At 62.2% G+C, this 226,770-nt stretch carries 204 protein-coding genes, 6 tRNA genes and 22 pseudogenes (2 of these 232 only partly in view); 115 read left to right on the forward strand and 117 right to left on the reverse strand.

Going from position 1 to position 226,770, the window contains the following annotated elements; all coding sequences use genetic code 11:
* The 6 genes from QNO18_RS13060 to QNO18_RS13085 form a co-directional block, all read left to right on the forward strand.
* Positions 1 to 853, forward strand: the 3' end of a protein-coding gene (locus tag QNO18_RS13060) for an acetolactate synthase 3 large subunit (RefSeq protein ID WP_283178009.1). 896 nt of this gene lie to the left of the window's left edge; the window shows 853 of its 1,749 coding nt (coding positions 897-1,749); its start codon lies beyond the left edge, outside the window; it ends in the stop codon at positions 851 to 853.
* 68 nt (positions 854 to 921) lie between these two features.
* Positions 922 to 1,482, forward strand: a complete 561-nt coding sequence (gene ilvN, locus QNO18_RS13065; protein WP_283178010.1) for an acetolactate synthase small subunit — start codon at positions 922 to 924, stop codon at positions 1,480 to 1,482.
* Positions 1,483 to 1,685: 203 nt separating this feature from the next.
* Positions 1,686 to 3,533, forward strand: a complete 1,848-nt coding sequence (locus tag QNO18_RS13070) for an ABC-F family ATP-binding cassette domain-containing protein (protein ID WP_283178011.1) — start codon at positions 1,686 to 1,688, stop codon at positions 3,531 to 3,533.
* A 127-nt stretch (positions 3,534 to 3,660) separates the two neighbouring features.
* Positions 3,661 to 4,260, forward strand: a complete 600-nt coding sequence (locus QNO18_RS13075; RefSeq protein ID WP_198838117.1) for a nitroreductase family protein — start codon at positions 3,661 to 3,663, stop codon at positions 4,258 to 4,260.
* A gap of 118 nt (positions 4,261 to 4,378) precedes the next feature.
* Positions 4,379 to 4,999 carry a MarC family protein gene (locus QNO18_RS13080; protein WP_283178012.1) on the forward strand — a complete coding sequence of 207 codons (621 nt, stop codon included), beginning with the start codon at positions 4,379 to 4,381 and terminating at the stop codon, positions 4,997 to 4,999.
* Between the two features lie 53 nt (positions 5,000 to 5,052).
* Positions 5,053 to 5,628 carry a TIGR02281 family clan AA aspartic protease gene (locus tag QNO18_RS13085; protein ID WP_283178013.1) on the forward strand — a complete coding sequence of 192 codons (576 nt, stop codon included), beginning with the start codon at positions 5,053 to 5,055 and terminating at the stop codon, positions 5,626 to 5,628.
* 47 nt (positions 5,629 to 5,675) lie between these two features.
* Here QNO18_RS13085 and QNO18_RS13090 read toward each other — a convergent pair whose 3' ends face one another.
* Both QNO18_RS13090 and QNO18_RS13095 read right to left on the reverse strand, forming a co-directional pair.
* Positions 5,676 to 6,146, reverse strand: a complete 471-nt coding sequence (locus QNO18_RS13090; protein ID WP_283178014.1) for a DNA polymerase III subunit chi — start codon at positions 6,144 to 6,146, stop codon at positions 5,676 to 5,678.
* A 7-nt stretch (positions 6,147 to 6,153) separates the two neighbouring features.
* Positions 6,154 to 7,623, reverse strand: a complete 1,470-nt coding sequence (locus QNO18_RS13095) for a leucyl aminopeptidase (protein WP_283178015.1) — start codon at positions 7,621 to 7,623, stop codon at positions 6,154 to 6,156.
* A gap of 214 nt (positions 7,624 to 7,837) precedes the next feature.
* On the opposite strand from QNO18_RS13095, the gene lptF reads away from it, so the two are divergent.
* From lptF to rsmA, 5 genes are all read left to right on the forward strand, one after another.
* Positions 7,838 to 8,974: an LPS export ABC transporter permease LptF gene (gene lptF / locus QNO18_RS13100; protein ID WP_283178016.1), complete on the forward strand. Its 1,137-nt coding sequence runs from the start codon at positions 7,838 to 7,840 to the stop codon at positions 8,972 to 8,974.
* A complete protein-coding gene (lptG, locus tag QNO18_RS13105; RefSeq protein ID WP_283178017.1) occupies positions 8,971 to 10,068 on the forward strand; it encodes an LPS export ABC transporter permease LptG in 1,098 nt (365 codons plus the stop codon). The genes lptF and lptG overlap by 4 nt, the downstream gene beginning before the upstream one ends.
* A 1-nt stretch (position 10,069) precedes the next feature.
* Positions 10,070 to 12,235: an LPS assembly protein LptD gene (gene lptD / locus QNO18_RS13110; RefSeq protein ID WP_283178018.1), complete on the forward strand. Its 2,166-nt coding sequence runs from the start codon at positions 10,070 to 10,072 to the stop codon at positions 12,233 to 12,235.
* A gap of 182 nt (positions 12,236 to 12,417) precedes the next feature.
* Entirely contained in the window at positions 12,418 to 13,677 is a 1,260-nt protein-coding gene (locus QNO18_RS13115; protein WP_283178019.1) for a peptidylprolyl isomerase, read from the forward strand.
* 117 nt (positions 13,678 to 13,794) lie between these two features.
* Positions 13,795 to 14,640 (forward strand): 16S rRNA (adenine(1518)-N(6)/adenine(1519)-N(6))-dimethyltransferase RsmA, encoded by an 846-nt coding sequence (gene rsmA, locus QNO18_RS13120; protein WP_283178020.1) that lies wholly within the window; start codon positions 13,795 to 13,797, stop codon positions 14,638 to 14,640.
* A gap of 712 nt (positions 14,641 to 15,352) precedes the next feature.
* On the opposite strand, the gene QNO18_RS13125 is transcribed toward rsmA, so the two are convergent.
* The 6 genes from QNO18_RS13125 to QNO18_RS13150 form a co-directional block, all read right to left on the reverse strand.
* Complete coding sequence (locus tag QNO18_RS13125; RefSeq protein WP_283178021.1) at positions 15,353 to 15,799, reverse strand: hypothetical protein; 447 nt, start codon at positions 15,797 to 15,799, stop codon at positions 15,353 to 15,355.
* Between the two features lie 8 nt (positions 15,800 to 15,807).
* On the reverse strand, positions 15,808 to 16,461 hold the full coding sequence (locus QNO18_RS13130; RefSeq protein ID WP_283178022.1) for a DUF4167 domain-containing protein: 654 nt from the start codon (positions 16,459 to 16,461) through the stop codon (positions 15,808 to 15,810).
* Positions 16,462 to 16,745: 284 nt separating this feature from the next.
* Positions 16,746 to 17,597, reverse strand: a complete 852-nt coding sequence (gene prmC / locus QNO18_RS13135; RefSeq protein WP_283178023.1) for a peptide chain release factor N(5)-glutamine methyltransferase — start codon at positions 17,595 to 17,597, stop codon at positions 16,746 to 16,748.
* On the reverse strand, positions 17,594 to 18,649 hold the full coding sequence (prfA, locus tag QNO18_RS13140) for a peptide chain release factor 1 (protein WP_283178024.1): 1,056 nt from the start codon (positions 18,647 to 18,649) through the stop codon (positions 17,594 to 17,596). The genes prmC and prfA overlap by 4 nt, the downstream gene beginning before the upstream one ends.
* 414 nt (positions 18,650 to 19,063) lie before the next feature.
* The gene (locus QNO18_RS13145; protein ID WP_283178025.1) at positions 19,064 to 19,495 is read right to left on the reverse strand and encodes a DUF6636 domain-containing protein; all 432 of its coding nucleotides are present in this window, start codon (positions 19,493 to 19,495) and stop codon (positions 19,064 to 19,066) included.
* Positions 19,496 to 19,555: 60 nt separating this feature from the next.
* The gene (locus QNO18_RS13150; RefSeq protein WP_283178026.1) at positions 19,556 to 20,722 is read right to left on the reverse strand and encodes a M20 aminoacylase family protein; all 1,167 of its coding nucleotides are present in this window, start codon (positions 20,720 to 20,722) and stop codon (positions 19,556 to 19,558) included.
* An 82-nt stretch (positions 20,723 to 20,804) separates the two neighbouring features.
* Between QNO18_RS13150 and mazG the strand changes: the two genes are divergently transcribed.
* Both mazG and QNO18_RS13160 read left to right on the forward strand, forming a co-directional pair.
* On the forward strand, positions 20,805 to 21,665 hold the full coding sequence (gene mazG, locus QNO18_RS13155) for a nucleoside triphosphate pyrophosphohydrolase (RefSeq protein WP_283178027.1): 861 nt from the start codon (positions 20,805 to 20,807) through the stop codon (positions 21,663 to 21,665).
* A gap of 756 nt (positions 21,666 to 22,421) precedes the next feature.
* A complete protein-coding gene (locus QNO18_RS13160) occupies positions 22,422 to 23,411 on the forward strand; it encodes a nucleoside hydrolase (RefSeq protein WP_283178028.1) in 990 nt (329 codons plus the stop codon).
* A 16-nt stretch (positions 23,412 to 23,427) separates the two neighbouring features.
* Here QNO18_RS13160 and QNO18_RS13165 read toward each other — a convergent pair whose 3' ends face one another.
* From QNO18_RS13165 to QNO18_RS13180, 4 genes are read right to left on the reverse strand one after another with little or no spacing between them, the layout of a single operon-like run.
* On the reverse strand, positions 23,428 to 24,471 hold the full coding sequence (locus QNO18_RS13165) for an ATP-binding protein (protein WP_283178029.1): 1,044 nt from the start codon (positions 24,469 to 24,471) through the stop codon (positions 23,428 to 23,430).
* Complete coding sequence (locus tag QNO18_RS13170) at positions 24,471 to 24,998, reverse strand: gamma carbonic anhydrase family protein (protein ID WP_283178030.1); 528 nt, start codon at positions 24,996 to 24,998, stop codon at positions 24,471 to 24,473. The genes QNO18_RS13165 and QNO18_RS13170 overlap by 1 nt, the downstream gene beginning before the upstream one ends.
* Positions 24,995 to 25,630, reverse strand: a complete 636-nt coding sequence (gene gmk / locus QNO18_RS13175; RefSeq protein ID WP_283178031.1) for a guanylate kinase — start codon at positions 25,628 to 25,630, stop codon at positions 24,995 to 24,997. Before gmk ends, QNO18_RS13170 begins: the two co-directional genes overlap by 4 nt.
* Positions 25,631 to 25,644: 14 nt before the next feature.
* Entirely contained in the window at positions 25,645 to 26,538 is an 894-nt protein-coding gene (locus QNO18_RS13180; RefSeq protein ID WP_283178032.1) for a YicC/YloC family endoribonuclease, read from the reverse strand.
* A 260-nt stretch (positions 26,539 to 26,798) separates the two neighbouring features.
* On the opposite strand from QNO18_RS13180, the gene QNO18_RS13185 reads away from it, so the two are divergent.
* Positions 26,799 to 27,578, forward strand: a complete 780-nt coding sequence (locus tag QNO18_RS13185; protein WP_283178033.1) for a PAS domain-containing protein — start codon at positions 26,799 to 26,801, stop codon at positions 27,576 to 27,578.
* Positions 27,579 to 27,645: 67 nt separating this feature from the next.
* Here the strand turns inward: QNO18_RS13185 and QNO18_RS13190 are convergent, their stop codons facing one another.
* The 5 genes and pseudogenes from QNO18_RS13190 to QNO18_RS13210 form a co-directional block, all read right to left on the reverse strand.
* The gene (locus QNO18_RS13190) at positions 27,646 to 28,164 is read right to left on the reverse strand and encodes a GNAT family N-acetyltransferase (RefSeq protein ID WP_283178034.1); all 519 of its coding nucleotides are present in this window, start codon (positions 28,162 to 28,164) and stop codon (positions 27,646 to 27,648) included.
* Positions 28,164 to 28,711, reverse strand: a pseudogene (locus tag QNO18_RS13195) (GNAT family N-acetyltransferase). Before QNO18_RS13195 ends, QNO18_RS13190 begins: the two are co-directional and overlap by 1 nt.
* Positions 28,712 to 28,926: 215 nt before the next feature.
* Positions 28,927 to 29,196 (reverse strand): 50S ribosomal protein L27, encoded by a 270-nt coding sequence (gene rpmA, locus QNO18_RS13200; RefSeq protein ID WP_092897840.1) that lies wholly within the window; start codon positions 29,194 to 29,196, stop codon positions 28,927 to 28,929.
* Positions 29,197 to 29,279: 83 nt separating this feature from the next.
* Positions 29,280 to 29,654 (reverse strand): annotated as a pseudogene (gene rplU, locus QNO18_RS13205) (50S ribosomal protein L21); the annotation flags it as partial.
* Between the two features lie 256 nt (positions 29,655 to 29,910).
* Complete coding sequence (locus QNO18_RS13210) at positions 29,911 to 30,927, reverse strand: DUF2059 domain-containing protein (protein WP_283178035.1); 1,017 nt, start codon at positions 30,925 to 30,927, stop codon at positions 29,911 to 29,913.
* A 281-nt stretch (positions 30,928 to 31,208) separates the two neighbouring features.
* Between QNO18_RS13210 and QNO18_RS13215 the strand changes: the two genes are divergently transcribed.
* Positions 31,209 to 31,298 (forward strand) — tRNA-Ser (locus QNO18_RS13215).
* Here the strand turns inward: QNO18_RS13215 and QNO18_RS13220 are convergent.
* From QNO18_RS13220 to QNO18_RS13240, 5 genes are all read right to left on the reverse strand, one after another.
* Positions 31,266 to 32,600 carry a recombinase family protein gene (locus QNO18_RS13220; protein ID WP_283178036.1) on the reverse strand — a complete coding sequence of 445 codons (1,335 nt, stop codon included), beginning with the start codon at positions 32,598 to 32,600 and terminating at the stop codon, positions 31,266 to 31,268. The two genes, QNO18_RS13215 and QNO18_RS13220, sit on opposite strands and share 33 nt — an antisense overlap.
* A gap of 184 nt (positions 32,601 to 32,784) precedes the next feature.
* Positions 32,785 to 33,276: a type II toxin-antitoxin system YhaV family toxin gene (locus QNO18_RS13225; protein WP_283178037.1), complete on the reverse strand. Its 492-nt coding sequence runs from the start codon at positions 33,274 to 33,276 to the stop codon at positions 32,785 to 32,787.
* Position 33,277: 1 nt separating this feature from the next.
* Complete coding sequence (locus QNO18_RS13230; RefSeq protein ID WP_283178038.1) at positions 33,278 to 33,613, reverse strand: type II toxin-antitoxin system PrlF family antitoxin; 336 nt, start codon at positions 33,611 to 33,613, stop codon at positions 33,278 to 33,280.
* Positions 33,614 to 33,689: 76 nt separating this feature from the next.
* On the reverse strand, positions 33,690 to 34,106 hold the full coding sequence (locus QNO18_RS13235; RefSeq protein WP_283178039.1) for a hypothetical protein: 417 nt from the start codon (positions 34,104 to 34,106) through the stop codon (positions 33,690 to 33,692).
* Between the two features lie 182 nt (positions 34,107 to 34,288).
* The gene (locus QNO18_RS13240; RefSeq protein WP_283178040.1) at positions 34,289 to 35,791 is read right to left on the reverse strand and encodes a hypothetical protein; all 1,503 of its coding nucleotides are present in this window, start codon (positions 35,789 to 35,791) and stop codon (positions 34,289 to 34,291) included.
* Positions 35,792 to 35,795: 4 nt separating this feature from the next.
* On the opposite strand from QNO18_RS13240, the gene QNO18_RS13245 reads away from it, so the two are divergent.
* The 7 genes and pseudogenes from QNO18_RS13245 (at position 35,796) to QNO18_RS13275 (ending at position 41,688) form a co-directional block, all read left to right on the forward strand.
* Positions 35,796 to 37,091, forward strand: a complete 1,296-nt coding sequence (locus tag QNO18_RS13245) for an FtsK/SpoIIIE domain-containing protein (RefSeq protein ID WP_283178041.1) — start codon at positions 35,796 to 35,798, stop codon at positions 37,089 to 37,091.
* The gene (locus QNO18_RS13250) at positions 37,084 to 38,241 is read left to right on the forward strand and encodes an AAA family ATPase (RefSeq protein ID WP_283178042.1); all 1,158 of its coding nucleotides are present in this window, start codon (positions 37,084 to 37,086) and stop codon (positions 38,239 to 38,241) included. The genes QNO18_RS13245 and QNO18_RS13250 overlap by 8 nt, the downstream gene beginning before the upstream one ends.
* Positions 38,241 to 39,128, forward strand: a complete 888-nt coding sequence (locus tag QNO18_RS13255) for a hypothetical protein (protein ID WP_283178043.1) — start codon at positions 38,241 to 38,243, stop codon at positions 39,126 to 39,128. Before QNO18_RS13250 ends, QNO18_RS13255 begins: the two co-directional genes overlap by 1 nt.
* Before the next feature lie 958 nt (positions 39,129 to 40,086).
* Positions 40,087 to 40,279 (forward strand): annotated as a pseudogene (locus QNO18_RS13260) (P-type conjugative transfer protein TrbJ); the annotation flags it as partial.
* Positions 40,280 to 40,293: 14 nt separating this feature from the next.
* Positions 40,294 to 40,583 (forward strand): annotated as a pseudogene (trbK-alt, locus tag QNO18_RS13265) (putative entry exclusion protein TrbK-alt).
* 2 nt (positions 40,584 to 40,585) lie between these two features.
* Positions 40,586 to 41,179: pseudogene (trbL, locus tag QNO18_RS13270) on the forward strand (P-type conjugative transfer protein TrbL); the annotation flags it as partial.
* A 368-nt stretch (positions 41,180 to 41,547) separates the two neighbouring features.
* Positions 41,548 to 41,688: a hypothetical protein gene (locus QNO18_RS13275; protein WP_283178044.1), complete on the forward strand. Its 141-nt coding sequence runs from the start codon at positions 41,548 to 41,550 to the stop codon at positions 41,686 to 41,688.
* Positions 41,689 to 41,760: 72 nt separating this feature from the next.
* Here the strand turns inward: QNO18_RS13275 and QNO18_RS13280 are convergent.
* Positions 41,761 to 41,848, reverse strand: a tRNA-Ser gene (locus QNO18_RS13280).
* A 672-nt stretch (positions 41,849 to 42,520) separates the two neighbouring features.
* On the opposite strand from QNO18_RS13280, the gene QNO18_RS13285 reads away from it, so the two are divergent.
* The 7 genes from QNO18_RS13285 (at position 42,521) to QNO18_RS13315 (ending at position 49,332) form a co-directional block, all read left to right on the forward strand.
* Positions 42,521 to 43,546 carry an SPOR domain-containing protein gene (locus tag QNO18_RS13285; RefSeq protein WP_283178802.1) on the forward strand — a complete coding sequence of 342 codons (1,026 nt, stop codon included), beginning with the start codon at positions 42,521 to 42,523 and terminating at the stop codon, positions 43,544 to 43,546.
* A 9-nt stretch (positions 43,547 to 43,555) separates the two neighbouring features.
* On the forward strand, positions 43,556 to 44,746 hold the full coding sequence (locus tag QNO18_RS13290) for a D-alanyl-D-alanine carboxypeptidase family protein (RefSeq protein WP_283178045.1): 1,191 nt from the start codon (positions 43,556 to 43,558) through the stop codon (positions 44,744 to 44,746).
* 7 nt (positions 44,747 to 44,753) lie between these two features.
* Entirely contained in the window at positions 44,754 to 45,383 is a 630-nt protein-coding gene (tmk, locus tag QNO18_RS13295; RefSeq protein ID WP_283178046.1) for a dTMP kinase, read from the forward strand.
* Between the two features lie 107 nt (positions 45,384 to 45,490).
* Positions 45,491 to 46,630 carry a DNA polymerase III subunit delta' gene (locus QNO18_RS13300; RefSeq protein WP_283178047.1) on the forward strand — a complete coding sequence of 380 codons (1,140 nt, stop codon included), beginning with the start codon at positions 45,491 to 45,493 and terminating at the stop codon, positions 46,628 to 46,630.
* Positions 46,631 to 46,660: 30 nt separating this feature from the next.
* Entirely contained in the window at positions 46,661 to 47,572 is a 912-nt protein-coding gene (locus tag QNO18_RS13305; protein WP_283178048.1) for a TatD family hydrolase, read from the forward strand.
* The gene (locus QNO18_RS13310; protein WP_198837311.1) at positions 47,569 to 48,372 is read left to right on the forward strand and encodes an MBL fold metallo-hydrolase; all 804 of its coding nucleotides are present in this window, start codon (positions 47,569 to 47,571) and stop codon (positions 48,370 to 48,372) included. The genes QNO18_RS13305 and QNO18_RS13310 overlap by 4 nt, the downstream gene beginning before the upstream one ends.
* A gap of 21 nt (positions 48,373 to 48,393) precedes the next feature.
* Positions 48,394 to 49,332 (forward strand): AEC family transporter, encoded by a 939-nt coding sequence (locus QNO18_RS13315; protein ID WP_283178049.1) that lies wholly within the window; start codon positions 48,394 to 48,396, stop codon positions 49,330 to 49,332.
* Between the two features lie 66 nt (positions 49,333 to 49,398).
* On the opposite strand, the gene QNO18_RS13320 is transcribed toward QNO18_RS13315, so the two are convergent.
* The 6 genes and pseudogenes from QNO18_RS13320 to uvrA form a co-directional block, all read right to left on the reverse strand.
* A complete protein-coding gene (locus QNO18_RS13320) occupies positions 49,399 to 50,352 on the reverse strand; it encodes an ABC transporter permease (protein ID WP_283178050.1) in 954 nt (317 codons plus the stop codon).
* Between the two features lie 140 nt (positions 50,353 to 50,492).
* Positions 50,493 to 51,755 carry an ABC transporter permease gene (locus tag QNO18_RS13325; RefSeq protein WP_283178051.1) on the reverse strand — a complete coding sequence of 421 codons (1,263 nt, stop codon included), beginning with the start codon at positions 51,753 to 51,755 and terminating at the stop codon, positions 50,493 to 50,495.
* 149 nt (positions 51,756 to 51,904) lie between these two features.
* Complete coding sequence (locus QNO18_RS13330; RefSeq protein ID WP_283178052.1) at positions 51,905 to 52,474, reverse strand: DUF2314 domain-containing protein; 570 nt, start codon at positions 52,472 to 52,474, stop codon at positions 51,905 to 51,907.
* Between the two features lie 73 nt (positions 52,475 to 52,547).
* Entirely contained in the window at positions 52,548 to 53,552 is a 1,005-nt protein-coding gene (locus tag QNO18_RS13335) for an ABC transporter substrate-binding protein (RefSeq protein ID WP_283178053.1), read from the reverse strand.
* Positions 53,553 to 53,761: 209 nt separating this feature from the next.
* Positions 53,762 to 54,864: pseudogene (locus tag QNO18_RS13340) on the reverse strand (ABC transporter ATP-binding protein).
* A gap of 514 nt (positions 54,865 to 55,378) precedes the next feature.
* Positions 55,379 to 58,231 carry an excinuclease ABC subunit UvrA gene (uvrA, locus tag QNO18_RS13345; RefSeq protein ID WP_283178054.1) on the reverse strand — a complete coding sequence of 951 codons (2,853 nt, stop codon included), beginning with the start codon at positions 58,229 to 58,231 and terminating at the stop codon, positions 55,379 to 55,381.
* A 209-nt stretch (positions 58,232 to 58,440) separates the two neighbouring features.
* On the opposite strand from uvrA, the pseudogene QNO18_RS13350 reads away from it, so the two are divergent.
* From QNO18_RS13350 to QNO18_RS13360, 3 genes and pseudogenes are all read left to right on the forward strand, one after another.
* Positions 58,441 to 59,196, forward strand: a pseudogene (locus tag QNO18_RS13350) (kinase).
* Positions 59,196 to 59,947, forward strand: a pseudogene (locus QNO18_RS13355) (pseudouridine-5'-phosphate glycosidase). Before QNO18_RS13350 ends, QNO18_RS13355 begins: the two co-directional pseudogenes overlap by 1 nt.
* Positions 59,948 to 60,023: 76 nt before the next feature.
* Positions 60,024 to 60,716, forward strand: coding sequence for a DUF502 domain-containing protein (locus QNO18_RS13360; protein ID WP_283178055.1), 693 nt, complete (start codon positions 60,024 to 60,026; stop codon positions 60,714 to 60,716).
* A 16-nt stretch (positions 60,717 to 60,732) separates the two neighbouring features.
* Here QNO18_RS13360 and QNO18_RS13365 read toward each other — a convergent pair whose 3' ends face one another.
* Both QNO18_RS13365 and QNO18_RS13370 read right to left on the reverse strand, forming a co-directional pair.
* Positions 60,733 to 61,749, reverse strand: a complete 1,017-nt coding sequence (locus QNO18_RS13365) for a patatin-like phospholipase family protein (RefSeq protein WP_283178056.1) — start codon at positions 61,747 to 61,749, stop codon at positions 60,733 to 60,735.
* Between the two features lie 126 nt (positions 61,750 to 61,875).
* Positions 61,876 to 62,649, reverse strand: a complete 774-nt coding sequence (locus QNO18_RS13370) for a 3-hydroxybutyrate dehydrogenase (protein ID WP_283178057.1) — start codon at positions 62,647 to 62,649, stop codon at positions 61,876 to 61,878.
* 441 nt (positions 62,650 to 63,090) lie between these two features.
* Here QNO18_RS13370 and QNO18_RS13375 point away from each other — a divergent pair, with 441 nt between their 5' ends.
* The 6 genes from QNO18_RS13375 (at position 63,091) to QNO18_RS13395 (ending at position 68,715) form a co-directional block, all read left to right on the forward strand.
* On the forward strand, positions 63,091 to 64,809 hold the full coding sequence (locus QNO18_RS13375; protein ID WP_283178803.1) for an extracellular solute-binding protein: 1,719 nt from the start codon (positions 63,091 to 63,093) through the stop codon (positions 64,807 to 64,809).
* 79 nt (positions 64,810 to 64,888) lie between these two features.
* Positions 64,889 to 65,005: an entericidin EcnA/B family protein gene (locus QNO18_RS13380; RefSeq protein ID WP_092897888.1), complete on the forward strand. Its 117-nt coding sequence runs from the start codon at positions 64,889 to 64,891 to the stop codon at positions 65,003 to 65,005.
* A gap of 242 nt (positions 65,006 to 65,247) precedes the next feature.
* Complete coding sequence (locus tag QNO18_RS25680; RefSeq protein ID WP_349293861.1) at positions 65,248 to 65,688, forward strand: AMP-binding protein; 441 nt, start codon at positions 65,248 to 65,250, stop codon at positions 65,686 to 65,688.
* A gap of 110 nt (positions 65,689 to 65,798) precedes the next feature.
* On the forward strand, positions 65,799 to 66,851 hold the full coding sequence (locus tag QNO18_RS13385) for a fatty acid--CoA ligase family protein (protein WP_349293862.1): 1,053 nt from the start codon (positions 65,799 to 65,801) through the stop codon (positions 66,849 to 66,851).
* A complete protein-coding gene (locus tag QNO18_RS13390; protein ID WP_283178058.1) occupies positions 66,826 to 67,479 on the forward strand; it encodes a DsbA family oxidoreductase in 654 nt (217 codons plus the stop codon). Before QNO18_RS13385 ends, QNO18_RS13390 begins: the two co-directional genes overlap by 26 nt.
* Before the next feature lie 3 nt (positions 67,480 to 67,482).
* The gene (locus tag QNO18_RS13395) at positions 67,483 to 68,715 is read left to right on the forward strand and encodes a multidrug effflux MFS transporter (protein ID WP_283178059.1); all 1,233 of its coding nucleotides are present in this window, start codon (positions 67,483 to 67,485) and stop codon (positions 68,713 to 68,715) included.
* A gap of 74 nt (positions 68,716 to 68,789) precedes the next feature.
* Here QNO18_RS13395 and mfd read toward each other — a convergent pair whose 3' ends face one another.
* Complete coding sequence (gene mfd, locus QNO18_RS13400) at positions 68,790 to 72,251, reverse strand: transcription-repair coupling factor (protein ID WP_283178060.1); 3,462 nt, start codon at positions 72,249 to 72,251, stop codon at positions 68,790 to 68,792.
* Positions 72,252 to 72,277: 26 nt separating this feature from the next.
* Positions 72,278 to 72,802, reverse strand: coding sequence for a component of SufBCD complex (locus QNO18_RS13405; RefSeq protein WP_283178061.1), 525 nt, complete (start codon positions 72,800 to 72,802; stop codon positions 72,278 to 72,280).
* 174 nt (positions 72,803 to 72,976) lie between these two features.
* On the opposite strand from QNO18_RS13405, the gene hemB reads away from it, so the two are divergent.
* The 3 genes from hemB to QNO18_RS13420 all read left to right on the forward strand — a co-directional run bounded on the left by hemB (position 72,977) and on the right by QNO18_RS13420 (position 75,265).
* Positions 72,977 to 73,975 (forward strand): porphobilinogen synthase, encoded by a 999-nt coding sequence (hemB, locus tag QNO18_RS13410; protein WP_283178062.1) that lies wholly within the window; start codon positions 72,977 to 72,979, stop codon positions 73,973 to 73,975.
* A gap of 156 nt (positions 73,976 to 74,131) precedes the next feature.
* Entirely contained in the window at positions 74,132 to 74,689 is a 558-nt protein-coding gene (locus QNO18_RS13415; RefSeq protein ID WP_283178063.1) for a YSC84-related protein, read from the forward strand.
* 6 nt (positions 74,690 to 74,695) lie between these two features.
* Positions 74,696 to 75,265 carry a DedA family protein gene (locus QNO18_RS13420; RefSeq protein ID WP_283178064.1) on the forward strand — a complete coding sequence of 190 codons (570 nt, stop codon included), beginning with the start codon at positions 74,696 to 74,698 and terminating at the stop codon, positions 75,263 to 75,265.
* On the opposite strand, the gene QNO18_RS13425 is transcribed toward QNO18_RS13420, so the two are convergent.
* Entirely contained in the window at positions 75,266 to 76,132 is an 867-nt protein-coding gene (locus QNO18_RS13425) for an NAD(P)-dependent oxidoreductase (protein WP_283178065.1), read from the reverse strand. It abuts the gene before it with no gap.
* Between the two features lie 84 nt (positions 76,133 to 76,216).
* Here QNO18_RS13425 and QNO18_RS13430 point away from each other — a divergent pair, with 84 nt between their 5' ends.
* Positions 76,217 to 78,688 (forward strand): penicillin acylase family protein, encoded by a 2,472-nt coding sequence (locus QNO18_RS13430; protein WP_283178066.1) that lies wholly within the window; start codon positions 76,217 to 76,219, stop codon positions 78,686 to 78,688.
* A 71-nt stretch (positions 78,689 to 78,759) separates the two neighbouring features.
* Here QNO18_RS13430 and QNO18_RS13435 read toward each other — a convergent pair whose 3' ends face one another.
* From QNO18_RS13435 to dusB, 10 genes and pseudogenes are all read right to left on the reverse strand, one after another.
* Positions 78,760 to 79,200 (reverse strand): hypothetical protein, encoded by a 441-nt coding sequence (locus QNO18_RS13435; protein WP_283178067.1) that lies wholly within the window; start codon positions 79,198 to 79,200, stop codon positions 78,760 to 78,762.
* Complete coding sequence (gene hflX, locus QNO18_RS13440; protein WP_283178068.1) at positions 79,185 to 80,528, reverse strand: GTPase HflX; 1,344 nt, start codon at positions 80,526 to 80,528, stop codon at positions 79,185 to 79,187. The genes QNO18_RS13435 and hflX overlap by 16 nt, the downstream gene beginning before the upstream one ends.
* An 86-nt stretch (positions 80,529 to 80,614) precedes the next feature.
* On the reverse strand, positions 80,615 to 80,848 hold the full coding sequence (gene hfq / locus QNO18_RS13445) for an RNA chaperone Hfq (protein ID WP_023664101.1): 234 nt from the start codon (positions 80,846 to 80,848) through the stop codon (positions 80,615 to 80,617).
* Positions 80,849 to 81,082: 234 nt separating this feature from the next.
* A complete protein-coding gene (locus QNO18_RS13450; protein WP_283178069.1) occupies positions 81,083 to 82,666 on the reverse strand; it encodes a potassium transporter TrkG in 1,584 nt (527 codons plus the stop codon).
* Positions 82,666 to 84,042, reverse strand: a complete 1,377-nt coding sequence (gene trkA / locus QNO18_RS13455; protein WP_283178070.1) for a Trk system potassium transporter TrkA — start codon at positions 84,040 to 84,042, stop codon at positions 82,666 to 82,668. Before trkA ends, QNO18_RS13450 begins: the two co-directional genes overlap by 1 nt.
* 98 nt (positions 84,043 to 84,140) lie before the next feature.
* Positions 84,141 to 85,556, reverse strand: coding sequence for a sigma-54 dependent transcriptional regulator (locus QNO18_RS13460; protein ID WP_283178071.1), 1,416 nt, complete (start codon positions 85,554 to 85,556; stop codon positions 84,141 to 84,143).
* Between the two features lies 1 nt (position 85,557).
* Positions 85,558 to 87,912 (reverse strand): PAS domain-containing sensor histidine kinase, encoded by a 2,355-nt coding sequence (locus QNO18_RS13465; protein WP_283178072.1) that lies wholly within the window; start codon positions 87,910 to 87,912, stop codon positions 85,558 to 85,560.
* A gap of 63 nt (positions 87,913 to 87,975) precedes the next feature.
* Complete coding sequence (locus QNO18_RS13470) at positions 87,976 to 89,355, reverse strand: response regulator (protein WP_283178073.1); 1,380 nt, start codon at positions 89,353 to 89,355, stop codon at positions 87,976 to 87,978.
* A gap of 3 nt (positions 89,356 to 89,358) precedes the next feature.
* Entirely contained in the window at positions 89,359 to 90,456 is a 1,098-nt protein-coding gene (locus QNO18_RS13475; RefSeq protein WP_283178074.1) for an ATP-binding protein, read from the reverse strand.
* Positions 90,453 to 91,417: pseudogene (gene dusB, locus QNO18_RS13480) on the reverse strand (tRNA dihydrouridine synthase DusB). Before dusB ends, QNO18_RS13475 begins: the two are co-directional and overlap by 4 nt.
* A gap of 414 nt (positions 91,418 to 91,831) precedes the next feature.
* On the opposite strand from dusB, the gene QNO18_RS13485 reads away from it, so the two are divergent.
* From QNO18_RS13485 to QNO18_RS13495, 3 genes are read left to right on the forward strand one after another with little or no spacing between them, the layout of a single operon-like run.
* On the forward strand, positions 91,832 to 93,016 hold the full coding sequence (locus QNO18_RS13485; RefSeq protein ID WP_283178075.1) for a bifunctional 2-C-methyl-D-erythritol 4-phosphate cytidylyltransferase/2-C-methyl-D-erythritol 2,4-cyclodiphosphate synthase: 1,185 nt from the start codon (positions 91,832 to 91,834) through the stop codon (positions 93,014 to 93,016).
* Positions 93,013 to 93,522, forward strand: a complete 510-nt coding sequence (locus tag QNO18_RS13490) for a phosphatidylglycerophosphatase A (RefSeq protein ID WP_283178076.1) — start codon at positions 93,013 to 93,015, stop codon at positions 93,520 to 93,522. Before QNO18_RS13485 ends, QNO18_RS13490 begins: the two co-directional genes overlap by 4 nt.
* Positions 93,510 to 94,010 carry a CinA family protein gene (locus QNO18_RS13495; RefSeq protein ID WP_283178077.1) on the forward strand — a complete coding sequence of 167 codons (501 nt, stop codon included), beginning with the start codon at positions 93,510 to 93,512 and terminating at the stop codon, positions 94,008 to 94,010. The genes QNO18_RS13490 and QNO18_RS13495 overlap by 13 nt, the downstream gene beginning before the upstream one ends.
* Before the next feature lie 83 nt (positions 94,011 to 94,093).
* Here the strand turns inward: QNO18_RS13495 and QNO18_RS13500 are convergent, their stop codons facing one another.
* Positions 94,094 to 94,561 (reverse strand): type II toxin-antitoxin system RatA family toxin, encoded by a 468-nt coding sequence (locus tag QNO18_RS13500; protein ID WP_283178078.1) that lies wholly within the window; start codon positions 94,559 to 94,561, stop codon positions 94,094 to 94,096.
* Positions 94,562 to 94,810: 249 nt separating this feature from the next.
* On the opposite strand from QNO18_RS13500, the gene hpt reads away from it, so the two are divergent.
* The 3 genes from hpt to QNO18_RS13515 all read left to right on the forward strand — a co-directional run bounded on the left by hpt (position 94,811) and on the right by QNO18_RS13515 (position 96,688).
* Positions 94,811 to 95,326, forward strand: coding sequence for a hypoxanthine phosphoribosyltransferase (hpt, locus tag QNO18_RS13505; RefSeq protein ID WP_283178804.1), 516 nt, complete (start codon positions 94,811 to 94,813; stop codon positions 95,324 to 95,326).
* A 183-nt stretch (positions 95,327 to 95,509) separates the two neighbouring features.
* A complete protein-coding gene (locus QNO18_RS13510) occupies positions 95,510 to 95,680 on the forward strand; it encodes a hypothetical protein (RefSeq protein ID WP_283178079.1) in 171 nt (56 codons plus the stop codon).
* Between the two features lie 90 nt (positions 95,681 to 95,770).
* Positions 95,771 to 96,688 (forward strand): cytochrome c, encoded by a 918-nt coding sequence (locus QNO18_RS13515; RefSeq protein ID WP_283178080.1) that lies wholly within the window; start codon positions 95,771 to 95,773, stop codon positions 96,686 to 96,688.
* A gap of 27 nt (positions 96,689 to 96,715) precedes the next feature.
* On the opposite strand, the gene lipA is transcribed toward QNO18_RS13515, so the two are convergent.
* Positions 96,716 to 97,666 (reverse strand): lipoyl synthase, encoded by a 951-nt coding sequence (gene lipA / locus QNO18_RS13520; protein ID WP_092897928.1) that lies wholly within the window; start codon positions 97,664 to 97,666, stop codon positions 96,716 to 96,718.
* A gap of 159 nt (positions 97,667 to 97,825) precedes the next feature.
* Between lipA and QNO18_RS13525 the strand changes: the two are divergent.
* Positions 97,826 to 98,520, forward strand: a pseudogene (locus QNO18_RS13525) (MIP family channel protein).
* A gap of 103 nt (positions 98,521 to 98,623) precedes the next feature.
* Here QNO18_RS13525 and QNO18_RS13530 read toward each other — a convergent pair.
* Complete coding sequence (locus tag QNO18_RS13530) at positions 98,624 to 99,802, reverse strand: DUF6456 domain-containing protein (protein ID WP_283178082.1); 1,179 nt, start codon at positions 99,800 to 99,802, stop codon at positions 98,624 to 98,626.
* A gap of 200 nt (positions 99,803 to 100,002) precedes the next feature.
* Here QNO18_RS13530 and QNO18_RS13535 point away from each other — a divergent pair, with 200 nt between their 5' ends.
* Positions 100,003 to 100,290: a DUF6477 family protein gene (locus tag QNO18_RS13535; RefSeq protein ID WP_283178083.1), complete on the forward strand. Its 288-nt coding sequence runs from the start codon at positions 100,003 to 100,005 to the stop codon at positions 100,288 to 100,290.
* Positions 100,291 to 100,369: 79 nt separating this feature from the next.
* Entirely contained in the window at positions 100,370 to 100,792 is a 423-nt protein-coding gene (locus QNO18_RS13540) for a GFA family protein (protein WP_283178084.1), read from the forward strand.
* A 69-nt stretch (positions 100,793 to 100,861) separates the two neighbouring features.
* Here QNO18_RS13540 and QNO18_RS13545 read toward each other — a convergent pair whose 3' ends face one another.
* Positions 100,862 to 102,403: a trimethylamine methyltransferase family protein gene (locus QNO18_RS13545; protein WP_283178085.1), complete on the reverse strand. Its 1,542-nt coding sequence runs from the start codon at positions 102,401 to 102,403 to the stop codon at positions 100,862 to 100,864.
* A 194-nt stretch (positions 102,404 to 102,597) separates the two neighbouring features.
* Here QNO18_RS13545 and QNO18_RS13550 point away from each other — a divergent pair, with 194 nt between their 5' ends.
* The 4 genes from QNO18_RS13550 to QNO18_RS13565 all read left to right on the forward strand — a co-directional run bounded on the left by QNO18_RS13550 (position 102,598) and on the right by QNO18_RS13565 (position 106,176).
* Positions 102,598 to 103,500 carry a metal ABC transporter substrate-binding protein gene (locus QNO18_RS13550; protein ID WP_283178086.1) on the forward strand — a complete coding sequence of 301 codons (903 nt, stop codon included), beginning with the start codon at positions 102,598 to 102,600 and terminating at the stop codon, positions 103,498 to 103,500.
* An 82-nt stretch (positions 103,501 to 103,582) separates the two neighbouring features.
* The gene (locus QNO18_RS13555; RefSeq protein WP_283178087.1) at positions 103,583 to 104,479 is read left to right on the forward strand and encodes a manganese/iron ABC transporter ATP-binding protein; all 897 of its coding nucleotides are present in this window, start codon (positions 103,583 to 103,585) and stop codon (positions 104,477 to 104,479) included.
* On the forward strand, positions 104,480 to 105,343 hold the full coding sequence (locus QNO18_RS13560; protein WP_283178088.1) for a metal ABC transporter permease: 864 nt from the start codon (positions 104,480 to 104,482) through the stop codon (positions 105,341 to 105,343).
* The gene (locus tag QNO18_RS13565) at positions 105,340 to 106,176 is read left to right on the forward strand and encodes a metal ABC transporter permease (RefSeq protein ID WP_283178089.1); all 837 of its coding nucleotides are present in this window, start codon (positions 105,340 to 105,342) and stop codon (positions 106,174 to 106,176) included. The genes QNO18_RS13560 and QNO18_RS13565 overlap by 4 nt, the downstream gene beginning before the upstream one ends.
* 69 nt (positions 106,177 to 106,245) lie before the next feature.
* On the opposite strand, the gene QNO18_RS13570 is transcribed toward QNO18_RS13565, so the two are convergent.
* Entirely contained in the window at positions 106,246 to 106,491 is a 246-nt protein-coding gene (locus tag QNO18_RS13570) for a DUF2312 domain-containing protein (RefSeq protein WP_283178090.1), read from the reverse strand.
* 145 nt (positions 106,492 to 106,636) lie between these two features.
* Between QNO18_RS13570 and QNO18_RS13575 the strand changes: the two genes are divergently transcribed.
* Positions 106,637 to 106,852 carry a hypothetical protein gene (locus QNO18_RS13575; RefSeq protein ID WP_092897950.1) on the forward strand — a complete coding sequence of 72 codons (216 nt, stop codon included), beginning with the start codon at positions 106,637 to 106,639 and terminating at the stop codon, positions 106,850 to 106,852.
* 21 nt (positions 106,853 to 106,873) lie between these two features.
* Here QNO18_RS13575 and QNO18_RS13580 read toward each other — a convergent pair whose 3' ends face one another.
* From QNO18_RS13580 to QNO18_RS13590, 3 genes are all read right to left on the reverse strand, one after another.
* The gene (locus QNO18_RS13580; RefSeq protein ID WP_283178091.1) at positions 106,874 to 107,395 is read right to left on the reverse strand and encodes a hypothetical protein; all 522 of its coding nucleotides are present in this window, start codon (positions 107,393 to 107,395) and stop codon (positions 106,874 to 106,876) included.
* Positions 107,396 to 107,439: 44 nt separating this feature from the next.
* Positions 107,440 to 108,684, reverse strand: coding sequence for an enoyl-CoA hydratase/isomerase family protein (locus QNO18_RS13585; protein WP_283178092.1), 1,245 nt, complete (start codon positions 108,682 to 108,684; stop codon positions 107,440 to 107,442).
* 383 nt (positions 108,685 to 109,067) lie between these two features.
* Entirely contained in the window at positions 109,068 to 109,388 is a 321-nt protein-coding gene (locus QNO18_RS13590) for a hypothetical protein (protein WP_283178093.1), read from the reverse strand.
* Positions 109,389 to 109,482: 94 nt separating this feature from the next.
* Here QNO18_RS13590 and QNO18_RS13595 point away from each other — a divergent pair, with 94 nt between their 5' ends.
* The gene (locus tag QNO18_RS13595; protein ID WP_283178094.1) at positions 109,483 to 109,920 is read left to right on the forward strand and encodes a TIGR01244 family sulfur transferase; all 438 of its coding nucleotides are present in this window, start codon (positions 109,483 to 109,485) and stop codon (positions 109,918 to 109,920) included.
* A gap of 64 nt (positions 109,921 to 109,984) precedes the next feature.
* Here QNO18_RS13595 and QNO18_RS13600 read toward each other — a convergent pair whose 3' ends face one another.
* The 8 genes and pseudogenes from QNO18_RS13600 to QNO18_RS13635 all read right to left on the reverse strand — a co-directional run bounded on the left by QNO18_RS13600 (position 109,985) and on the right by QNO18_RS13635 (position 119,516).
* A complete protein-coding gene (locus QNO18_RS13600) occupies positions 109,985 to 111,034 on the reverse strand; it encodes a FliM/FliN family flagellar motor C-terminal domain-containing protein (protein ID WP_283178095.1) in 1,050 nt (349 codons plus the stop codon).
* Positions 111,035 to 111,153: 119 nt separating this feature from the next.
* A complete protein-coding gene (locus QNO18_RS13605; RefSeq protein WP_283178096.1) occupies positions 111,154 to 113,829 on the reverse strand; it encodes an ATP-binding protein in 2,676 nt (891 codons plus the stop codon).
* A gap of 7 nt (positions 113,830 to 113,836) precedes the next feature.
* On the reverse strand, positions 113,837 to 114,130 hold the full coding sequence (locus QNO18_RS13610) for a hypothetical protein (RefSeq protein ID WP_283178097.1): 294 nt from the start codon (positions 114,128 to 114,130) through the stop codon (positions 113,837 to 113,839).
* A gap of 162 nt (positions 114,131 to 114,292) precedes the next feature.
* Positions 114,293 to 114,715: a response regulator gene (locus QNO18_RS13615; RefSeq protein ID WP_283178098.1), complete on the reverse strand. Its 423-nt coding sequence runs from the start codon at positions 114,713 to 114,715 to the stop codon at positions 114,293 to 114,295.
* 154 nt (positions 114,716 to 114,869) lie between these two features.
* Positions 114,870 to 116,171, reverse strand: a complete 1,302-nt coding sequence (locus QNO18_RS13620; RefSeq protein ID WP_283178099.1) for a helix-turn-helix transcriptional regulator — start codon at positions 116,169 to 116,171, stop codon at positions 114,870 to 114,872.
* 86 nt (positions 116,172 to 116,257) lie between these two features.
* Positions 116,258 to 117,708 (reverse strand): annotated as a pseudogene (gene hydA / locus QNO18_RS13625) (dihydropyrimidinase).
* Between the two features lie 13 nt (positions 117,709 to 117,721).
* The gene (locus QNO18_RS13630; protein ID WP_283178100.1) at positions 117,722 to 118,210 is read right to left on the reverse strand and encodes a hypothetical protein; all 489 of its coding nucleotides are present in this window, start codon (positions 118,208 to 118,210) and stop codon (positions 117,722 to 117,724) included.
* A gap of 17 nt (positions 118,211 to 118,227) precedes the next feature.
* Positions 118,228 to 119,516: pseudogene (locus tag QNO18_RS13635) on the reverse strand (Zn-dependent hydrolase).
* Between the two features lie 123 nt (positions 119,517 to 119,639).
* Between QNO18_RS13635 and QNO18_RS13640 the strand changes: the two are divergent.
* Positions 119,640 to 120,284 (forward strand): TetR family transcriptional regulator C-terminal domain-containing protein, encoded by a 645-nt coding sequence (locus QNO18_RS13640; RefSeq protein ID WP_283178101.1) that lies wholly within the window; start codon positions 119,640 to 119,642, stop codon positions 120,282 to 120,284.
* A 94-nt stretch (positions 120,285 to 120,378) separates the two neighbouring features.
* Positions 120,379 to 120,684: a hypothetical protein gene (locus tag QNO18_RS13645; protein WP_283178102.1), complete on the forward strand. Its 306-nt coding sequence runs from the start codon at positions 120,379 to 120,381 to the stop codon at positions 120,682 to 120,684.
* 215 nt (positions 120,685 to 120,899) lie between these two features.
* On the opposite strand, the gene preA is transcribed toward QNO18_RS13645, so the two are convergent.
* From preA to QNO18_RS13660, 3 genes are all read right to left on the reverse strand, one after another.
* Complete coding sequence (gene preA, locus QNO18_RS13650) at positions 120,900 to 122,201, reverse strand: NAD-dependent dihydropyrimidine dehydrogenase subunit PreA (protein WP_283178103.1); 1,302 nt, start codon at positions 122,199 to 122,201, stop codon at positions 120,900 to 120,902.
* Positions 122,202 to 122,327: 126 nt separating this feature from the next.
* Positions 122,328 to 122,864, reverse strand: a complete 537-nt coding sequence (locus tag QNO18_RS13655; protein WP_283178104.1) for a DedA family protein — start codon at positions 122,862 to 122,864, stop codon at positions 122,328 to 122,330.
* 141 nt (positions 122,865 to 123,005) lie between these two features.
* A complete protein-coding gene (locus tag QNO18_RS13660; protein WP_283178105.1) occupies positions 123,006 to 124,322 on the reverse strand; it encodes an NAD(P)-dependent oxidoreductase in 1,317 nt (438 codons plus the stop codon).
* A gap of 337 nt (positions 124,323 to 124,659) precedes the next feature.
* On the opposite strand from QNO18_RS13660, the gene accB reads away from it, so the two are divergent.
* From accB to aat, 3 genes are read left to right on the forward strand one after another with little or no spacing between them, the layout of a single operon-like run.
* On the forward strand, positions 124,660 to 125,154 hold the full coding sequence (accB, locus tag QNO18_RS13665) for an acetyl-CoA carboxylase biotin carboxyl carrier protein (protein WP_283178106.1): 495 nt from the start codon (positions 124,660 to 124,662) through the stop codon (positions 125,152 to 125,154).
* 9 nt (positions 125,155 to 125,163) lie between these two features.
* A complete protein-coding gene (accC, locus tag QNO18_RS13670) occupies positions 125,164 to 126,519 on the forward strand; it encodes an acetyl-CoA carboxylase biotin carboxylase subunit (protein WP_283178107.1) in 1,356 nt (451 codons plus the stop codon).
* Between the two features lie 24 nt (positions 126,520 to 126,543).
* The gene (gene aat, locus QNO18_RS13675; protein ID WP_283178108.1) at positions 126,544 to 127,191 is read left to right on the forward strand and encodes a leucyl/phenylalanyl-tRNA--protein transferase; all 648 of its coding nucleotides are present in this window, start codon (positions 126,544 to 126,546) and stop codon (positions 127,189 to 127,191) included.
* Here aat and QNO18_RS13680 read toward each other — a convergent pair.
* From QNO18_RS13680 to QNO18_RS13705, 6 genes are all read right to left on the reverse strand, one after another.
* Entirely contained in the window at positions 127,131 to 127,550 is a 420-nt protein-coding gene (locus tag QNO18_RS13680; RefSeq protein WP_283178109.1) for a DUF2155 domain-containing protein, read from the reverse strand. The two genes, aat and QNO18_RS13680, sit on opposite strands and share 61 nt — an antisense overlap.
* A complete protein-coding gene (mlaD, locus tag QNO18_RS13685; RefSeq protein ID WP_283178110.1) occupies positions 127,550 to 128,032 on the reverse strand; it encodes an outer membrane lipid asymmetry maintenance protein MlaD in 483 nt (160 codons plus the stop codon). Before mlaD ends, QNO18_RS13680 begins: the two co-directional genes overlap by 1 nt.
* Before the next feature lie 40 nt (positions 128,033 to 128,072).
* Positions 128,073 to 128,450, reverse strand: a complete 378-nt coding sequence (locus QNO18_RS13690; RefSeq protein WP_283178111.1) for an NADH:ubiquinone oxidoreductase subunit NDUFA12 — start codon at positions 128,448 to 128,450, stop codon at positions 128,073 to 128,075.
* A gap of 216 nt (positions 128,451 to 128,666) precedes the next feature.
* Complete coding sequence (gene clpX / locus QNO18_RS13695; protein WP_283178112.1) at positions 128,667 to 129,932, reverse strand: ATP-dependent Clp protease ATP-binding subunit ClpX; 1,266 nt, start codon at positions 129,930 to 129,932, stop codon at positions 128,667 to 128,669.
* A 202-nt stretch (positions 129,933 to 130,134) separates the two neighbouring features.
* Entirely contained in the window at positions 130,135 to 130,767 is a 633-nt protein-coding gene (locus tag QNO18_RS13700) for an ATP-dependent Clp protease proteolytic subunit (protein WP_092897993.1), read from the reverse strand.
* Between the two features lie 123 nt (positions 130,768 to 130,890).
* Positions 130,891 to 132,213: an ATP-binding protein gene (locus tag QNO18_RS13705; protein ID WP_283178113.1), complete on the reverse strand. Its 1,323-nt coding sequence runs from the start codon at positions 132,211 to 132,213 to the stop codon at positions 130,891 to 130,893.
* Between the two features lie 15 nt (positions 132,214 to 132,228).
* Between QNO18_RS13705 and QNO18_RS13710 the strand changes: the two genes are divergently transcribed.
* The 10 genes and pseudogenes from QNO18_RS13710 to QNO18_RS13755 all read left to right on the forward strand — a co-directional run bounded on the left by QNO18_RS13710 (position 132,229) and on the right by QNO18_RS13755 (position 140,190).
* The gene (locus QNO18_RS13710) at positions 132,229 to 133,173 is read left to right on the forward strand and encodes an MBL fold metallo-hydrolase (protein ID WP_283178114.1); all 945 of its coding nucleotides are present in this window, start codon (positions 132,229 to 132,231) and stop codon (positions 133,171 to 133,173) included.
* 80 nt (positions 133,174 to 133,253) lie between these two features.
* Positions 133,254 to 133,328: transfer RNA gene (locus QNO18_RS13715), tRNA-Asn, on the forward strand.
* A gap of 560 nt (positions 133,329 to 133,888) precedes the next feature.
* Positions 133,889 to 134,434, forward strand: a pseudogene (locus tag QNO18_RS13720) (Stf0 family sulfotransferase); the annotation flags it as partial.
* A 47-nt stretch (positions 134,435 to 134,481) separates the two neighbouring features.
* Positions 134,482 to 134,601 (forward strand): annotated as a pseudogene (locus QNO18_RS13725) (IS3 family transposase); the annotation flags it as partial.
* A 309-nt stretch (positions 134,602 to 134,910) separates the two neighbouring features.
* Positions 134,911 to 135,669, forward strand: a complete 759-nt coding sequence (locus QNO18_RS13730) for a response regulator (protein WP_283178115.1) — start codon at positions 134,911 to 134,913, stop codon at positions 135,667 to 135,669.
* 14 nt (positions 135,670 to 135,683) lie between these two features.
* Positions 135,684 to 135,809 (forward strand): hypothetical protein, encoded by a 126-nt coding sequence (locus tag QNO18_RS13735; protein ID WP_283178116.1) that lies wholly within the window; start codon positions 135,684 to 135,686, stop codon positions 135,807 to 135,809.
* 998 nt (positions 135,810 to 136,807) lie between these two features.
* Positions 136,808 to 137,689, forward strand: a complete 882-nt coding sequence (locus QNO18_RS13740; protein WP_283178117.1) for an ATPase — start codon at positions 136,808 to 136,810, stop codon at positions 137,687 to 137,689.
* Between the two features lie 40 nt (positions 137,690 to 137,729).
* Positions 137,730 to 138,647, forward strand: a complete 918-nt coding sequence (gene metA / locus QNO18_RS13745) for a homoserine O-succinyltransferase (RefSeq protein ID WP_283178118.1) — start codon at positions 137,730 to 137,732, stop codon at positions 138,645 to 138,647.
* A gap of 15 nt (positions 138,648 to 138,662) precedes the next feature.
* Positions 138,663 to 139,550, forward strand: a complete 888-nt coding sequence (ppk2, locus tag QNO18_RS13750) for a polyphosphate kinase 2 (protein WP_283178119.1) — start codon at positions 138,663 to 138,665, stop codon at positions 139,548 to 139,550.
* 22 nt (positions 139,551 to 139,572) lie between these two features.
* Positions 139,573 to 140,190 (forward strand): TetR/AcrR family transcriptional regulator, encoded by a 618-nt coding sequence (locus QNO18_RS13755; protein ID WP_283178120.1) that lies wholly within the window; start codon positions 139,573 to 139,575, stop codon positions 140,188 to 140,190.
* A gap of 152 nt (positions 140,191 to 140,342) precedes the next feature.
* Here the strand turns inward: QNO18_RS13755 and QNO18_RS13760 are convergent, their stop codons facing one another.
* The 5 genes from QNO18_RS13760 to QNO18_RS13780 all read right to left on the reverse strand — a co-directional run bounded on the left by QNO18_RS13760 (position 140,343) and on the right by QNO18_RS13780 (position 145,089).
* Positions 140,343 to 141,443 carry an ABC transporter ATP-binding protein gene (locus tag QNO18_RS13760; protein WP_283178121.1) on the reverse strand — a complete coding sequence of 367 codons (1,101 nt, stop codon included), beginning with the start codon at positions 141,441 to 141,443 and terminating at the stop codon, positions 140,343 to 140,345.
* Complete coding sequence (locus QNO18_RS13765; protein WP_283178805.1) at positions 141,443 to 142,189, reverse strand: ABC transporter permease; 747 nt, start codon at positions 142,187 to 142,189, stop codon at positions 141,443 to 141,445. The genes QNO18_RS13760 and QNO18_RS13765 overlap by 1 nt, the downstream gene beginning before the upstream one ends.
* A gap of 58 nt (positions 142,190 to 142,247) precedes the next feature.
* Positions 142,248 to 143,114 carry an ABC transporter permease gene (locus tag QNO18_RS13770; RefSeq protein WP_283178122.1) on the reverse strand — a complete coding sequence of 289 codons (867 nt, stop codon included), beginning with the start codon at positions 143,112 to 143,114 and terminating at the stop codon, positions 142,248 to 142,250.
* A gap of 149 nt (positions 143,115 to 143,263) precedes the next feature.
* A complete protein-coding gene (locus tag QNO18_RS13775) occupies positions 143,264 to 143,521 on the reverse strand; it encodes a hypothetical protein (RefSeq protein WP_283178123.1) in 258 nt (85 codons plus the stop codon).
* A 167-nt stretch (positions 143,522 to 143,688) separates the two neighbouring features.
* Positions 143,689 to 145,089 (reverse strand): PLP-dependent aminotransferase family protein, encoded by a 1,401-nt coding sequence (locus QNO18_RS13780; RefSeq protein WP_283178124.1) that lies wholly within the window; start codon positions 145,087 to 145,089, stop codon positions 143,689 to 143,691.
* Between the two features lie 87 nt (positions 145,090 to 145,176).
* Between QNO18_RS13780 and QNO18_RS13785 the strand changes: the two genes are divergently transcribed.
* Positions 145,177 to 145,404, forward strand: coding sequence for a DUF1127 domain-containing protein (locus QNO18_RS13785; protein WP_283178125.1), 228 nt, complete (start codon positions 145,177 to 145,179; stop codon positions 145,402 to 145,404).
* A gap of 245 nt (positions 145,405 to 145,649) precedes the next feature.
* On the opposite strand, the gene QNO18_RS13790 is transcribed toward QNO18_RS13785, so the two are convergent.
* The 3 genes and pseudogenes from QNO18_RS13790 to QNO18_RS13800 form a co-directional block, all read right to left on the reverse strand.
* A complete protein-coding gene (locus QNO18_RS13790) occupies positions 145,650 to 146,717 on the reverse strand; it encodes a Hint domain-containing protein (protein ID WP_283178126.1) in 1,068 nt (355 codons plus the stop codon).
* Positions 146,718 to 147,016: 299 nt separating this feature from the next.
* Positions 147,017 to 148,156 (reverse strand): annotated as a pseudogene (locus QNO18_RS25685) (cadherin-like domain-containing protein); the annotation flags it as partial.
* A gap of 893 nt (positions 148,157 to 149,049) precedes the next feature.
* On the reverse strand, positions 149,050 to 149,490 hold the full coding sequence (locus QNO18_RS13800) for an Lrp/AsnC family transcriptional regulator (RefSeq protein ID WP_283178127.1): 441 nt from the start codon (positions 149,488 to 149,490) through the stop codon (positions 149,050 to 149,052).
* Between the two features lie 158 nt (positions 149,491 to 149,648).
* Here QNO18_RS13800 and QNO18_RS13805 point away from each other — a divergent pair, with 158 nt between their 5' ends.
* Together QNO18_RS13805 and QNO18_RS13810 are read left to right on the forward strand one after the other, a co-directional pair.
* Positions 149,649 to 150,905 (forward strand): D-amino acid dehydrogenase, encoded by a 1,257-nt coding sequence (locus QNO18_RS13805; protein WP_349293884.1) that lies wholly within the window; start codon positions 149,649 to 149,651, stop codon positions 150,903 to 150,905.
* A gap of 224 nt (positions 150,906 to 151,129) precedes the next feature.
* Entirely contained in the window at positions 151,130 to 151,429 is a 300-nt protein-coding gene (locus QNO18_RS13810; protein WP_283178839.1) for a hypothetical protein, read from the forward strand.
* Here the strand turns inward: QNO18_RS13810 and QNO18_RS13815 are convergent.
* From QNO18_RS13815 to QNO18_RS13830, 4 genes and pseudogenes are all read right to left on the reverse strand, one after another.
* Positions 151,402 to 151,770: pseudogene (locus QNO18_RS13815) on the reverse strand (hypothetical protein); the annotation flags it as partial. The gene QNO18_RS13810 and the pseudogene QNO18_RS13815 sit on opposite strands and share 28 nt — an antisense overlap.
* A 604-nt stretch (positions 151,771 to 152,374) precedes the next feature.
* A complete protein-coding gene (locus QNO18_RS13820) occupies positions 152,375 to 152,566 on the reverse strand; it encodes a hypothetical protein (protein WP_283178129.1) in 192 nt (63 codons plus the stop codon).
* Entirely contained in the window at positions 152,563 to 153,141 is a 579-nt protein-coding gene (locus QNO18_RS13825; protein ID WP_283178130.1) for an N-acetylmuramoyl-L-alanine amidase, read from the reverse strand. Before QNO18_RS13825 ends, QNO18_RS13820 begins: the two co-directional genes overlap by 4 nt.
* 97 nt (positions 153,142 to 153,238) lie before the next feature.
* Complete coding sequence (locus tag QNO18_RS13830; protein ID WP_283178131.1) at positions 153,239 to 155,566, reverse strand: Tex family protein; 2,328 nt, start codon at positions 155,564 to 155,566, stop codon at positions 153,239 to 153,241.
* A gap of 177 nt (positions 155,567 to 155,743) precedes the next feature.
* On the opposite strand from QNO18_RS13830, the gene QNO18_RS13835 reads away from it, so the two are divergent.
* A tRNA-His gene (locus QNO18_RS13835) sits at positions 155,744 to 155,820 on the forward strand.
* Between the two features lie 101 nt (positions 155,821 to 155,921).
* Positions 155,922 to 156,146 (forward strand): DUF6324 family protein, encoded by a 225-nt coding sequence (locus tag QNO18_RS13840; RefSeq protein ID WP_283178132.1) that lies wholly within the window; start codon positions 155,922 to 155,924, stop codon positions 156,144 to 156,146.
* Between the two features lie 148 nt (positions 156,147 to 156,294).
* Here the strand turns inward: QNO18_RS13840 and bmt are convergent, their stop codons facing one another.
* A complete protein-coding gene (bmt, locus tag QNO18_RS13845) occupies positions 156,295 to 157,326 on the reverse strand; it encodes a betaine--homocysteine S-methyltransferase (protein WP_283178133.1) in 1,032 nt (343 codons plus the stop codon).
* A gap of 198 nt (positions 157,327 to 157,524) precedes the next feature.
* The gene (locus tag QNO18_RS13850) at positions 157,525 to 157,839 is read right to left on the reverse strand and encodes a DUF1476 domain-containing protein (protein WP_283178134.1); all 315 of its coding nucleotides are present in this window, start codon (positions 157,837 to 157,839) and stop codon (positions 157,525 to 157,527) included.
* Between the two features lie 235 nt (positions 157,840 to 158,074).
* On the opposite strand from QNO18_RS13850, the gene QNO18_RS13855 reads away from it, so the two are divergent.
* Complete coding sequence (locus QNO18_RS13855) at positions 158,075 to 158,851, forward strand: phosphoribosylaminoimidazolesuccinocarboxamide synthase (protein ID WP_283178135.1); 777 nt, start codon at positions 158,075 to 158,077, stop codon at positions 158,849 to 158,851.
* Between the two features lie 67 nt (positions 158,852 to 158,918).
* Positions 158,919 to 159,158 carry a phosphoribosylformylglycinamidine synthase subunit PurS gene (purS, locus tag QNO18_RS13860; RefSeq protein WP_283178136.1) on the forward strand — a complete coding sequence of 80 codons (240 nt, stop codon included), beginning with the start codon at positions 158,919 to 158,921 and terminating at the stop codon, positions 159,156 to 159,158.
* A gap of 142 nt (positions 159,159 to 159,300) precedes the next feature.
* Here purS and QNO18_RS13865 read toward each other — a convergent pair whose 3' ends face one another.
* From QNO18_RS13865 to QNO18_RS13875, 3 genes are all read right to left on the reverse strand, one after another.
* Complete coding sequence (locus QNO18_RS13865; protein WP_283178137.1) at positions 159,301 to 160,716, reverse strand: cytochrome P450; 1,416 nt, start codon at positions 160,714 to 160,716, stop codon at positions 159,301 to 159,303.
* Positions 160,713 to 161,933, reverse strand: a complete 1,221-nt coding sequence (locus QNO18_RS13870) for a hypothetical protein (RefSeq protein WP_283178138.1) — start codon at positions 161,931 to 161,933, stop codon at positions 160,713 to 160,715. Before QNO18_RS13870 ends, QNO18_RS13865 begins: the two co-directional genes overlap by 4 nt.
* 69 nt (positions 161,934 to 162,002) lie before the next feature.
* Positions 162,003 to 162,758, reverse strand: coding sequence for a cytochrome c biogenesis protein CcdA (locus QNO18_RS13875; protein ID WP_283178139.1), 756 nt, complete (start codon positions 162,756 to 162,758; stop codon positions 162,003 to 162,005).
* Positions 162,759 to 162,860: 102 nt separating this feature from the next.
* Between QNO18_RS13875 and QNO18_RS13880 the strand changes: the two genes are divergently transcribed.
* Positions 162,861 to 163,127, forward strand: coding sequence for a sulfurtransferase TusA family protein (locus QNO18_RS13880; protein WP_283178140.1), 267 nt, complete (start codon positions 162,861 to 162,863; stop codon positions 163,125 to 163,127).
* Between the two features lie 77 nt (positions 163,128 to 163,204).
* On the opposite strand, the pseudogene QNO18_RS13885 reads toward QNO18_RS13880, so the two are convergent.
* Together QNO18_RS13885 and QNO18_RS13890 are read right to left on the reverse strand one after the other, a co-directional pair.
* Positions 163,205 to 163,432, reverse strand: a pseudogene (locus tag QNO18_RS13885) (IS481 family transposase); the annotation flags it as partial.
* 720 nt (positions 163,433 to 164,152) lie between these two features.
* Positions 164,153 to 164,293 (reverse strand): annotated as a pseudogene (locus QNO18_RS13890) (transposase); the annotation flags it as partial.
* 97 nt (positions 164,294 to 164,390) lie between these two features.
* On the opposite strand from QNO18_RS13890, the pseudogene QNO18_RS13895 reads away from it, so the two are divergent.
* A pseudogene (locus tag QNO18_RS13895) lies at positions 164,391 to 164,674 on the forward strand (transposase); the annotation flags it as partial.
* Between the two features lie 780 nt (positions 164,675 to 165,454).
* Here QNO18_RS13895 and QNO18_RS13900 read toward each other — a convergent pair.
* Entirely contained in the window at positions 165,455 to 167,125 is a 1,671-nt protein-coding gene (locus QNO18_RS13900) for a hypothetical protein (RefSeq protein ID WP_283178141.1), read from the reverse strand.
* Between the two features lie 664 nt (positions 167,126 to 167,789).
* Between QNO18_RS13900 and QNO18_RS13905 the strand changes: the two genes are divergently transcribed.
* The gene (locus QNO18_RS13905) at positions 167,790 to 168,506 is read left to right on the forward strand and encodes a hypothetical protein (RefSeq protein ID WP_283178142.1); all 717 of its coding nucleotides are present in this window, start codon (positions 167,790 to 167,792) and stop codon (positions 168,504 to 168,506) included.
* Between the two features lie 244 nt (positions 168,507 to 168,750).
* Here the strand turns inward: QNO18_RS13905 and QNO18_RS13910 are convergent, their stop codons facing one another.
* The 4 genes from QNO18_RS13910 to QNO18_RS13925 all read right to left on the reverse strand — a co-directional run bounded on the left by QNO18_RS13910 (position 168,751) and on the right by QNO18_RS13925 (position 175,477).
* Positions 168,751 to 170,931: an SEC-C metal-binding domain-containing protein gene (locus tag QNO18_RS13910; protein WP_283178143.1), complete on the reverse strand. Its 2,181-nt coding sequence runs from the start codon at positions 170,929 to 170,931 to the stop codon at positions 168,751 to 168,753.
* 269 nt (positions 170,932 to 171,200) lie between these two features.
* On the reverse strand, positions 171,201 to 173,504 hold the full coding sequence (locus tag QNO18_RS13915) for a hypothetical protein (protein WP_283178144.1): 2,304 nt from the start codon (positions 173,502 to 173,504) through the stop codon (positions 171,201 to 171,203).
* Positions 173,505 to 173,565: 61 nt separating this feature from the next.
* Positions 173,566 to 175,257, reverse strand: a complete 1,692-nt coding sequence (locus QNO18_RS13920; RefSeq protein ID WP_283178145.1) for a DUF3223 domain-containing protein — start codon at positions 175,255 to 175,257, stop codon at positions 173,566 to 173,568.
* Positions 175,250 to 175,477, reverse strand: coding sequence for a hypothetical protein (locus QNO18_RS13925; RefSeq protein ID WP_283178146.1), 228 nt, complete (start codon positions 175,475 to 175,477; stop codon positions 175,250 to 175,252). The genes QNO18_RS13920 and QNO18_RS13925 overlap by 8 nt, the downstream gene beginning before the upstream one ends.
* Before the next feature lie 387 nt (positions 175,478 to 175,864).
* Here QNO18_RS13925 and QNO18_RS13930 point away from each other — a divergent pair, with 387 nt between their 5' ends.
* The 3 genes from QNO18_RS13930 (at position 175,865) to QNO18_RS13940 (ending at position 178,104) form a co-directional block, all read left to right on the forward strand.
* Positions 175,865 to 176,287: a DarT ssDNA thymidine ADP-ribosyltransferase family protein gene (locus QNO18_RS13930; RefSeq protein WP_283178147.1), complete on the forward strand. Its 423-nt coding sequence runs from the start codon at positions 175,865 to 175,867 to the stop codon at positions 176,285 to 176,287.
* A 98-nt stretch (positions 176,288 to 176,385) separates the two neighbouring features.
* A complete protein-coding gene (locus QNO18_RS13935; RefSeq protein ID WP_283178148.1) occupies positions 176,386 to 177,081 on the forward strand; it encodes a hypothetical protein in 696 nt (231 codons plus the stop codon).
* 705 nt (positions 177,082 to 177,786) lie between these two features.
* Positions 177,787 to 178,104: a DUF736 domain-containing protein gene (locus tag QNO18_RS13940; protein WP_283178149.1), complete on the forward strand. Its 318-nt coding sequence runs from the start codon at positions 177,787 to 177,789 to the stop codon at positions 178,102 to 178,104.
* A 141-nt stretch (positions 178,105 to 178,245) separates the two neighbouring features.
* On the opposite strand, the gene QNO18_RS13945 is transcribed toward QNO18_RS13940, so the two are convergent.
* Positions 178,246 to 178,623 (reverse strand): hypothetical protein, encoded by a 378-nt coding sequence (locus QNO18_RS13945; protein WP_283178150.1) that lies wholly within the window; start codon positions 178,621 to 178,623, stop codon positions 178,246 to 178,248.
* Between the two features lie 269 nt (positions 178,624 to 178,892).
* Here QNO18_RS13945 and QNO18_RS13950 point away from each other — a divergent pair, with 269 nt between their 5' ends.
* Genes QNO18_RS13950 through QNO18_RS13960 form a run of 3 tightly spaced genes read left to right on the forward strand, consistent with a single transcriptional unit; the run spans position 178,893 to position 180,617 of the window.
* A complete protein-coding gene (locus QNO18_RS13950) occupies positions 178,893 to 179,297 on the forward strand; it encodes a hypothetical protein (RefSeq protein ID WP_283178151.1) in 405 nt (134 codons plus the stop codon).
* A gap of 46 nt (positions 179,298 to 179,343) precedes the next feature.
* Positions 179,344 to 179,568, forward strand: a complete 225-nt coding sequence (locus QNO18_RS13955) for a helix-turn-helix domain-containing protein (RefSeq protein WP_283178152.1) — start codon at positions 179,344 to 179,346, stop codon at positions 179,566 to 179,568.
* On the forward strand, positions 179,547 to 180,617 hold the full coding sequence (locus QNO18_RS13960) for a tyrosine-type recombinase/integrase (RefSeq protein WP_283178153.1): 1,071 nt from the start codon (positions 179,547 to 179,549) through the stop codon (positions 180,615 to 180,617). Before QNO18_RS13955 ends, QNO18_RS13960 begins: the two co-directional genes overlap by 22 nt.
* Positions 180,618 to 180,647: 30 nt before the next feature.
* Here QNO18_RS13960 and QNO18_RS13965 read toward each other — a convergent pair.
* The 11 genes from QNO18_RS13965 to QNO18_RS14015 form a co-directional block, all read right to left on the reverse strand.
* Positions 180,648 to 180,724 (reverse strand) — tRNA-Arg (locus QNO18_RS13965).
* 56 nt (positions 180,725 to 180,780) lie between these two features.
* Positions 180,781 to 182,004 carry a cysteine desulfurase gene (locus QNO18_RS13970; RefSeq protein WP_283178154.1) on the reverse strand — a complete coding sequence of 408 codons (1,224 nt, stop codon included), beginning with the start codon at positions 182,002 to 182,004 and terminating at the stop codon, positions 180,781 to 180,783.
* Positions 181,994 to 182,584, reverse strand: coding sequence for a Yip1 family protein (locus QNO18_RS13975; protein WP_283178155.1), 591 nt, complete (start codon positions 182,582 to 182,584; stop codon positions 181,994 to 181,996). Before QNO18_RS13975 ends, QNO18_RS13970 begins: the two co-directional genes overlap by 11 nt.
* Entirely contained in the window at positions 182,581 to 182,706 is a 126-nt protein-coding gene (locus QNO18_RS13980) for a hypothetical protein (protein WP_283178156.1), read from the reverse strand. Before QNO18_RS13980 ends, QNO18_RS13975 begins: the two co-directional genes overlap by 4 nt.
* Positions 182,706 to 183,095, reverse strand: a complete 390-nt coding sequence (locus QNO18_RS13985; protein ID WP_283178157.1) for a hypothetical protein — start codon at positions 183,093 to 183,095, stop codon at positions 182,706 to 182,708. The genes QNO18_RS13980 and QNO18_RS13985 overlap by 1 nt, the downstream gene beginning before the upstream one ends.
* 59 nt (positions 183,096 to 183,154) lie before the next feature.
* Positions 183,155 to 184,426, reverse strand: a complete 1,272-nt coding sequence (locus tag QNO18_RS13990) for a SufD family Fe-S cluster assembly protein (RefSeq protein WP_283178158.1) — start codon at positions 184,424 to 184,426, stop codon at positions 183,155 to 183,157.
* Complete coding sequence (gene sufC, locus QNO18_RS13995) at positions 184,426 to 185,181, reverse strand: Fe-S cluster assembly ATPase SufC (protein WP_092898011.1); 756 nt, start codon at positions 185,179 to 185,181, stop codon at positions 184,426 to 184,428. The genes QNO18_RS13990 and sufC overlap by 1 nt, the downstream gene beginning before the upstream one ends.
* Before the next feature lie 10 nt (positions 185,182 to 185,191).
* Complete coding sequence (locus QNO18_RS14000; protein WP_283178159.1) at positions 185,192 to 185,773, reverse strand: hypothetical protein; 582 nt, start codon at positions 185,771 to 185,773, stop codon at positions 185,192 to 185,194.
* A gap of 15 nt (positions 185,774 to 185,788) precedes the next feature.
* Positions 185,789 to 187,324, reverse strand: coding sequence for a Fe-S cluster assembly protein SufB (gene sufB / locus QNO18_RS14005; RefSeq protein WP_283178806.1), 1,536 nt, complete (start codon positions 187,322 to 187,324; stop codon positions 185,789 to 185,791).
* Between the two features lie 31 nt (positions 187,325 to 187,355).
* Positions 187,356 to 188,399 carry an aminotransferase class V-fold PLP-dependent enzyme gene (locus QNO18_RS14010; RefSeq protein ID WP_283178160.1) on the reverse strand — a complete coding sequence of 348 codons (1,044 nt, stop codon included), beginning with the start codon at positions 188,397 to 188,399 and terminating at the stop codon, positions 187,356 to 187,358.
* A 110-nt stretch (positions 188,400 to 188,509) separates the two neighbouring features.
* Positions 188,510 to 189,019 carry an Rrf2 family transcriptional regulator gene (locus QNO18_RS14015; protein WP_283178161.1) on the reverse strand — a complete coding sequence of 170 codons (510 nt, stop codon included), beginning with the start codon at positions 189,017 to 189,019 and terminating at the stop codon, positions 188,510 to 188,512.
* 304 nt (positions 189,020 to 189,323) lie between these two features.
* On the opposite strand from QNO18_RS14015, the gene QNO18_RS14020 reads away from it, so the two are divergent.
* From QNO18_RS14020 to typA, 9 genes are all read left to right on the forward strand, one after another.
* A complete protein-coding gene (locus QNO18_RS14020) occupies positions 189,324 to 189,983 on the forward strand; it encodes an alpha/beta hydrolase (RefSeq protein WP_198839270.1) in 660 nt (219 codons plus the stop codon).
* Positions 189,983 to 190,252 (forward strand): hypothetical protein, encoded by a 270-nt coding sequence (locus QNO18_RS14025; RefSeq protein WP_283178162.1) that lies wholly within the window; start codon positions 189,983 to 189,985, stop codon positions 190,250 to 190,252. Before QNO18_RS14020 ends, QNO18_RS14025 begins: the two co-directional genes overlap by 1 nt.
* 24 nt (positions 190,253 to 190,276) lie before the next feature.
* Positions 190,277 to 191,026 carry a type I methionyl aminopeptidase gene (gene map, locus QNO18_RS14030; protein WP_283178163.1) on the forward strand — a complete coding sequence of 250 codons (750 nt, stop codon included), beginning with the start codon at positions 190,277 to 190,279 and terminating at the stop codon, positions 191,024 to 191,026.
* Positions 191,027 to 191,106: 80 nt separating this feature from the next.
* Entirely contained in the window at positions 191,107 to 191,739 is a 633-nt protein-coding gene (locus QNO18_RS14035) for an HD domain-containing protein (RefSeq protein ID WP_283178164.1), read from the forward strand.
* A 198-nt stretch (positions 191,740 to 191,937) separates the two neighbouring features.
* Complete coding sequence (locus QNO18_RS14040; protein ID WP_283178165.1) at positions 191,938 to 193,152, forward strand: NADP-dependent isocitrate dehydrogenase; 1,215 nt, start codon at positions 191,938 to 191,940, stop codon at positions 193,150 to 193,152.
* Positions 193,153 to 193,403: 251 nt separating this feature from the next.
* A complete protein-coding gene (locus QNO18_RS14045) occupies positions 193,404 to 193,571 on the forward strand; it encodes a hypothetical protein (RefSeq protein WP_283178166.1) in 168 nt (55 codons plus the stop codon).
* Positions 193,572 to 193,674: 103 nt separating this feature from the next.
* On the forward strand, positions 193,675 to 194,157 hold the full coding sequence (locus QNO18_RS14050; protein ID WP_283178167.1) for a Hint domain-containing protein: 483 nt from the start codon (positions 193,675 to 193,677) through the stop codon (positions 194,155 to 194,157).
* Between the two features lie 37 nt (positions 194,158 to 194,194).
* Entirely contained in the window at positions 194,195 to 194,398 is a 204-nt protein-coding gene (locus QNO18_RS14055) for a Hint domain-containing protein (protein WP_283178168.1), read from the forward strand.
* Between the two features lie 265 nt (positions 194,399 to 194,663).
* Positions 194,664 to 196,481, forward strand: coding sequence for a translational GTPase TypA (gene typA, locus QNO18_RS14060; protein ID WP_283178169.1), 1,818 nt, complete (start codon positions 194,664 to 194,666; stop codon positions 196,479 to 196,481).
* A 1,400-nt stretch (positions 196,482 to 197,881) separates the two neighbouring features.
* On the opposite strand, the pseudogene QNO18_RS14065 reads toward typA, so the two are convergent.
* A pseudogene (locus tag QNO18_RS14065) lies at positions 197,882 to 198,573 on the reverse strand (transposase); the annotation flags it as partial.
* Positions 198,574 to 199,434: 861 nt separating this feature from the next.
* On the opposite strand from QNO18_RS14065, the gene QNO18_RS14070 reads away from it, so the two are divergent.
* A complete protein-coding gene (locus QNO18_RS14070) occupies positions 199,435 to 199,725 on the forward strand; it encodes a GNAT family N-acetyltransferase (RefSeq protein WP_283178170.1) in 291 nt (96 codons plus the stop codon).
* Between the two features lie 17 nt (positions 199,726 to 199,742).
* Here QNO18_RS14070 and QNO18_RS14075 read toward each other — a convergent pair.
* Positions 199,743 to 200,620: pseudogene (locus tag QNO18_RS14075) on the reverse strand (lytic transglycosylase domain-containing protein).
* Between the two features lie 371 nt (positions 200,621 to 200,991).
* Between QNO18_RS14075 and QNO18_RS14080 the strand changes: the two are divergent.
* The 13 genes from QNO18_RS14080 (at position 200,992) to QNO18_RS14140 (ending at position 213,546) form a co-directional block, all read left to right on the forward strand.
* Positions 200,992 to 201,195 (forward strand): hypothetical protein, encoded by a 204-nt coding sequence (locus QNO18_RS14080; RefSeq protein WP_283178171.1) that lies wholly within the window; start codon positions 200,992 to 200,994, stop codon positions 201,193 to 201,195.
* 456 nt (positions 201,196 to 201,651) lie between these two features.
* Complete coding sequence (locus tag QNO18_RS14085) at positions 201,652 to 201,864, forward strand: hypothetical protein (protein WP_283178172.1); 213 nt, start codon at positions 201,652 to 201,654, stop codon at positions 201,862 to 201,864.
* A gap of 78 nt (positions 201,865 to 201,942) precedes the next feature.
* Positions 201,943 to 202,776, forward strand: coding sequence for a Flp pilus assembly protein CpaB (cpaB, locus tag QNO18_RS14090; RefSeq protein ID WP_283178173.1), 834 nt, complete (start codon positions 201,943 to 201,945; stop codon positions 202,774 to 202,776).
* Positions 202,777 to 203,003: 227 nt separating this feature from the next.
* Entirely contained in the window at positions 203,004 to 204,413 is a 1,410-nt protein-coding gene (locus QNO18_RS14095) for a type II and III secretion system protein family protein (RefSeq protein WP_283178174.1), read from the forward strand.
* Between the two features lie 4 nt (positions 204,414 to 204,417).
* Complete coding sequence (locus QNO18_RS14100; RefSeq protein WP_283178175.1) at positions 204,418 to 205,074, forward strand: OmpA family protein; 657 nt, start codon at positions 204,418 to 204,420, stop codon at positions 205,072 to 205,074.
* Positions 205,075 to 205,316: 242 nt separating this feature from the next.
* Positions 205,317 to 206,648 carry a pilus assembly protein CpaE gene (locus tag QNO18_RS14105; RefSeq protein WP_283178176.1) on the forward strand — a complete coding sequence of 444 codons (1,332 nt, stop codon included), beginning with the start codon at positions 205,317 to 205,319 and terminating at the stop codon, positions 206,646 to 206,648.
* A 23-nt stretch (positions 206,649 to 206,671) separates the two neighbouring features.
* Positions 206,672 to 208,120, forward strand: a complete 1,449-nt coding sequence (locus QNO18_RS14110; protein ID WP_283178177.1) for a CpaF family protein — start codon at positions 206,672 to 206,674, stop codon at positions 208,118 to 208,120.
* Between the two features lie 9 nt (positions 208,121 to 208,129).
* Positions 208,130 to 209,098, forward strand: coding sequence for a type II secretion system F family protein (locus tag QNO18_RS14115; RefSeq protein ID WP_283178178.1), 969 nt, complete (start codon positions 208,130 to 208,132; stop codon positions 209,096 to 209,098).
* 9 nt (positions 209,099 to 209,107) lie between these two features.
* Positions 209,108 to 210,091 (forward strand): type II secretion system F family protein, encoded by a 984-nt coding sequence (locus tag QNO18_RS14120; RefSeq protein WP_283178179.1) that lies wholly within the window; start codon positions 209,108 to 209,110, stop codon positions 210,089 to 210,091.
* A 22-nt stretch (positions 210,092 to 210,113) separates the two neighbouring features.
* Positions 210,114 to 210,674 (forward strand): tetratricopeptide repeat protein, encoded by a 561-nt coding sequence (locus tag QNO18_RS14125; RefSeq protein ID WP_283178180.1) that lies wholly within the window; start codon positions 210,114 to 210,116, stop codon positions 210,672 to 210,674.
* A 61-nt stretch (positions 210,675 to 210,735) separates the two neighbouring features.
* A complete protein-coding gene (locus QNO18_RS14130; protein WP_283178181.1) occupies positions 210,736 to 211,593 on the forward strand; it encodes a tetratricopeptide repeat protein in 858 nt (285 codons plus the stop codon).
* 3 nt (positions 211,594 to 211,596) lie between these two features.
* Positions 211,597 to 212,094 carry an A24 family peptidase gene (locus tag QNO18_RS14135; protein ID WP_198837415.1) on the forward strand — a complete coding sequence of 166 codons (498 nt, stop codon included), beginning with the start codon at positions 211,597 to 211,599 and terminating at the stop codon, positions 212,092 to 212,094.
* A 120-nt stretch (positions 212,095 to 212,214) separates the two neighbouring features.
* Positions 212,215 to 213,546 (forward strand): ATPase, encoded by a 1,332-nt coding sequence (locus QNO18_RS14140; RefSeq protein WP_283178182.1) that lies wholly within the window; start codon positions 212,215 to 212,217, stop codon positions 213,544 to 213,546.
* A gap of 541 nt (positions 213,547 to 214,087) precedes the next feature.
* Here QNO18_RS14140 and QNO18_RS14145 read toward each other — a convergent pair.
* The 9 genes and pseudogenes from QNO18_RS14145 to QNO18_RS14180 form a co-directional block, all read right to left on the reverse strand.
* On the reverse strand, positions 214,088 to 214,405 hold the full coding sequence (locus QNO18_RS14145) for a hypothetical protein (protein WP_283178183.1): 318 nt from the start codon (positions 214,403 to 214,405) through the stop codon (positions 214,088 to 214,090).
* A 254-nt stretch (positions 214,406 to 214,659) separates the two neighbouring features.
* On the reverse strand, positions 214,660 to 215,097 hold the full coding sequence (locus QNO18_RS14150; protein ID WP_283178184.1) for a hypothetical protein: 438 nt from the start codon (positions 215,095 to 215,097) through the stop codon (positions 214,660 to 214,662).
* Between the two features lie 316 nt (positions 215,098 to 215,413).
* The gene (locus QNO18_RS14155; protein ID WP_283178185.1) at positions 215,414 to 216,082 is read right to left on the reverse strand and encodes a phage major capsid protein; all 669 of its coding nucleotides are present in this window, start codon (positions 216,080 to 216,082) and stop codon (positions 215,414 to 215,416) included.
* A 287-nt stretch (positions 216,083 to 216,369) separates the two neighbouring features.
* Positions 216,370 to 217,998 carry a DUF6538 domain-containing protein gene (locus QNO18_RS14160; protein ID WP_283178186.1) on the reverse strand — a complete coding sequence of 543 codons (1,629 nt, stop codon included), beginning with the start codon at positions 217,996 to 217,998 and terminating at the stop codon, positions 216,370 to 216,372.
* 29 nt (positions 217,999 to 218,027) lie between these two features.
* A tRNA-Val gene (locus tag QNO18_RS14165) sits at positions 218,028 to 218,102 on the reverse strand.
* Between the two features lie 12 nt (positions 218,103 to 218,114).
* Positions 218,115 to 218,519, reverse strand: coding sequence for an HU family DNA-binding protein (locus tag QNO18_RS14170; RefSeq protein ID WP_283178187.1), 405 nt, complete (start codon positions 218,517 to 218,519; stop codon positions 218,115 to 218,117).
* Between the two features lie 146 nt (positions 218,520 to 218,665).
* Positions 218,666 to 218,881 carry a S16 family serine protease gene (locus QNO18_RS25690; RefSeq protein WP_349293889.1) on the reverse strand — a complete coding sequence of 72 codons (216 nt, stop codon included), beginning with the start codon at positions 218,879 to 218,881 and terminating at the stop codon, positions 218,666 to 218,668.
* Positions 218,800 to 221,073: pseudogene (gene lon, locus QNO18_RS14175) on the reverse strand (endopeptidase La). Before lon ends, QNO18_RS25690 begins: the two are co-directional and overlap by 82 nt.
* Positions 221,074 to 221,724, reverse strand: a complete 651-nt coding sequence (locus tag QNO18_RS14180; protein WP_283178188.1) for a hypothetical protein — start codon at positions 221,722 to 221,724, stop codon at positions 221,074 to 221,076.
* A gap of 323 nt (positions 221,725 to 222,047) precedes the next feature.
* On the opposite strand from QNO18_RS14180, the gene QNO18_RS14185 reads away from it, so the two are divergent.
* On the forward strand, positions 222,048 to 222,314 hold the full coding sequence (locus QNO18_RS14185; RefSeq protein ID WP_283178189.1) for a hypothetical protein: 267 nt from the start codon (positions 222,048 to 222,050) through the stop codon (positions 222,312 to 222,314).
* Positions 222,315 to 222,334: 20 nt separating this feature from the next.
* Here the strand turns inward: QNO18_RS14185 and tgt are convergent, their stop codons facing one another.
* The gene (gene tgt, locus QNO18_RS14190; protein ID WP_283178190.1) at positions 222,335 to 223,465 is read right to left on the reverse strand and encodes a tRNA guanosine(34) transglycosylase Tgt; all 1,131 of its coding nucleotides are present in this window, start codon (positions 223,463 to 223,465) and stop codon (positions 222,335 to 222,337) included.
* 178 nt (positions 223,466 to 223,643) lie between these two features.
* On the opposite strand from tgt, the gene QNO18_RS14195 reads away from it, so the two are divergent.
* The 3 genes in view from QNO18_RS14195 to QNO18_RS14205 are tightly spaced (at most 10 nt apart) and all read left to right on the forward strand, a layout consistent with a single transcriptional unit that may run on beyond the window.
* Entirely contained in the window at positions 223,644 to 224,264 is a 621-nt protein-coding gene (locus tag QNO18_RS14195) for a TetR/AcrR family transcriptional regulator (protein ID WP_283178191.1), read from the forward strand.
* 3 nt (positions 224,265 to 224,267) lie between these two features.
* On the forward strand, positions 224,268 to 225,476 hold the full coding sequence (locus QNO18_RS14200) for an efflux RND transporter periplasmic adaptor subunit (RefSeq protein WP_283178192.1): 1,209 nt from the start codon (positions 224,268 to 224,270) through the stop codon (positions 225,474 to 225,476).
* A gap of 10 nt (positions 225,477 to 225,486) precedes the next feature.
* A protein-coding gene (locus QNO18_RS14205) for an efflux RND transporter permease subunit (RefSeq protein ID WP_283178193.1) crosses the window boundary here: on the forward strand, positions 225,487 to 226,770 show its 5' end (the start). It continues 2,007 nt past the right edge of the window; 1,284 of the gene's 3,291 nt are visible here — the first part of the coding sequence; the start codon lies at positions 225,487 to 225,489; its stop codon lies beyond the right edge, outside the window.

Consider the following 226,770-nt stretch of genomic DNA (forward strand, 5'->3'; position numbering starts at 1 on the left):
ATCGAAGAAAGTGCATATCGATATTGATCCGTCATCCATCAATAAGGTCATCCGCGTCGATGTGCCGATCCTGGGCGATGTCGGCCATATCCTGGAAGACGCGCTGAAGATCTGGAAGGCGCGCGGGCGCCGCGTCAATAAAGATGGCCTCGCGAAATGGTGGGGTCAGCTCAATGAATGGCGGTCGGTCAACTGCCTTTCCTACACGCCGTCTTCGAGCACGATCAAACCGCAATATGCGCTGGAGCGGCTCGAAGCGCTGACCAAGGGCATGGATCGCTACATCACCACCGAAGTCGGCCAGCATCAGATGTGGGCGGCGCAGTTCCTCGGCTTTGACGAGCCGAACCGCTGGATGACCTCGGGCGGCCTCGGGACCATGGGCTATGGCATTCCGGCCTCGATCGGGGTGCAGGTCGCGCATCCCGAAGCGCTGGTGATCAACGTGGCGGGTGAGGCCTCCTGGCTGATGAATATGCAGGAGATGGGGACGGCGATGCAGTTCCGCGCTCCGGTCAAGCAGTTCATCCTGAACAATGAGCGGCTTGGTATGGTGCGCCAGTGGCAGGAGCTGTTGCATGGCGAGCGCTATTCGCATTCCTGGTCGGAAAGCCTGCCCGATTTCGTGAAACTGGCAGAGGCTTTCGGCTGCAAAGGGTTGCGGGTCGACGATCCGAAGGATCTCGATGACGCGATCCTGGAGATGATCCGTTATGACGGGCCGGTGATCTTTGATTGCCGCGTCGAGAAGCATGAGAATTGCTTCCCGATGATTCCCTCGGGCAGGCCGCATAATGAGATGCTGCTTTCGGCTGATGCGGATGCGTTCAAATCGGGCGCCGTGCTGGTGTGACATCGCGCGTGGGGGCCCTGCCCCCACACCCCCGGGATATTTAGAGACAGAAAATGAGAGGGCAGCCGATGTCTGCGCTTAAGATCAAAAAAGGCTCAACCAGCCACTCCGCCTATGACCTGCGCGACCCCCATTCCGAGGTCGAGGCGAGCCATACGCTGGCGGTGATCGTCGAAAATGAACCTGGCGTGCTGGCGCGGGTGATCGGGCTGTTTTCGGGCCGTGGTTACAATATCGACAGTCTGACCGTGGCCGAGGTCGATCATACCGGGCATCGCTCGCGGATCACTGTTGTGACGCGCGGTACACCGGCGGTGATCGACCAGATAGAGGCACAGCTGTCGCGTATGGTGCCGGTGCATGCCGTCCATGACCTGACCGCCGAAGGGCCGAGCGTGCAGCGCGAGCTCGCGCTGTTCAAGGTGGTCGGCAAGGGCGATCAGCGGATCGAGGCGCTGCGGCTGTGCGAGATTTTCCGCGCCAAGGTGGTCGATACCAGCCTCGAAAGCTTTATCTTCGAGCTGACGGGCACTCCGGACAAGATCGACGCTTTTGCAGATCTGATGCGCCCGCTTGGCCTGAAAGAAATCGCCCGAACCGGTGTCGCAGCCCTCTCGCGCGGCTTCTGATCAGGCCCTTGACCTTGCGGCCGGGCCGGCGCGGTGCCGCCTGCCGCCCATGCCGACCGCAGGCCTGCGCCAGCAGGCCTGCCCCCGCCCGCGGCTTTTGGACCGGAGCCGCGCAGCGGCTTGGGGCCAAAAGCGCGGGTTCCCTGCCGATCCCCGCCTGATCCCGGTTGACCTGAGACGCAGGCGCTGGCAAGGCGGGCGCCATGTTGCGCATCTCTGACATCACCTATTCCGTCGAAGGCCGCCCCCTGTTTGAAGGGGCCTCGGCCACCATTCCCACCGGCCATAAGGTCGGCCTTGTCGGGCGCAACGGCGCCGGCAAGACCACGCTCTTCCGGTTGATCCGGGGCCAGCTGGCGCTGGAGGGCGGCGAAATTTCGCTGCCCAGCCGCGCGAAGATCGGTGGCGTCGCGCAGGAAGTGCCCTCGTCCGAGACCTCGCTTCTCGATACGGTTCTCGCCGCCGATACCGAGCGCGCCAGCCTGATCCTGGAATCCGAAACCGCAACCGACCCGGCCCGGATTGCCGAGATCCAGTCGCGCCTGAGTGACATCGACGCCTGGTCGGCCGAGGGCCGCGCCTCTTCGATCCTCAAAGGTCTTGGCTTTGATGCAGACCAGCAGCTCATGCCCTGTTCCGCTTTTTCCGGCGGCTGGCGGATGCGGGTCGCGCTGGCCGGGGTCCTTTTCGCGCAGCCGGACCTTCTGCTCCTTGACGAGCCGACCAACTATCTCGACCTCGAAGGCGCGCTCTGGCTGGAGGCCTACCTCCAGAAATACCCCCATACCGTCATCATCATCAGCCATGATCGTGGCCTGCTGAACCGCGCGGTGCAGGGCATCCTGCATCTCGACAACAGGAAACTCACCTATTGGCAGGGCGGCTATGACCAGTTCGCCCGCCAGATGGCCGAGCGCCGTGCCCTCCAGGCCGCCGAAGCCAAAAAGCAAGAGGCCCGCCGCGCCCATCTGCAAAGCTTCGTTGACCGTTTCAAGGCCAAGGCCTCGAAAGCGACGCAAGCCCAGAGCCGCGTGAAAATGCTTGAGAAAATGACCTCGATCACCGCGCCCGAAGATGCGGCGCGGGTGGTTTTCACCTTCCCCGCACCGGAAGAGCTCTCGCCGCCGATCCTGACGCTGGATGGCGCGAGCGTGGGGTATGACGGGCCGCCGGTTCTGAAAAAACTCTCGCTCCGGATCGACCAGGACGACCGGATCGCGCTTCTGGGCCGCAATGGCGAGGGCAAATCGACGCTGTCAAAGCTGCTTGCCGGCAAGCTGAAAGAATCGGGCGGCAGCGTCACCCGGTCCTCAAAGCTGCGCATCGGCTATTTCGCGCAGCACCAGGTCGATGAGCTTTATATCGACGAGACGCCGCTGCAGCATATCCAGCGCCTGCGCCCGTCCGAGCATCAGGCGAAACTGCGCGCGCGGCTTGCGGGCTTTGGCCTTGGCGCCGATCAGGCGGAAACCGCCGTGGGGCGGCTTTCGGGCGGGCAAAAAGCACGGCTCTCGCTGCTGCTTGCGACCATCGACGCACCGCATATGCTGATCCTCGACGAGCCCACAAACCACCTCGATATCGAAAGCCGCGAGGCGCTCGTGGAGGCGCTGACCGAATATTCCGGCGCGGTGATCCTGGTCAGCCACGATATGCATCTGCTGTCGCTCGTGGCTGATCGGCTCTGGCTGGTGAAAGGGGGCGCGGTCGAGCCCTATAATGGCGATCTCGAAGATTATCGCCGTCTGCTTCTGACCCCGGATGAGGCGAGCAAACCCGCGAAAGCCGCGCCTGTGGTGAAAAAGGCCAGCCGCGAGGAAGTGACCGCGCTGAAGGCCGAGCTTCGGAAATGCGAGGAACGCGTCGCCAAGATCGAGGATATGCGTTCGAAACTGGCGGTGAAACTCGCGGATCCGGCGCTTTACGAAGATGACCGCAAGGGCGATCTGGGGGTCTGGAACCGGAAATATGCCGAGGTGATGGAGGCGCTGGACCGCGCCGAATCCCTCTGGATCAACGCCCAGGAGGCGCTGGAGAAAGCCAATCCATAATGGCCGCAGAGATGAACCCGAACTGTTCATCTCTGCACAGTCAACCCGTCTTGAAATTCTCCCGGTGCGAGAGTTGATAGGTGTCAACGCAAACGCCGCATTGCGGCATCCAGATAGGCACCTGAAAATGTCGAAGACCATCGAAGCCCTGACCAAGCGCCGCACCCAATATGCGCTTGGCCGCAATGTGACCCTGTCGAAAGATCAGATCGAAGCGCTGATCAAAGAGGCGATCCGCCAGGCCCCCTCGTCCTTCAACTCGCAAAGCTCGCGCGCTGTGATCCTGTTCGGTGCCGACAGCGAGAAAGTCTGGTCGCTGATCGATGCCGAACTGCGCAAGATCGTTCCGGCCGACGCTTTCGCCTCGACCGAAGCCAAGCTGAAATCCTTCGCTGCCGGCCTTGGCACCGTGCTGTTCTATGAAGACCAGGACACGATCAAAGGCCTGCAGGAAAACTTCCCGCTTTATGCCGATGCTTTCCCGGGCTTCTCGCTGCATTCCGCGGGCATGGCGCAGCTTGCCGTCTGGACCGCGCTTGCCGAAGAAGGCATCGGCGCCAGCCTGCAGCACTATTCGCCGATCGCCGATGCCGCGCTGACCGCCGGGTTCAACCTGCCCGCCAGCTGGAAACTCCAGGCGCAAATGCCCTTCGGCTCGAATGAAGCGCCTTTCCTCGACAAGGCCTTCATCGAAGACGCGCATCGCTTCGTTACTCTCGGCAAGTAAGCCGGGCCGGAACTTACCACAAAAGGGGAAGGCCACGCGCCTTCCCCTTTTGCATTTCTGTCACGGGGGGCGGTGAAACCCGGTTGACGGGAGCGGGTTTCCCCCCTGACAGTCAGCCATGGACAGCGCTTTTCTGATCACCGCCTTTGCCACGCTTTTCGTGGTGATCGACCCGCCGGGTCTCGTGCCGCTGTTCATCGCCCTGACGCAAGGCATGGACCCAGGCCATCGTCGCGCCATGGCGCGCCGCGCCTGCCTGATCGCTGCCGCCCTTTTGCTGATCTTCGGTCTCTTCGGCGAGGTAATCCTGAACTTCATCGGCATTTCGATGCCGGCTTTCCGCATTGCCGGCGGCATCCTTTTGTTTCTCACCGCCCTCGACATGCTGTTCGAGCGCCGCACACAGCGGCGCGAGGGCCAGCAGCCCGATCCCGATCACGACCCCTCGGTTTTCCCGCTTGCGACACCGCTGATCGCCGGCCCGGGCGCCATCGCCACCATGATCCTCCTGATGGGCCAGGCGGGTGACGCCTGGAGCGCCAAACTCGCCGTCCTCCTCCTCCTCGCGGCGATCATGCTGGTGACCTTCCTCTTCTTTCGCGCCTCGCCGCTGCTGGAGCGCCTGCTGGGCCGCACCGGCACCGTGGTGATCACCCGGCTTCTGGGCATGCTGCTCGCCGCGCTTTCTGTCCAGTTCGTGATCGACGGGGTGCGCCAGACCGGGCTGATCACCGGCTGACGCCCTTCCAGCCCGCCCGCCTTTGCGCCATAGTCAGCGCAAAGGAGACCCAAATGGATTCAGAGCTCTGGCCGCGCGTCATCTATCTCAGCCTGCTGGTGGCGGCGCTTGGGGGCTGGATCCTCGTCGAATATCGCGGCCGCTTCGGCGCGGCCTTGCGCACCTTCGCCGCCTGGGGCCTGATCTTCGTGGGCCTTGCCGCAGGCTACGGGCTCTGGAAGGATATCCAGGGCGAGAACCGCCCGCGCCAGATGGCAAGCGAAGCCGGCGAGATGGTGCTGCGCCGCGCCGCTGACGGCCATTTCTACGCTGCCCTTGACCTCAACGGCACCGAGGTCTTCTTCATGGTGGATACCGGCGCCACCAATATGGTGATTTCACGCCGTGATGCGGAGCGGCTGGGCTTCAACCCTGAAGAGCTGCGCTACTTCGGCGAGGCCTCCACCGCCAATGGCATCGTGCGCACGGCCCGTGTCACGCTTGATGAAATTGATTTCGGCCCCTTCACTGACCGCACCATGGACGCCTGGGTGAATGAGGGGGAAATGGACGGCTCGCTCCTCGGCATGGATTACCTGCGCCGCTTCTCGATCCGCATCGAAGGCGACCGCATGATCCTGACGCGCTGAAGCCCTGCGAGCTACCTCCTTGCGACCTCCGCCATAGGCGTTCACCGTCAGCCAGACGCCCCGCCGGTCGAGGTTTTCATTTCCCACCGCCCCGCGGCATCCGACCAGTATTCCGCCACCAGCCCGGCCGCGACCACCGCTTTCCATTCGGCACGCGCCGCCTGCATCTGCCGCTCATCGGCGCCCTCGAACAAAAGCCAGACCCGCTCCATCAGAGCCGCCTCGCCCGGATCGACCGGCGATCCCGCCAAAAGCATCACCGCCTTCGCGCCATTGACCGCAGCCCCCGTGCCCAGCAGAACCGGCTGGAGGGCATCATGATCGCCCCCCGCAAGCCCATGCGGCAGGAACCCGTCCCTCGGCTCCAGCCAGAGCTGCATATCCAGCCGCTCCAGCAGCGCAGGATCCGGGCCGCGCAGCATCACATTCCAGCCCTGACCCAGAGCCTGGGTCAGGATCGGGCGCGCAGCCTCGGCAAGACTGCGCGCCGTCAGATGGTAGAATTTAACCGCGCCCATGGGCGGCTCAGCCCTCGAACCGGTCCTGGATCAGCCGGTTCAGCGCCCTGACACCCCAGCCGGTTGCGCCTTTCGGGCTGAACTCTGTCCCCGATTTCGCCCAGGCGGTGCCCGCGATGTCCAGATGGATCCAGGGCGTATCGGGTTTCACAAAGCGCTGCAGGAATTGCGCGGCGGTGATCGAGCCGGCCTCGCGCCCGCAGGAATTGCGCATATCCGCGACACGGCTTTTCAGCATCCGGTCATAGACCGGGCCCAGAGGCAGCCGCCAGGCGGCCTCATTTTCCCCCGCCGCTGCCTTCAGGAAGGCGTTGCACAGCGTGTCATCATTGGAAAACACCCCGGTATTCTCGTCGCCAAGCGCCACGATCACCGCGCCCGTCAGGGTCGCCAGATCGATCATCCCGCGCGGCGCAAACCGCTCTTGCGTGTACCAGAGGACATCCGCCAGAACGAGACGGCCTTCGGCATCGGTGTTGATCACCTCGATCGTGTCGCCCTTCATCGAGCGCACCACATCGCCGGGCCTTTGTGCCTTGCCGTCAGGCATGTTCTCGACAAGGCCCACCAGCCCGACCACATTGGTTTTTGCTTTGCGCAGCGCAAGCGTCCGCATCACCCCGGCGACGGTGGCGGCACCACCCATATCCATCACCATGTCTTCCATACCGGCCGCCGGTTTCAGGCTGATGCCACCAGTGTCGAAACAGACGCCCTTGCCCACAAGCGCCAGTGGCGGCTCGTCTTTTGCGCCGCCCTTCCATTGCATGACCACGACCTTGGACGGGCTTTCCGATCCCTGACCAACCCCCAGCAGCGCCCGCATGCCGAGCTTTTCCAGCTCTTCTTCCTCGAGGATTTCGACCTCAAGGCCCAGTTCCCCCATCGCAGCCAGCCGCGCGGCGAATTCATAGGTGTTCAGCACATTCGCAGGCTCATTGATCAGATCGCGGGTGAAGAACACGCCTTCTGCCAGCGCGGCATAGGGGGCGGCTTCGGCCGCGACCTCTTCGGGTTTCGCCACACAGAACGAGACCGGCCCATAATCCTTCTTGTCGCCCGAGCGGTAGATCTCGAACTCATAGGCCCGCAGCGCGAGGCCAAAGGCGATTTCCGCCGCGCGCGGATGGGTCTCGGCCAAAACCGTCAGCGCTTTGTCGCGATGCGCCGCACCAATGCTTGCACCGGCTTTGCGCGCGGCGTCCGCATCGGTGCGCTTTGGCAGGCGCAGGATTTGCACCGCATCGGCTGCGAGCCCGGCGGGAAAGGCCAGCTCCAGCGCTTCGCCCGGTTTGAGCTTGCCGAATGCCTCAGACCCGACTGCGCGGGTCAGTGCGCCTTTGGCGGCGCGGTCCAGCTTGCGCGCCATGGGCGACAAGGCGCCTGCGGCATCGGCGAAAAGGGCGATCCGTCCGGTAAGATCCGTCAGATCCCCCTTATCGGAATCTTCAAAACGGATCTGAACAGGATGCGACATGGTGTTGATTTCCCTGCAAAACAAGATGATTTCAACGCGAAAACAAAGGGCCGGCGACCGGCATTTCCGCGCTTTCGCCCAAAGCTAGCCCCCAAGACCGCGCTTGACCAGATATGAGTTTTCCCTGGCCGCGATATCGGCTAGGGTCGGCGCCGAAACAGCCACTCCCCCTGCCGGCCCGCGTGCCCGCAGATTGCGACTTCCGGTATCCCATTTGTCGAAATTCGACCGCTATCTGCTTTCCCAGCTTCTGGCCCTGTTCGGCTTCTTCAGCCTTGTGCTGGTGGCGGTCTATTGGGTCAATCGCGCCGTGGGGCTTTTTGACCAGCTGATCGGCGACGGTCAGACCGCGCTGGTCTTTGTCGAATTCTCGCTGCTGACGCTGCCGAATGTGATCCGCCTGGTGTTGCCGGTCTCGGCCTTTGCTGCCTGTCTTTACGCGGTGAACCGGCTGATGCAGGATTCTGAGCTGGTGGTGATGCAGGCGACCGGCTTCTCTGCCTTTCGCCTCGCGCGGCCGGTACTTTTCTTCGGGATCTGTGTTTTCGCGATGCAGATGGCCCTGACGAATTTCCTTGTCCCCAGAAGCCAGACCCGGCTGACCGCCCGCTCGGCCGAGATCTCGGAAAACGTCACCGCGCGGTTTCTCAATGAGGGGCGTTTCATGCATCCCGCCGCCGGGGTTACACTTTACATCCGCGAAATCAGCCAGCTGGGCGAGCTGAATGACATTTTCCTTGCCGATGACCGCAACCCGAGGGAGCGCGTCACCTATACTGCCCGCCAGGCGCTGATCGTGCGCGGCGAAGAAGGGCCGCGTCTCGTGATGCTGGACGGGATGGCGCAGAACCTCGCCCAGGACGGAAGCGCGCGGCTCTCGGTCACGCGATTCTCCGATTTCACCCTTGATATGGCGGGAATCGTTGGCGCAAAAGCCACCCGCCTGCGCAGCCTGCGCGAGGTATCGACGCCCGATCTGCTGATCGCCGGGCCAGACCTTCAGGCCGAGACCGGCGAGAGCCGGGCAAAGCTGCTGGAGGAAGGTCATGGCCGGATCGCGACCTCGCTGCTTGGGATCGCGGCGCCGCTGCTCGGCTTTGCCGCGCTGATGCTCGGGGGCTATTCGCGCTTTGGACTGTGGCGCCAGATCGGGCTGGCGGTGCTGCTGATCATCCTCTTGCAACTGGTCAATACCGCCGGCTCGGGCGCGGCATTGCGGTCTGAAAACCGCTGGCCGCTGGTCTATGCGGCGCCGGTCCTCGGCATCATTCTGGCCTCGGTGATGCTGTGGTATGCCGGGCGCCCGCGCTGCATCAGGGCGCCACAGGCCGAAGCCGGAGGCGTTGCATGACGCTTTCCCTCTATATCGCGCGCCGTTTTGCAATGACCGTGGGCCAGGTGTTTCTGGTGTTTTTCGGCATCCTGATGCTGATCGACATGATCGAACAGCTGCGCAAGTTCTCGGGAAAGGGTGCAGGTCTTGGGGATGCGTTCCACCTCTCGATCCTGAATGTGCCCGAAACCCTGTACCGCATTCTGCCATTGATTTTCGTGATGGGGTCCATCGCGATGTTCCTGTCGCTGGCGCGCTCTTCCGAGCTGGTGGTGGTGCGCGCGGCCGGTCGTTCGGGCCTGCGGTTTCTTGCGACGCCGGTGGTGGTGGCGACGCTGATCGGGCTGATGGCGGTCGCGGTGCTGAACCCGATGGTGGCGGCCACCTCGCGCGCCTATGATGATCTTTCGGCCCGCTATGCGGCGGATGGCAGTTCGGTCCTGTCGGTGTCAGATGCCGGGCTCTGGCTGCGCCAGGGTGGCAGCTATGGCCAGACGGTAATCCAGGCCGGACGCGCCAATTTCGACGGAACCGAACTGACCCGCGTGACCTTCCTGACCTTTGGCGAAGAGGGATTGCCGGTCACCCGGATCGAGACCACCAGTGCGAAACTGGTCAAGGGCGCCTGGATCCTCTCCGGCGCCAGGGTCTGGAACCTGAACGCCGACAATCCCGAACTGTCGGTCAAATCCTGGCCCGATGGCACCCGCCTGCCCACGGACCTGACGCCCGAACGGATCCGCGACAGTTTCGGCACGCCTTCGGCCGTGCCGGTCTGGCAATTGCCGAATTACATCAAAGACCTGGAGCAAGCCGGTTTTTCCGCCCGCGCCTATCGTCTGTGGTTCCAGATGGAGCTGGCCCAGCCGCTTTTGCTGACCGCAATGGTTCTGGTTGCCGCAGGCTTTACCATGCGCCACACCCGCGCCGGCAAAACCGGCATCCGTGTGCTTTACGCCATCCTCGCCGGATTCGCGCTCTTCTTCCTCAGGAATTTCGCGCAGGCCCTTGGCGACAGTGGCCAGATTCCGGTATCACTGGCCGCGTGGAGCCCGCCGCTTGCTGCGGTGATGCTTGCGCTTGGTCTTTTGTTGCATCTGGAGGACGGCTGATATGCGGATACGCCGCCTCGTCGCATCGCTCGCCGTCTCGCTTTTATGCTCCACGGCGCCACTTCTGGCACAGGCAACGGATGACCGCGCCACGCTGATCTCTGACCGGCTGGAAATCGAGGGGAACAACCGTCTCGTCGCGTCGGGCAAGGTCGAGGTGCTGCAGGGCGGCTACCGGCTTTCGGCCACGCGGGTCATCTATGACAAATCGACCGACAGGCTTTTCATCGAAGGTCCGCTGAGCCTGACCGATGCCGAAGGCAAAATGCTGATCCTCGCCTCGCAGGCCGAACTGTCCGCCGATATGACTGAGGGGCTTTTGCAAAGCGCCCGTGTCGTGCTGGACCATCAGCTGCAACTCGCAGCGGGCAATATCGCGCGGATCGGCGGGCGCTATTCGGCAATGTCGAATGTGGTAGCCTCAAGCTGCAAGGTCTGCGCCAGCCATCCGACGCCTTTGTGGGAGATCCGGGCGAAACGCGTGATTCATGACGCAGAAGAGCGGATGATCTTCTTTGAAAACGCCCAGTTCCGCGTCGCCGGGATGCCTGTGGCCTATATTCCGCGTCTGCGCCTGCCCGATTCCACCCGCGAAAGGGCGACAGGTTTTCTCGCGCCCCGGCTGCGCACGACATCAAGCCTCGGCTCGGGGCTGAAACTGCCCTATTTCATTGCGCTTGGGGAAAGCCGCGATCTGACGCTCACGCCCTATGTCACCACCCGCGACAGTCAGACGCTGGAACTGCGCTACCGTCAGGCCTTCCGGACCGGCGCGATCCAGCTTGAAGGCGCGGTGACGAAGGACAAGCTGACCGAAGAGACGACGCGCGGCTGGTTCCGGGCCCGGGGCGGCTTTCAGCTGCCCGATGATTTCCGGCTGACCTTTGATATCCAGACCACATCCGACAATGCCTATCTGCTGGATTACGGCTATTCCGATACCGACCGGCTCGACAGCCGGGCCGAGATCAGCCGGGTGCGCCGCAACGGGTTTTTCTCGGCCAGGATGGTCAGCTTCCAGTCGCTTCGGGATGACGAGGACAATGACACCCTGCCCGCGCTTGCGACCGATCTGACCTTCCACCGGCGGTTCTCGCTGGGGCCGATCGGGGGCCTCGGTGGTTTCCGGCTGCAATGGCATTCACATTACCGCACCTCGTCCAATCCCTATGACAGCCTTGACCCGGCTAAAGCGGACGGGATCGCAGATGGCCGTGACGTAAGCCGGCTTTCCGCGCGGTTTGACTGGCGCCGCAGCTTTGTCAGCGATCCGGGTATCGTTGCCACGCTGCTGGGTGAGGCCCAGGTTGATGCCTACCGGCTGCGCCAGGATGCGGTCTTTGCCGGCCGCTATACCCGGGGCCATGCCGCAGCCGGGCTCGAGCTGCGCTGGCCTTTTGTAAAAGCAACCGCCTCAGGTGCGACGCATGTGATCGAGCCGGTGGTCCAGCTGATCGGGGCGACCCGGGACCGCTCCGGCCTGCCCAATGAGGATTCGGTGCTGGTCGAGTTTGACGAGGGCAATATCTTTGCGCTTGACCGCTTTCCCGGGGCGGATGCGATTGAACAATCCAGCCGCGCCAATGTCGGGCTGACCTGGACGCGCTATGATCCGGCCGGCTGGAATGCGGGTTTCACGCTGGGCAAGGTGTTCCGGCGCAATGACAGCGACAGTTTCAGTCCCGGATCGGGCCTTGGCGGGCTGAATTCCGACTGGCTTCTAGCGGCAACCGTGGGGCTTCCCAATGGCCTCTCTGCCACCGGGCGCACGGTTTTTGACAATGATCTTGAACTCAGCAAAGCCGAGCTGCGGCTGAGCGCCGCGAATGAGACAGTGACCCTGTCCTCTTCCGCACTCTGGGCGGTCGCGGATATCGAGGAAAACCGCCCCGACCCGACCCGCGAGCTGACCTTTGATGCGGTCTGGCGGGTAAACCCTGCCCTCGCGGCCAAGGCCGAAGGGCGCTATGATTTCAACCAGACCCGCGGCACCATTGCGGGCCTCGGGCTGGAGTTCCGTAATGAATGCGTTGTGGTGGATGTTTCCCTCTCGCGCCGTTTCACCTCGTCAGATAGTGTGACCCCCACCACGTCCTTCGGCCTTTCTGTCGATCTGATCGGCTTTGGCAGCGGCCAGAAGGCTGGCCCTTCAAGGCGCTGCTACTGATCGCCGCGCAAGGCACCGCCCGACCGGGGCGGGTCAGGCTGGCAGGGCTTGCGCCCCGGCTTCGGGAGTGGCAGGCAGGGATAAGAGGAAAGCTGCGGCGGCGGGCCCCGATTGGCCCTGTCCGTCACAGGTTTGCCAGAGATTACGAGCTGACAAGAGACTACGGGCAGGCGGTCGGACAGATGGTAAAAGCTGAGAACACCCCGCGCAACAGGCTGCGCAATGCGACATCAGGACTGGCTCTGGTCATGGGCGCGGCTTTTCCTGCGGCCCTGGCGGCCCCGGTGATTTTCGCACCGCCCGCGCTGGCGCAGAACCTGTTTGCGCCACGGGTCTATGTGAACGAGCAGGTGATCACCGAATATGAGGTGACGCAGCGCGCGCGTTTCCTCCAGATCCTGAATGCGCCCGGCGATCCCGAAACCGAAGCGGTAAAATCGCTGATCGACGACCGGCTGCGGATGAGCGAGGCAAAACGGCTTGGCGTAAAGCTGAAGCCGGAAGAGCTGACTGCGGGGATGGAAGAATTCGCCACCCGCGCCAATCTGACCGCCGAACAGCTGATCGCGGAACTGGCCAAGGCCGGTGTCTCGGCTGAAACCTATCGCGATTTCGTCCAGGCCGGTGCCTTGTGGCGCCAGGTGGTCCGGGATCGTTTTGCCGGCCGTGTGCCGGCCTCCGACGCCGATGTCGACAAGTTCCTTGAAGCCGCAACCCGTCCACGGGCGATGAAGGTTCAGGTGTCAGAGCTGGTGATCCCGGCCGAACCCGGCCGTGAGGCCGAGGCGATGGCACTGGCAGAGCGGCTCTCGCGCGAGGTGAAGTCCGAAGCCGCCTTCGCGGCGGCGGCACGCAACTATTCGGCGGCGCCCACCGCGCCAACCGGCGGTCGCGTGCCGGACTGGCTGCAGCTTTCCAACCTGCCGCCCGCGATTTCCGCGCAGCTGCTGGCGCTGTCGCCGGGCAAGACCTCGGCGCCCATCTCGGTCCCGGGGGCAGTGGTTCTGTTCCAGCTGCGCGCGATTGCCACGGATGAAAAGGCTGCGCCGATCAGCGTCACAGTGGAATGGGCCGATTTCATGATCCCGGATTCGATGGAAGAGGTGGTGCGGGTCAGCGCGGGCTCGGATGTCTGCAACGATCTTTACGCCCTGGCGAAGGGTTTGCCGGCCGAGAATCTGACGATCCGGACGCAGGCATTGTCGGAAATCTCGCCCGAGATCGCGCTTGATCTTGCAAAGTTGGATCAGGGGGAATTCGTAACAAAGCCGCGCGGCGATGGCTGGCGGCGGCTGATCATGCTGTGCAAACGGCAGCCGGTCATGGATCCGCCCCCGAACCGCGAGCGGGTGAAAGAGGTTCTGATGAACCAGAAGCTCGATGGCCTGGCCGAGAACTATCTCGAGGAACTGCGCCATGCGGCGCTGATCCGCCGGCCCTGATATCGGGCTGACGGGTCGCGGCCGGAGAGTTGGGGGCAGACCGTCAGGAGAGACATTCGGGGGCCAGCCCCCGAACCCCCGGAGTATTTGGATCAAGAGGAAGACAGGAGCGGAGCTTTGGCGACGATAGACGGGCTGCCGCCACTGCGTGAGGTGATCCGCGCCCATGACCTGGTCGCGAAAAAGCAGCTGGGGCAGAATTTCCTGCTCGATCTCAATCTCACCTCAAAGATCGCCCGTGCGGCGGGGGATCTGAAGGGCTCGGATGTGCTTGAGATCGGGCCAGGGCCCGGGGGCCTCACGCGCGGGCTGCTGGCCGAAGGCGCCCGCCATGTGGTTGCGGTTGAAAAGGACGCGCGGGCGCTCCCGGCGCTGGCCGAGATTGCGGCGGCCTATCCGGGGCGGCTGACGGTGCTGCATGGCGATGCGCTGGAGCTGGATGTGGCGGCGCATCTGACTGCTCCGGTAAAGATCGCGGCCAACCTGCCCTATAATATCGGCACCGAGCTTTTGGTCCGCTGGCTGTCGCCGCCGGTCTGGCCGCCCTTCTGGCAGAGCCTGACGCTGATGTTTCAGAAAGAAGTGGCCGAGCGGATCGTGGCAAAGCCCGGCAGCGACCATTACGGGCGGCTCGCGCTGTTGGCGGGCTGGCGGACCGACGCGAGGATCGTCATGACCCTGCCGCCGGAAGCCTTCACCCCGGCGCCCAAAGTGCATTCGGCGGTGGTGCATCTGACCCGGCTCGAGGAGCCGCGCTTTCCGGCGGATGGCAAAGTGCTGAACCGGATCACCGCCATGGCCTTCAATCAGCGCCGCAAGATGCTGCGTTCCTCGCTGAAGGGGCTCGCGCCTGATGTCGAGGCACGGCTGGAATCGGTTGGGATCGCGCCGACCGCGCGCGCCGAGGAAATCGGGCTGGAGGCCTTTTGCGCGCTGGCCCGCAATATTTCGAGCGCGGTTTAAGGGATGTCGGGCCAGGGGCTGCCTGGCCCGCATCGACACCCCGTTCGCGGACACAATTTGAGCTGCTCCCTATATCCCTGTTCAGCTGAATTTCGCTGGCGGCTGTCCGGTTTCATCAGTTTCGATCCTGAGTAAAGATCCCATGGCTGCTCGCGTCCCTGGCCTGTGAGTCTGGAACCAGGCGCCCCCCGTGTCAGGCGATCTTTCCAGACGAGGGGGGCAGTTGCGGGGTCCTATCGCTGTCTCTGGCACACCGAAGCGAAGGCGGCAGCGTTCAGCGCCTTGTGGCAGAAGCTCCGCTCCGGCATGTCAGCACCCCGCCAGGCCAGAACCTTGCGAGAGGAACCGGCACATGCCAGCGACTGACAGCTCCCGGCGCCCCTGCAGACAGCTGGCTCCGGTGCGCGAGGCCTGCCTGGGCTTTCCGCGCGCGGCCCACCCATGATGAAAGAACGCGCGCGGGACCGACAGAAGGCGACATTTAGCGCCAGTCGGCGGCGCCGGGGCCCGGCTCAATCTGCCGACGCCTCTGGGGCCACGCCAGGGCCGGAGCTTTCCGGACAAGAACCGGCAGCGACGGTCTCAGAAACTGGTTTGCGCCCCGATCTCCCCTTCCCGGGGGCATCAGCACAAGCCAGATTGCCACATCCGTCACTGTGAGACCGCCGGAGAAGAAATCAAAAAGGCCGCCCCAAGGCGGCCTTTCTGTCGTTCACTCAGCGGCTTCGGGTGTCTCCGGGCCACTGGCGGTCTTGCGCGGGCGGCTGACACGACGCGGTTTTTCGACCTCGGCGACCTCTGCGGGCCCGGCAGCTTCGTCAGCCTCACGACGGGTATTGGCGCGCGGCGCGCGGCTGCCGGCGGGACGCTCGGCTTTCGCAGGTTTCTCGGCAGTTTTCTCACCGCGCGGCGTGCGCGGACCACGCGCGGCGCGGCCCCCGGACGCAGATTCGGTCACGGCAGATGCGGCGGCGGGCTCTTCGCCGGCCTCGGCCGATTGGCGGGCAGTGGCGAAAAGCGGCGTATCTGCAACGGCCTCTGGAGCCGGAGCGGGCGCGCTGTCTCCGCCGGACAGCACCGGTTCCGAAACTGCAGGCGCCGGGGCGCCACGTTCGGGAAGATCAACGAGGCCGCCATTATCCGAACCAAAATCGATCACATCTGAAATCAGATCCGGCTGGCGGGTGTCCTCACGCTGATGGCGCGGCTCCCGTCCCTCGCTGCGGCCTTCGCCGCGCGGCTCATTGCGCGAGTCGTTCCGGTTCTCGTTGCGCACTTCAGCGCGGGTCTCATTCCGGCCCTCGTTGCGACCTTCACCCCGGTTGTCCCCCGGTTGTCATTGCGGCCGTCACTACGGACCTCATTGCGGCTGTCATTTCGGCCATCGTTGCGTTCAAAGCGGTCGCCGCGATCATTGCGGTTGTCACGCTCACCACGCTCACGATTGTCGCGGTTGCCGCCATTCTGGTTGCCATACTGGCCGCCATTCTGGTTGCCGGAGCTCTGGTTGCCGGAGCTCTGGCCAGTGCCGGTTTGCTGATACTGCTGCTGGCGGGCTTCCTGCTCGACGGCAAGCTCGCGCTGCGCCTCGGCCAGCATCCTTGTGTAATGCTCGGCATGCTGGAGGAAATTCTCTGCCGCCACGCGGTCATTCGACAGCTGCGCATCCCGCGCCAGCGTCTGGTATTTTTCGATAATCTGCTGCGGCGTTCCCCGCACCTTGCCTTCAGGACCCGACGAATCGAACACACGGTTGACGATATTGCCGAGCGAGCGCGGGCGGTTCTGATTTGAACGCGAGCGTTTCTTGGAAGAGCGCATCTTTGCCTAATGTCCAGGGATCACCGTGGCCCCCATAATGCCGCTTTGTGCGACGGGAAATGCAGGGGCGGGATCGGTTTTGCGGGAAGGGCGCGGTCAGCGCCAGATCCACCGCATGAATTTGCTAAACCATGTGAGCCGCAGTCTGGCAAGCTGATTCTGCCGGGAAATGCACTCATCCACAGGGTTTTTTCGGTGAAATACGATATAGTTGCCCATTTGCCGGATTCAAGCCGCTCAATATCTGCAAATGCCCGGCTGATTAAGGCGGTCAAAGGCGCAGATCAGGCCGCAGCTCTGGCGCTGACCACCCTGTCTTTGCCGTCAAAATCCTGAATTATGTCTATATTTCTAAAGCCGGCGTCGGCAAATATCCCGGCCACCGCCCTGCCCTGATCCCAGCCGATCTCGACAATCAGCCGGCCGTCAGGCCGCAGGGCCGCGGGGGCCTGGGTCGCAATGGCGCGGTAAGCGCTCAGCCCGTCGCCGAAATCGGTCAGGGCAAGATGGGGCTCATGATCGCGAACTTCGGGCTCAAGGCCGGCCATCGCGTCGAGCGTGATATAGGGCGGGTTCGAGACGATCAGATCGGCCTTTTCCGTGATCCCGTCGAGCCAGCCCGTCCGGACGAATTTCGCCCGCCCGCTCAGACCAAGCGCTTCGGCATTGCGCTGCGCCACGGCGAGCGCGGCTGCCGAGATGTCGGTTGCAAGCCCCGTCGCCGCGGGCAGTTCTGCAAGCAGGGTCAGAAGGATCGCCCCTGTCCCGGTGCCAAGATCGATGACCTGCGAGAATGGCAGCCTCAGCGCCTCGGTGATCAGGATCTCGGTCTCGGGGCGCGGATCGAGCGTGTCGGCCGTAACGATGAAACTGCGACCGTAAAACAGCCGCTGGCCGATGATCTGCGATACGGGCCTGCGGGCGGCGCGGGCCAGGATCGCGGCATCGAACCTGGAAGCGGAGCCATGATCCAGCGGATCCGCCAGATGCAGCAAAAGCCGGTCAGGCCCGATCCCGATGGCATGCGCCAGCAAAAGCCGCGCATCACGGGCGGGATCCTCGACCCCTGCCGCGCGCAGTTTCACCACGGCCTCCGCAAGCACCTGTTTCGCCAGACGGCCCGGACCGGTGCTCATGTCTCTTCCTCGGCCAGCCTGCTGGCCTGGTCATGGGCGCTCAGCGCCTGGATTACCTCGTCCAGATCGCCCTGCATGATCTGGTTCAGCGCATAGAGGGTGAGGTTGATCCGGTGATCGGTCATCCGGCCTTGCGGGAAATTATAGGTGCGGATGCGTTCCGACCGGTCCCCCGAGCCGACCTGCGACTTGCGGTCTGCGGCGCGTTCGCGGGCCAGGCGGTCGCGCTCGATCTCGAACAGGCGGGCGCGCAGCACCGCCATGGCATTGGCGCGGTTCTGATGCTGCGATTTCTCGGATGAGGTCACAATGATGCCCGTGGGCAAATGGGTGATCCTGACTGCCGAGTCGGTGGTGTTCACATGCTGGCCACCGGCGCCCGAGGCCCGCATCGTGTCGATCCGGATGTCTGAGGCCGGGATGTCGATATCGACCTCTTCCGCCTCTGGCAGCACGGCAACGGTCGCGGCCGAGGTGTGGATGCGGCCCCCTGCCTCGGTCTCGGGCACGCGCTGCACGCGGTGGACACCGGATTCGTATTTCAGTTTTGCATAGACCCCGGTCCCCTGGATATGGGCGGTGAATTCCCTTACGCCGCCCAGATCCGAGGTCTGGCTTTCCAGCACCTCAAACCGCCAGCCCTGGGTTTCCGAATAGCGCTGATACATGCGGGCAAGGTCGCCTGCGAAAAGGCTCGCCTCCTCGCCGCCGGTCCCGGGGCGGATCTCGAGGATCGCCGGGCGCTGATCGGCGGCATCTTTCGGCAAAAGCGCCAGCCGCAGCTGGTGTTCCATTTCGGGCAATGCCTCGCGCAGACGCGGCAGTTCTTCTTCCGCCAGCGCGCGCATCTCGGGATCGGCGAGCATGGCCTCGGCCTCGGCCAGATCGGCCCGGGCGCGCATCCAGGCCGCGATCCCCGTGACGACCGGCTTCAGCTCGGAATATTCACGGCTCAGCGCGGCAATCTCGCTTGCCGCGGCGCCGGCATTCAGCCGGGCCTCGACATATTCAAACCGTTGGGTGATGCGGGCGAGTTTGTCCTGGGGCAGCATGGATAACCCCTGCCGTGCGCGACGGCGCGGGTCAAGGGGGCGCAGCTGTCACAAAGCCCAGGGTCAGGAAGACGACCCTCCTTGCGGCCCGTGGCGCGTATGACCTGCAACAGCCTTTGGCGGACCGGCCCGAACCTGGCATCCGACCAGATCATGCGCCAGCCCTTGCTGTCCAACAGGGTCCCCGCCTTGACCTCGACCCCGGGCAGCCTGACGGCGGCAAGGCGTACAAGACGCCGCCGGATCAGCGGCGACAGATCGCCCGGCACCCGTTGCCAGCCGTTGATATCGATCAGTGTCATTGCGATTGGCTCCGTGCCCGGAATTGCGGGATCCGATCTGGCCCTGGTTACGCAAGAAACGTCAGTCGCCCCGGTGATGGCGTGCGCGATTAAAAGCCTGTAACTGCCTGCTTCAGAATATTTTCTGACCGGCCTTCGCAAGGTGGAAGCCATGGCCTTCGCCATTCCGGCAGGTCAGGCCGGTCTTTTCCGACTGGCACATGATCTCACCGATCACCAGCTCTGCGCCATAGCCCAGAACCGCCGAACGAGGATCGCGGACCGTATCGCCGTGACAGGTCAGCTCTGCCGGCCCGGTCTCGCTGATCAGGAAAGACATCCCCCAGTCAAGATCGCAATCCTCGGGCGGCACGGTATAGGTCTGTTTGCCCTCTGCCATGTCACAGCGCAGCCAGAGATCGCCCTCAGATGCGTCATAATAGCAGTGGATATTGTCCGAAGGGCTGCGAAAACTGCCGCTCTGATCCTGAGCCGCTGCCGGCCTGGCATCGAAGACGGTGACTGGCCCGAAGGCCAGCACCGAAAGGAGAAGAAACCGCCACATCTGCATTACTCCTGGTCTGGCCGGGGACCGGTTATGGCCGGACCCCGGCAGAAACCGGCCTCACCCTGCGATCGGTTGAGACTTCTCGACAAGGCGCGCGAGGAAGCTTGCGCCGATCGGCGCGGCCTCGTCATTGAAATCATAGGCCGGGTGATGCAGCCCCGCCCCCGGACCGATGCCGAGGAAGAGATACGCGCCCGGACGTGCCTCCAGCATATAGGAGAAGTCCTCGGACCCCATCTCACGATTTGACTGGTCATTCACCGCCGCATCGCCCGAAACCTCGCGCGCGACCGAGGCCGCGAATTCGGTCTCTTTCTCGTCATTGATGGTGGCCGGATAGCCCCATTCGTAATTCACCTCTGCCTCGACGCCAAAAGCGGTCGCGGTGCCCGAGACGATTTCGAGGAAGCGCTTTTTCAAAAGATCGCGCACATCGGGGCGGAAGGCGCGGATCGTGGCGGCGAAAGTGCCACTTTCAGGGATGATGTTCGAGGCGGAACCGGCATTGATCATCGTGACCGAGATCACCGCCTCGTCCAGCGCATAGACATTTCGCGGAATGATGGTCTGCACCGCCTGGACCATGGCCACAATCGCCACCACCGGATCAACGCATTCATGCGGCGTCGCGGCATGGCCGCCACGGCCCGTCACCGTGACCCAGGCCGTATCGACCGAGGCCATGATCGGCCCCGGTGTGGTCTGAAAATTTCCAAGCGCCAGATTCGGCGCATTATGGATCCCGAAGACGCGGGCGATGTTGAAGCGATCCATCACGCCCTCTTTCACCATCACCTCGCCGCCGCCGCCATCTTCCTCGGCCGGCTGGAACATCAATGCGACGCTGCCGACGAAGTTGCGGGTCTCGGCGAGGTATTTCGCCGCGCCCAGCAGCATCGCCACATGGCCGTCATGACCGCAGGCATGCATGCGGCCCGGCACGGTCGAGGCATGGTCCGCCCCGGTCAGCTCGGTGATCGGCAGCGCATCCATATCAGCCCTGAGCCCGATCACCGGACCCGGGCCCCGCCCGTCGATAATCGCCACGACGCCGGATTTCGCGATCCCCTCATGGATCTCATCTACGCCAAATTCCCGCAGCCGCTCGACGATGAAGGCCGCAGTCTCGTGACAATTGAATTCCAGCTCGGGCCGGGCATGGATATGCTGACGCCAGCCCTTCATTTCCCCGGCATAAGAAGCGATACGGTTCAGTACGGGCATTGCGGCGGCTTTCCTGGTTGTCTCACGGCCCAAAGGGACCGATTCATCACCCGTATAATGTGACCCAAACCGGAGCTTCGCAATGTCCGTATCCCGTCTTGACCGCGCCGAAAGTGACCAATTGGTTAACGATGACGCGAACCGGGCCGGCGATATCGCGCGGCTGGCTGAAATCATGGTGCGGCTGCGCGATCCGGAAACCGGCTGCCCCTGGGATGTGGAACAGACTTCGGCCTCGATTTCGCGCTATTGTCTGGAAGAGGCGCATGAGGTCGTCGATGCCATCGAGCGTGAGGCCTGGCACGAGCTGAAGGGCGAGCTCGGGGATCTTTTGCTCCAGGTCGTGTTTCATGCGCGGATGCAGGAAGAGGCCGGGCGCTTTGATCTCGCGGATGTGATCCGCACGATTTCCGACAAGATGATCGCCCGCCATCCGCATGTTTTCGGTGACGAGAGCCGCGACAAAAGCCCTGACAGGCAGCGCATCGACTGGGAGGAGCTGAAGGCGCGCGAACGCGGGCCCGCGCGCGTCCTTGACGGGGTCGCGATGGCGTTGCCCGGGCTGACGCGGGCGGTGAAATTGCAAAACCGCGCGGCGCGGGTCGGGTTTGACTGGCCGGGTGCGGCTGATGTGCTGGCCAAGATCACCGAGGAAGCCGCCGAGGTGGTCGAGGCGCGTGACCGGCTGGGCGAGGCGGAACTGGCCGAGGAAATGGGCGATCTCCTCTTCGTCATGGCCAATCTCGCACGGCACCTCAAGGTCGATCCCGAGGCGGCGCTGCGGGCGGCGAATCAGAAATTTACCCGCCGTTTCAACAGGATCGAGGACTGGCTGGCCGAGGATGGCCGCAGCCCGGCGGCGTCAGACCTTGCCGAGATGGATGCGCTGTGGGACCGGGCCAAGGCCGAAGAGAAGGCTGCGAAGCAGAGCGACAAGGGGTAAGGTAAGCCGCGCCTCAACTCAGATCCTGATCCGGCATTGCGCAGGTTTTACGTCGATTAGCCCCGAGATATCAGGAGAACAGACCGCGAAACGGACGGCACGGGCGCGGGTGTTAATCTCTCTGCAGGCCAGTTTCCGCATACCCGGCAGATGCCCTTCTCTGCACCCTCTCACCTTTGCCGGTGATCCCATGAGCAGACCTTATCAGATGTCTCCAACCGGGATTTCGGCCTTGTCCGTGCAAGCTGGCAAAGGGGCAACTTGATGTTGAACTGCGCGCTGCATAGGCCTTTTAACCAGCGGAGAAAGCCAGGACAGCTCCCGGCATAGTCTGAGAGGTGATATCGACCAGATCGGTAACCACGTCCATGTTGCCCGGTCATTCCGTATCTTCACTGCGACGAACATAACCACAGGCGAAAGTGGCATGGCCCATATGCTGCACCTCTGTGGCGGCACAATCCCCGGCAGGTATGATTCTGGACTGTCACAGCTCGGCTCCTGTTACTGCGTCTTCACCAATCCCATCGCCTCGGGCGATTCATTCAAATTTGCGGATGGCGACCCTATCGGCGAGGTCAAGAAACAGCGATCTTCATGATCGCACCCCGGTCAGATTCTTGCGCCCCCTCAATGCGAGATCCGGGTCAAACCCCTCATGCCCGGCAATGAGGGGACAACGCATGTGCCCCTGATCTGCCGCCGTGATCTGCCCGCCTGCCCCGTTTTCGCGCCCTCTCGCAACGCAGGCCAGGATTGGCTAAGCTTGCGTCAGACCCCGGGTACAGCGCAGGTACAGCTCATGGCAGAACAGCAAAAATCATCATCGACACCGATCCGGGCCAGGATGATGCAGTCGCGATCCTGCTTGCGCTGGCCAGCCCCGAAGCGCTGCAGGTGCTCGGCGTGACGGTGGTCGCCGGGAATGTGCCGCTGTCACTGACCGTGCGCAACGCGCTGAACATTGTCGGCCTCACCGGGCGGCGCGATGTTCCGGTCTTTGCCGGCTGCGACCGGCCCCTGAGCCGCGAGGGCGTCACCGCAGAAGAGGTCCATGGCGCGACCGGTCTGGACGGGATCGACCTGGGCGAGCCGGACCTGACGGTCAATTCGCAACATGGCGTTGATTTCATTATTGAAACGCTGCGTCGTGAAGAGTCAGGGACGGTAACACTCTGCACCCTCGGCCCGCTGACGAATATCGCCACCGCCTTCAGCCGCGCCCCGGATATCATCGCGCGGGTTCGCCGGATCGTTCTGATGGGCGGCGCCCTGTTCGAAGGCGGAAATATCACCCCGGCGGCCGAGTTCAATATCTATGTCGACCCCGAGGCCGCCGATATCGTCTTCCGCTCCGGCGTCGATCTGGTCGTGTTGCCGCTTGATGTCACCCATAAGGCGCTGACCTCGCGCGCCTGGGTGAATGGGCTGCGCGCGCTCGGCACCCGCGCCGGGGACGCGGTCGCCGCCTGGACTGATTTCTTTGAACGCTACGACACCGCGAAATATGGCACCGAGGGCGCCCCGCTGCATGACCCTTGCGTGATCGCCTTCATGCTGCGCCCGGAGCTTTTCGCTGGTCGCTTCATCAATGTCGCGATCGAGACGAAATCCGAACTCACACTTGGCATGACGGTCGCCGACTGGTGGGGCGTCACAAAACGGGCGCCCAACGCGCTTTTCATCGGATCGGTTGACCGGGACGGCTTCTACGCCCTTCTGACCGAACGCATTGCGCGGCTGTAAGGCATTTCAGGGGCGGTCAGGTTTCGGGCAGCATCACCGAAAACACCGAGCCCCTGCCCTTTTCGCTCTCGATCCTGAGCCAGCCGCGATGGCGGTTGATGATATGTTTGACAATGGCGAGGCCCAGCCCGGTGCCACCTTCGGCCCGCGAGCGATGGGCATCGACCCGGTAAAACCGCTCGGTCAGGCGCGGCAGGTGGATCGGGTCGATCCCGTCGCCCTGATCCGCCACATCCACCCGGATCACCGGCCCGCGCGACGTGGTTTCGCGCGAGATCGTCACCGTCACCGGCTTGTCGCGCGCCCCGTATTTCACCGCGTTTTCCATGAGGTTCAGGAAGACCTGGGTCAGTTGGTCGGCATCTCCCGGCACCATGACCCGCCCCTCGATCCCCTGAAACCGGATCATGCTGCCATGCGCCTCGGCCACCTGGCGCACCGAGGCTGCGGCCGAACGCAAAATTCCTGGCAGATCAATGGTTTCGCGCGGCCGGACCCGTTCTTCAGCCTCGACCCGGCTCAGATGCAGAAGATCGCGGACCAGCCGGTTCATCCGTCCGGCCTCGCGCGACATGATGCCGAGAAAGCGGTCGCGCGCCAGCGGATCATCCTTGGCCGCCGATTGCAGCGTTTCGATAAAGCCCATCATCGCCGTCAGCGGCGTGCGCAGCTCATGACTGACATTGGCGACAAATTCACGGCGGATCGCCTCGTTCTGCGCTTCCGAGGTCACATCCTGCATCACGCAGATCACCTGCGGCGGATCGGCGGCGGGCAAGCCCGAGACTTTGACGCGATATTGCGCATCATCGGGCAGGCGCAACAGGATGCGCCGTTGCGCCCCATCGCGCCTTGTGCCCGAAACCGCATCCAGCAGCTCCGGCCCGCGCAGGGAAAGCGCCAGATTGCGGCCTCGCGCCTTTTCGCCCAAAATCGCCAGCGCTGGCACATTAGCCGCCCGCACCGTGTCGCGCTCGTCCAGCGTGAAGGCCGGCAATGGCAGCCCATCCAGCAATTGCTCGACCAGCCCTGGCTGTGCCTCGCCGTCCTCGTCCGACATCACGCGCGCTCCACCGGTTTCAGCCCGGCACGGAAGCGGCGCGCATTGGCCTGATAGCCCTCGGCCGAGCGGATCAGCCGGGCTTGCGCTGCCTCATCCAGCACACGCACCACCTTGCCGGGGCTGCCCATGACAAGGCTGTAATCGGGGATGACCTTGCCTTCCGTGATCAGGGCGCAGGCGCCGATCAGACAGCCTTTGCCGATCTTTGCCCCGTTCAGCACCGTGGCCCCCATCCCGATCAGCGAGCCCTCACCGATCTCGCAGCCATGCAGCATCGCTTTATGGCCGATGGTGCAGTTGGCGCCGATCACCAGCGGGTAGCCCGGATCGGTATGGAGCACCGCATTCTCCTGGATATTCGTCCCCGCGCCGACATCGATCAGTTCGTTATCGCCGCGCAAAACTGCGCCGAACCAGATATTCGAGCCCGGCCCCAGCCGCAGTTTTCCGATCAGATCGGCCGATGGCGCGACCCAGGCTTCCGCGTCAATTTCAGGCGCGATTCCATCCAGTTCCCAGATCATCTTGCGGCAAACTCCTCATTGAGGCCGCGCACAAAGCCGGCCAGATCGGGCTGTCTTTCCCGTTTCAGCCGCTCCGCGGTGATGATCGCGCGCAGCCGTTCGAAGCAATCGTCCTGGTAGTCATTGACCAGGACGTAATCATATTCGGCCCAATGGCTGATCTCATCGCGGCTTTTCGCCATACGGTCCGCGATCACCTCTTCGCTGTCCTGACCCCGCCCGCGCAGCCGGCTGTCAAGCTCGGCAATCGAGGGCGGCAGGATGAAAACGGACACCGCGTCGCGCCCGAGGGCGGAATTGCGGATCTGCTGGCCGCCCTGCCAGTCGACATCGAACAGGGTATCGCGGCCCTCGGCCATCGCGGCCTCGACCGGCGCGCGCGGGCTGCCATAGAAATTGCCGAAGACCTCGGCATGTTCCAGCATCCCCCCCTGGTCCACGATGGCGCGAAAGCCGTCATGGTCGTGGAACCAGTAATGGACACCATGTTCCTCGCCGGGCCGGGCCTTGCGCGTGGTGGCCGAGACCGAGAATTTCAGCGTCGTATCCCAGTCCATCAGCCGCCGCGCCATGGTGGATTTTCCTGCGCCCGAAGGCGAGGAAAGGATCAGAAGAAGCCCGCGCCGCGCCAAATTACCACTCCCCGTTATTCGACATTCTGCACCTGTTCGCGCATCTGGTCGATCACCGTCTTCAGGTCAAGCCCGATCCGGGTCAGGTCGATATCCTGGGACTTTGACAGGAGCGTATTCGCCTCACGCAGGAATTCCTGCATCAGGAAGTCGAATTTGCGCCCGACCGGGGCCTGATCGGCCAGCAAGGCCCGTGCTGCCGCGACATGGGCGGTAAGGCGGTCGATCTCTTCGGTGATATCTGCCTTCACCGCCATCAGCGCGAGTTCCTGCGCAAGGCGGGTTTCATCAAAGCCGTCGACATTCCTGCCGACCCTCGCCAGCGCCTCGCCAAGCGCCTCGCGGGCTTTCGGGCGGCGTGCCTCTGCGGCGGATTTTGCCGCCGTGACAAGGTCGGATATCATGCCCAGCTGCGCTGCGATCACGCCGTTCAGGGCCTGGCCCTCCGAGGCGCGCGAGGCATTGAAAGCCTCGATCAGCACCGGCAGATCGGCGAGAATCGCTGCCGCAAGCGGCGCGGTATCCTCTTCGGTGCCGGAGGTGTCGATCACGCCACGCATCGCCATCAGATCACCGGCCGTCAGCGGTGTCAGCAGCAGATCGGCCGCAGTTGCCCGCGTCGTCACCTCCCCCGCGAGCCGCAACAGCACATCCAGCACCTCCGTGTTCAGGCGCGGGCCGGCCTGGGTGCCTTCGTCCCGGCTCAGCCGCAGGGACAGGCTGACATTGCCGCGCCCGAGCGCCTTTTGCAGCGCGGCGCGCAGCCCCGCCTCGAGCCCGTCAATCCAGTCCGGAACCCGGAGCCGCAGATCAAGCCCTTTGCCATTGACCGAGCGCAGATCCCAGGTCCATGAAAATCCCGCAGCCTGCCCACGTCCGGCCGCAAATCCCGTCATTGAAATTGTCAAAATAAACTCCCGTCAGCCCGGTTGGCCCGGACCGTTCTGGTTCCCATTACAGCTCTTTACCATTTTAAGAGATTTCCATGCAAACCCGGTAGATTTTGTTCTAAAATATACCCGACGATACAACGTCTTTGCGACGACCGGCTCCACCAGCCTCTGCTGTCGGGGTACAGGGTCGCGGGGGCGTTTCAGGTTACGTTACAGGTTGCTTTACAGGCACACATGCGACCGGGTCCGCCCGGCCTTTGGTGCAGGAGGCGGGTTTGACACAGGATTTCTTCACCCTCGGACCGGCACGGCGCGACCCGGCTGAAGAGGCACGCTTTATCAGCCTGCAAAGGGTGCGCGGCTATTGGGAAGGGCTGATCGGGCCGGGCGGCGCGCTTCCGGGGCCGGCGGCGCTGGATCCTCGCGGGCTTTTGCCGGCACTGGAGGATGTGTTCCTGGCCGAGCGGATCGGCGAGGGGCTTTTGCGACTGAGAATCGCCGGGCGCCGGGTCTCGGCTCCGGCAGGGGTCGATATGCAGGGGCTGCCGCTTTCGGCGATGTTCCTGCCCGAGGCACGGCCAGCGCTGGCCCATACGGTGGAACGGGTCTGCAATCACAACTCGCTCGTGACGATGGAATTGCAGGCGGAAGGCGGCTTTGGTCGCCCGGCGCTGACGGCGCGGCTTTTGCTCCTGCCGCTGGCAGCACCGTTGCGGGGCCAGCCGACGGTGCTCGGATGCCTCTCGACCCTGGGCGAGATCGACCGTGCGCCGCGTCGCTTCATGGTGACAGCTGTGGTAGAAGAGCGGCTGGGCCAGCGGATCAAATCAGCCTCTGCCGCGCCGACGCATTCAGTCACCCTGCCGGATTTTGGCCAGAGCGCTTTGGCGCAGGCCCGGAACAGCCAGCCCGAAGAGCGGGTCCCGGATTATATCTTCGCGGAGAAACCTGCCGATTTTACTGCGGCCCCCCTCGGGGAAAGTGCGGGCGGCGAGGCTCAGGCGACAGAACCTTCGGCACGGCCAAAGCTGCGCCTGGTGCATTCGTCAGACTGAAACACGCGGGCGTCAGACTGAAACACGCGGGCAAAGACGGATCAGCGCCGGGCGCCCTGCCCGGCCGTCAGCCCGCCGCAGGGGTTTCGCGCTGATCCAGTTGCAGGCTCATGAAGTGCAGATCGAGCCAGCGGCCGAATTTCTGCCCGACCTGGGCCATTACCGCGCCTTCGCTGAAGCCGAGCTTGCGGTGCAGCGCCAGCGAGGCGGTGTTTTCCGCCTCGATCCCGGCGATCATCACATGCAGGCCTTGCGCGCGGGCGCGGGTGATCAGCGCCTCCATCAGCGCATGAGCAAGGCCAAGCCCGCGATACGCGACGCCCACATAGACCGAGTGTTCAACCGTCAGCCGGTAGCCATCAAAGGCCCGCCAGGCGCCGTATGAGGCATAGCCGGTGACCCCGCCATCTTCGGCCTGCGCCACCAGCACCGGGTAGCCCGCTGCGCGCCGGGCCGCCATCCAGTCGATGCGATTGGCGGCATCCACCGTCGCTTCGTTCCAGATCGCTGTCGTATGGAGCACGGCGTGATTATAGATCTCCGCGATGCCCGCGGCGTCATGATCAAGGGCATCGCGGATCTGCATCATTTCACCATTTTGCGGATATAGGTCCAGGTCGGCACGATGGCGTTGCGCGCCACCGAAAACGCCTCGGCATCGCCCAGATATTCAAACCCGGCATTGGTCAGCACGCGGGCCGATCCGGGATTGTCCTGGAACACTTCGGCGAAATAGGTGCTGTCTTCCAGAGGGTTGGCCGCAACCAGCGCCCGCACCGCCTCGGAGGCGATGCCAGTATTCCAGAACACCGGCGCGACCCAATAGGCGACCTCGGACTGGCCGGAGCGGCCTGCCTTCACCTCCATCGGTTTGAGGCTGATCACCCGAGAAGTTCGGACAGCCCATGTGCGGCCCCGTCCATCACCCAGACCGAACCCGGCCGATCATGGTTCATCGACCGGTTGACATAGGCCTCGGCGGCACCGGGCGGGAATGGGTGCGGGATGTTCTGCGTCGCATCGGCCACGCGCTTATCGCCGGCGTAATGCGCGATCAGACCGGCATCAGATGCCCGGACCGGGCGCAGGATAAAGCGCCCCGCTGCGATCTGCCGGTCACTGACGCCCTCCACTGAAGCCGCTGCCGCAGCGATTCCCTTACCGGCGCCGTAAGGCCCCGGGCTGCGGATCGTCTCGAATTCCATGGCTTCCCTCCTGCTTGAAGCTCATGTGGGTATCGGATCCTTGTTCTCCCATAGCCGCCCGGGCTTTTCCACGGCGGAAATAAGAAAAGGGACCGGCTTTTACAGCCGATCCCTCCGATACATCTGATATGTAAAGGTTCGGCTTACTCGGCCGCCTCCGCAACGGGAAGCACCGAAATAAAAGTGCGGCCCTTGAGGCCCTTGCGGAATTTGACCGCGCCTTCGGCAACCGCATAGATCGTGTGGTCACGGCCCATGCCAACGCCTTCACCCGGGAAGAAGGTGGTGCCGCGCTGACGCACGATGATGTTGCCCGGAATGACGGCCTGGCCGCCATAGAGTTTCACACCAAGGCGACGACCAGCCGAGTCGCGACCGTTGCGGGACGAACCGCCTGCTTTTTTCTGTGCCATGGGGATTACTCCTCTGCAGCAGCGGCCTTGCGGGCGCGCTTCGGTTTCTCGGCAGCTTCCGGAGCAGCCTTGGCAGCACCCGGGGCTTCATGAGCGGTGCGGCGCGCATCAGCGGTACCGGTCGCAGCTTTGACGCCCGACTTGTCAGCGCCAGCGGCGAGAACTTCGGTCACGCGAACCAGCGTCAGGTGCTGACGGTGGCCTTTGGTGCGCTGCGACGAATGCTTCCGGCGGCGCTTGACGAAGTGGATGGTCTTCGGGCCTTTGATCTGGTCGATCACTTCGGCCTGCACAGCGGCACCTGCCACGAAGGGCACGCCGACGGTGCTGTCCACCATCAGGATTTCGTTGAACTGGATTTTTTCACCAGCGACGGCATCAAGCTTTTCCACGCGCAGAACGTCACCCGCCTGCACTTTGTATTGCTTGCCGCCTGTTTTCAGGACCGCAAAGGTCATAATCTGTCTTCCTTCGTTGCCCGCGTCCTGTGGCCCCTCTTGCCCGTAGCGGGCCTTTGGTGTTCATGGGTTTCCCCGCCTTCGGACAGCGCATCCGTCACCGGATGATGTTCAAAAAGAATCCACCCCTGGATTCGCACCCTGGGGAAGATGTGCGCTTATGATCTGCATCGGCCATCGCGTCAAGTCATTCAGCGGGCCCGGCGCGGGCCCGCCAGGTTTGCCTCCGCCCCCAGCCCGTGTCAGATCCGTTGCCTCAGATCCGAGCGCCACGCAGCACCTGCCCCGCCTCGTGGCCCAGCTCCTGCATCACCATCCGGAAGGTTTCACCATAAGCGGTGAACAGCGCCTGGTTCAGCGCCTTGCCGCTCTCGCTTTTGCTGAAGACGAGGAACTGCTCCAGCTCGGCGTCACTGAGCGGTGCATAGGCCTCGGTCATGAAGGCCAGAAGCCAGGAGGTGGTGCTGGCCCGGATCTCAGCCTCCTGCGCCCAGACCTGGGCCATCCGGTCCGCCTCCGGCAAGCGTTGCTCCGGCGGCAGCGTGGCCGTGAGTGCCTCGTTGAAAGCCGCCGATCCGGTGAGACCCGAAGCGACATTCCCTTCGATCAGATCCGAGGCTTCGATCAGATTGCGGATCAGCTTAAGCCTTGGCGCACGCGCATCGCGCAGCTTGCCGGCGGCGACCTCGGCGGCCTCCTTGCTGTCCGGATCCAGCAGTACCTCGCGTGCGGCGATCTCGCGCGCCACAATGGCCTTGCCGGTCGGGGAGGAAAAGAACGCAACCGCATCCGCCAGAACCTCAGGCTTGCCTGCCAGCGCCTCGCTCAGCGCCTGCGAGAACCGCGTCCGCAGAACGTCCGGCTGATAGATCCGCGCCACACTGGCCTGCCAGCGAAGACCACCTTTGCCCCCGAGCAGGCCCTGATCGAGTCCTTCGCCATATCCGTGACCCTCGCGCGCGATCACCCCGAACAGCGCGCCGAGACCGAGGCTTTCCTCAAGCGCCGCCATACTCGCGCCCTGAGTGGCCGCGTCGTCTCCGCTGGCCTGGTCTGCAGGCACCTGTCCGGTGGGGGCCTTTTCGGTGGGGGCCTCTTCGGTGCCCGCCGCGTCACGCCCCTCGGCAAGCGCCGCAAAATCGGCTCCCGGCATGGGCAAGATCGCAATCAGCGCGGCGAAAGCGGCCACTTGCGGCCAGCTTCGGGACGGATAAGCCAGACCCTGGTCCGGATGCCTGACCGCCAGACCTCGCCTTCCCTCATTGCGCTGCATCCCGCTTCTCCCGTTTGCCGGTTTCAGAGGCAGCCTAAGCGTCACCGGGCCAGAGGCCAAGTGGGGGATCTCTCAAACCTGCGTGCGCCGCCTGAGCCAGGTCAGCGGGCCTCGCATAACACAAAGCCCCGCTGACCTGGCTCGGGCCGCGCGCCATCCCCCAAGCCGCTCCCAGTTTTCCGCCCTAAACACTCATCCTGAGAAAATCCTGTCGAAACGGGCTTGCGCTTCCCGAAACACGAAGCTAAACCCCGCCTCCATAGACGACCCCCAGAAAGCGCGGAGAGGTGCCGGAGTGGTCGATCGGGGCGGTCTCGAAAACCGTTGTAGGTTTGCGCCTACCGTGGGTTCGAATCCCACCCTCTCCGCCATTTCAGTCCGCCTCTGGGCACGCCAATCGCCGCCGATTGCCGCCCTTGACCGGCAATAAGCGTTCTTAGCAGCTCCGTTTTCGATCCCATGATGCGAATTGCGTCGTCTGCAACCTCGACGCGCTGCGCCAGGGCGCGCAGATGATCCCGCCGATAGCCGCCCTCATGGCTGTGAATGCGCTCCCGCGCGCGGCGCGCAAACCCTTCGATCATTGCGGGGCTAAGGGCGCTGTGGCCGGGGCTTTCAAGCAACGCTTGCGCCCGGTCGGCGTCAGCCCGCGCCTGATCGCGGAGAACCTTGAGGCCGGCGATACGCTCCTTGAGCGCCGGGTCGTCCAGATCGGCGACGCCGGCCTCGATAGCGTCATAGAGCCGCTTGAGGCGCGATTCCGATTCGGTGGCCTGCCGCTGCAAAGAGGCGATGTGCTCACGGCGGCGCTCGGCCTGATCCTCGCGGCGACCGAGAATGCTGCCAAGCAGCTTTTCCAGACGGGCGGGATCGAGCAGGCGGTCCTCGATATGGTTGACCACCATATCGTCGAGCTTGTCCATGGGGATCGCGCGGCCCTTACAGCCGGTCTCACCCTGGCGCGCCTTGATCGAACAGGCGTAATAGCGGTAGCGGCCGCTCTTGCCGGTGCGGATGGTCATGGCGCCACCGCAATTGCCGCAATAGCAGATGCCGGTCAGCAGGGTCGGCCCGATCACCACGCGGGCGGGCAATTCGGTTTTGGGGTTGCGAGCCTGCAAAAGAGACTGAACGGCGTCGAAGGTCTCCCGCTCGATGATGGCGGGCACCGGGACGATGACGATTTCGCCGGGAGAACGCGGGTCGTTGTGCTTGCTGCGCTTCCCCCACTCATGTTCACCGATATAGGTGCGGCGGGTCAGGACGCGGTGGACCTGACCGATGCCCCATCGCCCGCCGTCGCGGGTGAAGATGCCCTTGGCGTTCAGATGCTTGACGATGGCCTTGACGCCCATCTGGCCGCTGTCGCCCTGACCTTCCAGAGCGAGCCGATAGATCAGACGGATCGTGTCGGCGTGCAGCGGGTCGATTTCCAGCTTCTTCTTGGTCTTGGCTCCACGCTGCTCGGCGGCGGCGATCCGGTAGCCGATCGGTGGCAATGCGCCATTCCAGAAGCCCTGCCGGGCGTTCTCCTTCAGAGCGCGGGTGGCCGGAAGACCGCTTGCGGGCCGCACGCTATACCTCGCCAAGCAGATGATCCGAGTTTCCCAGCGCTGATCCGTCCGCCCGTCGAAGCGGCCGGAAAGCCCGACCTCGTTGGTCTGCCGTGGCAACCATGACCAGCTCCGCGAGATTGCCTCTCCAGCCGGATAGGGCTTGCCGCGAAATGGCCGCTGCCGCCCTTACGTTATGGGATTGAAGCCGAATGGCGGAAACGCGCCGCAGGGGTGGTTCCGGCGCAGCCGAAAGCCCGGCCCGAAGGGCAACGCCCTATCCTGTGACGTTCAACAGCGTCTGTTATGGATTCGGGGGTGAGGCTTTTTCCAGCCGATCAACCGCCTTGGGGTCGGAAGCCTCCTTGTGAAGCGTGTCCCAATCGTCAGGCGGATTGCCGTCATCCAGCATCCCCTTGAAGACCCTGTAAGCGTCCGTTTTGGAGCCGTAGGTCCGCAAGCTGTTTTCGTCGTTCACCCAGGCGAAGATGATGACCTTGCTGGTGCTGCTGTAGCGGAAAAAGAGCCGGAAACGACCATTGCCGAACTTGGCGCGAAACCAGTGCTTGCGGTCATCGCCAAGAGTCGCGCCTTGCCGATAGATGGATGCTGTCGGGTCCGATGGCACATTGACGGTGACGAGCTGGACCAGGGACGCAAGCAATTTGGAGTCGGCGGATTTCTGATAATCGTCCGGTTTCTTCGCTTTGAGCGTATCGACTGCCTCGATCAGCTTTTCCCACTGGTCGAGAAAGAGAGGGTGTGCGAGGACGGTCCAGCCATTGATCGTCGGCATATCAGATCGAAACGTTCCCCTCGATCTCGGCATCGAGATCGACCGTCATGCCGGCTGTCAGGGCAACAGCCCGGTCGAGCAAGGATTGCGGGAACGGCAGAACAGATTTCTCGGGGTGCTTCGCCATGTCCTGCGCGAGAAATTCGAGAAAACGGTCGATCACGGGATCGGCGGTTTCTTCAATCTCGGCCTTCTGGACATAGACGCGGTGCTGCTCATCAATAAGAAAAGCAATGCGTCCGCCATAGTCAACGCCCAAAGCTTGCCGAACGCTCTTGGGAACGGTCGTCTGGCCCTTGGCGGTGATGGTGCTTTCTTCTTTCAGCAGCGCGCCCATGGTTCGGCTCCAAATTTGATTCTCGGCATATGTAAGGAAACTTCCTTACCTTGTCAAGAATGACCTTAGTTGCCGGCTATCGGGCGGGTTGGCCGACACCTGCCGCCAACCGTGCCAAAGCGGAGAAGCCGACGAATCCGCCACCAGCAATGCAGAAGACTTGCCGCCAGATGTCGGACGGCACGGCCTCCTTGGTGATGCCATAGACCAGCGCATAGCCCGCGACGGCGGCGGGCGCGGCGAAGATCAGCGCGACGATCAGGCGAATGACAGGCGAGCGGATCGTCTCGAACAGCCCGGCCAGAATGCCGAACGCAACGCCTGCGGAGAGCAGGCCGACCAGTCCCGCTCCGATCAGGCCCGAGCCGGTCTCGTAGGCGAATTGGGCTGCGGCCAGCCCGACGAAAAAGGGCAGCGCGTAGACAGCGAGATTGTAGGCGAGGACGCAGAGAAGCGCGACCAGTGCAACGCTCATGAACATGACGGCGACCATGATGTTTCACCTTTGCTGACGGCACCGCCTTTCGTGCAGTCACCGACATTGGGGGCTGCGCATTCCGATGTGTGCCGGTGTGTTCCTGTTCTGTCGAGGTCATCCGGCCGCGCGGGGAAGCCGCGCGGCCGGATTTTTACGGGTGGCAGGCCGGGACCGCTGATGCGATCCCGGCCCATCATTCATTCCGCCGCGACAGCGAAAGGCTCGTCCTCCATGGCGGGAGCTTCCTGCTGCTCGTCCACCGCCAGCCATGCGGGACGCTCAGTGCGCAGCACGGGCGGAAGCCAGCCGGTTCCGGCCAGAAGTTGTTCGGCGGCTTCGGCCATTTCCTGCTTCTTCTTGTCCGCGATCTGCTCGGCGGCTTCGTCGCCAAGCGCCTCCCGCACGGCGGCAAGGATTTGCGCCTTGGTCACGCGCCCGAAATAGGCCCGGACGGTCGGCGTCCAATGCGCCGTCATGTCGAGCGCAACCGCCGTCGCCAGCCTGTCCGCCGTTGCATGGGCGTGGCGCTTGTTCTGCTCCCATGGCAGCTTGAGGGCGTTGACGGTCTGCGCGGCGCAATGGGCGAACAGCGCCATGACGCTGGCATGGTCTAGACCGGCGATGAAGCCCCAAAGATCGGCCACGTCGCGGGGCATGTCCGCCGCCCATCCGGCATGACGATCCGCCAGCGCCTTCGCCGCCGCCGTGTCCTCGATGCCATCCGCATGTCCGCCAAGGCTGGCGCTGAGCGGGCGGATTTCGAGGGCGTGGGCATCCCCTCCACCGCGATAGAAGGTCTGCGCGGCAAGCGCATGGGTGACGGCGATCAACGCCATGTCCGGCTGCTCGCCAAGAGCGAGACGCAGGGCAAGGGTGCGATGCGCGGTCAGGTCGCGGATGAGCGAATCCGATAGGGGTTTGCCGTCTTCCTCCGCTTCCTCATCCTCGGCGTCGAGCGCGGAAACGTGGTTCCCGTCCTCGTCATACGCACCGTCTTCCCCAATGATTTCGCCATCGCCATTGACGCGCACCCCGTCGATGACGGTTTCACCATCCGCGCTTTCATCTTCCTCCGGTGCCGGGGCCTCGTCCTCGGGGTGGATGAAACCGCGCTCGATCCGGGCTTCCCCATCATGGTTCAGAACCACGAAAACGCCGCCTCGCGTGATCTCGTCGGGATCGTAGGCATAGCGTAGCCCGTCGATACGCTCGATCTCGGCTTCAAGCTCCGCAAGGCGCTGATCCACTTCGGGCGGGAGGTCCACGTCTGCGTCCTCCCATTCCGCCGACAGGCGCTCATGTTCCTCCTGCGCGGCGCCGTAGGCGGCTTCCTGTTCCTCGGAAAGCTCCACCATCTGCGGATAGGTGCGCCGCATGCCGTGAGCGTGGGGCCAGTCGATATAGGCCTGAACCCATTTCCACCCCTCTGCCTCCTGAACCTCGGCGGCGGTCCTTTCCAGCCTATCCAGCGCAAGCCGGTCCAGCAGCGCGGCGTCCTCGTAGAAGCCGCCGCGATCCTCGGTGAAAAGGTCACGGATGATATTGCCGCCCGCCTCGGTATAGGCTTCCGCGCCGACGAACACCGCCCGCCGATCCGAAACCGCCACATTGCTCGCGGTCAGGTCGCGGCGAATGATCCACGGCTCCTTGTTGTGGGACAGGTTTTCATATCCGGTGCTTCCGGTGCAGGAGAATGGCATTCAAATGCATCCTGCCCAACTGATTGGCGAAACTAGGGCCGGTGAAGACGACTATTCGGACGTCTACCGGGCGATGATATCCATATATGAAGGAAGGGATTTGTTCTCCGACGAGGTCGCTTTCCACGCTGCCCTCCAGCGTCACGTTCGTCGCGGCATCGCGACACTGGCAGCAGAATGGACGCCAGGCGCGGACTTCAATCGCTACCTGTTGCAGGATCTATTCACCGAAGGGCCAGAAAGTAGTGAACTAGCCGGTGAGTTAGGCGATCAGGTCACGCGCATCATGGCCGAAATGGGGGTCGATGGCCGGTTGATCCATACCGCGCAAGGTCCTCGACTTACCCGTTTCACCTTCCAGCTAACGGGACTGGATGATCTTGGCAGGTTAAAGAGAGGCGAGGAAAAGCTCGCTTTCGGACTGGGTTTGGCCGATCGCGCAGCTACAGTTTCTAGCGCGGCCGTAGAGCGTCAGGTGTGGATCGATATTCCTCGTCCTACGGGTCAGTGGCGGGCAGTGGACTGGAGCGAGCTCAAACCGGCACTTCGTTCCCAGCAAGCCAATACCATGAGTCTGCCCGTCTGCCTCGGTACCGATGTTTTAGGCGTGCCCATGCTGATCGACCTTGCCGCTGCGCCACATCTGTTCCTGGGTGGAACCACGGGCAGTGGCAAGAGTATGACTCTGCACGGAATTCTTTTATCGTTGCTTTCGGGGCGAGACGTACCGGACCTTTTGCTAGTCGATCCCAAGGCAGTGGAGTTTACGCCTTATAAGACGCTCAAGAATCTGGTTACGGGCGAGATTATCACTTCGGTCAGCGACGCCCTTCGCGTTCTAAACGACCTCATCAAGGAGATGAACCAGCGCCAAGAGATTTTCACGAAGCTTGAAGTGCGGGATTTTGCCGAGGCCCAAGCGGCAGGTTCCGACTTGAAGCGCATCGTGGCTGTGATCGATGAGCTGGGCGATCTCTTCATGCAGTCTGATGAGATCGAGGTCCCGTTAATCCGGTTAGCCGCGAAGGCACGATCTGCTGGTATCCATCTGGTCTTGGCAACGCAACGCCCTGAGGCGGCGACCTTTCCTGGCATGTTGCGCTCGAACGTGCCTAGCCGAGTCGCGCTCACCGTTCAGAAGGGATCCGAATCTCGGATCATCCTCGACGATGGAGGAGCCGAGAAGCTGCTCGGCAAGGGCGATATGCTCGTAAAATTTAGTGGGCAGCCTGTCGTGCGTGCTCATGGTCCTCGAATACAGTCCTCGGACATTATCGGAGCGGTGGGTAAAAATGCCTGACGTAATCATCGGCGAATGGAAACTGCTCAGAGTCACCCTAGAGGGCCTTGGGCCATTCCGCAACGGTCGGCAGACCTTCGACATCACCGGTGCTGATACCGATGACCTTGAGGCGGGAACCACGGACGCTGCCAGCATGTATATGATCTTGGCGGCGAACGGATTCGGCAAGACCACGGTGCTCGAGGCGATCTTCGGTTTGTACGGGTTGATGAATACTGTACCGCAGGGAAAATTCGCGGACGGCACGTTCAACGGACGTGCTCAGATCGACATTAGGGTGTCTTTGGTCATCGACGGTGTCTCTCAAACCATGGTGCTTTCGCTTTGGACCGGCACGGAGCAGCCTGTAGACCCGCTTTCGTCGTTGGATTTGGAGAACTTGGCGGTAACCGATATTTGGGCAAAACTGGGGCTCGACAGCAGTGGTGCAATCGCTGCAGGCTCAAACGAGTACGGTATCCGCCTGTTTCACACCATAAAGCAGGGTTTAGATGCCCCACCGACCGCACTTTTCGGTTTGTCGCAGAACCTGCCTTCGCTGCTGTACTTCCCCGCCGATCGCCGCGTGGTTGCGCCCAGCAGCCATGAGGCGGTGACCAGACCGACCGACTGGGGGTATCAGCCCGCGCTGCATCTCGGCTCTGACGGACCCGACTGGGGCTCGTCTATCGATAACGTCCTGGTTTGGCTCGAGTGGCTTGCAACCGCCCCTGAGGCCGACCAGCGCGATCATCGCGTCGATGATTTGCTGGAGTTCGTCAACCGGCTCATCTTCAAGGAGTCGCCCGACAAAAGGATTGAGCGTCCGCATCGCGAAGAGCTTCGCTCGTATGTTAGGACCCGGCATGGGTCACATACGCTAAATGCCCTAAGTCACGGCGAACGCGCCATGCTGCATATTCTGGCGCGCACGCTGACGCACATGACATCGAATACGATCGTCCTTATCGACGAGATCGAGATCCATCTTCACACGAGATGGCTCAGCCGCATGTTTGAGGCACTCAAGGATCTACTGCAATCCTATCCTGCCGTGACCTTGATATTTACCACTCATCACCTCGACCTCATCGATCTCTATGAGTTCGAAAAGAAAGAACCTTCCCTGATCAAAGGCGGCTACCTCATCGAGACGGACATCCTCTGATGCCGAGCCTGTCGTCGATAAAAGATACGACAGCGCTCAAGCAGCGCTACGTGAATAAGGTCATCGTCTATGTCGAGTCCGCTAGCGACGCGAACCTCTTTCGCACCATTGTCGGCCCAAAATTCCACGAATACATCCAGTTCGAGACCCCACCGGAGAAGGGCACTGGTTGCGGGCCGGCCAAGGACTTCGTTGCAAAATACCGCAAGGATAATTCGCGTATCTACGCGCTGCTCGACGGTGAGGCTGCGGTGGCTGAAAACGATGGGTTCGAGGAGTTCGTGAAATCCGACGCTGCAGTGTTCGCGTTGCAGAACCCGGAAGGTATTCTGTTCCTGGCTGATCATGAAGCCGAGAATATCTTGTTCCGCCAGACGGATGTCGTCGCTTACATCGCCGATCAGGCCACCCTTGCGGAGCTTGGGAAGAAGAAACCTGAAGAGATCGCGCTGAGGGTTTCGTCCATCGTGGAACGTCAATTCGCTGGCGCTTTATGCAAGTATGCTAGTTACCTTCTGCATGCAAACGGCAAGATCTCGGGAGTTCTCAGCGGGACTCATGCGGAGAATAAGCCTGATGACGAGATATGGAAGCTACTCGAGCAGCGCGTAGCCGCTGGCCAATGCGATTGGGCGACCTTCAAAGCGGAACTGGACAAGGTGCGCGAGCATATCGTGCTTCATCTCGAGACGATGGACGACCACGGCAAGACCACGACCAAGTGGCGTCTGGCAGATGGAAAAATAGCACTCACGCAGATCAGGCGCGCCTATGGGATTGCCCAGACTTGGGAAGTCCCATTGGCCAGACAGGTGGCAGATTCTCCCTACGCCGAGCGCTTCCGCCGAGATCTGTTCAAGCTCACGGAAATCCAGGTGGCAGCGTGACGGTAGCTCTTCGCCGCCGATCGAGGCTCTCGGCACAGCCTGGATTTAGATCGACGATTGGACACTCACCGAGCGTTATCCAATTTCCAGAGTCAAATGGCAGGTGTGGGATTCCAGCGCAAGTCGGCAGAGCCTACAAGAGGATTGCAGCTTTCCGGGATAACCCAAAACCTGCGGAACGGCCGCAGCAAGTATGCAAAGCGGACGTCTGATGGCTGTCAGCCCCTTCTGTCTATTTTGGAAGGTTATAGAGGGCTATGGAGTATACATAGTTCTCATCACTATCCCGCATGGCCCGCCACACACTCAAGCACCTAAAATAATTGAAAAAGCCGCTCTGGCAGTTTTTCGATCGGCTTATTGTACCTCTTATTGCACACGGTAACTCAGCCCTTCGCCGATGCAATTGACCCGCTGACGCTGGCCACCGGCATGAAAAAGGGGCTTTACAGCCCCTCTAACTCTTCGTCATCGTCATCCCACCGGAAGTCCGGCGGCAGCGCTCCGTGGATCCGATAGCGATCCAGTCCCACAGCGATCACCGGCACCCCCGCTAGAAACAGGCGGCGGAGGCGCGCAGCATCGGCGCGGAAAGCATCGGCGTGTCGCCCTCGGGGGGCGCGGCGGGATGGTCTGGCCCGCCGGTCCGGCCTGCGTAGCGAGCGCGGGAAGGTCCGTATCGCCCTGCGACTGGAACAGGCCACGCAAGAGCCCGCCAAAGCGACGATTGCCTGCCTCGCCCCATGAGGTTCCAGAGTTCGGCCACGGCCTTGTCTTCAACAACGTCCGAAACGGTCGCGAGGATCGACTCGCCAAGCGATTCAAAGTCCAGCTTGCCGGTCTGGATCATCTTGCTAATCGAACCCTTGAGGCTGTCAATCGCGCCCGTCTAGATCTGCGGCCCAGCCTCAATCCAGCCGGGAACGCTGCCGATCCACTGCTTTACAGGGTCTTGCGCCAGCTTCTGCAATTCCGCGTTCAGCTTTTCCGACCTGATCGCGGTCATCTCCGCAAATGGCCGCGCCGACGCGCTGACCGAGACGGAACGCGCCGCCGCCGCCGATCAGGGCCGCGAGCAGCGCCGCCGCTTCCTCATGCCGGGCAGCGGATACCAGCCGGGCAACGTGCAGATGTTCAACAAAGACAACTGACCGGGAGGCTCGCCATGGACGGCAAGATGCTGGCCCGCCTCGGGGCCGTGGTGTTCGTCGCCATCGCCGTCACGGCGACCGCAATCGACATGGCGCGGAAGGACGAACCTTCCGCGCCGCCCCCGGCGTGTCTGCCTTCCAGTCCCCGGCCGGTCCCCTGCGCGACACTCTGCGCCCCTGCCAGCAGCTCGGCGAGGCGGCGGCGAGTGACGCCGACTGCCTCGCCGCATGGGCGCAATCCCGCGACCGCTTCCTCGGCCGCCCATCAGCGCCCGCAGCGCGGCAGACCGGCGAAGGGCGCTGACCATGAGAAACACGGGCGTCATCGACAATTTCCTCGGGGTATTCACGTCCTACATCGACAGCGGATTCGGCCTGCTGTCCGGCGAAGTCGCCTTCATTGCCACCACGTTGATCGTCATCGACGTGACGCTCGCCGCGCTTTTTTGGGCATGGGGCGCGGATGACGACATCATCGCGCGGCCGGTCAAAAAGACCCTGTTCGTGGGCGTCTTCGCCTACATCATCGGCAACTGGAACAACCTTGCCCGGATCGTCTTCGAGAGCTTCGCCGGCCTCGGCCTCATGGCGTCGGGCACCGGCTTTTCCGTCACCGACTTGATGCGACCGGGCCGCGTCGCACAGACCGGCCTTGATGCGGGCCGCCCGCTGCTCGAATCCATTTCCGACCTCATGGGCAGGATCGCCTTCTTCGAGAACTTCATCCAGATCGCTTGCCTGCTGTTCGCGTGGGCGCTGGTCGTGCTGGCCTTCTTCATTCTGGCGATCCGGCTCTTTGTGACTTTGCTGGATTTCAAGCTGACCACGCTGGCCGGTTTCGTGCTGATCCCCTTTGGCCTGTTCGGCAAGACCGCCTTCATGGCCGAGAAGGTGCTCGGCAAACCGGCTGCAAGGGCCGCGCGATCCCGATGGGCAAGCTCGACAACATGGTGGTGCGCCATATCGAGGAACGCTTGCTCGATCCTGTCCGGCTGGAGAAGATGCTTGGCAGCGTTCTCGGCCGCCGCGAGGATCAAGCCGACCGTCGCCGCGAGCACATCGCCTACTTGCAGCGGCAGGCGACCGAATCGGAACAGCGCCTCAAGCGCCTCTACGACGCCATCGAGGCGGGTGTTGCCGATCTGGACGACCCCGCGCTCAAGGAACGCATCGCCGGCCTCAAGGTCATCCGCGATCAGGCGAGGGCCGACGCCGACCGCGCACAGGCGCTGCTTGAAATCCCCGGCCACAGCGCCATCAGTCCCACGATGATCCGGGGCTTCGCCCACAGCGCACGCGAGCGCATCAAGGGCCGCGAGGGGGGCTATCGGCGGGATCACCTGCGCTCGCTGGCGCAGCGTGTCGAGGTCGCGGACGACGCAATCCGCATCATGGGATCGAAGACGTAGCTGCTAAGGACACTTATTGCGGGCCAAGTGCGGCAATCGGCGGCGAATGGCGTGCCCAGAGGTGGTCTGAAGTGGCGGATGAGGTGGGATTCGAACCCACGGAGGGTTGCCCCTCGCTGGTTTTCAAGACCAGTGCCTTAAACCACTCGGCCACTCATCCGCAGGCGCGCTTCCGGGGTTTTCACCCCGACGCGACGGTTGCCCGCCCGATCACGCAGGTCTTGCTTACTGACTGATGAAACAATTTCCAAGCTGATAATGTGAACTCTGCCTCTGGTCCTTTGCCTTACGGCGCAATTCCCTGGCGCATCGCCGGGGCGGGCAGCTATGGTCTGAAGGTGCAGCCATCACTCGCGGATAAGCAGAGCCGGCAGGACAGTGTCAGAATATCCGCATCTGAGATACCATGTAAGCATCTGTATTTTATACACAAAACTCAGAAAATCCATCACCATGCCAATCTCCGCCAATCGTGAAAGGCGGGGCCGCCTCGGCTCTTTCCATACTAGGGGGCTCTGGGTATACTGACGCGCAAAAGAGCAGACAGGCAAAGCAGACAGACATTCCCGCAAGCGGGGCGGCCGGCTATACGACCGGCCCGTTCCGAATGCGGGATGAGGGATCCCCGCAGGGTGGTGCCCGGTTTTTTTGTGAACGCCTGAAAAACAATTTAAAAGCGCGGCATTCGAGACCGCGTATGGCGCGAATGAGGGCGGACATGAGCAGATCTGAACAGCCAGCCGATCCGGAGTTGAAGGCTCCCGTCGGTTTTCCGGCCCTGCATGGCGCAGGCCACCTGTCCGGTGCCCCGGCGAATGGCGCTCTGGCCGCGATGGGGCGACTGCGCAACGCCTTGCTTGCCACTGGTGCCTTGCTGGCGCTTGCGGCCTGCGAGCCCGGAACCGGACCCTTCACATCATCGCCCGGCAGCAGCACTGCGACAGCAACCGCGACGAATGCCGCGAAACCGAAACGCTCAACCACGATCGTCGAACGCGATGTCGAAGCCCCTCAGGTCTTCCAGGTCACCGAGGAGGCACTTTGGGACGGGCGGCCATCCCTGGGTGGTGTCTGGGTCGCTTCGCCGAATGTGACCGACCCCGAGCGGGTGATCATGCGCAATCAGGCCAATGGAAAATTCGTCATCGGCGCCCTTTTCAAGCGCGAGGCGGACAATCCGGGGCCGAAACTGCAGATCTCATCAGATGCGGCTGATGCGCTCGGGCTCCTGGCCGGGCAACCGGCAAAGCTTTCGGTGACGGCGCTGCGCCGCGAAGAGGCGCCGCAGACAGCGCCCGGTCAGCCGGTGCTGGACAGCAATGAAAGCCTCGCTGTTGCGGCAGCTCCGGTCACGACGGGTCCGCTGGATGGGGGAGGCGTCACCTCGACCGCCCTGCCCGCCACCGGCGCAACGGTTGCGACCACAGCTGCGGTAGCAGCCCCCGCGCAGCCCGGCAAGAAAAAGACCAAAAGCCAGCTGAAACGCGAGGCGGAAGAGGCCGCGAAACAGGCCGAAGCCAGGCTTGCAGCCGCAGAAACCACTGCCGCAGCAGGTGCCGCCCCGGCAGCGGCGGCGAGCGCCGCGGGTGCGGCCGCCGCAAAACCGGCAGAACCGGCAACATCCCCTGCCCCCGCGCTGGCCGCCGCCAAAGGCCGGTCGATCCAGATCGGCTTCTTCTCGCAAGAGGCCAATGCCACCCGCGCCCAGGGTCAGCTTGCAAAGGCCGGCGTCACCGCCCAGGTTCGCAAGGAAAGCTCGCAGGGCAAGGATTACTGGTCGGTCTTCACAAAAGGCGATGCCGCCACGCTGAAGAAAATCAAAACCGCCGGCTTTGCCGATGCCTATATGCTGAAATAGGATACAGATATGTCCCTGAGACGGCTTTTCTCTTCGCTCAAATACGCCATGGCGGCGCTTGCGACCACCCTGGTGCCGGCTCAGGCCTTTGAGACCCAGGCGCGTGCCGCCTGGGTATATGACGTGACGACGCATACGGTCCTGCTGGACAAGAATGCGTCCGAGCCGCTGCCGCCGGCCTCGATGTCAAAGCTGATGACCATCAATATGGTGTTCGAAGCGCTGAAATCTGGCCGGATGCAGATGACCGACACTTTCCCGGTCTCGGAAAAGGCCTGGAAGATGGGCGGGTCGAAAATGTTCGTCAAACCTGACGACCGGCCCAGTATCGAAGACCTCCTGCACGGGATCATCATCAATTCCGGCAATGATGCCTGTGTGGTTGTGGCCGAAGGCATGGCGGGATCCGAGGAGAATTTCTCCCGCCTGATGACCGAGCGCGCGCGCGAGCTGGGCATGGCGCAGTCGCATTTCGCCAATTCCTCGGGCTGGCCGGACCCGGGCCAGCGGATGAGCGTGCAGGATCTGGGCATCCTCGCGGTGCGATTGATCGAGGAATTTCCCGAATATTATCCGATGTTTGGCATGACGGGCTTTGTCTATAAAGACCGCGTGCCCTCAAACAGCGAGAACCGCAATCCGCTGCTGAGGATCAAGGGCGGCGACTGGAAGGCCGACGGGCTGAAGACCGGTCACACCCAGGAGGCGGGCTTTGGCCTTGTCGGCTCGGCGGTGCATGATGACGGGCGCCGCGTGGTCTTTGTGATCACCGGGCTCGAAACCGATGCGGCACGCGCCCAGGAATCCGAGGCCATCGTCAACTGGGCCTTCCGCCAGTTCGCCGCGAAAACCGTGGTGAAACAGGGCAGCCGGGTTGCCGAGGCCGAGGTCTTCATGGGCGAGGCCGCGACCGTCGGGCTGACCCCGGCAAAGGATCTGACGCTGCTGGTGCCGACCATGGGCCAGACAAATATCAACGCCTCTGTGGTCTATAACGGGCCGATCCCCGCCCCGGTCGAAGCCGGCACCGAACTTGCCGAACTTATCATCCGCGTCCCCGGCCTGCCCGATCACCGCGTGCCGCTGGTGGCTGAGGCACCGGTCGCGAAAGCCGGTTTTGTGCGGCGGCTGACGGTCACCTCGGGCATCCTGTGGAACACATACGTCGCGCCTCCGCCCGCGCCCGCTCCGGCCAGCTGAGGCCGATTTGACGGGACTGTTCCTCTCCTTCGAAGGGATCGACGGATCCGGCAAAAGCACCCAGGCCCGGCGCCTCGCCGAGAGCCTGCGTGCCGAGGGCCGCACGGTCACCCTGACCCGCGAACCCGGTGGCTCGCCTGGGGCCGAAGAAATCCGCCGCCTCGTGCTTGAGGGCGCCACCGACCGCTGGTCGGCCGAGACCGAGATCCTCCTCTTCACCGCCGCCCGCCGTGACCATGTAGAGAAGACCATCCGCCCGGCGATTGCGCGCGGCGAGGTGGTGATCTGCGACCGGTTTGCCGACAGCACCCGCATCTTCCAGGGCCTGACCCGGGGTGATCTGACGGCAACCGTCGACCGGCTCCATGACCTGATGATCGGGATCGAGCCCGATCTCACCGTGCTCATCGATCTTGCGCCCGAGACCGGCCTCGCCCGTGCTACTGCCCGCCAGGGCCATGAGATGCGGTTCGAGGATATGGGCCTCGCCTTCCAGACCGCCGCCCGCAACGGCTTTCTCGCCCTCGCCGATGCCCATCCGGGCCGGTTCCGGGTGATCAGCGGCGATGCCTCGCCCGACCAGATCGCCGCGCGCATCCGCGAGACCGTGGCGCCGGAACTGCCCCCTTCCTCCTGACCGAAATTCTCCGGAAGGGCTTTGTACGGATTGGCCCGCGCAAAGCAGGGGCACTGCGCCTGCCCGCAGCCCCTTTCCCCAGGCTCCCCGACATGCAATGAAAGCCCATGGCTGACGATCCTGATCTTCCGGAACCCGACCGCACTGAAGGTGCGCCCCATCCCCGCGAGACTGCTGCGGTGTTTGGCCAGCAGGCTGCCGAGGCCGGTTTCCTCGACGCCTGGAACCATGGCCGGCTGCATCACGCCTGGATGCTCACCGGCCCCAAAGGCGTCGGCAAGGCCACTCTGGCCTGGAAGATCGCCCGTTTCCTTCTGACGACACCTGATCCCGGCACGGATGGCGGCCTTTTCGGCACGTCCGATCTGCCCGCCTCCCTCGACACCGATCCCGAAAGCCCGGTCGCGCGGCGGATGCGCGCTTTGGCCGAGCCGCGGCTGTTCCTCTTGCGCCGCGCCCCGAATGACAAACGCAACGCCATCTCGCAGGTGATCACGGTTGATGAGGTCCGGCGGATGAAAAGTTTCTTCGCCCTCTCTGCAGCCGATGGCGGACGCCGCGTCGCCATTGTCGACAGCGTTGACGAGATGAACCCCAATGCCGCCAATGCGCTTCTGAAACTGCTTGAAGAGCCGCCGCCCGGCACCACGTTCCTCATGGTCTCGCATCAGCCGGCGCGGCTCTTGCCGACGATCCGCTCGCGCTGCCGCGAGCTGCGCCTTACACCGCTGGCCCCGGATGCGCTTTCCGATGCGCTGACCCAGGCCGGGGGCGTGGCGCAGCCGCATGAGATCGCGGCCCTGAGCGAACTCGCAGGCGGCTCGGCGGGCGAGGCCTTTCGCCTGACCAATCTCGAAGGGCTCGAAACCTATGCTGCGCTGGTGACGCTGTTTTCCACCTTGCCGCGCCTTGACCGCCCGCGCGCGCTTGCGCTGAGCGAGGCCGCTGGCGCCCGGGGCCAGAGTGACCGGTTCGACCTCGTCCTGACCCAGATCGAGCTTTTCCTCTCGCGACTTGCCCGCGCTGCCGCCAAACGCGAAACCCCGCCCGAAGCCGCGCCGGGCGAAGCGGCGCTCTTTGCCCGGCTCGCGCCCGGAACCGCCGCCGCCCGCCCCTGGGCCGAACTTGCGCAAAGCCTGACGCTCCGCGCCCGGCGCGGCAAGTCGGTCAACCTTGACCCTGCCGCGCTTCTCATGGATATCCTCCTGAGGATCGACGCTATGGCGGGAAGCCTCGCCTCCGGCTGACATGCCGGCCAGAACCGAGACCGGAATACGATGCCCCCCGAAACACGCCACGATACGCCCGCCGATATGCCCTCTCTGCCGCTGCTGGTTGACAGCCATTGCCATCTCGATTTCCCGGATTTCGAAGGGCAGACTGATGAGCTGATCGCCCGTGCCGCCGCCGCCGGTGTCACGCGGATGGTGACGATCTGCACCAGGATCGCGCGGCTGCCCTTGTGCCAGAGCCTGGCCGAGGCCCATCCCGGCGTCTTCTACACCTATGGCGTCCACCCGCTGCATGTGACCGAGGAACCGGCAATCACCGCGCCGGAGCTGATCGCGCTGAGCCAGCATCCGAAATTCGTGGCCCTTGGCGAAACCGGGCTCGATTTCCACTATACGCCCGAGACCCGCGACGCGCAGCTCGCCTCGCTCCAGGTCCATATCGAGGCCGCGCAGCTCTCTCGCCTGCCGCTGGTGATCCATTCCCGCGATGCCGATGCGGATATGGAGCGCCTGCTGACGGATGGTATGAAGACCGCGCCCTTCAGCTGCGTGATGCATTGCTACACCTCCGGCGCAAGGCTGGCGGAAGTGGCGCTGGATCTGGGCTTTTACCTCTCGATGTCGGGGATCGCCGCTTTCCCCAAAAGCAAGGAGATCCGCGATATCTTCGCCCGCGCGCCGCTTGACCGCGTGCTGGTCGAGACCGACAGCCCCTATCTCGCGCCGCCGCCCTATCGGGGCAAACGCAACGAGCCGGCCTATGTCGCCCATACCGCCCGTGTGGGCGCGGGTCTTTTCGGGCTGAGCGAGGCCGAATTCGCCCGCGCCACCAGCGCGAATTTCGACCGGCTGTTTCCCCGGGCTGCCGCGTTCGGGGCTTTGCCGGGCGACGGCCAGCCCCCCGCCGGGGTCCCGTCGCCAGCCAGCGCCCCGTCGGCGACCGGAGGCCAGCCATGAGCCTCCTGCGCTTTACCATTCTCGGCTGCGGCTCCTCCGGCGGCGTGCCGCGGATCGGCAATAACTGGGGCGATTGCGATCCTTCCAATCCGAAAAACCGGCGCCGCCGCTGTTCGATGCTGGTCGAGCGGATCAGTGCCGGGGGCACCACCCGTGTGCTGATCGATACCGGCCCGGATATGCGTGATCAGCTGCTCGATGCCGGCATCGGCACGCTGGATGCGGTGATCTATACCCATTCCCATGCCGATCATGTCCATGGGCTGGATGATCTGCGCCAGGTCGTTCTGAACATGCAGCGCCGGCTGCCGGTCTGGGCCGATGGCCCGACCCAGGAGGCACTGTTTTCGCGCTTTGCCTATGCTTTCATCCAGGCCGCCGGCAGCAGCTATCCGCCCATCCTCGAGATGAACACGATCGAGGACGCGGTGGTGATCGAAGGCGCCGGCGGCGCAATCGAATTCATCCCCTTCCTGGCAGAGCATGGCACGATTGACGCACTCGGTTTCCGGATCGGTCCGCTCGCCTATCTGCCCGATGCCGTCGCCCTGCCCGATGCAGCATGGCAGCATTTGCAGGGCCTCGACTGCTGGGTGGTTGATGCGCTGCGCAGGAAGCCACATCCGACCCATGCCCATCTGGCGATGACGCTGGACTGGATTTCCCGTGCGGCGCCGAAGCGGGCCGTTCTGACCAATATGCATCTCGATCTGGATTATGACACGCTGTGCGGCGAATTGCCCCGGCATATCCGCCCCGCCTTTGACGGCATGGTCATAGAATACGACATCCCGGGCTGAGGCCCTGCAAGAGTAGCTGCCATGTCCGCGCTGTTAGACGTTATCCTGCCGGTCTTCATTGTCATCGGATTCGGTTGGCTGGCGGCAAGAGCGGGCAAGTTCAGCGAGAGCCATGTCGACGGGCTGATGAAATTCGCCCAGAGCTACGCGCTGCCCTGTGTGCTGTTTCGGGGCGTGGCCGGGCTGGATCTGTCGCTCGCCTATGATCCGGGGATGATGCTCTCTTTCTATATCGGCGCCTTTTCGGGCTTTGCGATCTGCTTTGCCGGAGCGCTGTGGCTGTTCCACCGGCCGCTGACCGATTCCATCGCCATCGGCTTTGCGGGGATGTTCTCGAACTCATTGCTTCTGGGCCTGCCGATCACCGAACGCGCCTATGGGACCGAGGCACTGGCGGGGAATTTCGCGATCATCTCGGTGCATTCGCCGCTGTTCTACGGGCTCGGCATCTCGCTGATGGAATGGGCGCGTTCGCGCGGACAGGGCCTCTCGGCTTTTCGCCTGTCACGCCAGATCGCGGGCGCGATCCTGCATCAGCCGCTGGTGCTGGGGATCATTTTCGGCTTTGCGGTCAATCTGAGCGGGGTCGCCCTGCCCGGTCCGGTCTGGTCGGCGGTGGATATGCTGGCGCTGGCGGCGCTGCCGGCGGCGTTGTTCGGGTTGGGGGGCGTCTTGTTTCGCTACCGCCCCGAGGGGGATCGCTGGACGATTGTGTGGATTTGCGTCACGTCACTGGTGATCCATCCGGCCATCGCCTGGGGGATCGGGCGCGGAATCTTCGGGATCAGCGATGCGGCTTTGCGCTCGGTGATCCTTACGGCAGCCATGGCGCCTGGCGCCAATGCCTATCTGTTCGCGCATATGTATGGCGTGGCCAAGCGGGTGAATGCCTCGGCGGTGCTGTTTGGTACCGCTTTCTCGATCCTCTCGGTCTGGATCTGGTTGCAAATCCTGCCCTGACGCGGTGAGCCGGAGTTTTAAGGAAAACTCCGGCCCGATTTCTTTCTCAAGAAATCGTCGACGCTTTCAGCGTCCCGTGACACCGCGCATCGCATCCGAGCGGCGGCGCAGTATTTCGATCGTGGTCAGCAACGCGATGGAAATCACCACGAGAATCGTTGCCACGGCAAGGATCGCGGGCGAGATCGCTTCGCGGATGCCATTCCACATCTGGCGGGGAATGGTCTGTTGTTCCGGACCAGCGATCAGCAGGACAGCCACCACCTCGTCGAAAGACGTGACGAAGGCGAACAGAGCGCCCGAGATGACGCCGGGCAGGATCAGCGGCATGATCACCTTGAAAAATGTCGTGCGCGGGTTGGCGCCAAGGCTTGCGGCTGCACGGATCAGCGACTGGTCAAAACCCGACAGGGTAGCCGTCACTGTGATGATTACAAAGGGAATGCCAAGCGCTGCATGGGCGAGGATCACACCGGTATAGGTCGAAGTCAGCCGCCAGGGCTGGTCCTCGGTGCCACAGGTCACGCCGATGACCGAACAGGGGTTCGAATAGAAAAAGAACATCCCCGTCGCCACGATGATGATCGGCACAATCATCGGCGAGATCAGCACCGCCATGATCAGCCGGCGATATGGCATCTCGGGGCGCGACAGGCCAAGGGCTGCGAGCGTGCCCAGCACCGTTGAGAGAATCGTCGCCCAGAAGCCGATGATCACCGAGTTTTTCGCCGCTTTCACCCAGACCGAGTTCTGCCACATATCCGACCACCAGGCCGCGCCGGTGGCGCCGGTCGTTTGCATCCCCTTGACCACCAGCTCGTCATACCAGCGCAGGGAATAGCCCTCCGGATCGAAGCTCAGCATCTTTGAGGTAAAGGTGAAATAGGGCTCTGCGTTGAAAGAGAGCGGCATGATGACAAGGATTGGCGCGATCAGGAAGATGAAGATCAGCGTGCAGATCACGATATAGGCGTAATACCAGGCGCGCTCGAGCGGGTCGGCATAGGTCGGAAGGGCCATGGCTGTCTCCTGACAGGTGGTGTCTTATCTGGCTGCCGCGGGGAGAAAGACGCCGTGGGCGCTTCGCCCCCCGGACCCCCAGAGGATATTTAAGGACAGATGAAAGGGACCGGGCTTTTGCCCCTTTCATCGGATTGACGTCAGCCGAGCTTGAGCTTGTCGATGCCGATCAGGCGGTCATAGAGCCAGTAAAGGACCAGCACCCCTGCGAGCAGCATCGCGGCGAGGGCAGCGGCCTGGCTCCAGTTCGATTTGGTCATATGGAACTGGATCTGGTTTGAGAAGAGCTGGCCATCGGCGCCGCCCACAAGCGCGGGCGTGATGTAATAGCCGACCGCCAGAATGAAGACGAGCAGAACCCCTGCGCCGATCCCCGGCAGGGTCTGCGGCAGGTAGATGCGGCGGAAGGTGGTCCAGGAGGTGGCGCCAAGCGAGCGCGCCGCGCGGGCATAGCTTGGCGGGATCACCCGCATCACCGAATAAAGCGGCAGCACCATGAAGGGCAGCAGGATATGCACCATCACGATGATCGTACCGGTCTGGTTATAGATCAGCGCGAGCCGCCCGCTGTCATCGATCACCCCCATCGTGACCAGCAGGGAGTTGATCACCCCCTGGCCCTGCAACAACACAATCCAGGACGTCGTCCGCACCAGAAGCGAGGTCCAGAACGGCAGCAGCACGAGGATCATCAGCAGATTGGCCTTCGCCATCGGCAGCGTCGCCAGCATATGGGCAATCGGGAAAGCCAGCAGCAGGCAGATGCCGGTAATCACCGCCGAAAGCAGGAAGGTCCGGACATAGAGCCAGATATAGACGCGGTTCACTTCGGCCACGCGCTCGATACCGCCATCCGCAGAGCGCTGCATATCGATGCCGGAGAGGTAGAAGTCGGTGGTCCAGGGCGATGCCGCCTCCCGCATCGCGACCCACAAAAGCGGCTCGCCCCATTTCCTGTCCTGCTCCAGCAGGGCCTCGCGGTAAGGCGGCTGCAGATCATCCGCCCCGCGCGCAGCCGAGGTGATCAGCGAGCGTGTCCCGGGCACGGAATAGTTGATCCGCGTGCCCGCCTCACCTGCAAGCCGGCTTTCCTTCATAAAAAGCAGGTCGGAGGCGAGCGCGGCATAGGCTGCCTCATCGGGTACGGTGCCGGCCGGATTGGCGGCAAACCAGGCGCCGAGCGCGGGCGAGGCCTTGGAAAACCCGTCATGATAGAAGGAGCGTTGCAGCATCTGCCCGATCGGCAGCGCGAAGGTGATCACGATGAACAGCAAGAGCGGCAGGACCAGCAGGAAGGCCCGCCGTTTCGCCCGCGACTGTGCGGCGGCCAGCGCCACCTTCAGCGGGCGGCCATCGGCTGTCGTCAGCCCAGCGGCGGTGGGATCCATGGTGGTTTCTGCCATAATTCTGTCCTGAAACTTCTGCCCCGCATGTGCAGGGGCGCTTATTCTTCTGGTTTGTCCTGCCCGGATCGCGTCGCAGGGCCGGGCGGTCATGGTCCGGTCCTCGAGAGGGCCCGTCGCTGAGTAGGGTCGTCCACGGGCGAGGCCGGTCAGTTGCCGGCGCTGATTTTCAGACCGGGGCGCGTGGCAGGCAGTGCGGCGAATTCGACATCATAAGAGGCGCGTTCTTCCTCACTCATCTGGCTGATCATCACGCGGGTCGTATAGCCGCCTTCGATCACCCCATCGGGCCGAAACCGCATCCAGTCCGAGATCTCGCTTGCGGGGAAAGCCACCGGATCGCCGGCCTTGCCGTGAAAGCCCTGCGGCTGAGCGGCGAGTGTCCCTTCGACAAGACCTCCGTGAACACCCGTCAGCACGACCCAGCTATGTTCGGTGCCGGCATCACCCAGATCAACCGGATGCGCCCATTTTACCATATAGCTGTGATCGGAGAGATCGGATTTCGCCGCCGTCGCCAACACTGATGGCAGGCTCGCACGCGCGGCCTCGATTGCGGCATTCATCGCGATGTCGGCAGTGAGAAAGGCCATCGCCCCCGATTTCGCACCCGTCTCTGCCCCGGTATCTCTGGCCTGCACCTCGGGCGGTATGGCGAGCGCAAGCCCGAGACCAAGAAACAGGGCAGCGGCGATCCGGCTCGGTTGGGCAAAGGTCATCACAGCACTCTGGCGACAGGGAGGGAATTGGCGGCGGTGCGGGAGGATTTGCCCCCCGCACCCCCGTTTCAGCTCAGTTCGACACGAGCCAGGCGTTATAGCGCTCGCCCAGTTCGGTATCGCGGTCGACCCAGAAATCCTGCGACGAGGCCAGCGCATTGCCAAGGTTTTGCGGCGCGGTCGGCAGGTTCGGCAGCATCGGCTTGTCGGTGCCATCGATATTGCCGACGAAAGCTGCGGCCGATTTGCGGGGCGGGCCGTAAGAGATATAAGACGCCGCTTTCGCCGAAACCTCGCTTGAGGTCGCATATTTGATCAGCTCAAGGGCCGCCTCCTCATTGGGGGCGCCTTTCGGGATCGAGAAACCTTCCCATTCATAGACCTGGCCGTCCCAGACGATGTCGAAGGGCTTGTTCTCGCCATGGGCCGCGTTGAAGATCCGGCCGTTATAGGCCATGGTCATCACCACCTCGCCATCCGCCAGAAGCTGTGGCGGCTGTGCGCCGGCATCCCAGAACACGGCATCTTTCTTGATCGTGTCGAGCTTTGCGAAGGCGCGATCGACTCCTTCCGGGGTCTCGAGCACGGCATAGACCTCGGCCGCCGGAACACCATCCGCCATCAACGCCATTTCAAGCGTGACTTTAGGGTTCTTGCGAACGCCACGTTTGCCGGGGAATTTCTCGATATCGAAGAAATCGGCGATCGTCTTCGGCCCGGCGCCTTCGGCGAATTTCGTGGTGTCATAGCCGATGATGGTCGCAAAAATATCAGCTGCAACCATGCATTCGGTCACGGTGCCGGGAAGGAAATCGTCCATCGCCTTGGTGCCATCGGCGCCATCGGGCAGATCGGCGCCATCGATCTGGACCAGCTGGCCTTCGTCGCACAGACGCACGGCATCGGCAATTTCAAGCACAGCGACATCAACGGTCACATTGCCCGCATCGACCTGCGCCTTGACCGGGATCGCCGGATTGTCGGAATCGATTGAATTGACCTTGATGCCGGTCTTTTCGGTGAAGGGTTTGAAATAGGCTTCAATCTGGCTGTTGGCATAGGCGCCGCCCCAGCCCATGACCGTGACCTCCTGCGCCAGTGCTGGCAGCGCGAACCCGCCAAGTGCGGTGGAGAGGACGAGCAGTTTTTCATTATCAGTCTCCCGTGTTGAAAATGGTCCCCTTGCGGAGAAAACAGTGACCCCGGAGCCGCGCGGGTCTTATGCCCGTTTTCGCAGCCTCTGAGGCAAGGCCCCGGTATACCGGGGGCGCTTACACGCGGCGGTTCTCAGACCGCGTCAAGCGCGCGGGCATCCTGCGGATGCCAGCCAACCTTGATCTTTTCGCCCGGGCTCAGCCGGGTCTGATCCAGGGTATTGCGGCATTTGACCACAAAATCGTCGGTCCCGGCGACGCGCATCCGGGTGCGCAGGATGTCGCCCATATAGATGACCTCCAGCACTTCGGCATCCAGCGTCAACGCGCCTGGCGGCATCAGCGAGGGTTTGAACTCGATCCGTTCCGGCCGGATCGAGACCAGCGTCTTCTGACCGCTGGCGTTGACATTCACCGGCGTCGCGTCGATCAGCTCGCCAGTCGAAAGCCGCACCCGTGCCTTGCCGCCGCCGATCTCTTCAATCGTGCCCGGCAGCTTGTTATTCTCACCGATGAACTGCGCGACAAAGCTGTTTTCGGGGCGTTCATAGAGATCGGCGGGCGGGCAAGCTGCTGGATGCGGCCATCATTGAACACCGCGACCCGGTCAGACATGGTCAGTGCCTCGCCCTGGTCATGGGTCACATAGACGACCGTGATGCCGAGGGATTCGTGCAGGCGCTTGATTTCAAACTGCATATGCTCGCGCAGCTGTTTGTCGAGCGCGCCGAGCGGCTCGTCCATCAGCACCAGTTTCGGGTCGAACACCAATGCCCGCGCAAGCGCGATACGTTGCTGCTGCCCGCCTGACAATTGCGCCGGGCGCCGCGCGATAAAGGCCCCCATCTGCACCATATCCAGCGCGCGTTTCACCCGCGTCTCGCGCTCATCCTTACCCATGCCGCGCACTTCCAGCGGGAAGGAAAGGTTCTCCCCCACGGTCATATGCGGGAAAAGCGCGTAATTCTGGAACACCATCCCGATGCCGCGCTTATGCGGCGGCACCTGATTGATCGGGCGGCCATCCAGAAGGATCTCGCCATGGGTCGCCGTCTCGAACCCCGCCAGCATCATCAGGCAGGTGGTCTTACCCGATCCCGATGGCCCGAGCATGGTCAGAAACTCGCCCTTGGCGATATGGAGGTTCAGATCCTTAACGACCAGCGAGACACCGTCATAGCTTTTTTGAACATGCTCGAAAGCGACGAAAGCGTCGTTCTTCGGATCAACCGTCACTCAGTTCTCCCTGACTTCAGTGCTGGCATTGCCAGCCGAATTCTGCGGCGGATTAACCGCTCTCTTGCCACAGACGTAAGCAAATGCGGCAGCGCAATGCAACGGGCAATAAAAGATCCCGGCCGCCAAAGCGATGCGACCGGGGCGCGCAGGAAATCTGCCTGAAAAAGCGCCTGAGAAAAGGAACTCCGCCGCAATGAGGGCCGGTCTTCGGGTCAGGGCAGCACAGAGCAGCAGCCAGGCGTCGCGAGAGGTGCTTACAGACGCCGTGATTTTCCGCAGAGGAAAGGTTGATTCTCGATGCAGCGCCGGCCGATCGGAGAGTTTTCGCCTTAAAGCGAGGCAGAATCCGCCCTAAATGATCAGGAAGCGCGCAGACACCCCGCTATGATCCTGACTGAAGGATCAGTGCGACAGAGCGACCTGCGCGGCCCGTATGACTCAGACCCGGCTGAACCAGGCCTTCAAGAACCGAACCGGGATATCCAGGGCCCGGCTGACGGCTTCTGGCACCTTACTCTGCCGCCACCCGCCGCGGCTTCAGCATCGGGCCGAGATAGCGCCCGGTATGGCTGGCCGCGACCTTAGCCACCGCTTCGGGCGTGCCACTGGCAACGATCTGTCCCCCGCCATCACCGCCCTCGGGGCCGATATCAATGACCCAGTCGGCGGTCTTGATAACGTCGAGATTATGCTCGATCACCACCACGGTATTCCCCTGATCAACCAGGGAATGCAGCACTTCAAGAAGCTTCCTCACATCTTCGAAATGGAGGCCCGTGGTCGGCTCGTCGAGGATATAGAGTGTGCGGCCCGTCGCGCGACGGCTGAGTTCCTTCGACAGCTTTACCCGCTGCGCCTCGCCGCCGGACAGCGTCGTCGCCTGCTGGCCGACCTTGATATAGCCAAGGCCCACCTCACAAAGCGCATCCATCTTTTCCCGGATCGAGGGCACAGCCTGGAAGAAATCGCGCGCATCTTCGCAGGTCATATCAAGAACATCGGCGATGCTTTTGGTCTTGAACTTGATTTCCAGCGTCTCGCGATTGTAGCGCTGCCCTTTGCAAGTCTCGCAGGTGACATAGACATCGGGGAGGAAATGCATCTCGATCTTGATGACGCCGTCGCCCTGACAGGCCTCACATCGCCCGCCTTTGACGTTGAACGAGAACCGCCCCGGCCCATAGCCGCGCGCTTTCGCCTCGGGCAGGCCCGAAAACCAGTCGCGAATATGGGTGAAGGCCCCGGTATAAGTCGCCGGATTGGACCGCGGCGTTCGCCCAATGGGGCGCTGGTCGATATCGATGACCTTGTCGAGATGCTCGAACCCTTTGATCGTCTCGCAGGGCGCCGGTGTCTCATGCGCGCCATTCAGCTTAATCGCAGCGGTTTTGTAGAGCGTCTCGATGGTCAGGGTCGATTTTCCGCCCCCCGAAACCCCCGCGACACAGACAAACTCGCCCAGCGGGAATTCAGCCGTCACATCTTTGAGGTTATTGCCCGAAGCCTTTACAACGGTGAGCTTTTTCCCGTTCCCCTTGCGACGCTCCTTGGGCACTGCAATCTCGCGCTGCCCCGAAAGATACTGGCCGGTCAGGCTGTCGGGATTGGCCGCGATCTCGGCCGGCGTGCCGCGCGCGATGATCTGGCCACCATGGACGCCTGCCCCCGGGCCGATGTCGAAAACATAATCCGCCTCGCGGATTGCATCCTCGTCATGTTCGACCACCAGCACGGAATTGCCCTGATCGCGCAGCCCTTTCAGGGTCGTCAGCAAGCGGTCATTGTCGCGCTGATGCAGCCCGATCGAGGGCTCGTCCAACACGTAAAGCACCCCCGTCAGCCCCGAGCCGATCTGTGAGGCGAGCCGGATCCGCTGGCTCTCGCCGCCGGAAAGCGTGCCGGCATTCCTTGCCATCGTCAGGTAATTCAGCCCGACATTCACAAGGAATCCAAGACGTTCGCGGATTTCCTTCAGAATGGCTTTCGCGATTTCATTCTGCTGCCCGGTCAGCGATTCATGCGCGGTCGAGATCCAGTCAAACGCCTCCTGGATCGATTTCTGCACCACCTGGCCGATATGCAGCCCGGCGATTTTCACCGCCAGCGCCTCGGGTTTCAGACGGTAGCCGTTGCAGGAAGAACAGGGCCGATTGTTCTGATACCGCTCCATTTCCTCGCGCGACCAGGTGCTGTCGGTCTCGCGGTAGCGGCGTTCCATATTGGGGATGATGCCTTCGAAAAGACGGCGCACCTTATAGACGCGACCATTCTCATCATAGGTGAAGTCAATCTCCTCCCCCTTTGATCCGTAAAGGAAAAGCTGGCGGATCTGCTCCGGCAGGTCGCGCCATTTGGTCTTTTTGTCAAAGCCGTAATGCTTCGCCAGACAATCGACGGTCTGGGTAAAATAGGCTGATTTCGATTTCGCCCAGGGTGCTATCGCGCCCTGCAGGATCGAAAGGCCCTGATCGGGCACCACGAGACGCTCGTCAAAAAACAGCTCGACACCGAGACCGTCGCAGGAGGGACAGGCCCCGAAGGGCGCGTTGAAGGAAAACAGCCGCGGCTCAATCTCGGCAATGGTAAAGCCGGAAACCGGGCAGGCGAATTTCTCGGAATAGGTTTTGCGCTCGGCGCCCTCGTCGGCCATTTCGATGACCGCTATGCCATCGGCGAGGTTCAGCGCGGTGCGGAAACTGTCGGCAAGCCGCACCTCCAGCCCCTCGCGCACCACGATGCGGTCGACCACCACGTCGATATTATGGCGGAATTTCTTGTCGAGTGTCGGCGGTTCTTCCAGCTCGTGGAATTCGCCATTCACCTTGACCCGCTGGAAGCCCTGTTTACGAAGTTCCAGGAATTCCTTTTTATATTCGCCCTTACGGTCGCGCACGATGGGGGCCAGAAGATAGGCGCGAGTGCCTTCCGGCATTGCCATCACCGCATCGACCATATCCTGCACCTGCATCGCGGTGATCGGCAGCCCGGTCGCCGGGGAATAGGGCACGCCGACACGCGCGAACAACAGACGGAGGTAGTCGTAAATTTCGGTAACCGTCCCCACCGTCGAACGCGGGTTCTTCGACGTGGTCTTCTGTTCGATGGAGATCGCCGGGCTCAGACCCGAGATATGGTCAACATCGGGCTTTCCGGCCATGTCGAGAAACTGGCGCGCATAGGCCGAGAGGCTCTCGACATAGCGGCGCTGCCCTTCGGCATAGATCGTGTCAAAGGCCAGCGATGATTTACCCGAGCCCGACAGCCCGGTGATCACCACGAACTGATCGCGCGGAATATCAAGATCGACGTTCTTCAGATTATGTTCGCGCGCGCCGCGCACTTCGATAAACTTATGCTCGGCCATCATCACACCGCCATCTCGACACTCAGGGGATAAACGCGAAAGAGAGATAGGGTAAAAACTGCGCCGCGCCAACTGCAATTCGTGAACGAAATATGAACATTATTCAACTTAGCGGGGCCTGCGCATTTTGTCGCCGGCGCCCACGCAGGCGATGCCCCCTCAGACAGCACAGGCCGGCCTGGCTCTGAAACCTGCACAACAAGCGGACCGTGACAGATGTATCGCGGAGTCTCTGCACAGGCCCGGTCCTGTGGGACATTATCGGGCGCAGCCAGGCGATGATGCAGCGGGGCTCGGATAGCCTGGTCATATCACCCGTCTGCCGACCGCCATCGCGCTAAACATCGCGACGGGTCTCGCGCGATTTGGCCTCGGCCCCGGGACGCTGCCGCTGCTCGGCCGCGACGCCGTGGGTCATGACCTGATCCGTGCCTGGTTTCGGCACCGGGTTCGCGCTGCGATCAGCGGATGCGATCAGAGGAATTGCCGACCTACCGCTATCTGGCGGTCGAAGGCGCGAACGGGCTGATCGCGCCGGACGGCGAACTGATCTAAGCGCTGCTCGCGGGAATCGCCGTTTCACAGCTGTTTCGCGCGGCCGATCTCATGATCGTGCCGGCAAGCCCCGGCGAGGCCGGCAGACTGCGCCCGTTCCTCGCCCATCCCGGCGCGACGCCATATCTCAATTTCTAAGAGGCCGGACTCCTGGCAGGTGGCGCTTTTGAGAACGCGGCGCTATGCGGGCTCTGGTCACCGATGGCGGCCGCCCGGCGGCCGAGGCCTGCCGTTTGAGACCCAGCGATTCCGGCTGCCCGCCGCAGATCCTTGTGACCCGGGTGATCCCCGCCAGTGACACTTTCATGGCTGCCCATATCGCAAACGAACTGCGCGCGCGGCCCCGCGAGGCGGCTTTGCACGCCGCCCTCCTGGCCGCCTCCACCTGTGTTTCCGAAGATATCAACTGATGCCTCAAATCCTGCGGACCTTCTCGCGCGAGGTAGCCCTGTCCCGCAAAAAGGGTATGCCCATGGTTGCCCTGCAATCGACCATCCTCACCCATGGCATGCGCTGGCCGGAAAATGTCGGAATTGCCGCCAGGGTCGGGGCTGAAATCCGCGCCGCCGGAGCCGTGCCCGCGACCATGGCGGTGCTACAGGTCCGCATCCATATCGGGCTGTCCGATTCAGAGCTGAACACCCCAGGCCAGTTCATCGATCTGGCGAAGCTTTCGCGTGCCGATCTTGCGGCCTGCCTGGTCCGGGGCGGCAATGGCGCGACGACGGTGGCGGCGACGATGATCTGCACACGGCCTGCGGGAATCACCGCTTTCGCGACCGGCGGCATCGGCGGCGTGCATCGTGGCGCCGAGACCTCGTTCGATTTCTCTGCCGATCTCCAGGAGCTCCCCCAGACCCCGGTAAAGGTGGTGGCGGGGCGCTCATGCGCGCGGTGCGCGGCATTCCCGGTGGCCAGCTGGCTGTCAACCCTATCCCCCAGGGACAGGAGACGCCGCTGACCGAAATCATGCCCCATGTCGAGGCCACGCTGGTCGAGGTCGCGGCGGGTCACATCAAAGCAAAACAGGTGATGCCCTGCCCTCTCGAGCGGATCTGTGAGCTGACCGGCGACCACGGACTGGCCGCGAACATCGCACTGGTGCTGAACAATGCCCGGTTCGCCGCCCGGATCGCGACGGGTTCGGTAAAACATGCCTGATCTCTATGGATTTTCCCTGATCGCCCATTGCGCGGGGGGCATCCCCCCCCTAGATTAGCGCTATCAGGGAGTTAGTATGTCCGATCCGATCCTGCCCGTTCCGCCCCAAAAGCGCGGCTTCTTCGCAAGCCTGAGGGCCAGCTTTCTCACCGGCCTCGTCGTCGTCTTGCCGGTCGGGCTGACGCTCTACCTCGTCTGGGCGGTGATCGGCTGGATCGACGGCTGGATCCTGCCGTTGATCCCGGCCTATTGGCAGCCCGATGCGGTGCTTTTGCGCTATCTCGGGCCGGAATATGAATTCCCGGTGCGCGGTGTCGGTGTGCTGGTGTTCCTGATTTTCACCATCCTCGTCGGCTGGATCGCCAAGGGGCTGATCGGGCGTTCGATCATCCGCAAGGCCGAGACGATGGTCGACCGGATGCCGGTGGTACGATCTGTTTACGGTGCGATCAAACAGGTGGCAGAAACCTTCTTCAACAAGAAGGAAACCAGTTTCGACAAGGCCTGCCTGGTCGAGTTTCCCCGCCCCGGCTCCTGGGCGCTTGGTTTCATCTCAACGCGCCCGAAAGGCGAGATCGCGGAACGCCTCGCCACGCTCGGCGGCGAGATGTCGGCGGTGTTTGTCGGGCTGACGCCCTTCACCAGCGGCATGCTGATCTTTGTTCCGACGCGCGAGCTGGTGATCCTTGATGAGACCGGCGTCGATGATGCGGCCAAGCTGATCGTCTCGGGCGGGCTGGTCTATCCGACCCCGAAAGAGCCGGCCTGATCACGGTAAAGCAGTCTCAGCCGAAAAGAGCCGCCAGGTCCACGGAAGATTCGCGCCCGATCTTATCCGCACACTTGCTCACAAACCCCTCGGCAGAGGCGCGGCCAGCTTCGAACAACCGTTCAATCAGCGCAGCGGAGGGCTGCAGTTTTGAACTTGCCGAAAGCTCATTCATCAGCAGATCGTCAAGAACCATATGGAGGCGCAGATCCTTCATCTGGTCCGGCTGGACCCGTCCCTCGGCAATCAGCCGTCTGACAAAAGCAATCGAGCGCAGTTCTGACAGAAGCGTCGCATTGAAGCTGATCTCATTGATCCGGTTCTGGATCTCGAGCGGCGTCTCGGGCAGATCCTCGCGCCGCAGCGGGTTGACATGCACGATCAGAATATCGTCGGGCAGCGCCCGGTCATAAAGCGGCCAGAGCGAGGGATTGCCGGCGAAACCGCCATCCCAATAGGCCTCGCCACCGATCTCGACCGCCTGGAAAACCGAGGGCAGGCAGGCCGAGGCCATCAGCGCCTCGGGCGTAATCTCGTCGCCCCGGAAGACGCGGGCCTTGCCGGTACGGACATTGGTGGCGCCGATGAAAAGCGCGGGGCCGGCATTGGCACAGACATGGCTGAAATCGAGATCACGGATGACCGGCTCTAACGGATTGCGCCAGGCGGCGCCCCAGGAATAGGGGCTGTAGATCTGTGCCGCCATTCCCTGCGGGCTGACGGGCATCAGCGCCTCGGTCACATCCTGGACCATGCGCATCATCGGCAGGAAGGGCTGAAACAAGGGCAGCAAAATACGAAAGTCACCGATATCAGCGATATCGTCCCAGAGCCGGCGCAGCCGCTTGCGCGCCGCCTCGCGGCCGCCCGCAACCAGACCGGCCTTCAGGGCCGCGCCATTCAGCGCCCCCGCAGAGGTGCCGCTGATGGCGGCGAACTCCAAGTCCCGCTCCTCGAGAAGCCGGTCAAGAACCCCCCAGGTATAGGCGCCATGCGCGCCTCCCCCCTGCAATGCAAGGCTGATGGCCGTCATAGATCTACCTCTTTTGCTGCCCTGACGTCCCGCCGCCGCGTCAGCGCCGTTTCCTGCACAGGAAACGGTCCGGATCCTGTGCAGGATCCGGGGCGCGCGCGCCCCGCGTCGTGCTGTCGTAACCTCCTAAAGCGCGGTCCAGCCTCCGTCGACAGAGATCGTCGTCCCGGTCACCTGGGACGCATAATCCGAGCACAACCAGACCACGGTGCCGCCGATCTGTTCGGTGGTGACGAACTGACGCGAGGGCTGGCGGTCGAGCATTACCTCACGGATCACGGTGTCGCGATCCATATTGTGAACCTTCATCTGATCGGGGATCTGCGCCTCGACCAGCGGTGTCAGCACATAGCCCGGGCAGACCGCGTTACAGGTGATTCCCTGGCCCGCCGTCTCCAGCCCGACGGTCTTTGTCATGCCCACCACCCCGTGTTTCGCAGTGACATAGGCCGATTTGAACGGGCTCGCCGTCAGCCCATGCGCCGAAGCGATATTGACCACCCTGCCCCAGCCCTTTGCCCGCATCCCCGGCAGCGCCACTGCCGTGGTATGGAAGGCCGAGTTCATGTTGATCGCGATGATCCGGTCCCAGGTCTCGACCGGAAACTCATCGATCGGGGCCACATGCTGGATGCCCGCATTGTTGATGAGGATGTCGCACCCGCCGGCCTCTTCCACCAGCGCCCGCGCCTGCGCGCCCGAGGAAAGATCGGCCTGGATATAGCGCGCCTTCACGCCGAATCTTTTGGTGAAACTCTTCGCGAGATCGTGATCCTCCGCGCGATCGGTAAAGCTGTTGAGGATAATTTCGGCCCCCGCCTTCGCAAGTTCCTCAGCGATTCCGAGACCGATTCCCGAATTCGAACCGGTGATCACCGCGCGTTTTTCCCTCAGATCCATGACCCGATACTCCATGCTGCACCTGCAAGGAACTCTAGCGTCTGAACCCGGGAATTCCAGCAAGGATTGGTAAATCTATGGTGTTCTCAGGCTGCCTGCTCTTGCATCACATATGGCCTTTGGGCCAAAAAAAACGCCGGCGCTAGGCCGGCGTTAAGTCGTTGAGGCAGGTTTCATACAGGCAAGAAACCTATCGAGCAGTGAGTCTTATATAGTCCTCTCTGCGCCGATGGCCAAGCTAAAAGTTTGAAAACCCTGGCCCCTCGGCTTAGGGTCACGCCAATACACCATGACGGCCCAGGGATTGTTTCCACTATGTCGACCGAATCTCCCCTGCGACCGATGCGCCGCAACCCGGCTCTTATGGGGGCTCTTGCAGGCCTGGTTCTGGCGGCTTTGCTGCCGCACCCTGCAGTTGCAGAACCAAAGCATGGCATAGCTATGTATGGAGAGCCCGGGCTCCCCCCGGATTTTGTGTCACTCCCCCAGGTCAACGCCGATGCGCCCAAGGGCGGCGCGATCACCATTGCGCTTCCTGGCACCTTTGACAGCCTCAATCCTTTCATCACTTCGGGCCAGCCGGTGGTCAGCGTCTCTCCCCTGGTGACCGAGACGCTGCTGGGTCGAAATTACGACGAACGCTTCTCGCTTTACGGGCTGCTGGCCGAATCGGTTGAGACGGATGCGGCACGGACATACGCAGAATTTACCCTTCGTGAGGCGGCCCGATTCTCTGACGGATCGCCGGTGACCCCTGAAGATGTGCTCTGGTCTTTCGAGACGCTCGGGACCGATGGCGCGCCGCGTTATCACACGGCCTGGAAAAAGATTGCCAAAGCCGAACAGACCGGCCCGCGCAAGGTGCGGTTCACCTTCACCACCGAAGACCGTGAATTACCGCTGATCCTTGGCCTGCGCCCGATCCTGAAAAAGGCCAGCTGGGACGGGCGCGATTTTACCGCGACCAGCTTTGATCCCCCGCTTGGCTCCGGCCCCTATCTTGTCGAAAAAGTCGAACGCGGCACCAGCGTCATCTATCGCCGCAATCCCGACTGGTGGGGCAAGGATCTGCCCTTCAACCGGGGTCAGTGGAACTTTGATGAGATCCGCTATGAGTATTTCGCCAATCCCCAGGCGATTTTCGAGGCGTTCAAATCCGGCTTCATCACCAGTTTCCGCGAGACCAACCCGTCGAAATGGGCGACCGCCTATGACTTTCCGGCGCGGCTTGCGGGCGATGTGGTGAAATCGGAAATCCCGCATCACCGGCCCTCGGGAATCGAAGGCTTCGTGTTCAATACCCGCAACCCGCTGTTTCAGGACTGGCGGGTGCGCGAGGCGCTGATCCAGGCCTTCCATTTCGAATTCGTCAATCAGGTGATCAATGGCGGTGTGCAGCCCCGGATCGAAAGCTATTTCTCGAACTCGCCACTCGGCATGATCCCCGGCACACCGGCCGTGGGGCTGGAACGCGCGTTGCTGGAGCCTTTTGCCGACAGCCTCATCCCCGGCACGCTGGAAGGGTATCGGCTGCCCTTTGCCAGTGATGAGCGCGATTACCGCCGCAAACTCAGGGGTTCGGCGCGGCTCATGGAAGAGGCCGGCTGGCTGGTCGATGACCGGGGCGTGCTGCGCGATGCCGGGGGCACGCCGTTCCGGTTTGAGATCCTTCTGAGCGTCGGCCAGGACGAGCTGATCGCGGTGGCCTCGATCTGGGTCGAGGCGCTGAAACAGCTGGGCGTCGAGGCGCGGGTCTCGATCATCGACGCCGCCCAGATGCGCGAGCGCACCAAGGATTACAATTTCGAGGTCACCCATTACATCCGCTCGCTCTCGCTTTCGCCGGGGAATGAGCTGGTGCTCTATTGGGGTTCGGGCGGCGTCACGACCCCGGGCAGCGGCAACTGGATGGGGATGAACTCGCCCGCCGCCGACGCGATGATCGCGGCCCTGTTGCGCGCCGACAATCCGGAGGACTTTCAGGCCGCCGTCCGGGCGCTGGACCGGATCATGACGGCCGGGCGCTATGTGATGCCGATCTGGTATTCCGACCGCGCCCGCATCGCGCATCGCAAAGAGCTGCGCTATCCGGCAAAAATCCCACTCTATGGCGACTGGAACGGGTTCCAGCCGGATACATGGTGGTATCAGGCCGATTGAGTGGCTATATTCTCGTGCAGAAAATCGGGTTCGGGACCGCGCAGATGGTCCGGCCTTTGGGCAGAAAGGCAGTAAGATCATGAAAAAACTTCTTCTTCTTGGTGCGCTTGTCGCAGGGCTTGCAGGCTGCAACACGGTTGCGGGCGTGGGCGACGATGTCTCGGGCGGCGCGCGCACCGTGCAGGGCTGGTTCTGAGGCGCTTTCGGTCAAGGCCTTCCGGCTCTGACCTGAACGCATCTGCGACGACTGCGCCCTTTGGGAGAGCGGTTTTTTGACTTTCCCGAAGCCACGGTGACCATCCCCTTCATGCGCTGTCAGACTGCGTACCGACCACAGGGCTGTGGCATGACGTCGGGGCTGAATTCCTTGCGGGGACGCTAAGTCCCCATGCCTGTGACAACCCGCTCCCTGGCTTGTGCCGGGCCGGGCTGCGGATTATGCCGGACGCAGCCGCCCTGCCCCTGCATCCCGCGCCCGGAGGCCGTCGCAATGATGGACTTTACCGACCCCAGCCGTTTCAACCTCGCCGGACATGTGCTGCGCGCCGGGCGGCGACGCCCGACAAGGTTGCGCTGGCGGTTCTGAGCCTGACGGGGGCGACTCGCTGGAGCTATGCGCGGCTGATCGCCTCGGTCCGGGGGCTTGCGGGCTGGATGCTCGATGCAGGGCTGCGGCCCGGCGACCGGCTGCTCCTGCGACTGGGGAATACGCCGGATTACCCGCTTTGCTATCTTGGTGCGATGGCGGCAGGGATCGTGCCCGTCGCGACCTCGCCCCTTCTGACCGGGCCTGAAATCACCCGCATGGCCGCGCAGGTCAGCCCGAAAGCGGTGATCGCCGGTGAAGGCATCGCCTGCCCCGAGGGCTGCGCCGCCTGACCCCGCGGCCCGCGCCCGAGACCCTGCCCCCCGCCGACTGGCATCACGGCCCGGCCGGGCGCGAGGCTTATATCGTTTTCACCTCCGGCACCTCAGGCACGCCGCTGGCGGTGCGGCACGCCCATCGCGCCATTCTCGGCCGCCAGCCGATGCATGACGGCTGGGAGGGACTTCAGCAAGAGGACCGGCTTTTGCATTCGGGCGCTTTCAACTGGACCTATACGATGGGAACCGGTCTGATGGACCCTTGGACGGTCGGGGCGACCGCGCTGATTGCCGCGCCCGATATCGCGCCGGAACAGCTCGCCCTGGTGCTCAGACGCCATGATGCGACGATCTTCGCCTCGGTGCCCGCGATCTTCCGCCGTCTGCTGCGGGGGCCGCTGCCCGCGCTCCCGCGCCTGCGCCACGCGCTTTGCGCCGGTGAGGCACTGCCCCCCGCTTTGCGCAGCGACTGGCAGGCGAAGACCGGAACCGACATCCATGAAGCCCTCGGGATGAGCGAGATCTCGACCTTTCTCTCCGGGAGCCCCGCCCGCCCCGCCCCCCCGGGAAGCTGCGGCTTTCCCCAGCCCGGCCGCCGCATCGCGGTGCTTGATGAGGCCGGCCAGCAGGTCGCCCCGGGCGAAACCGGCCATCTGGCCATAGCAACCGATGATCCGGGGCTCATGCTGTCTTATGAGGGATCCGCTGCCCCCTCGGGACCCTGGTTCACCACCGGCGATCTTGTCGCAACCGACGCGGGCGGCGCCTTCCATTACCAGGGCCGCGCTGACGAGATGATGAATGCGGGCGGCATCCGCGTCAGCCCGCGCGAAGTCGAAATCGCATTGGCAGGCCTCCCCGGGATCACCGAACTGGCCGTGGCTGAAATCGAGCCGCCAGGCGCCACCCCGGACAGCGGCACCCGCATCATTGCGTGTTTTTACGCAGGCGAGGCTGTGTCTGATCGCACCGCAAATGGCTTTGCAGCTGCGCGCCTCGCGCGCTATAAGTGCCCGCGCGCCTGGATACCGCTCTCAACCCTCGGGCTGACGGAATTGCCGCGTGGTCCGACCGGCAAAGTGCTCCGCCGCCGTCTCGTGGCCTTGTATATGGAGACGGGTTGTCATCCCCCCCGAGCCGGAAAGCCTCACAATGACCATCGACGCAACCCGGCCTGACGTCAGGCTGGACATCTTTATCGACCCCGTCTGCCCCTGGTGCCATATCGGGATGCAGAACCTCGAACGTGCGCTTGCCGCCGCGCCAGGGCATCCGTTCCGCCTGCAATGGCATCCGTTCCGGCTGAATCCCGACATCCCCGCCGAAGGTGTCGACAAGCGCAGCTATCTCGCCGCCCGCTTCGGGGGCGAGGAGAAAGTCAGTGAGGTCAATGAACGTCTGCGCCAGGTGGCCCGTGACGCCGGCGGCGAAATCGACCCTGACCGTCCGTCCCGCATTCCCAATACGCTTGACGCGCATCGGCTGATCGACTGGGCCGGGATCGAAGGCGTGCAGCATGAGGTTGTCACCCTCATCCTCCAGGCCTATTGGGACGAGGGCCGTGACATCGGGGATGCCGAAGTGCTGGCCGATATCGCCGCCAGTGCCGGCATGAACCGCGAGGCGACGCTGCGGCTTTTGCAGTCGGATGCCGATAAATCAGAGCTGATTGCCCGAGAGACCGAGGCCCGCCGCAAAGGTGTGAACGCGGTGCCCACCTTCCTCGTCGCACAGCAATATGTCGTAAACGGAGCACAACCCCCTGAATTCTGGGGGAATGTGATCCAGGAAATAACAAAGACCTGAAATATGAAAACTCCGAACAGCCCGCATGCGCCGGGCCCCAATCACGCGAAACCGGCGCTGAGCCAGCCCGAATTCATCGCGCTGATTGCCATGCTTTTCGCGACCATCGCGCTTTCCATCGACGCGATGCTGCCCGCGATCACCGATATCGGCAAACTCCTTTCCCCTGAGGCGCCCAATCGCGCCATGCTGATCATCGGCGCCTTCTTCCTCGGAATGGGGCTCGGCACCTTTGTCTCCGGCCCCCTCTCTGATGCCTGGGGCCGCAAACCGGTGATGATGATCGGCGGCGCGGTCTATTGCGTGGCCTCGCTGGTCTGCTACTTCGCAGGTTCACTCGAAATGCTGATCGTGGCCCGCGTGGTTCAGGGCATCGGCGCCGCGGGCCCGCGCACGGTCTCACTTGCTATGGTGCGCGACATGTATAGCGGCCGCGAAATGGCCCGGATCATGTCCTTTGCGATGATGATCTTCATGGTCGCCCCGGCCATTGCCCCGCTGATGGGTCAGGCGGTGATCCATCTTGCCGACTGGCACGCAATCTTCCTTGTCTTCGTGGTTTTTTCGCTGACCAGCCTCGTCTGGCTTGGCCTGCGCCAGCCCGAGACCCTGCCGAAAGCGGACCGTATCCCGCTGAACATTCCGCGCCTTATCGCCTCGGCAAAGGACATGTTCTCGCATCGCATCGTGATCGTGACGATCCTGATCCAGGCGCTGGTGATGGCAGTGCTGATTTCGCTGCTTTCCTCGATCTCGCCGGTGTTCGAGCAGCATTTCACCCGGGGCGACGAGTTCCCGCTCTGGTTCGCGCTGGCCGCAATCTTCTCGGCAGCCGGATCGCTGGCCAATGCGCGGCTCGTGATGACGGTGGGCATGCGCCGCGTCGTTACACTCACCTTCCTGGCGGTGCTGGTGATCTCTGCGCTGGTGCTGGCATCGCTTCTCTGGCTCGCCCTGCCGCCGACAGCGGAATTTGCCCTTTTCATGATCTGGATCATCAGCCTCTTTTGCATGATGAGCCTGACCATGGGCAATCTCAACGCCCTTGCGATGGAGCCGGTGGGCCATATCGCAGGCTTCGCCGCCTCGATCATGGCGGGGGTCTCGACCGTCCTGTCGGTGGTCATCTCGCTGCCGGTCACCCAGAGCTTTTCCGGCAGCCATCTGCCGCTGGTGGCGGGTTCGGTGGTTTTCCTCGGCCTCGCGCTGGCTCTGATGCGGCTGGCGAAACGCTGATCCTGTGCAGGGGTCAGGCATTTCCACCCGGTCAAATACTTCCACCGGAAATACGTAAATCGAAAGGCGCGCGGTTACTTACCGCGCGCCTTTTCTGCTAGATCACGGGCAATGGCGAAAGCCCCCCGGATCCGCTCGGCCTCGGTCTTCATCTCGCCCAGCAGCACGATCTTATTGCCCTGCACTTTCGCAGCCGGCCCCTGGGCTTTCAGGAAATCCACCAGCCCCGCCGGATTGGCAAATCGGTCATTCTGGAAGGTCAGCGTCGCGCCTTTTGGCCCGGCATCCAGCCGGTTTATCCCCGCCTTTTTCGCCATCGCCTTGATGCGCACGATCAGCATCAGCGTATTGACCTCTTTCGGGATCGCGCCAAACCGGTCGATCAGCTCGGCGGCAAAGCCCTCCAGTTCGACCTTGGAACTCAGCCCCGACAGCCGGCGATACAGCCCCAGCCGGATATCGAGATCGGGAATATACGTCTCCGGGATCATCACCGGCACATTGAGGTTCAGCTGCGGTGACCAGTCATCCGAGACATCCGCCAGCCCGTCGATCTCGCCCGATTTCAGCTTGGCAATCGTCTCTTCCAGCATATGCTGGTAAAGTTCATAGCCCACCTCGCGGATATGGCCCGACTGTTCCTCGCCAAGCAGATTGCCGGCCCCGCGCAGATCGAGATCGTGGCTGGCCAGATTGAACCCTGCGCCAAGGCTGTCAAAACTCGCCAGCAATTTCAGGCGCTTTTGCGCCTGCGGTGTCAGGATCATCCGGGGCCGCGTTGTGAGGTAACAATAGGCACGGGTCTTGGACCTGCCCACCCGTCCCCGGATCTGATACAGCTGGCTTAGCCCGAACATATCGGCGCGGTGCACGATCATCGTATTCGCGGTCGGGATATCCAGACCGGATTCGACGATGGTCGTCGCCACCAGCACATCGAACCGCCCGTCATAGAACTGGTTCATCCGCTCATCGAGATCGCCCGCCGCCAGCTGGCCATGCGCGATGACATAAGACACTTCCGGCACATGTGCCTTGAGGAATTCCTCTATCTCGGGAATGTCGGAAACACGCGGCACCACGAAGAACGATTGCCCGCCGCGATAGCGTTCGCGCAGCAGTGCCTCGCGCAGCGTCACCGTGTCGAATTCAGAGACATAGGTGCGGATCGCCAGGCGGTCCACCGGCGGCGTTGCGATGATCGACAGATCGCGCACGCCCGTCAGCGACAGTTGCAGCGTGCGCGGGATCGGCGTCGCCGTCAGCGTCAGCACATGCACCTCGGAGCGCATCTCTTTCAGGCGTTCCTTATGCGACACGCCGAAATGCTGTTCTTCGTCGATGATCAAGAGGCCAAGGTTCTTCAGCGACACGCCCTTGGCCAGCAGCGCATGGGTGCCGACGACGATATCGACGCCGCCCTCGGCGAGGCCCTTCCTGGTCTCTGCCGCCTCTTTCGCGCCGACAAAGCGCGACAGGGGCCGCACATTCAGCGGAAAGCCCCGGAACCGTTCAGCAAAACTGCGGTAATGCTGGCGCGCGAGCAAAGTGGTCGGGCAGATCACGGCGACCTGCATCCCCGCCATCGCCGCCACAAAGGCCGCGCGCATCGCAACCTCGGTCTTGCCAAAGCCCACATCGCCGACGATCAGCCGGTCCATGGGCGAGCCCTTTTCCAGATCCGCCACCACATCGGCAATCGCCGAAAGCTGGTCATCGGTCTCGGGCCAGGGGAAGCGGGCGGCAAAGGCCTCCCATGCCGAATGCGGCGCCTCAAGAATCGGGGCCGAACGCAGCATCCGCTCTGCCGCGACCCGCATCAGCTTGTCGGCGATCTCACGGATGCGTTCCTTGAGTTTCGCCTTCTTCGCCTGCCATGCGCCGCCGCCAAGCCGGTCCAGAAGCCCCTCTTCATGGCCATAACGCGACAGAAGCTCGATGTTCTCGACCGGCAGGTAGAGTTTCGCCTCTTCGGCATATTCGATCATCACCATCGCATGGGGGGCCCCAAGCGCGGTGATGGTCTCGATCCCCAGATAGCGCCCGACGCCATGTTCCACATGCACGACCAGATCGCCCACGGAAAGACTGTCGACCTCGCGCAGGAAATTCTCGGCCTTGCGCTTGCGCGCCGGTTTGCCGACCAGCCGGTCGCCCAGCACATCCTGTTCCGAGATGACGGCAAGGCCTTTGGCGGTGAACCCCGCCTCCAATGCCCAGATCATCTGCGACACATGGCCGCCCACTTTTCCCTGGCCCTTTGCCGGCAGCTGATCCAGATCGCGCAGATCGCGGATCGTTTCGGTCGCGATCTTCTGATCCGACAAAAGCCCCCGCAGACGCTCCATCGCGCCTTCGGACCAGGAAGCCAGCACGACATGACGATCCGCGCGCAAAGCGCGGATGTGATCGGCCAGGGCCTCGAAGAGATTGATGCTTTCCTGCTGGCGTTCGGGGGCGAAAGACCGCCCCGCGCGCGCGCCCGCATCCAGCACGCCCGGCCCCGGGCTTTGCGCCAGAGGCGACAGCCGGATCTCGCGCCGGTCGGCCAGGGCCGCCTTCCAGCCGGCCTCGTCGAGATAGAGCCCCTGCGGCTGCACCGGCTTATAGGGGCTGTCCATCTTTGCCCGGGCCGCCATCGCGTCATTGCGGGCGTCATAAGCATCCTCGACCGCCTCCCAGCGGGCGAGCTGCATCGGGACCACCTGGTCATCCAGCATCACGGTGGCATCGGGAAGGTAGTCGAACACCGTCTCCAGCCGCTCATGGAAAAAGGGCAGCCAATGCTCCATCCCCTGATGTTTGCGCCCCGCGCTGACCGCTTCGTAAAGCGGATCATCCGAGCCTCCGGCGCCGAATTCCACCCGGTAATTCTGCCGGAACCGGCTGATCGCAGCCTCGTCAAGTATCACCTCGGACATCGGCGAGAATTCAACCGATTTCAGCTTTTCCGTGGTGCGCTGACTTGTCGCGTCAAACCGGCGGATGCCGTCAAGCTGATCACCGAAGAAATCCAGCCGCACCGGCCCGCCAACCCCGGGCGGCCAGATATCGACGATACCGCCCCTGAGCGCGTAATCCCCGGTTTCGGACACGGTCGAGACCGGCGTGAACCCCATCCGGGCCAGAAAATCCCTGAGCCGCTTTTCATCGACCCGGTCGCCAAGCCTCGCCTGGAACGAAGACGCCCGGACCACATCGCGTGCCGGAATCCGCTGCGTGGCGGCATTCAGTGTGGTGATCAGGACAAAGGCGCCCGCCATGCCATCGGCCAGCGCCGCCAGCACCGACATGCGGCGCGCGGATGTCTCGGGATTGGGCGAGACCCGGTCATAGGGCAGACAATCCCAGGCCGGGAAGCTCAGGACCGGCACGCCCGGCGCGAAAGCCGCGAGCGCCACCCGCATCGCTTCAGCCCGCTTGTCATCGCGTGCAACAAAAATCACCGGCGCCCCGCGCTCCAGCTCACGCGCAAGCAGGTGCCCGTCATAGCCCTCGGGGGCGCCTCCGAGAATGATCGGCAGACGTGTGGTCATGGCAGGTCAGATAAGCTCATCAGAAGTCAGTGGAAAACGGTATAGGACAGATTGCGCCACATGCCGAACAGCGAGGTGATGAAGATCGCGAACATCCCCAGAACCTGCACCAGGCGGCGCAGGATCATCAGGCGGCGGTTGAGCGCCTCGCCGATATTCTCGCCTGCCTCGATCCTGAGCGCGGTCCAGAGCGACAGCCACCCCACCGGCACCAGCCAGACCGTCAGCAAGAACAGCGCCTGGGCGAATTCAAGCCAGTACCAGAAGGCCAGCATCGCAAGCGTGGTGAAAAAGAAAGCCACGCCGAAGAACAATGGAACAGCAGCGGTACGGGTGACATTCAGCATCCGTCGGCTGTTGATCGCGACCATGGCCTCGACATCCAGCTGCGCCTGGCCGCCGATACGGCGCCCGCGCGTGATCAGATCATAGGGCACGCCCAGAACCCAGTGACTGGCCGAAGACCACAGCACCGCCAGGACAATCCAGTACCACAGGTTAGAGAAGGATCGCAGATCGATCACTTCAGAGAGAATGCCGTAAAGCTCCAAGCGCGAAGAATCCTTCGTCTGTCCGATGCCGATCCCGACGGGTCTCGCTTGAAGACCCGCCCCATTCCATGGCAGGCAAGGGCACGGGCCGCAAGCCCCCAGGACAAGAGACACAAAGCAAGGCAGCCTGTCCGGCATGATCTGTGACCGTGCCGCCATCCTGCAGGATCCGATATGCACCCGATTCAGGCCGATTTCCCCGCCACCCGCCACCGCCGCATCCGCCGGACGCCAGCGCTTCGGGCGCTGACGCGTGAGCATGAGCTTTCCGTGAATGACCTGATCTGGCCGGTCTTCATCCGCGAAGGGAGTGGCGTCGAAGAGCCGATCCATTCGCTGACCGGGGTGAACCGGCTGTCGCTGGACCGGCTGCTTATGCGCGCCGAAGAGGCCGCAAAGCTCGGGATCCCCGCGATCTGCCTCTTTCCCTATACCGATGCGGCGCTGCGCACCGAGACCTGTGAAGAGGCGTGGAACCCAGAAAACCTCACCAATCGCGCGATCCGGGCGCTGAAACGCGAGATCCCGGATCTGGCGGTGATGACCGATATCGCGCTTGATCCCTATAATGCCAACGGGCATGACGGGTTTGTCGTGAAAGGCGAGATCCTCAATGACGAGACGGTCGCGGCGCTGGTGAAAATGGCGCTGGCCCAGGCCGAGGCGGGTGCGGATATCCTTGGACCGTCTGATATGATGGATGGCCGGATCGGCGCGATCCGCACCGGTCTCGAGGCCGCAGGCCACCGGAATGTCTCGATCATGTCCTATGCCGCGAAATATGCGAGCGGTTTTTACGGCCCCTTCCGCGATGCGGTGGGCGCATCCGGGCGGCTGGTCGGCGACAAAAAGACCTATCAGATGGACCCGGCCAATGGCGATGAGGCGATCCGTCTGGTGGCGCGCGACCTCGCCGAGGGTGCCGATATGGTGATGGTAAAGCCCGGAATGCCCTATCTCGACATCTGCCACCGGGTGAAACAGGCATTTGGGGCGCCGACCTTCGCCTATCAGGTCTCGGGGGAATATGCGATGATCCGGGCGGCGGCGCTGAATGGCTGGATCGATGGCGAAAAGGTGATGCTGGAAAGCCTTATGGCGTTCCGGCGCGCCGGCTGTGATGGCGTGCTGACCTATTTCGCCCCCGAGGCCGCCCGGCTTTTGCGCGGCTGACCGCCGGCCCGCGCAGGATCGGCGGGAAATGCCGCCGATCCTGCGGAGAATTGCGCATAACCGATGACAAACCGCAGATCCGCCGCTAGATTTAGCGGGAACGGGGCCGCAGAGCCTCTGCCGGATATGCCGGCAAAAACCATTGAGGGCAGAGCCATGGAAAAGATCACAAGACGCGCAATGCTGGCCGGAGCCGGCTCGGCCACGCTGCTGACCGCCGCCTGCGGCAATGGTGTCGGCTCGAATGGTGCGGCGCAGATCGATGCGCGGGTGGATGCGACGCAGAACTATCTCTTCGGCCGCTACCCCGGCACGCGCGAGCTGGCGTCGCGTGCCAATGGCGTGCTTTACATGCCGCTGATGACCGAAGCGGGTCTGGTCTGGGGCGGCGCGTTCGGGCGCGGCGCGCTCAGGATCCAGGGCGCCACGGTGGATTACTATTCCGCGACCAAGGCCAGTGTCGGCCTGCAGATCGGCGCGCAGCAATATGCCCATGCGCTGTTCTACATGACGCCGAACGCGCTGGAGGATTTCCGCCGCTCGACCGGCTGGGCCGCCTCGGCGGATCTGCGCTATGCCACGCCCGAGGAAGGCGCCTCGATCGGCAAGGCAACCACGGAAAGTGACCCGGTGGTCGCGCTGATCTTCGGCCAGCAGGGGCTGATTGCCGGCGCAACGCTTGCGGGCGTCAAATATACCCGCATCATTCCCTGATCTGCGATGACCCTTGAGGGCCTCCTGTCCCGCTGGGGTCTCGTCGCGGTCTTCTGGGGCTGCTTTTTCGAAGGCGAAACCGCCGCCATTCTTGGCGGCGTCATCACCCATCACGGGCTGAGCCATTGGGCGCTGACCGCGCTGAGCGCTTTCGCCGGCGCCTTCCTTGCCGATCAGATCTGGTTCCTGCTGTCCCGGCATATGCCGCGCGAGGGGCGCATCGGCAGCTGGCTGTGCCGGATGGCTGACAGGACAAAGGCAAGCTGGCTGCATCAATGGCTCGCGCGCCATCCGGACGGGCTGACGCTTGCCTTTCGCTTTGTGCCGGGGACGCGGATCGTCGGGCCGGTCCTGCTGGCGCAGACCGCGATGAGATGGCGGCGCTTTACCGCCCTGAATGCGCTGTCCTGCGCGGTCTGGGCGGTGCTGTTCACCGCTCTGGGCTATCATTTCGGGCGCGCGGTCACGCTGATGCTGGGGCGGCTGCACGGGCTGCATCTGGGACTGATGCTGATGATGATCGCCGGGATCGGCCTTGCGCTGCATCTGATCCTGCAACGCAAGGCAAGACGTTAATCAGCGCGGCAGGCGGCGGATCAGGCTTGAGGTGTCATTCCTGCCGCCGCCCATCAGCTGAACATCCTTGTAGAACTGATCGACCAGCGCGGTCACCGGCAGGCTTGCGCCGATCTCTTCGGCGGTTTCCAGGCAGATGTTCAGATCCTTGCGCATCCAGTCGACGGCAAAGCCGAAATCGAACCGGTCCTCCAGCATGGTCTGATGCCGGTTCACCATCTGCCAGCTGCCCGCTGCGCCCTGCGAGATCACCTCGACCACGGCCTTGCCATCAAGCCCGGCCTTTGATCCGAAGGCCAGCGCCTCGGAAAGACCCTGCATCAGCCCGGCGATACAGATCTGGTTGACCATTTTCGCAAGCTGCCCTGCCCCCGCATCGCCGATCCTGCGGCAGATCCGGGAATAGGCATCGATCACCGGGGCCGCACGGTCGTAATCGGCCTGAGACCCGCCGCACATGACCGAAAGGACGCCATTTTCGGCCCCCGCCTGGCCCCCCGAGACCGGCGCATCAACATAGCCAAAGCCGCGCGCCGCTGCGATCTCTGCCAGCTCTCGCGTCACCTTCGCCGAAACGGTGGTGTGATCGACAAAGATCGCGCCCTTCCCCATACCGGCAAAAGCGCCCTCTTCGCCCAGACAGACCTCGCGCAGATCCTCGTCATTACCGACACAGGCCATGACGAATTCTGCACCCGACGCCGCCTCTTTCGCACTCAGCGCCACATGGCCTTTGAACTTTGCCCCCCAGGATGCGGCTTTGGCCCCGGTGCGGTTCCACACCGTCACCTCATGGCCCTGCGCTGCAAGATGCCCGGCCATCGGGTACCCCATCACCCCCAGCCCGAGAAATGCCACCTTTGCCATGATCCGCTCCTGTCGCCGTGAATTGCCCTTGGTTTCGTGATGGACTAGGAACCCTTTGGACCAAGGACGTCAAGGACAGGCCGGATGCTCACCCTCTTTCGCTGGCTGATGCGGATTACCGCCGGGCTGCTTTTGCTTGCGGGCCTTGCCGTTCTGATCGGCTACTGGTTCCTGTCGCGCTCGCTGGTGGATTACAACGAGGGCTTCACCCTTGAGGGCATCTCGGCCCCGGTCGAGGTGGTCAGGAACAATGACTCGGTGCCGCATATCTTCGGCAAGAACGATCATGACACCTATTTCGCACTTGGCTTTGCCCATGCCCAGGACCGGCTCTGGCAAATGACCATGCTGCGCCGCACGGCCCAGGGCCGGCTGTCGGAAATTTTCGGCGAGCGGACACTGGCAGTGGATGAGCTGATCCGGCGCTACGATCTCTACGGGCTCGCGCTGGAATCGGTGAAGGCGCAGGATCCCGAGACGCTGGCGGTGCTTGAGGCCTATTCGGCCGGGGTGAACGCCTGGATCAATGAAGTGAACACGGGCGCGCGCGGGCGTGGCGCGCCGGAATTCTGGTTTTTTGCACCCGAGATCGCCGCCTGGGCGCCGGCCGATTCCATTGCGATCCTGAAGCTGATGGCGCTGCAACTGACCGGCATGGGGCAAAGCGAGGTCCTGCGTGCCCGCGCCTCGCTGGTGCTGCCGCCTGAACGGCTGGCCGATATCCTGCCGGAAGATCCGACCAAAGGCATCACCTCGCCCAGCTACGCGAGCCTTATCCCCGGCGTGCAGCCCGGCGACAAGCCGGTCGATTTCGCGCTCGGGCCGCTGTCGCCTCTGGTGGAGCCGGCGCTTTCGGGCGCGTCAAACGCCTGGGCTGCGATGGCGGGACGCTCGGCTGCGGGCGGTGCGCTTCTGGCGAATGATCCGCATCTGGGCTTTACCGCGCCGACGATCTGGTATCTGGCGCGGCTGGAATTGCAAAAAGGCGGCGTGATCGGCGCGACGATCCCCGGCATTCCGGTGGTAATGATCGGGCGCAGCGAAGAACTCGGCTGGGGCCTGACAACGGCCTATCTTGATGACCAGGACATCGTCATCGAAAAGCTGAACCCGGACAACCAGGAAGAATATCTGCTCCCCGATGGCACATATGAGCGCTTTATCACCCGCCAGAGCGTGGTGCGGGTCAAGGACGGCGCGCCGATCACGCTGACCCTGCGCTGGTCGAGAAATGGGCCAGTGCTTTCGGGCAAGCAATATGACCTGCAATCGGTGACACCCACCGGCCATGTCGCGGTGATGTCCTGGACTGCGCTTTCCCCGGCAGATACCTCGATGACGGCCGCCGTGCGGCTGATGTCGGCCAACACGGTCGCGGATGCGATCGAGGCCGGGCGGCTCTATGTCGCACCGGCGCAGAACTTGATGCTCGCGGGAAAAGACGGCATTGCGATGCAGCTGATCGGCGCCATGCCGATCCGTGACGCGGCCCATCCGAGCCAGGGTCGGATGCCATCGCCCGGCTGGGTCGAGGCCACCGGCTTCAAGGGGATCTTCCCCTATGAGGAAAATCCGCGCTTCGTGAACCCGCCCGAGGGCATTCTGGGGAACACCAATAACAAGACGGTCGACCGTCCCTTCCCCAATCATGTCAGCTTTACCTGGGGCGATACGCAGCGCATCCAGGCCTGGCTCGCGCTGATCCGCACCCGCGAGGTCCATACCCGCGAAAGCTTTATGGAGGCGCAGCTCGATACGATGAACCCGACGGCGCGGCTGTTGCTGCCGCTGATCGGGGCGGATCTGTGGTTCACCGGTGGGGCGGCAGAAACGGGCACAGCAGAGGAATTCCGCCAGCGCGCGCTCAAGCTGCTGGCGGCCTGGAATGGCGAGATGAGCGAACATGCGCCCGAACCGCTGATCGCCGAAGCCTGGCTCAGGGTGTTGATGGATCGGCTGATCCGCGATGAGCTCGGGCCGCTTGCGCAGAATTTCCGCCGCATCGACCCGGTCTTCCTCGAACGCGTCTATCGCAATATCGATGGTGCGGCGGTCTGGTGTGATGTGGTACAATCGGCGCCGGTCGAGACCTGCACCGATATGGCGCGGATGGCGCTGGACGAGGCGCTGATCGAGCTGAGCGAGACCTATGGGCGCAATATCGAAAGCTGGCGATGGGGCGATGCGCATCAGGCGACGCATGACCATCCCGTGCTGGGAAATATTCCCTTTGTCAGGTGGTTCGTGAATATCCGCCAGTCGACATCCGGAGGCGATGACACGCTGATGCGCGGTGTGACCAAGGGATCGGGGCCGGAACCCTATCTGAACGTCCATGGCGCCGGCTATCGTGGGGTCTATGATTTCGCCGACCCTGACAGCTCGATCTTCATCACGGCAACCGGACAGTCGGGGCACCCGCTGTCGCGCCATTATGATGATCTGGGCGAATTGTGGCGACGCGGCGAATATATCCCGATGTCGCTGGACCCGGACCTCGCCCATGCGGCGGCGGCGGGGGTGATGCTGCTGACCCCGGCTTCTGCGGCGGAATGAGCCACCGATCCCTCGCCGGACGACTGTTCCGGCGGGGGCATAATCGGTCAGGAGGAAGGGGCACGGGCGCCTCAGCGCGGGTGCGGCGCAAGGATCCAGAGCACGAAGGCGGCGGTCAGCGCGGCGATCATCGTGAACATGCCGGTGCTGTAAAACAGCGCGAAGCCGTCCCCCCAGCCGAAGGTGCCGCCGCTTACAGCCGTAAAGAATGTGCCGAGGCGGTTGCCGCCCCAGGCCCAGGCGGCGAGAAAGCCAAGGCTCATAAGGACGCGGCCGCCAAAGACGGTGAGCGCAACAACCGGCAGAACCGGCAGGGCCGCGATCAGGCATTCAAGCACGAGTCCGCCCGCCGTCAGCGGCAGGCCAGGCGTTTGCGGCAGCCCCTGCCCCGAACCGATCAGGCCCCGCGCCGCGCCAGAGGTCAGGATCATGAAATGCACGCCGGTCGCGAGGGCGGTACCGATCAGACCCGCCGCGAGGGCCTGCGTGAGCCTGGTCAGAGCCGCGCCCATTCCTGCGCCTGCCTTTCATTCCATTGCACGGTGATCTGCCAGCCTTCATCGGTCTGATCCTCGCGGACCACGACACCGGTCTGATGCAGCCAGGCGCGTTTGCGGCCCTCGCTGAAGCCAAGCGCCAGCGCTTCCTCGCGGCGCTCGGCCTCGAAACTGGCGGAAATGGCGGTCAGAAGATCGGGAACGCCCTCACCGGTGAGCGCCGAGATCACGAATGTATCGGGGCGGGTCGCAGCCTGGGCCGCAAGCGCCTCGCGGGCGCTCGGATCGACGAGATCGAGCTTGTTCCAGATCTCGAATTTCGGCGTCTCTGGCGGCACGCCGAGCGAAGTCAGGATCTCTTCGACATCGGCGGCCTGTTCGGCGGTCTCGGGATGCGAGATGTCGCGGACATGCAGGATCAGATCGGCAGAGAGCACCTCTTCCAGTGTGGCGCGGAAGGCGGCGACCAGCTGGGTCGGCAGATCCGAGATGAAGCCAACCGTATCCGAGAGGATCACGCGGCGACTGCCGCCAAGAGCTCCGGGGATTTCCAGCGCCCGCATCGTCGGGTCGAGCGTGGCGAAAAGCATGTCTTTCGCCAGCACTTCTGCCCCGGTCACCCGGTTGAACAGCGTCGATTTACCGGCATTGGTATAGCCGACCAGCGCCACTATCGGGAACGGCACCTTGGCACGGGCCGCGCGGTGCAATTCCCGGGTGCGGACCACTTTCTCAAGCTGGCGGCGCAGCCGGATCGCCTGTTCGTCAATGGCGCGGCGGTCGTTTTCGCGCTGTGTCTCGCCTGGGCCGCCGACGAAACCGAAACCGCCACGCTGGCGTTCAAGATGGGTCCAGGCCCGCACGAGGCGGGTGCGCTGATAGTTCAGCGCGGCCAGCTCCACCTGCAACACGCCCTCGCGGGTGCGGGCGCGATCTGCGAAAATCTCGAGAATCAGCGAGGTCCGGTCAAGGAGCTTGACCTTCCAGTCCCGTTCGAGATTGCGTTGCTGTACCGGCGTCACCGGCCCGTCGATAAAGACGAGACCGATATTTTCCGCCTTCAGCCTTTCGCCGATCTCTTCGACCTTGCCAGGGCCGAACAGCGTGGCGGGCACGGTTTTCGAAACCTTAACCACCTGGGACCAGACCACATCCATATTCGGAAGCGCTGCGGCAAGGCTGACGGCTTCGGCCAGACCATGTTCGGGAAGACGGCGGGTCTGGCGGCTGCGGATATCGGGATGCAGAACAACTGCCCGCGTCTTTTCAGTCGCGGTCAGTTGCCATTTGCTCCGCTCTGCCCTGAGCGCGGACAGGTCGGAGAACAGATCATCATCTTCCATCCAGCCGGAAGATCCGGGCGCGTCCTGAAATTCTGGCCCTTCTGAATTTTCAGGGGGATCGGATGCGGGATCGGAGGGCTTATTAATCAATCTTCGCCTTCATAAAGATTGATGGGCGCACCGGGCATGATGGTCGAAATCGCGTGCTTATACACGAGTTGCGATTGACCGTCGCGCCGCAGCAGCACGCAGAAATTGTCGAACCAGGTGATCACACCCTGCAGTTTGACCCCGTTGATCAGGAAGATCGTCACCGGAACCTTGGCCTTGCGGACATGGTTCAGGAAGGCGTCCTGGAGGTTCTGTTTATCGCCAGCCATTGTTTGTTTTGCCTTGCGCCTGGGCCCGCTTCACTTGCGGGTTTGAGAAATCCGGTGAGGCCGGCGGAACACCCGCATCAAGCCCACCTCGCCCGGATGCGGAAAAACCGACCGGGTTGCGCGAATAATAGGAATGTTGCGCATGGTTTCCAGAGATGAAATGCAGAATCTGCACCTGGTTGTGACCTGAGAGCGTCAGACTGTTGCGCAAAAGCCCGTCAAAGCCCCGACTTCTCAGCGCCCTGCCTTGCCCGACCATGGGGCTGACCAGCCTCCCGACCAGTTGCCCGGTGCGATCAGCGCGATCAGCGCCAGTGTCTCCACCCGGCCAAGCACCATGGTCAAAGCGAGAATCACCTTCACCGGGGCGGACAGCGCCGCCCAGGACAGCGGCTCGGCCCCGGCAAGCCAGGCGAGCTGGCCGGTGGTGGTCAGGGCCGAAAGGCAGAAGATCAGCGCCTCGGTGAACCGCAGTCCGAACAGGGTCAGCGCGGCGGTGATCAGGCCGACCGATATCGCGAAAAGCATAAAGAAAATCCAGGCGAACCAGGCGCCGCGCCCGGCAAGCCTGCGCGCCTCGGCGCCGCTGCCGATGGAATGCGGGTGGATGATGCGTTCCAGCTCGCGCTTGCCCTGGAGGCCAAGCGCCCAGACCCGAAGAAGCGTCACCCCGCCGGCGGTCGTCGCCACCCCGCCGCCGATGATCGCAAGCCCCATCAGCATCAGCCCCGGCGATCCCATCCCCGCCCAGTTGCGCGCCGAACTCCACCAGATGCTTTCATAGCCGGTGGTGGTCAGGAAGGAGGCGGCGGTAAAGAGAGATCCCCAGAAGGCGCGGATCAGCGCGGCAAGGCTCTCCTCGCCGCCCGCCCCGGCATCCGCCACCAGATGGCGGAGCAGCAGAACGACGACCACAAGCGAGATCAGGATCAGGCCGAGCCGGATCTCGGGATCCTGGCGCAGCGATCCATGCACCTGGCCTGGCAGGTTGAACGGCATCAGATGGCGGCTGAGCGCCAGCAGGAAGAAAAAGAAGATCAGCACCTCGCCCGCGAGGCCGGAATATAACACCGCCTGCCCCGTCCCCGCCGAGATGCCGCTGGTCGAAAGCGTTCCCATCGCATGGGTCAGCGCGATCAGCCCGTTTTCGCCCGCGATCAGCAACATGATCCACAGTGCGAAGGTCAGCCCGGCATAGACCGGCAGGATCGCTGAAGACGCACGGGTCAGCCGCTCGCGCGGGTCGGTCAACCCGCCGGCGCGGCCGATCAGCTGGCTCTTTTGCCCCGGAAGCTGCCCCGAGATCACCTCGGCCCCGCCGAGGTTCAGAGGTGCGAGCACCGCCCAGGCCGCGATCAGCACGAAATAGGCGCCGAGCCAGCCCGCCATCGCCCGCCACAGATGGACAGAAGCCGGCAGCCGGTCGGGTGCATAGCCGGTGGCGCCGGTGGTGGTGAAAGACGAGATCATCTCGAACCACAGATTGAGCAGCGTGGTGTCGCGGATCAGCGGCACCAGCGGCAGGGCGAAGGCGACAGGCAGAAGAGCATAGGTTCCCGCCAGTGCTGCCAGCTGACTATGGGCGGAATGGCGGCGCTTTGGGTCGCGGGTCACCATGGCCAGCATCACGGTCAGCACGACAAGGAGGAGCCCGGAATAGAAAAAGCTCTGCGCCGTGCGGTGATCACTCAGGCTTGCGGCATGGGCCGCCGGGATCCAGCACAGGACCCCGACGACGCCCAGAGCCAGCACCAGAAGCGGCACATCCCATAACAGCGGGCGCCTGCCACCCCGCGGGAGCCCGGCCAGCGGCCGCATCAGAAGAAATCAATCGAGACCTGGAACAGGCGCTCGACCTCGGGCACATCTTTCACCAGGGCAAAGACCGCGACCAGATCACCGGGCTCGATCCGCGTATCAGGTTCGGGTTTGAGCATCCGGTCGCCCTTCATCACGCCGCCGACCAGCACGCCTTCGGGGAATGCAATATCGCGGATCATCTTGCCAGAGATCGGAGAGGTCGACATCACCTGGGCCTCGATCATCTCGGCCTCGCCATCGCCGAGCGAATAGACGGCGCGAACGCGGCCATGCCGGATATGGCGCAGGATCGACGAGACCGTGGTCGCGCGCGGATTGATCCAGGCGTCGAGATCCAGCGCCGCCATCAAAGGCGCCATGGTCGGGTCATTGACCAGCGCGATGGTCAGCGGGCAGCCCGCCTGTTTGGCGCGCACCGAAACCAGAAGATTGGTCTTGTCATCATCGGTGACCACCAGAACGGCATCGGCCCGGTCCACCCCTGCCTCGGCCAGCAGATCCATATCCATCCCGTCACCATTCAGCACGATGGTGCGCGACAGCTGATCGGCGGCGGCCTCGGCAATCTGGCGGTTCTTCTCGATCATCCGCACCCGGACCCGGTCGGACCGCGCCTCCAGCGCCCGCGCCACTGTCAGCCCGACATTGCCGCCGCCGACTATGACGATCCGGTCCTGCTTATGTTCACGCTTGCCAAAGATCCCGAGGCTGCGGCTCATATCCTCGGTATGGACGAAGAGATAGATCTGATCATCTTCCAGCAGCTGATCTTCGGGATGCGGCGCGAAGAGCTTCTCATTGCGGCGCACCCCCACCACGATCGCCCGGAGCGAGGGAAAGAGGTCATTGAGCTGGCGCAGGGGCGTGTTCAGCACCGGGCATTCCGGACCAAGACGGATCCCCAGCAGATGCGCGCGCCCCGACATGAAAACCTCGGTGTCAAAGGTTTCGGGCGCAGCAAGCCGCTGCAGCGCGGCCTCGGCCACCTCAAGCTCCGGGCTGATGATCACATCAATCGCCAGCCGGTCGGTGTTGTAGAGATCGGAATAGCCGGTCTCAAGATAGTTCTGCGCCCGGATCCGCGCGATGCGGCGGGTGACATTAAAGGCCGAAGCCGCGATCTGACAGGTGACCATATTCACCTCGTCGGAATAGGTCGCGGCGATCACCATATCGGCATCGCGGGCGCCGGCTTTTTCCAGAATGTCGGGATGGCTTGCAAAGCCCACAACGCCCTGAACATCCAGAACCTCGGTCGCGCGGCGGATCAGATCGGCATTGGTGTCAACGATGGTGACATCGTTTTTCTCACCGGCCAGCTGGCGCGCAATCTGCCAGCCGACCTGGCCGGCGCCGCAGATGATGACCTTCATAGGGTTCTCCTCTGGCCTCGCCCGCCGTCATTTGCCCTGTTTCGCAAAGCGCTTCCGAAAGGTCAATTCCCCCCCCGGAGATGCTGCCCGGGCCGTGCTCAGCCCGCCTCGCCCTCCTGGAAGTCGTCATCGAAATAGGCGCTGCGGGTGCCGGATTTCGACGAGGTCACCACACCGAGGCTTTTCAGCTTCCGGTGCAGCGCTGAACGTTCCATGCCGACGAAATTCGCCGTCCGCGAGATATTGCCGCCGAAGCGGTTGATCTGGGTGAGAAGATATTCGCGTTCAAAAAGCTCGCGCGCCTCACGCAGGGGCAATGTCGCCACCGCGCCGCCCAGCACCATCGTTTCACCGGCGCCGCTGGCCCCTTCGGCCCCGGGCAGCTCACGCGCTTCAATCTCGTCGGTGCCCTCGCCGAGGATCAGCACGCGTTCGATCATATTCCGCAGCTGACGGATATTGCCCGGCCAGGACATGGTCTGCAGCATCGCCTCGGCATCAGGGCTGATCGGGCGCAAAGGCAGGCCCTGGCTGCGATGGAACCAGGCCACGAAATGGCGGGCGAGTTCGGGAATGTCATCGCGACGATCTGCCAGCGAGGGCACCGGAATTGGCACCACGTTCAGGCGGTCAAACAGCTCCTGGCGGAAACGCCCGGCGCGGATTTCCCCCGGCAGATCGCGCGAGGTCGAGGAGATCACGCGCAGATCGACCCGCACCTTGTCGCTGCCGCCGGCGCGGTTGAATTGCTGTTCGGTCAGCACGCGCAGGATCTTGGATTGCGTGCCGGTCGGCATGTCGCCGACCTCATCGAAATAGACCACGCCGCCATGCGCCTGTTCCAGAAGACCAGGCTCGATGCCGCGTTCCGGCGTTTCGCGACCGAAAAGCACCTCCTCCATCCGCTCCGGCTCAATGGTTGCCGAAGACACGGTGATGAAGGGCGCCGAGGCGCGGTTCGAGTTGAGATGGATATAGCGCGCCGCCAGTTCCTTGCCCGATCCCGGTTGCCCGGTCAGCATCACGCGGCCATTCGATTTCGTCACCTTGTCGAGCTGGGCGCGCAGCCCTTTGAACGCGGGGCTCGATCCGATCATCTCGGTCGAAGTCACGTCGCGGCGCTTGAGCTCGCTGTTCTCGCGGCGCAGCCTTGATGTCTCCATCGCCCGCGCAACAACCAGTACCAACTGGTCGATATTAAAGGGTTTTTCGATGAAATCGTAAGCACCCTGTTTGATCGCCGCGACCGCAATCTCGATATTGCCGTGCCCCGAGATGATGATCACCGGCACATCCGGGTTATCGCGTTTGACGGTTTTAAGAATGTCGATCCCATCCATCCGGCTGTCTTTCAGCCAGATGTCTAGCACCATAAGATCGGGCGCTTCTGTATTGATTTCGTTGATACAATCCTCGGAATTCCCGGCGAGGCGTATCGCGTAACCTTCGTCTTTCAGGATATCGCCGATCAGTTCGCGAATGTCCTTTTCGTCATCGACGATCAGAATGCTCATCTCAGCCTCCATTCCCGTTCCCGGGCCCGTTCTCAGGGGTCAATGCCGCCCCGTTCCGGGAGTTGTTTTCCGTTTTCTCAGCCGCAGCAGTCCCTTGCGGTGCCATATTGCGCCCCATCCGACGCCGGTTCAGACGCGGGAGCCTGATCTCGGCCATGGCGCCGGCATGGGTTTCCCCCTCGAAAACCGGCGCATCGGTGAGGGTCAGCGTGCCGCCATGTTCCTCGATGATCTTGCGCACGATCGGCAGGCCGAGGCCCGTCCCTTTGGCCCGCGTCGTGACATAGGGCTCAAACAGCCGCGCCCGGTCTTCCGGCAGGCCGGTGCCATTGTCCATGATGCGGATCACGCTTTCCGCCTCATCCCAGACAAGTGTAACGCGGATCTGCGGATGGTATCCCTCGCCTGCCCCATTTTCAATATGGGAGTCAGTGGCTTCTCCGGCGTTCTTGATAAGGTTTGTCAGGGCCTGGCTGATCATGGTCGCATCCAGATCCATCAGGAGCTGGCCCTCCGGGATCCCGGCGTCAAAGGCTACGCCGGGCTGACCCGCGCGCTGCAATGTCACCGCATCCCGCAGGATCGCCAGCAGATCGGTCTCGCGCCGGTCGGGTTCCGGCATACGGGCGAATTTAGAAAACTCATCAACAATGCGGCGCAAGTCATTGGTTTGCCGCACGATAACATCGGTGAGGCTCGCGAGCTCCTCGACATCCTGCACCTGTTTCGAGAATTTGCGCTTCACCCGTTCTGCCGAAAGCTGAATGGGCGTCAGCGGGTTCTTGATCTCATGCGCGATGCGGCGCGCGACATCACCCCAGGCCGCCATACGCTGCGCTGACACAAGGTCGGTCACATCGTCAAAGGCCACCACATAGCCTTCGGCCTCGCCACTGTCCGAGCGCCGCTCGCCCATCCTGACCAGCAGGCTCTCGATCTGGCCGCGCCGGGTGATGCGGATTTCCTCCTGCGCGACCTGGCCCGAGATCGCCTGCAGCGTCTCAAACAGCCCGGCGAATTCCGGCACGATCTCTTTCAGAAGCCGATCCTCGACCTCGTCGCCGAGATCCAGCACCCGCAAAGCCGCGCGGTTGATGAAATCCACCCGCCCGTCCCCGCCAAGGCCAATCACCCCCGCCGTCACATTCGACAGCACGGAATCGAACATCCGCCGGCGTTCCTCGGTCTCGGCATGGCTGGCCTCCAGCGCAAGCCGCTGGCCTTTCAGCTGCCGGGTCATGCGGTTGAAGATACGGCCCAGCATGGCGATCTCGTCATCGCCCTGCTCCTCGGCGACCTGCACGTCAAGATCACCTTCGCCGACCCGCTGCGCAGCGCCGGTCAGCCGCCCCACCGGGCGCGACAGGCGTTCGGCGAACCACAGGCCCAGCCAGATCGCGGCCAGGATCAGGATCAGTGCAAAGCCCAGATAGATGAAGCCGAAATTCAGCAGGAGCTTGCCGCGATCCGCTTCCAGCTGGGTGTAAAGCTTCACTGTCTCGGTCGTCTCATCGAGCAGCGAGAGGAGCCGCCCGTCCACGGCGCGCGAGACATAGAGATAGCGGTCGGCATAGGCGGGCAGCCGCACCAGCGCGCGGAATTCATTGTTCTGCCAGTCGGGGATCAGCACGACGCCACCGGCCTGGCTCTTTTGCAGATTCTCGGAAGAAATCACTTCAAAGTCAAAAAGATAAGAGCTTTCGCCCCGCGTCTTCAGCTGACCTGTGCCATCGACAAGATAAGCTTCTTTCAGCCCGCGCTGGATCTGTTCCTGCCCCTTGGCCAAAAGCGGCCGCAGCTGGTCATCGCGCAGCATTACGCTTTGTTCACGCGCAGCATTCAGATAGACCGCCAGCGCCATCGCATCCTGCGCAAGGCTCGCGCTTTGTTCGCCCTCATAGGCCTGGGCCGCCGCCAGCGACGCGCCCACCACCGAGCGGACACGCTCGGAAAACCAGCCTTCCAGACCGAGATTGACCGAAAGCACCGCGAAAACCGCGACGAGGATGGTTGGCACCAGCGCCATTCCGGCGAAAACGCCGGTCAGCCGCATATGCAGGTTCGACCCGGCCGAGCGGCGGCGGCGATCGGCCACCATCCGCATCACCCGCGCCAGCACCAAAGCCGCAATCAGCAGCACATAGACCAGGTCAGCAAGCAGGATCAGCCGCAACGCCGGCGAGTTGCCGCTATGGTTCATCGGCCCGAGGAGAAGGGAACTCGCCACCACCAGCACCGGGCCAAGGAAGACCAGCCCCAGGGTGAAGGCTGTCTGAATCCGTCGCTGCCGGCGCAGGCGCGAGACCCTTTGCCAGACATCGCGCTTCACAACCCGACCGGATTCAACTCCCGCCATCACCTTCAACATCTTGTGGACGGGTCCTTGTGCGACCCGTCTGCCACGCTTGATGTTGCGGTTTTACATCAGCTTGCGGCGCCGTGTCACGCGAATATCCAGATCGGTGATCTTCTTGCGCAAAGTATTGCGGTTTATCCCGAGAAGATCGGCACATCTTGCCTGGTTGCCGCCAGTCGCATCCAGCGCAATTTCGATCAGCGGCATCTCCACTTCACGCAGGATACGCTGGTAAACGCCGGGGGGTGGCAGCTGTCCGCCATGCAGATCGAAATAGCGTTTCAGGTGGCGCAACACGGTGGCGGAAAGTTTCTCACCCTCCATGACGCCACGGCTTGGCTCCGCCACCGGGAGTTGACCCAGCACCACCGCCACCTCGGCCCGGTTGATTTCAGTATCGGAGGCGGTGACCAGCAGACGGCGAATCGCATTCTCCAGCTGACGCACATTGCCAGGCCAGGAATGGTTGCGGATCAGCTCGCGTGCGTCGGGGGCCAGCTGGCGCGTGGTGCCGAAATCGCGCTCACCCCTCGATAGGAAATGTTCAGCGAGCAGCGGGATGTCCTCGACGCGCTCGCGCAGGGAGGGCACATGCAACGTCACCCCCCCGAGCCGGTAATAAAGATCCTGGCGGAAGCTGCCGGTCTCCATCCGACCGGCCAGATCGACCTGGCTTGTCGCCATGATCCGGGGCGCCTTGCCGGCCATCGAATCGTCTCCGAGCATATCGAGGAGCCGCACCACCCGCGCCTGGGCATCTTCGTCGAAATCACCGATCTCATCGAAGACGACCGAGCCGCCGCGCGCCTTCGCGATCAGCGAAGACGGGCCCTCGACCCCTTGCAGATCGCTCGCGGTCGCGGTGACGAAGGGCAGCGTCCGGCGGTCCGAAAAATCATGGATCGCGCGCGCCAGAAGGCTTTTACCGGTGCCCGACTCGCCCGAGATCAGCGCCGGAATATCCGTGTTCATCACCCGCGCCACCAGCCGGTAGAGTGCCTGCATCACCGGGGTGCGCCCAACCAGCGGCAGTTCCTCGGCCGGCTCGCGCACCGGCTGCACGACTGGGGCGGCGCGGCGTTTTTGCTCCAGCGCGCGGGCCGAGCGTTTCATGAGATCCGGCAGATCGAAGGGTTTTGGCAGATAGTCGAACGCCTCGGCCTCGGCGGCCTGAATCGCGGTCATGATGGTGTTTTGCGCCGATATCACGATCACCGGCAGGCCGGGCCGCATCCGGGCGATCCGCGGCAATGCGTCCAGCCCGTTGCCATCGGGCATGATCACATCCGAGATCACCAGATCCCCCTTGCCCTCTTCCACCCATCGCATCAGCGTCATCAGACTTGAGGTCGCATGCACCTTGCAGCCCGCCCGGGTCAGCGCCTGGGTCAGAACCGTTCGGATCGTGCGGTCGTCATCAGCGACCAGAACCGTTCCATCCATGGGTTACACCTCTTTCTTTGGTTCTTTGGGCACCATCGGCAGCGAGAGACGGAACACCGTTCGCCCCGGAACGGACTCGACCGAGATCCAGCCCTCATGGTCGGCGATGATTTTCGAGACCAGCGCGAGGCCCAGCCCGGTGCCGTTCTCGCGCCCCGAAACGAAGGGATCAAAGACCTCAGCCGCGATATCGGGCGGCAGGCCGGGGCCGTCGTCGATCACCTCGACATTCAAAGGCAGCGCGCCCTGGCTGCCATCCTTGCGGCGCATCCTCAGGCTTAAGTCATAGAAGGTGCGCAGCCGGATGGTGCCGCCCTTGCGCCCTGCAGCTTCGGCGGCGTTTTTGATCAGGTTCAGAAAAACCTGCATCAGCTGATCGGGATCGGCCCAGGTCGGCGGCAGCGAGGGGTCGTAATCCTCCTGGATCACCATATGCGACGCGAACCCCACCAGCCCCGAACGCCGCGCCCGGTCAAGCGCGTCATGGATATTTACCGCGCGGCGCTCCGGCGGGCGCAGATTGCCGAATTGTTCGACCTGCTCCAGCAATTTGACGATGCGCCGTGTTTCTTCAACGATCAGATCGGTCATCTCGCGATCTTCCGGCGTCAGCGACATCGACAAAAGCTGCGCGGCACCGGCGATGCCTGCGAGCGGGTTCTTGATCTCATGCGCCAGCATCTCGGCCATGCCGATCGCCGATTTCGCCGCCGTTTTCGAAGCCCCTGCCCGGCCGAGCCGGTCCGCGATCTCGCGCGGGGAAAACAGCAGCATGAGGTAATCCGGCTGATCATGCATTGGCGCGATATGGACCGAACATTGCACCGGAGGGCGGTCGCCGCTGGTCACATCGGCATTGTTGATCTTCATCGGCGCCTGATTGGCGCGGGCGCGCAAGAAGGCTTCCTCCATCGGCGCGTCGATCATGACGCGGTCCAGCACCGGCTGGCCGAACAGGGATTTCGCCGAGGCGTTCAGAAAGCTCTCCGCTGCAGGATTGGCCTCGCGGATCATGCCATCCGGCCCGATCAGCAGGGCCGGCAGGGGCAAAGACGCCCAGATCACGCCGGGAACCGGCCAGGGAGAGCGATAGCTGCTCATGCTGCCTCCTCTGTCTCGCCGAAGGCGCGCAGGATCAGGTCGCGGACCAAAGCGGGGTCGGTGGCGGTCAGTACTGCCTCGCGGGCATGCTCCATCCCGGCCTCTTCCAGATACCAGCCAAGATGCTTCCTTGCGCAGCGCAGACCCAGTTGCAGCCCGTAGAAATCGAGCATCTCGTCGTAATGCCGGACGATCATCTCGCCCCGCGCCAGTCCCTCGGGGATCACCGGCGCGGGCGTGCCATAAAGCGCATGCGCGATCTCGGCCAGCCGCCAGGGCGCACCCTGGGCCCCGCGCCCGACCATGACACCATCCGCACCCGACAGCGCCAGCGCCTCGGCAGCCGTGGCCGCATCAATAATGTCGCCATTCGCGATCACCGGGATCGTCACCGCCTCTTTCACGCGGCGGATCGCGGCCCAGTCGGCCTGGCCTTTGTAAAACTGACAGCGGGTGCGGCCATGGATCACCACCATCCTCACCCCGCCTGTTCGGCGCGCGCCGCCAGGTCAGGCGCATTCAGCAGATGTTCATCCCAGCCCAGCCGGGTCTTGAGCGTCACCGGCACTTTCACCGCGCCAACCACCGCCTCGATCAGCCCGACCGCAAGGTCGAGATCCTTCAAAAGCGCCGAACCGCAGAGCCCCGTCGTCACCCGCTTTGACGGGCAGCCCATATTGATATCGATGATTTCAGCGCCCTGCCCCTCGCACCATTTCGCGGCCTCGGCCATCAATGCGGGCTCGCGTCCTGCCAGCTGGACCGAAGTGATATTCTCGCCAAAGCCCAGCTCTGCCCGCGCCCGCGCTTCGGGACGGTTCCTGAGCACCTCATCCGAGGCGACCATTTCCGACACCACAAGCCCCGCGCCGAAAGACCCTACCAGCCGCCGGTTCGGCAGATCAGTGATCCCCGCAAGCGGCGCCAGAAACACCGGCGGGTAAAGGATATGCGCCCCGATAGCCACTGCGCCAGGCGTCACTGCGGCAGGCGTCACTGCGGCGGGCGTCACTGCGGCGGGCGTCACTGCGGCGGGCGTCACTGCGGCGGGCTTCACTGCGGCGGGCGCCGCAGGCAGATCCCCTTGCGAAGGACCGTTTTCCAGAGTGCCAGGGGTCAAAGCCAAGGTCGGGTTCCTTTTATCTCAGGGAAAGTGCTATTGGGGCTCCGGCATAGTTCCAAGGCAGATGCCCGGATATTTCGCGGGCAGACCTGCACCGGAATGAAGAACTGCACAATAATTAATCACCCTTGCCCGCATTTTGGGCAATGACGCGCAGATTGCCAGCATGCTTTCCCTGGCCTAAAACCGCCGCAACAGCCCCAGTCCAAACCAGGCAAAAACTCTGTGTCCCATCCCCAGATCGTATCACATATGTCGGAGCCTGGTCCCGCCGGCGCAGCGCCGAAGACCCTGGTGGTGATCACCGCCGCCGGGCGTGGGCAGCGGGCCGGCGGCGGGGTGCCGAAACAATGGCGCCTTCTCGCCGGAGAACCGGTGCTCGCCCATACGCTGCGCGCGTTTCAGGGCTTTGATCTGGCGCTGGTGATCCATCCCGATGACCGCGAGACCGCCGCCGGAATTGTCGCCGGAATTGCGCCTGGGGCACCGCTGATTGAAGGCGGCGCCACGCGGGCGGCATCGGTGCGAAACGCGCTCGAAGCCATGGCGGGCCAGGGGTATAAAAGGGTGCTGATCCAGGATGGTGCCCGGCCGCTGACCAGCCCCGCACTGATCGCGCGGATGCTGGCGGCCCTCGATCACAACAGGGCCGCGGCCCCTGCGCTCGCGGTCAGCGATGCGCTCTGGCGCGGCGAAAGCGCGGTTGTGACCGGCCTTCAGCCCCGTGACGGGCTCTGGCGCGCGCAGACCCCCCAGGCCTTCCACTTTGATTCTATCCTCGCCGCGCATCGCGCCGATGCGGCAGGCCAGGCCGCCGATGATGTCGAACTTGCCCTCGCATCCGGGATTGAGGTCTCGATCGTCGAAGGCGAGGAAGACAATCTCAAACTCACCTTCCCGCCGGATTTCCCCCGCGCGGAACAGATCCTCGCGCAACGGCGCGGAAAGGAAAGCAGCATGGATATCCGCATGGGCAATGGCTTTGACGTCCATGCCTTCACCGAGGGCGATCATCTCTGGCTTTGTGGTGTAAAGATCCCGCATGACCACGCGCTTTTGGGTCATTCCGATGCTGATGTCGGGATGCATGCGCTGACGGATGCGATCTATGGCGCGCTGGCAGAAGGCGATATCGGCCGGCATTTCCCGCCTTCGGATCCGCAATGGAAGGGGGCTGCAAGCCATATCTTCCTGCGTCACGCTGCAGGCCTTGCCCGGGACCAGGGCTTCGCAATCTCGAATTGCGACGTGACCCTGATCTGCGAGCGCCCGAAGATCGGACCACATGCCGCATCGATGCAATCCGCCCTCGCGGCTATCATGGGGCTCGACGCAAGCCGGATCAGCGTCAAAGCAACCACCTCGGAGCGGCTGGGCTTTACCGGCCGCGAAGAAGGTATAGCCTCCATCGCAACCGTGGTATTGGTGAAAGCATGATTAACCTGACCGCCACTTTCTTCGGCCTTGGCCATCTTCGTCCGGCTTCGGGCACCTGGGCCTCGCTGGCGGCGGCACTGCTGGCGCTGCTGGCGATGAACCAGGGGCTTTACTGGCTGGTGCCGGTGGGGGCGGTTCTGGCGACATTGCTCGGCTTCTGGGCGGTGCCGCTTTACCTGCGCGGCACAAGCGACACCGACCCGTCCGAAGTGGTGATCGACGAGGTCGCCGGCCAATGGATCGCGCTGAGCTTCACCGCCATTCCGGCAATGAATCACAGCCTTGACATCGGGCTCTGGTGGGGCGCCTGGCCAGCCTGGGTCGTGCCTTTCCTGCTGTTTCGCCTTTTTGACATCTGGAAACCCTGGATCATCGGCCAGGCCGACCGGCGCCATGATGCCACCGGCGTCATGCTCGACGACGTCCTTGCAGGCCTGTTCGCCGGCATCGGATCGGTCATCCTTGCCGGGCTTTATCATGCGGTGCTGCAGCCATGGCTGATGTGATCGCAAGCCTCGCCGAAGCCGTGCTGCAGGAAGCCCGCGCGCGCGGGCTCAGGATCGCCACAGCCGAAAGCTGCACCGGCGGCCTCGTATCGGCCGCGCTGACCGATATTCCCGGCTCCTCCGATGTCGTCGACTGCGGTTTCGTCACCTATTCCAATGAGGCGAAACAGACGATGCTTGGCGTGGATCAGAGCACCCTCACCCGTTTCGGTGCCGTCAGCCAGGAGGTCGCGCGAGAAATGGCCGAAGGCGCGCTCCGCCAGTCCCGCGCCGGTCTCGCAGTCTCGGTCACCGGCATCGCCGGCCCCGGTGGCAGCGAGCACAAGCCCGAAGGCCGGGTCTGTTTCGGCCTCGCGACAGCCGGCCGCATGACACTCACCGAGACCCGCGATTTCGGCGCCCTGGGGCGCAGCAATGTGCGCAAGGCCGCCACCGAATACGCGCTGCGCCTCCTCCTTAGCGCCGCCGCCCCGTCTGCCAGAGCCTGAGCAGGCAAACCAGGACTGCTTCCTGCTGACCTAAGCCCGTAAGGGCGCGCGATTTTACGCCTCCGCCCTCACTGACGCGTCCGCTACCCGCCTGCGCCGTAAAGCTCTGCCGCGCGCCGCTCGAACGCCCGCACGATCCGCTGCATCGCCTCGTTGAAAACCAGCCCGATCACACCTTGCAGGATCGCATTGCGGAACTCGAAATCGACAAAGAACCCGACCTCAGAGCCTCCTTCCTCCAGATCGCGAAACTCCCAGGTCGACCGCAGATACCGGAACGGACCGTCGATATATTCTGTTAGGATCCGCTTTTCGCCGCCCAAAAGCATGACCCGGCTGCCAAAGCGTTCGCGAAACACCTTGAACGAGATCACCAGATCGGCCTCGATCACGGTGTCGCCCCCGGCGCCGCCCTCGACCGGTCGGCGCGACTTGATCCGTGCCGCCGCATTCCAGGGCAGAAATTTCGGATAGTTCTCCACATCGGCGACGAGATCGAACATCTCTTGTGCCGACCATGGCAATTTGCGGGTCTCTTGATGTCTGGGCATGTCTGATAATCTTGCGGATACACCCCCATCTCACCGCTCGACCGCCGGAATTCAACCCCATTGCGGGAGTTTCCGCTTTCCCCCACCCGCTTTCGGGGTGAAAAGAAATCATTCCGCCAGAACCGAGCGCCAGCCATGACCGATCCCACCAAAACCCAGCCTGCCACCAGAGCTCCGGCATCCGAACCTCCGGCGCTCGAGACCCCGGCCCTCGAAACCCCGGCGGGGCGGCCCTATGTCATCGACCAGATGATCAGCCCCAAGGCGATTGCTGCGCGGATCGAGACGCTGGCGCGCGAAATCACCGCCGCCTATCAGGGAACCGGGAAGCTGGTCGTGGTCGGCCTGTTGCGCGGCTCTTTCGTCTTCATTGCAGATCTGGTGCGCGAGCTGGATCTGCCGGTCGAGGTCGATTTTCTCGAGGCCTCCTCTTATGGCAATTCTACGCATAGCTCGCGCGAGGTGCGAATCCTCAAGGATCTGCGCGGCGAGATCCAGGGCCGCGATGTGCTGGTGGTCGAGGATATCGTCGATACCGGCCACACGCTTACCCATGTGAAAAACCTTTTGATGTCGCGGCTGCCGCGCCGGCTCGAGATCTGTGCGCTGCTTGACAAGCCGTCACGGCGCGAGGTGCCGATCCGCGCCACATGGACGGGATTTGAGATCGCCGATGAGTTTGTTGTCGGCTATGGAATTGATTTTGCACAGAGAAACCGAAACCTTCCCTATATTGGAAAGGTCAGATTCACCGACGGTGCCTGAGCATTGCCCGCAGGTTCCCGGCAAGGTCGCCGGCGAGCGCAAAGGGCACGCCGCCGGGCTACGTGACATGAACGATTTCGGTCGCGCCAGCCGCCATTCCGGTGGTCTTACCCCGGTGCCTGAAGGGAATGGCGTCCTGATTATATCCCGACAAAGGGCGAATACCGCGATGAGGGAGTGTCGATGAATATCACCGTCTGGCTGTTGCGCGCCAAACGCTGGGCACAGAACCCGCCGCCAATGAAGCGGGTGCTGCTGGTGCTCGGCGTGATCGCCGCCTGCCTTGCCTTCGCGGCCTTTGAATGGATCTGGGGCTGGCCGGACTGGCTCCGGGTGAACAGGATGCGGTTCTGAACGCTACACGAAACCGCGCTGACAAATGGCGCTGACAAACCGGCCTGAGCGGTCCAGGATGGGGGAAAGCCAGCCCGGAAAGGCAAGCCGATGCCACGAGCCTCCCATCCCCTGCGCCGCGCCACTTTGATCCTGGTGTCAGCCGCTGCGGTTGCAGCAGCCGCTTTGACCTGGGCCACATTGCCCGCCCCGCATGCGGCGGACGCTATGGAGGGGCTCACCGGTGATGCCGAAGCCGGTCGGCTGGTCTTCCTCGCCACCGGCTGCGCGTCCTGCCACCTTGCGCCCGGACAGGAGAACAGCGCCGATGACCGGCCGGTCCTTGCCGGCGGCCAGGCCTTCCCGTCGCAATTCGGCACGTTTTATGCGCCAAATATCAGCCAGGACAAGCAGTATGGCATCGGCGCCTGGTCTGCCCTTGATCTTGCCAATGCCCTGACCAGGGGCGTCTCGCGTGGCGGCGAACATCTCTATCCGGCGCTGCCTTACGCCTCTTATACGAAGCTCGCCCTGCAGGATGTGGCCGACCTTGACGCCTGGCTGAAAACCCTGCCCTCCGATCCGACACCCAGCCTCGCGCATGACCTGAGCTTTCCCTTCAGCCAGCGCTGGCTGCTGGGCGGCTGGAAGCTCCTGTTCCTGCGCAGTGACTGGGTGGTGACCGGCGATATGACGCCTGAGGAAGAACGCGGCCGCTATATTGGCGAGGCCATGGCGCATTGCGGCGAATGCCATACACCGCGCAACCTTTTCGGGGCGATGGACCGCTCGCGCTGGCTGGCTGGCGCGCCAAATCCCTCGGGGCGCGGGCAGATCCCGAACATCACCCCCGCCGCCCTCGACTGGAGCGCGGAGGAAATCGCCGATTATCTGACCACCGGCTTCACCCCGGATTATGATTCCGTCGGCGGCCATATGGCGCATGTGGTCGAGAATTTCGCCCGTCTGCCCCCGGAAGAGGCGGCAGCCGTCGCGGCCTGGCTGAAAAAGGTCGCGCCGGCAGAGTGAGCCGCCCCTGGGCGGCCCGGGTCAGGCTCAGGCCTGGCCGAGTTTCTCCATCCGCGCCTGGCGCAATTGCGCGAAATCATCGCCCGCATGATAGGAAGACCGCGTCAGCGGCGTGGCCGACACCATCAGGAAGCCCTTGTTCCAGGCCGATTTTTCATAGGCCTTGAAATCTTCCGGCGTAACAAACTCCGCCACGCGGTGATGTTTCGGGGTTGGTTGCAGATATTGGCCTACGGTCAGGAAATCGATATCGGCCGAGCGCATATCATCCATCACCTGCAAGACCTGGGGCCGGGTCTCGCCAAGACCGACCATGATCCCCGATTTGGTAAACATCGTCGGATCAAGCTCTTTCACCCGCTGCAAAAGCCGCAGGGAATGGAAGTAGCGCGCGCCGGGGCGGACCTCATGGTAAAGCGCCGGCACGGTTTCGAGATTGTGGTTGAAAACATCGGGCCGCGCCTCGACCACTTTCTCCAGTGCCGAGGGCGCGCATTTCAGGAAGTCGGGCGTCAGGATCTCGATCGTGGTATCCGGCGAGCGGTGCCGCACGGCGCGGATCGTCTGAGCGAAATGCTCGGCGCCGCCATCTTCCAGATCGTCCCGGTCGACGCTGGTGATCACCACATGGTTCAGCCCAAGCTTCGAGACCGCATGCGCCACCCGCCCCGGCTCGAACGCATCAAGGTTTTGCGGCTTGCCGGTCGCCACATTGCAAAAGGTGCAGCCCCTGGTGCAGATCTCGCCCATGATCATCATGGTGGCGTGACCCTGGCTCCAGCATTCGCCGACATTGGGGCAGCCCGCTTCTTCGCAGACCGTCACCAGACGGTTTTCCTTCATGATGTCGCGGGTCTTTTTATACCCTTCCGAATTCGGCGCCCGGACCCGGATCCAGGACGGCTTTTTCGGCTGCTCCTGATCGGGGCGATGCGCCTTTTCGGGGTGACGCTGATCGGGGATCTTCAGATCGCGCATGGGCTGACCTCTGGAATTTTTCCCCCTTTTCCGGGGGTCACCCCAGACATAAGCTGAGAGAGGCTCCAAGGCAACGGATAGTGCATATACACGTCCCCGGAGCCGCCCGACCAGTATCCGCCGGGGAATTTCCCCCCGGCACTGTCACCCGGAGGGACAATGTCTAAACAATTTACTGCCGAAGTCATCGGCACATTCATCCTCGTTTTCTTTGGCTGTGGCGCGGCGGTGATCGCCGGCGCTGATGGCACAACCGGCGTGGGCCTGACCGGCATCTCGCTGGCCTTCGGCCTCTCGATCGTCGCCGCCGCCTATGGCGTCGGCGCGATCTCAGGCGCGCATCTCAATCCCGCGGTCAGCCTTGGCATATTGCTGGCGGGCAAGATGACGCCCGGCGCCTTCATCACCTATGTGATCGCTCAGCTGGCCGGCGCCATCCTCGGCGCGGCGGTGCTTTACCTGATCATGACCGGCAAAACCGGCTTCACGCTTGGGGAATACGGGCTCGGCTCGAACGGCTATGGCGAGAATTATCTGGGCAAATACAACCTGACCTCGGCGCTGATCTTCGAGATCGTGGCGACCTTCCTCTTTGTCACGGTGATCCTTGGCGCGACCCATCCCGGCGCATCGACCATCCTTGCCGGGCTTGCCATCGGTCTGACCCTGACCGGGATCCACCTTGTCGGCATCCAGGTCACCGGCGTCTCGGTGAACCCGGCCCGCTCGGTCGGTCCGGCACTTTTTGCCGGCGGCGCCGCGCTGAGCCAGCTCTGGGTCTTCATCATAGCCCCTCTGGTGGGGGGGGCCTGGCTGGTATCGTGCATGCGGCCGGCCTGACACGCGCAGACTGACGCGCGCAGACTGATCTGCGCGGATGACCTGCAAACGCGCGCCCTGAAAAGGGCGCGCCTCTTTATCCCATTCCGGCGTTCTGGCGGGTCGGGCCCCAAAGCCTCACCCGATCAGCGGACCCGAACGGCCATAGGTCTCGTCATAATGCCGGCGGAGCCGGAGCAGCGCGATCCGGAGCACGATCTTCCCCGATCGCGCCGCCCATCCCATACGGCGCTCGGCACTTTCGACACCTTCGAGAAAACAACAGACCCTGAGGGCAATATCGCCAAGCCCCGGCCCCAGATCGCGCAAGGCGAGCGCCACCCGGTCGCGCGCCCGGCCCGGCCCCTCGGCCAGGCCGCTGTCACCGCGAAAACCGCCCCGGTCGCCGCCGGTCATGAATTTCTCCCAGTTCTGCGCCACGCGCGGCCCCATCTGTGCAAGCTCAAAATCCTCGCGCAGCCGCTCGGCCGCCGCCACCAGATCCGAGGTCAGGAACAGCTCGCCAGTCTTCTCGCGCCGCCGCCCCAGCACCGCAACCGGGCTTTCCGCAATGTTGAACCGCATCCGGCGCGGGCCTTCGGGCGTCTGTACCTCTCGCTCGGCAAAATCGCGATGCTGATCGGCGAAAGGCGTCGCCGCCTCGGCCAGACCGGACGGCTCCCCGTCCTCGCCCAGGATCTGGCGCAGCGCAGCCCGCCCCGCCTGAGTTATGCCATAGGTCGAAATCCGCCCGCTTTTGCGGCACGAGATCCAGTCCTTGAGACAAAAAGCCTGGGCAACCGCGCGCTCCAGCACTGCCGTCCTGACCGCGCGCCCGTCGGGAAACTCGCGCAGGACCGCCGCCTTCTCCATGTCGCCGGCAAAGGCCAGCAGCGCGCCCGGTTCGGCGAGGCGGCGCAGGATGCGGCGCGCTTCGCGGTCGAGTTCGCTTTCATCGGGAAGTGTGACGCCCATGGCCGGAGCGGCTTTGGCGCGGCGGGTGACCTCTTGCGGAATATGGCCTGTCATCGCGGGGATTACCTTCTGGCGGACCGGATTGGGGGAAAGCGGCGCCGAACGGCTGAGCTGGCTGAGAGCCGCATCCATCAGCGGATCGTCGCGACGGCACTCATACCGGCGCACCTGACGCATCACGGTCGAGGCATGCACCCCCCGTTCGCGCGCCAGCGCCCTGAGTGAAATCCCCTCTTCGGTGTGACCGAGATAGAGCCTGACCTGATCCGGAATCCAGGCCGGCAGAGAACCCGGAAACCGGGATGCGCTGGCTGGGTTTTCAAAATCTCTGATCTGTTCCATTTTCAGGTCTGAACATCCGGCTGGTGCGAAATGCAGCTTAGGGGATCGTGGTTACTCAGATGTTAACTGGTTACAATTTGTCGATAATGGTAACCAAAAGCTAAACAGCCCCTTCCCGGGCGCTCGCCGGTTTTAAGGCCTGCGCAACGCCGGGATTTTCCAGGACAGACTGCCCTTCTTACCCGCAGAAGGAGCCGTGAATGTCTGATTTTCGCACCAATCTCTCTGAAATCCGCCGCCCCGGAATCCTGATGCGCGCTGTCCGGTTTGCCCTGGCCGATTACCACCGGCCAAGTGCGCTGAAGCGCTTTGCCCCGCAAGAAAACCGCCCCGAGCGCATTGTCTCGAAGCTGTTCGAGGCCGAGGCGCGGATCGAGGAAATCCGCCAGAGCGGCGCGTCCACCTATTCGATCTGCGACCATATCGAGGTGCTCGCAGCTCTCGTGGCCGAGTGCCGGCTATTGCAACCGAGACCGGCCGCCGGCTGAAATCCCCCCCTGTCCTTCCCCGCGGTCTTGTGGCCGTTACTGCCGGGACATAGGCTCTCACAACTTCAGGGAGGGGCCAATGAGCCAGAAAACAGAGGATTTCAGCGCAGCCTGTCATTGCGGCACGGTCCGCTTCCGGCTGCGTCTGACCGGGGGTTTCACTTCGATCCGCCGCTGCACCTGTTCTTATTGCAGGATGCGCGGCGCGATTGCGGTCTCGGCCGGGCTTCAGGATATCAGGTTCGAAGCCGGCGAAGATAATCTCACGCTCTACCAGTTCAACACCGGCACCGCGAAACACTATTTCTGCAAAACCTGCGGCATCTATACCCATCATCAGCGCCGCTCGAATACCGATCAATACGGCGTCAATGTCGCCTGTATCGAAGGGGTCAGCCCGTTTGATTTCCGCGAGATCCCGGTGAGCGACGGCATAAGCCATCCGAGCGATACAGGGGGCACAACGCGGCGTGCGGGTGTGCTTCGCTTTGATCCTGACTGAGCCGTTCTGACAGAAAAAGGCCCCGCTCTGTTGCCAGGGCGAGGCCAATTGTTTCAAATTGAGAAACTGTTACATGAAGGCGTCGGGCATCTCTGCCTTGCGCTTCGCGACATAGTCATCCAGCGCCTCGCGCTTTGCCACGTCGAGCTCCGGCGCCACATAATCCGCCAGCATCTTCCTGACCTTCAGAGCTGCCAGTTGCGAGGTATCGCGGGCGCCCTCTTCCTCCCAGGTCTCGAACGGCTTGTAATCCAGCACATCCGAGCGCCAGAACGCGGTCTTGAAATTGGCCTGGGTATGGGCGCAGCCAAGGTAATGGCCACCCGGACCGACCTCGCGGATCGCATCCAGCGCCTGGGCGTTTTCGTCCACCGCAACGCCCTTGGCGATGCCGTGCAAGGCGCCCAGCTGATCGGCATCCATCACGAATTTCTCGTAAGACGAGACCAGCCCGCCCTCCAGCCAGCCGCAGGCATGGAGCATGAAGTTCACACCCGCCAGCAGCCCCATATTCAGGCTGTTCGCGGTCTCATAGGCCGCCTGCGCATCCGGGAGTTTCGAGCCGCAGAACGACCCGGCCGACCGGTACGGCAGCCCCAGACGGCGGACCAGCTGACCTGCCCCATAGGTGATATGCGCGGCCTCGGGCGTCCCGAAGGTCGGCGCGCCGGAATTCATGTCGATCGAGGTGACAAACGCCCCCGCAATCACCGGCGAGCCTGCGCGCACCAGCTGGCTATAGGCCACACCGGCGAGGATCTCGGCCAGCACCTGGGTCAGCGTGCCTGCCACCGTCACCGGTGCCATAGCGCCACCGACGATGAAGGGCGACACGATGGAGGCCTGGTTATTGGCCGCATAGACCTCAAGCGCGCCCATCATGATCCCGTCGAAGGTCATCGGCGAGTTGATGTTGATCAGCGAGGTCATCACCGTGTTCTGGTCGACGAAATCGTCGCCGAACAGGATCTTCGACATATCGACCGAATCCTGCGCCCGCGAGGGTTCCGTGACGGACCCCATATAGGGCTTGTCAGACAGTGTCATATGCGCGTGCAGCATATCGAAATGGCGTTTGTTCACCGGGATATCGGTCGGCTCGCAAACCGTGCCGCCGGAATGGTGCAGCCATTTCGACATATAGCCCAGCTTCACGAAATTCTGGAAATCCGCGATGGTCGCGTAACGGCGGCCACCTTCCAGATCGCGGACGAAGGGCGGGCCGTAAACCGGTGCCAGCACCAGATTCCTGCCGCCGATCTCGACATTGCGCTCAGGGTTGCGGGCGTGCTGGGTGAAGGTCGCAGGCGCGGTCGAACAAAGCTTGCGCGCAAGGCCGCGCGGGATATGCACACGTTCGCCGCGCACATCGGCACCGGCCTCGCGCCAGCGCACGAGGGCTGCCGGATTCTCCACGAAATTGACGCCGATCTCTTCGAGGATCGTCTCGGCGTTATATTCGATGATCTGAAGCGCCTCTTCATTCAGCACTTCGAAATTCGGGATGTTGCGGCTGATGAACTTCGCCGTCTCGAAGCTGACAGCCGTGCGTTCCGCGCGCCGTGCCGCGCCGCCACCCCGCGCCCGACGACCCTCGATCACTTCCGACATCTTATCCTCCTGAACGGCTCTGAACCGGAAATACTCCTGCCGGGGCATTCACCGCTTCGGGTTTGCGGCGCTTTTGTGCCGTTTGCGACATTCCGAACGCCCGACAGCGACAACACCCGCTATCCCTCGCAAATCAACGGTTGACAGTTGAGAATGATTTGCATTTACATCTAAGCATGCCGAGAGGAGAGATAATGCAAGCCTGGCTGAAAACCCCGACCACCGCCCTCGCCGCCCTTCTTTTGACCACCGGTCTGGCCTTTGCCGGAGAGAAGCTGAAAGTCGTCACCACCTTCACCGTGATCGCCGATATGGCGCAGCATGTGGCGGGCGATGCGGCCGAGGTGGTCTCGGTCACCCGCCCCGGCGCCGAGATCCATGGCTATGAGCCGACCCCGCAGGATCTGGTCCGCGCGATGGATGCCGATCTGATCCTGTGGAACGGGCTGAATCTGGAACTCTGGTTCGCGGGCTTTCTGGAAAACCTCGGCGACCTGCCTTCGGCCACGCTGACCGACGGGATAGATCCGATTGCGGTCTCATCGGGATCCTATCAGGGCAAAGCCAATCCGCATGCCTGGATGGGACTGGATAACGCTCTGATCTATATCGACAATATCGAGAAAGCCCTGACAGAACACGATCCGGACAATGCCGCGACCTATGCCGCCAATGCTACGGCCTATAAGGCAGAGATGAAGGCCGCGATCGAGCCGCTGCGTGCCCGCATCGCCGCCATTCCCGAAGACAAACGCTGGCTGGTGACCTGCGAAGGCGCGTTTTCCTATCTCGCCCGCGATTTCGGCATGAAAGAGCTCTATCTCTGGCCGATGAATGCCGATCAGATGGGCACGCCGCAGCAGGTCCGCGCGGTGGTGGACGGGGTTAAAGAGCACCATATCCCAGTCGTCTTCTGCGAAAGCACGGTCAATACCGCCCCCGCCGAACAGGTCGCGCGCGAGACCGGCGCCTCTTATGGCGGCGTGCTTTATGTCGACAGTCTTTCCACCGCAGATGGCCCGGTCCCGACCTATCTCGACCTGCTGAAAGTCACGGCAGAGACCATCGCCATCGGGCTTGAGAGCAGCCCCAACTGAGACCCATTCTCAAAAACACTTCTCTGCCGCGGTTTCCCGTGGCAGAGTTCGCTTCATTCCAGCTGAGAAAGCCCTTCCTATCATGCCGCAGACCCCAGACCCCCGGATAAAGGCCGCAGCCGCCGATGATCCGGGTGGTGGCATCACCGCGCAGGATGTGACGGTCACCTACCGCAATGGCCATACCGCGCTCAGGAATGCCAGTTTCGGGATCCCGCGTGGCACTGTCACTGCGCTGGTCGGCGTGAACGGCGCCGGAAAATCCACGCTTTTCAAGGCGATCATGGGATTTGTGCCGGTTGCGAAAGGTCAGATCAGCCTGCTTGGCCGATCAGTTCGCGAGGCCCTGAAACAGAACCTCGTGGCTTACGTTCCACAATCCGAAGAGGTCGACTGGTCCTTCCCCGTCCTCGTCGAGGATGTGGTGATGATGGGCCGCTATGGCCATATGGGGTTCCTGCGCATCCCGTCTGCGGCGGATCGCGCGGCGGTCGACCAGGCGCTTTCGCGGGTGAATATGCTGGATTACCGCCACCGCCAGATCGGCGAGCTGTCAGGTGGCCAGAAAAAGCGCGTCTTTCTGGCCCGCGCCCTGGCGCAGGATGGCCAGGTGATCCTGCTCGACGAGCCCTTTACCGGCGTTGACGTCAAGACCGAGGAACAGATCATCACCCTTCTGCGCGAGCTGCGCGATGAAGGCCGCGTGATGCTGGTCTCGACCCATAACCTGGGCTCGGTGCCGGAGTTTTGTGACCGCGTCGTGCTGGTCCGGGGCACGGTACTGGCCTATGGCCTGACCGCCGAGACCTTCACCCATGACAATCTCGAAGAGGCGTTTGGCGGCGTGTTGCGGCGGTTCACCCTTTCGGGCGATCAGCTGCATGACGATGACGACCCGCGCCATGTCTCGATCCTGACCGATGACGAACGGCCGCTGGTGCAATATGGCCATGAGACCCGCACGCGGGAGGGTCGCTGAATGGAGATCCTCTGGGAGCCGTTCACCTATTCCTACATGCTGAACGCGATGTGGGTCTCGGCGCTTGTCGGCGGCGTCTGCGCCTTTCTCTCGGCCTATCTCATGCTGAAAGGCTGGTCTCTGATCGGCGATGCGCTTTCGCATTCCGTCGTGCCCGGGGTCGCTGGTGCCTATATGCTGGGCCTGCCCTTCGCACTTGGCGCCTTTCTCTCGGGCGGGCTGGCGGCCCTCGCCATGCTGTTTCTCTCAGACCGGAGCGGGCTGAAATCAGACGTGGTGATCGGGCTGATCTTCACCGCGTTTTTCGGGCTGGGCCTGTTCATGGTGTCGCTGAACCCGATGGCGGTCTCGATCCAGACGATCACCATGGGCAATATCCTCGCCATCACGCCCGAAGACACGCTGCAACTGGCGGTGATTGGCTTCGTGACGCTGGCGGTCTTGCTGGTGAAATGGAAAGACCTGATGGTGGTGTTCTTTGACGAGAACCATGCGCGCTCTGTCGGGCTGCATCCGGGCCTCCTGAAAGGCGTGTTTTTCACATTGCTGTCGGCCTCGGTTGTGGCAGCGATGCAGACGGTCGGCGCCTTTCTGGTGATCGCGCTGGTCGTGACACCCGGAGCCACCGCCTGGCTGATCTGTGACCGCTTTGGCCGACTGATCGTGCTGTCGGTTGTCATCGGCACAGTGACCAGCTTTGCCGGTGCCTATGTCAGTTATTTCCTCGATGGTGCGACCGGAGGGGTGATCGTGTGCCTGCAAACCGTGATCTTCCTCCTCGTCTTCATCTTCGCCCCGAAACACGGGCTTTTGGCCGCGAAACGCCGCGCCGCTGCTGCCCTGCATGCGGAGGACGCGACATGATCGAGACATTCCTCTTGCCGTTCCAGTTTCCTTTCATGCAAAAGGCGTTCCTGATTTCGGCCATGATTTCAGTGCCCTGTGCACTTTTGTCCTGCTTTCTGGTCCTGAAAGGCTGGGCTTTGATGGGGGATGCGGTCAGCCATGCCGTGCTTCCGGGGATTGTGCTGGCCTATATCTGGGGCTTTCCGCTGATCATCGGCGCCTTTGCCGCCGGCATGTTCACCTCGGTTGCGACCGGCTGGCTGTCGGAAAACAGCCGTATAAAGCCAGACACCATCATGGGTGTGGTGTTTTCCGGCATGTTTGCCGCCGGGATCGTGCTTTACACCTCGATCGAAAGCGATGCGCATCTCGACCATATCCTGTTCGGGAATATGCTGAGGGTCAGTGTCCAGGATCTCTGGACCGCCGGACTGATCGCCGGGTTCGTGACGCTGGCGCTGGTGGTAAGCTGGAAAGACCTGATGCTCCAGGCCTTCGATCCGGCCCAGGCGCGGGCCTCGGGGCTCAGGGTCGGGATGCTGCATTACGGGCTGCTTGCAGTGCTGTCGCTGACCATCGTGGCGACGCTGTCGGCGACCGGGCTGATCCTGGCGGTGGGCCTTCTGATCGCGCCCGGCGCCATCGCCTTCCTGCTGGTGCGCCGCTTCGGCCAGATGCTGGTCGTGGCCTGCATCGCCTGCTTTACCGCGATGATGACCGGGATCTGGGCAAGCTTCTGGGTTGATGCCTCGCCCGCCGCCACCATCATTCTGGTGCTGACCGCGATGTTCCTCGCCGCCTTCTTCCGGCGCAGCCTGCAAATCCGCGCTCAAAGCCGCGCTGCGGTCTGAAGCCAGAGCCGCATTGCGATATGAAATCGGGGGCCACTGGCCCCCGTTTTCGTATTCCGCATGCGCTGCTCAGTTCATCCCGAGCGCGGTCATGTAAACTTCGAGGATCGCATCCGCTTCCTGGCGCTCATCGGCATCCTGCTTGCGCAAGGACACGATCTTGCGCAGCGCCTTGGTGTCAAAGCCCCGGCCCTTGGCCTCGGCATAGACCTCTTTCAGCTGCTCGGCGATGTCCTTCTTTTCGGCTTCGTACTGTTCGATCCGCTCGATCAGCTGACGCAGCTCATCGGCGGTCACATTGAAGGCGTCATTCATTCCTGCTCTCCGCTTTATGCTTTGCCCGACAGATACCCTGCCGGGGCTGCCGATTTCAAGCGCTGCCGCCCGCTCTTGTGACCCCTCTTGCGCGAAAGCCCGCCAGCGTTTAGCCAGCATCCCGCAGCACATGGCGGAGCTTTAAATGCCCTATCTGATCTGGCCCGGCGCCTTCCTGTCGCTTCTTGGCGTCTTCGGCCTGCTCTGGTGCATCCTGCGCGGGCTGAAAATCCGCCGTTCGGGCGCTACGGATGAACAGATGCGCAGCGAACTGCAAAAACTTTTCGCGGTAAATTTCGGCGCGCTTGGCCTTTCGGTGCTGGGCCTCGCGATGGTGATCATGGGCATTTCGCTGGGCTGAGCCCCGGAATGAGGCGCAGGCTTACGCCGCCGACCGCCCCTTCGAGACCAGCCGGTCCAGGGACGGATGCGGCGTCCAGACCGGATCATCCTCCTGCCAGCGGCGCAGATCGCTGCGCAGCACCATAGCGCCCCGCTCGCCCGCCAGATGCATCGGCCCCCCGCGCCAGCGCGGGAAGGCATGTCCCTGCACCATCAGAAAATCCACCGCAGCCGGCCCTGATTCCGCGCCATCCGCAATCTGGCGGTAGCCCTCATTCGCCAGCGCCGCCAGCCAGCGCCGGATCACCTCTTCGGCCGCCATACCGCGCATTGCGACCTCAGATCCAGGCTCCGGCAGATCGGGCATCGCCTGGCCAAAGCCTTCCAGCGCCGTCGCAATCAGCCGGCGCGGCACGCCCATCGCCAGCATCCGCGACAGCGCCGCCTGACCGCTTGCCGCCACGCGGCGCCCGACCTGCGGCAGGGTGCCGCTGAGCACCGGCTGCAGGCCAAAGCTGCGCATCAGTCGCCAGAGCCCGGCCATCGCCACCGGCGCCGCCACCCCACCGGTGCTGATCTCGCAGACCCGACCGGACGGCGCGATGGTCAGGCCCGCGCGCCCACCCCCCCACCAATCACCAGATGCAGCGCCGCAGGATGCTGCCGGGCCAGGCCATCTGTCACAGCCCCGGGCCGCGCATGGACCACCAGCCCCGCCTGGGCCAGCGCACCGGCGGGCTGCCCGGTCTCAAAACGCAGGAAATCCGCGTCACGCTGCGCCTGGCTCAGCCGGCCCGAACGCGTCTCGGCTTCCAGCCGCTCGCGCACCCAGGCCGCGATCCGCTCCAGCGAGGCCGCGTCCCCGCCCCCCTCCGGCCCGGCCCAGATCACCCGGAGGCCCCGGCCAAGCGCCAAGAGCGCCAGCGCCGCCAGCTGCGGGCCAGCCCCGGTCAGCCCAAGCGTGCGGATCTCGGCACCGCCACTGCCAGCCACGCCCGGCGGCAAAATATGCGCCGCACGTTCGGCCCGCGCGGCGGCGATCAGCCCCCGGCTTTCCCCCGTGGCCAGCAGGTCATCGAAGACAACCGCCTCCAGCGCAAAGCCGTTTTCCGGTGGCAAATAAAGTGCGGCCTCAATGCAGTCGATGATCCGCGCCGGAGCCTGCATCGGGTTGCGCGCCAGATCACGCCGCGCCCGGGCGATGGTGGCGGCAAAGGCAGAGCTGTCGCGGATCCCGTCCTCGCGGGCAATCACCGGCGCCGGAACCGGCATCTGCGCCGCAAGCGCAATCGCCGCCGGGACGGGGTCGCCCTCGGTCACATGATCGGCGAGGCCGATGGCAAGTGCCTGATCGGCATCGAGCGGTATTGCATTCAAAAGCAGCGAGATTGCCTCATCCGGCCCGGTCAGCCGTGGCAGACGCTGGCTGCTGCCGGCCATGGGCGAAAGGCCGAGCCCGGCCTCGGGGAACTGGATCCGCGCACTGATCGCCATGATCCGCGCGTGACAGGCGAGCGCCAGCTCTGCCCCCGGCCCGATGGCGCGGCCGGAAATCGCTGCCACCACCGGCGCGGGATAAAGGTCGATCTGCCGGCAAATCTGGGCCAGCGTGGGATTGCCCTCGAGAAGCGCGGCACCGGTCTCGACAAGGGTCGCCGAAGGAAAGGCGCCTGCGGCACCGGCGATCACCACCGGGCGGGCGCCGCCGGCCCGTGTCTCTCCTGCACTGCATTCCGCCGCGAGCGCTGCCGAAAGTGCAGCCCTCACCTCCCGGGTCAGGGCATTGAGAGGCGGATGTCCGATCTCCAGCAGAAGAACGCGCCCATCGGGCCCGACAAGGCTTTGCTGCACCGGCCCCGCCGTAGCTGTGCCCGCAACAGCATTATCCGGCGCCGCCGTTTCATGCGCGTCAGCTGCATTTATGGCCGAACTGCTGCCCGCAGTCCCGCTCCCCTCAACCCGATTCATGCCCCCGCCTTCACCCGACAATCTATGGGGTGCAAGTTAACAGGACATTCCGGTTGCTTGACAAGAGCTTACGCCGCCTCCCCGGCAACCTCCCGCCAGAGGAGGCCCCGGCTTACCAGCACTCTGGCCTCCACACCTCTTTCACAACCAGGCCCAGGACATCCAGGCAGTTCGCATCCCGAACCCATCGCAATTCTGTCGGGCCCAACAAAGGCCTGCCCTTGCGAGAGGCCCATAAGGAACAGCCGTTGCCTGGCCGGATAATGTCACACCGGCATATTGTCGAAGCTTCGTTCGATTTCCGCTTCTTCGCGCAGGCGCCGCGCCTCGCGTTGCAGCTGGCTTTCGCGCCCGGCGCTCTCGGGCAAGGTTGGAAGGCGATGCGCCAGGGCCTGAAGCTCTGCAAGTGTCGCGTTCAGCTCCTGCAAAGCGCCGTCTTTTGCAAGCCTGACCGCCTCCCGCGTCAGATGCTGCAGTTGCGAAAATCGGTTGTAAATTTCCATGGCCGTTCCTCCTCCGGCTGCCGATACGTCCGGGCAGATTTTACTCACTGTCTGTTTCCCGACCATGATCCAGATCAGGATCACGCCGCTTCCCACCGGCTTCTGCCCCCCGCATCGGGGCTTTCCCCCCGCCGTTCCGCAGAGTAGGCTGCGGCAGAATTTCCGAAGGGACGTCAAGATGGATATCCGCCCGCTCAGTGACACCTATGCCGTTTCGCCCCAGATCGCCCTTGAGGACCTTGAGGCGATCAGGGCCGCCGGCTATCGTGCAGTGATCGACAACCGCCCCGACGCCGAGATCCCCGACGAGCTTCATACCGGGGAAATGCGGGCGCAGGCCGAGGCGCTTGGCCTTGTCTTCTTTGCCAATCCGGTGATCGGCGGCGCGCTGACGATGCAGAATGTCACGGCCCAGGCCGAGGCCATTGCCGCAGCGCCAGGCCCGGTCCTGGCCTATTGCGCCAGCGGCAACCGATCCTCGATCGTCTGGGCCCTGTCCCAGGCCGGAACGCGGCCCGCGAGCGAGCTGATCGCCGCCGCAGCGCAGCATGGCTACCAGCTCGCTCATCTCGCCCCGCAGATCGAGGCACTTGCCGCGCAAAAAGCCGCTGGCTGAGATATCGGAGCCGGGGGGCTGCCGGGATCGCGCGGCCCTTCCCCTGCCGAGCCGGACCAGCCGCTCAGGCCGGGACACGGACATCAAACCTTTCGCCCAATCCCGCGTCCAGCCCGAAACCAGGATCGGGTGCGGTCCCTTGTTCGACAGGCCCCTGTTCCATCGGAAAGCCCGCCGGGAAATCCAAAGATCCGTGAGCGGTCTCTGATGGCGGATCCTGCCTTGCGGCCATGTCAGGGAGGCCGGCATCAACCTCGCCTCCCGGTGCCGCAACAGCGCTGATCCGCAGCGCGCGATAGCCATTTTGCTGCCCGAGACGCGCCGCCGCCACCGCCCTCCCGTCAATCCCAATCAGGCTGATCCTGGCGATACTGGCATCGTTCAGCGCCAAAAGCTGCCCCGGCTCCAGCTGCATCACCTCATTAAGCGTCAGCATCCGACGCCCCAGCACGGCCTGCAATTCGCATTCGGCCTGCCCCAGATCCGCGGCAAATCCCTCAGGCCCCGACGTATTGGCAGAGGCAAGTGCGACCGGGGGACCGGTAAGTGGCAAAGCGAGCAATATCTCACCGCTGCGTTTGCCATCAGCCAGCGAAAGCGTGGCGCTCATAAGGTGATAGGGCTGATCATCGAGTAAAAGCCCGATGCTGCGCGCGTCATCAAGCTGTGATGCGAAACGGAATCCGGCCTCCACCCGGCGGTCCGGCAGATCGCGGACCAGGAAATCGAAGCGTGCCAGCGCCCGGTCAAGCACCGGCGAGATCATCGCAGCATCCGTTCGGGTCGGACGCCGCGGCCCCGGCGGTCCCGCGCCAATGCGGCCGATCGTCTGTATCTCGATCAGCGAGGCCGTGAGCTCCGGCGACAGCGCCGCCACCCCCATCGCGCCACCTGGCCCATCCAGCAGCGCAATCAGAGCGCGCTCAGCCGGCAGCTCCGGCAGTTCCACCAGATCGCAGGGCCGCGACGTCAGGGCCGTGGTGTCGGCCGGCAATCCCGCCCCTTCGCGCAAGGCACGCGCCAGCGCCAGCCGCCAGGTCTGATCTACCAGCGCATGGGGCCGGGCCTGTTCGTCTTGCGCGGGGCGGAGTTTGCGGCGCAGGATCTCGCTCATGCCAATGCTTCCCGTTCTGTCCAGGCAGCACCATTCTGACCGCGAGAAAGTTTGCGCAAAGTTAACAGGGCAGAGAAAATCGTCTAAAAACCGCTGCCAGCGCCGCACTGCCTGGTTTTTCAGCCCGGCTCGATCCGAAGCGGCAGCACCACGCGGAATGCCGCCCCGCCCTGACCCGGAAGATAGTCGATCGTGCCGCCGAGATTGGTCACGATTTCCCGGCAGATCGCGAGGCCAAGCCCGGCGCCCGAGGCCCGCGCCTCACCGGGAAGGCGCCAGAACTTCTCGAACACCATGGATTGCAGCGCCTTGGGAATGCCCTTCCCGTTATCCGCGACATCGACCCGCACCCGCCCGGCCCTGACCCGCACCGCGATGCGGATGCGAGGATGGCTCGAATCGCAATATTTACGCGCATTGGCGATCAGATTGATGAACACCTGCGTCAGCCGGTCCGCATCGGTCCGCATCCAGACGGATTCGGCGACCTGGTCACGGGTGAATTCGATATCGCGCTCTGGCTTGACCTTTTCGGTCGCAAGGATCGAACGGTCGATCAGATCGCGCATGCTTACAAGGCTGACGGAAAGCTGCACCTTGCCGCTTTCCAGCACCGAAAGATCCAGCAGGTCATCGAGCAGCCGGGTCAGCCGTACCGCCTCGTCGCGGATGATCCCGCCCGAGCGCGCCACAGTGCCGACCGGCAGGTCACCCTCGGCGAGGATCTCGGAAAAGGCGCGGATCGAGGTCATGGGCGTTCGCAGCTCATGGCTGATCTGCGACAGGAACGCGTCTTTCTGCACCGACAGAGCGGTCAGCTTCTCATTGGCCTCGCGCAATGCGGTGGCGGTACGGGCAAGCTCGCCGCGCTGCTCCTCAAGCTGGGCGGAATGTTCCATCAGCTGCGCGGATTCGCGCGCGACCACCATCAGATCCTCGACCGTGACCGTATCCAGGCCGACCAGTTTCGAAATCATCGCATGTGCGGTGGCCGCCCCGATAGAGCCCGCGAGCCGTTCTTCCAGCGCCGCCAGAAAGGCCGGGGTCGGGTCGGGCAGCATCGACTCGCTCTTGCCCTGATCGCGGGCAGCGCGCTCGAACAGACTCTGCGCCTCTTCTTCGCCCATGATGCGCTGCGTCATCATCAAAAGCGCCTCGGGTTCGGCCTCGCCACGCGCCCAGCGTTGCGGGCCTACGGGGCCGTCAAAGACATTGACGAAGGCGGCGCTTTGCAGCCTTTCGACCGGGCCGGGGAAGCTGAGGATCGAGGCGGCGCAAAAGGCTGCGGTATTGCCGATCAGCGACCAGAACAGCGCATGGACCAGAGGGTCCATCACCTCGGTCCCGAACATGCCATTGGGCCGCAGCCAGCCCAGCCCCCAAGGCCCTGATTGCAGCACCGAAGCCGGCAGGATCGCATCTCCGAATGACGGCAGGAACAGGCAATAGGCCCAGAGCAAAAAGCCCGTCGCCAGCCCAAGGAGCGCGCCTGTCCGCGTGGCGCCGCGCCAGAAGATGCCGCCGATCATCGCGGGCAGGAATTGCGCGACCCCGGCGAAAGAGATCAGCCCGATTTCGGCCAGCGCCCCCGAACCGCCCGAAAGCCGGTAATAGCCGAGCCCAAGTGCCAGAACGAGCGCGATGGAGAGCCTGCGCGCCGTCAGCACCAGGGAACGGATATCTTCGGAAATTGCGCCCGACCGACGCAGCCTCAGCCAGGTCGGGATCACGATATGGTTCGATACCATCGTCGCAAGCGCAATTGCCTCGACAATCACCATCGAGGTTGCCGAGGAAAATCCGCCAAGGAAGGCCAGCATCGCAAGCCCGCCCTGCCCTTCGGCCAAAGGCAGCGTGAGGACGAACATATCCGGGTTAGATCCCGCAGGCAGCCTTTCGATCCCCATAACCGCGATGGGAATGATGAAAAGGCTCATCGCCAGCAGATAGGCCGGAAAGGCCCAGGAGGCGCGGGCAAGCTGGCGGTCGTCGGAATTCTCGACCACGATCACCTGGAACATGCGCGGCAGGCAGATCACGGCGGCGCCTGCAAGGAACAGAATCGCGGTCCAGCGCCCCGGTTGCAACTGCCAGTCATGGAGGGATGAGGCGTCGATCTTGGCCATGATCCCCGAGACACCGCCCGCAAGGCCCCAGACCACGAAACAGCCAACCGCGATCAGTGCGACGAGCTTCACCACAGCCTCGACCGCGATGGCGGTGACGATGCCGGTATGCTGCTCTTTCGCATCCAGATTGCGGGTGCCGAAGAGGATGGTGAACAGCGCAAGCCCTGCCGCCACCCAGATCGCGGTCTGCCCGGCGGCCGGGCGGGCCTCGCCCGGGGCGGCGCTGGCGAAAACCTCGAAGGCCAGCACCACCGATTGCAGTTGCAGCGCGATATAGGGCGTCACCGCGACAATCGCGATCACCGTGACCAGCACACCAAGCGAGTTTGACTTGCCATAGCGCGAGGAAATCAGATCGGCGATCGAGGTCAGCCGCTGCTGTCGCCCGATATAGACGAGCTTGCGCAAGATCCACCACCAGCCGATGAAGACCAGCGTTGGCCCCAGATAGATGGTGATGAATTCGAGCCCCGAACGCGCGCCATATCCGACAGCGCCGTAAAAGGTCCAGGCGGTGCAATAGATCGACAGTGACAGCGTATAGACCAGAGGCGAGCGCAGCCAGCCAAGCTTGCCCTGCCCCGAGCGCCGTTCCACGAGGAATGCAACGGCAAAGAGGAAGATCACATAGGCGAGGCAGGAAGCAACCAGCAGGTTGAAGGACATCAGGGGATCAGCCTTCTTCCTCGTCGCCCGTCAGCATGGCGGGGCGCGCGGCATCCGGGCGGGGCGCGTCGGGGCTCGCCAGGCCCGGTGCCAGCAGCGCGGCGGCAAGGATCAGCAAGGCCCAGGTCACAAAGAACCAGATGACATCAGAGGACAGGAGCCGGTTGCCATCACCACCCGCAGGCGTCCATAGGATCGGCAGGATCATCAGAAAAGCCCCCGCCACCGGCAAAAGCCGCGCAGCGTCCCGCAGCCGGCGGCGGCGATAGGGGATGCGGCCCAGAAAAAGTGGCCGCCTCACGTGTGACCTGCCATCTCGACCGGACGGGCCCTTTGCTGCGGCCCTGGACGCTGCGCGCCGCGGCAGCAAGCAGCGCGCAGCCCCGCCTGGAAAAGGCACCCGGTTTCGGCAGAACCAGAACCGGGCCCGGGGCGCAACAGATGCGCAAACCCTGCGGCGACCTTATGGGGTGACATTGCCGGACTCCGCTCCGGCCCGGCCGGCTATGTCGCCAGCCCCGGTCAGGCTGCGCACCTCGGCCACGATCTCGGCATTGGAAAAAGGTTTGGTCATGAAACGCGTCGCCCCGGCGCGTTCGGCGGCCTCGCGGTCGCGTGGCAGGCCCTTGGCGGTCAGCATCAGCACCGGCACATCGGCAGTCACCGGATCGGCGCGCAGGGCCGTCAATACCTCGATCCCGGAAAGCCCTGGCAGCATATGGTCAAGGATCACAAGGCCCGGCTGCACCCTCCGCGCGATCTGCGCCGCGTCGCGACCCTCGGCATGGTGGATCACCTCCCAGCCGGCGCGCGACAGGATGAACTGGATCGCCTCGGCGATATTGGGTTCATCTTCGACCAGCAGCACCTTGCGGCTGTTTTCCATGCCCGTCCCCCGCCTTTCTTCCTCCCGGCCAGCCGCCTGAAGCGCAGCGCTCCCGGCCTTCCCGGTTCCGGACACCTGGCCCGGAATGCCAGTATCTTATGATTTTCCTGCCCCTGTCAAAAGGCGATCTCGCGCTGCATTGCGGCACGAGGGTTCAACCGGGGCGTGCCGCGCCGCGCTGCGCCTTTGCCGCCGCCGCCGGCGCTGTCCCAAGGATCGAGGGTTCGCGGCGCGCGGGACAGGCCTCGCGCGGGCAAATGCGGCAGGTGGTGCCCGCCGCAATCGGCGCCTGGTCGGCCGGTGGCGCCGGATCCGGCAGGATCAACATGGCCGCCTCGCGCAGCTCCGGTCCGGCAAAGCCCCAGGGCAGCCGCGCCTCGCACCAGGCAAGACAAAGAAACCGCCCGCCGCCGGGCTGCGGCATCTCGACCACCGCCCGGACCGGCTGGCCGGGCCGCGCCAGCGCCGCAAACAGCGGCCAGAGCGGACAGGCCGCCCCATAACGCGGCGGCGAAAACCCTGGCACAGGTTTGCGAAACAAAAGCGTTCCCGATGCATCACAGACCACCAGCCCGGCATCAGACCCGGGCCGGAAGGCCATGCGCCGCATCGCAGCATGAACCGGCACCCCGAATCTGGCGGCAATCAGCGCCGGATCGCCGCCCGCCGCCAGCGCCGTACGCAGCCCGGCCTCGGGGATCATCGCAATGTCCTTTTGCGCCTGGGCTGACCAGGCCCGCGCCAATGCCCGCGCCTCGCGCCCCGGGATCTGATCGGCTGCCGCTTCATCCGGCAGCGTCCAGCCGATCCGCGCCAGCCAGGCTTCCAGCTCATCCTGGGGCGCGACAACGACGCTCTCCGCCTCTTCCCCGGAATGGTCGAGCCAGGAGACCAGCGCCTCGGCGCCATCCACCAGACGTTCACTGTCCTGATGCAGGTTCAGGTGAAACCGGCGCTGCCAGTCGGGGCTGAGATCCTCGGTCTCGACCAGAATCCCCGCCGTCGCCCGGACCGCCGAGAGCGCCGATAACAGTTCATGCAGCGCCGCCGAGAGATGCGGATCATGGCCCAGCCGGTCATTCAGCGCCGCCATCCCCTGCCTCAGGCCCGCGATATGGGTCTGAAGATCGGCAATCAGCTGCGCCCAGCCGGGATAGCGCCCGGCAAGTTCACCTGCCCGGTCCGCTTCGGCGCCCGAGCCCGGAAAGCTCGCCGCCGCCGCGCGCATCTCTGCCACCAGCGCGCCGGGATCCCGTTCGGAAAACTCCTCCGGCGCAAGATCAAGCGCGCGCGCGAGCCGTTCCAGCACCTCGGGCGTCACATTGCGGCGATTGTGTTCGATAAGGTTGAGGTAAGAGGGCGAGATCCCCGCCGCCCGGCTGAGATCGCCCTGCCGCATCCCCGCTGCAATACGCCGTTCCCGCAACCGGGTGCCGATCAAAGGGGCGCGTGACATGGTCTCTCCGGGCAAGGTCAGCTGGGCGGCGCGCGACAGGCTCGCCCGGAGAATTTACAGTACGGTGAAAACTTTACAACCGAGGCTTACACACCCGTGACCGGGATGCTGCCCCGCTGCACCGGGCGCGGCGCGGTAAGATCTTTCCACTGCGTATAGGCACGGCTGACCGACCCGCGCGGATCGCGGGCGACGAATTTGCCATGCCCCTCGGCCGATGTCAGCTGGCCATCCGTCACCGCCACATGCCCGCGCGACAGCACGTAGCGCGGCAGGCCGGTGACCTCCTGCCCCTCGAAGACGTTGTAATCAATGGCGGATTGCTGGTTCGCCGCCGAAATCGTTTTCGTCTTTTCTGGATCCCAGACCACCAGATCGGCATCGGCCCCGACCAGCACTGCGCCCTTCTTCGGGTAGCAGTTCAGGATCTTGGCGATATTCGTGGAGGTCAGCGCGACAAATTCATTCATCGTGATCCGCCCGGTGCGCACCCCATGGGTCCAGAGCATCGAAAGCCGGTCTTCGAGCCCGCCGGTGCCATTGGGGATCTTTGTGAAATCGCCAAGCCCGGTGCGTTTCTGCGCCGTGGTAAATGCGCAGTGATCGGTCGCGACGCAGGACAGAGACCCCGAGGAAAGCCCCGCCCAAAGGCTGTCCTGATGCCGTTTGTTCCGGAACGGCGGCGACATCACGCGCCGCGCGGCATGGTCCCAGTCCTGGTTGAAATACTCGCCCTCATCCAGCGTCAGATGCTGGACCAGTGGCTCGCCCCAGACACGTTGCCCGGCCTGGCGCGCCCGGCGGATCGCCTCATGTGCCTCTTCGCAGGAGACATGCACGATATAGACCGGCACACCCGCCATATCGGCAATGGTGATGGCGCGATTGGTGGCCTCGCCCTCGACCGCGGGGGTCGCGAATAGGCATGGCCCTCCGGCCCGGTGGTGCCGGCGGCCATCAGCTTCGTCTGCAGTTCCGCGACGAGATCGCCGTTTTCAGCATGTACGAACGGGATCGCGCCCAGATCGGCGCAGCGCGAGAATGACGCGAACATCTCGTCGTCATTAACCATCAGCGCGCCCTTATAGGCCATGAAATGCTTGAACGAGTTGATGCCGCGATCCGCAACCTCTTTCATCTCATCAAAGACCTGCTCGCTCCACCAGGTCACCGCCATATGGAACGAATAGTCGCAATGCGCCCGCGCGCCCTTATTGTCCCAGAGCTTCAGCGCATCCATCAGCCCCTGGCCAGGAGCTGGCAGCGCGAAATCGACCACCATCGTGGTGCCGCCCGCCAGCGCCGCACGGGTGCCGGAGTCGAAATCATCCGCCGTATGAGTGCCCATGAACGGCATTTCGAGATGGGTATGCGGGTCAATGCCGCCCGGCATCACATAGCAACCCGAGGCGTCAAGAACCTTGTCGCCTTTCAGCCCATGCCCGATGGCAATGATTTGCCCCGCCTCGATCAGCACATCCGAGACATAGCTCAGATCCGCCGTAACAATGGTGCCGCCTTTGATGACCGTACTCATGATCTTCTCCCTGTTATTGTCCCGCACATACCGGATCAGCCAGCGCGTCGCGCAGCCCCCCGGCAGCGAAATCGAATTCGGTTCCGACCTCTTCGCCCCTGACAGAGAGGATGACGCCGGCGCTGTTTTGCAGCCGCTCCACCGAGTCCGGGCCAAGCGCGGTGAAATAGCTGCCGCCGGCATAGGGCATCTCGTTCAGATCGATACTGTCGCCATCGGCAAGACCAAGGCGCGCGGTGATCGTGCTGCCAAAGGCTGCCTCGCCTGCGGCAGAATAGCGGATGGTGCGATTGCCACCCTCATCGGTCCAGCAGGACAGATAGAGCCCGTTCCCGACCGAATCCCGCAGATAGGCCTCAGAAAATTCGGCCTCGGAGCGCTCGACCACGACCGGGCGCGAGCCGCCACCATCCGCCAGATATTGCAGCTGCCAGCCTTCCGCCGCCGCGGCCGTGCCCATAACAGCCAGCAGCGCCGCAAGGATCACCGGAGAAGAATTCATGTCTCAGCCTTTTCTCTTCACGCCACGACCTGCGCCGTTTCCAGCACGGCATGGAGAAGCACATCCGTTCCCGCCGCCGCCCATTCCGGGCTGATCGCCTCGGCCTCATTATGCGACAACCCGCCCTCACAGGGGCAAAAGATCATCGTGGTCGGCGCCACGCGCGCGATCCAGCAGGCATCGTGGCCCGCACCCGAGACGATGTCGCGATGACTGTAGCCCAGCTTGTCAGCCGCCCGGCGCACCGATCCGACCAGATCCGGGGTAAAGGTCACCGGGTCGAAATGGCCGACCGCCTCGACCGCGCAGCCAACGTCAAGGCCCGCGCAGATCTTTGCGGCACCGTCCTCGATTGCCGCCCGCATCCGGTTCAGCTTTGCCAGATCCACGGTGCGGATATCGACGGTGAACACCACCACGCCCGGCAGCACATTCCTGGAATTCGGAGCGAACCGCACCTGACCGACGCCGCCCACCGCATCAGGCTGGTTCGCCATCGCGACTTCCTGCACCAGCTCAATTATCCGCGCCATGGCGAGGCCCGCATTCTTGCGCATCGCCATTGGGGTCGAGCCGGTATGCGCATCGCGCCCGGTCAGGGTGAATTCAAGCCACCACAGCCCCTGGCCATGCGTCACCACGCCAATATCAACGCTTTCCGCCTCGAGGATCGGCCCCTGCTCGATATGCAGCTCATAATAGGCGTGGATCTTGCGCGCACCGGTCTGCTCCTCCCCAAGCCAGCCGATCCGCCGCAGCTCATCGCCAAAACGCTTGCCGTCAGGGTCCTGGCGTGACCAGGCATGATCCTGGTCGATGACACCTGCGAAAACGCCCGAGGCCACCATGGCAGGCGCAAACCGCGCGCCTTCCTCATTCGACCAGTTCACCACCGTGATCGGATGTTTCGTGCGGATCCCGAGATCATTCATCGTGCGAACGGCCTCAAGCGCGCCCAGTACCCCAGAACCCCGTCATATTTGCCGCCCGTTGGCTGGGTATCGAGATGGCTGCCCATGAAGACCGGCTCGGCCTCCGCCTCCTCGCCGGGGCGGGTAAAGAACATATTCCCCATCTGATCGACGCCCATGGTCATGCCGGCGGCCTCTGCCCAGGCGCGGAACAGATGGCGGCCCTCATTATCCGCATCGGTCAGCGCCTGGCGATTATTGCCCCCAGCGACACCCGGCCCGATCCTGGCCATCTCCATCAGGCTTTCCCACAGCCGTTCGGAATTGATACGGAGGTTTTCACCGGCGCCCGTTCTGGCGCCTGTTCCGGCCCCGATTCTGCTGGTGTTGGCCATCATGTTCCCGTCCTGCTGTGGTGTCAGCCAGAAGCCAGCACAGCCTGACCACATGGTCAAGAATTTTCCCCGGACGCGCGACAGAGGTTTGACCGAATGCCCCGCGCCTGATTTAAAAACTTTATGGAGAACAAGACCGTCCGCGCCCCGCGCCGCAGCCGTATCCAGCAAAAGAACCGCGAGACCATCCTCGCGGCGGCGCTGGAGGTGTTTTCGGCGCAGGGGTTCCGTGGCACGACGCTGGACCAGATCGCGCTTAAGGCCGGGCTCTCGAAACCCAATCTGCTGTATTATTTCGGATCAAAGGAAGAGATCCACCGCGACCTGCTGACCGGGCTGATGACCTCCTGGCTGGAGCCCCTGCGAGCGATGCGCGATGACGGTGACCCGCTTGCCGAGATGCTGGGCTATATGCGCCGCAAGCTGGATCTGTCGCGCGATTTTCCCCGTGAAAGCAGGCTCTTCGCCAATGAGATCCTGCAAGGCGCGCCGCGTATTTCCGAGGCGATTCAGGGGGAATTGCACGATCTGGTACAGGAAAAAGCGCGGCTGCTGGCGCGCTGGATGGATCAGGGGCGGATCCGGCGTTCGGACCCGGTGCATCTGATCATCTCGGTCTGGGCGCTGACCCAGCATTACGCCGATTTCGAAAGCCAGACGCGCGCGGTGCTGGGCGCGGGGCACGATCCCTGGTCCGAGGCTGCTGGCTTTCTTGAAACCCTCTATCTGCGGCTGTTATCGCCGCAGCCGGGCATAGGTATCCCCTGAAAGACCATTAAAAAGCAAGACATTACCTCCTAGGGAGAGGCGCTGATCTGTGTCAGGCTCTTCGGGTGGGGCTTTCTATCGTGGGGTGACGGTTATGGAATTCATTTCCGCCGTCCGGCCTGTCATGCCGACCGTAGAACCGGTTGCGAATGCCCAGGCCGGGACTTCTGCCGGATCTACTCCGGCATCACAAAGCGGCAGCCGAGCTTCGGCCGCCGCCGCAAGCGAGATCGCGCGTCCTGTGGCTCAGGCCTCGGGGGCCAACAGTTCAAGACCGCCTTTGACCGATCAAAGCCTGCTCTCCGAAGCCGCGCGCGACAAGGTCGAGGCCGCGCAGCGGGCCTATATGATGACGCTCCGGGCCGTTGGGGTGAACCCGCTGGCAAACCGCGTGCCCTGAACGACGCGGGCAAACCGTGACCTCCGGCGCGCTCCTATGGCCCAGGGGCCCCAAACGGCCCACGCGCTGCGTCATGTGACTCTGCCGTACGCAGGGTCGCGCGTGATCTTTTGCTGCGAAACACTGGCTGCACGCCAGGCCCGCCGGAACAGGCTTTCCTGACCGGAGAGTGGCGCCGAACCGACATCTGCGGACGGCACCACTGCCCGTTCCGCCTATTCTGCCGCCGGGCGAGAGGACGGGTTGTTCGGATGCGTCGTCCAGTTCGCGTAATCGCCGACCACAAGCCCGGTGCGCGGATCGACGGAACCCTTCGCCATCGGCTCCATCGTGATGCAATTCTCGACCGGGCAGACATTGACGCAAAGATTGCAGGCGACGCATTCATCTTCTTTCACGGTGAAGACACGCCCCGGGCCCATCGCAATCGCCTGATGGCTGGTATCCTCGCAGGCCGCATAGCAGCGGCCACATTTGATGCAATCATCCTGGTTGATATGCGCCTTGGCGACGTAATTCAGGTTCAGATATTGCCAGTCGGTGACATTAGGCACCGCGCGGCCGCGCAGCTCATCCAGCGTCATTCCCTTTTCATCGAGATATTCGCTGAGGCCCGAAATCAGCTCCTGCACCACTTTGAACCCATAGGTCATCGCCACCGTACAGGCCTGCACCGTGCCACAGCCAAGGGCGATGAACTCTGCCGCATCGCGCCAGGTGGTCACGCCACCGATCCCCGAAATCGGCAGGCCCGCAGTTTCCCGAGACCGCGCGATTTCGGCCACCATATTCAGCGCGATCGGCTTGACCGCCGGGCCGCAATAGCCGCCATGCGAGCCCTTGCCGTCGATCATCGGCTCGGGCGAAAACGTGTCGAGATTGACCGAGGTGATCGAATTCACCGTATTGATCAGGCTGACCGCATCGGCGCCACCGCGTTTGGCGGCCTCGGCCGGCAGGCGGATATCGGTGATGTTCGGCGTGAGTTTCACGATACAGGGCATGCGCGAATGCTGTTTCACCCAGCGGGTCACCATCTCGATATAGTCCGGCACCTGGCCGACGGCAGAGCCCATGCCGCGTTCCGCCATGCCATGCGGACAGCCGAAATTCAGCTCGACCCCATCCGCTTCGGTATCCTCGATCTTCTTCAGGATATCTTTCCAGCTTTCCTCATCGCAAGGCACCATCAGCGAGATGATCAGGGCGCGATCCCTCCAGCGGCGGCGCACCGATTTGATTTCATCCAGATTGACCTGCAAAGGCCGGTCGGTGATCAGCTCGATATTGTTGAGCCCCAGCAGACGCCGGTCGGCGCCCCAGACTGCGCCATAGCGCGGGCCATTGACGTTAACCACCGGCGGGCCATCGGCCCCGAGCGTCTTCCACACCACACCGCCCCAGCCCGCCTCGAATGCGCGCTCGACATTATATTCCTTGTCGGTCGGCGGCGCCGAGGCCAGCCAGAACGGGTTGGGCGAGCGGATACCGAGAAAATTCGTCGAAAGATCAGCCATTTGAGCCTCCCTGGAGATGAACGGCTCTGGGCCGCCTCTGGTGTCTGGGAACAGGTTTTGCGCAAGAAAAAGGCGCGGCCGGATGTAAATCCGCCGCGCCGTGAGATGTGGTGCAGGAAGGGGCGTTCAGCCGAAGAGCCAGCCCCAGGCCCAGCTGATGAGCCAGCCGCCGACCTCGCCGAACTTCAGTACGACCCCGGCCCAGGTGATACAGCCGAGGATGTTCCAGAAGGCAAAGCGCGGCAGCGTCATGCCGCTCATCCCTGCCATCAGAAAGACCACCGGGCGCAGCAGGGTGGCGAAGTGACCTGCGAAGATCGTCACCGGCCCCCAGCTGAGAAACGCCGTGTTCGCTTTCGCCTTCCATTCCGGATGGTCGCGCATCGGCCGCATCTGCAAAATAGACGCGCCGTAGCGCCAGCCCAGCCAATAGGAGAAGAACGAGCCGGCCATTGCCCCGATCGAGGCCCCGATCCACAGCGTCGTGAAGTTCAGGATTCCATTGGCCGCAAAGGCACCCACGCCGACCATGATCGCCGTCGAAGGGATCAGGATCGACAGAAATGCGGTGGTTTCGGCGGCCGCGAAGACCAGCATGATCCAGGGGGCAAGCGCATGATGGCGCTCGATAAAGTCGATTATCTGGTCGATCAGATCGGTCATGGTGCCTCGCTGGTTGCGAGACCTTTGGACGAGAAAAACCCTGGGAACAAGACCAAAGCTCCGGCGCGCTGTCGCCGTTACGAAAACTTCGCGTAAGAGGCCCTGACCGCATCGCGATGCCACTTTGCTGTGCAGCCATGGTCACAGCCCCGAGAGCTGGCGATGGATCGAGAGCGCGGCGTCACGGCCTTCGGCGACGGCGGTCACGGTCAGATCCTCGCCTCCGGCGGCGCAATCGCCCCCGGCCCAGACCTGCGCCGGCGCAGTGTCGATCTTGCCGCCCTTGACTGTCACCCCATCGGGCAGACCGGTGAGGCGCTGGCCGATGGCGCGCAGCACCTGATCGGCTTTCAGCGTGAAGGTCTCGGGCAAAAGCCGCAACCCGTCGGGCCCGTCTTCGGTATAGGCGAATTCCACCGCCTCGGCCCGGGTCTCGCCGATCACCCGCAGCGGCGCCGCATTATGGATGATTCGTACGCCTTTGCTGGTGGCGTGATCCTGTTCATGTTCGGATGCCGACATTTTCTCCTGGCTGCGGCGATAGACGATGGTGACGTTTTCCGCCCCCAGAAGCCGCGACTGCACCGCCGCATCCACCGCCGTCATGCCACCGCCAATCACCACCACATCGCGCCCGACCGGCAGCGTCGAGAGATCATTTGCCTGGCGCAGATCTGCGATGAAATCGACCGCATTGCTGACGCCTTCCAGATCCTCGCCCTCGGCGGAAAGGAGATTCACGCCCTGCAAACCGATCCCGAGGAACACTGCATCATAGCTCTGGCGCAGTTCGGCCAGCGTGATGTCACGGCCAAGCTCCACCCCATTGCGCAATTCGATCCCGCCGATCTGCAACAGCCAGTCCACCTCGGCCTGCGCGAAACCGCCGGTCGATTTGTAACTCGCGATGCCATATTCATTCAGGCCGCCCGGCCGGGGGCGGCGCTCAAACACCACGATATCATGGCCCAGCATCGCCAGCCGATGCGCACAGGCGAGCCCTGCCGGCCCTGCCCCCACCACAGCCACCCGCCGCCCCGTGGGCGTCGCGCGCTGGAACGGATGCCCCTTCGGCATCGCAAAATCCGTGGCAAACCGCTGCAAACGGCCGATTTCGACCGGTTTGCCTTCGGCCACCTCGCGCACACAGACCCCTTCGCAAAGGGTCTCGGTCGGGCAGACGCGGGCACAGATGCCGCCAAGGATGTTTTGCGACCAGATGGTCTTTGCCGCAGCTTCCGCTGTGCCGGTTGCGATCTGGCGGATGAAAAGCGGGATATCAATCGAAGTCGGACAGGCCGTCATACAGGGCGCGTCATGGCAGAAATAGCACCGGTCTGCGGCCACCCGCGCCTCATGCACATCAAGCGCCGGCAGGTGATCGAGAAAATTGCGGTCATATTCCTCGGCTGGCAAACGTCCCGATGCGATACCGGGGGTCAGCGGGCTGTTGCTCATCGCACAAGACCTCTCTGTTGGGGGATGGTGGCTGGTTTCGGCTCTTCCTGGGATTCATCTTCCGGGTTCAGCGTCTCACAGGTCACAAATTTTACCAAATGGAAAAATTTTAAACTCTCCCCAGGCTGCGGGCCGCATGCGCGCAGCTGAAAAAAGCGCCAATCAGCGCCTCGGGCCCGGGGTGATGGATCGGCGCTTTTCTCTGGTGAATGGCTGCCCTATAAGCGGAGATCAGCAGAAACGGGGCCTTGTGAGCGCTGACAATCGCGCCCATATCCGCGCCGTTCAATCAGGTGCAACAAAGTCAACAGGCGATGAAACGCCATCAGAGGACGGCATGAGCAAACATTCTTCCGACGCAGACGTCGCATTCATCTCGGCACTCGCCGAGCTTCTGAACAAGAACGAGCTGACGGAGATCGCCGTCAAACGCGAATATGGCGAAGATGACAGCCTTGAGGTCCGGGTCGTCAAACAGGCCAATATCGTGACCACGGCTGTTGCCGCGCCGGCGCCGGTCTATGCCGCTGCCCCCGGGGTCGCCCCTGCAGCCGCACTGGCCGCAGCCCCGGTCGCCTCGGAAGATCCGACCCAGCATCCGGGCGCGGTCACCTCGCCCATGGTCGGCACGGTCTATCTCTCGGCAGAACCTGGTGCTGCGCCCTTCGTCACCGTGGGCGCTCAGGTCAAGGAAGGCCAGACGCTTCTGATCATCGAAGCGATGAAGACGATGAACCATATCCCGGCGCCGAAATCCGGCACGGTGAAGCGCATCGTCGTCGATGACGCGGCGCCGGTCGAATTTGGCGCGCCCCTGATGATCATCGAGTGAGGCCATCGGATGTTTGAAAAACTCCTGATCGCCAACCGGGGCGAGATCGCGCTACGCGTGATCCGGGCCTGCCGGGAAATGGGCATCAAATCGGTCGCGGTTCATTCGACTGCCGACACCGATGCGATGCATGTGCGGCTTGCGGACGAATCCGTCTGTATCGGGCCGGCGGCCTCTTCGGGGTCGTATCTGAACAAGGCGGCGGTGATCTCGGCCTGCGAGATTTCCGGCGCCCAGGCCGTGCATCCGGGCTATGGCTTCCTGTCGGAGAATGCCGATTTCGCCCAGGCGCTGGAAGATCACGGCATCACCTTTATCGGCCCGACCGCCCAGCATATCCGCATCATGGGCGACAAGATCACCGCGAAAGAGACCGCGAAAGAACTGGGGATCCCGGTGGTTCCCGGCTCGGATGGCGGCGTGCCGGATTACGAGACCGCGCAGCGCGTGGCCAAAGAAATCGGCTATCCGGTGATCATCAAGGCCACCGCCGGCGGCGGCGGGCGCGGCATGAAAACCGCGCTGACCGAGGCCGATCTTGAGATTGCCTTCCGGACCGCCAGGTCCGAGTCAAAAGCCGCCTTCGGCAATGACGAAGTCTATATCGAGAAATACCTGCAAAAACCGCGCCATATCGAGATCCAGGTCTTCGGGGATGGCAAAGGCAATGCGGTCCATCTGGGCGAGCGCGACTGCTCGCTGCAGCGCCGCCACCAGAAGGTGTTCGAGGAAGCGCCCGGCCCGGTGATCACGCCGAAACTGCGCGCCGAGATCGGTAAAGTCTGTGCCGATGCGGTCGCGAAGATCAATTACATCGGCGCCGGCACTGTCGAATTCCTCTATGAGGACGGCAAGTTCTATTTCATCGAGATGAACACCCGCCTTCAGGTCGAGCATCCGGTGACCGAATTCATCTATGGCGTCGATCTCGTGCGCGAACAGATCCGCGTCGCGGCAGGCCTGCCGATGTCCTTCGTCCAGGCCGATCTGGAAGTGAACGGCCATGCGATCGAAGTGCGCATCAATGCCGAGAAACTGCCGAACTTCACCCCTTCTCCGGGCCGGGTGAAGACCTTTCACGCGCCGGGCGGGCTTGGGGTGCGGATGGATTCGGCGCTCTATGGCGGCTATTCGATTCCGCCCTATTATGACAGCCTGATCGGCAAGCTGATCGTCCATGGCCGCGACCGGCCCGAGGCCCTGGCCCGTCTGCGCCGCGCGCTTGGCGAGCTGGTCGTCGACGGGATCGAGACCACGGTGCCTTTGTTCGAGGCGCTGCTGAACGAGCCGGATATCCAGAGCGGGGATTACAATATCCACTGGCTGGAGAAATGGCTCGCGGCCCAGCTCGCCCCGCGCGACTGACCGGCCCGATGACTGACCGGCCTGATGTCTGAGATTACGCCGGAGCTCCTGCTGCACGCCTATGCGGCAGGAGTTTTCCCCATGGCGGAATCGCGCGACGATCCCGAGATCCACTGGGTCGATCCGCGCAGGCGCGGAATTCTGCCGCTGGACGGGTTCCATATCTCGCGCAGCCTCGCGAAAACGATCCGCCGCGCGCCCTGGCGTGTCTCGGTCAATGAGGCGTTTCGCGATGTGGTTCTGGCCTGTGCCGACCGCGAAGAGACTTGGATCAACCCCCATATCCTCTCGCTTTATCAATCGCTTCACGAGATGGGCTTCGCCCATAGTCTTGAGGTGCGCGAAGGTGACGCCCTGGTCGGCGGCGTCTACGGCGTCAGCCTCGGCGCGGCGTTTTTCGGTGAAAGCATGTTCTCGCGCCGGACCGATGCGTCAAAACTTGCGCTCGCTTACCTGACGCACCGGCTGCGGGCCGGTGGCTATCTGCTGCTCGATACGCAATTCATCACGCCGCATCTGGCCAGCCTTGGTGGCGTCGAAATCCCGCGCGCCGCCTACCATGACCGCCTGCGCGAGGCCCTGGGCCATACGGCCAGCTTTCTCCCGACGGGTTACTCGGCCTCGCCCTCTTCAGTCTCTTCCGGCGTCTCGATTGTTTCGGGCGGCTTATAGCCCGGCACAATGCAGCGCAGCACCCAGACGTCATAGCGCGGGTGATCCATCGCGGACAAAGCCGGCGCCGAAGCCAGCATCCAGCCCGAAAACACCGGGTCCTGGCGGCTGGAATCAAGAATGGTCAGATGGGCCTCGGCCTCGGCGGCCGGGTTTTCCTGGGGGTAGCGGCACTGGTTCAGCTGGATCGTCAGCCGCCCATTGGTCGCCGCCTGACCGCGCGACAGCTCGAGATCACCGGTGCGCCCGGTCAGCGTATCAAGCCAGCGGATCTCGGCGCCTTCGCCTTCTGCAAATCCCTGCGCGAAAGCAGGGCCACCGGCGCAGACCAGAAGTAAAGCCAGAGCCCGCCGCCGCATCAGCCGCCCCCCGCCGGCGCCGCCGCGCCGCTGTCAGAGGAGCCGCTGCCCACGAATTTCAGCAGGAGCGATATCAGCGAAACCGAGCCCTGGGTATCCTCGATCTCATCGCCCGGGCCCAGCACATCCGCCATACCGCCAGGCTGGATCTCGACATAACTGCCACCCAAAAGCCCGTCCTGCGAGATCAGGATCGCGGAATCAGTCGGCAGATCGATGCCCTGCCGCATCGAGATCGTGGCATCGGCGAAAAAGGTCACCGGATTCAGCTCAAGCTTCGTGATCGTGCCGACCTTCAGCCCCGCCAGCCGGACATCCGAGCCAACCTGGATCCCGTCGACCGCGCGAAAAGAGGCGGTCAGCGGATAGGTCTGGGTGGCGCCAAAGCCACGCCCTGCCCCATTCGCGGCCCAGACGGCAAAACCGATCCCAACGGCGAGCACAGCGGCCCCGGTCAGCACTTCCGCAACAGAATGGCTCATATGCGAGACCTCACCCTGACACCTGGCTTGCGCGTTCCCGTCATTCGGGCGCCCAGGCCTCGTAATCCTTGCGCTCTGCCGGCACACCGCGCCGGATCGAGCCGGGCGGCGCATAGGCCAGATCAGACCCCGAGAGATTCTCGTGATGCGGCTTTTCCCAGGATTTATGCTTCAGCGGCGCCTCGGTCGGCGGCTTTTCCCAGGTGTGATGCAGCCAGCCATGCCAGTCGGGCGAAACGCGGCTCGCCTCCATCTCACCGTTAAAGATCACCCAGCGTTTCTTAGCGTCTTTCGACTGGTAAAAAACATTGCCCTGATCATCTTCACCCACCTTCACCCCGTTTCTCCAGGTGAAGAACCTTGTGTTCAGCGTCTCGCTGTTCCACCAGGTCAGAAGGCTGAGCAGGAACTTTTTCATACCTGTTTCTCCGGGCATATCTTCGTCCCCCCATATGAACCAGCCATCACCAAAGGTCCAGAGCCAGTGCGCCGCCTCCCCCCTCTGCCGCGCCGTTCCGCCTTTCATCTGTCTGAAAATATCCCCGCCGGAGGCATCCGCAGTTGCGACAGCCGCAACAACAGAAAAAGGGCGCGCCGTCCCCGGCACGCCCCTTCAATCTCACCGACCAGTGCCTCAGGCGCTGGCGGCCTGCTTTTTCTTGTTCGGCGTTTCGGTATGGACCAGCAAAGGCACCGCCTTGCCGCCGACCACTTCCTCATTCACCACAACCTCCTGCACGCCTTCCATGCCAGGAAGCTCGAACATGGTATCAAGCAGGATATCCTCCATGATCGAGCGCAGGCCACGGGCACCGGTTTTGCGCTTGATGGCGCGCTGTGCAATCGCCGACAGCGCCTCGGTGGTGAAGGTCAGCTTCACATTCTCGATCTCGAAAAGTCGCTGATACTGTTTCACCAGCGCGTTTTTCGGCTCGGTCAGAATGGTGACCAGCGCCGCCTCGTCGAGGTCTTCCAGCGTTGCCAGAACCGGCAGGCGACCGACGAATTCCGGGATCAGACCAAATTTCAGCAGATCTTCCGGCTCCAGCTCTTTGAAAAGCTCGCCGACGCCGCGCTCATCCGGGCCTTTGACCTTGGCGCCGAATCCTATCCCCGACCCTTTGCCGCGCTGCGCGATGATCCGGTCGAGACCGGCAAAAGCGCCGCCGCAGATGAAGAGGATATTGGTTGTGTCGACCTGGAGGAATTCCTGCTGCGGATGCTTGCGTCCGCCCTGCGGCGGCACCGAGGCAACCGTGCCCTCCATGATCTTCAGAAGCGCCTGCTGCACCCCCTCGCCCGAGACGTCGCGGGTGATCGAGGGATTGTCGGACTTGCGGGTGATCTTGTCGACCTCGTCGATATAGACGATGCCGCGCTGAGCACGCTCGACATTATATTCCGAAGCCTGCAGCAGTTTCAGGATGATATTCTCGACATCCTCGCCGACATAGCCGGCTTCGGTCAGCGTCGTCGCATCCGCCATCGTAAACGGCACGTCAAGAATGCGCGCCAGCGTCTGCGCCAGCAGCGTTTTCCCGGTCCCGGTCGGGCCGATCAGCAGGATATTCGATTTCGACAGCTCGATATCCGTTTTCGACGAATGGTTCAGGCGCTTGTAATGATTGTGAACCGCGACCGAGAGAACCCGCTTGGCATGGGCCTGGCCGACCACGTAATCGTCGAGAACCTTGCAGATCTCGCGCGGTGTCGGCACGCCCTCGCCGGTTTTCAGCCCCGAAGTCTTGGTCTCTTCGCGGATGATATCCATGCAAAGCTCGACGCATTCATCACAGATGAACACGGTCGGTCCGGCGATCAGCTTGCGGACCTCATGCTGGCTTTTGCCGCAGAACGAGCAATAAAGCGTGTTCTTGCTGTCGCCCGAATTGGTGGCCATGCGTAACCCTTTGCAGTCGCCGCGCGGATAACGCGGCCATTTCAGTGCAGAAGTCTAGGACAGGTCCGAAACCTCCACAACGCCAAATCGCCCAAGGATGGCCCGCTCCCGGGCCAATCTTCACATCGCTGTCATTCTGCGGTCACGGCAGGCGATAAACCTGCCGCGCCGCTGCCAGAAATGATTCTTCCGTGGCCGGTTCTCACTTGGCGAGATCGTCGGCCTTGCCGCGCTCGGCCACGATCTCGTCGATCAGCCCCCAGGCTTTTGCCTCTTCGGCGGTCATGAAATTGTCGCGCTCCAGCGCGTCTTCGACCGTTTTCAGATCATTGCCGGTATGTTTGACATAGATCTCGTTCAGGCGCCGCTTCAGCCGTTCGGTGTTGCGGGCGTGAATCAGGATGTCGGTCGCCTGGCCCTGGTAGCCGCCCGAGGGCTGGTGCACCATCACCGAGGAATTCGGCAGGCTGAACCGCATGCCCTTTTCGCCGGCCTGCAAAAGCAGCGAGCCCATCGAGGCCGCCTGGCCGATCACCAGCGTCGAAACCTTCGGGCGGATATATTGCATCGTGTCATAGATCGAGAGACCCGAGGTCACCACGCCGCCGGGGCTGTTGATATACATCGAGATTTCCTTGGTCGGGTTTTCCGCCTCAAGGAACAGAAGCTGCGCACAGATCAGCGACGACATGCCGTCATGCACCGGGCCGGAGAGGAAGATGATCCGCTCCTTCAGCATGCGCGAATAGATGTCATAGGCGCGCTCGCCCCGGCTGGTCTGTTCGACAACCATGGGGACCAGCGTGTTCATATAGTGCTCAACGGGATCGCGCATCGGGGCCTGCCTCTTCAGTTCAAAATCTGTGTTACTGCCGTAAAGTTTCCGGAATCTTAGTCATGCGGCAGAGGGGCTGCAAGGGAGGGCTCCCACCTTTCCCCGCCGCATCGCGGCTCGCGACTAGCGGCGCAGCCGCATCTCGGCCCTGAGCCCGCCCAGATCCCTGCCTGTCCCAAGCCAGAGCGCACCGCCATGGCTCGCCGCAATATCCGCGGTGATCGAAAGGCCAAGCCCGACGCCGCCGCCCTGGTTGGGGTCACGCGCGCTGCCGAGCCGGGTGAAGGGCTGCACCGCTTTTTCCCGCTCGGCCTCGGGAATGCCGGGGCCATTGTCTTCCACCGTGAAGACAAGGGTATGAGGCGAAAAGCTCAGGCTGACCTGCGCCTTGCTGCCATGGCGCAGCGCATTGCCCAGCAGGTTCTCAAGCGCACGGTGTACCCCCTGTGCCCGCAGCTTCGCGCGCCGCGGCACACCGGTCACAACAAGATCCGCCACGGTGCCTCCGCCGCGCCGGGCGGCCTGGATCACCTCGGTTGCGATGGCGGCGGGGTCGCACTCCTCCTCCCCTTCGGTCGCGTCGCCGCGCACGAAGGCGAGGAACTCATCCACGAGGCGCTCCATCTGGATCACATCGGCCTGGAGATCGCGGCTGTCCTCATCTTCCGGCATCAGCGACAGCGCCAGCCGCATCCGGGTCAGCGGCGTTCTGAGATCATGGCTGACGCCCGAGAGCATCAGCATCCGCTGTTCAATCTGGCGCTCGATCCGGTCGCGCATCTCGACGAAAGCGCGCCCAGCTGCCCGCACTTCCAGCGCGCCGCGCGGCCGGTAAGCGATGCGCTCGCCGCGCCCGAAGGCCTCTGCCGCCTCGGCCAGTTTCGCGATCGGGCGCAGCTGCCGGCGCAGGAAAAAGAACGAAATCACCGTCATCAGCACCGAGGTGAGGACCATCAGCACCAAAAGCTGATGCGGATTGGTCGCAGACATCCGCCGGCGCGCGATATCGGCCTGGATATCGCCGAAAGGCGTTGCGATTCTGGTGCGCACGATCCGGTCATCGCCCGAGACATCGGCCGCGCGCATCTCGGGGATCTCGGCATGGAGGGTCTCGACAATTGCCTGGCCGGAAAAATCGAGGATCGCGACCGAGTCGTCGATCGGCGCAAACGGGCCTGGCGGGAAGGTCACCGTGATCTGCAGCGGTCCGCCGACCGCATCGGCCCGCGCCCGCGCCTCTTCCGCGCTGCTTCCGGCGGCGAAGTCCTGCAGGAGATAGGCGAGATCAATCGCCACGCCTCCCGTCATCTGGCGCGTCACCCCCTCATAATGGCGCTGGATGAAAGCCATGGACACCACCAGCTGAATGATGACGATGGGCAGCACCAGGATCAGGGCGGCCCTGCCATAGATCCCGCGCGGAAGCAGATGTTTCAATGTGATCATGCGAAGAGGCTAAAGATGTCGCCCGAAGAAGAAAAGCCACCCGTGCCGGCCGCGCCTGTCGGCGCGGCAGCTGGCGAGACAATCGGCGAGACAGCGCTTGCCGGACTGCCGCTGCGCCGGGTGCTTGCGGATAATCCCGGACCGCTGACCGGGCCGGGCACCACGACCTGGCTTGTCGGTCACGGTGTGGTCACGGTGATCGACCCCGGCCCGGCCTTGCCCGCGCATCTGGAGGCGATAGTTGCTGCCCTGGATCCCGACGAGAGAATCGCCGCCATCCTCGTGACGCACCCGCATCTCGATCATTCGGCGCTTGTGCCGGATCTCGCCCGCGCGACCGGCGCCCCGGTTTACGGCTTTGGCCCTGCCGGATCGGGCCGTTCTCCGGCGATGCAGGCGCTTGAGGCAGCCGGCCTGAGCGGTGGCGAGGGGATCGACCGCAGCTTCGCACCGGATATCCGCCTCGCGGATGGCGCAGAGTTTCAGATCGGATCCGAGACCTTTCGCGCCCTCCACACCCCCGGCCACAGCGCCGAGCATCTGAGCTTCGCCTGGCGCGGCGCGCTGTTTTGCGGTGATCACGTCATGGCCTGGGCCCCGAGCCTCGTCTCTCTGCCCGATGGCGATATGGGCGCCTATATGACGTCACTGCAGCGCCTCGGCGCTGAAAGCTGGACCTGCCTCCTGCCCTGTCACGGCGAGGTGATTGACGATCCCGCCGCAAGAATCGCCGCGCTGATCGACCACCGCCTGAAGCGCGAGGCGAAACTCCTTGCCGCCCTCACCTCGCACCCTATGAGCCCGGACGACCTCCTGCCCATCGTCTACGCCGATACGCCCAAGACCCTCTGGCCCGCGGCAAGACGCAGCCTTCTGGCCCATATCGCCGATCTGACCAGCCGCGAGCAGGTCACAACCACCGCCTGGCCCGGCTCCTCACCGCTGGTAACCGCCCGATGACGCAAAAGAGTTTTTTCGCGTGTTTTTCTGGTTTTGCCTCTTGCCGCCCCAGAATCCTCTGGCTATACGTCGCCCCATGTTCCGGCGTAGCTCAGCGGTAGAGCAGTTGACTGTTAATCAATTGGTCGTAGGTTCGATCCCTACCGCCGGAGCCAAAAATCCCTAGTGGATACAGCTACTTAGAAAAGGCCCGCTTTCGAGCGGGTCCTTCTCGTTTTGCGCAGGGTAACATCTGGGGTAACAGTCTCGCCCCCCCTTGGATGCCTTCACGCCAGGCAGATCCCCTGCCCCAGTGAATGACGAATCGAGAATCAAGCACAACCCTTCGGGGTTCGGCTTGGCATGCCCATCATGGACGCTCCTGGGATTTCAGGATCGCTGAGATGCCCTGAAATCTTAGGCCATCCGCTCGTCCACGCTGGACAGAGGTCGCTCCCCAAAACGGGGGAACAAAGCCAGATTCCTTGCTTAGGCCAAACCCCGAAATCGGGATGTGAGGTCGGGACGCCATTCGTACCAGCCTGCCAGACCGGTGATCCCTGGTCTGACTTGCGGTCACCAGAACCGGGGAGCGTGGAGGCCTCCGAGCAAAGTGGGTTTTCCCCACTTCCGGGGATAACTCTCCCCGATGGTGGAAGTTGCTTTGAGCCCATTGCTGCCTGTCGGGCATCACACCTAAGATCGCGATAGATCAGTGCGGGACGAGAAAACACATATGTTTTACGACAGCTATATCATTTGCAGCACACCGCGGACCGGCAGCACACTGCTGTGCGATCTGCTCTCCTCGACAGGCACCGCCGGGGAGCCTGACTCCTTTTTCATGCAGGATGTCGACCCGGTCTGGGCAAAGCGGTGGGCTCTGCCCCGAAGTGAGGGGAAAGGCACGGTGCATCATTCCTCTGCTTATCTGAAGGCTGCTATTGCGGCAGGTCGGGGACAGTCGCAGATATTTGGATTGCGACTGATGAGAAAGAACCTCCCTGATCTCATGACCATGATAGATCAGGTCTACCCCGGCAGACCCACCGACAAAGAGCGTTTGCAGGCAGCATTTGGCAGGGTGCTCTGTATTCATCTTTCGCGAGAGGACAAGCTTTCTCAAGCAATATCAATGGTGAAAGCCGAACAGACCGGTCTGTGGCATATCGCTCCCGATGGTTCGGAATTGGAGCGGCTGGCCGCGCCGAGGGCACCGAAATATGATTTCGCGCGGATAAGGACAAAACTTGATGAGCTGGAAGGGTATGACGCTAGGTGGGTGACTTGGTTCTCGGAGCAGGGGATTGAACCGCGCAGGCTCAGCTACGAAACGTGTTCGATTACATCGAGATGTTCTACAATCCAAAGCGCAAACATGCGAGGAACGGGATGCTGTCGCCCGCCGAGTTCGAACGGCAGCAGAAGATGAGACGCGAAGGCGTCTAAGAAACTCGGGGACATTCACTTGGGTTCACAACGCCTGCTTCATCCGCACAGCCGGCCTCGCTGTCCCGGGCCAGCGCTTCTCGACGGTCGCGCGCAGGGACCAATGCACGGTGCCCATATGGATCTATCCTGCTCAGGCCCTGGTCAGGACGAGCTGGCCTGTTTGGATTGATTTGCGCGAAACTTTAGATCATTGTTTTCAGTAATGAATCCCTTTGCCAGGGTTGACGGCGGTGCTCTGGGGCATAAGAATCCGCATATGTGCGGGGCCAGATTCTATTTCACTCTCGCAGCCGCCGCGAGGATGTCATGACGAAACCATCTGATCCCGCTCCTCCAGGCCGCACGGACCGGCGCGGCTCTGGCATGGGCAGCTCAAAGCCCTACCGCGGACCAGAACGCCGTAAGGGCGAGCGGCGCGGCGCGGACCGGCGCGGCACGTCGCTGACGGTGTTTCTGGTCGACAATGATGAGGCGTTCCGTGTTTCGCTGGCGAGTGCGCTGCAAATGCTGGATTACAAAGTTGAATCCTATGCTTCAGCGATGGATTTTCTGTTTGCCTATGATGGCCTGGAGCCGGGTTGCCTGATCCTCGATTACAGGCTTCCCGGAATGAACGGGCTGGAATTGCAGGCCCATCTTAACTCGGCGGGGAACACGCTGCCGATCATTTTCGTCACCGGCCATGGGGGCGTGCCGGAATCTGTGCAGGCCATCAAGGCCGGGGCTCTCGATTTTCTGGAAAAGCCCTTCAGCCAGTCGGTTCTGATCGAACGGGTCGAAACTGCTCTGGCGATGGCTTCCGAACGGATTGCCTCAAAGGCAGGCACCGCGCGCCTCGACGCAAAATTCAAGCGCCTGACCATGCGCGAGATGGAAGTCGTCAGCCACATGGCCGCGAACCCGTCACAAACCTCCAGCAAAGAGGTCGGGGCGCGACTGGGGATCAGTCCCCGCACCGCCGATCACCACCGTGCCCGCATTCTGGAGAAGTTGCAGGTGCGCACGGTCGCCGAACTGGTGACGCTGGCACAACGTTATCTGTCGAAAACCTCAAGATCCAAATGAGACGGGCAATCGGATTGAACGCCGCTCTGGGCGATGATGCCCTGGCACCGGAGATCCTCACCTCGGCCCGCATGGCCTGCGGCGGGCAACCGGACGATCCCGAAGCGCTGCGCGCTACACTTTGGGCAGCGGGGCAGTGAGTAGTGATCGCCGCCTTGTCCTGTGTATGATGTGGTCGCCGCAAACCCGACACTGACCTGAGCTCAGTCTTTGCTCTCTGCTGACATGCCTCACGAGGGAGATCGACGATGTCGAAACGAAAGCAGCACACCCCCATCGGTTCAGGGCGAAGGAGACCCTTGAGGCGCTGACAGGCGAGGAGACCAGGCCGGAACTGGCGAGCCTGTTCGGTGTGCATCCGACGATGATCAATCAACGGAAACCTGCGCTGCCAGATGGCGCGTGCGCTGTCTTTGAACGCGGTGGCCGCAAGGCGCCGGTCATCGATGACGATGATGTCCTGGATCTGCATGCCAGGAACGGAGAGCAGGCGGTGGCCGACTCTTTCTTGGGAAGACAGCCGAGGTTTTGGGCCATCAAGTGAGGCGCGGCATGGTCGGACGCGACCAACCGCGCCTGTTGATTGGCCGGCAGCGCGCTCTGCTGTCGAACCCTCCGTCGTCGTTTTGCCGCACACTGCCGGGTGATACGGACCAGAATCTCGCGCTGATGCCGCTGATCGTCGAGGAGGCCCCCGACACGCCTTTCTTTGGCCTCCGTCAGATGACCTCGCACCTGCGTAACGAGGGCCACAAGGTGAACGAAAAGCACATGCGCCGGCGTAAGCGCCTGATCGGCCTGATGCCGATCTGTCAAAAGCCCGACACCAGTCGTCCAGCAAAAGGGCAAAAGATCTGTCCCCGCCTTCTGCGCGGGTCGCGGAAGGAAGGGCAAGCCAGGACTGCGGCATGGACATCCCCTGCCTGTCCCATAAGGCCCGGGTGGCGGCCTGCCATCAGCACGCGCCGCCCCAGGAAGCACGCGGCAGCAGCCTTTGCGCTGGCCTCGATGGCCAGCGCAAAGGCGGGCCCCTCTGAACGGCCCCTCGCCCGAGCGCCTCACGCCGGCCCGCCCTTTGCCATTGCGTGCCCCGCCGCACGGGATTATCTCAGACCGGATCCGAACAAAGAGGTCCGACATGCTTTACCCATCCGGCGCGGCTTATCTCAAAGCCCCGAACAAGCAGGTTCTCCTGTTCGGCATGTCGGGTCTGGGCAAGACGCATCTGTCGAACATGCTGCGCGCGGCCCCGGCGGATCAGGGCGGCTGGTTCCATTACTCGGTCGATTACCGCATCGGCACCCGCTATATGGGCGAATATATTGCTGATAATTTCAAACGCGAAGCAATGAAGGTGCCGCTCCTGCGGGAACTTCTGATGTCGGATTCCGTCTTCATCGCCTCGAACATCACCTTCAACAACCTGGCGCCGCTTTCGACCTATCTCGGCAAGCCCGGGGATGCGGCAAAAGGCGGCCTGCCCTTTGCCGAATATATGCTGCGCCAGGATCAGCATCGCGGCGCCGAAATCGCCGCAACGCTGGACACCAGACCCTTCATCGCCCGCGCCAATGACCTCTATGGCTACCGGAATTTCATCTGCGACACCTCAGGCTCGATCTGCGAAGTGGTAAACCCCTGGGATGAAACAGACCCGGTGATGACACAGCTCAGCCAGACGCTCCTGATGGTCTGGATCAGAGGCTCTGATGCCCATACCGAGGAACTCGTCCGCCGCTTTGACCGCGCCCCAAAGCCGATGTATTATCAGCCCGATTTCCTCACCCGCATGTGGGAAGACTACCGCGCCGAGTACAAAGTCAGCGAAGACAGCTGCGATCCTGACCATTTCGTGCGCTGGACCTATGCGAAGGCCCTCGCCCATCGCCAGCCGCGCTATGCCGCCATGGCCGAATGGGGTGTCACCGTCACCGCTGAAGAGGTCGCTGAAGTCAGCGGCCCGGAAGAGTTTGACGCGATGATCGCCCGCGCGATCGATCGCAAGGCAAGCGAAGCCTGACCAATCCCTCTCCCGACTGGCATCACAACAAGGACAGACCATGCCGATCACCCTGCCCGAGACCCTGCCCGCTTATGCCGTCCTGCAAGACGAAGGCGTCATGGTCATGTCGCCCGAACGGGCGGCGCGGCAGGATATCCGGCCGCTGAAAATCGGCCTCCTTAATCTGATGCCGAAAAAGATCCAGACCGAGAACCAGTTCGCCCGGCTGATCGGCGCCACTCCCCTGCAGATCGACCTTTCGCTGATCCGGATGACCGAGCATCAGACGAAAAACACCGCCGCCGAACATATGGAAACCTTCTACCGCCCCTTCGAGGCGGTCAGAGAGGAGAAATTCGACGGGCTGATCATCACCGGCGCCCCGATCGAACATCTCGATTTCGATCAGGTCACCTATTGGGACGAGCTGCGCGAGGTCTTCGACTGGTCCCGGACCCATGTCCATTCCACCTTCGGCGTCTGCTGGGGCGGCATGGCGATGATCAACCATTTCCACGGCGTGCCGAAACATATGCTGGAAAGAAAGGCCTTCGGCTGTTTCCTGCATGAAAACGTCGCCCCCGCCTCGCCCTATCTGCGCGGGTTTTCGGATGATTGTTTCGTGCCGGTCTCGCGCTGGACGGAAATGAAACGCGACGAGATCGAGGGCGTCGACGGGATGAAGATCCTGCTCGACAGCGATCAGACCGGCCCCTGCCTCGTCGAGGATTCCGGGCTTAACGCTCTCTATATCTTCAACCATTTCGAATATGAGAATGACACGCTGAAGCAGGAATATGATCGCGACATCGCCAATGGCACCGCGATCAATATCCCGTCGCATTACTATCCCGGCAATGATCCGACAAAGCAGCCACGCAACCGCTGGCGCAGCCATGCGCATCTGCTCTACGGTAACTGGATCAACGAGATCTATCAGCACACGCCCTTCGACTTGCGCGATATCGGCAGCTGAGCGAGGAGATGCGCCATGGCAAAAGAAAACCACGATCTGCCCTTTGACGGCGCGATCAGCCGCTACTTCCGCAAAGGGGCCCCGAAGGCGATCCGCGAGGCCATCGGGAAAGCCGGAAAGGATGATATCCTGACCCCCGGCTTTCCCTATGCCGAAGAGATGGGTCGCAAAGACTATGATACCGCGATGGAGGGGCTGCAGCGCCAGCTCGTCCGGCTCCAGGCCGATGTGAAAGCCACCGGCAAGCGCATTGTGGTGATCTTCGAGGGCCGCGACGCCGCCGGCAAGGGTGGCACCATCGCGCGGTTTCGCGAGAACCTGAACCCGCGCGTCGCCAATGTCGTGGCGCTGCCGGCGCCGTCTGATCGCGAAAAGGGCCAGTGGTATTTCCAGCGCTATATTGACTGGCTTCCGGCCAAAGGCGAAATGGTTCTGTTCGACCGCAGCTGGTATAATCGCGGCGTGGTCGAGAAGGTCTTCGGCTTCTGCTCGGATGCGGAACGCGCCACTTTCTTCCGCCAGGTCCCTGAATTTGAACATATGCTGGTCGATGAGGGCGTCATTCTGATCAAGCTCTGGCTTGAGGTCGGCCGCGCCGAACAGCTTCGCCGCTTCATCGAGCGCGAACAGGATCCGCTGAAACAGTGGAAGCTCTCCCCGGTCGATATCGAGGGCCTCGCGAAATGGGAGGATTATTCCGCTGCCATAGCCGAGACGCTGACGCTGAGCCATTCCTCTCATGCCCCCTGGACCGTGATCCTGTCGGATGACAAGCGGCGCGCCAGGCTCGCGGCAATCCGCGAGGTGCTGAGCCGTGTCGATTACAAGGGCAAGGACGAAGCGGTGATCGGTTCCATTGATCCGCAGATCAGCGGTGGCCCCGAGCGGATGCCCCGGGCCTGATGCGGCCGGAACGGATCGGACCATGAGCACGAAACGCGGCTATCACCATGGCAATCTGCGCCAGGCGCTGATCGATGCCGCTCTGGATCTGATCGCGGCAAATGGCCCACAGGGCTTTTCCCTCTCCGAGGCCGCCAAAGCCGCCGATGTGACCCCGGCAGCCGTCTATCGCCATTTCGCCGGCCGTGACGACCTGATCGCCGAAGTGGCGCATCAGGGCTTTGGGATTTTCGCGGCATTGCTGGAATATGCCTGGAACGAGGGCCGCCCCTCAGCGCTGGCGGGGTTTGAGGCGATCGGGCGCGCCTATCTGGCTTTTGCCCGCAAATATCCAGGCCATTACCAGGCGATGTTTGAAAGCGGGTTGCAACCGGCCAGCCATCCCGACCTCGCGCTGATCGCCACACGCGCGCGCGGGATCATGGAAAACGCCGCCGAAACGCTGCTCGCCGCGCTCCCCGCTGCCCGGCGCCCGCCCGCCACCATGGTCGCGGCCCATATTCGCGCCACCAGTCATGGCATCGTGGAGCTTTTCCTGCGCGGCAATGGCGGCAGCCTGCCCTATACGCCCGAAGACCTGATCGAGGCCTCGGTCGGGATCTATCTGCGCGGTCTCGGCATCCTGCCGCCGGACAGATAGGGCTGGCCGCAGAAAGGGGCCCTGCCCCTCGAGGCTTTGCCTATCACCCCGGGATACTTAAAGACAGATGAAAAAGCAAAGCCCCGCTCTGTATTCATCTGTCTCTTAAATATCCCCGCCGGAGGCCTTCCCCCGCGCAAGCGGGGGAACGATCAACGGAAGAGCACCAGCGCCGAGGGCGACCAGGCGAGCTCGACTTCGGTCCCCACATCCAGCACCGGACGGCCGGGCGTGTTGCGCATCGACAGGCGCACCTCTACATCGGTATCGCCGATGAACACATCGTAATAGGTCATGTCGCCGAAATAGATCACTTCATCGATCTTGCCCCTGACCGAGCGATCATCCGCGGTCTGGCCCGGGTAGAGCATGGTCAGGGTCTCGGGGCGCAGCCCCACAACCGGGCTGCCTTCGCCGGTCGGCGCAGGTGCCTGATCGGCTTCGAGGGTCACGCGGCCGAGGCCTTTGGCCTCGACCTCGAACCGGCCGCCCTGTTCCGAGATAATCTCGCAGGGGATGAAATTCATCGTACCGATGAAATCCGCAACCTTGCGGCTGTTCGGGCGGCGGTAAAGCGTTTCCGGATCGGCGAGCTGCGCGATCTGGCCCTCGAACATCACCGCGATGCGGTCGGACATCACCAGCGCCTCTTCCTGGTCGTGGGTCACGAGGATGAAGGTGATCCCGACCTGGCGCTGCAGCTTGATCAGTTCGACCTGCATATGCTCGCGCATCTTCTTATCAAGCGCGGAAAGCGGCTCGTCCAGCAGCAGAACCTTCGGCTTCAGGATCAGCGCCCGCGCCAGCGCAACCCGCTGCCGCTGGCCGCCTGACAGCGCATGGGCCGCGCGACCGCCATAGCCCTTGAGGCCGACCATTTCGAGCGTCTCTTCCACGGCAGCCGCCTTTTCGGCCTTGCTGCGCGGATCGCGGCGCAACCCGAAAGCCACGTTTTCCGCCACCGACATATGCGGGAAGATCGCGTAGCTCTGGAACACCATATTGGTCGGCCGCAGGTTCGCGGGAACCGAGCTCATATCCTTGCCATCGATCAGCACGGCGCCGGAATCGACGCCTTCGAAGCCTGCAATCGTGCGCAACAGCGTGGTCTTGCCACAGCCCGAGGGCCCGAGCAGCGAGAAGAACTCGCCCGCCCGGATTGTCCCGTTGATGCCCCGCAATGCGTGGTAATCGCCGTAGTATTTCTGGATATCCCGAAACTCGATCATGGTCGGGCGTTTATCAGCGCTCATTACAGGAAGCCTCCGGAATCCTTGCCACCGGTCCTGGCGATGCCGCGGCGACGGAAATATTCAGCGATTGCGAGAAGACAGATAGAAAGACCGACAAGGATCGTCCCCAGAGCCAGCATTGAAGGCACTTTCGCGGGGAAACGGAACTGGCCGAAAATATAGACCGACAGGATAGGCTGGCCCGAGCCGAGGAAGTTCGCGACAATGAATTCGTCGATCGAGATGGTGAAGGTGATTAGGAAAGAGGACAGGATCCCCGGCATGACCAAAGGCAGGATGATCAGCCGGAAGGTCGAGGCCGGGGTCTCGCCCAGATCCAGCGCCGCCTCTTCCAATGAGCGATCCAGTGACTGGAAGGCCGAGGTCAGCAGCGCCACGGAAAACGGCGTGCAGATCAGCAGATGGCCGAGGATCACCGTGAAGATCGACAGCGGAATGCCAATTGCCATCAACACGATCAGCAAGGACATCGCGACGATCATCTCGGGCAAGACCAGCGGCAGCATGATAAAGCCCATCACCGGCGCCTTGAGCGGCCATTGATAGCGCACCGAAGACCTCGCTGCGAAGAGGCCCAGAATGGTCGACAGCGTGGCGACGGAAAGCGCAATGATCAGGCTGTTCTTCAGCGCCTTCCACAGGTTCGGATCGGCCCACATCTCGGAAAACCACTTGGTGGTGAAGCCCGAAAGCGGGAAAGATACTACTGCGGCATTGTTGAAGGCAAAGAGCGGCAGCACGAGGATCGGGCCGTAAAGGAACGCCAGATAGAGGATCGCATAGATCTTAAGGCCGGGGCTTTGGTCATTTCCGGCCTCCGATAAAGCGCTTGTTCAACAGTAGGAAGCCCACGCTGATAATCGCCACCGCAATCATCGCACTCGCCGCCAGCGCCGACCCCATCGCAAAGTTGCGCGATTTAAGCAGCTGTGTTTCGACGAAATTCGACACCATCGGCACTTTGCCCGCGCCGATCAGTTCGGGCGTCACATAGTCGCCGGCGGTCGGGATAAAGACGATCAGCACCGCCGCGATCACGCCCGGCATCGACAAAGGCAGGGTGACGCGCAGAAAGGTGCGCCATTTGCTTTCGCCCAGATCCTGGCCGGCCTCCAGCAGCGAGCGGTCGACCTTTTCAAGGCTGACGAAAATCGGCAGCACCGCGAAAGGCGCATAGGCATGGGCCAGCGTGATGATGATCGAGGTCACGCCATATTGCAGCACATTGAGCTGCGTATCCATGATCCCCAGCCCCATAAGCGAGCTGTCAACAATGCCGTCATAGCCCAGAATGGTGCGCCAGAGTGCTACGCGAATGATATAGCTGGTCCAGAATGGAATGGTGATCAGAAACAGCCAGAGAGACTTTTTCGATGGCTGCACATGGAAGCTGACGAAATAGGCGATCGGATAGGCCAGCAGCACCGTGGCCAGCGTCACCAGCACCGAGACATTCAGCGAGCGCAGCATCACGATGTGATACTGTGGCCGTGTCAGCACCTGGAGATAGTTCTCGCCGGTGAGCGGCAGGCTGACCGCGCCGCGAGACCCGGTCAGCACCGAATAGACCAGAACCGTTGCCAGCGGTGCCGCAAGCAAGAGAAAGGTCACCACTGCCGGGGGCGCAATCAGCAGCCAGCCCGTGCGTGCTTCAGAGGATTTTGATTGCACCTTTACCCCCGGATCTGCCGGTTTCCTGCCGACGTCTGTTTGATCAAAATACTGACGCCGCTCTGGCTTTCATGCAAGCCTGCAGATGCGAAGGCAAGGGAAGCTGCCAAAAAAAAGTTGCGCCGCCCGGCCGGGCGGCGGCGCTCTGGTCAGCCTCTGATCATTTCTACGGCTATGGCGCGTTTATTCAGCTCGGCATAGAGGGCGAGCACGATACGCGGCTGTTCCACCGCGACCTGAAGCGCATCGGAAAGCTGCTCTTCAAAGCCTTCGCCCGCCGCGACGCGCCAGATCATGTGACGGGCTGCCCCGTCATCGTAAACCACCTCAACCGCATCGCCGCGACGGCGCCAGCCAAGGAAATCGGAACACCCGCGCGGGGCGTGAAAAATGGCCTGCTGTCCCATTCGAGATCTCATTTTTGCTGCTCTTTTCAGCATGGGACAATGTCAGGCCCGCGCCGTCAACATGAAGAGCCCCCTGTAACCCCCCGAAATCACGATCCGAGTCCGCAGAGCAACACTTGTGCGCGCCAGGCGATGCATCTCAGACCAGCCGTATCAGACTGCCCGATTCAGACTGCGAGTGCCGAGGGCGGATTGGCCAGCAAAGCCGCCAGCCGGTCGAGGCCCAGCTCGAAATCGCAAAGCGGCAAGGCGCCCGGAATAGCAAGGCGGATCGCATGCGGCGCGCGCCCGCCCACCAGCGCATATTCATCGGCCGAGCGCACCATGACCCCCTCGGATTCAGCCATCCGCGAAAAGGACGAAGCGCGCCAGCCCTGCGGCAGATTCAGCCAGACAAAGGGCACGCCGGGCTGCCAGGAAAGATCATAGCCGCCCAGCCGGTTGACGGCGACCTGGATGCGATGGGCAAACTCGGCCTGGACCTTCGCCCGGATCTCTTCGGCAGCGCCCGAGCGAAACAGATGCAGCATCAGATCCGAAACCGGCCGCGCCAGGGCGAAAAAGCCGTATTGCGCCGACAGCCGTCCCGCCTCACCCATCCCTGCCGGGCAGATCACAAAGCCAAAGCGCATCGCCGCAGAAACGGTTTTCGAGATGCTGCCGACCAGCCAGACCCGTTCCGGTGCCAGAGCGCGCAGGGTGGGAAGATCGCTTTCCGCAACGGAATAGCAATCATCTTCAAGCACTTGCAGATCATAATCGCGGGCGATCCGCGCAATCTGCATCCGGCGCTCCACCGGCATCCGGCGCGTCGTCGGATTTTGCGCCTCGGAGGTCAGGCACAACACCTGCGGCCCATGCCGGCGGCAGACCGCCTCCAGCGCCTCGGGGATGACACCATATTCGTCGATCTCGACCGCCACAACATCGGCGCGGGCCGAGCGTGCGGCATAGCGGAAGCCCGGATAGGCAAGTTCTTCCAGCACCACCACCGGCCGGTCACCCCGCAGGCAACAATCGAAGATCAGCCCGACCGCATTCTGCCCGCCATGGGTCAGCATGATGTCATCCGCCGTCGCCGGGCCAAGGATCCGGTCCCCCATCCAGCGCAGGACCTCGGTCCGAAGGGCATATTCCCCCGACTGGCTGGTATAATCGGTCCAGCCGCGCGCGGTGCCGGCGGCCATGGCGGTCAGCGCCTCCTGGAAGGCCTCGGTCTGGCCGACCTCGGGCACCTGCGGCGGCCGCATATCGATGGCACCGACCCGCATCGGCAGCCGTTCGGTGTAAAGCGGCTGCGTCGGCCCGAGCCGCGGCTGGCTGGAGGCAACAAAGGTGCCGCGGCCAACCGTGGCCTCCAAAAGCCCCTCTTGCGTCGAGATCTGATAGGCCCGCGCCACAGTGCCCGGTGTCAGAGACAGGCGCCAGGCCAGATCGCGAACCGTGGGCAATTGTGTGCCCGGCGGCAGATCGCCCGCACGGATTGCATCGCGAAGCGCGCGGCTGAGACCGAGATATTTCGGGCCAGCCCAGGCGCTGAGATCAGGAGACCATCTTGTATCCGGCACAATGTAGCTCTGGTGATTGATATTTGGCTATTGTATTTCTTTTTGTAGCATATCAGCCAGATTGTACCAATACAAGGCATAACAGAAATGACCTGGCAATCCGCCCCCTCCCGCTCTGCGCCTTTGTCGCGGCTTGACCGGTTGCCGCCGGTATCGCGCCTGCTGGTCACAATTGGCCTCGGTCTGGCGCGGTGGCAGAGCCGAAAGCGCACGCGCCTGTCGCTGGCCCGGCTGGATGATCACCTGTTGCGCGATATCGGCATGGCGCCAGTGACGCGCGACAGCGAAGTGGCAAAGCCGTTCTGGCGCGCGTGATCGCGGGCGCAAAAGCGCCGCGAAATCGCCTCCCTCCCCTAATTGAACCCCTGAGACTGGGGCCGGATTTCCGGCCCCTCTTTTTCATTGTGGCTTCCGGATCGGCTGCCCCTGTCTGCCCCCCCGCCCCCGAAAACCTGCTGCGCAAAAGAAAAAGGGCCCCGCAAGCGGAGCCCTTTTCCTCTCATCCAGCGGATTGCTCCGCCGGAGTCGCTGCATAAACCGTGGTGCCGGGCCCTCAGGGCTCAGCGGGCGAGCAGTTTCGCCTCATGCTTTTTCAAGGTGCGACGGGCAGCATGGTAATTGCCGAGGCCTTCTTCGGTCTTCAGATCCGGGAAGAGTTCGAAGATCTCGTTACGTTGCGCATTGCCCATGCCTTTCAGCGTGTAATCGCCGGGCTGGAAGCTTTCGGTCCAGGCACCGTTCGACAGCACGACCTCGTGGCGGTCACACATGAAGTGAATATAGCTGACACCGATCGACTCGATCTGGTGGATGCCGTTCGAGCCGACAAGATGCTTGGCCGAGACCAGCACTTCATGCTCGTCGAAGTAAAGCTGGGTGCGGTCATTGGCAACGAGCAGACGGTGGTTCGGCGAGACCAGCATGTCACGCTCGGGCAGACCATTGCCAAGACTGTGCGCCTTGACCAGAATCGGCTGCAGGTGGCTGTCAACGCGCAGCTGCTGCCCGGTCAGGGCCTTTTCACCGATCCAGCGGATCTCCTGGATGCCGTTGTCGCGGGTGATCACCCGGTCACCGGCGCGCAACTCCTCGACCGGCACTTCACCACGCGGCGTCGCGATCAGCGTGCCGGGGGTAAAGCAGGGGATGACATTCTCGATATTGCGGAAGTCGAGATGACCAACCTCATTGCCGTCACGGTCCAGGAAATGGACGCGGCCGTTTTCCGGGTTTTCCTCGTCATAGACGATGCGCAGCGGGCCGGCGCCTGAAAGGTCGAGCGTGTCGTAATCGTCGCCCTCTTCGCCGCCGTCAATAAAGCTGCCGATCCCGGCGCCCTGGTTCTCGACAATGATCGTGTCGCGATCTGCACCACCGAAAACCGTGTCGCCGCCGCCGCTCAGGACAATTGTATCATTTCCGGCGCCGCCGAAGATGACATTATTCCCCTCGCCGCCGAACAGCTGATCCGCGCCGGACCCGCCGAACAGCGTGTCGTCACCGGCCCCGCCATAAAGCGTGTCGTCGCCGCTGCCGCCGAAAAGGATGTCGTCGCCCGCGCCGCCATAGAGCAGGTCATTGCCGGAGCCGCCATAGAGGATGTCGTCGCCGTCATCGCCATGCAGCACGTCATCGCCTGATCCGCCGTAAATCTGATCATCGCCGCTGCCGCCGTAGACGGTGTCATTGCCCGCCCCGCGAGAACGGTGTCATTGCCGGCGCCGGCATAGATACGGTCATCATCCGGGCCATCGCCCGGGATGATCGCGTCACCGGCATCGACCTCATCCCCATCGGCATCAATATAGCCAGGCCCGATCAGGTCGTCGCCATCGGTGCCCGTGATAATGCCATCGCGGCCGGTGGCGGGATTGACGGTGACGAAGATCGTCGCGGTATCGGTGCCGCCATTCCCGTCCGAGATTTCATAGCCGATCTCGGCGGTGCCGGTGAAACCCGGGTTCGGCGTAAAGCGGATACCGCCATCGGGCAGCAGCTCGACCGTGCCATTGGGCGAGGTCGGCGTCCCAACCAGCGACAGGGTGTCGCCATCGACATCTGTGTCATTGGTCAGCGGATAAATCACGACCGGGGTGCTGCCGGTGGTCGAGGCAAAATCGTCATTCGCCACCGGATCGTCATTCACCGGATGCACCGTCACCGTCACCGTGGTCGAGGCCGTCATCCCGTCCGGATCGGTGATGGTGTAAGTGATGGTGTCTTCGCCGTTGAAATCGGGGTTCGGACGATAGATCAGCACGCCATTGTCGCCGATCTCGACGGTGCCATTGCCGGCACTCGCGCTGGTCACGGTCAGAGCACCGCCCTCGGGATCGCTGTCATTGGCGAGGACGTCGATCTCCACCACGCCATCCTCATCCACCTCGGCGATGTCGGGATTTGCAATCGGCGGCTCGCCGACCGGGTGGTTGTCAACGCTGTCCGAGACCCAGAAATGGCCGACCGTGCCTTCGAAATGGCTGGTGACTTCGGGGTTCAGTGGGTCGGAGGTGGTTTCCTGGCCGCCGCCGAGGATCCAGGGCTGGCCGTAATCGGCCATCACCAGGGTCACATCAGGCGAAGTCGGCTGCGAGCTGACGCCGCCGGTGGTGGTATTGGTGACATTAAGCTGGCCGCCGGCACCGCCCTGATCCCAGGAGAAGGTCAGGTCAATCGTGTCGCCGGGCGTAAAGAACCCCGGGCCGGTGGTGTAAACAGTGTCGCCCGAACCGCTTTCGCTGGTGACGATCACTGCGCCATCCGGGGTAACCTCGATGCGGAAGCTGCCCTCGTGATCGCCGGCGGTGTCACGCGACACAACGGTCTGATTTTCGCTCAGCGGGCTGGCAGTCGGGGTAAAGCTGATACCGACAGTGCCGCTCGACAGCTGGAAATCCATGTGAGGATCGAATTTCACATAGCCGGTTTGGCCGTCCAGATTGAGGTTGCCGTCACTGACGGTCGCCCCGCCGGTCAGGCCACCATTCTGCTCGCCATGCGAAGGGGCTTCGTCACGGATGAGGTGCGTCGTCGGTTCTTCGAAGTTGTAAAGTGCGATAACAGGCATCTCAGGTCCTCGTACATTCCGACAACGAAATCCGTCGCCGCAAATCCCATCCAGAAACGACCCGAAATGGTCGTCTTAAACTCCTGCAACGGGCACAATCGCACGCTAATACCGAGCGAACCCGTCGAATGGAGGTGGATGGGATGAGGGTATGCCGGCCTGTAAAAGACCTTACCCGCAAAAGCGGGCTTCCGGAATACCGGTATCGGCAGCACTCTCGTCACCACTCTGGTGCCTTGCGGCACACCACCAACATACGACCGCCCCCACGGCCCATACGTCTTGCAGCTGACGATCAATATCTAGCTTTGCTTTGCCCCGGAAGGAAGCGGAAAAGGCGCAAATTGCGACAGGAAGGTGTTCTTCCGCAGGACAGAACCAGTCCTCCAAGGCGAGTATGAGGGCATTTCCGGCAGGGCAATTGTTTCCGCGTCAGAGACAGATCCAGTCAGAATTTCAGAAAATTTCAGTAGAATTCTCCAAGAACTTTCGAAATCTCTGCTCAGAAGCCTGCGGAACCGGCCAGATGGCCGGGATTTGTTGCCTGAATCAGAACAGCCCGCAACAACCCGGCCGCGAATTAATCATGCCCCGAAAAGCCAAAGTGATTGTGTTCCCCTCGTGATGTCGCGTTGCCAAAGCCTGATCAGTAAGCTGGTTTAGATGTATTAACGCTCACCTGAGCAACATTGACCCGAGGGAAACCTGCGAATCATCTGTCCCGATGCAGCGCTCCCACGGGGGATCCGCCTCAGATTCGCCACATTGCACCCCCTGCCCGGCGCAAAGCCCCAAAGCCGCGCCGGGCCAGGCGAGACGCATGGAGCGACACACCTCTCCTGATACATCTCCATACGCATCCATATTCGCGCCAGACGCGCGCGAGCGCGCTGTCAGATGACGCTGCGGATGGCGAAGCTGGAATTGATCCGGGTGACGCCCGGCAGGCGCGACAGGATCTCTTTATGGATCCGCTCATAATCGCCGGGGTTCTCGGCCTCGAGATGGAGAAGGTAGTCTTCTTCGCCGGTCATCAGCCAGCATTGCCGGATCTCGGGGTGTTTGCGGACCTCGGCCTCAAAGGCGTTCAGGATCTCTTCGGTCTGGCGCGAGAGGCTGATCCGCACGATCACCACATGGCGGCTTTCCGAGGCAGGGCCCGCCACCAGCGCCGTGTAGCCGCGAATGGTGCCGTTTTCTTCAAGCATCCGCACCCGGCGCAGGCAGGCGGAAGGCGAGAGCCCGACCTCTGCCGCCAGCGCGACATTGGACATGCGGGCATCGCGGCGCAGCGCCCGAATCAAGGCGCGGTCGATACGATCGATCTCTGACATGAAATTGCACACAGCGCCGGATTGTTTCACTAATGACCGAATAATCGCATAATATTGCGTCAATCAACAGGACATTCGATCAATGATCAACGAGCATCGGGGGAAATCGGCGTATTGGTCAGGTCCCGGCTGAAGATCGGGTCCGGCAGCAGGGGAAGATCAGAATGAAAGTCATCGTTCTTGGCGGTGGGGTCGTGGGCATCACCTCGGCCTGGTATCTGGCCAAGGCCGGCCATGAGGTCACGGTGATCGACCGCGAGGACGGCCCGGCGCTGGAGACTTCTTTCGCCAATGCGGGTGAGGTGTCGTTTGGCTATTGCAGCCCTTGGGCCGCGCCGGGGATCCCCCTGAAAGCGATCAAATGGGTGATGATGGAACATGCCCCTCTGATCCTGAAGCTGAAGATCGACACGGCGATGATCGGCTGGCTGTTCAAACTGCTCGGGAACTGCACCGCCTCGCGCTATGCGATCAACAAGAGCCGGATGCTCAGGATTGCGGATTATTCGCGCGAGAGCTTTGCCCAGATCCGCCAGGAGACCGGAATTCAATATGATCACGGCATGAAGGGCACGCTGCAGCTGTTCCGCACCGAGGCGCAGCTGGAGGCCTCGGCCAAGGATGTGAAGGCGCTGAAGGCGGATGGCATCCCCTGCGAGCTGCTCGACCCGGAAGGCTGTATTGCAGTGGAGCCCGGCCTCGCCCATGTGAAAGACCGGATCGTGGGCGGGCTGCGCACGCCGCTTGACGAGACCGGGGATTGCTTCAAATTCACCACTGCGCTGGCGGCTTTGTTGGTGGAAAAGGGCGTGACCTTCCGCTGGGGCGAGACGATCGAGCATATCGTCACCGAGGGCGGGCGGGCGACCGGGGTCAGGACCGATAAGGGTCTGGTAACGGCAGATGCGGTGGTGGTTTGCCTCGGCTCTTACTCGCCGCAGATCCTGAAGCCGATGGGGATCAGGCTGCCGGTCTATCCGGTGAAGGGCTATTCGCTGACCATCCCGATCGCGGACCCGGCGCGGGCCCCGGAATCGACCATCATGGACGAGACCTACAAGATCGCGATCACGCGGCTGGGCGACCGGATCCGGGTCGGCGGTATGGCCGAAATCTCCGGCTATAATGACCGGCTTGATGCGAAACGGCGCCGGACGCTCGAGCATTCCGTGATGGATCTCTTCCCGGGTGGCGATCCGAAACAGGCCTCGTTCTGGACCGGGCTCCGCCCGATGACACCGGATGGCACACCGGTGATCGGGGGAACAAAAGTTCAGGGGCTGTTCCTCAATACCGGTCATGGGACGCTGGGCTGGACGATGAGCTGCGGCTCGGGTCGGGTGCTGGCGGATCTGGTTTCGGGGCGCGCGCCGGAGATCGACACGAAGGATCTCGCGATCAGCCGCTACGCCTGAGGCTGGTGCCGAAGACAGAATGACCTTCAGGGCATTTTTGCCTGCGGCCTGGGAGGTAAGCCGGGCGCCCCTGCGGGGCGCTTTGCCTTCGGCAGGTGGGCAAACTATTAGCTGTATAGTTCCGTCACCCGGTGGATCGGATTCAGCATAAATCTTTCAGGCCCTGAAGCCCGGACATTGCGAATGTATTTGCAGGGCGTCACGCCGCTGAGCGGCCTGACGCTGTGAGCGAGATTGTAAGCCGATATGAAGTCGGCGAGATGAGCTCGCAACTTTTCGTGCCTGTCGTAATGGAAGCGTTTGACGATGGCCTCCTCGTTCGTGCGGTTGATGCGTTCGACCTGGCGATTGATCCAGGGGTGACTGGGCTTTGCCAGCCAGTGCCCGACCTCACCGGTAATGTTGAAGCGTATCGGCCGGGAGCAGATGCTATTCCGGTTCTGAGGCCGCTCTGCGAACGGAATGCCGTAATCGGTGAGAATGCTGTGAACCCAGATCAGGGCATGGCCCCAACCATGTGGTGAAGGAAACCCAAGGCCGTCTTCCTGTCAGCTTTATCGATGAGTTGGGTCACTGTGCACATGCTCCTGCGCTCAACGCCGCGATACATCGTCTGTGCGATTCCGGCGGCTGTCATGGCTGGCCGAAAGGCTCCCCGATCCTCTTCCGCCCCCCCTCTTTGACCTGGCGTATTCTGGCTGCCGGACAGATCTGCCGCCGATGGCAGAAGGTCGGGATTTCCGGGCAGACGTGCGGCGTGACCAGCATCTGACGCGGCCGCGACGATGTATTCGGCGCTGTCAGAGCCGCGGTCTGCCGCGAGTGTCAGGCGCCGGGCCGATACTGGCGAGAGGCGATTAAGCATTGCGCGCGCCGGAGGAGCGTCCCTCGCCGCTGAAACCGACTTCGGCATCGCGGTTGCGGTATGTGGGTGCCGTGCCGGGACGTGCTCCTCGGGGTCGACGTCGCTGAACAGCGATCCCGTCGCCGCGTCCGGTCCACGCATCGCCACCTCCGTCCGGCCAGGGGGCATGAATCATGTTCTTCGAGGGGCGATCTCGGGTGTCCGGGCAGGATTTACATAGCGGCCTGCCAAAGCCGGAGAGCGATCCTGGGCCAGACATCCCCAACCGAAAAGACCGTCCTGCGAGTGGTGGAGATAAAGAAAGCCATCAGGCTCCTGAAAGGAGCAGGCAAATCCTTGGCCGCTGTTGAGCTCATACCCGGCGGAGGTTTTCGTGTCCTGGCATCACACCCGGCTTCGACCACGCCGAAAATGCCGCCCAACCCTTTCGACAAGCTTTTAGAATAATTCGTACCAAGAGTCTCAGATACGTGCGGCGATACATCGACAGTGAAGGCCGGGAGCGCATTAACTCCCGCCGCGCTGAGCAACCTCAGATTGCCCTTCGGGATCAGCGCCATCACAGGCGCCAGAACCAGCCCGTAAGCCGCCACCGTCCACCCCGTCATCTTTGCCAGCCAAAGCGGACCGCCAGTGCATAGCCGGCTTCGGCCAGCGCGCCGAGTGTTGTTCCGATCATCAGCGCCAGATCCGGGTCAAGCGCCATCTCGCGCCCAAGGCCCGGATCGATCACACCGTAAGCCACCAGCGCCCCCGAGACATAGCGCGCGAGTATGCGGGCCATAACAGCCGTCATGCGAAACTCCTGTTTTGACGTGAGAAAATCCGTGCGATCAGCGCGATAATGCTGGCGAGAAGGCCGTCGCGCGCGCGGGTTTCTTGCGCAGGCAGCGGGGCGGCGATCAGCGCGCGCAGCCGGTCACCGGTCTCGATTGCGGGCCCGGGGGCAACCATGCCAGGCAGCCAGGTCACATCCCATTTGCCGCGCTGCGCGATGCCGAGTGTCGGTTGTACCTCGGCATGGGTCAGTACCGTACAGGGGCCAAGTGAAATGGCGTAACGCGCGCAGAGCACGCGGCAAAGCCCGGCCAGGGCGCGCAATTGTGCCTCGGTGACCGGGGCGTGGCCGGGGCGGAACGGTTGCTCCACCGCGCCCGCCATCGCCGCCAGTGCGACGCCGATGCTGCCGGTGTTACAGTTGAGCGTATGGGCGGCGTATGCGCCCCTGACCATCCGCCCTTCATTGGCGGCAACCGGGAACTGTCCCGGATGAACCTTGCCGGCCCCGTCGATCACATAGTGATAATGGTGCAGGTCAAGCCCGGTTGGCTGATGCGGGCCGCCGGTCCAGTGGATGATGATGCGCTGCAAGTGACCCCTCCGCAAAAGCTGCGGGGCCAGAGTGAGCGATTAATCTCTTAATAAGGGTTCCGCCGGGGATCGCCCCCGGCGGCAGGCGCGCAACGGATCAGCGCCCAAATTTGCCCTTGAGCGCATCGGCAAAGGCATTGCCGCCGCCCGAGGATTGTGGCGACGAGGACATTGGCCGGTTGCTCTTTTGCGGGCTGCGGTCACGGGCCTGATCGCGGCCCGGACCGCGTTCTTCGCGCGCCGATTTCGCCGAGGCGCCGCCGTCTTTCTTCATCGTCAGCGCGATGCGTTTGCGGGGCACATCGACCTCGACCACAGTGACCTTCACCACATCCCCGGCCTTCACCACCTCATGCGGGTCCGAGACGAATTTGTCGGCCAGCTGGCTGACATGGACCAGCCCGTCCTGATGCACGCCGATATCGACGAAGGCGCCAAAAGCCGCGACATTGGTGACGGTGCCTTCCAGCACCATGCCGGGTTTAAGATCTTTGATCTCTTCAATCCCATCCGCGAAGGTCGCGGTTTTGAATTCGGGACGCGGGTCGCGGCCCGGTTTTTCAAGTTCCGACAGGATGTCGCGCACCGTGGGCAGGCCGAATTTTTCATCGACAAACTGACCGGGATTGAGCTGTTTCAGCGCCACACCATCGCCCATCAGGCTGCGGATGTCACGCCCGCAGGCGGCGACGATTTTACGGGCAACATCATAGGCTTCCGGGTGGACGGAGGAGGCATCCAGCGGCTCTTTCCCATCCGGGATGCGCAGGAATCCCGCCGCCTGTTCAAAGGCCTTTGGCCCGAGCCGTGCGACTTTCAACAGCTCGCGCCGGCTTGCGAACGGCCCATTCGCATCGCGATGCGCGACGATGCTTTCGGCCAGCCCCTGCCCCACGCCCGACACCCGGGCGAGCAGCGGCGCTGAAGCCGTGTTGAGATCAACGCCGACCGCATTCACCGCATCCTCGACCACCGCGTCGAGGCTTTTCGCCAGCCGGTGCTGGTCGACATCATGCTGATACTGGCCAACGCCGATCGATTTCGGCTCGATCTTCACCAGCTCCGCCAGAGGATCCTGCAGGCGCCGCGCGATGGAAACCGCGCCGCGCAAGGACACATCCAGCCCCGGGAATTCCCGCGCCGCCAGTTCCGAAGCCGAATAGACCGAGGCGCCGGCCTCGGAGACCACCACCTTCACCGGTTTATGTGCGCCCGCAGGCAGCAAAGCCAGCAGATCGGCGACCATCTTTTCCGTCTCGCGGCTCGCCGTGCCATTGCCGATGGCGATCAGCTTGACGCCGAGATTGCCGATCAGCTTCGCAATCGCCACCTGGGCGCCGCGCAGATCGTTCTTCGGCTGGAAAGGATAAACCGTCTCGGTTGCCAGAAGCTTACCCGTGGCATCGACCACCGCAACCTTGACCCCGGTGCGGATGCCCGGATCAAGCCCCATCGTGGCCTTGCCGCCCGCCGGTGCCGCCAGCAGCAGATCTTTGAGATTGCGGGCAAAAACCCGGATCGCTTCGGCCTCGGCTGCCTCGCGCAACTCCGCCATCAGATCCAGCGTCAGCGAGGTTTTCAGCTTGATCCGCCAAGCCCAGGCGCCCGCCTCGCGCAGATATTTGTCGCCCGCGCCCGGGCCAGAGGCCAGCAGCACCGCCGCACAGGCGCGCTCGGACGGAGATTCGCCGCGGGCTGCCTCGGGGTCGATTTCCAGATCAATCGTCAGCACATCTTCATTGCGGCCGCGCAGCATGGCGAGAACCCGGTGCGAGGGCGCGTCGCGGAAGGATTCGGTGTGATCGAAATAATCCGAGAATTTCGCGCCAGCCGTCTCTTTCCCGGCCTGGACCTTAGACCTCAGCCGGCCTTCCTTGCGCATATGCTCGCGCAGTCTGCCCAGAAGCCCCGCATCCTCCGACAGCCCCTCGGCGATGATGTCGCGCGCGCCTTCCAGCGCGGATTTCGCATCTGCAAAGCCCTCGGTCAGGAACCCGGCTGCCAGCACCGCGGGATCGGCCCGGCGATCCGCGAGAATCGCATCAACGAGGCCCTGAAGCCCTGCCTCGCGCGCGATCATCGCCTTGGTGCGGCGCTTCGGCTTATAGGGAAGGTAAATATCTTCGAGCTCGGCCTTGGTCACCGCCCCGGCAATCGCACGGGCCAGATCGTCGGTCAGCTTGCCCTGATTCGTGATTTCACCAAGGATTGAGCCGCGCCGCGCCTCAAGCTCACGCAGATAGGTCAGCCGTTCTTCAAGTTTCCTCAGTTGCGTATCGTCCAGCCCGCCGGTCACTTCCTTGCGGTAGCGCGCGACGAACGGCACCGTGGCCCCGCCATCCAGCAGCTCGACCGCCGCCACAACCTGCCGGGTCTGGGCCCCGATCTCGGCGGCGATGATTTCCGGAATACGGGCGACAGACATGCGAATCCTCCGAGACGAAACCGATAAGACAGGAGGGGCGAAAATAGCGGAGGTCCGGCGCAGGGCAAGCCCGGAAGAGGTCTGCCCTGCCCCGCAGGAGCTGATTTGGCCCGGGTGAAAATTCCTGCCGCTCTGCCCTTGCAATATCTTCAGCCGGGCGCTAATCAACCGCCAAGTGCCGACATAGCTCAGTTGGTTAGAGCACCAGATTGTGGATCTGGGGGTCCCCCGTTCGAGCCGGGGTGTCGGTACCATTCCTCCCTTTTTGCGCCCAGGGGCGATACTGCTTGCAGGTGCCACCCTGCGGGGTGGAAACTCACGGGCAGAAAAGTCTCATCCGGGAGCCTGAGCCGCCATGGGCATCAACAAACAAAGCGACATCGCCGCCAATATCCAGATCGGGCCAACCGATGCCGGTATGGTGCGGATCTATATCGAAGCCGAAGGCGGGATCGAACTGCCGCTGGATTTCGACCCCGAAGAGGCGGAAGAGATCGCCGAAGAGCTGCGCGCTGCGGCCGAGGCCGCTCGGCTGATGACGGAAGAAGGCAGCAAGGGCGGCAAACCCAGGCGCCGCTGACCCTGCCGTAAGCCCGGCGCCAGACGCGCCGCAAATTCCTTTCAGAAAGGAATCTGGCCGTTTTCTGGAAAGAAAACGGCCGCCAGTTACCTGGCGGCGCGTCGGTATCCTGATCCGGCGTCAGAGGCGGAGATGTTACGGGCTGCTGTCAGCCGCGACGGCCGCGACGTTCCCGTTTGGCCGGGCCTTCGCCGTCAGTGCCATCGGACACGGAGGAGAAAGCGCCCAGCTTTGACGCCACATCTTCAAGGCTCGGCGCGGGGCCGCGAGGTGTTTCTTCCAGCGCGCGCCGCATCGCTTTCAGATGCTCTGGCATGGTGCCGCAGCAACCGCCGATAATCTTCACCCCGGCATCGCGGGCCATTACCGCATAGACGCCCATCAGCTCTGGCGTGCCATCATAATGGATATGGCCGTCGTGATATTTCGGGATCCCGGCATTGCCCTTTGCCACAACCGGCCGCGTCGTCCCGGTGGCAATGAAGCCCATCACCGTGCGCATCAGATCCGACGCCCCGACCCCGCAATTCGCGCCGAACGCCAGCGGCGCCTCGGGAAGTTTCTCGACCAGCTCAGCCATCGCCGCAGAGGTCACCCCCATCATGGTGCGGCCTGCCGTGTCAAAGCTCATGGTCCCGACCCAGGGCATGCCCGCAAGTTTCGCGGCCTCGGCCGCCGCGCGGTATTCTTCGGGCGCCGAGATGGTCTCGACCCAGAGCACATCGGCGCCGCCGGCCTTCAGCCCTTCGGCCTGTTCATGGAACATCTCGACCGCGAGCGCATGGGTCAGGGTGCCCATCGGCTCGAAAATATCTCCGGTCGGCCCGACCGAGCCTGCCACCACCACCTTGCGACCCGAGGCATCGGCAATCTCGCGCCCCAAAGCCGCACCGACCCGGTTCAGCTCATGCACGCGGCCTTGCGCATTATGCAGTTTCAGCCGCGAGGCATTGCCGCCAAAGGTGTTCGTCAGGAAGATATCCGACCCCGCCTCGACCGCATTGCGGTAAAGCGTGCGGATATTATCGGGGCGGTCGACATTCCACAATTCCGGCGGTTCGCCCGATTCCAACCCCATATTGAAGAGATTGGTGCCGGTCGCCCCATCGGCCATCAGCCAGTCCCGCTCGGCCAGCAGCTGGCTCAGCAGGTCATTCTTCTTTGGGGCATCATTGGTCATCGGGCACCCTTTCTTAACAGATTGCGTCGCCTCACGGGCGGCAGTGCTGATCCTGTTCCTGACATGGTGCCGCAGGTCGTACAATCGCTTTCCCGACACCCTCTCCACGCAAAACGCCGCGTCGGGGCACTGATCTCCCGCGCGGCGCTCTTTTCTCCGGCTCTGCGATGCCGCAGGGCCTCCTGAGAAAATCAGTCCTCAGACTTCGTTCAGGAGCTGCGCCTTGGCCACCGGCAGAAGCTCGGTCAGTTTGGCGCGGATCTGATCGGCGCTCACCCGGTCCCCCAGATCGGCGGCGAGCTTGCGCACCACATCCTCAATGCCCGGCTCGTCGAAATCAGCCGCCACGACATCCAGCGCATAGGCATTGGCGTCGTCGCCGGTTTTGCCGAGCAGCTCTGCCGCCCAGAGGCCGGCCAGCTTGTTGCGCCGCGCCTCGGCCCGGAACTGCATCTCGCTGTCATGCGCGAATTTGGCCTCGAATGCGTTTTCGCGGTCGTCAAAAGTGCTCATGTAATCTCTCAGCTCCCTGTCCGGGTCATGGTTTTCATGGTCTCATCTTCCATATGATCATCCCCCCAGGCACCTGCAAGAAGAAAGCCTGCGGCAAATTTTGCCCGGCGCAGCACCGCCTGCCCCCTACCGGCGCCCCTGCCCGCTTGCCCCCGCCTGGGGGGTCAGCTATAGGCCGGGAAACCTCCGGGGTGGCTGAGCCGCCCCTTTCGTCATTGTCTGTACAAAGGTCACCATGGCACGTCGCAAGAAGGTCTATGAGGGCAAGGCCAAGATCCTGTTCGAAGGACCGGAACCGGGTACGCTGATCCAGTATTTCAAGGATGACGAGAACGGCCCTGAAGCCGGCAGCGGCGCCAATGTCGCGCCGATTTCTGCGGCCTCGGAAGGCAAGGGTGTGCTGAACAACCGGCTGTCGGAATTCTTCATGGCCGGGCTGAACAATATCGGGGTGCCGACCCATTTCATCCGCCGCCTGAACATGCGCGAGCAGCTGGTCAGGATGGCCGAGATCATTCCGCTGGAAATTCTCGTGCGGAATTTCGCCACCGGCGGCATTTCAGACCGGCTGGGGATCCCCGAAGGCATGGGCCTGCCGCGCCCGATCATGGAATACTACTTTAAGGATGAGAAGCTCGGGACGCCGCTGGTGACCGAAGAGCATATCATCGCCTTTGGCTGGGGCAATCAGCAGGATCTCGACGATATGGTCGAGCTGGCGCTCAGGGTGAATGACTTCCTTTCGGGCGTCATGCTGGGCGTTGGTGTGCGGCTGATGGATTTCCGGATCGAGATCGGCCGGGTCTGGGACGGTGATTATATGCGGCTGATCCTTGCCGATGAGATCAGCCCGGATTCGATGACGCTGTGGGATCTGCGCCAGCCCGAACGCGCCGACGGGTCGGTGCCCGAGCCGGGGCCGCTGTCCGATGTCTATGCGGAACTGGCGCGGCGGATCGGGGTGCTGCCCTCGAATGTCACCCATGTCTCGAAACCCTCGCTGATCAACTGATCCGATTGCCCCTGTCGCGCCACGCGGATATGAGGGGCGCGACAAATACCAGAGCCCGGAGGCCCCGATGAAAGCCCGTGTCACCGTCATGCTGAAAAACGGCGTTCTCGATCCGCAGGGCGAGGCGATCCGCCACGCGCTTGGCGCGCTTGGCTTTGCCGGTGTGGACGGCGTGCGTCAGGGCAAGGTGATCGAGCTGGATCTGGCGGCGACGGACAGGACCGCAGCCGAGGCCGATGTGAAGGCGATGTGCGAGAAGCTGCTCGCGAATACGGTGATTGAGGGTTACAAGGTCGAGATCCTCTGAGATCTGGCTGGCCGGGCGTGGGGGCTCTGCCCCCGTCTGCCTCTGGCAGACTCCCCCGGGATATTTAGAGACAGATGAAATTGCTGTCGGAGAAATTGAGAGGCGCTCTTTCGGGGCGCCTTTTTCTGTGCACCCGGTTCTTCTAGCCGCGGGGCGTGACGAGAAGGCGGATGCCGTTTTCGGCGCGCACGGTGAGATGGGCGACCGGGACCGGGTCGGCGCCCTCGATCCGGTCAAAGCGGAAGCGCTGAACCAGCATCGCGAGGAGGAGGACGCCTTCGACCATGGCGAAGCCGGCGCCGGTGCAGACGCGGGGGCCTGCGGAAAAGGGCATATAGGCCTCGCGCGCCGACTGGCGGCCGGAATCTGTTTGCCAGCGGGCGGGGCAGAAAGAGTCGGGGTCTTCCCACAGCCGCTCATGGCGCTGGATATGCCAGGGCGACAGCACGATCTGGGCGCCCGGTTTGACCTTACGGTCGCGGAATGTCTCGGGGCGCGTGTTCTGCCGCACCATCATCGGCACCGGCGGGTAGAGGCGCAGCGCCTCGCGAAAGACATCGCGGGTGTAGCGCAGCCGGGTCACGGCGCTGAAATCGGGGGCCGCGCCGAGCGTGGCGACTTCGGCCGCGACGCGCTCCTGCACATCGGGGCTGAGCGCGAGCAGATAGAGCGACCAACCAAGCGCCGAGGCGCTGGTCTCATGCCCGGCAAGGAAGAAGATCGCGACCTGGTCGACCATTTCGGCGGGCGTGAAGCGCTGACCGGTCACGGGATCGGCGGTGGTCATGATCTTGGTTGCGAGATCATCGGGCGCGGTGCCTGCGGCGATTTCAGCCGCCCGTGCATCTGTCAGCCGGGTGATCAGGTCGCGGATCATCTTTGCCGAGGCCCTGGTGCGCCCCCGATGCAGGCGCGGGAACCAGCGGGGCAGTGGCAGGAAGGCCGCAAGGTTCAGGATCGGCTGCGTGCGCTGATAGGCGCGGAACTCAAAGAAGACCCGGGCCGCGATCTCATGCTCGATCGGGATCGAAAACAGCGTACGGAAGATCACATCCGCCGCCGCATGGGACATCTCCTCTTCGACCTCGACCTCGGTTCCTGTGCTGCCCTGGGTCAGGCTCTGCATCCGGGCAACCGCCGCCTGCCCCGCCGCCACCATAGCGGGGAAGGTGTCGCGCAGGCGTCCGCCCTCGAAGGCCGGGTCGATTATGCGGCGCTGGTATTTCCAGGTCTCGCCATTGGTGACGAAGACGGAATTGCCCAGAACCGGTTCCAGCCCCGCCCGGATCCGGTTCGATTTCGGGAAATCTTCGGGGCGGTCATTCAGCACCAGATCGACAAGCTTCGGGTCATTGCAGAGATAGGAGTGGAAGAAGGGCGTGCGGAACTCGGCCATCCAGGCCCGGTAAAGCCGCGCGGGCTGGGCCGAGAGGATGTCGCGCCGAAAGAGCCGCAGATAGGTGAACAGCGAAACCCGGTCGGCGCGGGCCGCGGGTTTCGGGGGGACGGGCGCCCCGGATGCCGCCGCAAAGGGGCAGGATTTCGGATCTTCGCTCACGCCACGTTTCTATAGCGGTTGACGGTGGCTTCAATGCGGCTTTTCGACGGGTGACGGGTTTTGAAGCGCGCGTCCAGCGTCTGCGGCCCGGCGGTCACGCGGAAATAATCATAGTCGCCGGGGCTGCCCGCCAGATTGTCGAAGGCGCACAGATACTGGAAATGCAGCCGGAACCAGCGCCGCCTCAATGCGCGCCAGCGCGCCGGGCTCAGCGTCTGCGTGAAGGCGGCGGAAATCACCAGCGGCCAGCGTTTGCCCTTTGGCGGCGCGACCGAGACTGAAACCGGGTCGCAGAGCGCAAAAGCACAGCCGTCGCCGGGCGCGGTCACGTCGATCCAGGCGATCTCGTCGCGGGTGGAGAGCCAGGCCAGATCTGCGCGCAGCCGGGTGGCGTCGGGCAGGAAGGAAACCATCGGCACCACATGGCCCAGCGACAGGAAAGACAGAACCGGGCGCGGTGCGGGAAGGCCCGCGCGCAAAAGATCGGCAAGGATCGAGATGCCGAGATGCGCGCCCGAAGAATGGCCGATCACCAGCACCTCGTCGTAATCTCCGGACAGTGCAGCCCGGATCTGTCTGCCGAAATCCCGCATCCGCGCCTCTAATTCCGGCGGGTTGGCGCCCTTATACTGCGCCGAATAGGCATAATCATGCATCAAATACCAGGCAAAGACCTTATTGTCCTTCTTTCGGAACCAATAAAGCACACCCCAGAGAATGGCGCCCGCGACCGGAAGGCCTGGTCCCCAATGCAACAGATGCGCCACCAGCGCAAAACCGGCCCAGGCCAGCCCCAAAGCGACGCCCAGCTGCAAAAGCAGAAAGACAATCGGGTAAAGCGCCGCGATCATCGGGCCTTTCCTGAGCCGCATCAGCCGGAACAGCGCCCCCGATCCGATATAGGCCCAGGCGGTTCGAAAAAGCTGCAGATAGGTCGCCGGGATCGTCTCGGACATCGAGCCTTTGACGATATCTGACCAGACCAGCACCTCCATATCGGTTTCGACCGCGCGCCCTTCGATCCTGGCCTCGACGCGCCAGCCATACGGGCCGCCCGCTTTTTTCGGCCTGAGGCTCAAATCATAGCCCGAAAGTCGCGCCTGTTCCGTGCCTTCCTTGCGGTAGAGCTCGCGGTAGCGGCGCGGATGAAACGGGTCATAGCCCGGAAGATAGAATACCTTGCGGCGGAAAATATCGCCCTGTCGCTGATCAGCCATGCCCACCTCCGGCACCCCATTTCAGGCACCGGCTCCAGTCTGCCAAAGAAATCGGGCAGGAATAAGGGGTCAGCCGGGCACCGGCAGGCCGAGCGTCTCGAAAATGTTCAGGAGCCACCAGCTGAAATCGGTAAAGGCCCCGGTCACCATCATCGTGCCGACGATCAGCAGCAGGGCACCCATCGCGCGCTCGATCCACTTCATATGGCGTTTGAGGCGGTTCATCACCCCCATCGCACGTTCGATGAAAAGGGCCGAGATCAGGAACGGCAGCCCCAGCCCCACCGCGTAAACGCCCAGAAGGAAGGTCCCGCGCGAGACAGAGCCCTCCTGCGCCGCAAGCGACAGGATGGTGCCAAGCTGCGGCCCGATGCAGGGGGTCCAGCCCGCCGCGAAAGCCAGCCCGAGAAGAAAGGCGCCAAAGGCAGATCCGCCCTGATCACCCGCATCCAGCCGCGCCTCTCGATCAAGGATCGGGATGCGGATGATGCCGGTGAAATGCAGGCCAAAAATGAAGATCACGATCCCTGCAACCCGGGCGAACATCACCTGGTTTTGCAGGAAGAAGGCCCCAAAGGCCGACATGGTGAATCCCAAAAGCAGGAAGATCACCGAAAGTCCCAGCACGAAAAACAAAGCCGGGACGAGGATGCGGCGCCTGGCCCTTCCCACTTTCATCTCACCGACGGAAATCCCGCCCATATAGGCCAGATAGGGCGGCACGACCGGAAGCACGCAGGGCGAGAGGAATGACAAAACCCCCGCAATCAGCGCGATGAATGTGGCCGGGCCAAGCCCTGCATCGAAGAGATCAATTCCAAACATGGTCAAACTCATAGCCATAGCCGGCGGGCGCGTCATCCGCTCTGTGCTCACATTGACGGCATTCCTCTGTCACATTCTGTCGCAGCCCGCTATCACGGCCCTATGACCGCAGAATACGACCAGGACCTCGATTGCGAGGGGCTGTTATGCCCCCTCCCCGTGCTGAAAGCGCGCAAGCGTCTGCTGGCGATGGAACCCGGCGAGGTTTTACTGGTGCGCACCACGGATCGCATGGCGGTGATCGATCTGCCGCATTTCTGCGCCGGTGCCGGGCATGACTATCTTGAAGCGCAGACTGACGCCGCTGTGACCCGCCATCTGATCCGGCGCGGCGCGAACAGTCATGCGGCACAGGCACCGCAGAACTGAGCTGGTCAGTCTGTGATTCCGGAACCGAATGGCCGGGCCGGTTGCGCCTGATATAAAGATCTCCGCCGAAATGATTCTTAGTTGTTCAGGCCCGGCATCTGGCGGATCGGGCTCAGGATGAGTCTGTGAGGCTCTGATGTCCGGATCTTGCAGATGTATTCGTATGGGGTGAGGGTGTTGAGGGTGTTGAGCCTGCGGGCGCAGTTGTAAGCTGCTATGAAGTCGGTGAGGTGTGTGCGAAGCTGCTCGTAGAGGAGGCGCTTCACAGTTGCCTCCTTGATCGTGCGGTTCATCCGTTCGACCTGGCAGAGGCTGCCGCTCTGACGCTGGGCGTGAAACGCGCAACTTATTTCGGGCCCAACGCCACACAAAACCACAATGCAGCGCTTCGTGGCGCTCACCGCAAGTTGAGCGCCGCCCACGCCTCTCACGACAAACGGAAGGAGGCGCGCCCGTGAATTACTCCACCCGAACCGCGCCGCTTCCGCCGAGAGCAGCCCCCGCAACTGCGCCGACCGGCCCAGCCACAACCGCACCAGTCGCGGCGCCAGTGGTCGCGCGTGTCGCAGTATTTGGTCCGCAAGCAGCCAGCATGAGCGAGCCGGCAGACAGAATAACCATCGAGAGAGTTTTCATAGCTGATCCTCCAGTTTTAAAGGCTGATGCATATCAACTGCCAAATCAGCTTAAATGTTCCGCCATCCTCCGCGACCATCGGGGGATGCAGGGATGAGCGGGTAGGAGAAGACGCCACAGAAGTGCGAGGGCTGCGGCCAGCCCACAACCGGTATGTGCTGGACTGATTGCGGCATGAGCCTTTGCGGCGCACCGCTGTGCGGATCCTGCCGCCACGTCGATGAAGCGTTTGGCTGGCGGCACGAACCCCGCGCCGCCGCGCAAGAGAAAGGGGGCGGATGATGGGGGCAATGCAGAACCGCATCGAAGATCTCGCACCGCTCTGTGAGATAAAGGATGCAGCCAGGGCGCTTGGTATCCCGCCAGCAAGCCTGAAATCCGCAGCAGAACCCGCCATAACGCTTCTTCCAGTTGAAGTATGTGGCCTGGCTGATCCCCGCCTTGCGGCAGATCTCGGCAACAGGCGTGCCTTCCTCGCCCTGCTTCAGAATGAACGCCTTCTGCGCTTCCGTGAACTTCGATGCCTTCATCGTCTTCAGCTCCTCTCCCAGCCAGGGAAAACTAGCCGAAAACTCCAGCTTAAGACGGTCCAGTTTCCAGGGGGCAGAGCAGAATAGGGACGATCGGATGAAGCGCAGCAGGTTCAACGAAGAGCAGATCATTTCGATATTGAAGGAGCAGGAGGCCGGGCTTGGGACGGCCGATCTGTGCCGCAAGCATGGGATCAGCAGTGCCACCTTCTACAAGTGGAAGGCCAAGTATGGCGGGTTGGAGGTGTCCGATGCCCGCCGGCTGAAGGCGCTGGAGGAAGAGAGCGCCCGGCTCAAGAAGCTGCTAGCCGAGTCGATGCAGGATAATGCCATCCTCAAGGATGTCGCCGCAAAAAAATGGTGACGCCCGACGCGAAGCGAGATGCGGTGGCCCAGGCGAGACCTTCCTTGTCCGCTATGGCGGCACCGGACCGCAAGTCCACGACCATATCGTGCTGCGCCATGCCGGACGCTGGCCTGCGCCGTCGATCCTGCGCTTCGATGTGGAGCGTGGAACAATGCTGTCCATGGTCGGACAGGGCTTCGGCATCACCATCGTCGGCGCGGCCACGGCGCTGCTGCCGACGACCGGAATCGTCTTCCTACCTTTTGCGGATGAACCAGAGCCGGTTGCCTTTACCGCTGTCTGGTCGCCGTTCAATCGCAGCGCCGCGCTCCGCAAGCGCGCGCGTACTAAGCGCCTCGTCCACATGCCTCACCTTTAATGTCAGCGTGAGCGCCACGTTTGTTCCCGGCCATTTGGGTGTTCGACGAAAGACGGCCAAATCTGCAGCGGCAGCTTACAGCGCCTCATCCAGGAGCATTTGGTTCGTTCGCCTGCTCCGGGCGCGGTTCACACGACTGAGTCCGAGCAGATCGTCGATGACCAAGAGTAACAATAGGGACGACTTCACTCAGGCAACCAAGAATCGCCTTGCGAAACAAGCCCGGTATCATTGTAGCAATCCTAGTTGCAGGAAGCTGACGTCGGCGCCGACCAGCGATGGCTCAAGGGAAATGAATATTGGAGTTGCTGCTCATATCTGCGCTGCTGCCCCCGGCGTTGGTGCACGCCGCTATCGCGCCGATATGACGCCTGACCACCGGAAAGCGCATGAGAACGGAATTTGGCTTTGCCAAGACTGTGCAAAGGCAATCGATTCAGATGATCCAATTTTCACAGAGGCATTGCTGCACTCTTGGAAGCAGAAGCACTCCGCGGACATGTGGCGCAGCGTTATCGACAAGCTTCCCTTCGGCCCGACTATGCCGCCGACGGTTGCAGAGATCAGTGCACGCTTTCAAAAAAGCGCGTGACAGGTCGGCGTCACTGACCGAGAGCGTTCGCGCCAATCGCGACGCATCGACTTCAGCATTTGCCGCGCCCGCCCAAGCGCCGGATCGCAAAATATCAAGTTCAAGGGAACGCTTCGGATCTGAAATCCTAGCAGCGACCTGATCGGCGAGGAGTTCATGCATCCGTCGCCTGCGGGTCAGGATATGGACATATTCGAGAAGGAGGCCATCGCTCATCTTCCACGGCTCGCGCCAACCCGCCCAGTGCGTCATTCCGGTTTCGCGAAGTTCCTCCCAGAGGCGTTGCGCGAGTTCATCATCGGGATCGGCGCGTATTTCGGCGGCACGAGCACGCTCAGCAATCAGCGTCAAGTCTTCTTCCCGGATCGAACCGAGCAGGACGACGCCGGGAACGGACGTCGCTTCTTTAATCAAGGCGCCCCAGCTTTCCGGTCCATTTCGGCCGATATCATCCATGACAAAGCCTACGGGGCTGTCTTCAGAAGCGCGGAACGTGCGGATTAGCTGGCGCAGAGATGGAATATCTGCTGCGCTTAGACGGCGAATTCGAAACCATCGCACTGTATGGCGCAATGCGTTGGCAGTTTCCCACATCAAAGCGGATTTGCCGGCCCCTGATGGGCCGACGATCAGCGCCGCTCGGCGTTGTTCGATACCTTTCACCAATGCCAATCTGCTTTGGGGCCGTTCGGATACCAGTCCCGCCGCGATGTGGCCGGGTTCGACGTCCACCCCGAGATAGAAGTTTCGATCATTGAGAGGAGTGAGGAAATCGATCGGTTCGCAGACTCCATCTCTGAGAGCGTGTTCGATCGCGTCAACGTCGACGGCCGCCAAAACATCGCGGATTGACGTTTCGGTGTCAGAGATCGAAAGACCGCGATAGCTCTCCGGCACTAGACGGCCATTAGCGTCTGCTAAAGACCCTACACGAACGAGCAATTCGGCAAAACACATCTGCGCCGCGACCGGAGTACAGTTCATCCGATCCGCAATCCGTTTGATCGCCCATTCCTGCGGTGAGGTCGCCACGATGATCGACGTTCTCGGAAGAATATCTGAAAACCCACTGAACTTTGAGAGTCTGGCGTTGATCTGACCTTCGATCGAACGGGCTGTGGGCTGACCTTCGAGGGGACTGAGGCCTGCCACCTCCCGTTCAAGAACGAGCTCCAGTTGCTCTGGCTGTGGTGCGGAGCCGAGCGACCGGTTCCATAGATTTTCTATGTGCCCGGCTATCTCCCCTTCCGTATAGTTCCCGAGGTGCTCACGCCGACTCTTAACCTGGACAAAGCTCGGTGCTGCGCCACGCAGTTCAATATCGTCACCGCCTTCCGGGATCACAATAGCGGGCGCTCGCTTACCAGCCCATATTTCCACTGCCAACCAAGCGGACACGGCATCCTGATAACGAAAGCCTCGACCGGCGTTTGATCCTGCTCTAGACGCGGCCTTGACTGGTTTAAACGGCTTTGGGTCGCGGCGCCGCTCTATACTTTTTGCTTTCTTCGCCACGTACACCTCTCACAAATTCCCTTACCGCTCCTGCGAGCCGACGAGGCTTACGTCATTTTACCTCATCATGCGTGCCGGCGTGTGGTTATTGTATTTAATTCGCTGATTCTCAGAGTTAGTCTTGATCATTTTCGTTATTCAACAGATCAAGCATTGTATAGTAACCAGTGGGAGACGACTTTCAGCCAACCTCCAAGAAATTTGCCAGCGTGCAGTGGGCTCGCTTCAAACATGAAATTATCGGGCAATAGCGTAGAATCGGCGGTTCGCTATACCGCATGGTGTTGTGCGGGGATCGGCGGGAATATCGGGCTGTGGAGGGTAATCGGCGGGGTTGGCGGGCAGCGCCGACGAAGATGAGAACTATGAAATCGTCATAACCCTTTGATGATTATGACGATACTTCGGGTTATGCGGTTATCGGCTGGTTTCGGCGGCATTTGGGTGGCTAACAGCGGTCATATCGGGTAATCGGCTGGAGCATCTCAATTTTGTGCCTTGACTACAGCTATTCAGCTACGGGGTAGCCGCGTGCCATAAATTTGTGTTCGGCGGCCAGGCAGCATCAATGACCGGCATTGAGACAATCCTGACGGGCAGCGTTCGGTAACAAAAAGGGGAAGCTTCGTTTGGGAGCGCTCCTGCACCATATTGGAGATTGATCTTGAGCCAATTCACCCTCGATGTTCTTCAGGCCATCAATGACTGGCAACGTGGGGGCGATCACAAGCAAAAGGTCCGGCGTGGAGAGAAGCTAAAAGAGGCATCCCAGAACCTCGATGCCAAGTTCAGGAACTGCTCGCGAACTTGCTATCGACAAGAGGCGCACGAGAAAGATCGGGTCTGGCAACTGTTGGCCGACGATGCGCTGCCGGAAACGATCGCTGCTTGGACAACAGACCTAGCCACCGCAAAGTCCTTTAAAGGGGGCGTACCGCCAGTGGGGCTTCAGGGCATCGTGTTCAAGTTCAATCCACCAGCGAGCAAAGTCGTACTCAATCTCGAAGAGGTCTACAAAGACCCCGATTTCACGCAAGCTGTGGCAGAACTGAAAGCTGATATTGTTGCATTCGGCGATGGTATCGGGCGCTATGGTGATGAGCAGTGCGAAGTGGTTCTAGAAATGGGCAGTCTCGACCAAGCGCACATCTACTGCTACGGCGGTTTTGCAAGCGGGCGCCCGGTGCTTGCACAGGACTACTTCGGCCGAGTTCCAACCGAAGATGATCTGAAAGAGTTCGACGCTCTCTGTCTTAAGGCGGGCATCTCGCCTGTGGGGGATTGGTGGTTAACACCGGAAGGGACATCAAATGTCATATCTAGAATTCAGCCTCGTCTCGATCAATTAAGAATGATCAAGGCGGCCCAACAAACTACCTAAGGGTGGGCGCGACTTTCTAAACATTTCAGCCGAATTGCTCGACCAACCCTCTCTCAAGGCGCCAAGAAGCGATAAGGTCTTGGCTGTACACCGCATTTCTGTGCGACCACGCGCAACGTCGAAGACAGGGCTTAAGACGACAAGCATCCGACACTCGACCAAGAGTGGCTTCACCAGTGAAAGAAGGGCAGCATTAGGGGCCTGATTTGACGCCGGAACGGCCGGGCTTGGTCGGGAGCGGTCGTCACATCAAACAACATTTTTTGAACTTCTTGCCACTGCCACAGAAGCATGGGTCATTTCGGCCGATTTTCGAGCCGTCTGGCATACGGCTCGTAGAAACAGGCCGCGCGGCACCAGAATTCCCGTTGAGCACCATACCCCGCGTCAGGGCATCCATCCGATTATCGCGCCTCCATGGAAAATGCGTCGCGAGGCTGAACTTGGGCAGCCCATCCGTCTCGCGCACAAGAAGTCCAAACCAATTGTCGGCGCGGTGGACGTACTTGCGCCGTCGGCAATGAGCGGCAAGCGCTTCGATAGCCTCGCCCGCCAGTGCCCGACTGCAATGGATTGTGAGTCCGGCATCACCGCTATCGAACCCCAAGGTGAAGTCGTGGGGTCGCCCGTCGAACCTCGTACGCTGTGCGACATCCTTTATCCCATTGTCGAGTTGCGTGACCGTATCGCTATCGATGTCGAGCAGCAAGAAACCGAGATCGATCAGGTCGGGCTGGGCTTCGTGCTCGATCTTCTCGATGATCCGCGCAACATGCGTACCCGTGAACTTGGTAAGGATGCCCTTTGGTATAGCCGTTCCGGGTATGCCTTCCCGGCGTACGGTCATCGCAGTGTCGAGATCGAGTGAACACTCATCCGCCACCATGGCAATGCTCGTCTTGTCTTCAAACCAGAGATTCTGGCTTAGGTGATAGCCCAGAATTGCCAGTTCGTTGGTTCCGTGCACGCGTTCGGCATAGCCAACTCGCCGATCAATATAGCTGAGCAAGCGCAGGGGACTGGCGAGCATCTCGGTCAGCACGTCGATTAGGAAAACGTCGGCGACCAGCGGCGCATGGATAACCGAATCTTCCTCATATTCGAGAAAATGCCGAGCTTGGATTGTAAGCACCGGATAATGGTCGGACACCGCGCACAGAATATAGATATTGCGCAGCTCGGGAATATTGAGCTTCGCCCCATCCTCCTTTACGAAGTCCAACTCTGGTCGCCTAAGAGCTCGCGCACAGAGCAGACCCTGATCATAGGCGTCTTGCACCGCCTTCTGGAAATCATCTCGCAATGTCTGATCATTACCCTTACGCGATTCTAGCGTCATCTTCTTCGACTTGCACTGGACGATCACGGCCCGGTCGCCAAAAACGACCAACACATCCATCTCCGACACCCGACCGGCGGCGCTTTCAATATTGATGTTACAATGGACATTCTGCTCGCCAAAGACGGAGCATAGGCGCTTGGCAACGAATTGCTCGGTGAAGGCGCCGCGGTGTGTCGAAGCCTCGGCGCGGTATGACTTGTCGCTAATCATCCAATAGAAAGGCGAATCGTAGAGGGACTCGACGATCCCGTAGGTCTGGAGCGCAATATAGCATCCATCCGGCAGCGCGATTATCGGGCATGCGTTGGCGAGGTTGAACGCGCCGAGAGACGTAAAATCCTGATTGGCGGGTGCAGTGACGCTGAAAGCCGCAAGCACCGCCCGAACCGCCTCCACAGGTCGGGCGCAGTGCGCAGCGATTTCCCCGGCTGTGGTAGTGAAGCCCGACAGCAAGGACGAGAAATGCAGTGTTTCGGTCTTGAGTCGCGACAACACGTCCACGATCTTGGCGTTCTGGAGTTCCGAGATTGCGCAGGCAATGGCCTGCGCATCGGAGATGCTGAACCCCTTGTTCGCAAGCATCCACGATTCATCTGCTGCGTAGCGTTCGAGCGCCATGTCCCGATATTGGAAACTGTACGCGGATTCGCCTCCATAAAAGATCGGCTCCCGAAGCACATCGGCACGTGTGAATGGCGAGGACGGGCGTTCTGCCCTCGCTACCTGTGCGGCTTTCGCGGTTTCGATGATCGAGTCCCACATCGGCCGCCCTAGTCGCGCATGAAGTTCCTCTAGCAACGTGTTGGTCCGATCAAACAGTGCCTGAATCTCGGCAGGCGGCGGCTCGCTCAGGTCAATCGGCTGGCGGATCAGCAGTCCGAGCAAGGTCGTGAACTCAGTTCGAACTGTTCGTCCGGGGGCATAAGAGGCAGCGAGCGCATCGCCGTTCATCTTACCGTCAAAAGTCACATAATTGTCTCGCAGCGACATCCATGAAAGCGCGTGCACGAAGCCCGGTGCGGCGCAGAGCTGTGCGAGGTCGTTGAAAATGTCCTGTTCGGCGCGAGGTTCACTTGACTTCATATTCGTCTTCCACTGCTGTCTTCAGCAGATTAAGCTGGGTGCCTCTAATACGTCTAACTGTGATTTGTTTTTTGGCGAGCGTGGTTCGATTATTTCTTCCTTGCGACAATTGACGGCTGCAAAATATCCGCCGGCTTCAAACACAAAATGTCCGAATATGTCGGGGCATAGCGTAGAATCGGAGGTTCCATATACGGCATGGTGGTGTGCGATGATCGGCGGCAATATCGGGGATTTGGCGGCAGCACTGCGCCAATGTAGTAGTATTCTCAGCGGTCCACGTCGTCGAAGATTGACTGTATGCTCGAACGTGCATTGGCGGCTCGGCCAACGGGCGTTTCCACTCGATCTTCAATGTCAGGGGTACGGGTCTCATTGAGATCCTCGATCGCCTTCACGATCGCAATTCGCCCGCTATCGATCTTAGCACGGTCGGTGTCATCGATCGGAAGCGCGTCCTCGATACCGCCCAATAAGCTCGACAACTCATCGAAGTGACTATCCGGGTCACTGTCCCCGCAATTCGCCTTCCAATCGGAAATATGAGTGTCGAGTTGATCAATAACGTCTCCCCTTACTCGTGCTAAGAGATCGTCAAACTCAGTATCTGTCAGGAGAGACCGCAGAGAGTCGTCGCGAAAAACACCTCCATCCGGGACCGTAAGAGTCGTATCGACAATGTGCTCTACGAGGCTGAGGCGCTTTTCGTCGGGCAAAAGTTTCGCCTGGTGCAGCTTCGCCAGTAGTCGATTTTCGGAGGAGTACGCCATGAATGGGCCTGGGCGGAGATCGAGAACGTCCGGCACCTGGTCTACAACCAGCCGCAAGAACGCAGTGTCGCAGCGTTGACCGAGAAAATAGCGGATGCGGTAGTCAATGGGATGTACGAGCAAACGATTGAGAAGCGCCCGATACAGCGATGGGCCGACGCGGACGCTCGCACCACGCAGTTCCACCCCGCCGCACACAACCTCCTCAAGCAGCCGTTCGAATTTCGCGCCGCGCAGGTAAATTTCGGTCAGTTCAGGTGAATTGGCGACGAGTGCAGCATAGGCATCGCCAATAGTCGGGTGCTTGAAGGTCCATTTAGGTCCCTCTGTTGTGTCAACAAGCAGGGCAAGACTTCCGCGAAGCGAATCGAGCGCGAGCCGGATTTCGTCAGCGGTTACGCCCAAAAGTTCTGTGATCAACGCTATACGGTCGTCATTCTCGATTGGTGACGCGAGTTGCCCGCCGTGCATGAAAATCAGTGCAACTGCGGCCGCTTCGCCTCGATCGAGATTGCGCAGCACGTCTTTGAGGAAATCGACGGGTCGCCGTGCAAAATCAAGCAAACCCTCCTCATCGAGGGTCACTTTCTCCGTAAAGAATGCGGACCCGAGGCGACGAGCTGTCTCGGGAAGAAAAGATGCATCTTCCGCAAGTTTTGCCAAATGGGGCTTGATTGCCTTCTTAAACGCAGCCGGTTGATCACCGCGTTTAATGTGATTGTACAGGATTTGCGCCTTCTCGGCGGTTGCCAAGCCTTGGACGTTGATGACCACTTGAGATTTGTCGAAAAGCGGAAACGCGCCGGTTTTGAGATCGCGATGAGCTGATCGCCAGATGTAGGTGCGGGATGTCAGCAGGAAGCGGGCACCCTTGCGCAACGCGGCAGCCATTAGGGGCATCTGCCGATTCCAGGCGTCGGCAATATGGCGTTGGTACTGAGTGGCGCCGAAAGCATCGTCTATCCAGAAGAACTGCTTGGGGTCATCGGGATTCCAATGCCGCATGATGTCTTCAGGACTGGTCACGCGGATCGTCGGCGCGCGCCAGTGATCGAGCGCCCCCAAAGCGAGACTCGCGGCGATGGTCGATTTTCCGGAAGCTGGATCTCCAAGCAGCAAGACAAAATTATGATCGAGTAGCGCGTCCACGCTCTGACGATGCGCATCTGTGACAACGAAACATGCCAGATCGTCCCCAAGTGCGCTCAGGACCGCGTGAGATTGTGCATAGGCCCGCTCATCAAGGATCTGGGAAAGATCTCCCAATCCATAGACCCTCGGCACCATCACCCGTAGCCGTGACGATTCCCGAATTTGCTGTGCTATCCAGTCACGCCCAAGAACGACACAGTTCTTCACGCCCACCGCTTCGAACGCCGCAGCGATTGCGTCGGCCTGCGTGCCCGATACGCTGTGATTTGTGAGAAGGATGTAGTCTTCAGCCAACCCTCTGGCTGCAAGCTTTCCGGCCTTGGTCAATTCGCCCTTCACGGCGCTCAAGCTTAGCGGTGCATCCGCCTTGCTCGTGAATTTGCATTGGATTGTCGAGCGACTGGCTGCATCTCCATTGGACCAACGGCCTAGAAATGCACCATCGCGCCCGCCATCCTTTGAGGGCAGAAATGTCTCAACCGGCCGTTTGAGCACTTCCTGAGCGATTGCTACGCACAGGTCTTGAAACGACTTCCAGCCTAAAGTGTGAAGAGCGTAATCGATTAGTGGTCCTTGCGCTGATGGCGAAAATGAGCCGTCCACCTTTGTTGGGTCCGATACTCGTTTCGCTTCCTGATTATTGATTTCCAACGACACCTCTATTTTTAAGCGCTCGGCCTAGCTAACTGGATGATCATCCAGTCCAAAATCCTCAGACAGCGTCACTGGCCAGGGAGACGCGCCCGTCTTTCAGACGATGTCGGCTCGCTTGTGCCAGATTGACGGTGTTGCGCACGAGATCGAGGCGCGCCACAGACGAGTGGTACCACCGAAACGCCTCGGACAACGTCTGATCGGTCACCTCCGGGGAGACCCGATCGTCCTGTCCGGTCGTGAGTGGAACGCTGTCGAGCGACAGGCCACGACCGCAAAGGAACGTGGTCACGATCACCTCGAAGGTCATCGGTGGACGATGATCCATATGGGCATCGTCTCGAGTGATCCGCTCGCCCGTCGCCGCACAGGTGGCATTGCCGTTCGCGTCGCCATGGGTCGCGAAGAAGGCGTCTCGGGCCTTATACAAATCGAAGCGCGCGGCCCGCCGAAACGCTTGTGAGACCTCCTGCTTGCGGCTGGGCGGTCGCTGCGTGATGCAGTGCGGATAGGAGAAATCCGTACCGCTGCCGTCCGTTCGGATGATGCGGAAGCACTGCGTGCCATGTTCGGTCATCATCACTTGGAAATGGCTGAAGCCGCAGCCGACCTTCGCAACATACTCCGTATGGCGTTCGAGCAGAGCCGCAACGTCCAGAGCATCCTCGTCGTTGAGCCGCTCACCTGGCCGGTAGCGGTTCGCCTCGGCGCTGCCTGCTGCTGTGTCCGCGATCGGTGTGATGCAGACAGGGCAAACGTCTGGTGCGGGCGCGCCTTCGACGAAAAGCGATTCGGCGGCTTTCCACAAAGCCTGAAACACGGTTCCGGCCGCCTTATCGCGCTCCTCTGCTTCTTTGTCTTCGGCCGTCGTAAGCGTCGTGACGGCGGCATCGAAGGTTGGAATTACGCCGCTGACCATAGCCTCACCGCTATCGGCGTCGGTCGTTTCCAGCCACAAACTGGCGGCCGCACTGCGGATTTGCCGCAAACCGGCGAGTCCGATCTTGTTCTCCTCTGCTTTGGCGCGCGCCTCCAACTCGACATAGGCTGGATCGAGCGCGGCGAGGGCCGTGAGGATGAGCGCCGGGTCAAGCGGTGCAAGGATCAGCATATTGGCGTGGGAGAGAACCTCCGTCGTGTCCCATATTTTGACCGCTTGGGTCGTTTCCTTGGCGAGCTGGGTGTCAACGCGCTGGAGCGCCGTCTCGTCTTCGGCCGCGGTCTTGATCTGCGTCCGCAGCGAACGAAGGTTCTTTTGCACCTCGACCAGCGGGCTCAGTTGAAGCCAGTTGGCGACATCCGCGTAACGCTGCTCGGGTGTGTGTATTTCAACAAAAGTACGGAGTGCGTGGCCACGAATGATCGGCGGCACCGCCATGCAAGTATTGAGGGTAGTCGCTACCGCCGGAATCGGCCGCTTTGCACCTCCTGCCGCACGACTGCCGTTCGTGACATCCTTGCCCGAGATGAGGCCGATCGCCACGGTCGGGACGATCTTTGCTTCCTCGGCAAGATTATGCGCCAGAGCGATCGGACCGGCCTGGTTGTTGATGGCGCGCTGCCCCAACCGTTCCAGCGTTCCGTCTTTGGATAGTACGAACTCAAGTGCATCGATGACGCTGGATTTACCGCTGCCATTGGGCGCGAAGATCGCCAGGCATCGCTTCTTGCTGAAATCGAAAGTCTTCGGCTGGAGATAGGCACGGAAGCCGGTCAGGCCCAACGACTGGAAAAAATAGGGATCAGCCATTGACCACCTCCACCTTCGGAGGGTCCGCTCGCTCGGAGGCGAGTTTCACGATGGCGTCCTTCGCTTGGGCGATGGCATTTGGCGCTGGGGCTGCTTTCAGAATGTGCGTGGTCAGAATAGCCGCAAGGTCGGTATCGACGCCTTCCTTTGCCTTTAGCCTCTCTCCCAAGGCCTTGAGAAACGCATCCGGCGTTTCCAAAATTTTTGCTTCACCATCCATTGTCTATCCCCCCAATTACTCTTGTTTCGACTTTACGTTGAGATTTCTCTGAAGAGAATATTGAGTCGCAATTAATCCTCATGATTGCAGGGGAAGCCGTCCCCTGCGGCCAGGCTAGCCTTCGCCATGCCCGCAGCCGTAGCGGGTTATGCGCTGGTGCACGGTATCGCGCGAGAGGCTGTCCCATCAGAGGCATGGCGTATGATCTTCTGCGTGATCGGCGGAGCCTGCACTGGGCTATCGGCGCTGATGCGTATTGTCGCAGCGCAAGCCTTGAGCACGATAAGCGGCCAAGATTAACGCATAATTTGCCGTCAAATCTCAAGCGCACCTTGCGGTTTCGTATTGATTGCATCACCCTTCCCAAAACAACCTTGGGAGGGGACCATGCAGCCGTCAGACTTCATTGAAAAATATATGACCGGAAAGTGCTTCTATCATTTTACGGATACTCGTAACGTGCCTTCCATCAAATCTCACGGATTGATGTCGCTTAATTTGTTGCGGGAAAATGGAATCGTTCCTCCGGCAGCAGGCGGTAATGACTGGAGCCATGAGGCTGATGAACGCTTGGGACTGCATAGCTACGTCCACCTTTGCTTCCTCGACCAACACCCTATGGAATGGACGATAAAGCAGGATGGTAGAATAAAGGACACCGTATTCATCAACGTTGACAAGTCTGTGCTTACAAGGCCGGGAATATTATTATCGGCTGATGTATCCAACAAAGCTGGCGTTGAGACGTTCGATTTCACGCGCGCTTTGGACTTGATGGATTTTCCGGTTATATATGAGCGAACAAATTGAAAGGACCCGGCCGTTCAGGAACGTCGGAAAGTCGCCAAGAAATATGAACTACTCGTACCCGATCACATATCGGCCGATCTGCTGTCAGGATACTGAAAATGGCCGAACGCCCCGTCTTCATACCACTTCCCGATGGGGACCGGCTCGTTCAGGAGTGCCCTGTCGAATTTCACTGGCACTCTGGCATGGCCGATTCCCAAAAGAGAAAGAACGTGGTTTCGCTGCACGAAAGTGCAGCGAGACGGGGCTTGTCTCCGCTACTGGAGATATCCAGCAAGTCGGAGGATCGCGTTGGCCAACGCATGAGCGCCTTTAGCCTGAAAGTGAAGCTCGCCGGGCGCGAAATCCCTCTCGAAAATGCCTTTCAGGGGAGCAAGGTGTTCAGGGATGGCGGACCGTACAGCGACCTCTATGAAATGGAACCGCGCGCAGCGAAGTCGGATACGCGACTACGCGAGTCCGGCCCGTTGATTGGGTTTCACTTCGATGAAGACGACTATCCGATTTTTCCGCAAACAGTCTTCTATGACTGGCTTTATATTTCGGCGCTGTATCCGCACATGGATTATCTGAGGAGCAAAATTTATCACTACAAAGGGTTTACCGATATCGTCTTCAATCCTTTGAAATCGATAAATTGCCAAGCAAGATCATGCGCGACGTTGGTTGCAATGGATAAGCAAGGCCTTCTCCCGAAGGCGATGTCGTCTTTCGAAGCGTTCCTTGAGATTATGACCGCCCACACTCCGCTGCCGTCAAGAGACGAGCGCGATAGACAGCCCTCACTCATGTAGCAGTCTGGCGTTGCCCTGGGGGCCGCGCTCTCGGCTGCGCCGGAACCACGCCAAAGGGCGCGTTTCCGCCATTCGGCGTCGATCGCTAACGCAAGGGGACGCTGCAGCGCGCATGAAGCCCCGCATCGGGCGGATGCACGAGGCAGGGCGGCCTCCGCCCATGCGGCCGGATCAGGATGAGCCAGCCGCGCCACCTGTCCCTCGTTCTGGCTGGCAGATTGTGCAGGAGCGCTCATCCGGCGTCGCCACGCGAAGAATGCAGTCGGAACGGGCAGCCGTCCTACACGCGCTTCGTCCCGAGACGCGATGATCCCACAACTGGGCGCGTGGCACTTTCGGTAGGGACAAAAAAGGCCAGCTGTTTCAGGAACAGACCGACCATGCCAGTGAACCCGTCGATCGCTCGCATCCCGTGAAAGCACCTGATCGCATCATCTTCTCTCTCTTGCTGCAGGGCGCACCTGCGGCGTCCTCGAAAGGCATGGGTCTGACCGAAGACCCGCTTCGCCTCGATCATTCTCCCGCAACGTCCGCCACCGGTTTTTCTCCGCCGCGCGCGAGCGCGCTTTGCATCGCGAGGCAAAAAAGCCGTCGTCGGCCGTCTTACACTGCGTTCCAGCCTTTCAGGTGCGGGCTGATCGCCTCCGGTCTCACGACCGCCATTGAGGTCGCGACAGGCGCGGCCCGAGCAACGGAGTGAAGACTATGGCAACCATCGGCACTTTCACCAAGAACGCGAACGGCGAGTTCACCGGCACGGTCAAAACCCTGACCCTCAACGTCAAGGCCAAGTTCGTCCCCACCGAGGGCGACAGCGAGCGCGGCCCCGACTATCGAATCATCGCTGGCCCCTCGGTCGAGTTCGGCGCGGCCTGGAAGAAGACCGCCCGCGAAACCGGCCGCGACTATCTCTCGGTCAAGCTGGACGATCCGAGCTTTCCTGCTCCGATCTACGCCAGCCTGGTCGAGGACGAATGCGGTGAGGTTTACAACCTTATCTGGTCCCGCCGCACTGGCGACTGAGGCCGAACAACTCCGAAGCCCCGCCGAGTGCGGGGTTTCGTCATGCTTGTCCCCCGCTTTTCAGGGGGTGCGGATTTCCGTAACCTACACTCCTGTAGTCATCGCCACGTTCACCGGAGTTCGCCTTTGAGTGTCGTCGCGTCAGTAAGCGAAGAAAGGATCATTCTTCTGATGCGCGCGGCACGTCTCGAACTTTGTTGATTTTGTCCAGCGGCTGTCTGGAGCCTTTTCCTTATCCGACCTTACCGACCAGCTCGAAATCGCTGTGATGAAACGCTTCTCTAGGGTGATTTTCTTGCCGATCGCCTTCTCAGCAGCGGCCAGAGCCGTGTCGAACGCAGTCTTGACGGCATCGGTGTCGGCAAAGACGCCCCAGACCGTCGTATTGGTCAGCCGGAAAAGTTTCGACGTGCCTTGAAAGACGTAAACCAGCCCAGCCAATTCAGCCTGCTTGATGAACTCGGCCCATTGATTAGAAGCGCCGTCCTTGAAGTCATAGGTAACGAGATAGTCGGTCATGAAAATAGTCCCCGTTCTGCAATGAAGACGATATGGGGATCGAGCGGTCATTTTACCAACAGCGTACAAATTTGGGCAGAACAGTGCGTTCCCTTCGGGCCGCGCTCTCGGCTAACGCCGGAACTACGCTCAAGAGCGCGTTTCTGTCACCCTTCGCGAATCCTTGGAAATGGAACGGGACGAAGAGCCGGACCTCTGGCGGGTCGGCAAGAAGCGGGCGGGCCGCCACCTTGACGGGGAAACATGGGATCAGATGCCTGAGGCCGCCAATGGCTGACTTCACCCACGCGGTCCTGACCCGGATGATATGGATCGATGCCCGCCTGATTGGCGCCGGCACCATTGGCAGGCAGGATCTGGTCAGGGCCTTCGGCATCAGCCAGTCTCAGGCTGCTATCGATTTCAGGTCATACCGCGCCATCAACCCCGGCCGCCTCACCCATGACCGCCAGGCGCGCACCTATCGCGCGGCGCCGGGATCGCTTCCCGCATATCCGACTGCCCTGCGCGTGAGCGTGATCCATGCCGTGCGGATGGTGATGGACCTGATCACCGACGGCAGTCAGCCCGTGAAACCGGCGCCGAGCTGCGCGCGCTGCGAGGACACGCGGTTTCTGGATAGTCATATCGTTCTGGAACAGTGCCCGGACTGCAATCCAGAGATCCCGAAATGACCCGGGCCAACTGCGCCCATCTGATGGTGAGGGAGGAAGCGGCGTAATGGGAAAGCAGGTAGCAATCTCCTATCAGCCGCGCTTGCTTGGCTCGCAGGAGGCGGCAACATATCTGGGCGTGAGCGAGACCACCTTGAGAGGATTGGACATTCCGCGCCGCGTCATGGGGGGGAGAAAGCTTTTTGACCGCATAGATCTGGATCGCTACGCGTCCGATCTGCCTTATGAAACTCAGTCTCCGAGGAACACATGCGATCAGGTCTTCGACTGACTGGCATTAAGGTGGTAATAAAGGCGAACGGTCGGCGATACCTCTACCGCAGGGTCGGAGCCAGCCTTGTCGCGCTGCCGAACCTGCCCGAGAATCATCCGGAGTTCCTAGCAGCATATGTTGCTGCAGGAAGCGCTAAGCCCAAGGCACGCGATGCCGAAGGTAGCATCGCCGCGCTTTGCAGCCTTTATCTGGCCTCACATGAATACTCCCGCATGGCAGCAAGCACGAGGGCTGTCTGGCGAAGGACGCTTGGTCGAATATCCGAAGAGCGTGGCAAAGGTCTGATTGCAGATCTGCGCCCCGATCACCTCAGAAAAGATATCCGGCCACTGTCCCCCGGCGCGGCCTCAAACAGGCTCAAGGCATGGCGCTCAATTCTTAAATTTGCAGTTGAAGAAGGCCTCATAACATCTGATCCCTCCACAGGAATCCGGGCTCAGCGGGGCGAAGTGCAGCCCCACAGGCAATGGACGAATGAAGAGGTCGAGCAGTTCAGAGACCATTGGTCGAAAGAGACGTCGGAACGTATTGCTTTTGAAGTGATATTCTGGACCGGAGCGCGATGCGTCGATGCGGTAGGCTTGGGCTGGCAAAAAGTCGATGCAGATGGATGGCTCAGCTTCACCCAGGCCAAGACCAAAGGGCCGGCAACTTGCCCTGTCAGGACACTCCCGCCATGGGCGGTCGGGATGAAGTCCGATCACAAACACTTCCTCGACGTTGTGCCGATGGATCAAATGATCTGGATCGTGACGGGGTTCGGAAAGGCGCGAAGCGTCAAAGGGCTTTCGCAATGGATGAGCGCGGCCGCAAGCACAGCTGGCCTGCCCGATGACTGCACCGCGCACGGCCTGCGCAAAGCGAGAGCCGCAGCGCTCGCTATAGCGGGAGCAACGGCATCACAAATTGGCGCATGGACTGGGCATGCGAGCCTTTCAGAGATCGCCCACTACACGAAGCAAGCCGATCAAAAAGGGATTCTCGGGGCAAAGAAAGAACAGCAGATGGGAAACCGCGTGGAAAAGTTTCCAAAATCCCCAAATTAATCATTTTATATCATGATGTTATGGAGGTAATGGCGCACCCGACAGGATTCGAACCTGTGACCTCTGCCTTCGGAGGGCAGCACTCTATCCAGCTGAGCTACGGGTGCAGCGCCCGGGTGTCTTAACCGCTCCTGCGCGCTGCTGCAAGGCTTGTGGTGCCGCTTCAGCCAAAGAGTTCGTGACAGAATTCCAGCGCTTCGACCAGGGCATCCACCTCGGCCAGGGTGTTGTAAAGACCGAAGGACGCGCGGCAGGTTGCGCTCACCCCGAAATGGTCCAGCAGCGGCATGGCGCAATGGGTCCCTGCCCTGACGGCGATGCCTTTTTTGTCGAGAATCGTCGAGATATCATGCGGATGTGCGGCGCCTTGCAGGGTGAAGCTGAAAATCGCCCCCTTATCCGGCGCCTGCCCCTGGACATTCAGCCAGTTCAGCCCGTTCAGCTTTTCGCGGGCGTAATCGCGCAAAGCGCGCTCATGGGCAGCGATATTTTCCATGCCGAGGCCGGTCAGGTAATCGAGCGCCACGCCCAGACCGATCTGATTGACGATGCCGGGTGTGCCGGCCTCAAACCGCATCGGTGGGTCTGCCCAGGTGACCGAGTCGCGATGCACCTCGCGGATCATGTCGCCGCCTCCCATGAAGGGGCGCATTTCCGCCATCCGCGCCTGGGAAATCCAGATCGCGCCGGATCCGGAGGGGCCATAAAGCTTATGGCCGGTGATCGCGTAGAAATCGGCGCCGATTGCCGTCAGATCGACCGGCATATGAACCGAGGCCTGGCTGCCATCGACCATCACCGGCACACCGCGTGCGCGGGCCGCGGCGCAGATCGTGCTCACATCAACCACGGTGCCGGTCACATTCGACATATGCGAGATGGCGACCAGCTTTGTCTTCGGCCCGATTGCGTCGATCACCGCCTGGGGATCGAGCACGCCATTGGCATCGACCTCGACCCATTTCAGCACCACCCCCTGACGTTCGCGCAGGAAATGCCAGGGCACGATATTGGCGTGATGCTCCATCACGGAAAGCACGATCTCATCGCCGGCCTGCAAACGAGGTGCAGCCCAGGCATAGGAGACGAGGTTAATCCCCTCGGTCGCCCCCGATGTGAAGACGATCTCGTCTTCCGAGGGCGCGTTCAGAAAGCGCGCAATCTTGCCGCGCACCGCCTCATAGGCCTCGGTCGCGTGGTTCGACAGGTAATGCAGGCCCCGGTGAACATTGGCATATTCCATCGAATAGGCCTGGGTGATCGCGTCGATCACCACCTGCGGCTTTTGCGCCGAGGCGCCATTGTCGAGATAGACCAGCGGTCGGTCATTCACCTTGCGCGCGAGGATCGGGAAATCGGCGCGGATTTTTGCGACATCATAGCTCACGCGGCAGGTACTCCGACGGGATGAAGGGGGCGAGGATCATCGTCAGGACGAAGACGCTGACCAAGAAGGTCAGGACCGTCCCGAAGAACACCTTCACCGGCGAGGCAAAGCCGTGGATTTCGGCGATGAAATTGCTCAGGAGCACCACGAAGATCCCGACGGCGGCGATGCCGATCAGGCTGGACAGCACGGGCAGGATGACAAGCGTCAGCAACTGCACCAGCTGGATCGCCAGCATTACCGCCTGAAGCCAGGCGATCGCCAGCACGGCATCGGCAAAGGATCCGCGACCACCGAACCAGCCGCCCACCAGCCAGGCCAGGAAGGCGCAGAGGAGGAGGGTCAGGAATTGCAGCCCGGCCGTCACGAAAGGCGTTGAGAACAGCGCCGTGAACGGGCTGCCTTCGGGCATCGGCAGGATCTGCAGGCTCAGCTGCATCAACAAGGCCGAGGCCACCGCCATCAGAAGGAGCGCCACCATCTCGGTGCCGCCGGGCCGGTTCAGCGCCTGGATCTGGCGCAGGCCCTGACGCGGGTCATGCAGCGACAAAAGCAGGGTGGAAAAGAAAAAGCCGATCACTGCATCGCCTCGCGCAGAAGTTTCACCCAGAGCCAGAGGAATGAGAGCCCGACCAGAATCCCGACCACCGTCACCGAAGACCCCGGTCCGCTGAACCCGGCCAGAAGGCCCTGGAACAGCATCAGGGGGGCCGCGCAAAGCAGCGCCCAGAACAGCGAGACCCGCGCTTCATAAGCGCCGATCCGCCCCCGAAGGCGCGGATCACCAGCGCCGAGATCGCCGCGATGCCGTAAAAGAACAGCGGTACCACGAAGAGAAAGACGAAGAAATTGATCCCCATCAAGGCCTGGATGCCCGGCACCTGATCCAGCGGCGTGCCGGCGGCGGTTGCCGCCTCTCGCGCAAGGAAAGCCTCGCGCGAGAGGCGCGGCCATTGCGCCACGAACAGCAAAAGACAGGCCGCGAAGAGCAGGATCAGCGCCCTGTCCTCGCGCGGGCCATCCGCCAGTTTCTCGCGGATGACCGCACCAGGCCGGGCCCAGGTCCGGAAGATATCGGTGGTGATCGACATGGTCTCTGCCTGTTCCCTGCTGGCCGTTAACGCATTGGCGGATTTAGCCCGGAGGGGTCTCAGCCGTCCAGCCCGTGCAGCCAGTCTTCCAGCCTTGCATGGACCTCGCCCGCGATGGCCTCATCCTCGATCTCTTCCAGCGTGCCGGCCAGGAAAGCCAGAACCAGAAGCGCCTGGGCGGTGCGTTTCGTCACCCCCCGCGATTGCAGGTAGAATAGCGCCGTCTCGTCAATCGCGCCCGAGGTGGAGCCATGGCTGCATTTCACATCATCGGCGTAGATTTCCAGCTCGGGCTTGGCGAGGAACTGCGCATCCTCATCCAGCAGAAGCGACTGGCTCATCTGATAGCCATCGGTCTTCTGCGCGCCCTGTTTGACGAGGATCTTGCCCTGGAAGACACCGGTCGCGCCATTTTTCAGCACTTTGCGGAAGACCTGACGGCTTTCGCAGCGCTCGGACGCATGGGTGATGAAGATGGTGTCGTCCTGGAGGAAATCCTTGCCATCGCCCAGCACGGTTCCGGCGACATGCGCCACGGAATCGTCGCCGGTGATTTCCAGGATCGCCTCATTGCGGGTCAGACGGCCGCCCGCGGTCAGGGTAAAGCTTTTGAACAGCGCATTATCAGCGATATGGGCGAAGATATGGGTGACGCCGCGCCGATCAGCATCAGGGCCCTGCGTGCGGATATGATGGAAGCGCGCGTTTGACGCCACATCGACCTCAAGCACGGTGTTAAAGCGCGCGCCGGGCGTGCCGCTTTCCAGAAGGGTGATTTCCGCGCCCTCTTCCAGCTTAACAACGTGATGAAGGATCACATCGGAAACCGCTGATTTCTGAGCATAAATCAGGGAAACCGGTTTTGCGGCCTGCCCGGTCACCCGGATCAGCACACCCTCAGTCGCATAGGCGGTGTTCAGCGCCGCCAGCGGACGTTCTACCGGAGAAGAGCCACGGGTCTCAAGCTGGCCATAAAGCCCCTGCGCCCAGTGGATATCCGACTGACCTGCCAGCGACAACAGTTCAACTCCGGCAAGCGCCGGATCATCCGAGGCAGCCGCGTCGAACACGCCATCGGTAAACACCAGCTTCACCGCATCCAGCGCCGCGAAGGACGGCGCGAGATCGGCGGGCGCACCGCTGATTTCCGGCTTTGTCAGCTGGGCCGGGTCACTGTAGCGCCAGTATTCGTCGCGCCGGGTCGGCAGGCCCTGAGCCGCCAGCCGATCAGAGGCCGAAGCGCGCGCCGCAGCCGTCCAGCCCTTTGCGGGGGCGCTGAGCCCCTGCAGCCGCGCCGTCAGCGCGTCCTGTTTGACCTGTGCCAGTGCCATTACTGCACCCCGTCCAGCAGATCGGCGTAGCCGTTATTCTCGACCTCAAGCGCCAGCTCCGGCCCGCCGGTTTTGATGATGCGGCCATTGGACATGATATGGACCACATCCGGTTTGATATGATCGAGAAGGCGCTGGTAATGGGTGATCACAAGGAAAGAACGACCCGCGCTGCGCAGCGCGTTGACGCCTTCTGCGACAAGTTTCATCGCATCGACGTCAAGACCGGAATCGGTCTCGTCAAGGATGCACATCTTCGGCTCCAGCATGGCCATCTGGAGGATTTCATTGCGCTTTTTCTCACCACCCGAGAAGCCGACATTGACCGGACGCTTGAGCATATCGGCGTCGATCTTCAGCGTTTTCGCCTTTTCGCGCACGACTTTCAGGAAGTCTCCTGCCGAAAGCTCCTCTTCGCCGCGCGCCTTGCGCTGCGCGTTCACCGCCGTTCTGAGGAAGGTCATATTGCCGACACCGGGGATCTCGACCGGGTATTGGAACGCCAGGAACAGGCCCGCTGCGGCGCGCTCTTCCGGCTCCATCTCAAGGAGTTCTTCATCATCCAGCGTGGCCGAGCCGTCGGTGACCTCATAGCCATCGCGGCCCGCCAGCACATAGGAAAGCGTCGATTTGCCCGAGCCGTTCGGCCCCATGATCGCATGAACTTCGCCAGGCCCGATTTTCAGGTCGACGCCTTTGAGGATGACCTTATCCTCTTCCTCAAGTTTAACATGCAGGTTCTTGATCTCAAGCATTTTTCTCTCCTCAGACCGGTTGTAGCAGCGCCCGCGTATAAGCGCGCAGCCGGTCCGGCGTCAGTGTCACAGGTTCAAGATCGAAACGCGCCATGCGTCCGATCATCTCGGTTGGCCGCGCGATCTCTTCAGCCTTGTGATAGGCCTCGCGCGGGGCATAGTCGTCAAAAAACAGCGTCACCGGACGGGTGATCCGGTAAGCCACGGTCAGGAAACAGGCGAGCCGGAAACGGCCATCGACCAGCACCAGATCCGGGTGAGAAAAGCCGGGTAAGTCCCAGATTTTCAATGCATAATCCGGCCAGCGACGAAAGGCGGACTCATCTGCCGGATGGCCCCATTCCTTTGTCGGGCCAATATCGGCATGATGGATATGGACGCCGGCCTGCGCCGGATGTGCCGCGAACCAGTCGCCCATCATCCTGGCCCAGGAGGCATCGGATTCCACCGACCAGACCTCTGCCCCGGCCTCGGCCGCGACCAGGGTCGATCCGCCGGAGCCATATTCCAGCACCACCCGCGCTTCGACGCAGGCATCCGTCCATGCCCGGGCAGCCGCCTCGGGCATGGTCAGATCAGGACGCTGAAGCACGGCACCGGACAAGGTTCAGCCCACCGAACCTTCCAGCGAAATCGCCACCAGGCTTTGCGCTTCCATGGCAAATTCCATCGGCAGGGCCTGGAGGACTTCCTTGCAGAAGCCGTTCACCACCAGGGCGACAGCCTCTTCCTCATCCATGCCCCTTGAGCGGCAATAGAAGAGCTGATCCTCGTCGACCTTCGATGTGGTCGCCTCATGTTCGCAGCGCGAGGAATTGTTCTTCACCTCGATATAGGGAACCGTATGGGCGCCGCACTGATCGCCGATCAGCAGGCTGTCGCACTGGGTGTAATTCCGCGATCCGGTGGCCTTCGGGTGAACCGAGACCTGGCCGCGATAGGTGTTCTGTGCCTTCCCGGCCGAGATCCCTTTCGACACAATCCGCGACTTCGAATTCTTGCCCAGATGGATCATCTTGGTGCCGGTATCGGCCTGCTGGTAATTATTCGCGATGGCGATCGAGTAGAATTCGCCCTGGCTGTCATCGCCGCGCAGGATGCAGGACGGGTATTTCCAGGTGATCGCCGAGCCGGTCTCAACCTGCGTCCACATCACTTTCGCCCGGTCGCCCCGGCAATCGGCGCGTTTGGTGACGAAGTTGTAGATGCCGCCCTTGCCATCCTCATCGCCCGGGAACCAGTTCTGCACGGTTGAATATTTGACCTCGGCATCGTCGAGGATGACGATTTCCACCACGGCGGCGTGCAACTGGATCGTATCGCGCTTCGGCGCGGTGCAGCCCTCAAGGTAGCTCACATAAGAGCCCTTGTCGGCGATGATCAGGGTGCGCTCGAACTGCCCGGTGTTTTCCGCATTGATGCGGAAATAGGTCGACAATTCCATCGGGCAACGCACGCCTTCGGGGATGTAGACAAACGAACCATCCGAGAAGACCGCCGAATTCAGCGTCGCAAAGAAGTTGTCCGATTGCGGCACGACCGAGCCGAGATACTTCTTCACCAGGTCAGGATATTCCCGGATCGCTTCCGAGATCGAACAGAAGATCACCCCGGCCTTTTTCAGCTCTTCCTTGAAGGTCGTGCCGACAGAAACGCTGTCAAACACCGCATCGACCGCGACCTTGCGCTCGCCTTCCGGCGCCTCGACGCCGGCAAGCAAAGCCTGCTCTTTCAGAGGGATCCCCAGCTTCGCATAGGTCGCCAGCAGCTTCGGATCCACTTCATCCAGCGATTTCGGCTTTTCCGCCATGCTTTTCGGGCGCGCATAGTAATACTGATCCTGATAATCGATCTCAGGATAGCTGAGCATCGCCCAACGCGGCTCTTTCATCTCCAGCCAGCGCCGGTAAGCCTTGAGACGCCAGTCCAGCATCCATTCCGGCTCGCCATTTTTCTCGCTGATCAGGCGGACGATATCCTCGTTCAGGCCCTTGGGCGCGTATTCGGTCGGGATCTCGGTCTCCCAGCCATATTTATATTTTCCGGCCATCGCCTGGACGGTTTCAATCGTCTCGCGGTCGACGCCTTCCCGGATCGCCTCATCGGGGATGCGGATATTATCCTCGGACACATGGGTATTCATTTCGGTCACTCCATCCTCACGCGGCCCATCTTCACGCAGCACGGGCGCGGGCTTTTCCGTAAGCCCTGGTCCACGCCTCCGCGAACCTGAGCACATTCTCTTCATTCACGCCCGGACCGATCGAGATCCGGATCATCTGTCCGGCCTCATCGCCGTAGCCCATGGCGCCAAGCACCTTCGATCCCCTGACCTTGCCCGATGAACAGGCCGATCCGGCAGAGACCGCGAAGCCGGCAAGATCCATGGCCATGACCTGGGTCTCGCCCTTCCAGCCCGGCGCAATGACGCAAAGCGTATTCGGCAACCGTGGCTGGCCTTTCGAGACCGAGATAATGCCCTCAGCGCCGGCAAACAATGCTGATTCCAGAATATCCCTTATGCGGGCGACCTCTTCCCAGGTCCCGTTCGCCAGATCACGCGCCGCAGCCGTCGCCGCAGCCGCCATGCCGGCAATCCCGATCAGATTCTCTGTGCCGGACCGCCGCCCCATCTCTTGGCCGCCGCCTTTCAGCTTTGCCTCCACATCAAGCCCGCGCTTCAGCAAAAGCGCCCCAATGCCCCGCGGCCCGCCGAATTTATGCGCCGACACGAGCCCCATATCGCAGCCAAGCCAGTTGAAGGCGACCGGCAGCTTGCCCATTCCTTGCGTCAGATCCGACACCGCGAGCCCTTCGGGCAGATCCTGCACGATCCCCGTCTCGGGATTGGCAAGCTGCAGGGTGCCCTGCCCCGGATCCGGAACCGAAACCGCGCCATCCCGCCCGACCGGCAAGACATCGTCACACCAGGCCGAAACCGCCGAATGCTCGACACCGGCACAAGCCAGCCCCCGCCCCGCCAATGCCAGGGCCGACGCCTCGGTCGTCCCCGAGGTAAAGACCAGATCCGCCCCATCCGCACCGAAAGCTGCCGAAATCTCCTCGCGCGAGTGCTCCATCAGCGCTTTCGCCGCCCGCCCCTCGCTATGGACCGAAGACGGGTTCCCGACGACATCCATCGCCGAAATCATCGCCGCCCGCGCCTCGGCCCGCAAAGGCGCCGTTGCATTCCAGTCCAGATAAAGCCGCGTGCTCATGGCGCGCCCCTTTCATCTGTCGAAAAATATCCTCGGGGGAGCCGGACGCGCAGCGACCGGCGCGGGGGCAGACAGCCCCCCGGCGATCTCAGCCATGGCGCGCAACAGTCTCATTCCTCATCCACCACCCGGAACAGGTTCGGCACTGCCGGACAGGGCGTCATCTCATTGCCGATCACATCCGAAAGCCGTGCCTGGTGCAAAAACACATAGACATTGGCCGAAAGGCTCTGCCAGAGCCGGTTGGTCAGCGACTGTGCCCGCGTGCCCGACGAGCCCCCCGTGGCGCCCGCGCCGGTATGCATCGCATCGACCGTCTCATCGACCGCCTGCAAGACCTCGCTCACCCGGATCGAATCCGGTGATCGCGCCAGCCGGTAGCCGCCACCCGGGCCGCGCACTGCGTCCACCAGTCCGGCCCGGCGCAGCTTGACGAAAAGCTGCTCCAGATAGGGCAGCGAAATGTCCTGGCGTTTCGAGATCTCGGCCAAAGCCACCAGATCCTCAACTTCCGCCGCCTCCCCGCCTGCCTTTGCCAGCGCGAGTTTCGCCTTCGCCTCACTCATTGCGAGATCGGCAAGCGCCACCATCGCATACCGGCCCTTCGTCGACAGCTTCATCCCAGACTCTCCTTAACGAGCGCGCCGCGAGGCCTTTCCCCCGACCCGCAGCCAGACCCGCAACCAGACCCACACTCGAGCCCGGGCAACCACTGCGCAAGCCCGGGCGACCCCTGCAATTCCCGGCAATCCGGCCACATCCCCGGGGGAGCGGCCCAATTCCAGCCAGATCCATTGACGAGCCAGCCCGGGGCCATTACCTCAGGTGCGATCCGGGGGACAAGATTTGCCCCCTTTAGAACAGTTCTAAATTACCCGGGCGTTTCAGTCAAGTTTCGATCCCGGAGAAATCAGGCGAGAGCGTATGCCCGAAGTTATCTTTGCCGGCCCCGATGGACGTCTCGAGGGACGCTACCATGCACAGAAGGAACGCGACGCTCCGATCGCCATCGTTCTGCATCCGCATCCCGCCTATGGCGGCACGATGAACAATAAGGTTACCTATAACCTGCATTACGCCTTCTACAATCTGGGCTTCAATGTGCTGCGGTTCAATTTCCGCGGCGTCGGGCGCAGCCAGGGCGAATATGATCAGGGCATCGGCGAGCTGTCGGATGCGGCCTCGGCGCTCGACTACCTGCAGTCGATGAACCAGAATGCGAAACATTGCTGGGTCGCGGGCTTCTCCTTCGGTGCCTGGATCGGCATGCAGCTTCTGATGCGCCGCCCCGAGATCACCGGCTTTATCTCGGTGGCACCGCCCGCGAACCTTTACGATTTCAGCTTCCTCGCCCCCTGCCCTTCATCAGGCCTCGTGATCAACGGCACCGCCGATAAAGTGGCCCCGCCGAAAGACACCCGCACCCTCGTCGGCAAGCTGCACGAGCAAAAGGGCATCACGATCACCCATACCGAGGTCGAAGGCGCCGATCACTTCTTCAAGGATGAAGACGCGCATATGAAGCCAATGATCGAGACGGTTTCGGATTACGTCAGGCGCCGCATGACCGAAAGCACCCGCTGATGTCCTTCATCCAGGAGCTTGCCGACCAGCTTGCGAAAGACGTGCTCGCCTCGCAGGATGAACTGCAGGATGACCGTTTTTACGAACAGGTCGGCCGGGTCCTGGGGGCTGCTTCGCCAACGCTGCAAGAGGCCTATATGACCTCGATCCGCATCCGTCTCGCCGAGGCGCGCGGCCGCGACTTCCTCCTGCGCGCGCTCCGGGCCAAACGCGACGGCGCTGACGCCCCGGATGCACCGCGCGATGTCAGCCTCGGCAGCGGCCACTGACCCCCAAAGCGGAACGCTCCGGCCATGACGATCACCCATCAGGACGAGCTTGAAAGCCTGCGCCATATCGGCCGCATCGTCGCCAATACCATGCTTGCCATGGCCAGAGCGATGGAGCCGGGCATGACCACGCTTGAACTCGACGAGATCGGGACCGGGCTGCTCGAACGCGAGGGCGCGGTCTCGGCACCGCGCAGCGCTTACGATTTCCCCGGCGCCACCTGTATCAGCGTCAATGAGGAAATCGCCCATGGCATCCCCGGCCCCCGCGTGCTCGCCGCCGGAGACCTCGTCAATATCGATGTCTCGGCCTCGAAAGACGGGTTCTTCGCCGATACCGGGGCAAGCTGGCAGCTGCAGCCAGAGCGTGAGGCGCTGAGCCGGCTTTGCCGCGAGGGGCGCCGTGCGATGGAGACCGGCATCAACGAGGTCCGCGCCGGCAAACCCCTCGCAGGCATCGGTAACGCCATTGGCAAATTCGCACAGAAACGCGGCTATACGCTGATCCGCAATCTCGCGAGCCACGGCATCGGCCGCAGCCTGCATGAAGAACCGACCGAAATTGCCACCTGGCCGACCCGCGGCGACCGCCGCCGTATCGAAAAGGGCCTCGTCCTGACGGTCGAGCCGTTCCTCTCGACCGGCGGTCTTTGGGCCGATGCCGGCGAGGATGGCTGGACGCTCTACAGCGCGCCGATGGCGCCGGTGGTGCAATATGAACATACTGTGGTGGCAACCGGATCACAGGCCATCATCCTCACCCTGCCCGGCTGAGCCCCCTTCGCCTGGTCTGGCCAGCGCGGGCCGGCCTTCCCCCCTTGCCAGACTCCGGCCTTTCGCGCGATGACTGCAGCATGGATACCCCGCTCAGCCCCCCCGCCGCGCCTGCACCGCCCGCCACCCATCCGCGTCTCGACGCCCAGTTCGCCTTTCTGAACGAGGCCGACCGGCTGAAATCGGTGCTGCGTGCCACCACGCTGTGCGACGGATCGAGGCGCGAGAATTCAGGCGAGCATTCCTGGCATCTGGCGCTTTACGCCATGGTTCTGGCGGATCAGGCGCCCGAAGGCGTGCAGATCGACCGCGTCATCCGCATGTTGCTCCTGCATGATCTGGTCGAGATCGACACCGGCGATGTGCCGATCCATTCCGCGAACGGCGCCGCCCATGCCAGCGAGCACACCGTCCTTGCCGAACAGCGCGCGGCCGGGCGCATCTTCGGCCTCCTGCCGCCTGACCAGGCATTGGCCTTCCGCGCGCTCTGGGATGAATTCGAGGCGGCTGAGACCCCGGATGCCGTCTTCGCCAAATCCCTCGACCGGGTGCAGCCGGTCCTTGCCAATCTGCAATCCGGCGGCGGCACCTGGACCACCTATAACGTCACCTGGGACCAGCTTGTCGCCCGGGTCGGCCAGAAAATCGCGCGCGGTGCGCCCGGGATATGGACCTGGGTCAGCCAGAAGGCCAAAGCCTGGTTCGCGCCCTGAGCCGCTGCTGGCGTCCTTGCCCCCTTCCTCTTGACGAAAATACTCCCGCCGGAGGCATCCCCGGCCAGCCACAAAGCCGCCCGTTTTACCGGCAGGCGAAGATGAATTTTTTGTATACCATTGCATACTACCTTCCGCGCCACCCGGATTTCCGCTAAATACGGCCCCAGGCGCAACCCAATCCAGAAAGGGCGTATGATGACCAGGATCAAGGTGGCCAACCCGGTGGTGGAACTTGACGGCGATGAGATGACCCGGATCATCTGGGATTTCATCAAGCAAAAGCTGATCCTCCCCTATCTCGATATCGACCTGAAATATTACGATCTGGGCATCGAAGAACGCGACCGCACCGCAGACCAGGTGACCGTTGACGCAGCCCATGCCATTCAGAAATACGGCGTCGGCGTCAAATGCGCGACGATCACCCCCGATGAGGCGCGGGTCGAGGAGTTTGGCCTGAAGCAGATGTGGAAAAGCCCTAACGGCACCATCCGCAACATCCTGGGCGGCGTGATCTTCCGCGAGCCGATCATCTGCAAAAACGTGCCGCGTCTCGTGCCGGGCTGGACGAAACCCATCGTGGTCGGCCGCCATGCCTTCGGCGACCAGTATAAGGCGACAGATTTCCGCTTCCCCGGCCCCGGCAGGATCACGATGAAATTCGTGGGCGAAGACGGCACCACCCAGGAATATGACGTCTTTGACGCCCCCGCCGCAGGCGTCGCGATGGGGATGTACAACCTCGACCAGTCGATCATCGACTTCGCGCGGTCCTCGTTCAATTACGGGCTGATCAAGGGCTGGCCGGTCTATCTCTCCACCAAGAACACCATCCTCAAAGCCTATGACGGTCGCTTCAAGGATCTCTTTGCCCAGGTCTATGCCGAGGAATTTGAAGAGAAGTTCAAAGCCAAAGGCATCCATTACGAGCACCGCCTCATCGACGATATGGTGGCTTCGGCGCTGAAATGGTCGGGCGGCTATATCTGGGCCTGCAAGAATTATGACGGCGATGTGCAATCCGACACTGTAGCGCAGGGTTTCGGCTCGCTCGGTCTGATGACCTCGATCCTTCTCACGCCGGATGGCCAGACCGTCGAGGCCGAGGCCGCACATGGCACCGTCACCCGCCACTTCCGCCAGCACCAGGCCGGCAAGCAGACCTCGACCAATTCCATCGCCTCGATCTTTGCCTGGACCGGCGGGCTGAAACACCGCGCGAAACTAGACGACAATCCGCAGCTGACGCGGTTTGCCGAAACGTTGGAACAGGTCTGCGTCCGCACCGTCGAAGACGGGTTCATGACCAAGGATCTGGCGCTGCTGGTCGGGCCGGATCAGAAATGGCTGACCACGATGGGCTATCTGGAAAAGGTTGATGAGTATCTGAACAGGGCGCTTGCCGGCTGAGCGACCGGCTCACATCGGGGGATGCCTGTGAGGCGGGGCGGCATCAGCGGATGCCGCCCTTTTTTTCCTGTATCCGTGCAGGGATCTGGCCTGTCATATCGCACCGCTGTCTTTCGGGTGGTTGCTGAGATGCGGCTCATTTGAGGCATTATTCGGTCAGGAGCCCGCCTGTCCCACCGGATGCTAACCGCGGCTTAAGGCTGATGTCGCAGATTGGGTGTGGCTGAAGCTGACCGGGACGGAGGGTCGGGATGAGAACTATCACGGTTCAGGTCTGGACCCTCGACCCCGCCTTCAGCGTGCAGTCACCCGGCATGGTGATCCGGCCCGATGACTGGAGCGCGTCACCTCAGGACGATTTCGTGGATATGCAGGGACATGGGATCGATCTCTCCCCTGGTTGCTCAGCGCAGAGCTGACCGATGGCGATGAAAGCCAGATTATCAGCTCTGATGAAAGCGACTCTTTTACTGTGGCAGGAACCACTTATCGGATCTACGCCGTTTATAACGGTGACAGCGCGTGATTGCCGGTGCCACACAAAATCTGGTGACGTTCTACGGCCAGAGCAGCGAAGGCGAGTCGCTGGCGATCGCCCTTCCGGTCGATGCGGATGGCAAGGTCTCTGCGGCCTATCCCGGCATGCTTACAGCAACCAGCTGGTTGTGGGAGCCAAATGAATTCGCCCTGCCATTCTCTTCGATTCCCTGCTTTGTTTCCGGCACCCTGATCCGCACGCCCGAAGGTGACCTCCCGATCGATGACCTGCGGGCCGGAAGCCTGGTCATGACCCGGGATCATGGCCCCCAGGTATTGCGCTGGATCGGCACCGTCACCCTGACCGAGGCAGATCTGCGCCGCGCCCCTGCTCTGCGCCCGGTCGTCATCGCCCCCGGGCACTCGGGCCGGGCGTGCCCCTGGCGGAGCTTCGGCTTTCCCCGCAGCATCGCGTGCTTCTGCGCTCGAAAATCGCCGCGCGGATGTTTGGCGCAGAGGAAATGCTGATCGCCGCAACCCGCCTGATCGGCCAGGACGGATTTCGGTGGCCGCCGGGACCGGTCCGGTCACCTATCTGCATCTGATGTTCGATCAGCATGAGTTTCTGTTCTCAAACGGCGCGGAAGCCGAAAGCCTCTATCTCGGGACGGAAGCGACAAAGGCCTTGCCCGTCGCCGCCCTGCAGGAAATCCTGGCATTGTTTCCCGGCCTCCGCCCCGGCGCCCCAGGCCTGCCCGCCCCTTCCTGACCGGCCACAAGGCGCGGATGCTGGTGCAGCGCCACCGCCAGAACCGCAAACCCCTGGTCGATGCAGCGCGCAGGCCGGTACAGATACCGCCAGAAGCGCGCCACACCCTGACACCAGCAAAGCAGCTTCAGGGCCGCCCGGATTGCCTTTTTACCGTACCCGACAGATAGTGATCTGCCCCTCAACGGCAGCTCTGCACGAAACCGCATTTCCAAACCCGGATTTCTCCTGTATTTGCGGCACCGCAGCAAACAGGTAGAGCTTAATGGACCTTCGCAACATCGCGATCATCGCCCACGTTGACCACGGCAAGACCACCCTGGTCGACGAACTTCTGAAACAGTCGGGCACCTACCGCGAAGGCCAGGCCACGACCGAGCGCGTGATGGACAGCAATGACATCGAACGCGAACGCGGCATCACCATTCTCGCCAAGGCCACTTCGGTCGAGTGGAACGGGTTGCGCATCAATATCGTCGACACCCCCGGCCACGCTGATTTCGGCGGCGAGGTGGAGCGGATCCTGAACATGGTCGATGGTGTGGTCCTGCTGGTTGACGCCGCAGAAGGCCCGATGCCGCAGACCAAATTCGTGACCTCGAAAGCCCTTGCGCTCGGCCTGCGCCCGATCGTTGTGCTCAATAAGGTCGACAAGCCCGATGCCGAACCCGAGCGCGCGCTCAATGAGGTGTTCGATCTGTTCGCCAACCTTGGCGCCTCGGACGAACAGCTTGATTTTCCACATCTTTATGCTTCGGGACGCTCTGGCTGGGCCGATGATTCGCTCGATGGTCCGCGCAAGGATCTGACCGCGCTTTTCGAGCTGGTGGTGAAACACGTCCCTGCGCCGAAGCAGATCGCCAAGGTCAACGAGCCCTTCTCGATGCTCGCGACCACGCTTTCGGCTGACCCTTTCCTTGGCCGTCTGCTGACCGGTCGCGTGGAATCGGGCACCATCCAGGCCGGTGCTTCGCTCAAGGCGCTGACCCGCGACGGCGAGCGGATCGAACAGTTCCGCGTTACCAAGATCCTCGCCTTCCGCGGCATCGCCCAGACCCCGATTGACGAGGCCGTCGCAGGCGATATCGTCACGCTTGCCGGCATGACCAAACCGACCGTGGCCGACACGCTCTGCGCGCTGGAAATCGACACCGCGCTGCCCGCGCAGCCGATTGATCCGCCGACCATCACCGTGACCTTCGGCATCAACGACTCACCCCTTGCGGGCAAAGACGGCACCAAGGTGCAAAGCCGCGTGATCCGCGACCGTCTGATGAAAGAAGCCGAACAAAACGTCGCGATCAAGATCGCCGACACTGCAGGCGGCGACGCTTTCGAGGTCTCGGGCCGGGGCGAATTGCAGATGGGCGTTCTGATCGAGAACATGCGCCGCGAAGGCTTTGAGCTCTCGATCTCGCGCCCGCGCGTGATTTTCAAGGAAGAGAACGGCGTCCGGATGGAGCCGATCGAGGAAGTCATCGTCGATGTCGATGATGAATATTCCGGCGTTGTGATCGAAAAGCTGACCGGCGAGCGCAAAGGCGATCTGGTCGAGATGAAGCCGGCAGGCGTTGGCAAGACCCGGATCATCGCGCATGTGCCGTCGCGCGGGCTGATCGGCTATCAGGGCCAGTTCCTGACCGATACGCGCGGCTCGGGCGTGCTGAACCGCATCTTCCACGGCTGGGTGCCGCATAAGGGCCCGATCCAGGGCCGTCGCCAGGGCGTGCTGATCTCGATGGAGAACGGCGTCTCGGTGTCTTACGCGCTGTGGAAGCTGGAAGATCGTGGCCATTTCTTCATCGGCGCGCAGGAAGCGGTTTATCAGGGCATGATCCTTGGCGAACACAATCGCGACAATGATCTTGAAATCAACCCGATCCGCGGCAAACAGCTGACCAACGTCCGCGCCTCCGGCACGGATGAGGCCGTGCGCCTGACGACGCCGGTGCGGATGAGCCTCGAAGAAAGCATCGCCTATATCCAGGACGATGAGCTGGTCGAGGTGACGCCGAAGATCATCCGGATCCGCAAGCGCTATCTCGATCCGCATGAGCGCAAGCGCATGAGCCGCGAAAACTGATCACAGGGCTGACGCCCGATATTACCCGGCCGGCAGAGGACCCCTCCTCCGCCGGCCGTTCTTATTCTGCCGCCGGCCCATCGCGGCAGATGCACTTGGGCCCCAAACGAGGCTCTGAAGAGCTCATGTCATCATCCTGGCTGGCCCGCCCCTGAACGGACCGGTCTACGATCCTTCCATTGCGCCGTGTTGTACCAGTTGCGCCACCGGGATTGGATGCGGCGCAGCCAGGAGCGCTCGGCCTCTGACGGAGGAACCGACCCGAGCCGACGGGGGCTGCCGCGAAGCGCGACGGCGCCAGCTTCAATTTGCCCATGGCCCCCCGCAGAAAGGAAAACGCCCAAGAGCGTTTGCTCCGGGCGCTATTCAGGTGTGTCAGACAGGCCTGAGACCTATCCCCGCCGCCCACCTGCTCGGACATCTGTCTGCTATGGCAGAGAGTGACACTGGCACAAGGCCATGGGCACAGACTATAGGCGGATGCGCTTCGCCCCTGTAAACCGGGCTTCAAGGGCAGCAGGTCATGATCCGACGCCGCTACCGGGTTTAGCGCACGAATAACCCGAACCGGACAATGGCGCCTCTATCAGCTTGCAGTTCGACAACCTCAGCGCAGAAGCCCGCCAAGGGGCCCGACCTGAAGAGAACGCCATCGCGCGACCTCAGCCTCGTATCAGCAAAGCGCCGGGCACGAGGTGCTGCCTTTGCATCGCGCTGCCGCTGATCACGCTTTCACATCGAGTGGATTGAGGCCAGGCGCTGCCGCTCGAGGATACAACACTCGCCCCCGGACCGGCACTGCGCGCCTGAGACCCAAGCGCAGGCCGGAACCGGGTGTTCGGCAGAATCAATCACCACCGCCGCTACCTGCCGGGCTCGGGATGAGCTGACCAGTTTCGCAGGCGGGATTGGCATGCCTGCCCCGCGCCAACTTGCCCCGGTGGCGTCCTGCCAGGTGACCATCGGGGTTTTCACCCCGACCGGGGCGGCGGGTGATCCGTCCCCCCACAGTTGGACCTCGCACGGCCAGATCAAAGGCCGGGAACCTTTTCCCGGAGCAGCCATGTCGATCCCGCCCGCGACCCGCTTCCGCAACGCCGTTGCCGCGAACCTGCTGACATCGCCGGGCAGCTTCTTTTTTCTGGCGAGGTCATCAAGCTGGTGAGGCTGGCTGCTGACCTCGGCATTCCGAAGGCGGACGCCCGCCAGGTCATCACATCCATGGTTAAGTCCCACGCCAGCGGATCACCGCGGGGATCGAAAGATGCGTGATCATGCATCACCCTCCCACATCCAGCTGTCGCGCATCAGTGGCTCGCACCTGCCGGCAAACACCGTGCGCTGTGATCGATCCCCCACTGTTCAATAATCCACGGATGCCGGGCGAGGCAGGCGGCCAGCGTATCCACGATGGTCAGGATCCGCAGTTTCTTGCCCAGGGCGAGCTGGTCATGGACAAAATCCATCGCCCAGACCTCGTTCGGTCCGGAGGCCTCCTGTCGGTCCTCGCGCAGCCTCGCCTTCACCCGGCGCTTCGGATGCCTGTTGCGCAGCTGCAGGCCCAGCTCATTGTAAATCCTGCGTGTCTTCTTGATGTTCACCTGCCAGCCCTCCCGCCGCAGCAGCACATGGATGCGCCGGTAGCCATAGCGCACACTCGTTTCGCAGATCTCGCGGATCCGCAGTTCGAGGCCGGCCTGCACGGTGCGACGGGATTTGTAATGGTAGCTCGAAGTGTCGAACCGCTGCGCCTGGCAGGCCCGTCGGATCGAGACATCCCAGTCAACCAGAAGCCCGTCAACAAGCTTGCGCGTCTGGACAGGCCTCAGAGCTTTCGGCGGATGACGTCCTGCAGCATCTCGCGGTCGAGCGTCAGGTCCGCCACGATCTTCTTCAGCCGTGCATTCTCGTCCTCAAGCGCCTTCAACCGCCGCATCTCATCGGGAAGCAACCCGCCATAACGCTTCTTCCAGTTGAAGTATGTGGCCTGGCTGATCCCCGCCTTGCGGCAGATCTCGGCAACAGGCGTGCCTTCCTCGCCCTGCTTCAGAATGAACGCCTTCTGCGCTTCCGTGAACTTCGATGCCTTCATCGTCTTCAGCTCCTCTCCCAGCCAGGGAAAACTAGCCGAAAACTCAAGCTTAAGACGGTCCAGTTTCCAGGGGGCAGAGCATAGATAGTTGTCGGTTTCGGGTTGGGCAAGCGCCCGGCGCACGCCGAGGCGGTTTATCTGGGCCCGCCATTTGTCTTTATATTTTCTGATCGATGCCATGATAACGCACAGTGCGTTATCTGTGCGTCAATGGATGCCTCATTTTGCACATTTCAGGCAATCAAAAATATGCATGAAAAAATAAAAGCATTGATTTTTTAAAAAAAACAACCGCGGGTGCTTATTGCTTTTTAAGTGTGGTGCGGACGACGGGTCTCGAACCCGTAATTCCTTTCGGAAGGCAGATTTTCATCCCACTTCGGCTTTCGCCGCCGCCGGTTTCCCGGCGTTCGTGGGCTGGACTGTCCCTTTGCCATGGCCGCCGGGTCACCCGCAAAGGGCTTTCCGAAGGCTACAGGCACCACCCGTCCAGTCTCTACACCTTCCCCGGCATAGTCGCGCCGGGGCTTGGCTCGGGATTGGCGTAGGACCCTGCCTCACGGCCTGCCCCCTTAGCTTTCCCCGAATTTGAGCGGTTCTGCACCGCAGGTTTCCCCACGGGCACTCCAATTGTCAAAGTCTGCTGCGTATACCAGTTTCGCCACGTCCGCCCGGGCCCAAACGGAGCCGGTCGCGCCTCAATACACGGGTGGACGCGATTCGACAGCCCCGCTGTTGTCGCATCCGGCACTGCTTCTCCGCCTGACCGCAAAATCTCCGCGCCGCAGATTGACAGCGCGCGCCGCCATACCTTTATCTGCCTGAGATCAGGACGCGAGACCCAAAAGGAAGCACTGCGCTATGGCCGATTTCAGCATTCAGAAAGAGCTCTCCGGCCAGGGCGGCCGATTTGTCATCTATAAGGATGGCGATGTGGCAGAGCTGACCTTTACCCGCCGCGCGCTTGACCTGGTCTCTGCCGATCATACCGGTGTGCCGGATGCCTTTCGCGGCACCGGCGCCGGCAAGGCCCTGGTCGAGGCGCTGATCGCCGATGCAAAGGCGAACACCTACCGCATCATGCCGCTTTGCAGCTTTGTTGACGCGCAGCGTCGGCGGCATCCGGAATGGGCCGATCTCTTCGTCGTCTGAAGCTCAGCGCCCGTCCCTCAGCCCCCCGTCGCCGACAAAACGCGGAAAACGCAAGGATCGGTGACCAGTTCCGGCGGGGTCTGGCAGAGGCCCTGCGCCACCTGCCAGGCCGCAAGCACCTTGGGCACATAGTCGCGGGTCTCGGCATAGGGCGGCACGCCGCCATTCTTGCGCACCGCCCCCTCGCCCGCATTATAGGCCGCCAGCGCCATCAGCGGGTCATTGTTGAATTCATCGAGCAGCCAGTCGAGATAGGCGACACCGCCCTTGATGTTCTGCGCCGGATCGGTGGAATCGGTGACACCAAAGCGCGTGGCGGTCGCGGGGATCAGCTGCATCAGCCCCACCGCCCCCGCAGAAGAGACCGCATCCTTGCGCCCGGCGCTTTCGATCCCCATCACCGCCAGCACCAGCGCGGGTGAGACATCGGTCCCGACCGTCGCGATCAGGATGTCGCGGCCATAGGTTTCGGCAATGGTCTGCATCGACTGCATCCGGGGCGCCTTCACCGAGGCCCCCCCGGTCCTTTGGTCAGGGCCGCCATCGCGTCAGGGAATCGCCCGGCAGAGCTGTTGATATCCGTCGGGATCACATCCCAGTACCAGGCGTAATTCGATTTCGGGCCGGGCCCGGGCGTGACATCGCCGTCTTTGCCCTGCTCAACCGGGGCCAGCGGGCGCTCTTCATGTTGCAATGCCGGATCTTTCCACGCGGTCGCCGCCAGGCGGCGCGCCTGTTCCACCGGGTCGATCTGCACCGTGATCCGCTTGCCGGGCAGCGTGTCGCCGACTTTCACCCGCCGGAAGGTGAAATCCTCCTGCTCGGCGTGCCCGGTGCCGGGAATCGCCAGCAAAACCAGAATCACCGCCAGGGTGCCTGAGACGAGACGCGTCATTTCGGATGCCTGCTTTTCTTATTTTTCGGAAGAATCGCAGAGATCGCGGTTCTGGCAAAGCGGAAAAGCAGGTGAAAAAAGGCAAATCCGCCCCAATTGATCGAAATGCAACGCAGTTTCCCGGTGGAAACTGATCTAGTTCGACGAAACCAGAAGTTTAAAGATCACAAAAAACATCACGTTAATGCGATATTAACCAGGTCTTTGAGGTTGCTGCGAAAATGCCCTCTCCTCATCCAAAAGCTGCCACGATCAGGGGGCTATATGCACTCATCCCGAACGGAAGAGACGGACCGGAACAGAGGCCGACCGACAGACACCGTGGCGGAGATGAACAGAAAAGCTGAGCACCTTTTGAAAGGGACAGACCAATGAACGCTATGAATTTCATCAAAGACGAAGACGGCGCAGTCACCGTTGACTGGGTTGTGCTGACCGCTGCTATCGTCGGCCTCGGCCTGCTCGTGATGAGCGCCATCCGTCCGGCGATCTCGGGCCTCGGCGCACAGATCGCCACCGAAGTTACTGATACCGGAACCTGGCTGTCGACCCAGGGCACTAAGCTGCGTGAGTAATCTGCCTCTGGGCATGATCGTCTGATCACGGAAATACGGCCGCGCTCCCATCCGGGGCGCGGTCGAATTACGTTAGCCGCCGGTTCGGCGAGGATCAGTCTCGCCCCGGGGCGAGACATGGCGCAACCTCCGGCTTCCGCAGATCATCCGGCATGATACAAGCCGAATTCCTCCTGGCCACAAGGCCGGAGACACGGATCTGCCTCAGGATCAGATATAGCCGACAGATGCCCGCCGCGTCCGGACCTGGCCGCAGCGTCCCGTGGCACGGCCTGCACCATCCGATGCCCGACCGCTTCGCGACCTTTCCCGCAGCACGACTCTCATGGCCCCTTCACGCCCCGGCCCGGCCACGCATTCCCTTAGTGTTTCCCCGATTTTGCCGCATTCGGGCACCATAACTCTCACTCAAAGCGGCCAGAGAACCTGGTCGTCAGCCAACCGAGGAGACGTATCTTGCGCAGGGCAGTTTCGGGCTTCGTCAAAGATGAAAGCGGCGCAATAACCGTAGACTGGGTTGTTCTGACAGCTGCGATCGTCGGATTGAACATGGTCATTCTTTTTGCACCCGCGCGCGAAGGCCTTGTCAATCTGATGGTCACCATCGGAGAGACGATGGGCATCGTCGGCGATGTCATGCAGGCCTCCAACAATCTCGAGAACGGGTGAGACCGGTCGCCCGGGCCCCATGGCGGCGCTGATCCCGGGCCGGAACCCTGCCAGTCACGTACAGTATGAGAGGTAATTATGAGAGCGATCTTTGGTCTCGTCCTTATTGTCGGGGTCGCCCTTGCAGGCTTCGCCGTCTACATGGCGCAGGGCTATATTCAGAATAACGAGATCAGGATGAATGCGGCTCTGGAGCGCGAGCGTCAGACCGGCAAGCTGGTTCAGGTCTTCGCGCTGAAAAAGCCGGTGAAATATGGCGATGGCATCCTGAAAAACAATGTCCAGCTGGTCTGGGTCCAGGAAAAGCTCATGCCGCCGGCGGCATATACCGATGGCGATGTTCTTTTCCCGCCTGACGCCAGCAAGCCACGCTTTGCAATGCGCTCGATGGAAACCAATGAAATTCTGCTGAGCAGCCGCCTGACCGAACCCGGCCAGGTCGCGGGTCTCGCAGGCAAGCTTGCCCCGGGAATGAGCGCCTTCCAGGTGCGCGTGAGCTCCGCCTCCGGTGTGGCGGGCTTTGTGATGCCCGAAGATCTGATCGACATCTACTGGACCGGCGCCAGCGGCTCGGGCGAAATCACCCAGCTGATCGAAAGCGCCATGCGCGTGATCGCGGTGGATTCCGCCATCGATCAGTCAGAAGCCCGCTCTGGCACGGCCAGAACCATCACGGTCGCAGTCTCGCGTGAGCAGGTCGCCCGTCTGGCACAGGCACAGGCCTCCGGACGTCTGACCATGTCGGTGGTCAGCGGACCCGCCGCCTCAGATGCCGCAAAGGTTGAAATCAACCGCGACCAGCTTCTGGGCATCGAGGCCCAGCAGGTCGTCGAAACCGCGCAACCTTGCTACCGCACCACCCGCAAGGGAACGGAAGTTGTCAGGGAAGAGATCCCCTGCGCGACCAACTGACCTGAAAACTCCACCAGGGCCGCGCGAATGCGCGGCCTCAGCCATACCGCATCTGGGGGATACCTTACTGCTGTGTACCTGGAACTGCCCGTCTGTTGCAGGTTATCCACATAAGAAAAACGCTCCAAGAGTTTGATTATTGCAAAAAAATCCATCTTCCGGCACTTTAGGACGATGTAAGGGCGCAAAGACCCACATAACGAGGCGTGGTCGAAAGGGCAGATCACATGAGCATTAAGACCAAAGTTGCGGCCGGTATTTTCGGCCTGGCAGTCGCGGTGTCGGTCGTTCCGGTTTCCGCTGAAGTGTTGCGTGTGATGTCCGGTCAGGCATCAGGCGCGTTGAATGTGCCGATGAACCGCGCGGTCGTTGTCGAAAGTGATGTTCCCTTTGCGGAGCTCTCGATTGCCAATCCGGGAATTGCCGATATCTCGACGATTTCCGACCGTACAATTTATGTTCTTGGCAAAGCACCCGGGCGCACCACGCTCACCCTGCTGTCGGCTGAGGGCAAGCTCATCTCGAATGTGGATGTGCATGTCACCCCCGATATCGCCGAGTTCAAAGAGCGCCTGGCGCAGATCCTGCCAAACGAGAAAATCGAGGTGCGGACCGCCAATGACGGGATCGTGCTCTCGGGCACCATCAGCTCGGCCGCCCGGCTTGACCGCGCGCTGGATCTGGCCAAGCGCTATGCGCCGGACCGGGTCTCGAACCTGATGGTCGTCGGCGGCACGCAGCAGGTCATGCTGAAAGTACGCTTCGCCGAGATGCAGCGCTCGGTCTCGAAAGGGATTTCGGCATCTATGGCCACCGGTGGCAACAGCGGGAACTGGACCGGAGGGACCATCTCGGGCAGCAACGGTAATGTTAATAACATTATCGGCGGCGGTCTTGTGACCACAGCAGCCCAGGGTGCACTCGGCCTTGGTTTCTCCTCGGGCTCCTTCCAGCTTGGTGTCTTGCTTGAGGCGCTGGAATCCAAGGGCATGGTCCGCACGCTTGCGGAACCGAACCTGACGGCATTGTCTGGCCAGGAAGCCCGTTTCCTCGCCGGTGGCGAATATCCGATTCCAGTCATGCAGAATGGCAGCGGAACTGGTGGCAACTCGATCACCGTCGAATATAAACCCTTTGGTGTCGAACTGAACTTCACCCCCTATGTGGTGGATGGCGACATCATCAACCTGCAGATCAACGCGGCTGTCAGTTCGATCGACACCTCGGTTTCCGTTCCGACCGGTGCCGGCAGCCAGATCAACGGCTTCAAACGCCGCGAGACCACGACCACTGTGGAAATGCGCGACGGTGACAGCTTTGCCATCGCGGGCCTCTTGCAGGATGACTTCCGCAACTCGGCCAGCCAGGTTCCGTGGATCGGCGATGTTCCCATCCTTGGTGCCCTGTTCCGGTCGACGGATTTCATGCGCAACCAGTCGGAACTGGTGATTATCGTCACGCCGCATCTTGTGTCGCCGGTGAGAGGCGAGGCACTTGCCCTGCCGACCGACCGTGTCCGTATCCCGACCGAGAGCGAAATGTTCCTCTACGGCGATATGGCTAAGCCCGCCAGGGGCGCCGCCGGTGAAGTTGCCCGTCAGGACTTCTCATCCTCCTACGGCTATGTGATGGAGTGAGCAGATGCGCATGACCCCCTCCACGCTTCTCGCCTCTGTCTGCGTGTTGTCGCTGGCCGCCTGTGGCGCCAGTGCCAACCGCGAGCTTGGCGCCCAGGTCGATACCGGCAGTTTCGGCAATTCGACCATGCATAATGCACTGATCCAGACCGGTCAGATGGATTATACCATTGCCCTGGCACAGCGCTTTGCCGCCGAAGTCCCCGATACCGTGACCTTTGCCTTCAACTCGGCACAACTGACGCGGGAAGCGACGTCAATCCTCGACAGGCAGGCGAATTTTATCCGTCAGTTCCCCGAAGTGCGCTTCAAGGTCTTTGGCCATACCGATCTGGTCGGCAGCCAGGGCTACAATAAAAAGCTCGGCCAGCAGCGCGCCAATGCGGTCGTGGCCTATCTCGTCTCGCGCGGCGTGTCGAAATCACGCCTCCAGGCCGTGGTCAGCTTTGGCAAAACGCGGCCACTGATCCAGACCAATGCGCCGGAAGAACGCAACCGCCGCACGGTCACCGAGGTGTCGGGCTTTGTGAAATCGAACCCTATGGTGCTGAACGGCAAATATGCCGAGATCGTCTGGCGCACCTATTCGCGGGAATCGGCGGCGCGCGATCATGGCGGTACGACCGGGACCGTTTCGGAAGTGGCAGGTTCCGGCGACTGAGATCGGTTCTCCTCAGGATTGCAAAGGCCGGGCTTATGCCCGGCCTTTTGCCTTTGCAGACTGCGAATGACCAAAGATTGACGCTATTTCGGCCCCAATCTCGCCCAACTCGCCAGGCAAATTGCTGCAATGAGAACGGTGTGCGGCCAATTCCGCGCGCAGCGTCTTTGGGGCTTTCTGCGTCTGGCCAAAACCTGGCCCGCGATTCCCCCGTGACGCAGGGCAGAAAAACGTGAGGCGAGATGACGAGCGTGGCAACAATCCAGCCAGATCCTGCACCGATTGCGGCGTGCACTGTTTCGCGCGATGTGCAGAACTTCGAGATGCTCATCGATGAGATGGAGCGGGAAATGGGCGAAGCCTGGGGCGACCTGAGCTTCGATGACGCACTGGTCTTTCTGGACCAGCCTGAAGCGTCCGAACTGGAATTTATTGCAATCGCGCTGGATGCTGATGACGAGGGCGATCTCTCGCTGATCTCCGGCGTGATCCGGGCGGCGCGGGCCACGAGGACCCATGTCATCCTTGTCGCGAACCAGCTCAGCCCGACGGGATTGCATCAGCTGATGCGTCTCGGCGCCGATGACTTTGTGCCCTACCCGCTTCCTGAAGGCGCGCTTCATGATGCGATCAGCCGCCTTCGCGCGGCTGCCACCGCCGAAGCCGCCGCCACGGCAAATGCTGCTGCCGCACAGGCTGCCACCCCCCATCCGGCCCCGCCTGCCGCAACCGCAAATGCGCTGGTTCTGGTGGAGGATACGAGCAATACGCCCGCTTTCCGCGCCAGTGGCAATCGCAACGGCCTCGTGCTGCCGATCCATGGCATGGCCGGTGGTTCGGGGTCGTCCACCTTCGCGGCAAACCTCGCTTGGGAGCTGGCCAATGCCGATAAGGTGAACCCACCGCGCGTCTGCCTTATGGATCTCGATTTTCAATATGGCTCGATCGCGACCTATCTCGACCTGCCACGAAAGGATGCGATCTTTGAGATCCTCACCGATCCGGGCCAGGTCGACAGCGATCTGCTGATCAAGTCGATGCAGACCTTCAACGAGCGGCTCTGCGTCTTTACTGCACCTGCAGAAATGCTGCCGCTGGATATCATCTCGGGCGAGGATCTCGGTCGGCTGATCGATATGGCCGTGGCGAATTTCGATTTCGTGCTGATCGACATGCCGAAAACGGTTGTGACCTGGACCGAAGCCGTGCTGTCGCGCGCCCATATCTATTTCGCGCTGCTCGATCTCGATCTGCGCTCGGCGCAGAACGTTTTGCGCTTTGTGCGCGCGCTGAAAGCCGAGGCGCTGCCGCATGAGAAACTGCGCTATGTGCTGAACAAGGCGCCGAAATTTACCGACCTTTCCGCCAAGGCGCGGGTCAAGCGGATGTCGGAAAGCCTTGATATCCAGATCGAGGTTCAGCTTCCCGATGGCGGGACTGCGGTGACGCAGGCCAATGATCACGGCCTGCCGCTGTCCGAAAGCTCTGCCAAGAACCCGCTGCGCAAGGAACTGCAAAAGCTCGCGAAATCGCTGTTCGAGCTCAGCAAGGCCCAGGTCAGCGCCCGGTCGTAATTCTTTCCCAAAGGCACGCAGTTATGTTCAGCCGTTTCAAAAAAGATGCTGCCCAGGGTAAGCCTGCCGCGCCTGCCGGTCCGGCGGACAGGGCGCCCGCCGCGGCGACCGCCGCGAGCCCCGTCAAGGTGACACGCCCGACCTCCATGATGGGCGGGAAAGCCTCGCCGGCCGAGGCCGCACAGGTCGATAAGGAAGCCAAACGCCGCCACCGGATGATGGAGCTCAAGCTTGAGATCCACAAACGGCTGCTGGAAAACCTGAACCTCTCGGCGCTGGAACATGCCTCCGAGCAAAGCCTGAAATCAGAGATCTCGACCCAGACCTCCGAGGCGCTGGATGAGCTTTCCGTCGCGCTGAACGCCAGTGACCGCGCCATTCTGGTGCAGGAGCTTTATGACGAGGTTATGGGGCTTGGTCCGCTGGAGCCCTTGCTGAAAGACGAGACCGTCAACGATATTCTCGTGAACGGCCCCTTCCGGGTTTTCGTCGAACGTGGCGGCAAGCTGGAACTGTCGGACATCACCTTCCGGGATGAACGCCATCTGATGCGGATCATCGACAAGATCGTGTCCGCCGTGGGCCGGCGCGTCGATGAATCGAACCCCTATTGCGACGCGCGCCTGCTGGATGGATCGCGGTTCAACTGTATGGTGCCGCCGGTTGCGGTGGACGGCTCGCTGGTTTCGATCCGGAAATTCAAGAAAGAAAAGCTGAAGATCGAAGATCTCGTGCGCTTTGGTGCCTTTACCGAGGAAATGGCCGCCTATCTTCAGGCGGCCGTGTCGACGCGGCTGAATATCATCGTCTCGGGCGGTACGGGTTCGGGGAAAACCACCACGCTCAACGCGCTGTCCTCGTTCATCGACAATACCGAACGCGTGCTGACGATCGAGGATACGGCGGAACTTCAGCTGCAACAGGTCCATGTCGGCCGGATGGAAAGCCGCCCCGCCAATGTCGAAGGCAAGGGTGCCGTGACGCAGCGCGATTGTCTGAGGAACGCGCTCCGGATGCGGCCTGACCGGATCATCGTGGGCGAAACCCGCGGCGAAGAGGTCATCGACATGCTCCAGGCGATGAATACGGGCCATGACGGATCCATGACCACGATCCACGCCAACAACCCGCGCGACGGTATCTCGCGTCTGGAAAACATGGTCGCCATGGCCGGGATCGAGATGCCGCTGAAGGCAGTGCGCAGCCAGATCGCATCGGCGGTGAACGTGATCGTCCAGGCCTCGCGTCTGCAGGACGGCTCGCGCCGCATGACCTCGATCACCGAGATCACCGGCATGGAGGGCGAAGTGCTCTCGATGCAGGAAATCTTCCGGTTTGAACGCCTCGGCGTCGAGCCTTCGGGCAAGATCATCGGCCGTTTCAACGCCACCGGCATCCGATCGGCCCATTCGGATCGGTTCCGATCCTGGGGCTTCGATCTGCCCGCATCCATTTACGAACCCATCGCGTAAGGCCAGGCCATGACCATTTCGATTGCGCCCCTCATCTATGTAATGATCTTCGTTGCCGTCATTGTGCTGGTCGAGGGGATCTACCTCACGGTCTTCGGCAAATCGATCAAGCTGAACAGTCGCATCTCGCGCCGGCTGACGCTGCTTCAGAAGAACGGGAACCGTGAAGAGGTGCTCGCCCAGCTCCGCAAGGAGATGAACCAGCACCTGAACTCGAGGAATATCCCGCTTTACTCGATCCTGGCCAAAAAGGCGCAGCGTGCGAATATTGCCTTCTCGCCGGTGCAGCTGATCGGGCTGATGGGCGCGCTTGGGGTCGTCGCCTTCCTGCTGCTGACCATCGGCACCTCGGCCGAATTCGGGGTCCGGATCCTTGCCGCCATCGGCATGGGCGTGGGGGGCATCTATGTCTGGGTCAATGGCAAGGCCAAAAAGCGGATGAACCTGATGGAAGAGCAGCTTCCGGATGCGATCGACCTGATGGTGCGGTCTCTGCGTGTCGGTCACCCGTTCTCGGCGGCAGTCAATATCGTCTCGAAAGAGGTCCCCGACCCGCTTGGCACCGAATTCGGGGTGATCGCTGACGAGGCCGCTTATGGTGCGGATATATCCGAGAGCCTGAAGAGCTTTGCCGAACGTATGGACAGCCAGGATCTGCGCTTCCTCGCCGTCGCGGTGACCATTCAGCAGCAATCAGGCGGCAACCTGGCCGAGATTCTCGACGGATTGTCGAAAGTGGTGCGGGCGCGGTTCAAGCTGTTCCGCAAGGTGCGTGCCATCACCGCCGAGGCGAAATGGTCGGGCATGTTCCTTTCGGCCTTCCCGATCCTCGCGCTGATCATGATCAACGTGATCCAGCCGAATTACTATGACGGTGTGATGGGAACTCCGGTCTTCGTTCCCGCCGCCCTCGTGGTCTGCGCCTTCCTCATCATCAACGTGATCTTCATGAAGATCATGGTCAACATCAAGGTCTGAGGCACGATCATGTTCGACTCCATCAACTCTGTGCTGACCGGACTGCTTGGGCCGCTGGGGCCGCTGATCGCAATCGCCGGGCTCGGGATCGTGCTGGTGCTGATCGCCCTGCCGACGATGATGAAAAAACAGCGCGACCGCTTCGCCGAACTCGGCGTCCAGGCGGGAATCCGGGGCGCGGCTGCCGACGCTGGCAAATCAAGCCGCCTGCGCCGCATGAGTGCGGGCGACCGGCTTGAGAAATACGCCCATCTGCTGGAGCCGCAAAAGGCCGAAGAACTCTCCGCGCTGCGGCTGAAACTGATGCGGGCGGGTTATCCCGATAAGGGCGCGGTGCGCCTGTTCCACGCCGCAAAAATGGTGCTTGGTCTTTGCGGCCTGGTGCTGGGCGTGATCTATGCACTGACCAATGCGACTGATGAAACCTCGACCACCACCTTGCTGATATATGGCGCGCTGCCCGGGGTGCTTGGCTATTACCTGCCGGTCTACTGGGTCGAAAAGCGGGTCGGCAAGCGCCAGACCGAGATCATCCAGGGCTTTCCTGATGCTCTGGACATGATGCTGGTCTGCGTCGAGGCCGGCCAGTCACTTGACCAGTCGATCATCCGCGTCGGCCGCGAAAGCCGCGCCGGCTACCCTGCCCTCGCCGATGAATTCGACCTCGTCGCCCAGGAGGTCAAGGCCGGCAAGGAACGCACGCAGGTGTTGCGCGATATGTCGGACCGGGTCGGCATCCCGGATGTTGCCTCTTTCGTGACCACATTGGTGCAGTCGGCGACCTTCGGGACGCCCGTTGCCGAGGCCCTGCGTGTCTATTCCGCCGATATGCGGGACAAGCGTGTGATGCGGGCCGAAGAAAAGGCAAATATGCTGCCCACGAAGCTCACTTTGGGAACTATGATGTTCACAGTTCCGCCGCTGCTGATTATCCTGATCGGACCGTCGGTCTGGGGCATCGTGACCATGCTGGGGCAAATGGGCGGCAAGTGAGGTCGGGATTGAGCGTGTTGGTTTGAGATTTGCGGTCAGTGTTTTGCTGGTCGCGACCCTGCTGGCCGCCTGTGGCAATACGGGCGGCCCTGCTGCGTCGCGAAACACGCCTTTCGGGGTTAATCCAAAAGGCGCGGCGGTTGACGCGTTGATTGTCGGACATCGTCTGATGGCGGCGGGCGAGCCGGAGCTGGCGCTGAAAGCCTATTACCGCGCCGCCGCCGAAGACGGGATCAGCGTCGATACGCTTTCCGCCATCGGATCGGCCAATCTGGCGCTTGGGCGACTGGGCCAGGCCGAACAGGTGCTGCGCAATGCGCTGAAACAGGATGAGACCTTTGTCCCTGCCCTGAACAACCTGGGCGTCGTGCTGATGGAGCGCGGCAAGCTCGGCGAAGCGCGGCTTGTCTTCCAGCAGGCCTATGCGCTGGACAGTGGCCAATCGGACTCGATACGCGACAATCTGAAACTCGCTATCGCCCGAACCGAAAACCGCGTATATGATGATGCCAGTGAGGAAAAGGGCGAATTCCAGCTCGTGCGCCGCGAGAAGGGGCAATATGTCCTTCTGACAGAGCTCTGAGGCGTCGGGCAAAGGCTGGAACCAGGCCTGAATTGGGCAGTAAAAGATAAAAGGACGCAAAATGCGCCACCTGGTTTTTGTGACACTGTGCCTCGGGGGCGCAGTTTTTCTTGCCGGATGCCAGAAGAATTCCGACGCGCAGGTTCAGCGCGCGCTCAAAGACGTCAATGTCATTGATGAAGCGAACCTCAACGACATCATGCTCACGGTCGGCGATCCCAATGAGGCCGTGGCCTATTTCCAGGGCGCCCTGCAAAAGGATCCGGGCCGGATCGATCTGATGCGCGGTCTAGGCAAATCGCTGGTGCGCGCCGGCAAGCCGATGGAAGCCGCCAAGGTGCTGGAACGGATCGTCACCATGGAAGGCAATAATCCCGAAGACAAGGTGATGCTCGCAGACGCGCAGATCCGCTCCAATGAATGGGCCAGAGCCAAGGCCACGCTCGCGACCATTCCGCCGACCCATGAGACCTTTGACCGCTACCGGCTGGAGGCGATGGTCGCCGACAGCGACAAGAACTGGAAAAAGGCCGACAGTTTCTACGAAATCGCGGCTGGTCTGACCACGAAACCCTCGGGCATCTACAATAACTGGGGTTTCTCGAAACTGACCCGCAAGGATTTTGGCGGTGCCGAGCGGTTGTTCAGCCAGGCGCTGACCTATGATCCGACCATGTTCACCGCCAAGAATAACCTCGTCATGTCGCGCGCCGCACAGCGCAAATACGACCTGCCGGTGATCGAGATGACCCAGACCGAACGGGCCGAGCTGCTCTACACCATGGCGCTGGCCGCGATCAAACAAGGCGATGTCTCGGTCGGCAAGGGTCTCTTGCAGCAGGCTGTCGACACCCATCCGCAACATTTCGAGGCCGCAGCGCGCAGTCTTGCCGCCCTCGACAACAATGTGACCAACTGAGCCATGACAACACCGACCATCACCCAGGCCCTGTGGTTCCTGCCCTTCTGCCTGCCGATTGCGCTCTGGGTCTCTTACACCGACCTGAAATATATGAAGATCCGCAACAATGCCTGTCTGGCGATGATTGCGGCCTATGCGGTGGTCGGCTGGCCGGCGCTTGGGCTGCACAGCTGGCTCTGGGGCTGGGCGATCATGGCCATCGTGCTGGTCTTCGGCTTTTTCGGCAATGCCGTCGGCCTTTTCGGCGCCGGGGATGCCAAATTCGGCGCCGCAATGGCCGGAGTGTTTTCCGGCGGCGACCCCTGGCTCATCGCGATGCTCTATGCGGGCTGCTCGATCGCCGCCCTTCTGGGCCAGCGTATCGCGCGGATGATCCCCCTGGTGCGGCGCGCCTCGCCCGACTGGGTCAGCTGGTCCTCGAAGAAATTCCCAATGGGGCTCGCGCTGGCGCTGATGCTGATTTTGTATCTTCTCGCCGCCTTCCTGCCCAAAGGCTGACATTATTCCCTGCAAACTGCTGCGATAACGGGCCGCTCTCTCCGGGGCGGCCCTTTGCTTTTCCGGCAGTGCCAAAGGCGCAGACCGGCTGTGAGACAGAGACAGACAGGGGCGCGGAAGATGAATGTGCAGCTGACCAATCCAGATGGTATCACCTCCGGCGTCCAGGCACCGCCTTCGCCGCGCTCGCTGGCCGATACCGGCATTGGCATCGTTATGCTGCGCGACATCCTCCTGAAGACCATGTTCCGCACCAATCTTGATCTCTGTTCGAGGATCAGTCAGGCGATCTCGCTGCCGGTGCCGCTGACCCAGGAGCTGATCGATCTCGCCCGCAGCCAGCGCCTTCTGGAGGCGACAGGAACCATGCATGCCAATGCCGGCAATGAGATGGGCTATCAGCTGACCGATGCCGGCAAGGCACGCGCGCTGGATGCACTCGCCCAGTCGGAATATTATGGTGCGGTGCCGGTGCCGCTGGATCAATATGGCGAACAGATCAAACGCCAGTCGATCCGCAATATCTCGCTCAACCGTGACCAGCTGATGGCCGGTATGGGAGGGCTGATCCTGCCCCCGGACCTGATCGGCAATCTGGGCCCGGCCGTGACTTCGGGCCGCTCGATCCTGATGTATGGCCCGCCCGGCAATGGCAAATCTTCGATCTCGCACGGGATCCGCAAAGCGATTGGCGACAAGGTCTATGTGCCGCGTGCGATCGAATATTCCGGCCAGGTGATCTCGGTCTATGACCCGATCGTCCATGCCGCAGCCGAGGCCGCGGTCGACGACCCGAACAGCCTGCGCCGCACCTCGAACCGTTTCGACAACCGCTATGTCTATTGCGAGCGCCCTTCGGTGATCACCGGAGGTGAGCTGTCGCTTGATATGCTCGACCTCGCCTATAATCCGGTGTCGCGCACCTATCAGGCCCCTTTGCAACTGAAGGCCACTGGCGGCATTTTCATCATCGACGACCTTGGCCGCCAGGCCGAGCCGCCACAAAAGATCGTCAACCGCTGGATCGTGCCGCTGGAGGAAAGCCGCGATATTCTCGCGTTGCAATCGGGTGAGAAATTTACCGTGCCCTTCGACACGCTGGTGATCTTTTCGACCAACTTCCACCCCAACCAGATCTTCGATGGCGCGGCTCTGCGGCGGATCTTTTTCAAGATCATCATCAATGGCCCGAGCCAGGAGATGTTCCTGAAGATCTTCGCGATGGTCGCTCGCAAAAAGAAAATGCCGCTGGATGAAAAAGCGCTGATGTATCTCCTCAAGGTCAAATATCCGACCATCGACATGAACTTCGCGAATTATCAGCCGACCTTCCTGATCGATCAGATGATCTCGATGTGCCAGTTCGAAGGTATCCCGAACCAGATGAGCCCCGAACTGATCGACCGCGCCTGGGGCAATATGTTCGTAGAACAGGCCGATTTCGCGCATTGAAACTTGCGAACGATTAGCGAGCCGTGGTCCGAAGGCTGAAGGCGCGCAACAACCTTCCTGCGCGCAGGTCCGCCATGATCAGCGCATATATGACCAGAGTGCCTTCCCGGAAACTTGCAAGGGTCGCGCTCGACATTGTCGGGCCGCCCGGCTCCGGCAGAAGATCCGACAAGGTTCCTTCCTGAGCCGGCACCGCTTTGAGGGCGCCATGCGGTATGCCGCCCTCAAGAACGTGCCACCCTCACACCACCCGCCATAGCGCCGCTGCGACGATGGTATCAAACGGCATCCCTATCACACAGGCCCCGCAATATCTGGGCCGCAGCAACACGGTGACCATGTCCTAGACCTATCGCAGATTCGCGCCCCACACCTGACAGAGGCGATAGAAGTTTTGGATTTCGTGAGGTTTCGCGCGAGGCAGCAGGGTCCATGAACCATGGGGCGCTTTCTTAAAATGAAGAAGCCCCGGAACTATCCGAGGCTTATCAATGCGATAATGGTGAGCGATAGCTGTTTAGCTATTTGGCTAAGGTTCACGTCACCCGAAGATGTTGCGCGGATCATCCCGCAGCGCCTGTTCCTCTGCCTGGGCCCGCGCTTTCTCGGCCCGTTTCACATCGCGTTCCTGAACCCTGACGGCCAGAGCCGCCATTAACTCGCCCTCGGCCATGCCATTATTGCGGTGGCGTGTGAGCCATGCCTTATCCGCGATGCCGTCAGATTTTGCCCGCCGCTGGTCTGGTGACATGGCGGCGTATTTCCCGCGCTGGCGGTCTGCATCACGGGCCTTGGCCTGTTCCGCATGTTCTTCCGCGCTGGTGGCGGCGATCTTCTCATAGGACCGGACAGCACCCACCCGCGCCTGATACTCGCGGCGCTGGCGGTCCTTCTGTGCCTCATACTCGGGGGGTCGCGCTCTGCCTTCCAGCGCCGCGCGTTGCGGGCCTGCCGGTCGGCATCATTCTGCGCCTTGATCCGGTCGGAAATAGCACCCGAAAGCATCCTTGCGCGGGGCGTCAGACCTTGCGATTCTTCGTCGCGTTCCATATACTTGCCTTGCAATCTAAGCCGATCATCAGGGGTTCAGCGTTCCAGCGCTGGCCCCTGTTTTCATTCCGTGGCGCGGGTGATCTGGTCGCCAAGATCCTCTGCCACGGCAAAGGAAAGCGGATATTCCTTGCCGGTGATCGGGGAAACCAGCGTCATGCCAGCGCCCATCCGCTTCACCTTGACGCCGGTCAGCTTCGCCAGCCCCTCAATCCAGCGCTTCTTGCGTTCCAGATCGGCAGGACCGGACTGTTTCAGCAGGTCGGCAAGGGTCGGGCCTTCCTGCACCGGCAGCGATGCCGTGAAGCCGGGGGCGCGGATGATGATTTCCTCGGGTGCCTTTTCGACTTCCACGCCCGGCAGATCGGCAGAGATTACACCAGCCGCAATCTTGGCGCGGATATGGTCGGTAATCACGTCCACCACGGTCTTGCCCTCGGCTTCTGCGATCATCTGGAGTTGCTTGCCGCGTTCATCCGGCAGTTTGAGATTAAAGGCCATAACGGCACATCCTTCATTGTTGACAGGATAAACATAGGCACTGGTGCCTATGTTATGAAGTGGCCCGCAATGAATATTTCTCCGAATTTCTTTGACGCCCGGCACCCGTCCGGGGAAGTGTTTCTCCGTATTTCTTGGCCGGGTCTGGCGGTGCCTCGGACCGGGGAAGAGGGCGTTTCTCCGAATTTCTTGCTTGTTATAGTAAATATCAAAGATTGAAGTCTTACAGGACTCCAAAGAAATTCGGAGAAACGTTCTCAGGATAGACCATCCTCCGGGCGGTCGCGGGTTGCGCCCCTTCCCTTCCCCGGTCAGATCAGCCGCGCAGCATCCCGCCCGGACGCATCTGCCGGATCAGTTCTGTCTGGATCAGCGCCCGCATCCCGGCTTCGGTTTCCCGCGCCACCTGTTTCGCCAGATCGGCATTCTGCTCGGGCGTTCCGGCACTGCCGTTCACCGTGATCGGGCTGTTGATGGTGATGGCCGGTGCCGATGCCCGCGCACCCACCCAAACGGCGTTGGTGATGGTGTTCCGCTTCGGCAGCAGGATGGTATGGCTGGCGGTGCTGCGCACATCGGCAATGGTGCGGATCGGGCTGAACTCCACCAGATTGCGGATGAACTCGCCTGAGGTTTCTTCGGGTGCCAGCACATAGGCCGGGGCGTCAGAGGCCACGGTCAGCGCCTTTTGGTCGATCTGGCCCGATTGCAGGAAGGTGACAAACGCTTTCTTGTCGGCATCATTACCCTGCACAACGGCAGGTGCGCCCAGACGCTGACCTTTGGCTTCCAGCTTGTCGAGACGGGCCAGAACCGCGTTCAGGGCTTTCTGGTCGATTTCCGGCGCGTCATTGGCCGGGTTGGTGTTTTCGGTTTCCATATTCGGAATCTCACTCTTTACAGATTTGACAGAGGTGATCTGCGCCCCCGGATGGGCCGGGACCGCAACAATGCTGATCCTTCGCGGCTTCCTTGTTCTCGGCATAGGTCTTGAACGGCAGGGTGGCGACAGATTCCGCGATCAGCGACACGGCCCGGCGAACAGAGGGAACCCGCATGGCGCTGGCGGCGGTGACAGTCACGCCCGAGGCAGAGGGGGCAATCCCGAACAGCGGGAAAGCCTCTGGATCAGTGAGGCGGATGGATTTCTTTTCGGAAACGCCCCACCCGGCGAACCGGGTGAGGCTGGACATGATACCCATGTGGAACTCGCACAAAACTACAGTGCAAGAATCTCATAGGTTGAATCAGCCCGCAAGCGGAATTGTTATATTATAACACCAAGGCGTAATCTGGCAGCGCGTCAATGACGCGGGCCTTGGCGGTTATCGACACATCGCCATAGCCATCCGAAGCGGTGCGCCCCGCGTGACCCTGTATTCCATCCACAACGCGAATATCTGTACCAATGTCACGGGCTTGGGTTTTGAAGCGATGTCGCCAAGCGTAATTCGGTTGAACCCCATCCGGCACAACGCCGGTTTCTTGCAGCCAAGTGCCAACTTGGTTCGTCATGCGAACAGCCTTGGCCGCGTATTTTGCGGGGTCTGTTCCGGTATGGAAAAGCGGTCCCTGTTCGGATTGCTCCACAAACTGAATGAACCCCTCGGCAATCACCTGCCGGTGCAATGGCACATCACGATAATGCCCGGCTTTCATGGTGCCAGCGTCTGGCGTGATGCGGATGATCCAGCGCCTGCCTTCCTCTCGCATGTCCTCTTTCCGCAGTTGCGTGATCTCTGAAACACGCACCCCGGTGAAAGCACAAAGCAACGGAACCCACCGCTTGGCATTCACCGATGCGGACGTTTCCCGAACGCGCCCAAAGTCATCGGCCTTTGGCATATACTGCCGCGAAGCCTTCAACACCTTGACCGCCTCGGCATCCGTATAGCCTGCCTCACGCGAACGCTGTTTCTTTGGCTTGGCCTGCTTCACCGTGCCAGCCGGGTTTTCAGGCAGCCGCTCGTTATCATGCGCCCATTGGAACAGTGACCGAACAGCAGACAGATACATATCGGAAACGGTCTTGGCGGACAGGGACGCAAGCAACCGGTCGCGCCAGTCCAGCAAGTTCTTCTTGCTGACTTGCCGCGCATCATTATGCCCGAGGAACTGCCGCAAACTTGCAGCAACGGGGCGCATCCGTTTGCCACCGTCTTTCAAAAAGCCAGCTGTGGTGCGGGCCTTTATGTAATCATCCCATAGCTTGGAAAGGCTCACCGGGTCAGGCGCTTTTTCCGGCAACGAGGCATTGACCAGCAAGGGGTGATCCGGCTTCCCGGTGAAGTCGCCTTCATCGCGCTCCACAACACGCGACAGCGCCTCATATTCAGCCACACACAAGGCGCGGGCGATCTGCCGCCATTCATCTGAACCGGGTTCTGCGGTGAGATTGCCCGCAGCTCGGAACCGCTCGATACGCACTCCGACCAGTTCAACCAGTTCTGAATCCGACGGCCTACCCGCCATCGCGTCACGCAAACGCTGTGCAAGCTGATCGTCAACCGCCACCGAAACATAGCGCGGATCGCTTCGCAGTTGTTCATCAAAGGCCATGCGCTGGTGATAGTGCGACATCGCAATCTGATCCGGTGCCAGCGGATAGCGGGCCGGGCTGGCTGCACTGTTCGCAGGAACCGCCTGCCGCTCGGCATGTGCGATCTGGTGTTGAAGCTGCGCCACCGCGCCCGGCAGCATCTTCATGGCAGTCCTGCGATCCGGCCCGAGGGCTGCCCGCAGTTCAGATTTACCGACAGCGGCCCGCAGGTCTTTCGGCACCACAAGCCGGGCAAAGAATCTGCCATCGCGGTTAAGAAGGTATCGTTGTGCGCCAGCCATTACAGACCCGTTTTGTAACAGAGTTTGTAACGGTAGAATGGAAAAGGCCCAGCAAAACAAGGGATTTCCTTAGTTTTCTGGGCCAATAATGGTGGGCGATAACGGATTTGAACCGCTGACATCTTCGATGTGAACGAAGCGCTCTACCGCTGAGCTAATCGCCCGGTGAGGGGCTTTTAGCTATCCTCTCCGTCCTCCGCAAGAGGCTCTTTCCCGCTTGCCTCTTTCTTTTGTCCTGCGTTCTTGACTTTGACTGTCAGAACAGCCCCGCCCGATTTATCCGATGATTTCACCACCTTGAGCCTGCCGAGACCGGGCAGGTTCAGCTCTTCTCCGGCCGCAAGCGCGGTTCCAAGCACCGCCAGAACAGCCTCGGACACTTCACGCTGCGTCTTTTTCGGAGCGTCGCTCTGCTCTGCCACACGGACCAGCAGATCCTTGAGCTTCAGACCCGCCGATTTCACGCGAGCCTCTTCACCTGCCTTGCCAGCCGGCGAAGCCGGGACTTCCGCCGCTTTGGCGGGCGGCGCCTTTCTGGCCGGGGTCACCTTTGGTTTCACCGCAGTCTTAAGCGCTGGCATGGCCAAGTTCCCGCATATGTTGCATCTGCTCCGAGCTTATCCATCCGCCCCTTGGCCCGCCAATGAAATTGCAGCGCCGCAAAAACAAAACGGCGCGGCAGGAGGGCCTGCCGCGCCGTCTTTGCTGTCAGCCGCTCAGGCCGGGATCAATGCGCAACGTGTGCACGGTCGCGGCTTTCGGCCGCGCGGGCGGCGGCGGCGGCCTCTTCGGCGGCCTCATCCCAGTCAACCGGTTCTGGCTGACGGGTCAGGGCGCGGGCGAGAACCTCGCGCACATGGGTCACGGGAACGATCTCCAGGCCCTCTTTCACATTGGCCGGGATCTCGGCGAGATCCTTCTCGTTCTCTTCGGGGATGAACACCGTTCTGATGCCGCCCCGAAGTGCCGCGAGCAGTTTCTCTTTCAGGCCCCGATCGGCATCGCATTGCCGCGCAAGGAAACCTCACCCGTCATTGCAATGTCCTTGCGGACCGGAATACCGGTCAAAGCCGAGACAATCGCCGTCACCATCGCGAGACCTGCGGAAGGCCCATCTTTCGGCGTCGCCCCATCCGGCACGTGGACATGGATGTCCACCGTGTCGAATTTCGGCGGCTTGATGCCGAGTTGCGGGCTGATCGAGCGCACATAGGACGACGCCGCGTCGATGGATTCCTTCATCACATCGCCGAGTTTGCCGGTCGTCTTCATACGGCCCTTACCGGGCAGTTTCAGCGCCTCGATATGCAGCAGATCACCGCCCACGCTCGTCCAGGCAAGCCCCGTCACCACGCCGACCTGATCTTCTTTCTCGGCCAGACCGTAACGATAACGCTGCACGCCGAGATATTCCTCGGATTTTGCCGTGGTCACATCAACGGATTTCGCCTGACCTTTCAGGATCTCGGTCACCGCTTTACGCGCCAGTTTCGCGATCTCACGCTCAAGGTTCCGAACCCCGGCTTCCCGCGTGTAATAGCGTATAACATGGTTCAGCGTCTCGTCGGAAACGGCGAATTCGCCTTTCTTCAGACCATTGGCCTTGACCTGCTTCGGCAGCAGATATTGCTTCGCGATCTCGCGTTTCTCGTCTTCGGTATAGCCCGAAAGCGGGATGATCTCCATCCGGTCGAGAAGCGGCCCCGGCATGTTGTAAGAGTTCGCCGTGGTGATGAACATCACGTTCGAGAGGTCATATTCGACCTCGAGATAGTGATCGACGAAAGTGCCGTTCTGTTCGGGGTCAAGAACCTCAAGCAGCGCGGATGCCGGGTCGCCCCGGAAATCCTGGCCCATCTTGTCGATTTCATCGAGCAGGATCAGCGGGTTGGTGGTCTTGGCCTTTTTCAGCGCCTGGATGATCTTGCCGGGCATCGAGCCGATATAGGTCCTGCGGTGACCGCGGATCTCGGACTCGTCACGCACGCCGCCGAGGCTGATGCGGATGAATTCGCGGCCCGTGGCTTTCGCGACCGAGCGGCCAAGCGAGGTTTTCCCCACGCCGGGCGGGCCGACGAGGCAGAGGATCGGGCCCTTGAGCTTCGTCGCCCGCGCCTGAACGGCGAGATATTCGACGATGCGTTCTTTGACCTTTTCCAGACCATAGTGATCGCTGTCCAGCACCTTCTGAGCCGCCGGCAGGTCTTTCTTGGTGCGCGACTTCACGCCCCAGGGAACGCCCAGGAGCCAGTCGAGATAGTTCCTGACAACGGTCGCCTCTGCCGACATCGGCGACATCGACTTCAGCTTCTTGACCTCGGCTTCGGCCTTTTCCTTTGCCTCTTTGGACAGCTGGGTCTTTGCGATCCGCGCTTCCAGTTCGGCAATCTCGTTCTGGCCATCCTCGCCGTCGCCGAGCTCCTTCTGAATGGCCTTCATCTGCTCATTCAGATAGTACTCGCGCTGCGTCTTCTCCATCTGGGTCTTGACGCGGGTTTTGATCTTCTTCTCGACCTGGAGGACGGAAAGCTCGCCCTGCATCTGGCCGTAAACCTTCTCAAGCCGCTCGGCGATCACCAGCGTCTCCAGAAGATCCTGTTTCTGCGCCACATCAATCCCGAGATGCCCGGCCACCAGATCCGCCAGCCGCGCCGGTTCGCGGGTGTCGGAAACCGCAGCCATCGCCTCTTCGGGGATGTTCTTCTTGATCTTGGCGTAGCGTTCAAACTCTTCGCCAACGGCGCGCAGCAGCGCATCGACCGCTTCCTGATCGCCGGTCTCTTCCGAAAGCGGCTCGACGCTCGCCTCGAAATAAGACGGGTTATCGATGAAATCGGTGATTTTCACCCGCGACTTGCCCTCGACCAGCACCTTCACGGTGCCATCGGGCAGTTTCAGTAGTTGCAGCACGTTTGCCAACACGCCGGTGCGGTAGATCCCTTCCGGCGAAGGGTCATCAACGGTCGGGTCAAGCTGACTGGACAGGAGGATCTGGCGATCATCCTGCATCACCTCTTCCAGCGCCCGCACCGATTTTTCCCGGCCCACAAACAGCGGCACGATCATATGGGGAAAGACCACGATGTCGCGGAGCGGCAGGACGGGGTAAGTGGAGGTTCTGATATCGCTCATCATTCATCCTTCATTTCGGCAGACAGTGCGGCCCCGGGTATCGGCAGCCATCGCCATCTCCATCGGATCGCCTGTTAATCTGTGTTGACCACAGTATGAATTCAAGTCTCCCACCCGCTCGCGGGTCAGCAAAGCAGAATAACGTGCGGGCATGGCTCTGCAAGAGGGGTTGGCATCCGAAATGGCGAAGTCACCCGGAACTCCATCCCCATCAAAGCCCGAGCCGGGACATTTTTTCCCTGTTCGCGCCACATCATCGCCCGGAAGCCGGATAACAAAAAGGTGACACCAAACAGGAGCCGGGCCATGCTCAGGCGGATCATTCACCAATATAAGCGCATGCTCTTCGGCGGCACCCTGCTCACCCTGACGCTTTGCTTTGCGCTTTATGCGATGGACCAGTTCGACGCGGGGATGGTCGAGAGATTGCAAACGCCAGAGGGGCTCATTGCCATCGCGGTTCTCAGTTTTGGCTTTATCGCCCTGTGCACCGCGCTTCTTGCGGCTTTCACGCCGCGCTTTCTCGATGTGATCGAGGTCCTGCTCATCTCCCTCGCCCTGACGGCGCTGATTGTCACGGTCCTGGAACGGATCATGCCACCGCTGATGGCGCTGATCGGTCCAAATCTGCCGAAGCCGCGCGACCTGACCCATTGGGGCGAAGTTGCAGCATGGGCGGAATGGAGCATCCTCTTTGCCTGTTTCTGTCTTGTTTGTCGTTTTTCAATCGGCCCCTGCCCGGACTGGATGCGCAGCAATGCAGGCCCATATCGGGGTCGCTTCACCTCACCAGAGCCACCCGAAGAGGCATGGAAGCTGCTTTACCCGCTGCCTGGCCAACTGGAACGCTACTTTTACCCTGATAGCATCGTCAGTGCCGCCCCGAGGGGAGCAGCGCCGATTTCATGCTTCAAAGAAAAGGCGATTTCCCGCATCTGGTCACGGTTCACGATTATAGGCCGGGACGGCAGATCAGCATGGAATCTCAGATTTGGGATCCCGATGGGAAAACGGCCCTCAGAACGCTCGGCGGCACATTGTTTTTTGAGGTCAGTCCCGGCCCGGATGGCGGCAGCAAGATCTCCTGGCAGGAAACCGTCCGCGGCGCATATCCGATGCTGCGCCTCGGCATGGCGCTAAGCTGCATCGCCCGCGAGGTGAATGACGGCTACGCCGCACGGGCAAACGGGCGCCCGGATCGCTCGCTGCTCACCACAGGTGTCCCGCAAATGCCGCCGCGCTGACTTTTGCGGCCTGCACCTGTTCAAAGCGGCTCGATATCGCCTTCTGCCCGTTTTGCATGGAAATCTGCGACAAAAGACGACAGCTGCCCTGCGCCGATGGCGTCCCTCAGTCCCTGCATCAGCTCCTGGTAATAATGCAGATTGTGCCAGGTCAGCAGCATCGAGGCGATGATCTCCTGCGACCGCAGCACGTGATGCAGATAGGCGCGGGAATAGCTGCGGCAGGCCGGGCAGGTGCAAGCCTCGTCCAGCGGGCGCGGGTCGTCCTGGTGGCGGGCGTTCTTGATGTTCACCTGGCCGCGACGGGTCCAGGCCTGACCGGTCCGACCCGAGCGCGAGGGCAACACGCAGTCCATCATGTCGATGCCGCGCTCGACCGCGCCGACGATATCGTCAGGCTTGCCGACCCCCATCAGGTAACGCGGCTTGTCCTGCGGCAGGAACCCGGGGGCATAGTCGAGTACGCCGAACATCGCCTCCTGCCCCTCGCCCACCGCAAGGCCGCCGACCGCATAGCCGTCAAAGCCGATCTCTGTCAGGGCTTTGGCGGATTCCTCGCGCAGATCGCGGGTAACGCCGCCCTGCATGATCCCAAAGAGCGCATGTCCGGGCCGGTCGCCAAAGGCATCGCGTGAGCGCTGCGCCCAGCGCATCGAAAGCCGCATGGATTTCGCGACCTCTTCCTCGGTCGCCGGCAGCGCCGGGCATTCGTCGAAACACATCACGATGTCGGATCCCAGCAGTTTCTGGATCTCCATCGAACGCTCGGGCGAGAGCATGTGTTTCGATCCGTCAACATGGCTGGAAAACGTCACGCCTTCCTCGGTCAGTTTCCTCAGCCCCGCGAGGCTCATGACCTGGAAGCCGCCGGAATCGGTGAGGATCGGCTTTTGCCAGTTCATGAGTTTATGCAGCCCGCCAAGCCGGTCGATCCGCTCCGCCCCGGGGCGCAGCATCAGGTGATAGGTATTTCCGAGCAGGATATCCGCCCCGGTCGCGGCAACCGAGTCCGGCATCATCGCCTTCACCGTCGCCGCCGTGCCGACCGGCATGAAAGCAGGCGTGCGGATATCGCCACGGGGCGTATGAATCACCCCCTGCCGCGCCGCGCCATCTGTCGCCTTCACCTCGAACGAGAACCGCTCCTGCATCACCATCTCCTGCCGCATCCTGAGCCCGCCTGCGGATTTTCGCCCGTCTCCGGCCCATATGGGCGGCTTCTGCCACAGTCCGGCAGGATTTGCACTTGCAGAGTCGCTTGCGGCCTGCATTATGAGAATGAACGTTCATTCACACCCTGTCCCTCCTATTGCCGCAAGAAAGCCCCTGATGGAATCCCCTGCCGCACCCGCCCCCGGTCCTGGCGCGATCCAGCCCCGCAGCGCCGGGATCCTCACCGCGATCCGCAGCACCTTTGCCGCGAAAGGCTTTGACGGCACGTCGATGAATGACCTCGCCCGCGCCGCCGGGATGAGTGTCGGTAATTTCTACCGCTATTTCCCTTCGAAAACCGCGATTGTCGAAGCGCTGGTCGCCCAGGATGTCGATGAGGTGCGCGCACAATTCGAGGCCGTGCTGGCCGCGCCCGACAAGATGGCGGCGCTGCGCGCTGGCATCGCGCAGCATCTGGAAGAGACCGGCCCGGATGACTGCCGGCTGGCAGCTGAGATCTCGGCGAGCGCGCTCCGCCAATCCGAGATTTCCACGGCCTGTCTGCGGATGGAAGAAACCGTCTGCGACATGCTGCTTGAGGTTTTCGCCGCGGTCTCCGGTCTTGCACCAGAGATCTGCCGCGCCCGTTTCAGCTCGCAGGCCCGCTTTGTGGTCCTGGTGCTGCGCGGCTATGGCCAGCGCTCTGACCTCAGCCCCGACCCGACGCTGTCCCGGCTCATCCGGCGCAGCATTGACCAGATCCTTGACGATATCCACCTCGCTCCTGCTCACGGTTGACCGATGCGCCAGCTTTTTGCGATTGCCGCCCTTGCCGCCCTGCCCGCTTTCCCGCTGCTGGCCGAAGACCAGCCGGCGCCCGGGATTGCGCTGCCGGCGATCCATGTCACCCCGGTCACGATGCAGGATCTGACCCAGCGCCTGATCGTCACCGGGCTGATCGCTGCGGTCGAAGAGGTCCAGGTACAGCCGCTGATCGAAGGTCAGCCCATCGAGGAACTGCGCGCCGATATCGGCGATTATGTCGAAACCGGCGCGGTGCTGGCGGTGCTGTCCTCATCTTCGCTCGACCTCCAGCGCGCGCAGAGCCTTGCCGGTCTGGCCCAGGCGAAGGCGGCGATTGCCCAGTCCGAGGCGCAGCAGATCGAGGCCCGCGCCGCGCGGGACGAGGCAAAACGGGTCTCTGAGCGCACTGCCAGGCTTGAGGCTCAGGGCACCGCGACTTCGGCCGCGTCCGACAGCGCGGCGGCGGCGCTCCAGGCGGCCGAAGCGCGGGTTGATCTGGCGCATGAGACCCTGGCGGCCGCAAAGGCGCAGGCCGATCTGGCGGCGGCGCAGCTTGCCAATGTCGATCTCATGCTGACCCGGACCGAGGTGAAAGCCCCCTATGGCGGGCGCATCACCGCAAGGAATGCCACCATCGGCGCGGTCGCCTCGGCGCAAGGGATGCCGATGTTCGTGCTGGAAAAAGACGGCGCGCTGGAATTGCGTGCCGATGTCCCGGAGGCCGCGCTGCCCGCCTTGCGCACGGGCCAGCCTGCCCGCCTGCGCGCCGCCGGCCTCTCCGGCCCCCTTGACGGAACAATGCGCCTGATCGAACCCGCCATCGACACCACCACCCGTCAGGGCCGCGCACGGATCAGCCTGCCGCCCGAGCCCTCGCTCAGGGCGGGCATGTTTGCCGAGGCGACGATAACGCTGGCCCAGGATCACCTCGCCGCTGTGCCGCTTTCGGCCATCAGCAGCAAAGAGGGTGGCGAAATGCTCCTGCGGGTACGGGATGGGATCGTCGAAGAGATCCCGGTCGTTGTGATGATCCGCGATCAGGGGCTTGCCGGGCTTGCTGTGGGCGATCAGCGCCCCGGAGATCTGGTCATCACCCGCGCCGGCGCCTTCATCCGCCCGGGCGAGAAGGTCAATCCGGTCACGGAAGCCTCACTCGCCGCAGCTCCGGCCCCCAAAGATCGGGCCATCCCCGATCAGGTGCAGTGAGGAATATCGGATGAATTTCTCTGCCTGGGCGATCCGCAACCCCGTCGCGCCAATCCTTGCCTTTGTCCTGCTGATGGCGCTTGGCTGGCAAAGTTTCAACAAACTGCCGATCACGCGCTTTCCCAATATCGACCTGCCGCTGGTCTCGGTCACCGTCGCCCAGGCCGGCGCCGCACCGGCAGAGCTGGAAACCCAGGTCAGCAAAGAGATCGAGGATGCCGTCGCCGGGCTGAACGGGGTAAAGAATGTCACTTCGAATATCTCGGACGGGCTTTCGACCACGCTGATCGAGTTTCGTATGGAGATCCCGACAGAAACGGCGGTCCAGGACGTCAAGGATGCGATTGACCGCATCACCGGCGATCTGCCCGCCGATGTCGAGACCCCCATCGTCACCAAGGTCGATGTCGAAGGCCAGGCGATCCAGACCTTCGCGGTTTCCTCCTCCGCCATGACCATCGAGGAATTGTCCTGGTTCACCGATGATACGCTGACCCGCGCATTGCAGGGCCGCCCGGGCGTGGGCCAGGTCAGCCGCTATGGCGGGGTCGACCGCGAGATCCGTGTCGATCTCGATCCGCTGCGCCTTGGCAGCTATGGCATCACCGCGCTGGCGGTCAGCCAGCAGCTCGCGCAGACCAATGCCGATCTCGGATCGGGCAAGACCGAATTCGGCGGTGGCGAACAGGCGATCCGCACGCTGGGGAACCAGCAGACGGTGCAGGGCCTGGCGGATGCGACCATCGCGCTGCCGAATGGCCGTTTCGTCCGCCTCGCCGATCTGGGCGAGGTCCGCGACGGTTACGGCGATCCGCAGAGCTTTGTGCGCCAGGACGGCAATCCGGTGGTGGCGCTGGCGGTCTACCGCTCGAAAGGCGCGTCCGAGGTCTCGGTCGCGGCCACTGTGGCCGAGGCGCTGACCCGGGTGCGTGCAGATCACCCGGAAGTGCAGATTTCCCTGATCGACGATCAGGTCTATTATACCCAGGGCAATTACCAGGCCGCCCTTGATACGCTGATCGAGGGCTCGATCCTTGCGGTTCTGGTCGTACTGGCTTTTCTCAGGAACTGGCGCGCGACCTTTATCGCCGCCGTCGCGCTGCCTTTGTCGGCCGTGCCGACCTTCCTCGTGATGGACATGATCGGCTTTTCGCTGAACCTTCTGTCCTTCCTCGCATTGACGCTGGCGACAGGGATCCTCGTCGATGATGCGATTGTCGAGATCGAGAATATCGCGCGGCATATGCGGATGGGGAAATCGCCCTGGCGCGCCTCGATTGATGCGGCGGATGAG

It is taken from the genome of Gemmobacter sp. 24YEA27, from assembly GCF_030052995.1.
Taxonomy (GTDB): Bacteria; Pseudomonadota; Alphaproteobacteria; order Rhodobacterales; family Rhodobacteraceae; genus Pseudogemmobacter.

Excerpts from the sequence above, each read along its gene's own strand:
- QNO18_RS13950 (WP_283178151.1), top strand. The coding sequence starts at position 178,893 with ATGGCTGACTTCACCCACGCGGTCCTGACCCGGATGATATGGATCGAT.
- QNO18_RS13690 (WP_283178111.1), bottom strand. The coding sequence starts at position 128,450 with ATGAAAAAGTTCCTGCTCAGCCTTCTGACCTGGTGGAACAGCGAGACG.
- QNO18_RS13495 (WP_283178077.1), top strand. The coding sequence starts at position 93,510 with ATGGCTGATGTGATCGCAAGCCTCGCCGAAGCCGTGCTGCAGGAAGCC.
- QNO18_RS14095 (WP_283178174.1), top strand. The coding sequence starts at position 203,004 with ATGAGCATTAAGACCAAAGTTGCGGCCGGTATTTTCGGCCTGGCAGTC.
- hpt (WP_283178804.1), top strand. The coding sequence starts at position 94,811 with ATGATCAGCCCCAAGGCGATTGCTGCGCGGATCGAGACGCTGGCGCGC.
- QNO18_RS13090 (WP_283178014.1), bottom strand. The coding sequence starts at position 6,146 with ATGGGCGCGGTTAAATTCTACCATCTGACGGCGCGCAGTCTTGCCGAG.
- QNO18_RS14025 (WP_283178162.1), top strand. The coding sequence starts at position 189,983 with ATGTCCTTCATCCAGGAGCTTGCCGACCAGCTTGCGAAAGACGTGCTC.
- QNO18_RS13740 (WP_283178117.1), top strand. The coding sequence starts at position 136,808 with ATGCTTTACCCATCCGGCGCGGCTTATCTCAAAGCCCCGAACAAGCAG.
- QNO18_RS13930 (WP_283178147.1), top strand. The coding sequence starts at position 175,865 with ATGCAGCCGTCAGACTTCATTGAAAAATATATGACCGGAAAGTGCTTC.
- QNO18_RS13390 (WP_283178058.1), top strand. The coding sequence starts at position 66,826 with ATGACCATCGACGCAACCCGGCCTGACGTCAGGCTGGACATCTTTATC.
- QNO18_RS14170 (WP_283178187.1), bottom strand. The coding sequence starts at position 218,519 with ATGCCAGCGCTTAAGACTGCGGTGAAACCAAAGGTGACCCCGGCCAGA.
- QNO18_RS13730 (WP_283178115.1), top strand. The coding sequence starts at position 134,911 with ATGACGAAACCATCTGATCCCGCTCCTCCAGGCCGCACGGACCGGCGC.
- QNO18_RS14040 (WP_283178165.1), top strand. The coding sequence starts at position 191,938 with ATGACCAGGATCAAGGTGGCCAACCCGGTGGTGGAACTTGACGGCGAT.
- QNO18_RS13575 (WP_092897950.1), top strand. The coding sequence starts at position 106,637 with ATGCCCTATCTGATCTGGCCCGGCGCCTTCCTGTCGCTTCTTGGCGTC.
- purS (WP_283178136.1), top strand. The coding sequence starts at position 158,919 with ATGAAAGCCCGTGTCACCGTCATGCTGAAAAACGGCGTTCTCGATCCG.
- sufB (WP_283178806.1), bottom strand. The coding sequence starts at position 187,324 with ATGAATACCCATGTGTCCGAGGATAATATCCGCATCCCCGATGAGGCG.
- QNO18_RS14010 (WP_283178160.1), bottom strand. The coding sequence starts at position 188,399 with ATGAGCACGCGGCTTTATCTGGACTGGAATGCAACGGCGCCTTTGCGG.
- QNO18_RS13070 (WP_283178011.1), top strand. The coding sequence starts at position 1,686 with ATGTTGCGCATCTCTGACATCACCTATTCCGTCGAAGGCCGCCCCCTG.
- prfA (WP_283178024.1), bottom strand. The coding sequence starts at position 18,649 with ATGCTGCCCCAGGACAAACTCGCCCGCATCACCCAACGGTTTGAATAT.
- QNO18_RS14070 (WP_283178170.1), top strand. The coding sequence starts at position 199,435 with ATGGCCGATTTCAGCATTCAGAAAGAGCTCTCCGGCCAGGGCGGCCGA.
- QNO18_RS13830 (WP_283178131.1), bottom strand. The coding sequence starts at position 155,566 with ATGTCTGTCGCCCGTATTCCGGAAATCATCGCCGCCGAGATCGGGGCC.
- QNO18_RS13245 (WP_283178041.1), top strand. The coding sequence starts at position 35,796 with ATGCATCCTGCCCAACTGATTGGCGAAACTAGGGCCGGTGAAGACGAC.
- QNO18_RS13255 (WP_283178043.1), top strand. The coding sequence starts at position 38,241 with ATGCCGAGCCTGTCGTCGATAAAAGATACGACAGCGCTCAAGCAGCGC.
- QNO18_RS13395 (WP_283178059.1), top strand. The coding sequence starts at position 67,483 with ATGAAAACTCCGAACAGCCCGCATGCGCCGGGCCCCAATCACGCGAAA.
- QNO18_RS13570 (WP_283178090.1), bottom strand. The coding sequence starts at position 106,491 with ATGAATGACGCCTTCAATGTGACCGCCGATGAGCTGCGTCAGCTGATC.
- QNO18_RS13075 (WP_198838117.1), top strand. The coding sequence starts at position 3,661 with ATGTCGAAGACCATCGAAGCCCTGACCAAGCGCCGCACCCAATATGCG.
- QNO18_RS13535 (WP_283178083.1), top strand. The coding sequence starts at position 100,003 with ATGTCTGATTTTCGCACCAATCTCTCTGAAATCCGCCGCCCCGGAATC.
- QNO18_RS13190 (WP_283178034.1), bottom strand. The coding sequence starts at position 28,164 with ATGCAGATCCGCGATGCCCTTGATCATGACGCCGCGGGCATCGCGGAG.
- QNO18_RS13330 (WP_283178052.1), bottom strand. The coding sequence starts at position 52,474 with ATGACCTTTGCCCAACCGAGCCGGATCGCCGCTGCCCTGTTTCTTGGT.
- QNO18_RS13955 (WP_283178152.1), top strand. The coding sequence starts at position 179,344 with ATGGGAAAGCAGGTAGCAATCTCCTATCAGCCGCGCTTGCTTGGCTCG.
- QNO18_RS13660 (WP_283178105.1), bottom strand. The coding sequence starts at position 124,322 with ATGAGCAACAGCCCGCTGACCCCCGGTATCGCATCGGGACGTTTGCCA.
- clpX (WP_283178112.1), bottom strand. The coding sequence starts at position 129,932 with ATGGCCACCAATTCGGGCGACAGCAAGAACACGCTTTATTGCTCGTTC.
- QNO18_RS13560 (WP_283178088.1), top strand. The coding sequence starts at position 104,480 with ATGGAGATCCTCTGGGAGCCGTTCACCTATTCCTACATGCTGAACGCG.
- QNO18_RS13705 (WP_283178113.1), bottom strand. The coding sequence starts at position 132,213 with ATGATCACATTGAAACATCTGCTTCCGCGCGGGATCTATGGCAGGGCC.
- QNO18_RS13085 (WP_283178013.1), top strand. The coding sequence starts at position 5,053 with ATGGATTCAGAGCTCTGGCCGCGCGTCATCTATCTCAGCCTGCTGGTG.
- QNO18_RS13600 (WP_283178095.1), bottom strand. The coding sequence starts at position 111,034 with ATGAGCGAGATCCTGCGCCGCAAACTCCGCCCCGCGCAAGACGAACAG.
- QNO18_RS13645 (WP_283178102.1), top strand. The coding sequence starts at position 120,379 with ATGGAATTCATTTCCGCCGTCCGGCCTGTCATGCCGACCGTAGAACCG.
- QNO18_RS14100 (WP_283178175.1), top strand. The coding sequence starts at position 204,418 with ATGCGCATGACCCCCTCCACGCTTCTCGCCTCTGTCTGCGTGTTGTCG.
- QNO18_RS14180 (WP_283178188.1), bottom strand. The coding sequence starts at position 221,724 with ATGGGTCAGGTCGCGCGGCTTCGGCAGATTTGGACCGATCAGCGCCAT.
- preA (WP_283178103.1), bottom strand. The coding sequence starts at position 122,201 with ATGGCTGATCTTTCGACGAATTTTCTCGGTATCCGCTCGCCCAACCCG.
- QNO18_RS13365 (WP_283178056.1), bottom strand. The coding sequence starts at position 61,749 with ATGACGGCCATCAGCCTTGCATTGCAGGGGGGAGGCGCGCATGGCGCC.
- QNO18_RS13540 (WP_283178084.1), top strand. The coding sequence starts at position 100,370 with ATGAGCCAGAAAACAGAGGATTTCAGCGCAGCCTGTCATTGCGGCACG.
- QNO18_RS13240 (WP_283178040.1), bottom strand. The coding sequence starts at position 35,791 with ATGCCATTCTCCTGCACCGGAAGCACCGGATATGAAAACCTGTCCCAC.
- QNO18_RS13225 (WP_283178037.1), bottom strand. The coding sequence starts at position 33,276 with ATGCCGACGATCAATGGCTGGACCGTCCTCGCACACCCTCTCTTTCTC.
- QNO18_RS13500 (WP_283178078.1), bottom strand. The coding sequence starts at position 94,561 with ATGCCCAGACATCAAGAGACCCGCAAATTGCCATGGTCGGCACAAGAG.
- QNO18_RS14115 (WP_283178178.1), top strand. The coding sequence starts at position 208,130 with ATGACCATTTCGATTGCGCCCCTCATCTATGTAATGATCTTCGTTGCC.
- trkA (WP_283178070.1), bottom strand. The coding sequence starts at position 84,042 with ATGAAGGTCATCATCTGCGGCGCCGGCCAGGTCGGCTGGCAGATTGCG.
- QNO18_RS14195 (WP_283178191.1), top strand. The coding sequence starts at position 223,644 with ATGGAATCCCCTGCCGCACCCGCCCCCGGTCCTGGCGCGATCCAGCCC.
- QNO18_RS13655 (WP_283178104.1), bottom strand. The coding sequence starts at position 122,864 with ATGACCGATCTGATCGACCAGATAATCGACTTTATCGAGCGCCATCAT.
- QNO18_RS13115 (WP_283178019.1), top strand. The coding sequence starts at position 12,418 with ATGGTAAAAGCTGAGAACACCCCGCGCAACAGGCTGCGCAATGCGACA.
- QNO18_RS13700 (WP_092897993.1), bottom strand. The coding sequence starts at position 130,767 with ATGCGCGATCCCGTTGAGCACTATATGAACACGCTGGTCCCCATGGTT.
- mlaD (WP_283178110.1), bottom strand. The coding sequence starts at position 128,032 with ATGAGCCATTCTGTTGCGGAAGTGCTGACCGGGGCCGCTGTGCTCGCC.
- mazG (WP_283178027.1), top strand. The coding sequence starts at position 20,805 with ATGTCCGTATCCCGTCTTGACCGCGCCGAAAGTGACCAATTGGTTAAC.
- QNO18_RS14200 (WP_283178192.1), top strand. The coding sequence starts at position 224,268 with ATGCGCCAGCTTTTTGCGATTGCCGCCCTTGCCGCCCTGCCCGCTTTC.
- map (WP_283178163.1), top strand. The coding sequence starts at position 190,277 with ATGACGATCACCCATCAGGACGAGCTTGAAAGCCTGCGCCATATCGGC.
- QNO18_RS14185 (WP_283178189.1), top strand. The coding sequence starts at position 222,048 with ATGGAATCTCAGATTTGGGATCCCGATGGGAAAACGGCCCTCAGAACG.
- QNO18_RS13095 (WP_283178015.1), bottom strand. The coding sequence starts at position 7,623 with ATGTCGCATCCTGTTCAGATCCGTTTTGAAGATTCCGATAAGGGGGAT.
- QNO18_RS13275 (WP_283178044.1), top strand. The coding sequence starts at position 41,548 with ATGATCCGGGGCTTCGCCCACAGCGCACGCGAGCGCATCAAGGGCCGC.
- QNO18_RS13640 (WP_283178101.1), top strand. The coding sequence starts at position 119,640 with ATGGAGAACAAGACCGTCCGCGCCCCGCGCCGCAGCCGTATCCAGCAA.
- QNO18_RS13940 (WP_283178149.1), top strand. The coding sequence starts at position 177,787 with ATGGCAACCATCGGCACTTTCACCAAGAACGCGAACGGCGAGTTCACC.
- QNO18_RS13325 (WP_283178051.1), bottom strand. The coding sequence starts at position 51,755 with ATGGCAGAAACCACCATGGATCCCACCGCCGCTGGGCTGACGACAGCC.
- metA (WP_283178118.1), top strand. The coding sequence starts at position 137,730 with ATGCCGATCACCCTGCCCGAGACCCTGCCCGCTTATGCCGTCCTGCAA.
- QNO18_RS13435 (WP_283178067.1), bottom strand. The coding sequence starts at position 79,200 with ATGGGCGCGGCTCTGACCAGGCTCACGCAGGCCCTCGCGGCGGGTCTG.
- QNO18_RS13615 (WP_283178098.1), bottom strand. The coding sequence starts at position 114,715 with ATGGAAAACAGCCGCAAGGTGCTGCTGGTCGAAGATGAACCCAATATC.
- QNO18_RS13470 (WP_283178073.1), bottom strand. The coding sequence starts at position 89,355 with ATGGATGGAACGGTTCTGGTCGCTGATGACGACCGCACGATCCGAACG.
- QNO18_RS13380 (WP_092897888.1), top strand. The coding sequence starts at position 64,889 with ATGAAAAAACTTCTTCTTCTTGGTGCGCTTGTCGCAGGGCTTGCAGGC.
- QNO18_RS13760 (WP_283178121.1), bottom strand. The coding sequence starts at position 141,443 with ATGAGCGCTGATAAACGCCCGACCATGATCGAGTTTCGGGATATCCAG.
- QNO18_RS13130 (WP_283178022.1), bottom strand. The coding sequence starts at position 16,461 with ATGCGCTCTTCCAAGAAACGCTCGCGTTCAAATCAGAACCGCCCGCGC.
- QNO18_RS14015 (WP_283178161.1), bottom strand. The coding sequence starts at position 189,019 with ATGAAGCTGTCGACGAAGGGCCGGTATGCGATGGTGGCGCTTGCCGAT.
- accC (WP_283178107.1), top strand. The coding sequence starts at position 125,164 with ATGTTTGAAAAACTCCTGATCGCCAACCGGGGCGAGATCGCGCTACGC.
- QNO18_RS13290 (WP_283178045.1), top strand. The coding sequence starts at position 43,556 with ATGTCCCTGAGACGGCTTTTCTCTTCGCTCAAATACGCCATGGCGGCG.
- QNO18_RS13300 (WP_283178047.1), top strand. The coding sequence starts at position 45,491 with ATGGCTGACGATCCTGATCTTCCGGAACCCGACCGCACTGAAGGTGCG.
- QNO18_RS13875 (WP_283178139.1), bottom strand. The coding sequence starts at position 162,758 with ATGTTTGGAATTGATCTCTTCGATGCAGGGCTTGGCCCGGCCACATTC.
- QNO18_RS14045 (WP_283178166.1), top strand. The coding sequence starts at position 193,404 with ATGAGAACTATCACGGTTCAGGTCTGGACCCTCGACCCCGCCTTCAGC.
- QNO18_RS13880 (WP_283178140.1), top strand. The coding sequence starts at position 162,861 with ATGACCGCAGAATACGACCAGGACCTCGATTGCGAGGGGCTGTTATGC.
- QNO18_RS13555 (WP_283178087.1), top strand. The coding sequence starts at position 103,583 with ATGCCGCAGACCCCAGACCCCCGGATAAAGGCCGCAGCCGCCGATGAT.
- QNO18_RS13415 (WP_283178063.1), top strand. The coding sequence starts at position 74,132 with ATGGAAAAGATCACAAGACGCGCAATGCTGGCCGGAGCCGGCTCGGCC.
- QNO18_RS13210 (WP_283178035.1), bottom strand. The coding sequence starts at position 30,927 with ATGCAGCGCAATGAGGGAAGGCGAGGTCTGGCGGTCAGGCATCCGGAC.
- QNO18_RS14110 (WP_283178177.1), top strand. The coding sequence starts at position 206,672 with ATGTTCAGCCGTTTCAAAAAAGATGCTGCCCAGGGTAAGCCTGCCGCG.
- QNO18_RS13820 (WP_283178129.1), bottom strand. The coding sequence starts at position 152,566 with ATGACGGCTGTTATGGCCCGCATACTCGCGCGCTATGTCTCGGGGGCG.
- QNO18_RS13235 (WP_283178039.1), bottom strand. The coding sequence starts at position 34,106 with ATGGTCGCCGTCATGTTCATGAGCGTTGCACTGGTCGCGCTTCTCTGC.
- QNO18_RS13165 (WP_283178029.1), bottom strand. The coding sequence starts at position 24,471 with ATGTCGGACGAGGACGGCGAGGCACAGCCAGGGCTGGTCGAGCAATTG.
- QNO18_RS25680 (WP_349293861.1), top strand. The coding sequence starts at position 65,248 with ATGCCGGACGCAGCCGCCCTGCCCCTGCATCCCGCGCCCGGAGGCCGT.
- QNO18_RS13800 (WP_283178127.1), bottom strand. The coding sequence starts at position 149,490 with ATGTCAGAGATCGATCGTATCGACCGCGCCTTGATTCGGGCGCTGCGC.
- QNO18_RS14155 (WP_283178185.1), bottom strand. The coding sequence starts at position 216,082 with ATGCCGAGAACAAGGAAGCCGCGAAGGATCAGCATTGTTGCGGTCCCG.
- prmC (WP_283178023.1), bottom strand. The coding sequence starts at position 17,597 with ATGAGCACCGGTCCGGGCCGTCTGGCGAAACAGGTGCTTGCGGAGGCC.
- QNO18_RS13850 (WP_283178134.1), bottom strand. The coding sequence starts at position 157,839 with ATGAGCACTTTTGACGACCGCGAAAACGCATTCGAGGCCAAATTCGCG.
- QNO18_RS13755 (WP_283178120.1), top strand. The coding sequence starts at position 139,573 with ATGAGCACGAAACGCGGCTATCACCATGGCAATCTGCGCCAGGCGCTG.
- QNO18_RS13960 (WP_283178153.1), top strand. The coding sequence starts at position 179,547 with ATGCGATCAGGTCTTCGACTGACTGGCATTAAGGTGGTAATAAAGGCG.
- QNO18_RS13360 (WP_283178055.1), top strand. The coding sequence starts at position 60,024 with ATGTCCGATCCGATCCTGCCCGTTCCGCCCCAAAAGCGCGGCTTCTTC.
- ilvN (WP_283178010.1), top strand. The coding sequence starts at position 922 with ATGTCTGCGCTTAAGATCAAAAAAGGCTCAACCAGCCACTCCGCCTAT.
- QNO18_RS13550 (WP_283178086.1), top strand. The coding sequence starts at position 102,598 with ATGCAAGCCTGGCTGAAAACCCCGACCACCGCCCTCGCCGCCCTTCTT.
- QNO18_RS13305 (WP_283178048.1), top strand. The coding sequence starts at position 46,661 with ATGCCCCCCGAAACACGCCACGATACGCCCGCCGATATGCCCTCTCTG.
- sufC (WP_092898011.1), bottom strand. The coding sequence starts at position 185,181 with ATGCTTGAGATCAAGAACCTGCATGTTAAACTTGAGGAAGAGGATAAG.
- lipA (WP_092897928.1), bottom strand. The coding sequence starts at position 97,666 with ATGCGCGATCTGAAGATCCCCGATCAGCGTCACCCCGAAAAGGCGCAT.
- QNO18_RS13370 (WP_283178057.1), bottom strand. The coding sequence starts at position 62,649 with ATGGATCTGAGGGAAAAACGCGCGGTGATCACCGGTTCGAATTCGGGA.
- QNO18_RS13920 (WP_283178145.1), bottom strand. The coding sequence starts at position 175,257 with ATGGCTGATCCCTATTTTTTCCAGTCGTTGGGCCTGACCGGCTTCCGT.
- QNO18_RS13935 (WP_283178148.1), top strand. The coding sequence starts at position 176,386 with ATGGCCGAACGCCCCGTCTTCATACCACTTCCCGATGGGGACCGGCTC.
- cpaB (WP_283178173.1), top strand. The coding sequence starts at position 201,943 with ATGAGAGCGATCTTTGGTCTCGTCCTTATTGTCGGGGTCGCCCTTGCA.
- uvrA (WP_283178054.1), bottom strand. The coding sequence starts at position 58,231 with ATGGCCGAGCATAAGTTTATCGAAGTGCGCGGCGCGCGCGAACATAAT.
- QNO18_RS13840 (WP_283178132.1), top strand. The coding sequence starts at position 155,922 with ATGGGCATCAACAAACAAAGCGACATCGCCGCCAATATCCAGATCGGG.
- QNO18_RS13710 (WP_283178114.1), top strand. The coding sequence starts at position 132,229 with ATGTCGCCCGAAGAAGAAAAGCCACCCGTGCCGGCCGCGCCTGTCGGC.
- QNO18_RS13485 (WP_283178075.1), top strand. The coding sequence starts at position 91,832 with ATGTCGGAGCCTGGTCCCGCCGGCGCAGCGCCGAAGACCCTGGTGGTG.
- QNO18_RS13310 (WP_198837311.1), top strand. The coding sequence starts at position 47,569 with ATGAGCCTCCTGCGCTTTACCATTCTCGGCTGCGGCTCCTCCGGCGGC.
- QNO18_RS13420 (WP_283178064.1), top strand. The coding sequence starts at position 74,696 with ATGACCCTTGAGGGCCTCCTGTCCCGCTGGGGTCTCGTCGCGGTCTTC.
- QNO18_RS14080 (WP_283178171.1), top strand. The coding sequence starts at position 200,992 with ATGAACGCTATGAATTTCATCAAAGACGAAGACGGCGCAGTCACCGTT.
- QNO18_RS13855 (WP_283178135.1), top strand. The coding sequence starts at position 158,075 with ATGGCACGTCGCAAGAAGGTCTATGAGGGCAAGGCCAAGATCCTGTTC.
- typA (WP_283178169.1), top strand. The coding sequence starts at position 194,664 with ATGGACCTTCGCAACATCGCGATCATCGCCCACGTTGACCACGGCAAG.
- QNO18_RS13945 (WP_283178150.1), bottom strand. The coding sequence starts at position 178,623 with ATGACCGACTATCTCGTTACCTATGACTTCAAGGACGGCGCTTCTAAT.
- QNO18_RS13680 (WP_283178109.1), bottom strand. The coding sequence starts at position 127,550 with ATGCGGCGGCGGGCTCTGGCTTTACTTCTGGTCTGCGCCGGTGGCCCT.
- QNO18_RS13980 (WP_283178156.1), bottom strand. The coding sequence starts at position 182,706 with ATGCTGTTCCAGGGCCTTCTGGCCGGGTTCAGCGGACCGGGGTCTTCG.
- ppk2 (WP_283178119.1), top strand. The coding sequence starts at position 138,663 with ATGGCAAAAGAAAACCACGATCTGCCCTTTGACGGCGCGATCAGCCGC.
- accB (WP_283178106.1), top strand. The coding sequence starts at position 124,660 with ATGAGCAAACATTCTTCCGACGCAGACGTCGCATTCATCTCGGCACTC.
- QNO18_RS14140 (WP_283178182.1), top strand. The coding sequence starts at position 212,215 with ATGAATGTGCAGCTGACCAATCCAGATGGTATCACCTCCGGCGTCCAG.
- QNO18_RS13565 (WP_283178089.1), top strand. The coding sequence starts at position 105,340 with ATGATCGAGACATTCCTCTTGCCGTTCCAGTTTCCTTTCATGCAAAAG.
- QNO18_RS14150 (WP_283178184.1), bottom strand. The coding sequence starts at position 215,097 with ATGGCCTTTAATCTCAAACTGCCGGATGAACGCGGCAAGCAACTCCAG.
- QNO18_RS13170 (WP_283178030.1), bottom strand. The coding sequence starts at position 24,998 with ATGATCTGGGAACTGGATGGAATCGCGCCTGAAATTGACGCGGAAGCC.
- QNO18_RS13335 (WP_283178053.1), bottom strand. The coding sequence starts at position 53,552 with ATGGGCTGGGGCGGCGCCTATGCCAACAGCCAGATTGAAGCCTATTTC.
- QNO18_RS13465 (WP_283178072.1), bottom strand. The coding sequence starts at position 87,912 with ATGGCGGGAGTTGAATCCGGTCGGGTTGTGAAGCGCGATGTCTGGCAA.
- QNO18_RS13450 (WP_283178069.1), bottom strand. The coding sequence starts at position 82,666 with ATGCGGCCGCTGGCCGGGCTCCCGCGGGGTGGCAGGCGCCCGCTGTTA.
- QNO18_RS13315 (WP_283178049.1), top strand. The coding sequence starts at position 48,394 with ATGTCCGCGCTGTTAGACGTTATCCTGCCGGTCTTCATTGTCATCGGA.
- bmt (WP_283178133.1), bottom strand. The coding sequence starts at position 157,326 with ATGACCAATGATGCCCCAAAGAAGAATGACCTGCTGAGCCAGCTGCTG.
- QNO18_RS13775 (WP_283178123.1), bottom strand. The coding sequence starts at position 143,521 with ATGGGACAGCAGGCCATTTTTCACGCCCCGCGCGGGTGTTCCGATTTC.
- QNO18_RS13490 (WP_283178076.1), top strand. The coding sequence starts at position 93,013 with ATGATTAACCTGACCGCCACTTTCTTCGGCCTTGGCCATCTTCGTCCG.
- QNO18_RS13530 (WP_283178082.1), bottom strand. The coding sequence starts at position 99,802 with ATGGAACAGATCAGAGATTTTGAAAACCCAGCCAGCGCATCCCGGTTT.
- QNO18_RS13375 (WP_283178803.1), top strand. The coding sequence starts at position 63,091 with ATGTATGGAGAGCCCGGGCTCCCCCCGGATTTTGTGTCACTCCCCCAG.
- QNO18_RS13620 (WP_283178099.1), bottom strand. The coding sequence starts at position 116,171 with ATGTCACGCGCCCCTTTGATCGGCACCCGGTTGCGGGAACGGCGTATT.
- QNO18_RS13630 (WP_283178100.1), bottom strand. The coding sequence starts at position 118,210 with ATGAATTCTTCTCCGGTGATCCTTGCGGCGCTGCTGGCTGTTATGGGC.
- QNO18_RS13990 (WP_283178158.1), bottom strand. The coding sequence starts at position 184,426 with ATGGCACTGGCACAGGTCAAACAGGACGCGCTGACGGCGCGGCTGCAG.
- QNO18_RS13595 (WP_283178094.1), top strand. The coding sequence starts at position 109,483 with ATGGATATCCGCCCGCTCAGTGACACCTATGCCGTTTCGCCCCAGATC.
- QNO18_RS13460 (WP_283178071.1), bottom strand. The coding sequence starts at position 85,556 with ATGAGCATTCTGATCGTCGATGACGAAAAGGACATTCGCGAACTGATC.
- QNO18_RS13925 (WP_283178146.1), bottom strand. The coding sequence starts at position 175,477 with ATGGATGGTGAAGCAAAAATTTTGGAAACGCCGGATGCGTTTCTCAAG.
- QNO18_RS13910 (WP_283178143.1), bottom strand. The coding sequence starts at position 170,931 with ATGAAGTCAAGTGAACCTCGCGCCGAACAGGACATTTTCAACGACCTC.
- QNO18_RS14135 (WP_198837415.1), top strand. The coding sequence starts at position 211,597 with ATGACAACACCGACCATCACCCAGGCCCTGTGGTTCCTGCCCTTCTGC.
- hflX (WP_283178068.1), bottom strand. The coding sequence starts at position 80,528 with ATGGAAGATGATGATCTGTTCTCCGACCTGTCCGCGCTCAGGGCAGAG.
- QNO18_RS13320 (WP_283178050.1), bottom strand. The coding sequence starts at position 50,352 with ATGGCCCTTCCGACCTATGCCGACCCGCTCGAGCGCGCCTGGTATTAC.
- QNO18_RS14105 (WP_283178176.1), top strand. The coding sequence starts at position 205,317 with ATGACGAGCGTGGCAACAATCCAGCCAGATCCTGCACCGATTGCGGCG.
- rpmA (WP_092897840.1), bottom strand. The coding sequence starts at position 29,196 with ATGGCACAGAAAAAAGCAGGCGGTTCGTCCCGCAACGGTCGCGACTCG.
- QNO18_RS13145 (WP_283178025.1), bottom strand. The coding sequence starts at position 19,495 with ATGTGGCGGTTTCTTCTCCTTTCGGTGCTGGCCTTCGGGCCAGTCACC.
- QNO18_RS14120 (WP_283178179.1), top strand. The coding sequence starts at position 209,108 with ATGTTCGACTCCATCAACTCTGTGCTGACCGGACTGCTTGGGCCGCTG.
- QNO18_RS13230 (WP_283178038.1), bottom strand. The coding sequence starts at position 33,613 with ATGGGCGCGCTGCTGAAAGAAGAAAGCACCATCACCGCCAAGGGCCAG.
- QNO18_RS13425 (WP_283178065.1), bottom strand. The coding sequence starts at position 76,132 with ATGGCAAAGGTGGCATTTCTCGGGCTGGGGGTGATGGGGTACCCGATG.
- QNO18_RS13985 (WP_283178157.1), bottom strand. The coding sequence starts at position 183,095 with ATGTCGATCACCACCGATATCTTCCGGACCTGGGCCCGGCCTGGTGCG.
- QNO18_RS13285 (WP_283178802.1), top strand. The coding sequence starts at position 42,521 with ATGGGGCGACTGCGCAACGCCTTGCTTGCCACTGGTGCCTTGCTGGCG.
- lptD (WP_283178018.1), top strand. The coding sequence starts at position 10,070 with ATGCGGATACGCCGCCTCGTCGCATCGCTCGCCGTCTCGCTTTTATGC.
- QNO18_RS13250 (WP_283178042.1), top strand. The coding sequence starts at position 37,084 with ATGCCTGACGTAATCATCGGCGAATGGAAACTGCTCAGAGTCACCCTA.
- QNO18_RS13510 (WP_283178079.1), top strand. The coding sequence starts at position 95,510 with ATGAATATCACCGTCTGGCTGTTGCGCGCCAAACGCTGGGCACAGAAC.
- lptG (WP_283178017.1), top strand. The coding sequence starts at position 8,971 with ATGACGCTTTCCCTCTATATCGCGCGCCGTTTTGCAATGACCGTGGGC.
- QNO18_RS14035 (WP_283178164.1), top strand. The coding sequence starts at position 191,107 with ATGGATACCCCGCTCAGCCCCCCCGCCGCGCCTGCACCGCCCGCCACC.
- QNO18_RS13605 (WP_283178096.1), bottom strand. The coding sequence starts at position 113,829 with ATGTCCTTCAACCTGCTGGTTGCTTCCTGCCTCGCCTATGTGATCTTC.
- QNO18_RS13515 (WP_283178080.1), top strand. The coding sequence starts at position 95,771 with ATGCCACGAGCCTCCCATCCCCTGCGCCGCGCCACTTTGATCCTGGTG.
- QNO18_RS13080 (WP_283178012.1), top strand. The coding sequence starts at position 4,379 with ATGGACAGCGCTTTTCTGATCACCGCCTTTGCCACGCTTTTCGTGGTG.
- aat (WP_283178108.1), top strand. The coding sequence starts at position 126,544 with ATGTCTGAGATTACGCCGGAGCTCCTGCTGCACGCCTATGCGGCAGGA.
- QNO18_RS14130 (WP_283178181.1), top strand. The coding sequence starts at position 210,736 with ATGCGCCACCTGGTTTTTGTGACACTGTGCCTCGGGGGCGCAGTTTTT.
- mfd (WP_283178060.1), bottom strand. The coding sequence starts at position 72,251 with ATGACCACACGTCTGCCGATCATTCTCGGAGGCGCCCCCGAGGGCTAT.
- tgt (WP_283178190.1), bottom strand. The coding sequence starts at position 223,465 with ATGCAGGAGCGGTTCTCGTTCGAGGTGAAGGCGACAGATGGCGCGGCG.
- QNO18_RS13870 (WP_283178138.1), bottom strand. The coding sequence starts at position 161,933 with ATGGCTGATCAGCGACAGGGCGATATTTTCCGCCGCAAGGTATTCTAT.
- QNO18_RS13545 (WP_283178085.1), bottom strand. The coding sequence starts at position 102,403 with ATGTCGGAAGTGATCGAGGGTCGTCGGGCGCGGGGTGGCGGCGCGGCA.
- QNO18_RS14020 (WP_198839270.1), top strand. The coding sequence starts at position 189,324 with ATGCCCGAAGTTATCTTTGCCGGCCCCGATGGACGTCTCGAGGGACGC.
- QNO18_RS13430 (WP_283178066.1), top strand. The coding sequence starts at position 76,217 with ATGCTCACCCTCTTTCGCTGGCTGATGCGGATTACCGCCGGGCTGCTT.
- QNO18_RS13785 (WP_283178125.1), top strand. The coding sequence starts at position 145,177 with ATGACCTGGCAATCCGCCCCCTCCCGCTCTGCGCCTTTGTCGCGGCTT.
- QNO18_RS13150 (WP_283178026.1), bottom strand. The coding sequence starts at position 20,722 with ATGCCCGTACTGAACCGTATCGCTTCTTATGCCGGGGAAATGAAGGGC.
- QNO18_RS13475 (WP_283178074.1), bottom strand. The coding sequence starts at position 90,456 with ATGAGCAGCTATCGCTCTCCCTGGCCGGTTCCCGGCGTGATCTGGGCG.
- hfq (WP_023664101.1), bottom strand. The coding sequence starts at position 80,848 with ATGGCTGGCGATAAACAGAACCTCCAGGACGCCTTCCTGAACCATGTC.
- hemB (WP_283178062.1), top strand. The coding sequence starts at position 72,977 with ATGCACCCGATTCAGGCCGATTTCCCCGCCACCCGCCACCGCCGCATC.